This window comes from Streptomyces sp. NPDC052101, assembly GCF_040680235.1.
In the GTDB taxonomy this organism is placed as follows: domain Bacteria; phylum Actinomycetota; class Actinomycetes; order Streptomycetales; family Streptomycetaceae; genus Streptomyces.
The window spans coordinates 332065-562750 of record NZ_JBFAWH010000002.1; the positions used below are offsets into that span (position 1 = coordinate 332065).

Annotated in this window: 192 protein-coding genes, 4 tRNA genes and 6 pseudogenes (2 of these 202 running past the window's edge); 95 read left to right on the forward strand and 107 right to left on the reverse strand. The window is 71.5% G+C overall.

What is annotated here, in order from left to right; genetic code table 11:
* The 4 genes from dnaJ to AB0L75_RS05180 all read right to left on the reverse strand — a co-directional run.
* Positions 1-515, reverse strand: the start of a protein-coding gene (gene dnaJ, locus AB0L75_RS05165; RefSeq protein WP_365175482.1) for a molecular chaperone DnaJ. Its footprint begins 655 nt before the window's first position; the window shows 515 of its 1170 coding nt (coding positions 1-515); the start codon lies at positions 513-515; its stop codon lies off the left edge, out of view.
* A gap of 36 nt (positions 516-551) precedes the next feature.
* On the reverse strand, positions 552-1277 hold the full coding sequence (gene grpE, locus AB0L75_RS05170; RefSeq protein WP_365175484.1) for a nucleotide exchange factor GrpE: 726 nt from the start codon (positions 1275-1277) through the stop codon (positions 552-554).
* Complete coding sequence (gene dnaK, locus AB0L75_RS05175; protein ID WP_365175486.1) at positions 1274-3121, reverse strand: molecular chaperone DnaK; 1848 nt, start codon at positions 3119-3121, stop codon at positions 1274-1276. The genes grpE and dnaK overlap by 4 nt, the downstream gene beginning before the upstream one ends.
* Positions 3122-3215: 94 nt before the next feature.
* Positions 3216-4235: an MraY family glycosyltransferase gene (locus AB0L75_RS05180; RefSeq protein ID WP_365175488.1), complete on the reverse strand. Its 1020-nt coding sequence runs from the start codon at positions 4233-4235 to the stop codon at positions 3216-3218.
* Between the two features lie 188 nt (positions 4236-4423).
* Between AB0L75_RS05180 and AB0L75_RS05185 the strand changes: the two genes are divergently transcribed.
* Positions 4424-6691, forward strand: a complete 2268-nt coding sequence (locus AB0L75_RS05185; RefSeq protein ID WP_365175490.1) for a (Fe-S)-binding protein — start codon at positions 4424-4426, stop codon at positions 6689-6691.
* 110 nt (positions 6692-6801) lie between these two features.
* Here AB0L75_RS05185 and AB0L75_RS05190 read toward each other — a convergent pair whose 3' ends face one another.
* The 4 genes from AB0L75_RS05190 to AB0L75_RS05205 form a co-directional block, all read right to left on the reverse strand.
* On the reverse strand, positions 6802-8724 hold the full coding sequence (locus AB0L75_RS05190; RefSeq protein WP_365175492.1) for an FG-GAP-like repeat-containing protein: 1923 nt from the start codon (positions 8722-8724) through the stop codon (positions 6802-6804).
* Between the two features lie 320 nt (positions 8725-9044).
* Complete coding sequence (locus AB0L75_RS05195) at positions 9045-9707, reverse strand: DUF4232 domain-containing protein (RefSeq protein WP_365175494.1); 663 nt, start codon at positions 9705-9707, stop codon at positions 9045-9047.
* Positions 9708-9890: 183 nt separating this feature from the next.
* A complete protein-coding gene (locus AB0L75_RS05200; RefSeq protein WP_365175496.1) occupies positions 9891-10265 on the reverse strand; it encodes a YrdB family protein in 375 nt (124 codons plus the stop codon).
* 174 nt (positions 10266-10439) lie between these two features.
* Positions 10440-10763 (reverse strand): antibiotic biosynthesis monooxygenase, encoded by a 324-nt coding sequence (locus tag AB0L75_RS05205; protein WP_365175498.1) that lies wholly within the window; start codon positions 10761-10763, stop codon positions 10440-10442.
* 260 nt (positions 10764-11023) lie between these two features.
* Here AB0L75_RS05205 and AB0L75_RS05210 point away from each other — a divergent pair, with 260 nt between their 5' ends.
* Positions 11024-12118 (forward strand): YIP1 family protein, encoded by a 1095-nt coding sequence (locus AB0L75_RS05210; RefSeq protein ID WP_365175500.1) that lies wholly within the window; start codon positions 11024-11026, stop codon positions 12116-12118.
* Positions 12119-12223: 105 nt separating this feature from the next.
* Here AB0L75_RS05210 and AB0L75_RS05215 read toward each other — a convergent pair whose 3' ends face one another.
* Both AB0L75_RS05215 and dcd read right to left on the reverse strand, forming a co-directional pair.
* Positions 12224-12730, reverse strand: coding sequence for a phosphoribosyltransferase (locus AB0L75_RS05215; protein ID WP_365175502.1), 507 nt, complete (start codon positions 12728-12730; stop codon positions 12224-12226).
* Between the two features lie 13 nt (positions 12731-12743).
* On the reverse strand, positions 12744-13319 hold the full coding sequence (gene dcd / locus AB0L75_RS05220) for a dCTP deaminase (RefSeq protein ID WP_365175504.1): 576 nt from the start codon (positions 13317-13319) through the stop codon (positions 12744-12746).
* A gap of 577 nt (positions 13320-13896) precedes the next feature.
* Between dcd and AB0L75_RS05225 the strand changes: the two genes are divergently transcribed.
* The 3 genes and pseudogenes from AB0L75_RS05225 to AB0L75_RS05235 form a co-directional block, all read left to right on the forward strand.
* A tRNA-Gly gene (locus AB0L75_RS05225) sits at positions 13897-13970 on the forward strand.
* Positions 13971-14346: 376 nt separating this feature from the next.
* Entirely contained in the window at positions 14347-14577 is a 231-nt protein-coding gene (locus AB0L75_RS05230; RefSeq protein ID WP_365175506.1) for a hypothetical protein, read from the forward strand.
* Positions 14499-15242 (forward strand): annotated as a pseudogene (locus AB0L75_RS05235) (ABC transporter substrate-binding protein); the annotation flags it as partial. The gene AB0L75_RS05230 and the pseudogene AB0L75_RS05235, both read left to right, overlap by 79 nt.
* A gap of 210 nt (positions 15243-15452) precedes the next feature.
* On the opposite strand, the gene AB0L75_RS05240 reads toward AB0L75_RS05235, so the two are convergent.
* The gene (locus tag AB0L75_RS05240) at positions 15453-15710 is read right to left on the reverse strand and encodes a hypothetical protein (protein ID WP_365176488.1); all 258 of its coding nucleotides are present in this window, start codon (positions 15708-15710) and stop codon (positions 15453-15455) included.
* Between AB0L75_RS05240 and AB0L75_RS05245 the strand changes: the two are divergent.
* Positions 15643-15902 (forward strand): annotated as a pseudogene (locus AB0L75_RS05245) (glutaredoxin domain-containing protein); the annotation flags it as partial. The gene AB0L75_RS05240 and the pseudogene AB0L75_RS05245 sit on opposite strands and share 68 nt — an antisense overlap.
* A 147-nt stretch (positions 15903-16049) precedes the next feature.
* On the opposite strand, the gene AB0L75_RS05250 reads toward AB0L75_RS05245, so the two are convergent.
* On the reverse strand, positions 16050-17828 hold the full coding sequence (locus AB0L75_RS05250; protein ID WP_365175508.1) for an LPXTG cell wall anchor domain-containing protein: 1779 nt from the start codon (positions 17826-17828) through the stop codon (positions 16050-16052).
* Positions 17829-18257: 429 nt separating this feature from the next.
* Between AB0L75_RS05250 and AB0L75_RS05255 the strand changes: the two are divergent.
* The 6 genes and pseudogenes from AB0L75_RS05255 to AB0L75_RS05280 form a co-directional block, all read left to right on the forward strand.
* Positions 18258-18533 (forward strand): annotated as a pseudogene (locus AB0L75_RS05255) (hypothetical protein); the annotation flags it as partial.
* Positions 18534-18674: 141 nt separating this feature from the next.
* The gene (locus tag AB0L75_RS05260) at positions 18675-19205 is read left to right on the forward strand and encodes a SigE family RNA polymerase sigma factor (protein WP_365175510.1); all 531 of its coding nucleotides are present in this window, start codon (positions 18675-18677) and stop codon (positions 19203-19205) included.
* Entirely contained in the window at positions 19202-19987 is a 786-nt protein-coding gene (locus AB0L75_RS05265) for a hypothetical protein (protein ID WP_365175512.1), read from the forward strand. The genes AB0L75_RS05260 and AB0L75_RS05265 overlap by 4 nt, the downstream gene beginning before the upstream one ends.
* A 159-nt stretch (positions 19988-20146) precedes the next feature.
* Complete coding sequence (locus AB0L75_RS05270) at positions 20147-22576, forward strand: non-reducing end alpha-L-arabinofuranosidase family hydrolase (protein ID WP_365175514.1); 2430 nt, start codon at positions 20147-20149, stop codon at positions 22574-22576.
* A 630-nt stretch (positions 22577-23206) separates the two neighbouring features.
* The gene (locus tag AB0L75_RS05275; RefSeq protein ID WP_365175516.1) at positions 23207-23776 is read left to right on the forward strand and encodes a hypothetical protein; all 570 of its coding nucleotides are present in this window, start codon (positions 23207-23209) and stop codon (positions 23774-23776) included.
* A gap of 633 nt (positions 23777-24409) precedes the next feature.
* Positions 24410-25771 carry a peptidase S8 gene (locus AB0L75_RS05280; RefSeq protein WP_365175518.1) on the forward strand — a complete coding sequence of 454 codons (1362 nt, stop codon included), beginning with the start codon at positions 24410-24412 and terminating at the stop codon, positions 25769-25771.
* Positions 25772-26335: 564 nt separating this feature from the next.
* Here the strand turns inward: AB0L75_RS05280 and AB0L75_RS05285 are convergent.
* Positions 26336-28006, reverse strand: a complete 1671-nt coding sequence (locus AB0L75_RS05285; RefSeq protein ID WP_365175520.1) for an RICIN domain-containing protein — start codon at positions 28004-28006, stop codon at positions 26336-26338.
* Positions 28007-28363: 357 nt separating this feature from the next.
* Positions 28364-28516: a hypothetical protein gene (locus tag AB0L75_RS05290; protein ID WP_365175522.1), complete on the reverse strand. Its 153-nt coding sequence runs from the start codon at positions 28514-28516 to the stop codon at positions 28364-28366.
* Positions 28517-29428: 912 nt separating this feature from the next.
* Between AB0L75_RS05290 and AB0L75_RS05295 the strand changes: the two genes are divergently transcribed.
* The gene (locus tag AB0L75_RS05295; RefSeq protein WP_365175524.1) at positions 29429-29854 is read left to right on the forward strand and encodes a hypothetical protein; all 426 of its coding nucleotides are present in this window, start codon (positions 29429-29431) and stop codon (positions 29852-29854) included.
* A 202-nt stretch (positions 29855-30056) separates the two neighbouring features.
* Here the strand turns inward: AB0L75_RS05295 and AB0L75_RS05300 are convergent, their stop codons facing one another.
* Entirely contained in the window at positions 30057-31181 is a 1125-nt protein-coding gene (locus AB0L75_RS05300; RefSeq protein ID WP_365175526.1) for a histidine kinase, read from the reverse strand.
* On the reverse strand, positions 31178-31858 hold the full coding sequence (locus tag AB0L75_RS05305) for a response regulator transcription factor (RefSeq protein ID WP_365175528.1): 681 nt from the start codon (positions 31856-31858) through the stop codon (positions 31178-31180). Before AB0L75_RS05305 ends, AB0L75_RS05300 begins: the two co-directional genes overlap by 4 nt.
* Before the next feature lie 355 nt (positions 31859-32213).
* On the opposite strand from AB0L75_RS05305, the gene AB0L75_RS05310 reads away from it, so the two are divergent.
* Together AB0L75_RS05310 and AB0L75_RS05315 are read left to right on the forward strand one after the other, a co-directional pair.
* On the forward strand, positions 32214-32489 hold the full coding sequence (locus AB0L75_RS05310; RefSeq protein ID WP_365175530.1) for a hypothetical protein: 276 nt from the start codon (positions 32214-32216) through the stop codon (positions 32487-32489).
* Positions 32490-32739: 250 nt separating this feature from the next.
* The gene (locus AB0L75_RS05315) at positions 32740-33882 is read left to right on the forward strand and encodes a DUF418 domain-containing protein (protein ID WP_365175532.1); all 1143 of its coding nucleotides are present in this window, start codon (positions 32740-32742) and stop codon (positions 33880-33882) included.
* A 95-nt stretch (positions 33883-33977) separates the two neighbouring features.
* Here the strand turns inward: AB0L75_RS05315 and AB0L75_RS05320 are convergent.
* The 11 genes and pseudogenes from AB0L75_RS05320 to AB0L75_RS05370 form a co-directional block, all read right to left on the reverse strand.
* Positions 33978-34256 (reverse strand): annotated as a pseudogene (locus AB0L75_RS05320) (ABC transporter ATP-binding protein); the annotation flags it as partial.
* A 68-nt stretch (positions 34257-34324) separates the two neighbouring features.
* A complete protein-coding gene (locus AB0L75_RS05325; protein WP_365175534.1) occupies positions 34325-34546 on the reverse strand; it encodes a hypothetical protein in 222 nt (73 codons plus the stop codon).
* A gap of 167 nt (positions 34547-34713) precedes the next feature.
* On the reverse strand, positions 34714-36009 hold the full coding sequence (locus AB0L75_RS05330) for a cation:proton antiporter (RefSeq protein ID WP_365175536.1): 1296 nt from the start codon (positions 36007-36009) through the stop codon (positions 34714-34716).
* A gap of 262 nt (positions 36010-36271) precedes the next feature.
* A complete protein-coding gene (locus AB0L75_RS05335) occupies positions 36272-37345 on the reverse strand; it encodes an NlpC/P60 family protein (protein WP_365175538.1) in 1074 nt (357 codons plus the stop codon).
* A gap of 57 nt (positions 37346-37402) precedes the next feature.
* The gene (locus AB0L75_RS05340) at positions 37403-37885 is read right to left on the reverse strand and encodes a poly-gamma-glutamate biosynthesis protein PgsC/CapC (RefSeq protein ID WP_365175540.1); all 483 of its coding nucleotides are present in this window, start codon (positions 37883-37885) and stop codon (positions 37403-37405) included.
* Positions 37882-39150 (reverse strand): poly-gamma-glutamate synthase PgsB, encoded by a 1269-nt coding sequence (gene pgsB / locus AB0L75_RS05345; protein WP_365175542.1) that lies wholly within the window; start codon positions 39148-39150, stop codon positions 37882-37884. The genes AB0L75_RS05340 and pgsB (AB0L75_RS05345) overlap by 4 nt, the downstream gene beginning before the upstream one ends.
* A gap of 6 nt (positions 39151-39156) precedes the next feature.
* Complete coding sequence (locus tag AB0L75_RS05350; RefSeq protein WP_365175544.1) at positions 39157-41382, reverse strand: HAMP domain-containing protein; 2226 nt, start codon at positions 41380-41382, stop codon at positions 39157-39159.
* Positions 41383-41878: 496 nt separating this feature from the next.
* Positions 41879-42430, reverse strand: coding sequence for a hypothetical protein (locus AB0L75_RS05355; RefSeq protein WP_365175546.1), 552 nt, complete (start codon positions 42428-42430; stop codon positions 41879-41881).
* A 427-nt stretch (positions 42431-42857) separates the two neighbouring features.
* On the reverse strand, positions 42858-44918 hold the full coding sequence (locus AB0L75_RS05360; protein ID WP_365175548.1) for a hypothetical protein: 2061 nt from the start codon (positions 44916-44918) through the stop codon (positions 42858-42860).
* Between the two features lie 176 nt (positions 44919-45094).
* Positions 45095-45493, reverse strand: coding sequence for a hypothetical protein (locus AB0L75_RS05365; protein WP_365175550.1), 399 nt, complete (start codon positions 45491-45493; stop codon positions 45095-45097).
* 93 nt (positions 45494-45586) lie between these two features.
* The gene (locus tag AB0L75_RS05370) at positions 45587-46324 is read right to left on the reverse strand and encodes a hypothetical protein (RefSeq protein WP_365175552.1); all 738 of its coding nucleotides are present in this window, start codon (positions 46322-46324) and stop codon (positions 45587-45589) included.
* A 205-nt stretch (positions 46325-46529) separates the two neighbouring features.
* Between AB0L75_RS05370 and AB0L75_RS05375 the strand changes: the two genes are divergently transcribed.
* The 6 genes from AB0L75_RS05375 (at position 46530) to AB0L75_RS05400 (ending at position 55599) form a co-directional block, all read left to right on the forward strand.
* Positions 46530-47855 (forward strand): hydrolase, encoded by a 1326-nt coding sequence (locus AB0L75_RS05375; protein ID WP_365175554.1) that lies wholly within the window; start codon positions 46530-46532, stop codon positions 47853-47855.
* A 328-nt stretch (positions 47856-48183) separates the two neighbouring features.
* Entirely contained in the window at positions 48184-50436 is a 2253-nt protein-coding gene (locus AB0L75_RS05380; RefSeq protein WP_365175556.1) for a HAMP domain-containing protein, read from the forward strand.
* Positions 50437-50451: 15 nt separating this feature from the next.
* On the forward strand, positions 50452-51915 hold the full coding sequence (gene pgsB / locus AB0L75_RS05385; protein ID WP_365175558.1) for a poly-gamma-glutamate synthase PgsB: 1464 nt from the start codon (positions 50452-50454) through the stop codon (positions 51913-51915).
* Positions 51912-52394 carry a poly-gamma-glutamate biosynthesis protein PgsC/CapC gene (locus tag AB0L75_RS05390; protein ID WP_023548072.1) on the forward strand — a complete coding sequence of 161 codons (483 nt, stop codon included), beginning with the start codon at positions 51912-51914 and terminating at the stop codon, positions 52392-52394. The genes pgsB (AB0L75_RS05385) and AB0L75_RS05390 overlap by 4 nt, the downstream gene beginning before the upstream one ends.
* Positions 52395-52438: 44 nt before the next feature.
* On the forward strand, positions 52439-53536 hold the full coding sequence (locus AB0L75_RS05395; RefSeq protein ID WP_365175560.1) for an NlpC/P60 family protein: 1098 nt from the start codon (positions 52439-52441) through the stop codon (positions 53534-53536).
* Positions 53537-53637: 101 nt separating this feature from the next.
* Complete coding sequence (locus tag AB0L75_RS05400; protein ID WP_365175562.1) at positions 53638-55599, forward strand: glycosyltransferase family 39 protein; 1962 nt, start codon at positions 53638-53640, stop codon at positions 55597-55599.
* Between the two features lie 49 nt (positions 55600-55648).
* Here AB0L75_RS05400 and AB0L75_RS05405 read toward each other — a convergent pair whose 3' ends face one another.
* On the reverse strand, positions 55649-56599 hold the full coding sequence (locus AB0L75_RS05405; protein WP_365175564.1) for a LysR family transcriptional regulator: 951 nt from the start codon (positions 56597-56599) through the stop codon (positions 55649-55651).
* Positions 56600-56751: 152 nt separating this feature from the next.
* Here AB0L75_RS05405 and AB0L75_RS05410 point away from each other — a divergent pair, with 152 nt between their 5' ends.
* Positions 56752-57672, forward strand: a complete 921-nt coding sequence (locus AB0L75_RS05410) for a zinc-binding dehydrogenase (protein ID WP_365176462.1) — start codon at positions 56752-56754, stop codon at positions 57670-57672.
* Between the two features lie 47 nt (positions 57673-57719).
* Complete coding sequence (locus tag AB0L75_RS05415; RefSeq protein WP_365175566.1) at positions 57720-58136, forward strand: nuclear transport factor 2 family protein; 417 nt, start codon at positions 57720-57722, stop codon at positions 58134-58136.
* 17 nt (positions 58137-58153) lie between these two features.
* Here AB0L75_RS05415 and AB0L75_RS05420 read toward each other — a convergent pair whose 3' ends face one another.
* From AB0L75_RS05420 to AB0L75_RS05435, 4 genes are read right to left on the reverse strand one after another with little or no spacing between them, the layout of a single operon-like run.
* Positions 58154-58822, reverse strand: coding sequence for a response regulator transcription factor (locus AB0L75_RS05420; protein WP_365175568.1), 669 nt, complete (start codon positions 58820-58822; stop codon positions 58154-58156).
* On the reverse strand, positions 58819-60102 hold the full coding sequence (locus AB0L75_RS05425) for a histidine kinase (protein ID WP_365175569.1): 1284 nt from the start codon (positions 60100-60102) through the stop codon (positions 58819-58821). Before AB0L75_RS05425 ends, AB0L75_RS05420 begins: the two co-directional genes overlap by 4 nt.
* Before the next feature lie 53 nt (positions 60103-60155).
* A complete protein-coding gene (locus AB0L75_RS05430) occupies positions 60156-61010 on the reverse strand; it encodes an ABC transporter permease (RefSeq protein ID WP_365175571.1) in 855 nt (284 codons plus the stop codon).
* Positions 61007-61945 (reverse strand): ATP-binding cassette domain-containing protein, encoded by a 939-nt coding sequence (locus AB0L75_RS05435; RefSeq protein WP_365175573.1) that lies wholly within the window; start codon positions 61943-61945, stop codon positions 61007-61009. Before AB0L75_RS05435 ends, AB0L75_RS05430 begins: the two co-directional genes overlap by 4 nt.
* 150 nt (positions 61946-62095) lie before the next feature.
* On the opposite strand from AB0L75_RS05435, the gene AB0L75_RS05440 reads away from it, so the two are divergent.
* The gene (locus tag AB0L75_RS05440; protein ID WP_365175575.1) at positions 62096-64846 is read left to right on the forward strand and encodes a SpoIIE family protein phosphatase; all 2751 of its coding nucleotides are present in this window, start codon (positions 62096-62098) and stop codon (positions 64844-64846) included.
* A 37-nt stretch (positions 64847-64883) separates the two neighbouring features.
* Here the strand turns inward: AB0L75_RS05440 and AB0L75_RS05445 are convergent, their stop codons facing one another.
* From AB0L75_RS05445 to AB0L75_RS05455, 3 genes are all read right to left on the reverse strand, one after another.
* Positions 64884-66179, reverse strand: coding sequence for a M64 family metallopeptidase (locus AB0L75_RS05445; RefSeq protein WP_365175577.1), 1296 nt, complete (start codon positions 66177-66179; stop codon positions 64884-64886).
* A gap of 277 nt (positions 66180-66456) precedes the next feature.
* A complete protein-coding gene (locus AB0L75_RS05450) occupies positions 66457-66675 on the reverse strand; it encodes a hypothetical protein (RefSeq protein WP_365175579.1) in 219 nt (72 codons plus the stop codon).
* 152 nt (positions 66676-66827) lie between these two features.
* The gene (locus tag AB0L75_RS05455; protein WP_365175581.1) at positions 66828-67337 is read right to left on the reverse strand and encodes a DinB family protein; all 510 of its coding nucleotides are present in this window, start codon (positions 67335-67337) and stop codon (positions 66828-66830) included.
* A gap of 124 nt (positions 67338-67461) precedes the next feature.
* Here AB0L75_RS05455 and AB0L75_RS05460 point away from each other — a divergent pair, with 124 nt between their 5' ends.
* The gene (locus AB0L75_RS05460; RefSeq protein ID WP_365175583.1) at positions 67462-68187 is read left to right on the forward strand and encodes a hypothetical protein; all 726 of its coding nucleotides are present in this window, start codon (positions 67462-67464) and stop codon (positions 68185-68187) included.
* 116 nt (positions 68188-68303) lie between these two features.
* Here AB0L75_RS05460 and AB0L75_RS05465 read toward each other — a convergent pair whose 3' ends face one another.
* From AB0L75_RS05465 to AB0L75_RS05490, 6 genes are all read right to left on the reverse strand, one after another.
* Positions 68304-69503, reverse strand: coding sequence for an FAD-dependent oxidoreductase (locus tag AB0L75_RS05465; RefSeq protein WP_365175585.1), 1200 nt, complete (start codon positions 69501-69503; stop codon positions 68304-68306).
* Positions 69504-69645: 142 nt separating this feature from the next.
* Entirely contained in the window at positions 69646-70590 is a 945-nt protein-coding gene (sigJ, locus tag AB0L75_RS05470; protein WP_365175587.1) for an RNA polymerase sigma factor SigJ, read from the reverse strand.
* A gap of 97 nt (positions 70591-70687) precedes the next feature.
* The gene (locus tag AB0L75_RS05475) at positions 70688-73645 is read right to left on the reverse strand and encodes a BTAD domain-containing putative transcriptional regulator (protein ID WP_365175589.1); all 2958 of its coding nucleotides are present in this window, start codon (positions 73643-73645) and stop codon (positions 70688-70690) included.
* A gap of 60 nt (positions 73646-73705) precedes the next feature.
* Positions 73706-74470, reverse strand: a complete 765-nt coding sequence (locus tag AB0L75_RS05480) for an SDR family oxidoreductase (protein ID WP_365176464.1) — start codon at positions 74468-74470, stop codon at positions 73706-73708.
* Between the two features lie 211 nt (positions 74471-74681).
* Positions 74682-75413, reverse strand: coding sequence for a GntR family transcriptional regulator (locus AB0L75_RS05485; RefSeq protein ID WP_365175591.1), 732 nt, complete (start codon positions 75411-75413; stop codon positions 74682-74684).
* 263 nt (positions 75414-75676) lie between these two features.
* Positions 75677-76450, reverse strand: coding sequence for a VOC family protein (locus tag AB0L75_RS05490; RefSeq protein ID WP_365175593.1), 774 nt, complete (start codon positions 76448-76450; stop codon positions 75677-75679).
* A 193-nt stretch (positions 76451-76643) separates the two neighbouring features.
* On the opposite strand from AB0L75_RS05490, the gene AB0L75_RS05495 reads away from it, so the two are divergent.
* The 3 genes from AB0L75_RS05495 (at position 76644) to AB0L75_RS05505 (ending at position 79109) form a co-directional block, all read left to right on the forward strand.
* Complete coding sequence (locus AB0L75_RS05495; protein ID WP_365175595.1) at positions 76644-77519, forward strand: hypothetical protein; 876 nt, start codon at positions 76644-76646, stop codon at positions 77517-77519.
* A gap of 91 nt (positions 77520-77610) precedes the next feature.
* Positions 77611-78483, forward strand: coding sequence for an NAD(P)H-binding protein (locus tag AB0L75_RS05500; protein ID WP_365175597.1), 873 nt, complete (start codon positions 77611-77613; stop codon positions 78481-78483).
* A 95-nt stretch (positions 78484-78578) separates the two neighbouring features.
* Entirely contained in the window at positions 78579-79109 is a 531-nt protein-coding gene (locus AB0L75_RS05505) for a hypothetical protein (RefSeq protein ID WP_365175599.1), read from the forward strand.
* Positions 79110-79134: 25 nt separating this feature from the next.
* On the opposite strand, the gene AB0L75_RS05510 is transcribed toward AB0L75_RS05505, so the two are convergent.
* The 6 genes from AB0L75_RS05510 to AB0L75_RS05535 form a co-directional block, all read right to left on the reverse strand.
* Positions 79135-79785, reverse strand: a complete 651-nt coding sequence (locus AB0L75_RS05510) for a hypothetical protein (RefSeq protein WP_365175601.1) — start codon at positions 79783-79785, stop codon at positions 79135-79137.
* Positions 79782-80102 (reverse strand): hypothetical protein, encoded by a 321-nt coding sequence (locus tag AB0L75_RS05515; protein ID WP_365175603.1) that lies wholly within the window; start codon positions 80100-80102, stop codon positions 79782-79784. Before AB0L75_RS05515 ends, AB0L75_RS05510 begins: the two co-directional genes overlap by 4 nt.
* A 1-nt stretch (position 80103) precedes the next feature.
* On the reverse strand, positions 80104-85257 hold the full coding sequence (locus tag AB0L75_RS05520) for a caspase family protein (protein WP_365175605.1): 5154 nt from the start codon (positions 85255-85257) through the stop codon (positions 80104-80106).
* A 129-nt stretch (positions 85258-85386) separates the two neighbouring features.
* Positions 85387-85533 (reverse strand): hypothetical protein, encoded by a 147-nt coding sequence (locus tag AB0L75_RS05525; protein WP_365175607.1) that lies wholly within the window; start codon positions 85531-85533, stop codon positions 85387-85389.
* Complete coding sequence (locus AB0L75_RS05530) at positions 85533-90347, reverse strand: DNA repair ATPase (protein ID WP_365175609.1); 4815 nt, start codon at positions 90345-90347, stop codon at positions 85533-85535. Before AB0L75_RS05530 ends, AB0L75_RS05525 begins: the two co-directional genes overlap by 1 nt.
* 87 nt (positions 90348-90434) lie before the next feature.
* Positions 90435-92624, reverse strand: coding sequence for a flotillin family protein (locus AB0L75_RS05535; RefSeq protein WP_365175611.1), 2190 nt, complete (start codon positions 92622-92624; stop codon positions 90435-90437).
* 239 nt (positions 92625-92863) lie between these two features.
* Here AB0L75_RS05535 and AB0L75_RS05540 point away from each other — a divergent pair, with 239 nt between their 5' ends.
* Complete coding sequence (locus tag AB0L75_RS05540; protein ID WP_365175613.1) at positions 92864-93934, forward strand: helix-turn-helix domain-containing protein; 1071 nt, start codon at positions 92864-92866, stop codon at positions 93932-93934.
* Positions 93935-94149: 215 nt separating this feature from the next.
* Here the strand turns inward: AB0L75_RS05540 and AB0L75_RS05545 are convergent, their stop codons facing one another.
* Positions 94150-94338, reverse strand: coding sequence for a hypothetical protein (locus AB0L75_RS05545; RefSeq protein ID WP_365175615.1), 189 nt, complete (start codon positions 94336-94338; stop codon positions 94150-94152).
* Positions 94335-94694, reverse strand: a complete 360-nt coding sequence (locus tag AB0L75_RS05550; protein ID WP_365176466.1) for a hypothetical protein — start codon at positions 94692-94694, stop codon at positions 94335-94337. The genes AB0L75_RS05545 and AB0L75_RS05550 overlap by 4 nt, the downstream gene beginning before the upstream one ends.
* 166 nt (positions 94695-94860) lie before the next feature.
* On the opposite strand from AB0L75_RS05550, the gene AB0L75_RS05555 reads away from it, so the two are divergent.
* A complete protein-coding gene (locus tag AB0L75_RS05555; protein WP_365175617.1) occupies positions 94861-95112 on the forward strand; it encodes a GntR family transcriptional regulator in 252 nt (83 codons plus the stop codon).
* Between the two features lie 39 nt (positions 95113-95151).
* Here the strand turns inward: AB0L75_RS05555 and AB0L75_RS05560 are convergent, their stop codons facing one another.
* A complete protein-coding gene (locus tag AB0L75_RS05560; RefSeq protein WP_365175619.1) occupies positions 95152-96273 on the reverse strand; it encodes a methyltransferase domain-containing protein in 1122 nt (373 codons plus the stop codon).
* Positions 96274-96548: 275 nt separating this feature from the next.
* Positions 96549-97391, reverse strand: coding sequence for a TauD/TfdA family dioxygenase (locus tag AB0L75_RS05565; RefSeq protein ID WP_365175621.1), 843 nt, complete (start codon positions 97389-97391; stop codon positions 96549-96551).
* 167 nt (positions 97392-97558) lie between these two features.
* Here AB0L75_RS05565 and AB0L75_RS05570 point away from each other — a divergent pair, with 167 nt between their 5' ends.
* Positions 97559-98035, forward strand: coding sequence for an NUDIX hydrolase (locus AB0L75_RS05570; protein WP_365175623.1), 477 nt, complete (start codon positions 97559-97561; stop codon positions 98033-98035).
* Positions 98036-98167: 132 nt separating this feature from the next.
* On the forward strand, positions 98168-99238 hold the full coding sequence (locus tag AB0L75_RS05575) for a helix-turn-helix transcriptional regulator (protein WP_365175625.1): 1071 nt from the start codon (positions 98168-98170) through the stop codon (positions 99236-99238).
* 40 nt (positions 99239-99278) lie between these two features.
* On the opposite strand, the gene AB0L75_RS05580 is transcribed toward AB0L75_RS05575, so the two are convergent.
* Positions 99279-99812 carry a DUF6879 family protein gene (locus AB0L75_RS05580; RefSeq protein ID WP_365175627.1) on the reverse strand — a complete coding sequence of 178 codons (534 nt, stop codon included), beginning with the start codon at positions 99810-99812 and terminating at the stop codon, positions 99279-99281.
* Positions 99781-100048, reverse strand: a pseudogene (locus tag AB0L75_RS05585) (hypothetical protein). The gene AB0L75_RS05580 and the pseudogene AB0L75_RS05585 overlap by 32 nt, the downstream one beginning before the upstream one ends.
* Before the next feature lie 1296 nt (positions 100049-101344).
* On the opposite strand from AB0L75_RS05585, the gene AB0L75_RS05590 reads away from it, so the two are divergent.
* Positions 101345-103726 carry a SpoIIE family protein phosphatase gene (locus AB0L75_RS05590; protein WP_365175629.1) on the forward strand — a complete coding sequence of 794 codons (2382 nt, stop codon included), beginning with the start codon at positions 101345-101347 and terminating at the stop codon, positions 103724-103726.
* Positions 103727-103746: 20 nt separating this feature from the next.
* Here the strand turns inward: AB0L75_RS05590 and AB0L75_RS05595 are convergent, their stop codons facing one another.
* Positions 103747-103944: a hypothetical protein gene (locus AB0L75_RS05595; RefSeq protein WP_365175631.1), complete on the reverse strand. Its 198-nt coding sequence runs from the start codon at positions 103942-103944 to the stop codon at positions 103747-103749.
* A 98-nt stretch (positions 103945-104042) separates the two neighbouring features.
* On the opposite strand from AB0L75_RS05595, the gene AB0L75_RS05600 reads away from it, so the two are divergent.
* Both AB0L75_RS05600 and AB0L75_RS05605 read left to right on the forward strand, forming a co-directional pair.
* Positions 104043-104507 carry a hypothetical protein gene (locus AB0L75_RS05600; RefSeq protein WP_365175633.1) on the forward strand — a complete coding sequence of 155 codons (465 nt, stop codon included), beginning with the start codon at positions 104043-104045 and terminating at the stop codon, positions 104505-104507.
* On the forward strand, positions 104504-104851 hold the full coding sequence (locus AB0L75_RS05605) for a transcriptional regulator (protein WP_365175635.1): 348 nt from the start codon (positions 104504-104506) through the stop codon (positions 104849-104851). The genes AB0L75_RS05600 and AB0L75_RS05605 overlap by 4 nt, the downstream gene beginning before the upstream one ends.
* 11 nt (positions 104852-104862) lie before the next feature.
* Here the strand turns inward: AB0L75_RS05605 and AB0L75_RS05610 are convergent, their stop codons facing one another.
* The 3 genes from AB0L75_RS05610 to AB0L75_RS05620 all read right to left on the reverse strand — a co-directional run bounded on the left by AB0L75_RS05610 (position 104863) and on the right by AB0L75_RS05620 (position 107336).
* On the reverse strand, positions 104863-105810 hold the full coding sequence (locus AB0L75_RS05610) for an MIP family channel protein (RefSeq protein WP_365175637.1): 948 nt from the start codon (positions 105808-105810) through the stop codon (positions 104863-104865).
* A gap of 106 nt (positions 105811-105916) precedes the next feature.
* Positions 105917-106582: an SDR family NAD(P)-dependent oxidoreductase gene (locus AB0L75_RS05615; protein WP_365175639.1), complete on the reverse strand. Its 666-nt coding sequence runs from the start codon at positions 106580-106582 to the stop codon at positions 105917-105919.
* A 52-nt stretch (positions 106583-106634) separates the two neighbouring features.
* Positions 106635-107336, reverse strand: coding sequence for a DUF4328 domain-containing protein (locus AB0L75_RS05620; RefSeq protein WP_365175641.1), 702 nt, complete (start codon positions 107334-107336; stop codon positions 106635-106637).
* 139 nt (positions 107337-107475) lie between these two features.
* Between AB0L75_RS05620 and ctaD the strand changes: the two genes are divergently transcribed.
* On the forward strand, positions 107476-109194 hold the full coding sequence (ctaD, locus tag AB0L75_RS05625) for a cytochrome c oxidase subunit I (RefSeq protein ID WP_365175643.1): 1719 nt from the start codon (positions 107476-107478) through the stop codon (positions 109192-109194).
* On the forward strand, positions 109191-109535 hold the full coding sequence (locus tag AB0L75_RS05630; protein WP_365175645.1) for a cytochrome C oxidase subunit I: 345 nt from the start codon (positions 109191-109193) through the stop codon (positions 109533-109535). The genes ctaD and AB0L75_RS05630 overlap by 4 nt, the downstream gene beginning before the upstream one ends.
* Before the next feature lie 25 nt (positions 109536-109560).
* Here AB0L75_RS05630 and AB0L75_RS05635 read toward each other — a convergent pair whose 3' ends face one another.
* Positions 109561-110268: a DUF6445 family protein gene (locus AB0L75_RS05635; protein WP_365175647.1), complete on the reverse strand. Its 708-nt coding sequence runs from the start codon at positions 110266-110268 to the stop codon at positions 109561-109563.
* A 200-nt stretch (positions 110269-110468) separates the two neighbouring features.
* On the opposite strand from AB0L75_RS05635, the gene AB0L75_RS05640 reads away from it, so the two are divergent.
* A complete protein-coding gene (locus AB0L75_RS05640) occupies positions 110469-111215 on the forward strand; it encodes a DUF4142 domain-containing protein (protein WP_365176468.1) in 747 nt (248 codons plus the stop codon).
* On the opposite strand, the gene AB0L75_RS05645 is transcribed toward AB0L75_RS05640, so the two are convergent.
* From AB0L75_RS05645 to thrS, 3 genes are all read right to left on the reverse strand, one after another.
* The gene (locus AB0L75_RS05645) at positions 111212-112870 is read right to left on the reverse strand and encodes a glycoside hydrolase family 13 protein (protein WP_365175649.1); all 1659 of its coding nucleotides are present in this window, start codon (positions 112868-112870) and stop codon (positions 111212-111214) included. The two genes, AB0L75_RS05640 and AB0L75_RS05645, sit on opposite strands and share 4 nt — an antisense overlap.
* Before the next feature lie 131 nt (positions 112871-113001).
* Positions 113002-113970, reverse strand: coding sequence for a nucleoside hydrolase (locus AB0L75_RS05650; RefSeq protein ID WP_365175651.1), 969 nt, complete (start codon positions 113968-113970; stop codon positions 113002-113004).
* Between the two features lie 61 nt (positions 113971-114031).
* Positions 114032-115258, reverse strand: coding sequence for a threonine--tRNA ligase (thrS, locus tag AB0L75_RS05655; RefSeq protein WP_365175653.1), 1227 nt, complete (start codon positions 115256-115258; stop codon positions 114032-114034).
* Between the two features lie 360 nt (positions 115259-115618).
* Between thrS and AB0L75_RS05660 the strand changes: the two genes are divergently transcribed.
* Positions 115619-116428, forward strand: coding sequence for a hypothetical protein (locus AB0L75_RS05660; RefSeq protein WP_365175655.1), 810 nt, complete (start codon positions 115619-115621; stop codon positions 116426-116428).
* Positions 116429-116455: 27 nt separating this feature from the next.
* On the opposite strand, the gene AB0L75_RS05665 is transcribed toward AB0L75_RS05660, so the two are convergent.
* The 3 genes from AB0L75_RS05665 to AB0L75_RS05675 all read right to left on the reverse strand — a co-directional run bounded on the left by AB0L75_RS05665 (position 116456) and on the right by AB0L75_RS05675 (position 119072).
* Complete coding sequence (locus AB0L75_RS05665) at positions 116456-117799, reverse strand: tetratricopeptide repeat protein (RefSeq protein WP_365175657.1); 1344 nt, start codon at positions 117797-117799, stop codon at positions 116456-116458.
* A 273-nt stretch (positions 117800-118072) separates the two neighbouring features.
* Positions 118073-118264 (reverse strand): DUF397 domain-containing protein, encoded by a 192-nt coding sequence (locus tag AB0L75_RS05670; RefSeq protein WP_365175659.1) that lies wholly within the window; start codon positions 118262-118264, stop codon positions 118073-118075.
* A complete protein-coding gene (locus tag AB0L75_RS05675; RefSeq protein WP_365175661.1) occupies positions 118224-119072 on the reverse strand; it encodes a helix-turn-helix transcriptional regulator in 849 nt (282 codons plus the stop codon). Before AB0L75_RS05675 ends, AB0L75_RS05670 begins: the two co-directional genes overlap by 41 nt.
* Positions 119073-119271: 199 nt before the next feature.
* Here AB0L75_RS05675 and AB0L75_RS05680 point away from each other — a divergent pair, with 199 nt between their 5' ends.
* On the forward strand, positions 119272-120516 hold the full coding sequence (locus AB0L75_RS05680) for an amidohydrolase (protein ID WP_365175663.1): 1245 nt from the start codon (positions 119272-119274) through the stop codon (positions 120514-120516).
* Positions 120517-120535: 19 nt separating this feature from the next.
* On the opposite strand, the gene AB0L75_RS05685 is transcribed toward AB0L75_RS05680, so the two are convergent.
* Entirely contained in the window at positions 120536-121618 is a 1083-nt protein-coding gene (locus AB0L75_RS05685) for a hypothetical protein (protein ID WP_365175665.1), read from the reverse strand.
* A gap of 135 nt (positions 121619-121753) precedes the next feature.
* On the opposite strand from AB0L75_RS05685, the gene AB0L75_RS05690 reads away from it, so the two are divergent.
* The 6 genes from AB0L75_RS05690 (at position 121754) to metG (AB0L75_RS05715) (ending at position 130675) form a co-directional block, all read left to right on the forward strand.
* Entirely contained in the window at positions 121754-122236 is a 483-nt protein-coding gene (locus tag AB0L75_RS05690) for a hypothetical protein (RefSeq protein ID WP_365175667.1), read from the forward strand.
* 277 nt (positions 122237-122513) lie between these two features.
* Positions 122514-123578 (forward strand): hypothetical protein, encoded by a 1065-nt coding sequence (locus AB0L75_RS05695; RefSeq protein WP_365175669.1) that lies wholly within the window; start codon positions 122514-122516, stop codon positions 123576-123578.
* Between the two features lie 192 nt (positions 123579-123770).
* Positions 123771-124727: an endonuclease/exonuclease/phosphatase family protein gene (locus AB0L75_RS05700; RefSeq protein ID WP_365175671.1), complete on the forward strand. Its 957-nt coding sequence runs from the start codon at positions 123771-123773 to the stop codon at positions 124725-124727.
* A 48-nt stretch (positions 124728-124775) separates the two neighbouring features.
* The gene (locus tag AB0L75_RS05705) at positions 124776-126719 is read left to right on the forward strand and encodes an FUSC family protein (protein ID WP_365175673.1); all 1944 of its coding nucleotides are present in this window, start codon (positions 124776-124778) and stop codon (positions 126717-126719) included.
* 73 nt (positions 126720-126792) lie between these two features.
* On the forward strand, positions 126793-128850 hold the full coding sequence (locus tag AB0L75_RS05710; RefSeq protein WP_365175675.1) for a VWA domain-containing protein: 2058 nt from the start codon (positions 126793-126795) through the stop codon (positions 128848-128850).
* A gap of 109 nt (positions 128851-128959) precedes the next feature.
* Positions 128960-130675 (forward strand): methionine--tRNA ligase, encoded by a 1716-nt coding sequence (gene metG / locus AB0L75_RS05715; protein ID WP_365175677.1) that lies wholly within the window; start codon positions 128960-128962, stop codon positions 130673-130675.
* Positions 130676-130735: 60 nt separating this feature from the next.
* Here the strand turns inward: metG (AB0L75_RS05715) and AB0L75_RS05720 are convergent, their stop codons facing one another.
* A complete protein-coding gene (locus AB0L75_RS05720) occupies positions 130736-132079 on the reverse strand; it encodes a polysaccharide lyase family 1 protein (RefSeq protein ID WP_365175679.1) in 1344 nt (447 codons plus the stop codon).
* A gap of 157 nt (positions 132080-132236) precedes the next feature.
* On the opposite strand from AB0L75_RS05720, the pseudogene AB0L75_RS05725 reads away from it, so the two are divergent.
* Positions 132237-132930, forward strand: a pseudogene (locus AB0L75_RS05725) (hypothetical protein).
* A gap of 12 nt (positions 132931-132942) precedes the next feature.
* On the opposite strand, the gene AB0L75_RS05730 reads toward AB0L75_RS05725, so the two are convergent.
* From AB0L75_RS05730 to aspS, 4 genes are all read right to left on the reverse strand, one after another.
* Positions 132943-134409, reverse strand: a complete 1467-nt coding sequence (locus tag AB0L75_RS05730) for a sodium:solute symporter family protein (protein WP_365175681.1) — start codon at positions 134407-134409, stop codon at positions 132943-132945.
* Positions 134406-134621: a hypothetical protein gene (locus AB0L75_RS05735; protein WP_365175683.1), complete on the reverse strand. Its 216-nt coding sequence runs from the start codon at positions 134619-134621 to the stop codon at positions 134406-134408. Before AB0L75_RS05735 ends, AB0L75_RS05730 begins: the two co-directional genes overlap by 4 nt.
* Positions 134603-135829: a M20 family metallopeptidase gene (locus AB0L75_RS05740; protein WP_365175685.1), complete on the reverse strand. Its 1227-nt coding sequence runs from the start codon at positions 135827-135829 to the stop codon at positions 134603-134605. Before AB0L75_RS05740 ends, AB0L75_RS05735 begins: the two co-directional genes overlap by 19 nt.
* 147 nt (positions 135830-135976) lie before the next feature.
* Positions 135977-137740: an aspartate--tRNA ligase gene (aspS, locus tag AB0L75_RS05745; protein ID WP_365175687.1), complete on the reverse strand. Its 1764-nt coding sequence runs from the start codon at positions 137738-137740 to the stop codon at positions 135977-135979.
* A gap of 238 nt (positions 137741-137978) precedes the next feature.
* Here aspS and AB0L75_RS05750 point away from each other — a divergent pair, with 238 nt between their 5' ends.
* Positions 137979-140153, forward strand: coding sequence for a SpoIIE family protein phosphatase (locus AB0L75_RS05750; RefSeq protein WP_365175689.1), 2175 nt, complete (start codon positions 137979-137981; stop codon positions 140151-140153).
* Here the strand turns inward: AB0L75_RS05750 and AB0L75_RS05755 are convergent.
* The 5 genes from AB0L75_RS05755 to AB0L75_RS05775 form a co-directional block, all read right to left on the reverse strand.
* The gene (locus AB0L75_RS05755; protein ID WP_365175691.1) at positions 140072-141169 is read right to left on the reverse strand and encodes an AI-2E family transporter; all 1098 of its coding nucleotides are present in this window, start codon (positions 141167-141169) and stop codon (positions 140072-140074) included. The two genes, AB0L75_RS05750 and AB0L75_RS05755, sit on opposite strands and share 82 nt — an antisense overlap.
* A 226-nt stretch (positions 141170-141395) precedes the next feature.
* Complete coding sequence (locus AB0L75_RS05760; RefSeq protein WP_365175694.1) at positions 141396-141638, reverse strand: hypothetical protein; 243 nt, start codon at positions 141636-141638, stop codon at positions 141396-141398.
* A gap of 256 nt (positions 141639-141894) precedes the next feature.
* Positions 141895-142185, reverse strand: a complete 291-nt coding sequence (locus AB0L75_RS05765; RefSeq protein ID WP_365175696.1) for a hypothetical protein — start codon at positions 142183-142185, stop codon at positions 141895-141897.
* Between the two features lie 205 nt (positions 142186-142390).
* Positions 142391-143362, reverse strand: a complete 972-nt coding sequence (locus AB0L75_RS05770; RefSeq protein WP_365175698.1) for a pirin family protein — start codon at positions 143360-143362, stop codon at positions 142391-142393.
* A 116-nt stretch (positions 143363-143478) separates the two neighbouring features.
* Complete coding sequence (locus tag AB0L75_RS05775) at positions 143479-143961, reverse strand: SseB family protein (RefSeq protein WP_365175700.1); 483 nt, start codon at positions 143959-143961, stop codon at positions 143479-143481.
* Positions 143962-144086: 125 nt separating this feature from the next.
* On the opposite strand from AB0L75_RS05775, the gene AB0L75_RS05780 reads away from it, so the two are divergent.
* From AB0L75_RS05780 to AB0L75_RS05790, 3 genes are all read left to right on the forward strand, one after another.
* Positions 144087-144857, forward strand: a complete 771-nt coding sequence (locus AB0L75_RS05780) for an alpha/beta hydrolase (protein ID WP_365175702.1) — start codon at positions 144087-144089, stop codon at positions 144855-144857.
* Positions 144858-144989: 132 nt separating this feature from the next.
* Entirely contained in the window at positions 144990-146816 is a 1827-nt protein-coding gene (locus AB0L75_RS05785) for an acyl-CoA dehydrogenase (protein WP_365175704.1), read from the forward strand.
* A 91-nt stretch (positions 146817-146907) separates the two neighbouring features.
* Positions 146908-148206: a M18 family aminopeptidase gene (locus tag AB0L75_RS05790; RefSeq protein ID WP_365175706.1), complete on the forward strand. Its 1299-nt coding sequence runs from the start codon at positions 146908-146910 to the stop codon at positions 148204-148206.
* 55 nt (positions 148207-148261) lie between these two features.
* Here AB0L75_RS05790 and AB0L75_RS05795 read toward each other — a convergent pair whose 3' ends face one another.
* Positions 148262-150079 (reverse strand): thioredoxin-like domain-containing protein, encoded by a 1818-nt coding sequence (locus tag AB0L75_RS05795; RefSeq protein WP_365175708.1) that lies wholly within the window; start codon positions 150077-150079, stop codon positions 148262-148264.
* Positions 150080-150140: 61 nt separating this feature from the next.
* Entirely contained in the window at positions 150141-150548 is a 408-nt protein-coding gene (locus AB0L75_RS05800) for a cupin domain-containing protein (RefSeq protein ID WP_365175710.1), read from the reverse strand.
* 52 nt (positions 150549-150600) lie between these two features.
* Here AB0L75_RS05800 and AB0L75_RS05805 point away from each other — a divergent pair, with 52 nt between their 5' ends.
* On the forward strand, positions 150601-151641 hold the full coding sequence (locus AB0L75_RS05805) for a helix-turn-helix domain-containing protein (protein ID WP_365175712.1): 1041 nt from the start codon (positions 150601-150603) through the stop codon (positions 151639-151641).
* Complete coding sequence (locus tag AB0L75_RS05810; protein ID WP_351566385.1) at positions 151638-152132, forward strand: LURP-one-related family protein; 495 nt, start codon at positions 151638-151640, stop codon at positions 152130-152132. Before AB0L75_RS05805 ends, AB0L75_RS05810 begins: the two co-directional genes overlap by 4 nt.
* A 35-nt stretch (positions 152133-152167) precedes the next feature.
* On the opposite strand, the gene AB0L75_RS05815 is transcribed toward AB0L75_RS05810, so the two are convergent.
* Positions 152168-152962, reverse strand: a complete 795-nt coding sequence (locus tag AB0L75_RS05815; RefSeq protein ID WP_365175714.1) for a carbon-nitrogen family hydrolase — start codon at positions 152960-152962, stop codon at positions 152168-152170.
* A 182-nt stretch (positions 152963-153144) separates the two neighbouring features.
* Here AB0L75_RS05815 and AB0L75_RS05820 point away from each other — a divergent pair, with 182 nt between their 5' ends.
* Positions 153145-153969 (forward strand): maleylpyruvate isomerase family mycothiol-dependent enzyme, encoded by an 825-nt coding sequence (locus tag AB0L75_RS05820; RefSeq protein ID WP_365175716.1) that lies wholly within the window; start codon positions 153145-153147, stop codon positions 153967-153969.
* A gap of 89 nt (positions 153970-154058) precedes the next feature.
* On the opposite strand, the gene AB0L75_RS05825 is transcribed toward AB0L75_RS05820, so the two are convergent.
* Positions 154059-155369 carry an MFS transporter gene (locus AB0L75_RS05825; RefSeq protein WP_365175718.1) on the reverse strand — a complete coding sequence of 437 codons (1311 nt, stop codon included), beginning with the start codon at positions 155367-155369 and terminating at the stop codon, positions 154059-154061.
* Complete coding sequence (locus AB0L75_RS05830) at positions 155366-156040, reverse strand: GntR family transcriptional regulator (RefSeq protein ID WP_365175720.1); 675 nt, start codon at positions 156038-156040, stop codon at positions 155366-155368. The genes AB0L75_RS05825 and AB0L75_RS05830 overlap by 4 nt, the downstream gene beginning before the upstream one ends.
* A gap of 188 nt (positions 156041-156228) precedes the next feature.
* Here AB0L75_RS05830 and AB0L75_RS05835 point away from each other — a divergent pair, with 188 nt between their 5' ends.
* The 5 genes from AB0L75_RS05835 (at position 156229) to AB0L75_RS05855 (ending at position 159641) form a co-directional block, all read left to right on the forward strand.
* Positions 156229-157140 carry a serine hydrolase gene (locus AB0L75_RS05835; protein ID WP_365175722.1) on the forward strand — a complete coding sequence of 304 codons (912 nt, stop codon included), beginning with the start codon at positions 156229-156231 and terminating at the stop codon, positions 157138-157140.
* Positions 157141-157261: 121 nt separating this feature from the next.
* Complete coding sequence (locus AB0L75_RS05840; RefSeq protein WP_365175724.1) at positions 157262-157612, forward strand: GntR family transcriptional regulator; 351 nt, start codon at positions 157262-157264, stop codon at positions 157610-157612.
* 19 nt (positions 157613-157631) lie between these two features.
* Positions 157632-158630, forward strand: a complete 999-nt coding sequence (locus AB0L75_RS05845; protein WP_365175727.1) for a DUF1648 domain-containing protein — start codon at positions 157632-157634, stop codon at positions 158628-158630.
* A 7-nt stretch (positions 158631-158637) separates the two neighbouring features.
* Positions 158638-159189 (forward strand): RNA polymerase sigma factor, encoded by a 552-nt coding sequence (locus tag AB0L75_RS05850; protein ID WP_365175729.1) that lies wholly within the window; start codon positions 158638-158640, stop codon positions 159187-159189.
* Entirely contained in the window at positions 159186-159641 is a 456-nt protein-coding gene (locus AB0L75_RS05855) for a hypothetical protein (protein ID WP_365175731.1), read from the forward strand. The genes AB0L75_RS05850 and AB0L75_RS05855 overlap by 4 nt, the downstream gene beginning before the upstream one ends.
* 54 nt (positions 159642-159695) lie before the next feature.
* On the opposite strand, the gene AB0L75_RS05860 is transcribed toward AB0L75_RS05855, so the two are convergent.
* Positions 159696-160595, reverse strand: a complete 900-nt coding sequence (locus AB0L75_RS05860) for an alpha/beta hydrolase (RefSeq protein ID WP_365175732.1) — start codon at positions 160593-160595, stop codon at positions 159696-159698.
* 336 nt (positions 160596-160931) lie between these two features.
* Between AB0L75_RS05860 and AB0L75_RS05865 the strand changes: the two genes are divergently transcribed.
* From AB0L75_RS05865 to AB0L75_RS05880, 4 genes are all read left to right on the forward strand, one after another.
* Positions 160932-161003 (forward strand) — tRNA-Trp (locus AB0L75_RS05865).
* A gap of 7 nt (positions 161004-161010) precedes the next feature.
* Positions 161011-161082: transfer RNA gene (locus tag AB0L75_RS05870), tRNA-Pro, on the forward strand.
* Positions 161083-161084: 2 nt separating this feature from the next.
* On the forward strand, positions 161085-163385 hold the full coding sequence (locus AB0L75_RS05875; RefSeq protein ID WP_365175734.1) for a hypothetical protein: 2301 nt from the start codon (positions 161085-161087) through the stop codon (positions 163383-163385).
* Between the two features lie 116 nt (positions 163386-163501).
* Positions 163502-164479 (forward strand): Bro-N domain-containing protein, encoded by a 978-nt coding sequence (locus AB0L75_RS05880; RefSeq protein WP_365175736.1) that lies wholly within the window; start codon positions 163502-163504, stop codon positions 164477-164479.
* 71 nt (positions 164480-164550) lie between these two features.
* Here AB0L75_RS05880 and AB0L75_RS05885 read toward each other — a convergent pair whose 3' ends face one another.
* Genes AB0L75_RS05885 through pdhA (AB0L75_RS05895) form a run of 3 tightly spaced genes read right to left on the reverse strand, consistent with a single transcriptional unit; the run spans position 164551 to position 168194 of the window.
* Positions 164551-165942 carry a dihydrolipoamide acetyltransferase family protein gene (locus AB0L75_RS05885; RefSeq protein ID WP_365175738.1) on the reverse strand — a complete coding sequence of 464 codons (1392 nt, stop codon included), beginning with the start codon at positions 165940-165942 and terminating at the stop codon, positions 164551-164553.
* A 10-nt stretch (positions 165943-165952) separates the two neighbouring features.
* Entirely contained in the window at positions 165953-166930 is a 978-nt protein-coding gene (locus AB0L75_RS05890; protein WP_365175740.1) for an alpha-ketoacid dehydrogenase subunit beta, read from the reverse strand.
* Between the two features lies 1 nt (position 166931).
* Positions 166932-168194 (reverse strand): pyruvate dehydrogenase (acetyl-transferring) E1 component subunit alpha, encoded by a 1263-nt coding sequence (gene pdhA / locus AB0L75_RS05895; protein ID WP_365175742.1) that lies wholly within the window; start codon positions 168192-168194, stop codon positions 166932-166934.
* A gap of 322 nt (positions 168195-168516) precedes the next feature.
* On the opposite strand from pdhA (AB0L75_RS05895), the gene AB0L75_RS05900 reads away from it, so the two are divergent.
* Complete coding sequence (locus AB0L75_RS05900) at positions 168517-169185, forward strand: response regulator transcription factor (protein ID WP_365175744.1); 669 nt, start codon at positions 168517-168519, stop codon at positions 169183-169185.
* A gap of 11 nt (positions 169186-169196) precedes the next feature.
* Here AB0L75_RS05900 and AB0L75_RS05905 read toward each other — a convergent pair whose 3' ends face one another.
* On the reverse strand, positions 169197-170342 hold the full coding sequence (locus AB0L75_RS05905) for a hypothetical protein (protein ID WP_365175746.1): 1146 nt from the start codon (positions 170340-170342) through the stop codon (positions 169197-169199).
* A 226-nt stretch (positions 170343-170568) separates the two neighbouring features.
* Between AB0L75_RS05905 and AB0L75_RS05910 the strand changes: the two genes are divergently transcribed.
* The gene (locus tag AB0L75_RS05910; protein WP_365175748.1) at positions 170569-171612 is read left to right on the forward strand and encodes a phosphotransferase; all 1044 of its coding nucleotides are present in this window, start codon (positions 170569-170571) and stop codon (positions 171610-171612) included.
* A 58-nt stretch (positions 171613-171670) separates the two neighbouring features.
* Here AB0L75_RS05910 and AB0L75_RS05915 read toward each other — a convergent pair whose 3' ends face one another.
* Positions 171671-173302 carry a protein kinase gene (locus tag AB0L75_RS05915; RefSeq protein WP_365175750.1) on the reverse strand — a complete coding sequence of 544 codons (1632 nt, stop codon included), beginning with the start codon at positions 173300-173302 and terminating at the stop codon, positions 171671-171673.
* 343 nt (positions 173303-173645) lie between these two features.
* Between AB0L75_RS05915 and AB0L75_RS05920 the strand changes: the two genes are divergently transcribed.
* Positions 173646-175289 carry a protein kinase gene (locus AB0L75_RS05920; RefSeq protein WP_365175752.1) on the forward strand — a complete coding sequence of 548 codons (1644 nt, stop codon included), beginning with the start codon at positions 173646-173648 and terminating at the stop codon, positions 175287-175289.
* Between the two features lie 125 nt (positions 175290-175414).
* On the opposite strand, the gene AB0L75_RS05925 is transcribed toward AB0L75_RS05920, so the two are convergent.
* Positions 175415-175957 carry a bacterial proteasome activator family protein gene (locus tag AB0L75_RS05925; protein WP_365175754.1) on the reverse strand — a complete coding sequence of 181 codons (543 nt, stop codon included), beginning with the start codon at positions 175955-175957 and terminating at the stop codon, positions 175415-175417.
* Between the two features lie 174 nt (positions 175958-176131).
* Here AB0L75_RS05925 and AB0L75_RS05930 point away from each other — a divergent pair, with 174 nt between their 5' ends.
* Positions 176132-176872, forward strand: coding sequence for a hypothetical protein (locus AB0L75_RS05930; RefSeq protein WP_365175756.1), 741 nt, complete (start codon positions 176132-176134; stop codon positions 176870-176872).
* Between the two features lie 46 nt (positions 176873-176918).
* Here the strand turns inward: AB0L75_RS05930 and AB0L75_RS05935 are convergent, their stop codons facing one another.
* The 6 genes from AB0L75_RS05935 to pdhA (AB0L75_RS05960) all read right to left on the reverse strand — a co-directional run bounded on the left by AB0L75_RS05935 (position 176919) and on the right by pdhA (AB0L75_RS05960) (position 183938).
* Complete coding sequence (locus AB0L75_RS05935) at positions 176919-177899, reverse strand: NAD(P)H-quinone oxidoreductase (protein WP_365175758.1); 981 nt, start codon at positions 177897-177899, stop codon at positions 176919-176921.
* A 102-nt stretch (positions 177900-178001) separates the two neighbouring features.
* Complete coding sequence (locus AB0L75_RS05940; protein ID WP_365175760.1) at positions 178002-179351, reverse strand: molybdopterin molybdotransferase MoeA; 1350 nt, start codon at positions 179349-179351, stop codon at positions 178002-178004.
* Positions 179348-180274 carry an NTP transferase domain-containing protein gene (locus AB0L75_RS05945; protein ID WP_365175762.1) on the reverse strand — a complete coding sequence of 309 codons (927 nt, stop codon included), beginning with the start codon at positions 180272-180274 and terminating at the stop codon, positions 179348-179350. Before AB0L75_RS05945 ends, AB0L75_RS05940 begins: the two co-directional genes overlap by 4 nt.
* 69 nt (positions 180275-180343) lie before the next feature.
* Complete coding sequence (locus tag AB0L75_RS05950; protein ID WP_365175764.1) at positions 180344-181783, reverse strand: dihydrolipoamide acetyltransferase family protein; 1440 nt, start codon at positions 181781-181783, stop codon at positions 180344-180346.
* Positions 181783-182787: an alpha-ketoacid dehydrogenase subunit beta gene (locus AB0L75_RS05955; RefSeq protein ID WP_365175766.1), complete on the reverse strand. Its 1005-nt coding sequence runs from the start codon at positions 182785-182787 to the stop codon at positions 181783-181785. Before AB0L75_RS05955 ends, AB0L75_RS05950 begins: the two co-directional genes overlap by 1 nt.
* Positions 182784-183938 carry a pyruvate dehydrogenase (acetyl-transferring) E1 component subunit alpha gene (gene pdhA / locus AB0L75_RS05960; RefSeq protein WP_365175768.1) on the reverse strand — a complete coding sequence of 385 codons (1155 nt, stop codon included), beginning with the start codon at positions 183936-183938 and terminating at the stop codon, positions 182784-182786. Before pdhA (AB0L75_RS05960) ends, AB0L75_RS05955 begins: the two co-directional genes overlap by 4 nt.
* Before the next feature lie 190 nt (positions 183939-184128).
* Between pdhA (AB0L75_RS05960) and AB0L75_RS05965 the strand changes: the two genes are divergently transcribed.
* Complete coding sequence (locus tag AB0L75_RS05965; RefSeq protein WP_365176470.1) at positions 184129-184614, forward strand: Lrp/AsnC family transcriptional regulator; 486 nt, start codon at positions 184129-184131, stop codon at positions 184612-184614.
* 94 nt (positions 184615-184708) lie between these two features.
* Here the strand turns inward: AB0L75_RS05965 and AB0L75_RS05970 are convergent, their stop codons facing one another.
* The gene (locus AB0L75_RS05970; protein ID WP_365175770.1) at positions 184709-185296 is read right to left on the reverse strand and encodes a TetR/AcrR family transcriptional regulator; all 588 of its coding nucleotides are present in this window, start codon (positions 185294-185296) and stop codon (positions 184709-184711) included.
* Positions 185293-186810, reverse strand: a complete 1518-nt coding sequence (locus tag AB0L75_RS05975; protein WP_365175772.1) for a 3-hydroxyacyl-CoA dehydrogenase — start codon at positions 186808-186810, stop codon at positions 185293-185295. The genes AB0L75_RS05970 and AB0L75_RS05975 overlap by 4 nt, the downstream gene beginning before the upstream one ends.
* Before the next feature lie 160 nt (positions 186811-186970).
* On the opposite strand from AB0L75_RS05975, the gene paaN reads away from it, so the two are divergent.
* Complete coding sequence (gene paaN / locus AB0L75_RS05980; RefSeq protein WP_365175774.1) at positions 186971-188662, forward strand: phenylacetic acid degradation protein PaaN; 1692 nt, start codon at positions 186971-186973, stop codon at positions 188660-188662.
* A 10-nt stretch (positions 188663-188672) separates the two neighbouring features.
* Here paaN and AB0L75_RS05985 read toward each other — a convergent pair whose 3' ends face one another.
* Genes AB0L75_RS05985 through AB0L75_RS05995 form a run of 3 tightly spaced genes read right to left on the reverse strand, consistent with a single transcriptional unit; the run spans position 188673 to position 191600 of the window.
* Positions 188673-189428: a TrmH family RNA methyltransferase gene (locus tag AB0L75_RS05985; RefSeq protein WP_365175776.1), complete on the reverse strand. Its 756-nt coding sequence runs from the start codon at positions 189426-189428 to the stop codon at positions 188673-188675.
* Positions 189429-189438: 10 nt separating this feature from the next.
* Positions 189439-190644, reverse strand: a complete 1206-nt coding sequence (locus AB0L75_RS05990) for an HTTM domain-containing protein (RefSeq protein ID WP_365175778.1) — start codon at positions 190642-190644, stop codon at positions 189439-189441.
* A complete protein-coding gene (locus AB0L75_RS05995; protein WP_365175780.1) occupies positions 190641-191600 on the reverse strand; it encodes a DUF5819 family protein in 960 nt (319 codons plus the stop codon). The genes AB0L75_RS05990 and AB0L75_RS05995 overlap by 4 nt, the downstream gene beginning before the upstream one ends.
* 353 nt (positions 191601-191953) lie before the next feature.
* Here AB0L75_RS05995 and paaA point away from each other — a divergent pair, with 353 nt between their 5' ends.
* From paaA to AB0L75_RS06025, 6 genes are all read left to right on the forward strand, one after another.
* Positions 191954-193039 carry a 1,2-phenylacetyl-CoA epoxidase subunit PaaA gene (gene paaA, locus AB0L75_RS06000; RefSeq protein WP_365175782.1) on the forward strand — a complete coding sequence of 362 codons (1086 nt, stop codon included), beginning with the start codon at positions 191954-191956 and terminating at the stop codon, positions 193037-193039.
* On the forward strand, positions 193036-193323 hold the full coding sequence (paaB, locus tag AB0L75_RS06005; RefSeq protein ID WP_014673816.1) for a 1,2-phenylacetyl-CoA epoxidase subunit PaaB: 288 nt from the start codon (positions 193036-193038) through the stop codon (positions 193321-193323). Before paaA ends, paaB begins: the two co-directional genes overlap by 4 nt.
* Positions 193320-194045, forward strand: a complete 726-nt coding sequence (gene paaC, locus AB0L75_RS06010) for a 1,2-phenylacetyl-CoA epoxidase subunit PaaC (RefSeq protein WP_365175785.1) — start codon at positions 193320-193322, stop codon at positions 194043-194045. Before paaB ends, paaC begins: the two co-directional genes overlap by 4 nt.
* Positions 194039-194608: a 1,2-phenylacetyl-CoA epoxidase subunit PaaD gene (gene paaD, locus AB0L75_RS06015; RefSeq protein WP_365175787.1), complete on the forward strand. Its 570-nt coding sequence runs from the start codon at positions 194039-194041 to the stop codon at positions 194606-194608. Before paaC ends, paaD begins: the two co-directional genes overlap by 7 nt.
* A complete protein-coding gene (locus AB0L75_RS06020; protein ID WP_365175789.1) occupies positions 194608-195672 on the forward strand; it encodes a 2Fe-2S iron-sulfur cluster-binding protein in 1065 nt (354 codons plus the stop codon). Before paaD ends, AB0L75_RS06020 begins: the two co-directional genes overlap by 1 nt.
* A gap of 184 nt (positions 195673-195856) precedes the next feature.
* Complete coding sequence (locus AB0L75_RS06025) at positions 195857-196999, forward strand: acyl-CoA dehydrogenase family protein (RefSeq protein WP_365175791.1); 1143 nt, start codon at positions 195857-195859, stop codon at positions 196997-196999.
* 156 nt (positions 197000-197155) lie between these two features.
* Here the strand turns inward: AB0L75_RS06025 and AB0L75_RS06030 are convergent, their stop codons facing one another.
* The 4 genes from AB0L75_RS06030 to serS form a co-directional block, all read right to left on the reverse strand.
* Positions 197156-197503, reverse strand: coding sequence for a rhodanese-like domain-containing protein (locus AB0L75_RS06030; RefSeq protein WP_365175793.1), 348 nt, complete (start codon positions 197501-197503; stop codon positions 197156-197158).
* Between the two features lie 50 nt (positions 197504-197553).
* Complete coding sequence (locus AB0L75_RS06035; RefSeq protein WP_365175795.1) at positions 197554-198363, reverse strand: hypothetical protein; 810 nt, start codon at positions 198361-198363, stop codon at positions 197554-197556.
* 112 nt (positions 198364-198475) lie between these two features.
* Positions 198476-199876 (reverse strand): DUF2252 domain-containing protein, encoded by a 1401-nt coding sequence (locus tag AB0L75_RS06040; protein ID WP_365176472.1) that lies wholly within the window; start codon positions 199874-199876, stop codon positions 198476-198478.
* 164 nt (positions 199877-200040) lie between these two features.
* Positions 200041-201327, reverse strand: a complete 1287-nt coding sequence (gene serS, locus AB0L75_RS06045) for a serine--tRNA ligase (protein ID WP_365175797.1) — start codon at positions 201325-201327, stop codon at positions 200041-200043.
* A gap of 444 nt (positions 201328-201771) precedes the next feature.
* Between serS and metG (AB0L75_RS06050) the strand changes: the two genes are divergently transcribed.
* The gene (gene metG / locus AB0L75_RS06050; protein ID WP_365175799.1) at positions 201772-203388 is read left to right on the forward strand and encodes a methionine--tRNA ligase; all 1617 of its coding nucleotides are present in this window, start codon (positions 201772-201774) and stop codon (positions 203386-203388) included.
* A 286-nt stretch (positions 203389-203674) separates the two neighbouring features.
* Here metG (AB0L75_RS06050) and AB0L75_RS06055 read toward each other — a convergent pair whose 3' ends face one another.
* Both AB0L75_RS06055 and AB0L75_RS06060 read right to left on the reverse strand, forming a co-directional pair.
* Complete coding sequence (locus AB0L75_RS06055; protein WP_365175801.1) at positions 203675-204706, reverse strand: hypothetical protein; 1032 nt, start codon at positions 204704-204706, stop codon at positions 203675-203677.
* A gap of 246 nt (positions 204707-204952) precedes the next feature.
* Positions 204953-205912, reverse strand: coding sequence for a nucleoside-diphosphate kinase (locus AB0L75_RS06060; RefSeq protein ID WP_365175803.1), 960 nt, complete (start codon positions 205910-205912; stop codon positions 204953-204955).
* 351 nt (positions 205913-206263) lie between these two features.
* Here AB0L75_RS06060 and AB0L75_RS06065 point away from each other — a divergent pair, with 351 nt between their 5' ends.
* The 6 genes from AB0L75_RS06065 (at position 206264) to AB0L75_RS06090 (ending at position 212870) form a co-directional block, all read left to right on the forward strand.
* A complete protein-coding gene (locus tag AB0L75_RS06065; protein ID WP_365175805.1) occupies positions 206264-206476 on the forward strand; it encodes a hypothetical protein in 213 nt (70 codons plus the stop codon).
* Between the two features lie 139 nt (positions 206477-206615).
* Complete coding sequence (locus AB0L75_RS06070; protein WP_365175807.1) at positions 206616-207848, forward strand: hypothetical protein; 1233 nt, start codon at positions 206616-206618, stop codon at positions 207846-207848.
* 19 nt (positions 207849-207867) lie between these two features.
* Positions 207868-209883, forward strand: coding sequence for an FAD/NAD(P)-binding protein (locus AB0L75_RS06075; protein ID WP_365175809.1), 2016 nt, complete (start codon positions 207868-207870; stop codon positions 209881-209883).
* A 32-nt stretch (positions 209884-209915) separates the two neighbouring features.
* Positions 209916-211223 (forward strand): LLM class flavin-dependent oxidoreductase, encoded by a 1308-nt coding sequence (locus AB0L75_RS06080; RefSeq protein WP_365175811.1) that lies wholly within the window; start codon positions 209916-209918, stop codon positions 211221-211223.
* Positions 211220-211429, forward strand: coding sequence for a hypothetical protein (locus AB0L75_RS06085; protein WP_365175813.1), 210 nt, complete (start codon positions 211220-211222; stop codon positions 211427-211429). The genes AB0L75_RS06080 and AB0L75_RS06085 overlap by 4 nt, the downstream gene beginning before the upstream one ends.
* Positions 211422-212870: an amidase gene (locus AB0L75_RS06090; RefSeq protein WP_365175815.1), complete on the forward strand. Its 1449-nt coding sequence runs from the start codon at positions 211422-211424 to the stop codon at positions 212868-212870. The genes AB0L75_RS06085 and AB0L75_RS06090 overlap by 8 nt, the downstream gene beginning before the upstream one ends.
* A gap of 47 nt (positions 212871-212917) precedes the next feature.
* On the opposite strand, the gene AB0L75_RS06095 is transcribed toward AB0L75_RS06090, so the two are convergent.
* On the reverse strand, positions 212918-214723 hold the full coding sequence (locus tag AB0L75_RS06095; protein ID WP_365175817.1) for a M28 family peptidase: 1806 nt from the start codon (positions 214721-214723) through the stop codon (positions 212918-212920).
* Positions 214724-215217: 494 nt separating this feature from the next.
* Between AB0L75_RS06095 and asnB the strand changes: the two genes are divergently transcribed.
* Genes asnB through AB0L75_RS06115 form a run of 4 tightly spaced genes read left to right on the forward strand, consistent with a single transcriptional unit; the run spans position 215218 to position 219697 of the window.
* Positions 215218-217425, forward strand: coding sequence for an asparagine synthase (glutamine-hydrolyzing) (asnB, locus tag AB0L75_RS06100; protein WP_365175819.1), 2208 nt, complete (start codon positions 215218-215220; stop codon positions 217423-217425).
* The gene (locus AB0L75_RS06105) at positions 217422-218276 is read left to right on the forward strand and encodes a hypothetical protein (protein WP_365175821.1); all 855 of its coding nucleotides are present in this window, start codon (positions 217422-217424) and stop codon (positions 218274-218276) included. Before asnB ends, AB0L75_RS06105 begins: the two co-directional genes overlap by 4 nt.
* A 19-nt stretch (positions 218277-218295) precedes the next feature.
* Positions 218296-218580, forward strand: a complete 285-nt coding sequence (locus AB0L75_RS06110) for a PqqD family protein (protein WP_365175823.1) — start codon at positions 218296-218298, stop codon at positions 218578-218580.
* Between the two features lie 40 nt (positions 218581-218620).
* Complete coding sequence (locus AB0L75_RS06115; RefSeq protein WP_365175825.1) at positions 218621-219697, forward strand: diiron oxygenase; 1077 nt, start codon at positions 218621-218623, stop codon at positions 219695-219697.
* 150 nt (positions 219698-219847) lie between these two features.
* Here the strand turns inward: AB0L75_RS06115 and clpX are convergent, their stop codons facing one another.
* Complete coding sequence (gene clpX, locus AB0L75_RS06120) at positions 219848-221131, reverse strand: ATP-dependent Clp protease ATP-binding subunit ClpX (protein WP_365175827.1); 1284 nt, start codon at positions 221129-221131, stop codon at positions 219848-219850.
* Between the two features lie 212 nt (positions 221132-221343).
* Here clpX and eno point away from each other — a divergent pair, with 212 nt between their 5' ends.
* The 8 genes from eno to AB0L75_RS06160 all read left to right on the forward strand — a co-directional run bounded on the left by eno (position 221344) and on the right by AB0L75_RS06160 (position 229498).
* Positions 221344-222624, forward strand: coding sequence for a phosphopyruvate hydratase (gene eno / locus AB0L75_RS06125; protein WP_365175829.1), 1281 nt, complete (start codon positions 221344-221346; stop codon positions 222622-222624).
* 60 nt (positions 222625-222684) lie between these two features.
* Entirely contained in the window at positions 222685-223776 is a 1092-nt protein-coding gene (locus AB0L75_RS06130; RefSeq protein WP_365175831.1) for an aminotransferase class I/II-fold pyridoxal phosphate-dependent enzyme, read from the forward strand.
* 61 nt (positions 223777-223837) lie between these two features.
* The gene (locus tag AB0L75_RS06135; protein WP_365175833.1) at positions 223838-224611 is read left to right on the forward strand and encodes an IclR family transcriptional regulator; all 774 of its coding nucleotides are present in this window, start codon (positions 223838-223840) and stop codon (positions 224609-224611) included.
* Between the two features lie 242 nt (positions 224612-224853).
* Positions 224854-225492: a dihydroxyacetone kinase subunit DhaL gene (gene dhaL, locus AB0L75_RS06140; RefSeq protein WP_365175835.1), complete on the forward strand. Its 639-nt coding sequence runs from the start codon at positions 224854-224856 to the stop codon at positions 225490-225492.
* A complete protein-coding gene (locus tag AB0L75_RS06145) occupies positions 225489-226133 on the forward strand; it encodes a transposase (protein WP_365175837.1) in 645 nt (214 codons plus the stop codon). Before dhaL ends, AB0L75_RS06145 begins: the two co-directional genes overlap by 4 nt.
* A 224-nt stretch (positions 226134-226357) precedes the next feature.
* On the forward strand, positions 226358-227356 hold the full coding sequence (locus AB0L75_RS06150; RefSeq protein WP_365175839.1) for an alkaline phosphatase family protein: 999 nt from the start codon (positions 226358-226360) through the stop codon (positions 227354-227356).
* 103 nt (positions 227357-227459) lie between these two features.
* On the forward strand, positions 227460-228245 hold the full coding sequence (locus AB0L75_RS06155) for a nucleotidyltransferase domain-containing protein (RefSeq protein ID WP_365175841.1): 786 nt from the start codon (positions 227460-227462) through the stop codon (positions 228243-228245).
* The gene (locus tag AB0L75_RS06160; protein ID WP_365175843.1) at positions 228242-229498 is read left to right on the forward strand and encodes an MFS transporter; all 1257 of its coding nucleotides are present in this window, start codon (positions 228242-228244) and stop codon (positions 229496-229498) included. Before AB0L75_RS06155 ends, AB0L75_RS06160 begins: the two co-directional genes overlap by 4 nt.
* Positions 229499-229671: 173 nt before the next feature.
* On the opposite strand, the gene AB0L75_RS06165 is transcribed toward AB0L75_RS06160, so the two are convergent.
* A tRNA-Leu gene (locus tag AB0L75_RS06165) sits at positions 229672-229755 on the reverse strand.
* A 478-nt stretch (positions 229756-230233) separates the two neighbouring features.
* On the opposite strand from AB0L75_RS06165, the gene AB0L75_RS06170 reads away from it, so the two are divergent.
* Positions 230234-230686 carry the 5' portion of a DUF3662 and FHA domain-containing protein gene (locus tag AB0L75_RS06170; RefSeq protein ID WP_365176106.1) on the forward strand. 405 nt of this gene lie beyond the right edge of the window, so only the first 453 of its 858 coding nucleotides appear in the window; its start codon is at positions 230234-230236; its stop codon lies beyond the right edge, outside the window.

Here is a 230686-nt window from a genome sequence, read left to right on the forward strand (position 1 = left end):
CAGGCCTTGCAGGGCGCCTGGGAGGACATCCTGAGGGGCACCGTGGCGCCCTCGATGGCCTCCGTGAAGCTCAGCGTGACCTCGGACTCGATGTCCTGGCCGCGCCGCGGCTGGGTCCGTGTGCCGGTGGCGCCGCCACGGTTGAACAGGCCCCCGAAGACGTCACCGATTCCACCGCCGAAGCCTCCGCCCTGGGTGTTTCCGGCACCTCCGAAGAGGTCGCCCAGGTCGAAGTTGAAGGAGCCGCCGGCGCCCGGCCCGGGGCGGAAGCCGCCGTTGCCGAACAGGGCGCGTGCCTCGTCGTACTCCTTGCGCTTCTTGGGGTCGCCGAGCACGTCGTTCGCCTCGGAGATCTCCTTGAAGCGCTCCTCGGCCTTGGCGTTGCCCTTGTTGGCGTCCGGGTGGAACTCGCGGGCGAGCTTCCGGTACGCCTTCTTGATCTCGGCCTCGGTGGCGTCCTTGGGGACGCCGAGGACCTTGTAGTAGTCCTTCTCGATGAAGTCCTTGGTGCTCATCCCCGACGTCCCTCCTTCCCCTCTGGTGTCTTCACGTCAGCCCTCGTCCGGGCCACCGTTCTCCTTGTCGCCGGCGGAGCCGGTGGAGCTGTTGGAGCTGTTGGAGCTGGTGGAGCTGGTCGAGCCGGTGGAGTCGGCCTGCTTCGCCTCGGCCTTGTCCTCGGCGCCCTCGGCCTTGACGGTCTGCGCGCCGGGCTGCGGCTCGGCCACGGCCACCCGCGCCGGGCGGATGGTGCGCTCGCCGATGCGATACCCGGGCTGCAGGATGGCCACGCAGGTCGTCTCGGTGACGTCCGGCGCGTAGCTGTGCATCAGGGCCTCGTGGATGGTCGGGTCGAAGGGCTCGCCCTCCTTGCCGAACTGCTGCAGGCCCATCTTCGCCGCGACGGTCTCCAGCGACTCGCCCACCGACTTGAAGCCGCCGACCAGCTCGCCGTGCTCCCGCGCGCGGCCGATGTCGTCGAGCACCGGCAGCAGCTCGGTCAGGAGGTTCGCGATGGCGATCTCCTTGACCGCGGTCCGGTCGCGCTCGACCCGGCGGCGGTAGTTCTGGTACTCGGCCTGGAGCCGCTGGAGGTCCAACGTGCGCTCGTTCAGCGCCGTACGCACCTGGTCCAGCTGGGCCACCAGGCCCACATCTGCGGTTCCGTCCCCGGCCGGGGCCGCCCCCTCCTCGGGGGCGGCCTTCGACTCGGCGTCGTCGGGGTTCGCGCCGGAGGGGACGTCGGGCTTCTCCTCGAAGCCCGGGGTCTCCTCCGTCACGCGGCACCGTCCTTGCGCTCGTCGTCGACGATCTCGGCGTCGACGACGTCGTCGTCGGCGGCCTTGGCGCCACCGGCGGCCGCACCCTCCGGACCGGCTGCCTGCCCGGCCTGGGCGTCGGCGTACATGGCCTGGCCCAGCTTCTGCGAGACGGCCGCGACCTTCTCGGTGGCGGTGCGGATCTCGGCGGTGTCCTCGCCCTTGAGCTTCTCCTTCAGCTCGCCGACGGCGGTCTCCACCTCGGTCTTGATCTCGCCCGGGACCTTGTCCTCGTTGTCCTTGAGGAACTTCTCGGTCTGGTAGACGAGCTGCTCGCCCTGGTTGCGGGTCTCAGCGGCCTCGCGGCGGCGGTGGTCCTCCTCCGCGTACTGCTCGGCCTCCTGGCGCATCCGGTCGACCTCGTCCTTCGGCAGCGAGGAGCCGCCGGTGACGGTCATCTTCTGCTCCTTGCCCGTGCCCAGGTCCTTGGCCGTGACGTGCATGATGCCGTTGGCGTCGATGTCGAAGGAGACCTCGATCTGCGGGACACCGCGCGGCGCCGGCGGCAGGCCGGTCAGCTCGAACATGCCGAGCTTCTTGTTGTACGCCGCGATCTCGCGCTCGCCCTGGTAGACCTGGATCTGCACGGACGGCTGGTTGTCCTCGGCCGTCGTGAAGATCTCGGAGCGCTTGGTCGGGATCGTGGTGTTGCGCTCGATCAGCTTGGTCATGATGCCGCCCTTGGTCTCGATACCGAGGGACAGCGGGGTGACGTCGAGCAGCAGGACGTCCTTGACCTCGCCCTTGAGGACACCGGCCTGGAGCGAGGCGCCGATGGCGACGACCTCGTCCGGGTTCACACCCTTGTTGGCCTCCTTGCCGCCGGTCAGCTCCTTGACCAGCTCGGCGACGGCGGGCATACGGGTGGAGCCACCGACGAGAACGACGTGGTCGATCTCGTTGATGGAGATGCCGGCGTCCTTGATGACGTTGTGGAACGGCGTCTTGCAGCGCTCCAGCAGGTCGGCCGTCAGCTGCTGGAACTGGGCGCGGGTGAGCTTCTCGTCCAGGTGCAGCGGGCCCTCGGCGGAGGCGGTGATGTACGGCAGGTTGATCGAGGTCTCGGTGGACGAGGACAGCTCGATCTTCGCCTTCTCGGCAGCCTCGCGCAGACGCTGCAGAGCCATCTTGTCCTTGCTCAGGTCCACGCCGTGGCCGGACTGGAACTGCTTGACCAGGAAGTCGACGACGCGCTGGTCCCAGTCGTCACCACCGAGGTGGTTGTCACCGTTGGTGGCCTTCACCTCGACGACGCCGTCGCCGATCTCCAGCAGGGACACGTCGAAGGTGCCGCCGCCGAGGTCGAAGACGAGGATCGTCTGGTCGTCCTTGTCGAGGCCGTACGCGAGCGCGGCCGCGGTGGGCTCGTTGACGATGCGAAGGACGTTGAGACCGGCGATCTCGCCGGCTTCCTTCGTCGCCTGGCGCTCGGAGTCGTTGAAGTAGGCCGGGACGGTGATGACCGCGTCGGTCACCTTCTCGCCCAGGTAGGCCTCGGCGTCCCGCTTCAGCTTCTGCAGGATGAAGGCGGAGATCTGCTGCGGGTTGAAGTCCTTGCCGTCGAGCTGGATCTTCCAGTCGGTGCCCATGTGGCGCTTCACCGAGCGGATGGTCCGGTCCACGTTCGTGACCGCCTGGCGCTTGGCGACCTCGCCGACGAGCACCTCGCCGTTCTTGGCGAAGGCGACGACGGACGGCGTGGTCCTGGCACCCTCGGCGTTGGTGATGACGGTGGGCTCGCCGCCCTCCAGAACGCTGACGACGGAGTTAGTCGTGCCCAGGTCGATGCCGACCGCACGTGCCATGGTTGATTCCTCCAGCTGACTTGAGTGGAACGGACTCAAGTGTGCATGACTCTCCCCGCTGGGTCAACAGACCTGAGTCAGCAGGACTCAAGTCTTATCCGTTCCTTACACGCAACTGGCCGCCGACCTGCGTCGATTCCACCGGTCGGGACTCCTGGGCAGGGATCCCAAGGAGTACGACGACCACCAGCAGCGCCCCTCCGGCCACCCACAGCACAGCCCCCTCCCCCGTCCACCCGGTGTGCACGAGCACCCCCACGAGCACCGAGGAGAAGGAGGCCGCACCCAGCAGGACGACCGAGCCCGGCGGGGTGAGCCCGAGCCGCCGCAGCCGGTGCACGAGATGGTCGGGGCCGCGCCGCATCAGCGGACGCCGGGCCAGCCCCCGGGCGAGGACCACGAGGACGGAGTCGGCGAGGGCCACCGCGCCGACGCAGAACACCACGGCCGCGCTCGGCCCGAGGTCGTACCCCGCGCGCGTGAAGACGAGCGAGGACGACAGCAGGAAGCCGGTGAACAGCGAGCCGCAGGCGCCGAGCCCGATCCGCGCGGGATGCCAGTTGTGCATCAGGAAGCCGGTGAGGGCGGCGGCGAGCACGCTCAGCAGGACGGCGAGCCCGTCCATCACCTCGGCGGCGGCGCAGGCCCCCACCCCGAAGGCGGTGACGACACCGACGGTGCCGGCCAGCCCGTCCGCGTGATCGAGCCCCTTGAAGGCCAGCGAGGCCACGACGATCCAGCCCAGGGCGAGGATCCCGCCCAGCACCCCCGTCTCGTCGTACGGCACCACACAGGCCGCCGCCACGGCCGTACCGGCGACGAGCACGCGGGCGCGCAGCCGCCAGACGTCGGCGACCAGGCCCAGCGCGGCGACCAGGGCGCCGGCCACGAGGAGCCGGTCGACCCCCTCCCCGAGGGGCGCGACCGCGGTCCACTGCCCGACCCCGGCGACGAGACAGGTGACGGTCACCACGGCGACCCCGCCGAGCAGCGGCTGGCGCCGGTGCAGGCGCCGGTCGACGATGCCCGCCCGCAGCGCGGGCACCCTGAGCAGCGCCGCGAGCAAGGCGGCGAGAAGGAGGGCTGCGGTGGCGGCGGCGATCCCGTAGAGCACAGCCCTAAGGTAGGGGCGAATGTAGCAATTCGGTATGAATAACACGATCCGATGACCCGTGGGATGATGCGCATCACCCCGCGCCCGGCTGCATCCCGACGGATGATGGGGGTAGTCTCAGACGGACTGAATAAGTTACTGCTTAGTAATGTCGCTCGGTTAAGTTCGAGGCCGCCCCAGGAGCCCCAATGCAACTCGCCGCGATCATCGTGTCGCTGGTCCTGATCGTGGTCGGCGTGGCACTGTTCGGCCGCGCCCTCCTGCAGATCTTCAACTTCATGAGGCTGGGCCAGTCGGTACCGGCCGGGACGCGGACCAACGATCCCACACAGCGCACCCTCACCGTGGCCAAGGAGTTCCTCGGCCACACCAGGATGAACCGCTGGGGCGTCGTAGGCGTGGCGCACTGGTTCGTGGCGGTGGGCTTCTTCTCGCTGCTGCTGACGATCGTCAACGCGATCGGCCAGCTGTTCCAGGCGGACTGGATCCTGCCGGTCATCGGCGACTGGGCGCCGTACAACGTCTTCGTCGAGTTCCTCGGCACGATGACGACGCTCGGCATCCTGACCCTCATCGTCATCCGGCAGCTGAGCAAGCCGAACAAGCCGGGCCGCAAGTCCCGCTTCGCCGGCTCCAACTTCGGCCAGGCGTACTTCGTCGAGGCCGTCATCCTCGTCGTCGGCATCTGCATCTTCATGCTGCACGCCCTGGAGGGCGCCCAGCACCACGTGGACGGCTACGAGACCTCCTTCTTCATCTCGTACCCGGTCGTCGCGTGGCTGAGGGGCATGGACGTCTCCACGCTCCAGAACCTCACCTACTTCTTCGCCGGCCTGAAGATCGCGACCTCCTTCATCTGGATGATCACGGTCGCCCTGAAGACCGACATGGGCGTGGCCTGGCACCGCTTCCTCGCCTTCCCGAACATCTGGTTCAAGCGCAACGCCGACGGTGAGACCTCCCTCGGCGCCCTGCTGCCGATGACCTCCGGCGGCAAGCCGATCGACTTCACCGACCCCGGTGACGACGACGTCTTCGGTGTCTCCCAGGTCGAGCAGTTCTCCTGGAAGGGCCTGCTGGACTTCTCCACCTGCACCGAGTGCGGCCGCTGCCAGTCGCAGTGCCCCGCGTGGAACACCGGCAAGCCGCTCTCCCCGAAGCTGCTGATCATGTCCCTGCGGGACCACGCCCACGCCAAGGCGCCGTACCTGCTGGCCGGCGGCGGCAAGACCATGGAGGGCGAGGAGAAGGCGTCCGAGGAGGCCCTGAAGGACGTCCCCGCCGCCGCTCTCGCCGAGGCCGAGCGCCCGCTGATCGGCACCGCCGAGGAGAACGGCGTCATCGACCCGGACGTCCTGTGGTCCTGCACCACCTGCGGCGCCTGTGTCGAGCAGTGCCCGGTGGACATCGAGCACGTCGACCACATCGTCGACATGCGCCGCTACCAGGTCATGATCGAATCGGCCTTCCCCTCCGAGGCGGGCACGATGCTCAAGAACCTGGAGAAGAAGGGCAACCCCTGGGGCCTGGCGAAGAAGCAGCGCCTGGAGTGGACCAAGGAGGTCGACTTCGAGATCCCGGTCGTCGGCAAGGACATCGAGGACCTCTCCGAGGTCGACTACCTCTACTGGGTCGGCTGCGCCGGCGCCCTGGAGGACCGCGCCAAGAAGACCACGAAGGCCTTCGCGGAGCTGCTGCACATCGCGGGCGTGAAGTTCGCGATCATGGGCGGCGACGAGAAGTGCACCGGTGACTCCGCCCGCCGCCTCGGCAACGAGCCCCTGTTCCAGGAACTCGGCATGGAGAACGTCGCCGCGCTGAACATGGCCTTCGGCGAGGACGACGAGGACGAGTCGACGAAGAAGCCGAAGTCGGCGAAGAAGATCGTCGCCACCTGCCCGCACTGCCTGAACACCCTCGGCAACGAGTACCCGCAGCTCGGCGGCGACTACGAGGTCATCCACCACACCCAGCTGCTCCAGCACCTGGTGGACGAGGGCAAGCTGATCCCGGTCACCCCGGTCGAGGGCATCATCACCTACCACGACCCCTGCTACCTGGGCCGCCACAACAAGATCTACACGCCCCCGCGCGAGATCATCGCAAGCGTCCCCGGCCTCCGGAACGAGGAGATGCACCGCCACAAGGAGCGCGGCTTCTGCTGCGGCGCCGGTGGTGCGCGCATGTGGATGGAGGAGCGGATCGGCAAGCGCATCAACAACGAGCGTGTCGACGAGGCCCTCTCGCTCAACCCCGACATCGTCTCGACGGCCTGCCCGTTCTGCCTCGTCATGCTCACGGACTCGGTGAACGGCAAGAAGAACGACGGCAAGGCCAAGGAGTCCATCCAGGTCGTGGACGTGGCCCAGCTGCTCCTCGACTCGGTGAAGACCCCGGTCGACCCGGCGGGCGAGACCGAGCCCGAGAACCAGCCGGAGCCCGAGCCGGTGAAGTAACCACGGCTCTACGACGTACGGCGCCCCCTGCCTTGCACAGGCAGGGGGCGCCGTCGTGTACGCGGGGACGGCTCACAAAGGAGCCGTACACCCGTTGCTCCTGGATGGCCTCAGGCGTGGGGAACCAGCTTCTGTTCGGTGCCGAGGTGGTCCTTGCCGGTGTCGGCGTACATCGTCGTCTCACCGTCGGACCAGCGGACGACCAGGTCGTCGGTGCGGTGGTTGGCCGTGAAGTTGCCGGTGGCCATCACCGTGTTGTGGGTCCACAGCTCGTTGTGGTCCTGGACGCGTGACTCGCTGCCGAGGGCGGAGGCGGAGGTGCCGACGTAGTTGTCGAGTTCGCCGTCCGACCACTGCACCATCAGGTCCCACTTCTGGTTGCCGGAGAACTCGCCGCTGGTGAGCAGGTTGGCGTGGGTCCAGGTGGTGTTGGCGGCCTTGAGCTTGTGCTCCTGTCCGAAGCTTCCCGCGCTCACATTGGTGTACAGCGTCAGCTCACCGTCGGACCAGCGCACCATCAGGTCGGTGACGTAGGACGAGGCGGTGAAGCGGCCGGCGGCGATCTGGGTGGCGTGCTGCCACGTCGTGTTGGCTCCGATCATCTGGGTGCCGGCCCAGTCGAGGCCCTTGGTGCCGACGTCGCCGTAGAGCGTGACCTCACCGTCGGACCAGCGGACCATCAGGTCGAACTGGTTGGATCCGGTGAAGTCGCCCGCGGTGATGGTCGCGGCATGGGCCCAGGTGGAGTTGGCCGCGAGCAGCTGCCGCTCGGTGATGAAATGGCCGTTGCCGTCGTTGGTGTAGAGGGTGACCTCGCCGTCGGTCCACACGACGATCAGGTCGCTGTGGCCGGTGCCGCTGAAGTCGCCCGCGGCCATGAGCTTGGCATGCTGCCAGGTGCTGCCGCTGCCCATGGAGTAGGGCAGGGTCGGCTGCTGGTAGGGGCCGTGGTCGGTGTGCAGGCCCTGCTGGGCGTCGTCGTAGTCCTGGAAGAACCGGTCGCCGTGCAACGGGCTGTAGGTGATCCGGTTGTACAGCGGGTCGCTGGGGCCCACATCGGGGCCGCCCTGCATGAAGCCACCCACGTTGCCGATGATCTCGCCGGTGTCGCCCGAGGGGTCGAACTTGGAGAACCACGGTCCGCCGGAGACTCCACCCCACATGCCGGCGCAGTCGATCTGCATCTGGTTGTAGGCGGGCAGCGGAGTCGTCGTGACATTCAGGCAGCGGAACGCACGGTCCTGCTTGTCGTACTTGACCATCGGATAACCGATCACGGTCACCTGATTGACGAACCCAGGCGTGCGAGCCAGGGTGTTGGCGCCCACGAGGTCCTGGACGTTCCGGCCGCCGTTGTCCTTGAGACTCGCGAAGGCGAAGTCCAGGTCGGAGTTGGCGCTCCGGTCCGAGGCGTACTGCGAGTCGCGGAACCACTCCTTGACCGGCCAGATCCCGTAAGGCTGGTCGCCCGCCGACTTGGTGTGGTCGTACATGGGCACGAACGCCGCGTTGCTGCCGACGCAGTGCCCGGCGGTGAGGATGAGGTTGTGCCCCGGGCTCTGCACGACGCTGGCCGTGCAGGTGTGGGCTGCCATGTCCTTTGTGGTGCTGAAGAGCATGCCGACGGACTTGATACCGCCGAAGTGCTTGTCGGGGGCCCCGGCGGCGACGGACCGTTTCCCGCGCGGCGCCGTCCAGCCCTTCGGCTGTGCGATACGGCCCGAGGGGTCGGTGGCCGAGGCCATGCGCTCGGGCGTCCAGAACCGGATGGCGTCCTGGACTGTCCAGTTGCCCTTGTCCTTGCCGTTGCCGTTGCCGCTCCCGTTGCCGTCGGCATGGGCGGTCGGCGACGGCGTGCCGGATGTCGAGGGCCGCGGCGCGGGGGCCGTCGTGCCGGTCGGTACCGGCTTGGCCGCCGCGGTTCCGGCGGGGGTCGGGGTCGGCGTGGCGGCCTGTGCTGTTGCGGCATGGCCCAGCAGCAGTGCGCCGCACAGCGCGGCCGCGGCAGCGAAACGTATTCGTGTGGTGCGCAAGTGAATTGACTCCAGATCAGGCATGTCGAGCGGCCGCCCGAGCTGTCAGTCGTACGAGACTCGGCCTCGGACTGAAGCGGGGCTGAAGCGGGGTATGAAGCGGAAGCGAAGCGGGACCGAAGCCGGACCGAAGACGGTCAAGTCCCCAACGACAACTGGGCGTGCCTGTACGGCGATTGCCCACCCTGGGCAGACGTGGCTACCTCAGACGACCTGGTCCACATCACAGCGCACCCCCCGATGCGTTCCCCCACTGCCGCCGAGAGGCGGCATCCACTCGACCGTGGTCGGCGGTCGCTGCCCTCATGATCGCATGCCGCCTACCGCAGCTTGGGCGCGCCCAGGCGAATGGTGTCGCAGAACACCGAGGGCACATGCCGGCCGTGTGAGTCGGTGATCTGCAGGGAGGTGCCGTAGTCGGTGGGCGCGGGGTGCGGTGGCCGCACCTGGATGCGCGGGTCGTCGTCGACCGGTATGGCGCAGGAGCCGTCAGCGGCAGGGGACGCGGGATAGAAGAGGGGGAAATCGGCCGTCATGTCATGGTTCAGCACCATCCGGACCGGCGCTTTCGCCTTCGGCTCCGACCAGACGGCCGGCCCTTTGCCCGCGTAGGCCTGAACATCCGGGTAGCCATTGAAGGTGCAGGGGGCGGCGCTGGTGTTGGTCGCGGTCAGCCGGGCCGTCGGTGACGTGGCCGACCGGCCGGCGAGGCGGGTCAGCTTCCAGTGCAGCTGCTCGGTCCGGCAGGCGGTCGCTCGTGGGGCGCCCGACGAGGCCGAGGGGTCCGAGGAGCCCGAGGGGGAGGCCGGCGTCCGTGACGGTTCGGTGGTCGTCGGTGGTGCGGTCGCCCGTGACGGGCCGGTTGCCGGCTGTGCGGCACCGTGGTCGCCGCCCCCGCCGCAGCCCGCAGCGGCCAGAACCACCGTGAGACCGATCGCCGAGACCGCTGCGGTCCGCCATGCCCGCCGTGTCCGCCGTGTCATGCGAACATCCCCCTGGTGAGGCCGCCCCTGCGGAGGCCGGGCGCCTCCGCTCCTGCCTCCCGGACAGGGAGATGCGAGCGCCCCCGAGCGGGTTCCCGGTCGCGCTGTACATGCCGTTTCCCGACTCGCGCCGTACATGCCGCGCACGTTGCGGTCGCGAGGTGGTCCTCGCGAGGGGCGCGCTCAGCGGCGGAAGATCTCGGCCAGCGCGGTGTTCCCGACCACGACGACTGCCATGGTCACGGCGGCTACGGGATGCCCGGCCCCGTACAGGGCCGCCGCTCCGCCTCCCAGCACCAGCGCCTTGACGACGAGCACGAGTGGCAGCCGCTGCCGCAGCCGCGCCCTCGGCGCCGCGAACAGGGACCACAGCACGATCGCCAGCAGGGGCGTCCCCACGCCGAGCAGCACCTGCGGGGCCAGGGCGTCGCCGGCGCCGAATCCCCACCAGCTCAGGCAGGCCAGCGCGGCGATCTCCAGGGCGAAGGCCAGGACCTCGTTGGCGGCGTACCAGCGCCGCTCATCGATCACTACCGTGACGCCGGGGCGTGTTGACATGGGGTCCTCTCGGTACGCCGGGACGTCGGTACGCCGGTGCACCCAGCATGCCAGGGCGCCCAGTCGCGCAGGCCCCGTTCACGCAAGCGCGGTCGGCACACCGACGGCGCCCCCTGCCCGCACGGACAGGGACCGCCGTCGGCGCGCCCGACTCCCCTCCTGCTAGGCCTCCTTCTACGCCTCCTTCGGCCCGGCCTGCTGCACCACCTCGAAGGACCACAGGGTGGAGCCGGAAGCCGCCGGCTTCGGGCGCTCGCCCTCGGCACCGCCCTGGTGCGCGGACTTCATCGGCCCCTCCATCCACGCCTGGAAGGACTCGTCGTCACGCCAGCGCGTGTAGACGAGGTAGGTGTCGGTGCCCTCGACGGGGCGCAGCAGCTCGAACCACTCGAAGCCGTCGGAGTTCTCCACCGCGTGGGCTCGCGAGGCGAACCGCTTCTCCAGCACCTCCCGCTGCTCGGCGGGCACGGTCAGCACGTTGATCTTCACTACGCTCATGGCACCATCCTGGCCCAGTCCACCGCGCCCGGCCGCACCGCCACCAGTAGTGACACCGGACACACCCTGCCCTCCGACGGCACGAAGACCACCACAACCGGTTCCCCTCCACCAGGGGCTCGCCGCACTACGGCCCCAACTTCGGGGACCGAGCACCGACTTCAGGAAACCTCCGGTCGCCGCCGCCGGGTGCCGCGCCGGTGAAACCGGGGGAAGTCCCTGATGAGCCCCTGGTCGAGCCGTTGACGGTCCCTTAGGGGATGTCACAGGTCGGCCGCAAAGCCGGGCCCGGACACCGGGGTCCGGCACGCCGCTCTCCGGGACCAGGTACGTTCGATGACGTGGCTGGATTCAGGATCGGACGCGGGGGCCGGGACAATCGCACCCCCCAAGGACAGCAGGCGCCGCAGGGACCGTCGTACGGCCGGCCCGGACCGCAGCACGGGCAGCCCGCGGGGCCGTCGTACGGGCAGCCCGCGGGGCCCTCGTACGGTTCCCCGCAGGCGCCGCAGCGGCCGTACCCGCAGCAGGGGCAGCAGCCGTCGTACCCCCGACAGGGCCCTCGGCAGAGCCCCCGGCAGGGACAGCCGTACGGCGGGCCGGGGCAGTCGTACGGCTATCCGGGCCCGGCCGACGACGGACCGGAGTACTTCGGCGACGACGGCGGCTACCCCTCCGACGCTCCGGGGCACGACCCCTACGCGGCCGACAGCCCTGGCCACACCCGTGCGTTCTCGATCGACGAGGCCGCCGGCTTCACCCAGGGCTCGACCTACCAGGCCGGCTCGGCCGCCGCTCCGGCCGCCCCGCTCGGCCCGCCGCTGCACTGGAAGGAGCTGCTGAAGGGGATCATCCTCGCCCCCAACCAGACCTTCCTGCGCATGCGGGACTACACGATGTGGGCCCCGGCGCTCATCACCACGTTCCTCTACGGCCTGCTCGCCGTCTTCGGTTTCGACGGCGCCCGCAAGGACGCGATCAGCGCGACGCTCTCCAACGCGGTGCCGATCGTGCTGATCACGGCGATCGTGATGGTGCTCGGCCTGTTCATCCTGGGCGTCGTCACCCACACCCTGGCCCGCCAGCTCGGCGGCGACGGCGCCTGGCAGCCGACGGTCGGCCTGTCCATGCTGATCACGGCCCTCACGGACGCGCCGCGCCTGCTGGTCGCCATGTTCGTCGGCGGCAACGCGACCTTCGTCCAGCTGCTCGGCTGGGCCACCTGGATCGGCGCGGCCGCCCTGCTGACCCTGATGGTCTCCCGCTCCCACGATCTGCCCTGGCCGAAGGCGGTGGGCGCGTCGGCGATCCAGCTGATCGCGCTGGTGTCGATAGTGAAGCTGGGCACGTTCTAGTCGCCCGGCAGACGAAAGGGGCCCCCGGCTGCCGTGCCGGGGGCCCCTTTCGCATACGCGGTTCACCTACGCGGTTCACGCACGCGGTTCACCTACGCGCTGATCTCAGGCGTCGAGAACCTGCCCGGCCCGCTGCACGACGGGCGGTTCGACGCTCCACGGGAAATTAATCCAGTCATCGGTGCGCTTCCACACATACTCGCACTTCACGAGGGAGTGGGACTTCTCATAGATCACCGCGGAGCGCACCTCGGCGACGGCGTCGAGGCAGAAGTCGCGTACGAGCTTCAGCGTCTTGCCGGTGTCGGCGACGTCGTCGGTGATCAGCACCTTCTTGTCGGAGAAGTCGATCGCGTTGGGGACGGGGGCGAGCATGACCGGCATTTCCAGGGTGGTCCCCACGCCGGTGTAGAACTCCACGTTCACCAGGTGGATGTTCTTGCAGTCGAGGGCGTACGCGAGCCCGCCCGCGACGAACACTCCGCCCCGGGCGATGCTCAGCACGATGTCGGGCTCGTACCCGTCGTCGGCGATGGTCTGCGCCAGCTCGCGGATGGCGCCGCCGAACCCCTCGTAGGTCAGGTTCTCCCGCACGCTCTGCGTGTCACTCATGCTGCTGCCGCCCTCACACCTGGGTCCGATGGAAATTGACGTAGGAACGCGAGGCGGTCGGCCCGCGCTGCCCCTGGTAACGGGAGCCGTAGCGCTCACTGCCGTACGGGAACTCGGCGGGCGAGGTCAGCCGGAACATGCACAGCTGGCCGATCTTCATCCCGGGCCAGAGCTTGATCGGCAGCGTGGCGAGATTGGACAGCTCAAGGGTGACGTGCCCGCTGAAGCCGGGGTCGATGAACCCGGCGGTGGAGTGCGTGACCAGCCCGAGCCGCCCGAGCGAACTCTTCCCCTCGAGCCGCGAGGCAAGATCGTCGGGAAGCGAGATGACCTCGTACGTCGAGGCGAGCACGAATTCCCCGGGATGGAGGATGAACGGCTCGTCCCCGTCCGGCTCGACCAGCCGGGTCAGATCGGTCTGCTCGACCGCGGGGTCGATGTGCGGGTACCGGTGGTTCTCGAACACCCGGAAGTACCGGTCCAGCCGTACGTCGATGCTCGACGGCTGCACCATGGTTTCGTCGTAGGGATCGATCCGTACCCGCCCGGCATCGATCTCGGCCCGGATGTCCTTGTCTGAGAGAAGCACGTAGCGAGGATACGCAAGGCGCGCGGAGCCGTGACAATCGTGACGACTCCGCGCGCCTGTGTTACCGCAGCGTGCTGTGTTACTGCTGCTTGCTTCTGTGACCGCTGCTGCCTGTCTGCTGCCGCTTCCGCCCCGCTAGCGCTTCTCCAGGGCGACCGGCACCACACTGCGGAGCCGGGCGCACCGGGGACACCTCATGAGCCGACCGGGGCCGAGTCGCTCGGCCTGCTGCATCGGGAACGAAGCGGTGCTGAAGACGTGCCCGTCCGCACAGCGGACGACGGTGCGTTCCATCAAGTCCCTTAAGTCCCTTCCCCAAGAGCCTCGTCGGGCTTACCGCGCCCTGACGACAAAAGCCACATTACGGGATCAAAGAGACGACCCTCCAGGCGGCACTCCGGCCTCACCCGACCCCTCCGCCAGGCCTTCACGGTACGCCCCAACTCGGCCCGCCCGCAGCCGGATCCCGCCCCTGAAACACACTCAGACCCCAGGGCCAGGGCACCAGGGGTCTGCGATGATGTACAGTGAGCAAGTGTCCGGACAGCACCTCCGCGAGGATCATGTCCGTACTTACGCGGGTGTAGTTTAATGGTAGAACATCAGCTTCCCAAGCTGAGAGCGCGAGTTCGATTCTCGTCACCCGCTCCAGAGAGAAACCCCAGGTCAGTGGCCTGGGGTTTGTTTGTTGTCTAATCCAATTTGCGGGTGTCGTGCCCTCCGCGTGCCCTAAGTCGAGGACGAGGGGTCACTGCAGAGGTGGTCGAATGCCACTTCGGCCACGTCAGCCCCAGATCGTCTCAAATGGCGAGACGCATTTCGCGTGACCTGCGTCACACTCCGTCGGGGTATGTCTGAAATCGCTTTGGCAAAGCCGCCGTTCACCCCGGGAGCCCGCGTGCGGCAGGGAGGAGCCAAGGCGCAACGCGTTAGACACACGTCAGCCGGCCGGGCCCCGGCGGTCACAGGCGCGTTGTCAGTGGGGCTCGCTACGCTTCCCGGGCAGCGTCAGGAACGGAGGCCGCGGATGGCCAGTTTCAACATCGACAGGAACGCCATCGAGAAGATGCAGCGAGAGCTCGCCAAGGAGTTCGAGCGGGCGGCTCGCAAGCATCCGATCCGCGTTCCCGTCGAGGCGGCAATCGATGAATCGCTGTCGGTGCAGGCGAATGCTGGCATGGCCGGCTGCTGCCCTACAAGCCCGCCGGGTTCTCAAAGCTGTACGACGCGTTCAAGGACCCACAGGGCGCGTGGATAGCCGTCAGGGTGAGCGCGTTCAGCTTCCTGTACGGAAAGGCGGCCGTGGGCTCGGACGCGCCCCGCAACCCGCTCGACCTGGTCGGCCCGAAGTGGAAGGGCGAGATCGCCTCCTCGTGCCCGCACGACGACGACGCCGCCCTGTATCTCTACACGCTGTACACCCGGACCTACGGCTGGGACTGGATCGCCAAGCTGGCTGCCCAGGACGTGCAGTTCGCCCGGGGCAGCAACTCGCCGGGGGTCGCCGTCTCCGCCGGGCAGAAGGCGATCGGCGTCGGCACCTCGGGCTCGGCAGTCCCCTCGTCCTCGTCCCCGTCGACGTGGGTGATCGCCGACGGGCACCCGTTCATGAGCTGGGGTCAGCGCGCGGCCATCCTGAAGCAGGCCAAGAACCCGACGGCCGCCAAGCTCTACCTCAACTGGCAGCTGTCTGCCGAGGTGCAGCAGCAATCCTTCAACGGCTGGTCGGTGCGCACCGACATCACTCCCCAGGGTGGTCTGAAGCCCATCTGGGAGTACCCCAACGGCCACCTGGACGGCTTCCCGAAGTTCATGGCCGACCGCGCCGAGGTGGAGCGCTGGAAGCAGACCTTCGCCCTGTACTTCGGCGAGGTCAAGGGCGACCCGAGCCCCGGCTGGCTCGGACTGCACCCGGGGGCCTGACCGCCGAGGGGTGCCGCCCGGCCCCGCACTCCCCGCGCGATGGGCCGGCGGCCCGGCAGTTCCTGGCCGTCATACAGGCGACGGACACAATCAGCGGCTCCGGCTCTGTCGATGCTCCTCCCCAGTACTCCAGTGCGGTCTCGTGATCTGTCTGGTGAGTTCGTCGGCGGATCGTCGTTGGTAGTGACAGCGTCGGGCTGCGGCCTGGTGTTATCTGCGCCAGTTGGACCAGTGCAGCAGCCTGGCTGTGCACGTGACCGGAGTGGTGAAGACGGCGGCGAGAAGGTCGCGGATCTCCGGGACGGTCACTGGGACAGGTGTGTTGGTGCGGCTGGGGTGGAGTGGGCCGATGGGCCGGTCCTGGTCGGCGCCGGCGGCAGGAGCGGTCAGGAAGGCCGGGGCACAACGCCGCAGCGCGTTCGACGGCCGGCCGGTCGTCTTCTGGCGACCCGGCTGCAAGTACTGCATGCGACTGCGCACCGGTTGGGCCGTAGCGCCCGCCAGGCGCACTGGGTCGACATCTGGCGCAACCCGGCTGGAGCCGCAGCGGTGAGGGCGGCCAACGACGGCAACGAAACCGTGCCAACCGTCATCTTGGCGGGCCAGCCGCACACCAACCCCGATCCTGCATGGGTGCGCGAGCAACTCTCCCGTGCGTGACGCGGGTCGGGGCCGGGACAGCCCTGGCCGGCGTGAGCGGTGGCCTGGCCGCCAGCCTCCGTCGGCATCGGCATCGGCGGCGGCCGACGGTCCGGCATGCACGCCATGGATGGCGGTGCTGCCGGGCCCTCGGCCGCCGGCGGGGGTTCACCTTGCGTGCGAGGCCCTGCTGCGGCGTTGGCGAAGCACCAGGACGGAGCCGGCGGCTATGGCCAGCAGGCCGCCGACGGCGCTGTAGGTGACGGCGTTGCTCATCCCGGTGGAAGCCAGGCCGCCGGCCGGGTTGCTCCGGTCCGGCCGGCCGAGAGGTGCGCCGGCCGCCGTGGCCTGCGCTCGGGTACCGATCGTGCCTGAGGCGGAGGCAACCGGCGCAGCGGCGGTCGGCGTGGGGGCAGGAGACGGGGTGCTGGTGCTGGTGGCCGCCGACGCGGGCTTCAGCTGGAGCGTCGTGATCGAGTACGGGGGCAGCTTCTGTGCAGCTGCCGTTCCCCGCGTCGCCGTGGTCAGGGCGGTACCGCCCTTGGTGTACGAAACGGTCCTGACCGTCCCTGGGGCCGGGGTGTATCCCTTGTAGGAGAGCGACACCTGCGCCGTGTTCTGCGGGTCCTTGTTGATCAGCATGACGTTCAGGCCGCCGTCCCTGCTGCGCACCGCGTGCACGGCGACCGACTGCTTGGCGGAGGACGCCTTGACCATGGTGTCGCCGGGCCTGGCCAGCGCGGTCAGCGAGCGGATGCCCCAGTAGGTGGGGAAGGGCGTCTCACGCGCCGGTTCGCAGTGCCCGCCGGCGCAGCTTCCGCTGGAGAGCACGCCCTGGTCCAGGTAGTCGGTCTCGCCGCCCACGGTGGTGGGTGCCTTGCCCATGCCGTTGTGCAGGTCCCACCAGTCGACGTTGACGGCGCCGTGTTCGAGCCAGTTCATGTACGTGTCCGACGCGAACAGGGCTGCGGCCTGGCTGGTGTTGGCCGGCGACTGGGTGCTGTCGGTCTCGGTGACCGCGATCTCGACCGAGGCGGCGTGCGCACCCGCGTACGTGTTGAGCAGCGAGCGCACCGCGGAGGTGACACCCGCGATCTGGGCGGGGGAGTTCAGCAGGTCCGCCGTGCTGGAAGCGCTCGGGTACGAGTGGATGATCGCGAAGTCGATCGACTTGCCGGCGATGGCGAGCACGGTGTGGTTCCAGTCGGCGGTGTCGCCCGGGGCCTTCGCCCCGTCCGGCCAGGATCCCGGAGTGTTGAGCACCGCTCCGATCTTCACCTTCGGGTCCACGGCCTTCATCGCCTTCGCGTAGGCGAGGAGGTTCTTCGCGTACTCCCTGGGGCTTTTGTCCGCGTGCTTGTCGACCTCCCATTTGCTGCCGTAGTACCCGTTGCCGGAGACCTCGTTGCCGATCTCCCAGTACTTCACGCCGTAGCCCTTGTCGACATTGGCGTACTTGACCCAGTCGGCGGCCTCCTGGGGCGTGCCGGAACCGTAGTTGGCGGTGATGATCGGCTGGGCGCCAACCCTCTTCGCGGTGGCCATGAAGTGGTCGAAGTCGGTACCGGGCGCGACCCAGCCGCCGTCTTCGAGGGTGTGGGTCTTCCAGTGGTAGGCGTCCGCGTAGGAGCCACCGGGATAGCGCAGCTGCCGGACCCCGGCGGCCTTCATCAGCGCCGACGCTGTGGTGTCGTTCAGGTGCGAGTCGTAGACCGCCGTGTTGAGGCCGACAGCGGTGCTGGGCAGCGTGCCCAGAGAGGTACCGGCATCCACCGTGATGTCCACGGTCGGCGCGGCGTTCGCGCTGAGCGCCAGGACGCCCGCGCCGGCCCCGGCCAGCAGGGCCGCCACCGTCCCCGCCACGATGTGGCGGCGCGTTCGGCTACGGCGGTGCGTACGGCCCCGAGGCATCGGCTGCTCGGTGGTTGTCGGGTCGTCAGGTGACACGTTGGGGCTCCCGATCGGAGTGCGTGGAGACGGGCGGCGTGGCGCAACTGACTGCGCCCGCCTTGCTTGGTGCACCCCTGAGTGGCCGCCCGGGACGGAAAGGTTGCCGCCGAATCCGATGTTCTTCAGATCCCTTTCGTGCCGTGCACCGGTCGCCGAGAAATCGGCGTCGGGGCGGCAACCTTCTCGTCCCCTGCGGCAACTGGGAGCCGGAAGGCCGAGTCGAACTACCGGATGGACGGGCATGAGGGCAACGAAGCACGCCGCGCCACAACCGTGGCGCAGGCGCGGACTGGTCATGGGCATTCCCTTGGGGCTACTGGCCGTCGGTGCGTTGGTTCTGCCTGGCCCTGACCGTCCTCACCGGGAGCGAAACCGGTGCCGGGCGGGCAGCCGACGCGCCCGCCGCAGATGCGCGGGCGACCGTGCACGATCGCCATCCGGTACAAGACCGGGTCCACCAAGTGGTGGTGCGGGATCCAGGTGATCGGCCACCGGAACCCGGTGGCCGCGCTGGAGGTGCGGACCGTCGGCGGCTGTCGGCGGCTGTCCCGCACCGACTGCTACTTCCTGTCCGCCGATGGCACCGGCTGTGGCGGGGCGCTCAGGATCACCGACGTCTACGGGGAGCAGCTGACCGTCGACGGCATCGCCGTGCGGCCGGACGTCGCGCAGCCGACCGGCGTCCAGTTCGCCCGGCATTGACCAGCCGGCCGGTCAGCCTTCACCGGCCCACAACCGAGCGCGAGCGCCGTTCGAATCCCGGGCTGGGCGCTGTTAGGCTGCGCCCCATTGTTAAACGCGCAACCAACGCGCACATCATTGCCAGGAGAGGGCGACCGGGGGATGGTCCTCGACGACGCGTCCGCGGAGTTCCACGAATTCTTCGAACGCCACTATGCCGAACTCGCCCGTCTAGCACACCTGCTGACCGGCGAGGCCGACGCGGCGGACGACCTCGCGGCGGATGCCCTGGTCGCCCTGTGGCAACGCTGGGACCGGTTGCGGCAGGCCGACCACCCGCTCGCCTACGCCCGCGGTGTGGTGGCCAACCTGGCGCGCGGACGGATCCGCAGCGCGGTGCGCGAGCGACTCCGGATCACACTCTTCTGGTCCCGCAGCCCCCAGAAGGTGGAGGGGCCGGACATGGCGGCCGTGCTGGACGTCCGCGCGGCGCTCGCCCGGCTGCCGTTCCGCAAGCGCGCCTGCGTGGTGCTGCGGCACGCCTTCGATCTGTCGGAGAAGGACACGGCGGTGGCGCTGGGCATATCGGTCGGTACGGTGAAGAGCCAGACCTCGAAGGGAATGGCCGAGCTGGAAAGGATTCTTGGCGCGCGAGCGGTCGGGGACCTGGTGGCAGGGAGGAGGAACCGGTGAACGAGGAGATCGCCCGTCGGCTGCGCGAGGCCGCCGAGGCCCACCGGCCCGACCGTGCGACGATGCTGGCCCGGGTGCAACGCGGCATGGCCGGCCCCACCGTCCGTCACCGCGCGCGGCCGTTCGCGAGGTCCGGTACCAGGGTCGCGCTCGCCGGGCTCGCCGCCACCGGCATCCTGGCGACCGGCGGCCTCGCCGTCGCCGCCATCGTCGCGCACTCGTCGCCGTCGCCCACCGTGACCACGCCTGCCACCCCGTCCCCGACCGCCGGCTCCCCGCACCCGACATCGGCCCGCCCCGCCCCTGTCGCGCCGGCCCCGGCCACCACCCCGGGCAGCTCGCGCCCAACTGCGCCGGTCACCAGTCCATCGCCGGCCGCCGGCGAGAGCCAGAACGGGGCACTGCGGTCGGCCGGCTCGGTGGACCCGCACAGCACCGTCTACTGGACACAGAGCAACCTCGCTCTCAAGACGACCCAGCCGCTCACCTCGCTCACGATCGAGATGCGGATCGTGCAGACCGGCGGGGTGCGGAACACCGGCACCTGGCAGACGCTGCCGAGTGCTGACTTCACCGTCACCGCTCAGGAGGCCGGCGGCACGCTGGTCTACCGCTGGGTCCTCAAGCCGGGCGTGACTGTGCCGGCCGGGAGCTTTGAGTTCGCCGCCCAGTTCAACCACGCCACCGGCGTGCGCAGTGCCGCGGGCGACGGCTACCGCGTCGACGCGCAGGGTACGGGCGGCTCCGCGTCGGTCCGGGGAGGGTTCGTCCCGACCCGGTGAACGCCGCTGTGCGGCAAGGGGGCGAGTCCCTTGCCGCACAGCTCGATGGTCGAGGAGAGCCGCGTGGAAATTCCTCCCTCGATCACGGCAACCTTTGTGCACGTGGCGGCAACTGGCGGGTAACCAGGGCCGGATCAAGGCCCGTTGTGCCAGAAGGACATGCCGTTGTCAGATCAGAACCGTTCTCATCGCCGTCGTCCGGCAACCCGCCGTGTGCTCGCCGCCGCCGTGGTCCTCGCCGCCGCGGGTGCCGCCGTGCCGCTGGTCGCCCAGGCCGCCCACACGTCGAAGACCGGGACGCCGACCCTGGCCGCTGCGGCGGCCGGCAGTGGCCGCTACTTCGGTACGGCCGTGGCTTCGGGCAGGCTCGGGGACTCGACGTACTCCACGATTCTCGACCGGGAATTCAACATGATCACCCCGGAGAACGAGATGAAGTGGGACACCACCGAACCCTCCCGCGGCAACTTCAACTTCGGGCCGGGCGACCAGATCGTCGGTCACGCCACCGCGCACGGGCAGCGGATGCGCGGCCACACCCTGGTGTGGCACTCGCAGCTGCCCGCCTGGGTCAGGTCGATCAACGACCCGAACACGCTGCGCAGCGTGATGGACAACCACATCACCACCGAGATGAGCCACTACAAGGGCAAGATCTACGCCTGGGACGTGGTCAACGAAGCCTTCGCCGACGGCGGCAGTGGTCAGCACCGCAGCTCGGTCTTCCAGAACGTGCTGGGCAACGGCTTCATCGAGGAGGCGTTCCGCACCGCGCGGGCCGCGGATCCCTCGGCCAAGCTCTGCTACAACGACTACAACATCGAGAACTGGTCCGACGCCAAGACCCAGGGCGTCTACAACATGGTCAAGGACTTCAAGGCGCGCGGCGTACCCATCGACTGCGTCGGCTTCCAGAGCCACTTCGGCGCCGGCGGCCCCCCGGCAAGCTTCCGGACCACCCTGTCCAACTTCGCCGCACTCGGCGTGGACGTCCAGATCACCGAACTCGACATCGCCCAGGCGTCGCCGGCGGCGTATGCCAACGCTGTCCAGGCGTGCATGAACGTCGCCCGCTGCACGGGCATCACGGTGTGGGGCATCCGCGACAGCGACTCCTGGCGCACGGGTGAGAACCCGCTGCTGTTCGACGCGGGCGGCAACAAGAAGCCCGCCTACAGCGCGGCGCTCACCGCCCTGGGCGGTGCCAGCGGCAGCAGCGGCGGCACGCCGGACGCAGGCGGCATCACCTCCGGCGCGGTCTACACGCTCTCCGACGTGGCCGCGGGACGCGTTCTCGACGAGCCCGCCGGATACAACGCCAACGGCACCCCGCTCCAGGTGTGGGACGCCAGCGGTGCCTCCAACCAGCAGTGGCGGGCCGGCCGCAACAGCGACGGCTCCTACACGCTGACCAACGTCGCCAGCGGCCGGGTACTGGACGAGCCGGCCAACCAGACAGGCAACGGAACAAGGACGCAGGTCTGGGACTCGAACGGCGGCGCCCACCAGCGCTGGCGAGCCGGCCACAACAGCGACGGCTCCTACACACTCACGAACGTCGCCAGCGGCCGGGCACTGGAGATCCCCGGCGGCCAGACCGCCAACGGCACCCCCGTCCAGATCCGGGACTCGGCCGGCGGCGCCAACCAGCACTGGAACCTCAGGTCGGCCGCGTCGACGCGCGCCGCGTGTGCGCTTCCGTCGACGTACCGGTGGACGTCGACGGGTGCGCTGGCACAGCCGGCGAACGGATGGGCCGCGGTGAAGGACTTCACCGACGTGGTCTACAACGGCAAGCACCTGGTCTACGCGTCGAAGGTGTCGGGATCGTCGTACGGCTCGATGGCGTTCGCACCCTTCACGAACTGGTCGGACATGGCGTCGGCCGGCCAGACCGGGATGAGCCAGACCGCGGTGGCGCCCACGCTGTTCTACTTCGCGCCCAAGAACATCTGGGTGCTGGCGTCCCAGTGGGGTGCGGCGCCCTTCGTCTACCGCACCTCCAGCGACCCCACGAACCCCAACGGCTGGTCCGCGCCGCAGCCGCTGTTCACCGGCAGCATCCCCGGCGCCGCCCCGATCGACCAGACCCTGATCGGTGACGGCCAGAACATGTACCTCTTCTTCGCCGGTGACAACGGCAAGATCTACCGGGCGAGCATGCCGATCGGGAACTTCCCGGGCAACTTCGGCTCGTCGTACACGACGGTCATGAGCGACACGACGAAGAACCTGTTCGAGGCGCCCCAGGTCTACAAGGTCCAGGGGCAGAACCAGTACCTCATGATCGTTGAGGCGCGGGGTGCGAACGAGCAGCGCTACTTCCGCTCCTTCACGGCCTCCAGCCTGGACGGTCCGTGGACCCCGCAGGCCGCCAGCGAGAGCAACCCCTTCGCGGGCAAGGCCAACAGCGGCGCCACCTGGACCAACGACATCAGCCACGGTGACCTGGTCCGCAACAACCCCGACCAGACCATGACCATCGACCCCTGCAACCTGCAGTTCCTCTACCAGGGCAAGTCCCCCACCGCGAGCGGCCCCTACGACCAACTGCCGTGGCGGCCTGGCCTCCTCACCCTGCAGCGCTGACCTGCCTGGTCCACCGTGATCGCCATCAGGCGCAGTCTGCCGACACGCGGACGAGCGGCTTACGGCGTGGGCAACCCCACCTGCTGAGCGACAACCACATGCCGAGGAACCCCGGCCGTGCGTCGACTGAGCTTCCCCTGTCGACAGTGACCGGGGTGCATGCGAAGCTCGCGAAAGCCCACGGCTTCAAGGTCGTCACCGCACCCGAGGGCAGCCAGCACGCGGTACCGACTCCCAAGGCGACCAGCCCCGACGGGAGTCCGTACCGCGCGAAGGTCCACCCCGACGACGTCGTCGAAGGGGACTGCGGCGACTCGTACATCTGGATACATCCCGTCGGCGGCTACAACATGGAGATCCAGACGGGGTTCGATCTCGACGAAGACGCGGTCGCCCACCACTGGCAGGCGAGCAGGTCCGACGACTACGGTTCGGACACCTACTCGTGGGGTGGCGGGCTGGCGCTGGATTCGTCCTGGGAGGGCGAGTGGGACGCGAACGCCGGCGGACCCGGTTGGGAGTCCGCGGGGGTCTCCCCCTCCAGCGACGCGCTCCTGTGGGACGGCGACATCTGCCTCAAGCGGCGGTCCCACCGACAGCGCAGAGATCGTCTGAGACAAAGGAAGACTCATGGGATCGGTGTCGAGCGCGCCGTGGGAAGTGGCCCTGGGGTACTCCTACCACCTGGCCGCTGCCCTGGCAGTCCGCGACGCGCTCGGCATCCGTGACCCGCTGGGCCTACCGGCAGTCGTGACGCAGCCGAGCCTGGCCGTCGAATCAACTGTGCACAGTGACAAAGGCATTGACGCCGATTGGCTACATTGGTGGGAACGCGCACTGGCAGCCTCGGAGCAGGACGAATCGGCGGTTCCCTTGTCTCCGGGCGGTCTGCTGGGCCGCATCGTCGAGGACAACCGCGATGCCGTCCGCCTGTGGAGCGCCGAACGCAAACGCGAGGTCGCGAGCGCAAGCCGCCCTGGGCGGGGTGCTCCGCGCATGAGGGATGCCGTGCGCGAGTACGAGAGGACCACCGGTAATCGCCTCGGTGGATTCCGGCTCAAGGTGACCGCGCTGCCCATCACCGGCACCCTGTTCCTCCCCGTCAGCGGAAACCGCATCCTCATCAGCGCTGAACTGCTTCGGCACCGCGAGGAATACATCAGGCGCGTCATCGCGCATGTGGCGGCGGAAGGCATCTGAATCATCCTCCCCAGCGGGATCGCGGGCGAGGAGTCGCCGGGAGGCCCGGCACTCCCATGACGCGAGGGCCAGGGCCATCACTGTGAGCAGGATTACGACGGCCTGCGAGATCGTCACGGGGGTGATCCGTAATCATGCTCGGTCTGGGTTTTCCTGGTCAGACACTTACCGGGCTCGGCAGCGTGACGCTCAGTCCAGCAGATGCTGTGCCTTCCGCTCACACACGAAGCTCGCGTTGGGCGCGGCCCTGATCACCGTCGCCGCGCCTGAGGCTCTGCACGATGACGCCGATCCGGTGATGACGTAAACGAACTTGCCACGCAAAACCCTCGGGCATACCTCGACCCCCGATAGCCGAACGGGTTCGGGCGCGCTGCTTGACGCGCGTAGCGCAGGTCCGCGCGCCCACCGCGCGCAGGGTCAAGTTTCAGCCAGTCAACGCCCATCCTTCACTCATTGATCGGTAAGTACGCAACCCCCTTGAGTAATGCGCCAGTCAGGATTCCGCAACGCTTCTTGTTGTTGCGTACTCAACAAAGCGATGGTCGTTGCGGGCCGCCGCCCCCACCGGTCACCCATCGGTGGACCCCCACACCCGCACGCCTCTGTCCACCACTTCCAGGAGGCTGTACCTTGCGTACGACCACCCCCAACTCCCCCCACATACGCGGCAGATGGCGCCGCGTCGGCTCAGCAGCAGCGGCCACCGCCGCGCTCGTCATCGCCGGACTCGGCACCGCCGCCCACGCCAGCGCGAGCACCACCGGCACGAGCCACAAGGTGAGCTCCAAGGCGATCGCCGCCCAGGTCGCCAAGGCCCACGTGCAGTACACGCCGGCATGTGGCGCCACCCCGAAGAAGGGCTACGCCGCCTGCAACGCGCTCCGTGTCACCGGCGGCACCACCGCCTTCATGGAGAAGCAGGCCGCCCTCAAGGGCGTCACGCCCAAGACCATCAAGCCGAACGCCTCCTCCGCCACCCCCACCGGATACGGCCCCTCGGACATCCAGTCGGCCTACGGCCTGACCTCCGCGGCCTCCTCCAACGGCTCCGGCGAGACCGTCGCCATCGTCGACGCCTTCGACGATCCGAACGCCGAGTCCGACCTCGCGACCTACCGTTCGCAGTACGGCCTCCCTGCCTGCACCAGCGACAGCGGCTGCTTCAGCAAGGTCGGCCAGGACGGCTCGTCGTCCAACCTCCCCACCGCCGACAGCGGCTGGGCCGGTGAGGAGTCCCTCGACCTCGACATGGTCAGCGCGGTCTGCCCGAACTGCAACATCCTCCTCGTCGAGGCCAAGTCGGCCTCCGAGGCCGACCTCGGCACCGCGGTGAACGAGGCCGTCTCCCTCGGCGCCAAGTTCGTCTCCAACAGCTACGGCGGCGCCGAGTCCTCCTCCGACACGACGTACGACTCCGAGTACTACAACCACCCGGGCGTCGCCATCACCGCCAGCGCGGGTGACAGCGCCTACGGCGCCGAGTACCCGGCCGCCTCCCAGTACGTCACCGCCGTCGGCGGCACCGCCCTGTCCAAGGACTCCAGCAGCCGCGGCTGGACCGAGTCCGTCTGGCACACCTCCAGCACCGAGGGCACCGGCTCCGGCTGCTCCGCCAACGACCCCAAGCCCAGCTGGCAGACCGACAGCGGCTGCTCCACCCGCATGATCGCCGACGTCTCCGCGGTCGCCGACCCCGCCACCGGCGTCTCCGTCTACGACACCTACCAGGCGAGCGGCTGGAACACCTACGGCGGCACCAGCGCCTCCTCGCCGATCATCGCCTCGGTCTACGCCCTCGCCGGCACCCCGGGCAGCAGCGACTACCCGGCCCAGTACCCGTACGCCAAGGCCGGCACCACCGCCCTCAACGACGTGACCAGCGGCAGCAACGGCACCTGCGCCACGTCGTACTTCTGCACCGCCGGGCCCGGCTACGACGGCCCGACCGGCTGGGGCACCCCCGAGGGCACCAGCGCCTTCAGCGCGAGCTGAGTGACACCAGCACACATCACGCACGCAAACCACCCCGCCAGGTCACGGGGAGCCGCCAACTGAGGGGCACGTGGGGTCCCCTCGGCGGCACGGAAAGGAGAACGGGCCCCGGCAGCCAGCCGGGGCCCGTTCTCCCTGATCTACCTCGGTGCGCCTCAGCTTGAGGGACGTTGATCGCGAGGAGCCCCGGCCGCCGAGAGACGGGGCGGCAAGATCGCGCTGTGCCTGCCAGATGCCGCCTTCCGCGAAGGCGACCTGCACCGAATGCCGCTTCCCCAGGCGTCGCAGTCTTCCGTGTCGATGGCCGGGCAGTCCCGTTCGGTCACCCCTGGGTGTGCCTGTTTGACTCACCGGTTCGGGAACGACGCCGACAATCCGGTGCGTGAGCGCCGGTATCCGACCGATATGGCGGACGGGGAGTGGGCCGTGGTCCGCCCGTTGCTGCCGGTACCGGGCCGGCTGCGTGGCCGGGGCGAGCAGCCGGTCGGCACAAGCCGAGGAGTCCTCGGCGTGACGGAGGGGATGAACGCGGCTCCGTCGGGCGGGCCGACCGGCTGTGTGCGTCTACTTGAGCGCTGTACCGCCCGAGTTGTGATAGGCGATGGTCTTGCTGATCAGGTTTCCGCCGTCGGTCTCGACCGATGTCTGTTCCTGCTGCCCCGGACCGAACAGCAGGCCGGCGACATGCGCGTTCGCCACCTGGTTCATGTGCGCGAAGAACCAGTCCACCTTGTCGTCCTTGTAGTGGTTGAGGGTGTTGTTCTGCGCCATGTTGCCCACGGGGATCTGCCACAGGACCACCGGCTTGCCCACGGACTCGGCCATCGTCTTGTAGAACCTGAGCGCGGCGGCGGCCTTCTGGTCGGTCCAGAAGGTGTCACGGCCGCCGTGGGCCGCCTGCGCGTACCAGCCTGCGTCGCGGTCCGACACGTCGGTGACCAGGAAGTCGGCGTTCTGTGCCCCGAGGCTCGCGTAGTCCTTGACGCATCCCTGGGTGTTGTTCTGCCAGTCCCAGCAGGTGAGGTGGAGCCCCAGGGCCGTGTGCGGCGCGTACTTGTGGGCCATCGAGATCAGGCAGCGGGAGAGTCCGGCGGCGCTGTTCTCCTGTGATCCGCAGTCCGTCGGATTCGCGCCCGAGACCTGCGCGGGAACCTTGTGCGGATCGCCGAGCGACCGGACGTAGCCCCAGAAATCTGGTTCAAGGTCGATCATGTCGTGCGAGTTGCCGATCTTCTGGAGGAAGAAGCGGTAGTCGTTCATGTACCGGGTGAGCAGGTCCACCCTGTTGATGGCCACGACCTCGCCGGGACCGTCGCCCTGGCCTGCCGCATCCCCGAGGTCGCGCAGCGAGTACCAGGTCCAGAGCATCTTCTGCGGGCGTGGGCTGCCCTTGTACGTCGCCTGGGCCGCCTGGGCGTCCCGATAGGTCACGTACGTGCCCGGTGCCGTGGTGCTGCCAGTCCAGCAGCCCCACCAGCTCGACCACGCGGCCTGGCAACGCGATGCCGAGTAGTAGGCCGACGAGGGCGCGGGCTGGCTGTGCACATAGGCGTACCGCACGTCGAACGGCGCGGCCGCCGCCGAGGCGTCGGACATCGACCCGCCGACGAACACCGTGCTACTGCCCATGAAGCGTTTCGCCGAGCTGCCGCCACCGGCCGCGGGAGACGACGGCGACGACGGTCGCGTGCCGCTCGGCGCCTGGCTTGCGGGAGCGCTGCCGCCCGTCGCGGGGGTCGTGCCGGTGCTGCCCGTGCTCCCGGCCGGGACGAGCTTCCACTGCTGGTTGGCGCCGCCGCTGTCGCGGTTCTGGGCGACGCGGCCCCCGTCGGCCTTGGAGCCCTTCTGGACCTCTACGGCCATGCCACTGAAGCGGTTGATCAGACGCACGTAGCCGTCCGACGACTTCTCCAGGTGGAACTGCTGGTTGGCGCCATTGTGGTCGCGCCACTGCACCATGGCGGAGCCGGCGGTCTTCGACCAGCCGTAGTCGTCCAGCACCTTGCCGGAGTTCCGGTTCTGCAGCCGGTAGTTCCCGTCACCCGAGTCGATGAACCTCCACTGCTGGTTGACCCCGCCGTTACGGCCCCACTGCACCACCGCCGCACCGTCGTACGTGGCGTAGGAGAGGCCGTCCAGCACCTCGCCGCTGTTGCGGTTGACCAGCACGTACCAGCCCTTCGTGTCCACGACTCCCGCCGAGGCCGTGTTGACCACGGCCACGGAGCCGCCCACGACAGCCAGACCGACGGCCGCCCAGAAACTCCGACGCTGGTACAACCGACGGCCGCGGTGCCCCTGCCGTCGCCCCGGAACGGCTGAGCGGAACGACAGGCGACCACGGCGCCGACGGTGGGCGCGACCGCCGACGCGCGACGCCTCCGACGACGCGGATGGACGAGGAAACATTTCGGTGCTCTCTTTCAGACGTTGCCTCTGACCGGACCACCCGGTCCGGACAACACCCAGTTGCCAACGCCCCCTGAAAGGTTGCCCCCGGCCCGCGAGAATTTTCTCGGCCGCCCCGCACCGGGTGACGATCACGTCGTCGGGCCGGAACGGCGGCCAGGGCGCAACGCGACTGGCGGCCGGTCAGCCGACCGCCGACGGTGGGTAGCGGGAGCCGTCCGGCCCGTCGCCCGGCGCGGCACCGACCGCACAGAACTCCCACTCCGCTGGGCTGTCCTCGATGCGGACGCGGTCGGCGGGCTTGAGGAAGTGGATGGACGGACTGTGCATCTGCAAGCCGACATGTCGGGGGACATCCCGCACCCGCAGGTGCAGCGCCGCAACGGAGCAGTCGAGCCCCCGCACAGCGTCCTCGCACGGGTTCGTGCCCAACGCGTGCCCATAAGAGCGGACAACCACGGTGAACAGCGGGGCGAAGCCAGCTCTCGAACCCAAGCGGGAGACGACGTATCCCCAGGTCAGGGCCTACACAGCCATCCAAGCGCCGTCGCTTCCCAAGCTGAGAGCGCGAGTTCGATTCTCGTCACCCGCTCCACGACAGACCCCCAGGTCAGAGACCCGGGGGTTCTTTGTTGTCTAGTCCAACTTGAGGGTGGCGTGCCCCCTGCATGCCCTAAGTGCAGGTGAAGTGACCTTCTCGGGGGTATTCGCGCACCACGCGAGCCCTCCTGCCGCCCGTTCTCCTCAAATGGCGAGACGCATTTCAAATGGTCTGCACCACACATTGAGCAGACGTCGGCTAAATCGCTTACGCAAAGGGCACCTTGCGGGGCCACCTACGTCGGAAACAAGATCACTGTGTTCTACGAAACCGGGGCAGTTCATTCCCCCACCCGGCGGGTGGTGCCCAGCCGACCGGCGGGGGCGAACCGGCCGACTGCCGGATGGGTTCCCGATCTTCGGTCCCGGACACTGGGACCATGACAACGGCGAGTGGCAACGGCGGCTGAGGGCGGCGGGAAGCCTTCTCCGTGTCGGGGCATCCGCATACGGCGGTGCGGCCACATGGCTGAATCCCGCCTCTCGGGTGCCTGCCGGCGACGCCACCGTCACTTCTCGGATCTGCTGTAGCCGATGTGCCGAGCGTCGCCCTGGCCACGGCGTGCGCCGCCCGCGCGGACGCCGACCGTGACTGATGCCTGAAGCCGCCGGTCCACCGCACCATCACGAGCAACAGGGAGATCTTCCATGACGTGCTTCTTCGACCCGGTCCACGGCCCCGGCGCCACGACCGTGACCTGGTCACCCCAGTGGGGCGTGTCCCGCCCTGTGCAGGTGTGCGGCGCCTGCGCGCAGCGCGTACAGACCACCCCGCCGCCCTACTACAGCCCATACCAGCCGGGTTATCCGCAGGGTGAATACGCGCAGGCACCCGGCTACCCTCAGCAGGGCTATCCGTTTCAGAACACGGGCCCCCAGCAGCAGGGATACCCGGCCCAGGACACGGGCCCGCAGCAGCAGGGCGGGCGCCGCTTCGGCGCCGGCGCGCTGATCGGCGCCGGCGCAGCCGGTCTGGTCGGCGGCGCACTCCTGAACGAGGCGATGAGCGGCGACAAACCGGAAACGGTCGTGAACAACCACTACGGGGACGACGACTTCAGCGACTTCGAGTAGGGCGATCCAGTCGGGGGACGTCGTAGAGGGCTTCGGTCGTGGTGCGGGACGAGGCCGGGGCCGTCGCGCACAATCGGAGTCGCGCGCCACCCGGACTCCAGAGCGGTCGCCCACCTGCGCTTCCACGGCCCGGCTGCGGGGGTGGCGCGGCCGGGGGCTCCGCGGCAGGCACTGGCCGCGGCGCCGTGCCTGTGTTCGCCAATCAGGTTGCGGGCCGGGTGGGGGCCCGTAGTCCGATCTCGTATCCGCCCTGTGGGGTGGGTTCGGCGGTGAGGGTGCCGTCGAGCAGTTCGGCGCGTTCCTTCAGGCCGATCAGGCCGTGCCGGGCGCTGGGCAGGGCGACGGACGGGCGGGTGGGGGCGGTGTTGGTGACGGTGACGCCGAAGTGCTGCGCGTCGTGCCACAGGCGCACCTCGGCGCGGGCGCCGGGGGCGTGCTTGCGTACGTTGGTGAGGGCTTCCTGGACCGTGCGGTAGACGGTGCGTTGGGCGGTTGTGCTGATGCCGGGCGGGAGCTGGCCGGTCAGGGTGGTCTTGATGCCGCTGTTGGCGATCAGCTGCTGGAGGTCGGCGAGGGTGGGCTGGGGGGTGAGTTCGGTTTCCTTGCCGCCGGAGGCGCGCAGCAGGGTGACCATGTGGCGGAGTTCGTCGAGGGTGTTCACGCTCAGGGTGCGGATGGTGCGGGCGGCGTCGCGGGCGCCGGGGTCCTTGGCGGCGACCTGCAGGGCTCCGGCCTGTACGGCGATGAGGCTGACCTGGTGGGAGACGACGTCGTGCATCTCCCGGGCCAGTTGGGCGCGTTCGCGGGCGAGGACGGTCTGGGCGTACAGGGCGCGTTCGTGTTCGCGGGCCTCTTCGACCTCGACGAGCTGGCGGGCCACGTCGTGTCTGGCCTGGACGAGCTGGCCGAACAGAATCGGGGCGAAGGCCGTGGCCAGCGTGTAGACGAACTCGATGAGCGTCCAGGTCCGGTCGCGGGCGAATGTGTCGGACAGGGGCCAGGCGAGGGTGGCCGCCGCCGCGTTGAGCAGGGCGCAGGCGGCCAGCAGCGGGCGGTTGCGGGTGCGCGTGGCCAGTGTGTACAGGGCGGCGATCGGCGCGACCGCCACGTCCATGAACAGGGTCATGGGCAGTGTCAGCAGGAAGACGGTCAGTGGAAAGCGCCTGCGCAGGAGCAGTCCGGCGCAGCCGAGGGCGGCGACGGCCCACATGAACGGTGTCGCCTCGCCGTAGAGGTTGACCCAGGTGTCGAGCGCGGCGAGCACGGCGAGGCCCGCGTCGACGGCCCAGGGCGGCACCCGCCGCCACAGTGCCTGGCCCGTGCTCATCGCCTGTTGTCCTGTGCCGTGTTGGCGCGGTCGTCGCTGAGCAGTCCGGCCCGCTCCGCGAGGAGCGCCGCCTGGACGCGGCTGGAGACCCGGAGCTTGGTCAGGATCGAGCTGACGTGGTCCTTGACGGTGCCCGCGCTCAGATGGATACGGGTGCCGATGTCGGCGTTGGTCAGTCCTTGGGCGATCAGGACGAGGACGTCACGTTCGCGGTCGCTGAGCAGGCCCACGCGCGCCACGTCCGCGTCCTGGGACGCGCCCGCCCCCGGATGGCTGCGCAGCAGAGCCCGCGAGGCTTTCGGGGACATCACCACCCCGCCCGCGGCCAGGGTGCGGACGAGTTGGGCGAGTTGTCCGGGCTCGGTGTCCTTGAGCAGGAAGCCCGCGGCTCCCGAGCGCAGCGCGGTCAGGATGTACTCGTCGGTGTCGAAGGTGGTCAGCATGGCCACCGTCGGCGGTTCGGGCAGCGTCTGGATCTCCGTCAGGACGGTCAGGCCGTCCACGTCCGGCATGCGGATGTCGAGGAGTACGACGTCCGGATGCTCGCGCCGGATCACGTCGGCGGCCTGTGCTCCTTCCGCGGTCGCCACGACCTGGATGCCGTCGGAGGCGTTCAGGATCAGTTCGAAACCGGACCGCACCAGCGCCTCGTCGTCCACCACCACTACCCGGATCACCGGCGTTCCGCCTCACACTCGTCTGACCTGTCCGTCTTCTCGGCGACCCGTACGCCCCGCATCGGGGTGCCCGTGTACTCGTACGGTGATCGCTTGCTGCCGACCGTACGTCCTGCGAGGCACGCGCCGGCGCGGCCGCTGTGGACACCCGCCACCCGGCAGGCCGGTTCCAGCCGTTCGGGGGGAGCACTCCGGTCCGTCGGCGGGCAGGTGGGCGAGGCTCGGCGGATGGTGTCCGTGGTTCTCGTCCGGTGGGATCGGTCCGTGGGCCCGCCCGAGTCTGCGGGCCGGCCGGTTTCCCTGCCGTTCGAGGACCATCCCCCCGTGCCCCGCCTGTACCTGCGTCAGTCCGTCCGTGCTCTGCGCCGCGGTGCGGCTGTCGCGGCACGAGTGGCCGTTGGCGGTGGCGACGGTGCCGACACTGGTCCTGCCAGTCGGTGCGGCCTGGGGGTGGTGGCCCTCGCCGGGCATCGAGTACGTGGCCTTCGCAGTGAATGTGGTCCTGCTGATCGCCTGGGGCTTGCTCGCGGCCCGCGCTGCAGGTCGCACGTGGAACTCCGCCTTGAAGATCGGCACGGTGGACGCGTTGCTCGGGCTAGCGGTCGTGGTGGCCAACGCCGTCATCAAATAGGGCAGTTGGTCGTTCGGTCCCGCCGACCGGCCGGCCTCGGTGCTGATCCACCGGTCGGCGGGGCGGTCCCGGCCGGTCGGCGGGGGCGTTACCGAAGCCTGCCGGATGGTCCGCCTCCCGACGGCACCGGGAGATTCTCCGTATGACACGGATACAGCCGCCGCAGGAGACACCGGCACCGCAGGAGAACTCGCCTCCACCACCCCGAACCACGCCCGGAACCGCCGGGCAGGTTCCCGGCGGTCCCTCGATGGGACGCCTGGTCGGGGTGGACCTGGCCCGCGCGCTGGCGGTGTTCGGCATGTACATCGTGCACATCGGCCCCCCGCTGTCGGCCACGGACGGCGTCGCCGGCTGGGTGCGGTACCTGGCGGAAGGGCACTCGTCGGTCCTGTTCGCCACCCTCGCCGGGTTCTCACTGATGCTGATCGCAGGCCGCTTCGAGCCCAGGACCGGCCTGGCCGGCCGGCAGGCGAAGGCCCGGATCGCGATCCGCGCCGTGATCCTGCTGGCGCTGGGCACCGCGATGGCGATGGAATACGGGGGCGTGATCATCCTCGCCTTCTACGGCGTCTACTTCCTCCTCGCCCTGCCCCTGGTACGACTGCGCGCGGGGACCCTCGCGATGATCGCGGCGGGGCTCGCACTCGTCACGCCGCAGCTGGCGTACGCCCTGACAACGCGCCTGAGCGACTCCGTCCAGCAGAGCATCAACGCCTACGACCCGCTCCACCGGCTCAGCGACGTGGGAGTGCTCGACCTGCTGCTCACGGGCTTCTACCCGACGATCACGTGGATGCCGTTCGTGATCGCCGGCATGGCGCTGGCCCGTCTCGACCTGTCCGCGGGCGCCGTCCAGCGGCGCCTGGCCGCGCTCGGCGGAGCCCTCACCGTGACCGCCTACGGACTGTCCCTGCTGCTGGCGGGCGAGGGCGCGTTGAAGAGCATGGCGGAAGGCGGGGGGTCGTCCAGCGGCTCCGAGGCGGCGTCCATGGGCAGCGGGTCCGTCGAGCCCCGGCTGCCGTTCTCGGGACTGTTGTCCGCAGGGCCGCACAGCGGCACCACGTTCGACATCATCGGCAGCGTGGGCGTCGCGATCCTCGTGATCGTGGGCGCGACGGTGCTGATGGACCGCCTGCCGCGCCTGCGCCGTCTGGCGAAACCGGTCATCGCCGTGGGCACCATGTCCCTGACGGCCTACGTCGGCCACTTCCTCGCACAGTCCGTGCTGCCCCCGGCCCCCGGCGCCGACACCCCGGGATCCTGGGTGCCCGTGCTCACGTACATCCTCGGGGCGATCGTGTTCGCCGCGATCTGGTCCCGCTTCTTCCGCCGCGGCCCCCTGGAGTACCTGCTCAACGCCGCCACCAAGCCCGCCGCGTACATGCGGTGAGGTCCGGTCGGGGTGACTCGGCTTCGTGCCCCATCCCGGCCTGGACGGCCTGCCCGGCAACCGGCCATCCATGGGCACGGTCCGGACAGCTGCGGGACATAGGCACCGAACGCCTCGGCCGCCGTGCTCAGCAGCACCAGCGCGGTCAGCATCAGCAGGACGGTGCCGATCGTGCCGCCTGACGAGAGCCGGTCGACCAGCGACTTCGCGGCCAACGGCTGCAGCAGCCCCCCGGCGGCCCCGGTCAGCGCGCACAGCAGTCCGAGCGCGACGGCCCACCGGTGCGGACGGACGTACCCGTACAGCGCCTTGAGCGTCTCGCGGGCGCGCGGGGACCCGGCACCCGTCGCCTTGGGGGCGGATGCGGTGTTCACGGAATTCCTTGACTCGCTCGCCGCCTCGCCAGGCGACGCCCGCACCGGAGAGATCTCCGATCGCCGGCTCAGTGGACCAGGGAGGCCGCCCGCGCGGCGAAGACGTGTACCCCTGCTTCATAGAAATCAGGACGGAGGACGAACAGGACGCCGGCGCCCGCCGTCAGCGTCAGGCCGAGAAGTTCCGGCAACCCGCTTCTGCCAGGTGTGACGTCACCGCCCGGCACGTCGATGCCGGCCGACGCCCCGAGGGTGGTCTCGGGCTCCTTGTCGCGAACACGCTGTGTCATGCCTCCAGCCTGGACGTCCGGCCGCTCTCCACCCATCCGGCGACTGTCGGGCCCGCCCCCGCCGAGTGGCTGGAGAAGACCGGCCCGGGGTGGTAGCCGTCGGGGCCACGAGGCGGACGCGGGCAAGCACGGCGGCACCGCAAGACGTCGCGGCACCGCCAGGCACCTCAACTCCGCAGGGCGGCGACCCGTGAGTCCGGCTCGTCGGTCCCCGGGGAGTCCGGGCCGCCGGCGGCCGACGGGGGTGGGCCGGTCAGGGACCGGGCGATGACCACCGAGCCGCCGCCGTGGAGCAGAACACTGCCGAGCACCGTCAGGGTCATGGCGTTCAGGGCGGTGTCGGCGTACAACCCGTCCGGCAGAGCGTTGAACGCGAGCAGACCGAACACGATGGAGGTGGTGCCGCGCGGTCCGAGCGCGCCGACCATGAGCCGTTCCCGCCAGGTGAACGTCGAGCCGAGGAAGGCGAGCATGATCGGAAGGACGCGTACGACGGTGAGCGCGGCGACGCAGAGCACGACGGTGGGCCAGTGGACGCCGTCGGCCACGGCGAGCACCACGGCGTTGCCGAAGAAGAACCACATGCACATCGTCATCATCGAGTTGGTGTCCTCGATGAGCTGGAAGTCCGAGGGGTGGGGAGCCGACGCGCCCCGTCGGCGGACCGGCGCCTGCCGGACGTAGCGGAAGGCGATCCCGCACACGAACGAGGCCACGAAGCCGTTGCCGTCCACCGCCACGGTCACGGTGTAGGCGAGCAGCGGCGTGACCAGCACGAGGATCCGCCGGGACTGCTCCGTCATCCACTGCGCCCGGTCGGCCAGATTGATCAGCCACGCCACCAGCGCCCCCGCCACGAAGCCGGCCACGAGGGCCTTCAGCGCGAACGGCACGGCCGTGCCGAGGGCCTGCACGGGCGTGCGGGTGACGGAGTCGGTGCCGACGAGGATCAGTGCGAACAGGAAGAGGGGCGAGACGATGCCGTCGTTGTAGCCGCTCTCCACGTTGAGCACGCTGCGCACCCTCGCCGGGATACGCCGGTCGCGGACCAGCGTCTCGGCCGGGGCGAAGTCGGTCGGGACGACGATGCACGCGATGAGCAGCAGCAGCGCCACCGGCAGCCCGGGCAGCAGCAGCGTTCCCAGCAGCACCATCGTGATCAGGCTCAGCGGCAGCGCCACCAGCAGTGCCCGCGCGGCGGAGCCGGGGTCGTTGCCGAACAGTCGCCCTCCCGGCAGCTCGGTGGCGTCGACGAACAGCAGGACGGCCAGGATGACCTCGGCCACATGCTGAGCGACCTCGGAGTTCAACGGTGCGGCGACATGGCTGTGCGTGAACACCCCCGTGACGACTCCCGCGAGCACCAGCACCAGAGGAGCCCGCACATGCCGTTGTTCCAGCCGCCCGGCGACCAGCGACCAGCCGGCCACCACCATGGTGATCACAATCAGGACAGGGATCATTTGAATCCGCTTCAGAACTCGGAACAGACCAGCGGCCACTCCATCGGGGCCTTCACAAGGGCGCCGGCCGGCGTCAGCACGGGCAGACGTGATCCCGTCGCCCTTCTCATCCCAGCGCGCCGTTCACCGAAAGTCACTCCGTCGATCAGCGGGTTCCGCCCCGCCGCCTGGCTGGAACCCGCCGTCCCGAAGGGAGCCGACCCGGCAGACGAAGAACCTGCGGATCTGCGGGAACCAGGGCGGCGACCCGGTAGGAGCGCGGTCAGAGGCGGCGGGCCGCGCGCAGCCCTTGTGCGTAGTAGCCGTCACCGTCGAGCCGGGAGGTGCCGCCCTTGTCACCCATGGTGGGGCCGCCCGCGTTCTTCCGGCTGGAGATGAAGCGCGGGTGGTCGGCGGTGTCCAGGCCGAGGTAGATACCTATGTGGCCGATCCGTCCGCCGGGCAGCTCCCGTGTTCTGAAGAAGACCAGGTCGCCGGGCTGGAGCTGCTGGATGACAGCGGGGCGGCGGTCGGTGAGGGGGATCACGGGTACGCCGAGCCGCCCGTGGGCGATCGCGTCGGCGGTCCGCTGCAGCCCGCTGCCCGCCGGACTGTCCCTGCTGCTCAGCGGGAACCCCGAGCGGTATCCGTACACCAGCCGGACATAGCCGGAGCTGTCGACGGAGCGCGATCGGTCCTTCTCGGGGCGGCGGGTGACCGCGTCGGGGAAGGTCCAGGGGATGCCCAGGTAGTCGTAGAAGTCCGAACCCGTGCGGGGCTTCCCGTGCTGGGCACGCCCGGAGTCGCTGGTGGTGCCGGGTGTGTAGCGGGCGGCACCGCTGTATGTGACTCCCGCTGCCGTCGTACGGGCCGGGGCACCGGCGATGTAGTCGAAGGCCGTGGCGAGGATGTCGGGATCGCGGCTGCCGAGCCGGGACCCGAACCAGGTCTTGAACCAGGCGCTCTGCTCCGCGCCACGGGCCCATGCCTTGGGCAGCAGCCGCACCCAGCTCTTGGTGACGACCTGGGCCTCCGTCGTACGCGGCTCGGCGAAGGTCCTGCTGGGCCCTGTCAGTACGGCCGTACGGGCGCCGTCGGTGAACGTGGCGATGACGGTGCCGTGCCGGTCTCGGGCGACCGTGCGGGCGGGGTTGCCGATCCGCTCGAAATGCAGCTGGCCGCTACTGGCCCGGATTCCGGCACCCTGTGATGCCGGTGATGCCTCCGGATGGCTGGTGCGGTGCCTGAACTGCAGGGTCAGCACGCAGCTCGCCGCGAGCAGGACGGCTGTCACCAGGAACAGGGCCGCGTTCCTGGTCAGGGAGAACCCACGGATTCTGGGCAGGAGGCGTTTCACTGGTCAACTCCGTTGACAGAAGGGAGAGATGGCGCCGCATGTCGGGGAGGGGGCGGCTCATGTCGTGGGCAGGGCGCCCAGCAGCAGCCCGGACACCAGAATCACGTAGGTGGCGAAAGTGACCGTGCCGGTGGAGAGGACCGTTGCCGTCTTGGGCTGCCTCTCCAGCTGGTAGGCGATGAGACCGGGGACGATGAACCCGAGGGCCTGATGGGCGAACAGCAAAGGGAACTGCTGCTTCAACAACAGGGACAGCCCGGCCTGGAGCAGGACACCGGTGAGTACGACGGCGGCGAACAGCCGCTTGCCGTAGAGGATCACGAAACGCTGCAGCAGCTTGGTCAGCAGGTAGGTCAGGCCTGCCACGCCCGCGACCATGGCGGCGCGCCGCAGATCGTCGACGAGGGTGAGGGCGAGCCAGCCGGGGGTGATCATGCCGCCCGGTGAGAGGTTCGTGGTCAGGTAGCACAGGAGGGAGAACACCAGACCCAGCGCGATGCCGATGGCGGCGATCTGCGGGGTGACTACTGCGGGGATCAACGGGACTCTCCATGGGCGGAGTTGTGGTGGGGGCCGGGCGATGCGAGGGCGTCGCTCGGGTCGGCGGGGTCGGCGGCGTCGGGGTGTTCGGGCGCGAGTGCCGCGAGCCGCTCCAGGAAGAGTTCGCCCTGGCCGTGGATGTTGCCGATGGCGACGAGCGAGGAGTCCGGCCCCAGGTGAGCCAGCAGATCCGTGGTGAGCCGGTCGGGGTCGCGGCGGTCGCCGCCGAGATCGACGACGTTCCCGGTCCAGTGGCCGGGTATGGCGTCGGCCGCCGACTTGGTGGGGTGTCCGATGAGGAACACCGTCTCCGGGTCGAGCTCGGGGATGAGCGCGCCCATCTGCCCGTTGCGCTCCACACGGTCGGGACGGCAGTTGATGACGACGTGCAACGGACGGTGGATCGCGCTCAGTTCGAGCAGCTGCGTGATGTTCATCAGCGTCGACTCGGGGTCGTTGGCGGCGAAGACGTTGGCGAATCGCAGCCGCTTTCCGCCAGGGGTGCGGTATCGCTCGACGGACAGCACACCCGGGTCCGGTGGCGCCTCGTACATTCCCTTCAGCGCGGTCGTGCGGTCGACGCCGAGCAGTTCGGCGACCGCAAGTGCGATGGCGACGTTCTCCTTGAAGGTGAACCAGCTGAAGCCACGCAGTTCCTCGTCGGTGACGGTCCGCGGGTCGGCGTAGACCAGCTCGCAGTTCCGGGCGTCGGCCTCCTCCTGGAGGATGGGGAAGCGCTCTTTCTCCGCGGTGACACAGACGCCGCCCTCCGGCAGGGACCGGCACAGTGAGCGGGCCACATCGTCCAGCGTCGGGCCCATCTCGGCGAGATGGTCCTCGCGGACGTTGCAGAGCACGCCGATGGTGGAGCGGATCAGCTTGGACTGGTTGATCTCCTGGAGTGCGGGCATGACGGCCATGCACTCCATGACCAGGACGTCGGGTCGGTAGGTGGCGGCCCGCCGGACGATGCCGATCTGCTCCACGACGTTGGCGATGCCGAACTTGCGGTAGACCGGCTCTTCGGTGGCATCGGGGTGGATGAACCGGGCCGCGGTGCCCGTGGTCTTGGCGACGGTCACCAGGCCGCTGCCGCGCAGCGCGCCCGCGCACAGCCGGGTGATGGAGGACTTGCCGCGAATGCCGTTGACCAGCACTCGGGTGGGTATGGCGGCGAGGCTCGCGTCATGGCGGCGCTGTTCGACGATGCCTGCGACGAGCAGGCCTGCGCAGCACACCGCGAGGACGCAGTACAGGAAGAGCACGGCGGGTCAGCTCCTGGGACCGGGGCTGGACGGGGAAGTGGAAGGGGTGGGCGCCCCGTCCGGGGAACCGGGCGCGGGCGGTGCGTCGGTGCGGGGGAGTCGCTGTCTGATCAGTTCGAGGCCGCGGGCGACGGATCCCACCTCGTCGTGGTGGCGCGGATAGAGCACCGTTCTGCGGTCCCCGGCCGCCAACGCCTCGGCGCACCGGGCGACTTCACGCAGCGGACGTACGACGACGAGGTGCAGCCAGCCGAGGCAGAGGGCGCCCGTCGTCAGTCCCAGCAGACCGACGAGCATGATCCGCCGCTGTGCCTCGTACTCGGGCAGGCCGATCCAGAACACCGGTCTGATCGAGGCGACCTTCCAGCCGAGTGTGCTCGCGACGCCCAGGTTGTCGTTGAACGGCGCCACTGCGGCGACCGCCGGATTCCTCCAGCCCAGGAGCAGCTCAGCGGAGCCCTTGGTCGTGCGGGCGGCATCCAGTTGGGCCCGCAGCCGGCCGTCTGAGACCCGCCCGAAGGCCACGAACCCCTTGTTGGACGCGATGACCCGATGCGCGGAGTCCACCAGCCACACCGAGCCGAGACCGGGTCGGCTGAGGATGCCGGTCAGGTACTGGACCTTGAACTCGCCCACGACATAGCGGCGTCCGGACCTTGCCGGCGCACCCTCGGCCGGCTGGGCGGCCACGGCGGCGAGCACCGGTTCCGTGCCGGAGGTGTTCGTCTGCATGACTGCGGGCCTGGTGCGGACCTTCTTCGGGGTACGGGGTTCACCGCCGGCGCGGACGAGGATCTCGCCGGCGGTGTCGACGACGTACAGGGACTGATACCGGCCGTGCTGCTCCAGGGATCTGTCGAGGACCTTGCGCGCCTCCTGCGGCCGGGAAGCGTCGACCACGGTGGCGAGACGGGCGAGATCCGCGTATCCGTCGTTGATCCCCCTGCGCACGCGATCCGCCGTCGTCTCGGTGCGTTGCCGCTGGTCGTCGGAGATCAGCCGCGGTACGACCGCAGCGGGGTGCGGCCAGGTGCTGCCGAGCGTCAGCAGCATCGACGCGGGCCAGGCCAGCAGAGCGAACGCGCACACCACAAGGACGGTGCGCAGTCCGAGCCGGCGCCGGCCCTTGCCGGTCCCGAGCAGAACGCGCCTCTTGGCGGGTGGCTGCGCGATCGTCTCCCGCGAGGGCCCGCCCCTGCCACGGAGTTGAAGGCGCAGTGCCTCCAGCGCGGCGCCGACCCGGGCAGGTTCCCCGAAGCGGGCCACATGGACGGGAGCCGTGAGGTCGCCCGAGCCGAGCCTGTGCGCTTCGCGACGCAACCGCAGCACAGGCCGCTGCACCACCATGCGGAGGACCGCGGTGACCGCGGCCGCGAGGATCAGTAGCACGGCCGCGGCGAGGAGGGCGAGACGAAGGTCACCGGTCCCGGCCCCATGACGCTCGGTTCGCACCGTCGTGACGACCGTCAGTCCGAGTGCGCTGCTCGGACTCTCTTTCGTGGCAGGTCCCCGGGCCACTCCGGCGTACCCGACGGCGGTACGGGTGTTGCCGTCCGCTGCCCGGACGAGACTGCCGCTCGGACCGTCGAAGCCGCCGACAGCGGCGGTGTCCGAGGGTCCCTTGCCCTGCGCCTCGCGCGCGGCGGTGCCGGCCAGCGCCTTGACCCGATCGGTGCCGGAGCCCAGCCCGGCCGAGGTGAGAGAGGCCCCGTCACGGTCCACGACGTTGAGCGTGTGATTCCTGCCGACGGAGATGCCCGGTACCTTCAGGCTCTGGGAGGCGACGAGCAACTCCTGCCGGCCGCCTTGCGACAGCGTCGCAAGGACCAGCAGCCGGGTGACGCCCGAGTCGTCCCGCACCAGCCTCGGAGGCGGGTTCGCCGGCAGCCCACGAAGGTCCACCTTCCCGAGCGGTACGGCCTCGCCCTGCGAGGCGAGCAACCGACCGGTGGACAGGTCGACGACGGCGGTACCGCGCCACTTGCGGTAGGGCCGGTCGAGGCGGGTCAGCATTCCGTCCGCCGGTACGGACTTGGAGCCACCGAAATCCGCGGCCGCTGCCCGCAGATCGGAGACGCTCTCGTCGACTGCGCCCCGCAGCGCCACTGCCCCGTCCTCGGCGATGTGCTGCTGGGAGCTGAGGACGGCCTCGGGAACGCCCCGTTCGGCATCGCTCCCGACGGCGAACACCGTCAGGCCCGCGACGAGCGCCAACAGAACCGGTAAGGCCACCAGTGGCGGCCGCACACCTCCCAACACAGCCATGTCCGCCCGACGCCGAGCCGGGCCCCGCGTGGATATCGGGGATCTAGTGGTGGTCAAGAAACGTCCTTTCCAAGCTCTGCCGAGGTCGCGCGAAGCAATGAACAGAAGTTCTTGACCTGCCTGACGACAGGAATGCTTCGCCGGTTTATCGGGGAGATGTGACGGTACTCACCAGCCGACGACAAAGCGCCGCTTCACGCATTGCGGAAGGCACTGCATCACCCATCTGACCTGCTGGTTTGTGATACCCGGGGAGTGGAGTCGATGGCTCAAACACTCGGTTTGCCGCGCCTGTGAAAAATGGTGAATTCAGGCTTCACGGAATGCGAACAAATTGCGATGGGCCGCCTGCGGGCGAGACGATAATTGCCCGCAATGATCATTTTTCATTTCTGCTGCCTTGCCCATCCCGCAGTCGGCTGCTCCACCCCCGCCGATCGGCGGGGGTGTGGGCGCGTTCCGCTCAGCCCCGCGCGAGCACATAGCGGAGTTGGTGAGTGGCGATCAGTTCGCCGAGCTGCGGGGCGCTGGGGAAGGGGGTCTTGCCGGTGAATCCGCCCATGACGAGCATGGGTTGGGCCTGGGCGCGCAGCAGACCTTCCGCGGGGTAGGCGGCCTGGGTCGCGAGCAGGTACTTCTCGCCCTCGCGGTGCGCGGTGAGGCAGTCCAGCAGGGCGGTGTCGCGGGTGCTGGGCTGGTCGAGCTCGGCCCGGCGCAGAGCGGCCGGGTCGTGGAGGGCCCTGCGGTAGGCATCGCCGACCGGACCCGCCGTCGGGGACGTGGAGGCTCCCGCGTAGCGCGGGTCGAGAGACGAGACGGCCCAGCCGGCGGGTACGAGCAGAGTGGCCGCGATTCCGGCCGCCAGAGAGCCTTCGACCAGCCTCTGGGAGGTGCGCGACCCGCTGGGCCACAGGCCGAGCGTCCCGCACACCGCGAAGATCACGGCGAACACCAGCAGCCGGGAGACGAACCAGGTCGTCCCGTCGAGTACGAGCGCCCAGGCCACCGTCAGCACGATCGCCGACGGCAGCCACAGCTCGCCGGCCGCCCGCCTCGTACGCGGACCGGAAGAGCGCGAGCCCGCCTCCGGCGAGCGCGGCGATCGCCGGTGCGAGCACGGCCGTGCAGTAGACGTGATTGCCGTTGGAGACGCTGAACACCACGGCATGGATGGCAAGCCAACCGCCCCAGGGGCAACCCGTGGAGCGATCCTGTCTGGGGCAACGTCATCGAGTCGGCGCCCGGACTCCATGGCTGAAGCCCGTCGCACCACAACCGCACCAGATCGAGCGGGGAACAGCGGGGAATCACGGTGAGAGCCGCCCCGCCCAACGAGCCCGCCGAGTCGCCGTTTGCCCAGGCCAACGCCCGAACCGGCCCCGAATGACCGCAGCTTCCCAAGCCTTGTTGTTGTGCGGGAGCGCTGCCTGTCGTCGGGGGTCTTACGGCGAGGGCTTGCGTGCTCCCTGGGCCAGCCCCCACGCGTGGGCGAACAGCTCGGGCAGGGTGTGGGTGGGGAGAGGGAGCGGGTTCTCCAGTCGGCCGTTGTAAGAGCGTTCCACCCCGAGGAGTTGCGCCTTCCACGCCTCCATGGGCTGGTAGGGCTTGCCTGCGTGGATCCACTCGCCCGGCAGGAAGAGCTGACGGCCCGCTCGGGCGCGCTTGTCCTCGACGACCAGGCCGCGCTCGACCAGCACGGCGCCGGCCTTCTGGTGCCGGGCGGCCTTCCAGCCGTTCCACAGGCGGATGTTCCGGTCGCTCGGCGCGCGCAGGGTCAGCAACTGCAGGTAGAGGGATGCCGCGTCCTCGTCGATGCCCAGCTCGCCGACGACCTGGACCAGCACGTCGGGCGCGGAGAGTACCGGATTCGTCTCGTACGACCCGGGAGGAAGCGAAGCGCCCTCGATCCTCTCGACGATGCGCGCGCAGGCCGGCCCGCGCAGCCACTCGACCAGCTCGACCTCGGGGTCGTAGCGGGAGCCCGCCCTGGTCGCCAGCAGCGTCTTGGAGCGGTCGTCGTCCCCGTAGAACGCCGGGCGGAAGTACAACTCGGGCTGGGACCGCGTGCCTCTGCGGTCGACCGTGCCGTCCACGACCACGGTCAGCCCGTCATCGACGCTCGCGACGTCCAGCGGCTCCGGGCCGACGTAGGGACGCGAGCCGAACCGGTCGTGCACATCGGCGGCCGTACGCCCCACCGCGTGGCTGAGACCACCGGCGTCCAGCAGCAGGCCCGGGTGGTTCAACCGCTCCTGCAGCGCGCGTACGAGGCCGGGCGCTCCGGCGCGTACCGGGTCACCTGCGGGCAGCTCCGCGTAGACCCAGAAGAGGTTCGGGACGACGGCACGCAGGGTGTCCTTGAAATCGACGAGGCCCCAGCCTTCGGCGGTCGGGAAGGGTCGGAAGTCACCGTTCCGGATCCAGGTGTCGAGGTTCGAGCCGAGACCGCGTATCGCGGCGTGGTCGGTGAACGCCGCGCAGAGGCGGCCCGCCGACAGCCGGGACAGATGCAGCTCGACGGCCGCGTCGAAGGTGCGCTCCGGGACCACGGTCCGCCGGCCGTACCGCTCCCGCCACGCCTGCGCGATCCGCTCGGCCACCGCGCGCATGCCCTGCGGCTCCCACAGCTCGGCGGGGTCCTCGGGCAGCACGTCCGCCACCAGCTCAAGGCGGTCCAGCGAGCCCATCCGGCCGGGCTCGCGGACGCCGTCCTCGATCTCGGCCACCTTGAGCCGGTGGATCTTCCGTTCCCTGTCGTCGAGGCGCGGGAGATACCCGCACGCCAGCATCCCCGCCAGTGCGAAGGACGCCGCCGCTCGGCCCATCCCCGTGCCATCCCTCAGCACGGCCACCGCGTCGAGGTCCCACGGCACCGGTCCGTGCTCCCGGACGAGGTCCACCAGTCGGCGCACCTGCTCGGCACTGCCCCATCCCCCGCGCGGGACGTCGGTCACCTCCTCGATCGCCCCCAGGCTCGGCGGATCCCCCTGCCCCGTCCGCAGGTCGACGAACTTCCGCAGCCCGTCGGCGGCCCAGCCGACCGCGACGGCCGCCCCTCGCTCGTCCCGTACGGCCGCGGGGGCTCCCTCGGCCAGCCGCACCAGACCGGTGCGCATCCGGGCCCGCGGATCGGCGAAGGGGCTGTCCGCCCAGATCTCCAGCAGCGCGAGCAGACGCCGGCGCCGCTCATCGCGCGTGGGCTCCACAGCGGCGCGCAATGCCACCGCACCGATGCGCCCGATGAACCACGGTGCCCAGGACCCGTCCCCTGCCCTTCCCGGCCCCTCGTCCGGCGCGGTCGGCGTCCACGTCCCGGCCAGATAACGTCCCGTCCGCTCGATACCGGCCAGCGCCCCCTTGTCGCTCCAGTACCCCGAGCCGTCCACGAGCCCGTCCAGCGCAGCCCCCACGCCGTGATCGTCCAGGGGCACGACCTGAGCCCGCGCCGTCAGCAGCTCGCCTGCCGCCATCCCGTCTCCCCGTACCGCGCTCGAACGCTCCATGGGGAGATCATGGCGTACGGGTCTGACAACGAGTCTGACAACGGAGGGTGGCGCCCCGGTTTGCTCGTGCGCTGGTACCCGTCCCGCGCCTCCGCGGCGACGGCGGTGAGCAGCGGAGGGCACAACCTCACCCTCGCTGCTGGTCACCGCCGCCACCCGGCACCAGGAGAGGGCCGCTAGGAGCGGTTGCCGCCTGCGGAAGAGCGGTGCCCTCGGCCGGACCCACCGGCGGTCTCGTGGGTGGGGCCGCCTCGTTGAGAGGCCGCGTGGTGGGTCAGCACCTTCATGATCTCCGAGGCCAGCACATCTGCCAGCGCGGGCGCGAGAGAGTCCGCCAGCGCGGTCGCCAGGGTTTGCGCGAACAGCATCCTTTCCAGTTCGGAAGAACGGGAGGGAGGCTGCGCCAGGGAGGCCACGGCCGCTTCCATCAGGGCTCCCGCCATCGGGTCCTTTCCATGCCGGAAACCGGTACCGGTGTGCGGAATTCCGGAATCCCGCACGATTTCCTCGAAGATTTCGTCGATGAAGGCCTCCAGGGGATCCCGTTCCGATTGTCCGCCGGACTCAGCTGCCATTCTGGTTCCTCAAAGTCTTGGATTTCCCTACGGGACCTGCCCCCCGATGCCGGCGACTGCGGGGATCGGGGGGCAGGGGATAGCCATTTCCCATCAGCGGCGCATGAGCGCGGCGAGGAGAAGCGGGTTCTCGATCAGCGACTCACCGCGCTCCTCACGGCGGCGGCGCGCGAGCGCGGCAAGCAGAATCGGGTGCTCGATGATCGACTCCTCGCCACGCTCCTCACGGCCACGGCGCATGAGCGCGGCGAGGAGGAGGGGGTTCTCGATCAGCGACTCGCCGCGCTCCTCACGGCGGCGGCGCATGAGTGCGGCAAGCAGAATCGGGTGGTTGATGATCGACTCCTCGCCACGCTCCTTACGGCCGCGGCGCATGAGCGCGGCGAGGAGCAGCGGGTGGTCGATGGTCTGTTCCTCAGCGCCCTCTTCGCGGCGGCGCGCGAGCGCGGCCAGAAGGAGCGGGTGTTCGATGATCGGTTCCTCGCCGCGCTCCTCACGGCGGGCCAGCATCGCTGCCAGCAGGAGCGGACCGAAGGCGGATTCCTCGCCGAACTCTTCCTGGCCTGCCTCGGCCTTTTCTCGAGTGGGAGTCTCCGTCGCTGCCGTCATGGTTTCCTCTTTCTTTGACGCATGACTCGGCGGAGCGCTCGGCAGCCACGGCTTCGCGCCCCGCCCTTCACCGCCATCGTCGAGGCACACGACGCCGACCGCACTTCGATCATGTGTCATGTGGTCGTGCCGGAATTCCCGGAACTCACGCACGTCGCGAGCGAGGAAAACGAGAGCACAAGTATAGTTGCGGATTTGCTCGCGTGTCGTTTCTTCTGCCACCGACCGGGGAGTAACCGCCCCTGGAACACGGCCAACCGCCGCATCTCCTCCACCCGGTACGCGAAGTCGCCACGGCGGCATCCCGGGAGCGCGAGTCCGCCGGCCGCTGTGGCGGTACGGTGTGCGGCAGTCGATCGCCCGTTCTGCGATCGCTGAACCACTTGGGGGTTTCATGAAACACCGCCGCCCGCGCCACCGTCGAAGAGTGATCGCCAGAGCGGTCGGTACGGCGGGTGCGCTGGCCGTAGCCCTGGGTGCGGGGATGACGCCGGCGATGGCCGCCGGGAAGACGTCCGACAAGCCTGCGGCCACCGGGGTCTCGCCCGACCAGCCCGACCAGCCCAACCCGAACGTGCCCTGGGCGCCCGAGAACGACGAGGCGCCGCTGCACCACAAGCCCGTACACCATGAGTCCCTCACGGGCGGCCGCAGGGACGGGGCCGGTCTCCAGCTCAACATGCCCGCGCCGACCGGGCCGTACAGCGTCGGCATGGTGGGCCTGCACCTCGTCGACAAGTCCCGTACGGATCCGTACGTGTTCGGCAGCACTTCGCGCGAGTTGATGGTGTCGCTCTTCTATCCGGCCACCGCCACGTCCGGGCACTACCAGGCGCCGTGGATGCCGTCGATATCGGGTGATCACTTCCTCGCCTCGCGCGGGCTGACGCCGCAGCAGGTGACCCTGCCGAGGACCGCGGGCCATGTCCTCGCCCCGGTGAACACCAAGCTCGGCAAGCTGCCCGTGCTGCTGTACTCGACCGGGCTGCACTCGGACCGCGCGATGGGCACCGCCCACGCCCAGGATCTCGCCAGCCGCGGCTACCTCGTCGTCATGGTCGACCACACCCACGACGCCAACGAGGTGCAGTTCCCCGGCAACCGGCTCGAGGTCAACACGATGCCGGCGGGCGCCCACTCCTCCGACACGCTCAAGGTGCGCGCGGCCGACATCCGGTTCGTCATCAACCAGCTAGGCACGATCAGCAAGGGCGGCAACCCGGACCCCGGGCACCCCACGCTCCCCTCTGGTCTGTCGCAGTCCGTGGACATGTCCCGGATCGGGATGTTCGGCTGGTCGCTGGGCGGCGGGGCGGTCGACACCGCCATGCAGCTCGACCACCGCATCGCCGCCGGTGCCGACCTGGACGGCCAGTTCTTCGGCTCGGCGCCGAGCAAGGACCTGGACCGGCCCTTCATGCTCTTCAGCTCCGGCACTCACAACCGCAACAACGACGGGTCGTGGCGCACGCTGTGGTCGCATCTGAAGGGTTACCGGGTCGACATCCAGCTCCACGGCGCGGCGCACCTGTCGTTCAGCGACAACGAGTGGATGGTGCCGCAGGAGGCCGCCCTGCTCGGGCTCTCGCAGGATCAGCTCCAGCAGATGTTCGGCACGATCGACCCCGACCGGGCGGTCCAGGTCCAGTGCGACTATCTCGCGGCCTTCTTCGACCAGGAGCTGCGCCACAAGCACAGCACCCTGCTCGACGGACCCGACAAGAGCTACCCGGAGATCTCCTTCGTCCGCTGACCGGACAGCTGACCGGACAGCTGACCGGACATCCGTGGGGCGGGTCCTGTTCGCGGGTCCGCCCTTCGGTGTGTCCGGCGGGCGGTCCCGCGGGCGTCGGCCGTCGCCCGGTGGTCCCCCGGTGGTCCCGCGCGCGCGTACAACCGCGTACGACACGGGGACGAAGTTGTGATGGTTATGTGATCGCATGAAGCTAGAGTGTTCGTCCTATCGAACATTCGGGCGCTCGGCGCCAATTGAGGAAGGATCCGCTGCCCTGCCCTCCGCACCCCGGGCGCCGCGCCGACACCGCATCCGCCGCCGCGCCGATATGCCGATGCTTGGCGGGGTGCGCCCGCCGATAGCCTCGCTCGTCGTACTCCTGCTGGTCGTCGCCGCCCTGACCGTGATCGGCCTCGACGGCATACACGCCGAGCGGGTGCCGCAGGCCGTGCTGAACGGCGAACAGCAGATAGCCGCGGACACCGCGCAGTCGGTGCGCACCTCGATCGACGCCGAGGCGAGCGCCGTACGCCGTACGGCGGGGGCGTACCCGGCGACGAGCACATCGACCCCCGCGACCGCGCTCAAAGCGCTGACCTCCGCCAGGAAGGCGGTCCTCGGCAGTGCGCTGCTCGAACCGCACACCGGCAAGCTGCTGGCGGCCGGCGGCAAGCCGGCGCCGCTGGCCGGGGTGGACGTCGCCAAGGCGGCGTCCGGGCACGGGGCGATCCCGCCCCGGCTGGTGACGTCGGGCGGCACGCGGCAGCTGCTGTACTTCGCCGAGGTCACGCTGCCCGCGCAGCAGGAGGACGCCAACCAGGACCAGAACCAGGTCCCGAGCCGCACCGCGCGTCAGTGGCTGCTGGTGGTCGCCGAGGCGCTCCCCACCCTCACGACGTACGGCGACGGACGCACCGCCGAAGTGCTGGACGCGAAGGGCACGGCGCTCGCCACCACCACCCGCGGCACGGCGGCGCCGGCCGCCGCCGACAGCACGCTGCCCGCGACGGCGGCCCGCGCGGCGAGCGGATCGGACCGTGACACCGACGCCTCGGGAAGCCTGCTGGGCGCCGACTCGGGCAACCGCCGCACGGTGGCCGGCTGGGCCCAGGTCGCCTCGGCGACCGGTCCGGGCGACACCGACAAGCTCGGTCTGGTGGTGCTCACCTCCCGTGCGGTGCCCGCCACGACCGCCGCCGCCGACTACTCGGGCTTCGCGCTCCAGGCCGCGGGGGCGCTGGCCGGGCTCGCGCTGCTGCTCGCGCTGGCGCTGCACTTCTTGGTGCAGCGGCCGCTGCTGCGGCTGTACCTGTCCGCCGGCCGTCTGGCCCGGGGCGCCACCGAGGACGGGCCGACCGCGTGGGAGGAGCTGTCCCGGCCGGTTCCGGTGCACGGCTTCGGGGAACTGGCCCGGATCGGGCGGGCTCTGGAGTCGCTGCGCCGGCAACTGCTCGGCGAGAGCGGCCCGCAGGAGTTCCCGGCCCGGCGCGGACCGGGCTACCGGGCACTGGCCGTGGCCGGTGTGCTGGTGGTGGCCTGCTGGGCGGTGCCGATGATCTTCCTGCTGAACCGGGCGGACACCGCGACCGCGGTTCCGGCTCCGGTCCTCGCCAACCAGCAGGCCCGCACCGAGATCGCGACGAACCGGATCCGGCAGTCCCTCGACCAGTCGTACACCGATCTGAACGAGGCGGCCGCGAGTCTGCCGGGCCGCGACCGGGCCGCCCAGACCGAGGTCCTGCGGCACGCCCTCGCCGACCACAAGCAGTACCGCTCGCTGTATCTCCTGGACCGCTCGGGCGACATCACGATGAGGGTGGGCGACACACCGCTGCGCACCCTCGTCCATGTGCCCGAGGGCGGCGGAATCACCACCGTCAACACCTCGGGCCGGATCCCGGCGATCGCCGCCTACGCCCAGGTCCGGGCCGCCAAGGGCAAGGCCCCGGCGGCCGGGGTGGTCCTGTTCGGCGAGATCGACGTGAAGGCGCTCAACTCCATTCTGGCCAGGCCGAAGCTGGGCAGCGTCTGGGTGACGGACAGCGACAACAAGGTGCTGGCGGCGAGCGTGGGCTACCGCGCCTTCCAGTCGCTGCCCGAGTCCGGTATGACCCGTCTCGCCCGTGCCACCCAGGGTGCCGCGGGGACCGCGGGCTCCGCGACCTCGGCGGTGGACCGCGCCTCCTCCGGCCCCTCGGTCGACGCCGCCGCGCCGCTGGCGCAGAGCGGCCCGACGGCCCGCCTCGGCTGGCACGTGGTGACCGCCGAGCCCGCGGCAGCGCTCCAGCTTCCCGCGGTGCAGGCCGAGCAGCGCACCATGCTCGCCGGGATCCTGGGCCTCACGCTGGGCGCGGCCTGCCTGGGCTGGCTGCATGTCGTGGTGATCCGGCCGCTGCGCGCGGTCGCCGTGCTCGTCGAGCGGCTCGCCGGCGGGGACCGCCGCACCGTGCTGCACCCGGTCAACCACGACGAGATCGGCTCGGTCACCCGCGGCCTGGAGCTGATGCGCCAGGCCCTCGCGGAACGCGACCGGGCGGCCAGATCCGGCCACGCCGCCGGAGCTTCCCGGTCCCTGCGTGAGAACACCCTCCAGCGGTAGAAGGACGGAATCGACATGCTTTTCCTCTATGTCATAGTCCTGCTGTGCTGCGCCGCGCTGTGGATCGCCGGAATCCTGGAGCAGCAGCGGCACTTCGCCTCGCTGGAGCAGATACCGACGCGGGTGCTGGTCAACGGCATCCGCGGCAAGAGTTCGATCACCCGGCTGTGCGCGGGCGCGCTGCGCGGCGGCGGCGTGGTCACGGTGGCCAAGACCACCGGCACCGCGGCCCGGTTCATCCATCCGGACGCCACCGAGGAGCCGATCTACCGCAAGTTCGGAATCTCCAACATCGTCGAGCAGATCGGCATCGTGCGGCGGGCGGCGACCTACCGGCCGGACGCGCTGGTGATCGAGTGCATGGCGGTGATGCCCGCGCTGCAGGAGATCAACCAGGAGAAGCTGATCCGCTCCACGATCGGCGTGCTGTGCAACGTCCGCGAGGACCACCTGGAGGAGATGGGGCCGACGCTGGACGACGTCGCCCGCTCGCTCTCCCGCTCGATGCCGGTGGGCGGGGTGTGCGTGACGGCGGAGAAGGACCGCTTCCACATCCTCCAGGAGGAGGCCGACGCCCGTAACTGCAAGCTGGTCTACGCCGACCCCGAGACGGTCACCGACGAGGAGCTGCGCGGCTTCAGCTGGTTCACCTTCAAGGAGAACGTGGCGATCGCGCTCACCGTCGCCGAACTGCTCGGCATCGACCGGCAGACCGCGATGCAGGGCATGTGGGACGCGCCGCCCGACCCGGGCGTGCTGTCGGTGGAGCGCTACCTCACCCCCGAGGGCAAGAAGCTGCGGTTCGCCAACGTCTTCGCGGCCAACGACCCCGAGTCGACGCTGATGAACGTCAAGCAGCTGGAGGACCTGGGCGCGATCAGACGGCCGCTCAACGTGGTCATCAACTGCCGCCCGGACCGGGTGGAGCGCAACGGCCAGATGGGCGCGATCGTCCCCGACCTGGCCGCCGAGACGGTGTTCCTGATCGGCCACCCGACCAAGAGCGCCCACGACGCGATCCCGGCCGGCTTCACCGGGCGGGTGGTGGACCTCGGCGGCGACAAGCGCGACCCCGAGGAGCTGACCGCGGCGATGCTCGCGGAACTCGGCCCGGACTCCTCGCTGGTGGCGATCGGCAACATCCACGGCCAGGGCGAGCTGTTCCTGGAGTGCCTCGCCGAGCTGCCGCTGGACGAGTCCGAGGACCCGCTCGACGCCGTACCCGACGGCGACGGCCTGGACCAGGAGACCATGCAGATCGCGCTGGTCCGGCCGCAGATCGCGGTGGCCCGGCCGCCCGAGCCGGAGCCGTACAGCTGGGTGGCGCCGCTGGAGACACCGGCGTACGGCTTCCACATCCCGGAGCAGCGCGAACTCACCCGCCGGTTCGCCGGCCGCCAGGGCCGGCCCGATGGCGCGAACGCCAAGGGCGACCCACACCACTCCTACGACCCGTCCCAGTCCCCGAGGAACCCGTGATCCCCGCAAACCTCACCGCACAGACCGCCGCGCTCGGGATCGCCCTCGGGCTGGTCTTCTCGCTCGTCTGCTATCTGACCACCAACCTCTCCCCCGGCGGGATGATCACCCCGGGCTGGATCGCCCTCACGCTCGTCACCGATGTGCAGATGGCCGGGCTGATGGTCGGTGTGGCGGCGCTCACCTACTTCGCGACGAAGCTGGTGCAGCGCACGGTGATTCTCTACGGCAAGCGGCTGTTCGCCGCCGTGGTGCTGTGCGCGGTGCTGATGCAGACCACCGTGATGCTCGCCCTCAGCCACGAGTTTCCGCTGCTGTACACGTCACAGACCCTTGGCTTCATCGTCCCCGGCCTGGTCTCCTACCAGATGGTCCGCCAGCCGATGGCGGCCACACTGATCTCGACCACGGCGGTGACGCTGGCCACGTACGTGGTGCTGGTCTCCGGTCTGCTGATCGGCGTCCTGCCCACCGGCTGACCTGTCCACCGCCCTCTCACCTCGCACTTCCAGGAGGACCGGCCATGCACTCCGAACCCGTCGGCAGGCGCAGCCGCCCGACGCGCCGCGCCGTGCTCGGGACGATCGCGGGCGTGGCGGCCGCCGGAGTGGCGGGCGGATACGCCTGGGACCACCTCGGGCACGGCAGCGGCGGCAGCGACGGCGACGGCGTCGGCGGTACGGCCGCCGACGGCACGGGCACCGGCCCGAGCGCCCGGCCCACCGGGGCCCGCACCTTCGAGCGGCTGTCCGCCCCCGACCGCACCGTGGTCCGCGCCGCCGACGGCGGCACGCTCGCCACGTTCACCGACGGAGCCCGTACGGCCGTACTCACCGGCCCCACCCGCACCTTCAGCGAGCCGCGGACCACCGAGGCCAAGGTGACCACGGACGCCTGGGTGCGGGTGCTGCCGCACGAGTGGCAGCAGGGCATGGAGAAGTCCGCCTGGTTCAAGGGCTGGTTCGGCAAGGCGCTCGGCGACACCAGCCCGGACGTCTTCGCGGTGGCGTTCGAGTACAGCAGCGCCGGGGCTCCCGAAAAGCACAACGGTGCCGGCGTGCGCTACGCGGGCACCGCGCACTTCGGCCCGCGCAATGCCAAGGTCAACAACCCGTTGGACTTCGCCTACCACGACGAACAGTCCGACTTCTACGACTATCTGGGCATCGACTGGACCTTCCCGGACGGCACGCGCGTACAGCCGGAGAAGGCCCGCTACGGCGACGTCGACTGCTCCGGCTTCCAGCGTCTGGTGTGGGGCTACCGCATGGGCATCCCCCTGCACAACACCAACACCCGGGGTCCCGGTATGCCGCGCCGCGCCTTCGCCATCGCCGCCTACGGTCCCGGCCGCCCGGTGATCGCCGACACCGGCGAGCAGCCCACCGATCTGAGTGCCCTGCAACCCGGCGACCTGGTCTTCTTCGCCATCATCAAGGACCGGCCCAACTTCATCGACCACTGCGGCATGTACATGGGCCTCGACGACCAGGGCCGGCACCGCTTCTACTCCAGCCGCTCCGCCGCCAACGGCCCCACCCTGGGGGACCTTTCGGGCCGCTCACTGCTGGACGGCACCGACTTCTACGCCCGCGGCTTCCGGGCGGCTCGCCGCCTGTGACCGCGCCGCCTGTGTCTCCGCCACCCCTGCTTCCGCCACCCCTGTTTCCGCCGCCTGTGCACCGCCGCCTCACCTGACCTGCTGATCCGAGGACCACTGCCATGACCGCCATCCCCGCCGCCCAGCCCACCGGCGCGCACCGAGGCCGCCGGGCGGCGAACCGCCGCTCCGGCCCGCCGGAAGACGCCCCGCGCTGGGAGCGCCCGGCGCTCGCCGCGGTGCTGGTCCTCGCCACAGTGCTGTACTCCTGGGGCATCGGGCACGCCGCGCTGCACCCCTTCTACGGTGCGGCGATACGGTCGATGAGCGAGAGCTGGCGGGCCTTCTTCTTCGGTGGTCTCGACGCCAGCGGTTCGATCAGCATCGACAAGCTGCCCGGCGCCTTCTGGCCCGACGCCGTCTCCGTCTGGATCTTCGGCCCGCACACCTGGGCCGCCGCGCTGCCCCAGGTCGTCGAGGGCGTGCTCACCGTATGGCTGCTGCACCGGATCGTGCGGGCCTGGGCCGGGCCGTTCGCCGCGCTGATCGCCGCGCTCACCCTCACCCTCACCCCGGTCACCGTGGTGCTCAACCGTGCCACCATCCCGGACACCGCGCTCACCCTGCTCCTGGTGGCGGCCGCCGGAGCCCTGCAGAAAGCGCTGCGCACCGAGCGGCTGCTGCCGCTGCTCACCTGCGGGATCTGGGTCGGGCTCGCCTTCCAGACGAAGATGCTGCAAGCATGGCTGGTGCTGCCGGTCTTCGCCCTCGTCTATCAACTCGCCGCGCCCGGCGCGCCGTTGAAGCGGGCTCTGCGCGTCCTGCTGAGCGGTGCGGTCGCACTGGCCGTCTCCTGCTCCTGGGTGCTGATCGCCTGGGTGACACCGGCCGCCGACCGCCCGTACCTCGACGGAACGACCGACAACGATCCGTTCGCCCTGGTCTTCGGCTACAACGGCCTGAGCCGCTTCAGCAGCGACTCCACCGCGTTCGGCGCCGTCGCGGGCACCGCCGCCAGCCGCACCACCGGCAACACCGGCTGGGACATGCTGATCAACCACACGATCGGCCCGCAGATCGCCTGGTTCCTGCCGCTCGCGGTGCTCGCCGCGGTCCTGGGCGTCGTCTGGCGCGCCGGGCAACCGCGAACCGACCCGCAGCGCGCGGGATTCGTGCTGTGGGGCGGCTGGCTGGCCGTGCACGCCCTGGTGTTCAGCTCCTCCAACGGCAACCACGCCTACTACACGGCCGTCATCGCCCCGGCGCTCGCCGCGCTGGCCGGCGGCGGACTCGCGCTCTTCCGGTCGGAGTACGAGGCGAAGCACGAGTCGGCGCAAGAAGCGAAGTACCAGTCGGTGCAGGTGGGCGAGCCCGAGGCGGGCGGCCGGCGGCACATGGTGCTGACGGCGGCGATCGTGCTGACGGCGGCATGGGCGCTGGTGCTCGACTGGCCGACCCGATTCGTCTCCTGGCTGCTGCCGGTCGCCGTGATGCTCGCGCTGTGCGCCGCGGTGGGCCTGTGGACCCGCGGCCCGCGCACCTCCCCGCGGATGGTGCACGCCGCCCTCGCCGCCGGGATCGCGGCCACCCTGGTCGTGCCGGCCGGCTGGGCCCTCTCCAGCCTCAACCCGCTCTACGCGGGCGCCTCCACCTCGCCGACGGCCGGTCCGGTCGGCAACGCGTACCACGGCGGCGCCCATCACCACGCCCCGCGCGGGGTCGGGCTCGACCAGCCCAGCGCCCGCGACACCGCCCTGCTCGACTACCTCACCACGCACCGCCACGGCGAGAAGTACCTGCTCGCCACCCAGGCCGCCTACACCGCCGAGCCCCTGCTGCGCGCCAAGTCCGAACCCGTCCTCGTCATGGGCGGCTTCACCGGCAGCACCCCCTTCCCCACCGCCCAGCAGCTCGGCAGCCTCGTCACCGCCCACCAGCTGCGCTATGCGCTGCTCACCACCCAGCGCCCCACCACTCCCGCCACCACCTGGGTGAAGGCCCACTGCACCCGCATCCGGCCCACCGCCTACGGCCGCCGCACCGGCGGCAGCTTCACCCTCTACGACTGCAGCCCCCAGAGGTGACACCCCTGACGCGGCCGGGGCACCGGCGGCGGAATCCCGTGGTGGGCGGCTAACGGAGCGCGAGCTTCGGATGGTCGGTGTCGGGGAGCCAGTCGCGGCGCGGGTTGTACTCCAGCCAGCGCCGGGTACGGCCGGCTTCGGTGAAGCCGCGCAGCAAGGTGTCGAGCAGCGGATGGCGGGACGACTCCCGCCAGGCCAGCGACCACGCGTACAGCGGTGTCGGCTCGACGAGCGGGATGCAGCGCAGGCCCATGTGGTCCGGCAGCGGCGCGTCGGCGGGGAAGACGGTGAAGGCCTCGGGGTCGGCGCACAGGTGCTGGAGGAGGTGGTCCAGGCCGAGGTTGGGGCCGTCGTGCCGCCGTGTGATCCGGAACTCGTCGGCGAAGCGGCGCAGGAAGTCCAGGCGGTTCAGTTCGGCCGGGCACCACAGGACGCTGTCGCGCAGGTCGGCCGGGCGCAGCGCGTCGGCACCGGCCGACGAGTGGGACGGGCCGACCACCACGTCGACGGGTTCCAGCCGCACCAGACGCTGGGTGAGTCCCGCGTCCCGGCCGTCGGGCAACGGATGCACCCGGCCGAACCCCAGGTCCGTGTCGCCGCGCAGCAGGGCCTGCGCGACCGACGGCCAGTCACGCCCGGGGCCCGGCTCCCACCGCACCGCGCCGAGCGCCTGCACGGCCTCGGCGACCGTGCGCATCGGCGCATACAGATGACCCCACGTGTCGATCCGTACGACCGGTCCGGCGCCCGTCACCGCCGCGACCGCCCGCTCGCCCGCCGCGAGCGCCTCGCGCGCGGCGGGCAGGAACCGCTCCCCCGCCTCACTCAGCCGGATGCCGCCCTGGCGCTCGAAGAGCCGCACGCCCAGCGACTCCTCCAGCCGCGCGATGCGTTTGGACAGCGCCTGCTGACTGGTGTTCAACTCCTCGGCGGCCCGCCCGAAGTGCAGGGTCCCCGCGGTCGCGGCAAAGGCGCGGACCAGGGCGAGGTCAAGGTCCATGCCGCTGACCCTATGCGACAACCGCACGTTGTCGGCCCGACGGCTCGGTTGTTGGCCGGGGCACCCCATCGCACGGTCGGATGGTCCCGCAAGCCGCACCACCGGACAGCCACACCGGTGAACGGCCCTGGGCCACCGAGGAGATGACCACGATGAAAGCCTTCGTACCGACCGGAGATCCCGCCGAGCCGGTCGTGCTCGCCGACGTCCCCGAGCCGACGCCACGCCCCGGCGAGGCGCTGGTGAAGGTCGAGGCGTTCTCGGTCAACCGGGGCGAGACGTTCAAGCTGGAGAGGCCCGCCCCCGGCGAACGCCCCGGCAAGGACATCGCGGGCCTGGTCGTGCAGCCGGCCGCCGACGGCAGCGGACCGTCCGGAATCACCCGGGTCGTCGGCCACCCCATGTCGGGCGGCTGGGCGGAGTACGTGGCGGTGCCGACCGACGCGCTCGCCGAGCTGCCGGACGGCGTGTCCGTGCTCCACGGCGCGGCGCTGCCGCTGGCCGGTCTCACCGCGCTGCGGCTGCTGCGCGCCGCCGGACCCGTGCTGGGCCGGCGGGTACTGCTGACCGGTGCCTCCGGCGGCGTGGGCCACTTCGTCACCGAACTCGCGGCCGCCGCCGGGGCCCAGGTCACCGCCGTGACCAGGGACGCCGCACGCGGCGCCCGGCTGGCCGGACTCGGCGCCGACGAGATCGTCCACGACGTCGCCGAGGCCCGGGGCCCGTACGACATCGTGCTGGAGTCGACCGGCGGCCAGGCCCTCCCCCTCACGCTCGCGCGGCTCGCCGGGCGCGGCACGCTCATCTGGTTCGGGCAGGCCAGCCGCACACCGGTGACGCTCGACTTCTTCGACTTCTTCAGCGGGCCCGAATCGGCCGTCATCCGCCACTTCCACTACCTCGACGCCGACACCCGCCTCGACGACGATCTGGCGGCGCTCGTCCGGCTGACCGCCGAAGGCCGCCTGCACCCCGAGATCGGCCGTGTCACGGACTGGGCCGACACCGCGAGCACCCTCACCGACCTGCGCGACCGCCGCATCCGCGGCAAGGCCGTCCTCACCTTGTCCTGAACCGCGCCGCAGCGACCGGACGCGATCACTACCGAAGGAGCAAGACCATGACCATGAACACCGCCACCGACCCCAGGGCCGTCGTCATCCGCTATGTCGAGGCCGTGCGCGACGGCGCCGCCGACGTCATCCATGACAGCTTCGCCGCGGACGCGACCTGGCACTATCCGGGCAACCTGCCCATTTCCCGGGTGTGGCACGGCCGCGACCGGATCATCGACGACTTCCTCGGCAGCATGGGACCGGTCCTCGTCCCCGGCACCCTGGAGATCGAGCTGGTCAGCACGATCGCCGAGGGCGACCGCGTGGTGGCCGAATGGACCTCCAAGGCCGAGACCGTGTACGGCGGCACCTACGACAACCGCTGCATCGGCGTCTACACCGTGCGCGACGGCAAGATCGCCTCCGTCGTCGAATACGCCGACACCCAGCACGTGGCCGCGGCCCTCTTCCCCGACGCGTGACCAGGGAGCCGCGGCGCTCAGGTCGAGTGCGGTCGGGCCAGGCCGTGGTCGTAGGCGAAGATCACCGCCTGGATGCGGTCGCGGGCGCCGATCTTGGACAGGACGCGGCCGACATGCGTCTTCACCGTGGACTCCGACAGGACGAAGTGGGTGGCGATCTCGCCGTTGGTCCAGCCCTTGCCGATGGCGACGAGGATCTCGCGTTCCCGGTCGGTGAGGGCGCTCAGCCGCGGATCCTCGGCGGAGCCGTCGCCGCCGGGCGGTACGAGACGGGCGAACTCGTGCAGCAGGCGGCGGGTGAGTGCGGGCGCGATCACCGCGTCGCCGACGGCCACGGCGCGGATGCCGGCGAGCAGTTCCTCGGGGCGGGCGTCCTTGAGGAGGAAGCCGCTGGCTCCGGCGCGCAGGGCCGCGTGGACGTACTCGTCGAGGTCGAAGGTGGTCAGGACGAGGACACGGGAGCGGTCGCCGGCGGCGACGATACGGCGCGTGGCCTCGATGCCGTCCATGCCCGGCATGCGTACGTCCATGAGGACGACGTCCGGGCGGAGTTCGGCGGCCTTGCGCACGGCTTCGGATCCGTGTGCCGCCTCCCCGACCACCTCGGTCTCGGGTACGGAGTCCAGGAGCATGCGAAAGCCGTACCGCTGGAGCGGCTGGTCGTCCACGACGAGCACGGTGGTCACCGGGCACCGCCCCGGGGAGCGAGGTCGAGGGCGGCGCGCACCGTCCAGCCCGGGCCCGCGGGACCCGCGCTGACGTGTCCGCCGTAGAGAGCCGCTCGTTCGCGCATGCCCACCAGGCCGTGTCCTTCCTCGTTCGCCGTGCCGGGACGGACGGCCGGTGCGGGCGGGCCGAAGTCCTGGACGGTGATGGTCAGCCGTGTGTCCGCCACGACGACCGCCAAGTTCGCGCGGGCGCCCGCGCCGGCGTGCTTGAGGGTGTTCGTCAGGGCCTCCTGCACGATGCGGTAGACCGTGAGCTGCACCCCGCTGTCCAGGGCGTCGACGTCACCGGCCGTACGGTAGACGACCTCCAGGCCGGCGGCGCGGACCCCCTCGCACAGGGCGTCGATCTCCGCGAGACCGGGCTGCGGGCTCAGCTCGGGCTCGCCCCGCGGGCCGTCCGCCTCGCGCAGCACGCCGAGCACCCGGCGCAGTTCGCTCAGCGCCTGGCGGCCGCTGTCGCCGATGAGGTGCAGGGCCTCCCTGCCCCGTTCCGGAGCGACGGCGGTGGCGTAGGCGCCCGCGTCGGCGAGGGTGATGATGACGGACAGGTTGTGGCCGACGATGTCGTGCATCTCGCGGGCCACCCGCGCCCGCTCGGCCGCGACGGCGAGCCTGCCGCGCTGGTCGCGTTCGATCTCCAGCCGGGCCGCACGGTCCCGCAGCCCGGCCAGCTGGGCCCGCCGGATGCGGATCATCAGGCCCAGCGCGAGGGCCGCGGTCGCCGTGCTGAGCAGGAAGAAGAGCGCGTCCCCGACCGACACCGCCGCCGAGACCCGCGCCGCGACCAGGCCCAGCGCACCCGCCATGGCCACGCAGGCCCACGACAGCTGCCGCAGCCGGCCGTGCAGGGCCAGGCTGTACAGGGCGACGAAGAGGGCGACGTCGGCACGGAGTGCGGCGCCGAGGGACCACTGGACGACGAACACGGCCGTCACGGCGCCGAAGGCCACCGCGGGCGCCCTCCGCCGCCACAGCAGCGGCAGCACCAGCCCGGCCTGCAGGGCCAGCATGCCGATCGTGGGCAGCCGGGTGAACGCGAGGCGGAAGCGGCGCGGGCCGTCGCCGTCCCCATGGACCCCGTGCAGCAGGTCCGGCAGGCAGAACATCAGGAAGACCAGCACCACCACGGCGGTGTCCAGCACCCATGGACGGTCCTGGTCGGCGTGCCTGAGCCGCTGGCCGGCCCGGCCGAGCCGGGCGACCAGCGGTCCCATCCCGCTGAGATCATCGGTGGTCATGGAGTTCACCCGCCCATGATGCGGGTGCCGTTCCTCAGGCGCTCAAGTGCCGCTCAGACATCGCTGCGCAGCAGCCGGTACGCCGCCCCTGCCAGCGCCAGTGCCGTCCAGCCGAGGAAGACCAGGAGTCCGGCGGAGGGCGACAGGGTGGTGGAGTCATGGGTCAGCGCGAAGACCGACTCGCCCGCGTGGCTCGGCAGGTAGGGGTCGATGTCGCCCTGCCACGAGGTGGGCAGCAGGGAGACCAGTCCGGGCACCAGCATGAGCGCGGCGACCAGCACCGAGATACCGCCGGCGACGGACCGCAGCAGCGCTCCGAGAGCGGTGCCGATCACGCCGACCAGGCCGAGGTAGAGCCCCGCGCCCAGCAGGCTGCGTACGACACCGGCGTGACCGAGGCCCATGGCGGCGGGCGTGCCGGACACGATCCCGCTGCCGACGAGGAAGGCGACGAACGCGCCCACGGTCGCGACCACCAGGGCGACCAGGCCGTACACCGCCGCCTTGGACCACAGCACGGGCAGCCGGCGCGGTACGGCCGCGAGGGTCGAGCGGATCATGCCGGTGGAGTACTCGCCCGCCGTGACCAGCACGCCGAGCACGCCGAGCGCGAGCTGGGCGAAGTTCGTGCCGAACAGGGACAGGCTCACCGCCGTCGCCGTGGCGAAGTCGCGGTCCATGTGCCGGCCGGAGTCGAGACTGGACTTGTAGTGGCTCGCGGCGATGACGCCGAAGGCCACGAGGAACAGCAGGCCGAGGCCCAGGGTGATCCAGGTGGAACGCAGGGACCAGAGCTTGGCCCACTCCGAGGCCAGCACGCGCCGTCCGGTCACCCGGTAGACGGGCCGGCGGGCCGGAGCCGGCGCGGCGGACTCGGGGGTCTCGGGGGTCGCCGTGAGGGTGCTCATGCCGCGCTCCCGGAGGTGTCGGTGCCGGTCGTGGAGCCGTGGTACTCCACGGCGTCCCTGGTCAGTTCCATGAATGCCTCCTCCAGCGACACCGCCTTCGTGGCCAGCTCGAACAGCGGGATCCCGTGCTCGGCCGCCTTCAGCCCTATCTCACGGGCGGACAACCCGGTGACCTGCAGTTCTTCCGTACCGACGCGGCCGGTGATCTCCACACCCGGCCCGGCCAGCACATCCCTCAGCCGTGCGGGATCCTCCGTGGCGACCTGCACGGTGTCACCGCCCGCCTCGCGGACCAGGTCCCGTACGGTCGTGTCGGCCAGCAGCCGTCCCCGGCCGACGATGATCAGGTGGTCCGCCACCAGCGCCACCTCGCTCATCAGATGCGAGGAGACGAACACCGTCCGTCCCTCGGCGGCGAGCGACATCAGCAGATTGCGGATCCAGAGCACGCCCTCGGGATCCAGGCCGTTCACAGGCTCGTCCAGCATCACCGTCTGCGGGTCGCCCAGCAGCGCGGCCGCGATGCCGAGCCGCTGCCCCATGCCGAGCGAGAAGGCACCTGCCCGCTTCTTCGAGACGCTGCCGAGACCGGCGAGTTCGACGACCTCGTCGACCCGGCGGCGCGGAATGCCGTGGGTCAGCGCGAGCGCACGGAGGTGGTTGTAGGCCGAGCGGCCCGGGTGGATCGACTTCGCCTCCAGGAGCGCGCCGACCTCCTGCAGCGGCGCCTGGTGACGGGCGTAGCGGTGGCCGTTCACCGTGACGGAGCCGCTCGTCGGCGCGTCGAGCCCGACGATCATGCGCATCGTCGTGGACTTGCCCGCTCCGTTGGGGCCGAGGAATCCGGTCACCGTTCCCGGCTTCACGGTGAAGTCCAGGCCGTCGACGGCCGTCTTCTCCCCGTACCTCTTGGTGAGCTGCTGTGCCTCGATCATTCGCGTTTCTCTCTCTCGGGCTCCGGCGCCCGGCACGCCCGACGCCTCCTGAGCAACGCTAGGACCGCGACCTCCTGGATCCGGTGGTACCGGGGACCGAAGACCGCCGGGCAAGTAGTACCGGGGTACTACGGCTGCTAAGAATGGACCATGAAGAGGCGTTTTGGCCTGTTCAAGGCGTGGGTGGAAACGCTGGGCGTGCGCAGCCTCGCGGGGCAGGTGTTCGTCCTGCAGGTGGTGCTCCTGGTGCTGCTGGGCGCGGCGGCGGTGACGGCGTTGGTGCTGCAGGCCCAGGGGGCGGGCGTCCGGGAGGCGCGGGAACGCTCGCTCGTCGGTGCCGAGGCCTTCGCGAACGCTCCGGGCACGCTCGCCGCGATGAGGTCCGCCGACCCGAGTGCGCTGCTGGAGCCGCACGCGGAGGACGCCCGCAAGAAGTCGGGGGTCGACTACATCGTCGCCTTCAGCCCCGCCGGATACCGGTGGACCCACCCCGACCCACGCCTGATCGGGGGGCATGTGACCGGCACCTTCAAGGAGGCGTTGGCCGGGCACGCGCACACCTCCACCTTCGCGACGCCCGTCGGTCAGGCCGTGGACACGACCGTCCCCGTCCTCGACACGGGCGGCAAGGTCGTCGGGCTGGTGGCCGTGGGCATCACGGTCAGGAGCGTGCACGAGCGGGTGGCCGGGCAGCTGCCGCTCCTCTTCGCCGCCACCGCGGGCGCGCTGCTGCTGGTGGCGGGCGGATCGGCGCTGGTGAGCCGGCGGCTGCGCAGGCAGACGCGCGGTCTGGAACCGGCCGAGCTGAGGCGGATGTACGACCACCACGACGCGGTGCTGCACGCCGCGCGGGAGGGCGTGCTCATCGTCGACGAGGAAGGGCGGCTCGTACTCGCCAATGACGAGGCGCGGCGGTTGCTGGGACTGGCCCAGGGCGTGGAGGGGCGACCGGTCGCCGAGCTGGGCTTCGACGCGGCACTCGCCCGGCTGCTGCTCTCGGGGCAGCCGGCGACGGATGAGGTGCACGCGGCCGGTGATCGTCTGCTGGCGGTGAACACCCGGCCGACCGCGCCCCGCGGCGGGCCCGCCGGCAGCATGGCGACGCTGCGCGACATCACCGAGCTGCAGGCCGTCACCGGCAAGGCCGCCGTGGCGGAGCGCCGGTTGCGGCTGCTCTTCGACGCCGTGACCAGGATCGGCACCACGCTAGACATCGTCCGCACCGCCGAGGAGCTGACGCAGTTCGCGGTGCCCCGGTTCGCCGACTACGTCAGCGTCGATCTGGTCGACTCGATCCTGCGGGGCGGGGAGCCGGAGGGCACGATGATGCGGCGCACGGCCGTCACCGGCCTGCACGAGAGGCATCCGCTGTACCCGGTCGGCAAGCTCATCGACTTCGGCGCCGAGACCCCGCAGGCGATCGGGTTCGGCACCGGCGAACCCGTGCTGGAGGCGGACCTGCCCGCGCTGACCGGGTGGCAGGAGGAGGATCCCGTCAACGCGCGCCGGATCATCGACCACGGCATCCACTCGATGATGGTGATCCCGCTGCGCGCCCGCGGCATCCTCATGGGCGTGGCCAGTTTCTGGCGCTCCGAGCGGCCCGAGCCCTTCGAGGAGGAGGACGTGGCGGTCGCCGGGGAGCTGGTGGCCCGGGCCGCGCTCGCCATCGACAACGCCCGCCGCTACACGCGCGAGCACACCACGGCCGTCACACTGCAGCGCAGCCTGCTGCCGCGCGGTGTCCCCGAGCAGAGCGCGCTGGAGGTGGCGTCCCGCTATCTGCCCGCGCAGGCGGGGGTCGGCGGCGACTGGTTCGACGTCATCCCGCTGCCCTGCGCCCGGGTGGCGCTGGTCGTCGGCGACGTGGTCGGGCACGGGCTGCACGCGGCGGCCACCATGGGCCGGCTGCGCACCGCCGTACAGAACTTCTCCGCCCTCGACCTGCCCCCGGACGAGCTGCTGGCCCACCTGGACGAAGTGGTGTGCCGTATCGACAGCGACGAGACGAGCGAGGAGGAGGGAGGAGGGGAGCGGGAGGAGGAGGGTGGCTCCGGCGTCACCGGAGCGACCTGCCTGTACGCCGTCTACGATCCGGTCGCCGGGCGGGTCGCCGTGGCCCGGGCCGGGCATCCGGGGCCCGCCCTCGTGCTGCCCGACGGCACTGTCACCTTCCCCGAGGTGCCCGTCTCACCGCCCTTGGGGCTGGGCGGCGGCCTGCCGGTCGAGGCCGCGCACCTGGTACTGCCCGAGGGCTCCCGGCTGGTGCTGTACACCGACGGGCTGGTGGAGGACCGCGACCGGGACCTGGACACGGGGCTGGAGCAGCTGCGCGCCACGCTCGCCGCCGCCGTGGACCGTACGCCGGAGGAGACCTGCGCGGACCTCCTCGGCGCGCTGCTGCCCGCCCGGCCCGGTGACGATGTCGCCCTGCTCGTGGCGCGCACTCGGTTGCTGCCCGCCGACCGGGTCGCCACCTGGGAGGTGCCGTCCGATCCGGCGGCCGTGGCACCGGTCCGCTCGGCGTGCGCACGGACCCTGGACGCCTGGGGCCTGGAGGACATCGGGTATGCCACCGAGCTGATCCTCAGCGAGCTGATCACCAATGCCATCCGCTACGGCTCCCCGCCCGTCCGGGTCCGCCTGCTGTACGACCGCCGCCTGATCTGCGAGGTCTCCGACGGCAGCAGCACCTCCCCGCACATGCGGCGGGCGGCCCTCACCGACGAGGGCGGGCGCGGCCTGTTCCTGGTCGGCCAGTTCGCCGAGCGCTGGGGCACCCGCTACCTGGCGCGCGGCAAGGTGATCTGGACCGAGCAGGCGCTCCATGACGGGAAGCGCGAACCGGGGCCCGAGGCGGCCGAGGACCTCCTCGACCAGTGGGACGACTCCGCCGTGTGAGGGCCGGACACCCGCGTGCGCGGCGGGGGCAGCGGTGTCAGCGGACCGTCCACGTCAGCGAGTCGGACGTCTGTGCCCGGACCGCGGGGTCCCGTACGGCCGCGGTGTCGTCGGTCACGGTCGCCGTGATCTCGTGGCCGTGGCCGTGGACGCCCAGTTCGCGCGGCGTCACCGACTGGGCGCCGCTGGCGGACGGCACCGGTACGCCGTCGACGTACCAGGTCAGTCGCAGGTCGGCGAGGCCGGTCAGCTCGGCCGTCCGTACGGTGATCCGCTGCCCTTGCCGCACCGGGCGGGACGTGGGGACGCAGGAGGTCAGCGCGTCCGCGTCGGCGTAGAAGCCGGCGATCATCGCCTCACGGCCGACGACGTTGAAATCGGTCGAGGCCAGGGTACGCATGATGGACGTCTCGGTGGGCCGGTAGACGCCCGTCTCGTAGTACCCGCCGCCCTCGTACGTGCCCACGACCGAGCCCGTCGGGTCCTGGGCGCCGAGCCAGCGGTACCACTTCGTCGTGCCCGGGTCGCGGCGGAGGGTGAGGTTGGCGGCGGCCGGTTCCTCGGCGGACGGGTAGGGGCCGTAGCCCGGGTACTGGTACTCGTCGGCCAAGTGGCCTATGGAGTGGCCGAGTTCATGAGCCCCTATGAGGTACGACTTGTCGTTCCCGGACGACATCGTCGCCACGCCGTGGAACGGCGAGCCCGGCGGCAGGTCGCCGGCCGAGTAGCCCGCGCCGCCGTACTTGGTGGAGTTCGCGAGGACGAAGACGATGTCGGCGGCCGGGGCCAGAGCGGCGTAGTGCGCGACCTTGTCCGGGTCGACGCACAGCAGGCGCTCCAGGCCGTCGCAGAAGAAGTGGGCGCCCAGCGCGGTGTCTTTCACGACGTCCTTCGTCGGGTCGCCGGAGACGCCGGAGTCGTTGGAGACGGCGTTGACCAGCCAGACGTTGAACAGGCCGCGGTAGCTCCGGTACGGCTCGATACCGAAGACGCTGTCCAGCTTCTCCTTGGCGTCCGCGGCGAACTGGCCCTGCTGGTCGGCGGTGTAGCCGTCGCCCATCACCACGAGGTCGAGCCGCCCGGACACGGGTCCGGTCTGCTCCAGTGCCCGCACCGCCGGGGCGGCGCCTTCCGGAGCCGTCGTGTGCGGGGCGGTCCGGGAAGGGGTCTCCGCCGGGACGGTCACCTGGCGGGGTTCCGCTCCGGGACCGGGGAAGTACTCGACGCGCTGGGGGTGAGGGGGGACGGGGGCCGCCGCGGCCGGCCCCGGGTTCGCTGCGACGACCAGCGCGGCGGCGGCCAGGGCGGCCGCGGCGGCCAGGGCCCGGCTCATGGGCGGTCTTGCGCGATGCGGCACGAGAACCTCGCTTAAGCAGCCAGTTAAGTGGACTTAAGTTCGCACTTAACGTAGAGAGCCTGATCCCAATCGGCAAGACTTGCAACGGAGTTGGTGCCCAAGGCGCCGCAAGGGCCCCGGACCGGTCATGGTCCGGGGCCCTTGGCTTCCCACTCCGACATGCACACACATGGCCGCTGATGGCCACGCGGACGGCGGGCTTATGACCCGGCCGCCGAGACCCACTTCGGTGAGCTACATGACATGGCTACCACTAGCAGAACTGGGTGGACTGCGCGCCTGGGTCGCCCTCGCCGTTCAGCAGATTGCCGAGCAAGCCGTTGGCGACGCCCACCTCACCGAGAACGTCGACGTTCGTGCAGCCGCCGCCTCGCATGCTCACCGCGCCTTGGGCGGTTGTGGCGCCGGTGGCTATGAAGCTGACACTCCCAATGATGACGGCCGCGGCAGCGGCCTTGCCAAGCTTGCGCATTTCTCCTCCTTGCATCGACTGGAGCGCGCCACCAAAAGATCCACTCAGCGCTCACCTCGGAGGCTAATGGGACATATCCCTCGGCGCTCATCGGAGGCGCCATCCGGACGAACGGCACTCACCGGGCCTTGCGTGTCAGGCCACTTACGCGCTCAGGCGCCGACCGCGCCGTCCACGCCCTCGCGGAGGAAGTCCGCGTGGCCGTTGTGGCGGCCGTACTCCAGGACCATATGGAGCATCACCATCCGCAGGGACACGTCCTCGCCCCAGCGCGGCTGGTGCCCGGCGAGGTCCAGGGACTCCGCCTCGCGCTCGATACGGCGCGAGTGCTCGACCTCGGCCTCCCACACAGCGAACGCCTCCTCGGCGGTCGCGCCCGTGGTGTCGTACGCGGCCTGGAAGTCGAACTCCTTCTCCGACCACAGCATCGGGGCGGCGTTGTCGTCGAACACCCGGCGGAACCAGGCGCGTTCCACCTCGGCCATATGACGGACCAGGGCGAGCAGGGAGAGGGTCGACGGCGGGCTCGACCGCTCCTTGAGCTGCTCCTCCGTCAGGCCCTCGCACTTCATCGCCAGGGTCGCCCGGTGGAACTCCAGGAACGCGCGCAGCGTCTCGCGCTCCGTACCGAAGTGGGGCGGGCCAATGCGTTCGACGGTCACGGTGGTTCCTCTCGGCGGCGGACTGCGGCGAGCCGGGCGATCCGGTCGAGCCGGGCGATCCGGGGCCTCGAACGTACCCCGCCTCTCCGGCCGCCGGGATGGGGGGTGTGGTGGAGTGGGCGCCATGACCGACATCGAGACGATCACGGTGCCCGGCCATCTGCGGGGGTATCCCGGGGTGGCGTTCGGCGGATATGTGGCGGGGGTGCTCGCCGGGCGGGCGGCGGCCGAGACCGTACGGGTGGACTTCCGGCGGCCGACCCCGGTGGAGGTGCCGCTGGGGCTCGCGGCGACCGCCGACGGCGGGGCCGTGCTGACCGGTGCGGACGGGGTGCTCGCCGTGGCCACGCCGGACGAGCTGGACCTCGAAGCACCCGAACCGCCCTCCTGGGACGAGGCGTCGGCGGCCGCCGAGGCGTACCGCGCGGCTCCGCCGCAGGGAGCCGTGGCCCTGGACTGCTTCGGGTGCGGACTGGCCCGCACGCCCGACACCGGACTGCGCCAGCACTGCGGGGTCGTGCCGGGCCGGGATCTGGTGGCCGCGGCGTGGACGGCCGGGCCCGCGCTCGCCGACACCGAGGGGATGCTGCCGGCGGAGCTGGTGTGGGGGGCGCTCGACTGCCCCGGGAACGCGGCGGGACGGCTGCGGGGGTCCTTGCGGGAGGGCGCGGTGACGGCCTCGCTCACGGCTCGGCTGCTGCGGCCGGTACCGGTTTCCACGCCGCTGGTGTCGTACGCGTGGGTCCTCTCGGAGGAAGGGCGCAAACACCGGATGGGCGCCGCCCTGACCACGGCTGAAGGCGACCTCTGCGCGATCGCCTCGGCCCTGTGGGTGGACCCCCGACAGTGAAGGGCTGCGGGACCCGGACCACCTCACAACCCGCCAACTCCTGCCCGGAGGCATGGGGTTGAGCATCACCGAAGCGGGCACGCCGGGCCTCACACGCAAGAGCCGCCTCGCCGCTCTCAGGGAGTCCCGACCGCCGGGGCCGGCCGGGACGGCTGCCGTACGACGCGGCGGCGCCGGGCCGGGGTGAACACGGGGTTGGCCACGGCCCAGGCCGCGCCCTTGCAGACCAGCTCCTTGTAAGCGGCGGCGAGCCGTCCGGTCAGGGCCGCCCGGATGGCGCGGTCGTCGGCGGTGACGTACTGGATCAGGCCTTCCCGGCGGCCCAGCGAGACGCACTGGTTGAAGTAGCGCAGGGGCACGTTCGGGAGCTTTCCGCCGGTCAGGCGTGCCGCGATGGCGTCGGCGGCCTGCCAGGCCATGGGGGTGCCCGAGGCGCACGACATCCGCAGCGGCTTGCCGCCGGCGCCCGTCGCGAAGGCCGCGTCACCGATGGCGTACACGTCCGGGTGCGAGACGGAGCGCATGGTCGCGTCGACCACGATCCGGCCGGTGTCGGTGACCTCCAGGGTGGTGGCCCGCGCGATCGGATGGACGGCGAAACCCGTGGTCCACACGGTGACCGCGGCCGGTACGGACGTGCCGTCGGCGGTGACTAGCCGGTCGGCCTCGACGCCGGTGACGACGGTGTGCTCGTGCACGGTGATGCCGAGCCGGTCGGAGACCTTGCGCAGATGCCGGCGGCCCTTGGGCGAGAGCCAGTCGCCGAGTGCGCCGCGGGCGGCGAGCGCGACGTCGAGGTCCGGGCGGGCCTCGGCGATCTCGGTCGCCGCCTCCACCCCGGTGAGGCCGCCGCCGACCACCACCACGGGCTCACCGGCGGTCAGGCCGGCCAGCCGTTCGCGCAGCCGGAGCGCTCCGGGGCGGCCGGCGATCTCGTGGGCGTGCTCGGCGGTGCCGGGGACGCCCTGGTCGTGCCAGCCGCTGCCGAGGGCGTACACGAGGGTGTCGTACGGCAGTTCCTCGGTCTCCCCGGTGCCGTTCGCGTCGACGACGGTGACCGACCCGCTGTCGACGTCCACCCCGGTGACCTTCGCGAGCTTCAGTCGCACGCCGGTGCCCGCGAACATCTCGCCGAACGGCCGTGGCCTGAGGGGCCGGCCGACCGCGAGCTGGTGCAACCGGACGCGCTCGACGAAATCGGGCTCGGCGTTGACGAGGGTGACGGTGACGTCCTCGGGGTGCAGCCGCCTGGCGAGGCGCCCGGCGGCGATCGCTCCGGCGTATCCGGCTCCGAGGACGACGATGCGGTGCTGCATGTCCTGGCTCCTGTCATCAGCTCTTCACCGCTCTTCAGCGGGCTCGCCCCTTGAACCGGGCGGCCCGCCGTTTCCTGACGACAGCTCGACGTGAAGCACGTCACATCGGACTGGGGGTGTCAGAGCCAGGAGAACGTCGGGGTCAGAAGGCGTGGAGCAGGGGTTCGCCGTGGTCGGCGGTCGCCCACCAGCGGGTCGCGCGGTCGAGCTTGTCGGGGTTGACCTGGTTGCGGAACGCGGCGATGCCGTCGGCGCCGATCTCCAGGCAGATGATCCCGATGACCCGGCCGGCGAGGACCGCCACCAGGGCGGGGTCGCCGTTGGCGGTCGTGGCGTAGACCTCGGGTGAGCCGCCCACCAGGGCGCGCTTGGCCTTGGTGGGCTTGAACAGGCCCCGCATGAACGTCGCGACCGCGAGGGCGCCCTCGAACGCCCTGGCGCGGGCCGGGACCTTGCCGCCGCCGTCGCCGATCGCGATGGCGTCCTGGGTGAGCAGCCGTACGAGGGGTTCGGTCCGGCCGCTGGTGGCGGCCGCGAGGAACTCGTCGATGATCCGCCGGGCGGTGGCCTCGTCGATCTCGGTGCGGGCCTTGCCGTCCGCGACGTGCTTCTTGGCCCGGTGGAAGATCTGCTGGCTGGCGGCCTCGGAGAGGTCGAGGATCCCGGCGATCTCCCGGTGCGGGTAGTCGAAGGCCTCCCGCAGTACGTACACCGCCCGTTCATTGGGGGTGAGGCGCTCCAGCAGGGTGAGGACCGCGTACGACACCGATTCGCGCTGCTCGGCGGTGTCGGCCGGGCCGAGCATCGGGTCCCCGGCGAGCAGCGGTTCGGGCAGCCACTGGCCCACATAGGTCTCGCGCCGCGCACGGGCCGAGGTGAGCTGGTTGAGGCACAGGTTGGTGAGCACCTTCGTCAGCCAGGCCTCGGGGACCTGGACGCGCTCGACGTCGGCGGCCTGCCAGCGCAGGAACGTCTCCTGAACGGCGTCCTCGGCCTCGCTCGCCGAGCCGAGGAGGCGGTAGGCGATGGCCTCCAGACGGGGCCTGGACGCCTCGAACCGGTCCACGTCGTTCATGGTCAGCGCCATGACCTGGATCCTAGCCCGCGCGACGCGGATACGGGACGGCGGCCGACCGGGTACGCCACCATGGCCATGACGCCGCGTCCGCTCGCCCACCACCCGCTCACTCTCTCCTCATCGCCGGCTCATCACCGGCCCATTGCCCGCTCATCGCCGCGACGAGCCGGTCGGCGAGCGGCTCCGGCAGGCCCAGCAGGCGCAGTGCCTCGGGCAGGGTGGCGGCCGGTACGACCTCGGACTCGGCGGCCCGCGCGGCCTGCCGGTAGCGGGCCCGGGCGGCGGCGTGGTCGCCGCGTGCCTCGGCGGTGCGGCCGAGGCCGGCCAGCGTGCGGACGCGGTTGCCGAGCCCCTTCACCCAGTGCGGTTCGAGGTGTTCCAGGGCCCGGGTGTAGAGGTCCTGCGCCGTGTCCGCATCCCGCTCCGCCAGGGCGATGTCACCGAGTCCGCGCCGGGCCGCCGCCAGGGCTCCGGTGCTGCCGGACCGGCGGGCCAGCTCGGCCGCCCGCGTGTAATCGGCCCGGGCCGCCGTCGGGTCGGTGCCGGCACGCTGGTCGCCGCGGTTGACCAGCAGGTCGGCGCAGTCCTCCAGGGCGCCCAACTCCTCGGCGAGGCCCAGCGCCTGGTCGGTGAACCCGGCCGCCGCCCGCCCGTCACCTCGCGCGCCCGCGACGCCGGCGAGCGCGTCCAGCGCCAGTGCGGTACCCCAACGGTCGCCCAGCGCACGGAACTTCGCCGCCGCCGTACGGAAAGCCCGTTCGGCCTCGGCCGGGTTCCCGTCGCCGAGCGCGCCGAACCCGATGACGTAGTGGGCGACGGCCCCGACCCATGGGTCGGGGCTGTCCCGTCGGCCCGCGACCAGGGCGTACGCACCGGCTGTGTCCCCGTCGTCCGTGGCGTTGCGCAGCATCCACAGCAGCAGCGCGGCCGGGTGACGGCCCGGCCGCCGATCGTCCGACCAGGCCGCGGTCAGCGCCTGGGCCGCCGCCGCCCGGTGCCGGTGCCACACGTCCGGCCCGGCCGGGCCGGACGCGGCGACCAGCACACAGATCGCGTACTCCTCGCCCAGCCCGTCCGGGGGTGTGTCGCCCACGGTGTCGAGAAGGGCGCGTGCCTGCGGCGCCAGGGTGCCGGCCGCGCCGCGGATCCACAGGTACGACGCGGCGGCGGCGATCAGCCGCAGCGCCGTCCCGGTCCGCCGCGCCCCGACCGACCGGCGCACGGCCGCCAGCAGGTCGGGCTGCTCCGCCGCGAGGGCCGGAAGCCACCGCAGCTGTTCGCCCCGCAGCAGCTCCGGGCCGGCGGCGCCCAGCAGCTCCAGCAGCGCCTCGGCGTGCTCGCGCCGTACCTCCTGCGTCTCGCCCGCCGCGTCCGCCTGCTCGGCGGCGTAGGCGCGGATCGTCTCCAGCATGCGCAAGCGCCCGCCCGTCCACTCCAGGAGCGACTTGTCGGCGAGCGAGAACAGGGTCTCCTCGTCCGTGTCGCAGACCCGCAGCGCGGACGCGACGCTCGCCCCGCCGGCGAACACGGAGAAGCGCCGGGCGGCCCGCTGCTCGGCCTGCGACAGCAGCTCCCAGCTCCAGCCGACCACCGAGCGCAGCGTGCGGTGCCGGGTCTCGGGGGTGCGGCTGCCGCGCCCGGTCACACCGAGCCGGTCGTGCAGCCGGGCCGCCAGCTCCTCCAGGCTGAGGGTGCGCAGCCGGGCCGCCGCCAGCTCGATGGCCAGCGGCAGGTGGTCGAGCTCGGCACAGACGCGGCCTACGGCCGCGGGGTCGGGGGCGAACGCCCGGCGCACGGCACGGGCCCGGTCGGTGAACAGTGTCACGGCCGCGCCGTCGTCCAGCGGTCGTACGGCGTGCAGGTGTTCGCCGATGACACCGAGCGGTTCGCGGCTGGTCGCCAGCACCCGCAGTCGCGGGCAGGCCGCCAGCAGGCGTGCGGCCAGGACGGCGACCTCGTCCACCAGGTGCTCGCAGTTGTCCAGGACGAGCAGCAGGGTACGGCCGGCCAGCGCCGCGATCAGCCGGTCCAGCGGGCCGTGCGGACCGGTCGCCAGATGCAGCCCGCTCTCGCGCAGGCCCAGGGCGCCGAGGAGGGCCTGCGGCAGCACGGCCGCGTCGCGCAGCGCGGCCAGTTCCACGAAGCACACCTCGTCGCCGATCGCGCCCGCCACCTCGGCGGACAGCCGGGTCTTGCCGACGCCGCCCGGCCCGGTCAGCGTCACCAGCCGGGCCGCCCGCAGGAGTCGCACGACGTCGGTCACCTCCTCCGCACGGCCGACGAAGGCGGTGAGCGGGGCCGGCGGAGCGGCGGGGGCGGGGGCGGCGGGGGCCCGCAGCAGCTCGCCGTGGAGCGCGGTCAGCTCCGGAGAGGGGTCCGCGCCCAGCTCGTCGGCGAGATGCCGCCGCACCTTCTCGAACACGACCAGCGCCTCGGCCTGGCCGCCGTCGGCGGACAGCGCCCGCATCAGCAGCGCGGCGAGCCGCTCGCGCAGCGGATGACGGTCCAGGAGTTCACGCAACTCCGGTACGGCAGCGCGGTGTTCGCCGACCCGTATCCCGGCCTCCAGCCGGTCCTCCAGTGCCGTCAGTCGCAGTTCCTCCAACCGTACGGCGGCCGCGCGGGCGGGCTCGCCGCCGGCGAGGTCGGCGAGCGCGGGGCCCCGCCACAGCTCCAGCGCCGCACCCAGCAGCGGCAGGGCGGCCTCGGCATCGCCCTCTCGCAGGGCCGCACGGCCTTCCCGCGCCAGCCGTTCGAACCGTCCGGCGTCCACGTCCTCGTCGGCGACGGCCAGGCGGTAACCGGCCCCGGTCCGCTCGATCGCCGCCGCACCGCCGAGGGCCGAGCGCAGCCGGGACACCTGGGACTGGATCGCGTGCGCGGACGGCACCGCACCGTCCGGGCCACCGGCCACGATGCCGTCGGCCAGCCGGTCGACGGGGACGACCTCGCCGGGCGTGACGAGCAGCAGCGCGAGCAGCGCCCGCCGCGCGGGTCCGCCCACGGCCACCTCGGCCCCGTCGTCGTTCCACACCTGGGTCCCGCCGAGGATTCCGAAGCGCATGCGGGTGATTATCCACAGCGCCCGCGGATGGTCGTCCCCGCGCACAACCACCCCTGCGGTTCAGGCGATCGGGCCCAGATACGTACCGCCGGACACATCGATGGTCCGCCCGGTGATCCACCGTCCGCCGGGCCCCGCCAGGAAACCGACGACGTCGGCCACGTCCTCGGGCTCGCCGAGCCGGCCCAGCGCGGTCATCGACTCGATCATGGCGACCACCTCCGGGATCGCGGTGTAGCCGGCGGTCAGGTCGGTCCGCACCGCGCCCGGCGCGACCGTGTTCACCGTGATCCCGCGCCGGCCCAGCTCATTGGCCAGCGTCGGGGCCAGCGACTCCAGTGCGGCCTTGGTGACGGTGTAGCCGATCTGGGTGGGGACGGCGAACCGGCTGGCCGTGGAGCCCATGTTCACGATGCGCCCGCCGTCGTTCAGCAGGGGCAGCGCCCGCTGGATCACGAAGAGCGGCGCGGTGACGTTGACCGCCAGCAGGCGGTCCCACTCGTCCGGGGTCACCTGGGAGACCGAACTCATCGAGGAGATCCCCGCGTTGTTGACGAGGATGTCCAGCCCGCCTCCGCCGAGCGCGGTGTCGAGCCCGTCGAACAGCCGCTCCACCGCGCCGGCTTCACCGAACCGGGCCCGTACGGCGAACGCCCGGCCGCCCGCCTCCTCGATCCGGGTGACGGTCTCCTCGGCCGCCTTGTCGTCACCGCCGTAGTGGACCGCGACCCGCGCGCCGTCGGCGGCCAGCCGCAGCGCCACCGCCCGTCCGATGCCGCGCGATCCACCGGTCACCAGCGCCGTCCTGCCCGTCAGCACACCCATCGTCCACCCCTCGTCCAAGGACCGGCCCTCGATGCGGACCGGCGATGAACCCACACTCACGGCCCCCGCTCACCGCCCACTCACCGCACGCTCACCGAGGCATGCGCGCGCGGCGAGGCCCGGTGGCTCACCGTGAAGAGGTCCGGGTCGCGCAGCAGCCCGAGCCGGGACGCCGTGGGCGTACGGTTCATCGCACGTCCACCGCGAACTCTTAGACCACTGCGCGGCGTACGTCCGGTATGACGATGTCGGCGGTCTCCACCGGACGGCCGTCGCAGTCGTGGATCGTCCGCTCGATGCGGAGCACCAGGTCCCCGACGCCGATCCCGAGCAGGTTCGCCTCGGACCGGTCGGCCCGGGCGGGCCGCGGCACCTCTACGACGGTCTCGACGGCCACGCCGATCGACCGCATCCGCGCCACGACCCCCTGGCCCGCGAGCGGACCCCGCTCGGGCAGGACGACCGGCGTGCCGCGCGTGATCGCCATCGGCTCCCAGGAGTCGGAGAGCTGCACGGGCAACCCGTCGGCGAGGAACTCGTACTGCGTGTTCACACAGAGGTCCCCGGGGCTTATGGCGAGCCGCTCGGCGATGGCCTCGGGGGCCGGGACGCGCACCAGGCTGTGCGCGTCCCAGGCGCCGGCCCGCCCCCGCTCCGGCGTCCCGGCGAGGGCGCGGGAGCCCCGGTGCTCGCGGTGCCACGAGCGGAGCATCCGCAGGCGCTCACGCGGCGTACGGACGTAGGTGCCCGAGCCCGCGCGCCCTTCGAGCAGGCCCTCGATGATCAGGCGGTCCACCGCCCGCTGCATCACATTGCGGCCCACGCCGTACTCCTCGGCGAGCCGCGCCCGGGACGGCAGCCGCCTGCCGATCTCCCACTCGCCCGCGAGCACCCGCGCGCGCAACGCGTCGGCCACGGCGAGATACGGCGCCTTTCGGGGCATGGGTGACTCTCCGGTCGGTGACGGTGGGTGCCGGTCCGTGGATGACGGGCAGCGGATGGCCGTCCGTGGATGACGGTCGGCGGATTCGCAAGCTACTGCACCGGCCCGGAGCTACTGGAGCAGCATTGCGCTCCGTGCGGGCCCGCGGGGAGAGCGCGGGGGCACGGCTGTGCTTCCGCGGCGTCACCGTCCTGATCAGCCGCGTGGAGGCTGTCCGCGGACAAGGCGGCCACCAACTGGAGCCTGCACAAAGGGGATTGATGTCAGATCTGGCGCGGGTCCGGCCTGAGCACGGCGAACACCGCCTGGGACGGGTCGGCCAGCCACGCGATACGGCCGACGCCGGGGACGTTCGCCGCCGGCATCAGCACGGTGCCGCCGTTGTCGCCCACCGCGGTGACGATCGCGTCCGTGTCGGCCACGGCGAAGTACGGCACCCAGCGCGCCTCCTCCCGGGCGTCCTGCAGCGGGGCCACCCCGCCGAAGGAACCCTCCCGCTGGTCGCCCTGCGCGATGCTGAGCACCTGGTACGTCATGCCCGGCGCCTGCATCGCCTCGGCACGCCAGCCGAACAGCCCCCGGTAGAAGGCGATGGCCGCATCCGGGTCGCCGACGTGCAGCTCCACCCAGACCAGTGTGTCGTCCTCCGACGCCCGCTGCAGGCCCTGCCCGGACTGGAGCACGGCGAACTGCGCGCCCTGCGGGTCGGTGAACTGGGCGAAGGTGGCCTCGCCCAGGTTCAGGGGCTCGGCGCGCACCGTGCCGCCGGCGCGGGTCACGGACCGGGCGGCGGCCCGGGCGTCATCGGTGCGGAAGTACGTCATCCAGGCCGACCTCGCCCCCGCCTCGGTCAGCGGGCCGAGGCCCGCCACGGTGCCGCCGCCCTTCTGGAAGTAGCCGTAGCCGCCCGCCTCCGGGCCGGCGGACACGAAGTCCCAGCCGAAGACGGCGCGGTAGAAGACGGCCGCCGCCTCGGTGTCGGGGCTGCCGAGGTCGACCCAGTTGGGCGATCCGGTGCGGAACGCTGTGCCGAGCATGTGTTTCCTCCTGCCGGTCCGGTGCGGAAGCCGCCCGCCACTATGCCGACGTAACCGGCCGGGACATCGCTGGGACACGGGAAAAGAACCCCACGAATCTGCGCAGGAGCGCCACACGGGCTGCACACGGCCTTTCAAAAGCCTCGTTAGCGTGACGCCACGCCCGCTCCCCCTGGACTCAGGAAGACCACTGATGGACTACTGCTCCTCGTGCCGCCGGCACCTCAACGGCGCCCTGGTCTGTCCCGGGTGCGGTGCCTACGCCCCGGACATAGCCCCGCCCCGCACCGATGGCCACCGCCACGGCCAGGGCCACGGCCCCGCAGGCGGCTGGTTCGCCGCCGAACGGCCCCTCGCCGAGGTCACGGCCGCGCCGCCCGCCGACGTCACGGCGGCGCTGCCCGCCGAGCCGGCCGCCGACGTCGTAGCCACATCGCCCACCGGCGACGTCGTGGACGCGCCGCCGGCCCCGCAGGGGCGCGCGGCCCGGCGCCGCCAGCGGGCTCGCTGGAAGAAGAGCCAGCGGCGGGCCGTGGTGGCGACCGCCGTCGCACTCGTCGGCGGCGGCCTGACGCTCGCCTCGATGGACCGCGGCTCCGGCGACCGGGCCCAGGCGTCCAGTGCGCCGGACAACCGGAGCATGGGCCTCACCGAGGAGCCGTCGGCCGCTCCCAGCCAGGCGGCGTCCACACCGGACCAGACCGCCGGCACACACCGGCACACTCCCACCACACCGAGCACGCCGAGCACGCGAACGGTCGCCGTCAACACGCCCCGGCAGCAGTCCCTCGCGCCCACGCCTTACGCGGCCCGGTCCGCCGGCCACCCGCACACCGTCGCGGTGGACTCGCACCCGGCCGCGCCAGCGGCCCCTGCCGCCCCGTCACACAGCAGCACGCCGTCCACCAGCACCAGCACGGACACGGGCACGGGATCCTCCGGCACCACGGCACAGCCCGCGCCCTCCACCGGAACGAGCAGCGGCTCCTCCTCCACCACCCCGTCCACCCCGTCCACCGGGTCGACCTCACACGACCAGCTCTGCCTGGTACTGGTCTGCCTCGGCTGAATACCCCTTGATCGATCAACTCCCCGCTGGGATCGTCTGGTTGGCGCGGGCGGCCGGACCGGACCCCCGCCGTACCTGAGGGGGGACTCACATGATCGTTGTCACCGGAGCTACCGGCACCGTCGGATCGGACGTCGTCACCGGTCTGCGGGCACGCGGGGCGGACGTGCGGGCGCTGGTCCGCGCCGGCTCGGCGGTCCCGGCCGGCTGGGACGCGGAAGTGGAGGTGATGGCCGCCGACTTCACGGACCCGGCGTCGCTGGACAAGGCACTGGCCGACGCCGATGCCGTGTACGTCCTCGTGGCGGTCCATCCGGAGATGGACGCGCACGAGCGGAACGTGATCGAGGCGGCCGTACGCACCGGGCGGCAACCGCGCGTCGTACTGCAGGCCGCCGCCGGTGTCGGGGAGCACGGCGAGGGGATACGGTTCCTCGCCGCGCACACCGCCGGGTTCGGGTATCTGGGCGCGTCCGGGCTGCCCTGGACGGTGCTGGCGCCGAACGGTTTCTTCCAGAACTTCCTCGGCATGGCGGAGTCGCTGCGCACCGGCCGGCTGGCCCTGCCGGGCGGCGCGGGCGCGGTGTCGTACGTCGACACACGGGACGTCGCCGAGGCCGCGGTCGCGGTGCTGACCGGCGACGGGCACGAGTACTCCATCTACACGCTGACCGGCCCGGCCGCCCTGACGCACACCGAGATCGCCGGTGTGCTCGGCGAGACGGTCGGGCACCCGGTGACGTACGAGGCGCTGGAACCGCAGGCGGCCCTCGCCGCGATGCTCTCCGCCGGCTGGGCGCCCTGGCGGGCGGAGGGCATGGTCGAGCTGTACGGGCTGTACGCGGCCGGCGGCGCCGCCGAGGTCACGGACGAGGTCGAACGGCTCACCGGCCACCCGGCCCGCCCGTTCACCGCCTTCGCCGCCGAGCACGCGGCCACCCTGCGCGCGCGGACGGGCGACTGACCGCCCGTCCACACCGCCTCCCCATCACCGTCACCGTCCGTCCCCCGTTGATCGGCTACGCTACGCGTCCGACAACGGGGGAGACATACATGTTCATGTCCAGCAGGCGACTGCGAGCGGCCGGTGTGGCGGCGGCGCTGCTGGCCGCGCTCACCGCGTGCGGGGGCGACAAGGGAGACGACGCCCGGGGCAAGCCGTCCGCGACGGCCCCCAGCGGCTCCCCCTCCCCGACCCAGAACCCCGTCCACGGCCTCAAGGACACGCTCCGCCACGTCACCCGCAGGACCACCCTGGCCACCCGCCCGCACCTGGTCCGCCGGTGCACGACGGGCACCCGTCAGGTCCGCCACACCACAAGCTCCGGCTCCGGCAGCCACCGCCGCACCCGCACCTCGTACACCACCGAGCACTACCAGAGCTGCCGCAAGGTGCCGAACGGCACCGAGACCTACCGCAGGGAACTGCGCCCGGAGCGCTGGTGCGTCCGCCTGGACGACGTGAACGGCAACCGGAAGCAGGACGACACCTGGTTCCGTGTCGACCGCCTCGACTACGACCATGTCCTCGACGCCGACGACCACACCCGCGTCCAGTTCGTCCCCCTGTCCCCGGACACGGGCTGCTGAGGGCTGGGCCGCGCGGGCGGGCTCGTCAGCACCGGGCGACGGGAGCCACGCTCACCGCGTCACGCTGCCAGTCGAGATGCCGGATCACCGTGGCACCCTTCCCGTCCTTCGCGCCCTTCCCGGCTTTCACCTTTACGGTGACCCCCGAACCGTCGACGGCCAGCAGCTCACCGCAGACCGCGTCCCCACGCGTGTGCACCACGACCGTCGACGCCGGATCGTCCGGCGCCGGGGCCGCCCAGGTCACCATGATCCCGGCGGCCGTGGCCAGGACGCCGAGCAGGGTCGCCCAGCGGGTGAAGCCGATCAGCCCGGCGATGCGGTCCCGCTCGTCCCGCTCCCAGTCCAGCAGTCTCTCCGCGTGCGCATACCTCAGCTCATGGCCGGGCCTGCCGTGCACCGCCGACACCGCGAGGAACGCGGCGGTGAGCAACAGGCCGAGCCCCGCCGCCATCAGCACGATGACCGCCAGCCGGTAGCCGGAGGGGAGTTCGGCGACGTTCTCGCGGCCCTTGAGGACCAGTACCGCGGCGAGCAGACCGGTGGCGACGGAGAGGAAGTTCCGCCACCCTTCGGCCTGCCCGCGCGCGATCTCCAGCTGGGCCTCCGCCATCGCCTCCAGCCGCTCCTGGGCCCGGCGCAGTTGCCGGGGCGCGTATCTCCTGGGCGTGGTCATGGAGTCCCGCCCGCAGGACGCACAGCGGTCCAGTCCGCGCCGCAGCCGCCGGTCTCCTGGTCGTCGCCCCGATGCGGATAGGTGCACGCGCACCGCATGAAGACCCGGTCCGGAACCTCGTCCGCTGACGGACGGTTCCGGCGCCACCCCTTCGACACCACACCGGGGATCACATCCGGGACCGGATGCTCGAACTCTCCGGCGCACTCCGGACACGTGCCGGAGATGCTGAACGCTCCCCCGGCCAGGTTCCAGGAGAACCCGGCCGTCTGGTCCGGCAGGCTCTTGACCTCGTAGTCCTTGGAGCGGTGCGGCACATCAGTTCCCTTCGTACGGCGGCACACGGAAGCCGAACAACGGCGCGTAGTCCTTGAGCCGTTCACGCGCCTCGTCCACGCTCAGATCCGTCTCCTCCGAGGCCAGCAGCACCTGGTCCTCGGACACGTCACCGGACAGGGCCGGCTCCCGGCCGGTGAGGCGAGCGGTGAGGATGACGACGTCACGCCAGTCGGGGGTGCGGGTGACGTCGGGCTCGGGGAAGGGGATGTCGAGTCCGACGGCCGCGAACTGCCGGAGCCGGCGGTACGTCTGCGGCAGCCCGAGGCCGAGTCGGGCGGCGGCGATGACCAGGGCGAGCGGGGTCATGGTCCACGATGCGTCCAGGGAGGGCTGCATCAGGGCGTACTCGGCGGCCAGGTCGCGTCGCCGTGGCCGAGCCGGCGCTGCGACGTCATGCGGAACCGGAACGGTCGGGGCGCCCAGGGACCGAAAGGAGTTCACCATGGCCGCGGCGGTCGGGAGGTCGACGCCTTCTCTGTTCGCCAAGGAGACCAGATCACTCAACCAGACATGCTTCCGCCAAGTTCCTCGGACGGACAGTGCCATGAAGACCGGGTAGCTCGGCCGCTGGCGGGACGCTTCCTCCGGCACTTCGATCACCTCCAGGCCGTACACGGCCGCCCGGCGGCGCAGCCTTCCGGCAAGCTCACCGAGGCGCTCGCCGGATCCCGCCGCGAGTCCCATGAGGTAGAGGGGGTCGACGCGGTCCCTCATCTCGACCGGTGGCGCGGCCACTCTCGGAGCCCCGACGGAGTTGCGCATGGGCATCAGCCACGAGTCGTCCGCGATCTCCCGGGGCCGGCCGGACCGGCGCGTGGACAACCAGGAGCGCGCCGCGCGGACCGCACCGCGTTCCACGAGTCCCGCGGCCGCCAGTGCTTCGACCGCGGCGACGTTCTCCTCCAGCAAGGACGGGACGTCCAGGTCACCGAGCACGCGCAGCACCGCCCAGAGGGTCAGTGGACGCGGCCCCGACTCGCCGCCCTCGTCCCTGGCTGCCGGCTCGGCAGGAAGCCGCCCGCACCACGACGGCGGGCGCAGCGCCGCCAACGGGCCGGGGTCCGGCACCTTGAGATCGAGTTGCCCGGCCCAGCCGTTCAGCCACCTCGCGGTGTCTCCCACGGTCTCCTCGCGGTGTGCGGCCAGCCGCACCAGATGTCGCAGACCGATCAGGCCAGGGTCGAGGAAGGGCGCCTCGCCGTCCAGGTCTCTGCTGGCCGCGAGGAACTGGGCACGGTCCAGGGGACGTACGAGGTCCGGTCCGGTGAGCCGGTAACCGAGAGGTTCGAAGCGGCGTACCACAGCCTCGATCTCCGCCGCGGGAATGCCCGTCCGCTGTACCCGCGAAGCGATGTCGATGGGACGCATCAGCTCGGGGAACGGCGGTTCACCGCCGACCGTGAGAGGCGCGCTGGCCAGTCCTGCCTCGTCGTTCAGGAGAGCCATCCGTTCCCGAGACCCTACGACATGGGAGCCGAGTCCCTCCAGGTCCGTGGGCACCGGAATCGACGGATCGAAACGCGACAGCCGCCCGCACAGTCCGGCCAGGGTGCCCAGACTCACCTGGTGGGTCTCCGACACCCGCAACAACCCGGCGCGAAACAGACGTTGCTCCCCCGAACTGCGCGGCGCCACCTTCCGGCACTCCTGGTAAAGGGCGACCAGCAGACCGTCCGGAACGACCTCACCCAATGCACGCACGTCCGTCGCCTCCGGAACGGACACGCCCAAGAAGGCGTACCTGCGCAGCTGGCGCGTCGTCTCCCGCAGGGAGATTCCAGCGTTCGCGGCGGCTCGCAGCGGAGCGAGCCAGGACCCGTCCGGGTGGGACCTGAACACGAGTGCGTCGAGCGCCTCGGGGGCGGGGATGACCGCGCCCTCCTCCAGGGGATGCCGGCTCCGTGTCATTCCCAGAGCACTCTTGCGCCAGTCTTCGAACAGGGACTGGGGTCTCCGCCCCTTCCCGCTGAGGATGCTCTCGTCGACCGGGAAGCATCCGACACCGCCCAGGGTGAGACCGCCCCCGCCCCGGGACCGCCGCTTCCATTCATAGTCTTCGGGAAGCGACACAGGCACATCGCCCACCAGCAGGTGGCTGATGACCGTCTGCCCGAGCACCGGTTCCCTCTCCGTGAGTTGCCAGAGCCATTCCAGCGGGAAGGGACGCCAGGCCGAGCGGACCAGCACAGGCACGGCGTTCCGGACGTCGTGCTCCACGCCCTTCTTGTCGTGACAGAGGATCCGATTGCGGTCCACGCTCAGCTTCACCCGGTGTCTGCCCCGGAGGTTCAGCACATACCCGAAGGGACGGTCGGCATCCGCGACGAGCAGCCCGTCGGCCAGCAGCATGCCCGGCCCGTCCACCCACCAGACGTCGTCGGCGGCGCGGATACGCAGGCTCGACAGCGACGATCCGCCGTACAGCTCACCCGGCTCCCAGATCACCGTCTCGTCGACGAACTCGGTGGCCGTCACCTCCACCGGGCTGCACCACAGGAACTCGCGCAGCGCCCGGATGACGGACGGCCGCCGCCCGTCGTTCCGGTCGGGCTCGTCATGGACGTACAGCCGGACGATCGTGCCCCCGCCCTCCAGCTCGTTCTCCTCCCGGCTCAGATGCATCAGCCCCGATCCGGCGGTGACGCTGGCCCGATGGCCGTTGGAAGCCGGTACTCCGCCCGACATGCCCACCGGCCGGGTGATCACCTCCACCTCTTCGGCCAGCATGAAGTAGCTGAAGACACCGATGCCGAAACGGCTGTTCAGCTCGGTGGTGATGCCCCTGCGGCGCCACCGGCGCATCTCGCGCATGCGGGCCGAGGACTGTTCCGCGCGGCGGCCGGCCTGGGCGAAGAGGTCCCGCAGTTCCTCGGCCGTCATGCCGACGCCGTTGTCCTCGCACTGGATGTACATCCGGCCCGTGGCCTCGTCGGTGCCCTGTGTGAACGTGATCCGCGATCCGGCCAGCTGTTCGCGTTCGGACTCCGTGCCCGTCCACCGGTCACAGTCCGCGTAGCGCCTGCGGGCCTGGCGTACGCGGCAGGCGTCGAGGGCGTTCTGGTACAGCTCCCGCACCGCCAGCATCCGGTCACCGTACAGCTGGGTGCCCATGATGAGCGGCTTGACCTCGTCCTCGGCCAGCTGGAACCGAGGCGGCGGTTTGTCGAAGGCGCGGTTCTTCGGCTGCAGTCCGTCGGTCTTCACCACGTGCGGGAGGCCGTAGAGCAGGTCGCGCGGGCGCAGGGTCCCCTGGGTGCGGCGCGTCGCCTGGGACACCGTGGCGATCCGGGCCGCGAGCCGGTCCAGCGCGGTGTACAGCGCCGCGCTGGAACACTTGAAGACCAGCTTCCACCGGGTGGCCGGGGCCTCACCGGACGCCAGTGCCTCCGCGGACTCGGCGTCGGAGCTGATGCCGAAGCCCTTGTTCGCCCTGATCTCGCCGACGATCCCCTGCGGCAGGATCTGCGTGGGCTCGCGCGGGCCGAGATGGTCGATGAGGACGCCGTCGAGCATCCGCGGGTCGATGGCGAGGAGCCCGGCCATGTGCAGGAGCGTGGCCAGCTCGTGCGGGCGCCAAGTCCACCGCTCCTCGCCGCAGAGGTCCTCGCACAGCCCCGTCCACCACTCGCCGCCGTCGGGCGCCACCGCCTCGGCCGGTGTGCCCGTGCCCAGCTGGGAGACGACCTGGAGGACCGCACCGCGCAGGATGCCCCTGTCATCGTGGTCGAGCGTCTCGCCGGTGGCGCTCTCCGCCGCCCGCACCAGGAGGTCCACCGCGTTGCGCAGGCTGTCCAGCGCGTCCTCGTCGCTCTCCCAGAGCAGGTCCCAGTCGGCGAGGAAGCGGTGCCGCAGCCAGTACTCCGCGCAGCGCGCGTCCTCGGCCCGGCCGCGCCGCAGCAGGGTCTCGCGCCAGGACTCGGCCTGCCGGTGGGCGCGTCGTACGTCGCCCATGTCGCGGTCGAGCTGCGCCTCGAAGCCGTCGGCGGGCAGTTCCCGGGGGGCGGCCGTGTCCTCGGGACCGTTCCCGAGGACGTTGCGGAGCGCGGCCAAGCCGCAGGCCAGCGCGGCCTCGCGGAGGAACGGGGCGCCGAGCAGCACCACGGTCTCCACCAGACCGACCCGTGCCTCGCTCACGGCGACGAGGGTCTCCAGCCGCTTGATCAGCCGTTCCGGGAAGAGGTCGTCGTCCCACGGGTCGGTCCCGGCACGTCGTGACTCACGGATGCGCACGACCTTGGTCACGACCTCCGCCAGCTGCTCCTTGGCCTTGGCGTGCTCGGCATCGGTGCCCTCGGTCAGCTCCCACAGGGCCGAGGAGAGCACGGCGTTGGTCCAGGGGCCGGCGAACGGCATCGCCTCGCACATCGGCACGGCCGCGTGGGCCCCGCCGGACTGGTCGTTGCCCAGCCACCGTACGTCGACCGTCGGCGGCTTGAGGTGCGAGTAGGGCCGCGCGATGTCCCGCGCACGGTCCTTGACGGACTTGATGACGTCGCCCACGGTCCGGGCCGAGGCCTCCCGCACCACGGCCTGCGTCAGGGCCTTGGCCATGACGCTGCCGCCCTGGACGTGCCCGAGGGCCGTCTCGCCGGCCTCGCAGGCGCTCAGGACCACGACGTTGTCCCTGGCCCGGCTGACCGTCAGCTTCCCCAGCCCGGCGGCGTCGCCGTCGTCGCTGCGGCAGGCGTCGAGGCAGAGCATCACCGTGGCGTCGGAGGTCAGCTGCAGCAGCAGTTCGTCGGGGGCCACTTCGATGAGACGCTGCCGGTCCAGCACGCGCTCCCCGCCGGGACGCTGCCTCGCCCAGATGTCACTGGGGACGAGGAAGTCCGTTTCGCCGATCCGCACGCCGTGTCCCGAGAAGTAGACGAGACCGACGTCCCCGTCCTGGCAGGAGTGCAGGAACTGGTCGAGCTGCTCGGTGATGTTCCGCTGGACGGTCGATTCCTCGTCGTCGAGGACCGTCACGTCCTCCGGCGCGTAACCGGAACGCAGCAGGGCGTCGCGTAAGTTCGCCACGTCCGTGACCGTGAACGGCAGGCCGGGGTAGGCGTCCCGGAGTTCGGGCACTTTCTCCAGCTCCGGATGTCCGGGCACCGCGATCAGAAGCGCTCTGCGGCGCCCAGGACTCATCGTGCTCAATCTCCCCACGAACCAACCGAGTTCGCGACCTCACGAACGGCGATTATCGCAGACGGCACCGGCGCGCACCCGGGAGAGCGCGAACTTCGGCTTCCGAGCCCGGCGCCCGTGTCCTTGGGCTCACGGGCCGGGCGTTCGCAGGCCGTACGGCTCGTCCCGGTCGGCCGGCGGCCTGTGTGCCAGCCGGCGGTCCCGGCGGACCAGCAGCGCCGTGGTGAGGGCCACGAACGCGAACGCGGCCGACAGCGGCGCCAGGAAGTAGAGCATCACCGGTCCCGCTCCCCGGTCCCGGAGCGGGTGATGGCCCGCTCCACGGCCGCCATCCGGTCCGCGAGCAGGCCCAGGGCGGCGACGGCGCGGGTGAGGGGGTCGTCCTCGGGGCCGCCGAGGGCGCGGGCGCGGACGTGTGCCGTCTTCACCTCGGTCCAGCGCGCGGCCCGGCCGGCGTCGAGCGTGCCGCGCAGTTCGGCCAGTTTCAGCAGGTTGGCCTCGGCTCCGGTCGTGAGGGTCTGGGCCTCGGCCGTGTAGTGGTCGTCGACGACCGCCTCGCGTTCGGCGTCGTTCATGACCGGCCGCAGCCGCTGGGCGATCTTGTTCATGTCGCGGTAGGAGCCCTGGAGGCGGAAGGGGGGTTCCGTGCGGGCGGCTTCCGACTGGGCGGCCGAGGCGATGTAGGCCGCGTTCACCCGTAGCACGGTGTCGCGGACCGACAGGAGGTGGCGCAACACGGCGACCGCGCGGTCCAGTTCGGCCTGTGGGAGCGGGTGGGTCAGGCGGTCGGCGCGGGCCGTGGGGTCGACGGCGGCCAGCCGGACCAGGAGGTCCAGGTCGGCGTGGTCGCGGGCGGCAAGCGGGGCCAGCGCCGGGTTGGCGGTGAGGGCGTTCTCGATGAAGCTGAGCGCGAAGACGTCCTCCTTGCCGGTGAGGACATCGCCGAGGTTCCAGACGTCCGCCCGGTTGGCGAGCATGTCGGGGACGCGGAAGCGGTCGCCGCACTCGGTGTAGGGGTTGCCGGTCATACAGACCGCGAACCGCTTCCCGCGCAGGTCGTAGCTGCGCGGCTCGCCGTCCCACACGCCGTCCACGCGCCGGGTGGCGTCGCACAGCGGGATGAACTTCTGCAGCAGCTCGGGCGAGGTGTGCTGGATGTCGTCGAGATGGAGCAGGGTGTTGTTGCCGGCCGCCAGCGCGAAGTTGATCTTCTCGATCTCGCGGCGGGCGGTGGCGTTCGGGGCGTCGGCCGGGTCCAGCGAGGTGACGGTGTGGCCGAGCGCCGGGCCGCTGACCTTGACCAGCATCAGGCCCAGCCGGTCGGCGACGTACTCCATGAGGGTCGTCTTGCCGTAACCGGGCGGGGAGACGAGCAGGAGCAGGCCGCCGGTGTCGGTGCGCTTGGACTCGCCGGTGGTGCCGAGCTGGCGGGCGAGGCTGTCGCCGATCAGGGGGAGGTAGACCTCGTCGACGAGGCGGTTGCGGACGAACGCCGACAGCACGCGCGGCCGGTGGTCGTCGAGGCGGAGCCGGTCGCGTTCGGCGGCCACGAGGGCGCCGCGGCGCTGCTGGTAGGCGCGGAAGGCGGGCACGTCCGCGGCCGCGAAGCGCGCCGTGCGGGCCAGGAACTCGTCCAGCTTCACCGGCAGTCGGCCGCCGGACACTCTCGGGTGGGCGCCCAGCAGGCCCTCCGCCGTCGCGGTGAGCGGGGCGTCGCCATCGTAGCGGGGCAGGCCGGGGCAGAGTTCGGCGGCCACCGCCTCGGCCAGCTCGCCCGGTTCGGCCTCGGTTCCGGTGGCCGCCGCGTACGCGCCCAGCCAGGCCCCCACCACCTGCCGGCGCGCCGCCAGCTCGGTCAGTCCCTCCAGATCACCGGCGTAGCTCCCGCCCGCGTGCCGGAACTTCTCCAGCAGCGTGCGCGCCGCGTCCCCGAGCACGAAGCCCTCCGGGCCGCCGGTCAGCTCCTCGAAGAGGTACGCGGCGGCCGGCCCGCCCGGTGTCCGCGCATCCCAGGCCTCGATCGCCCCGGCCAGCTCCCGCTCCAGCTCCCCGACGGCCGGTACGGCACCGAAGGCGTCGCGGGCCCGGGCCAGCGACACCGCCCGTCGCCGCCACGCCGTACGGGCCTCGTCCGTCGTGCCGTGCGTCCAGAACAGCTGGGCGGCGGCACGGGCGGCGGGCTCGTGGCGCAGGGTGCCGGCGCCCTCGTACAGGGGCAGCAGGGCCTGGAGCACGAGGGTCGCGTCATGGTCGTGGACGCCGCGCTCGTAGCCCTCGTCGTACGACTCCTGCGCCGCCCGGCGGACCAGGCCCGGCAGGTCGTCGGCGGCGGCGAGGGCGGCCGGGCCGTGCTCGGCGAGCAGGCGGGCCGCGAGGTGCTCGGCGCGGTAGACCTCGGGCGACTCGGAGGGCAGCCGGCGGTCCCAGTACGGGCGGGTCCCGGCGAAAGCGGGGTCGGTCACCGGGCGGCGGTAGTCGGTGCCCGTCACCGCGAAGGCCAGGGTGTCGCCGTGCGGGACCAGGGTGAGGTCGAGCGGCTGGGTGTTGACGGCGAAGCGGTGGCCGCCGAGCAGCAGGGCACGGCCGTCCTCCGCGTACAGGTCGGCGCGGTCGCGCAGCGCGCGGCCGGCCTCCTGGCGGGCGGACTTCAGCCGGCCGTCGAGTTCCTCGGCACGCACGCTGTCGCCGAGGGCGCGCAGGTCACCGGCGGTGCGGCGGACCTTGGCGACCAGCGGGTCGGAGGCGAAGTAGGTGGTGACCGCGTCGGTGTCGGGGAGCGTGGCCGCCCGGCGGCCGACCGTCTCCAGCATGCGCCCGGCGGAGACGGCGAGCTGTTCGGCGCGGTGGGCGCGGGCGTCGGCGAGGGACTGCTTGCGGGCGGCGAACGCCTCGTAGATCTCGGTGCGGCGGTCCGCGAGTTCGGCGAGGAAGTCGTCGAACTCGGCGAACCGGCCGTCCAGGTCCTCCAACCGGGCCAGTACCGACGCCAGTTGGTCGTCGCACTCCTCGGGCGTGCCCGACGCGGCGAGCGCGGCGGTGACGGCCTGGGCGAGCAGCGCGGTCTCGGCGGCGAACTCGGCCCGCCCCTCGCTGTCCTGCAGCGCGCGCCGCCGGCCGTCGAGGGTGGCGCGGGCCCGGTTGACGCCGCCCAGCACCTCGGCGATCCGTTCCAGTACGGCGGTGCGGACCGTGGCGTCGGCGATGTCGAGGCCGGTCACGACCTCGGTGACGGTGCGCAGCCCGTCGGCCAGCTCGTCCAGCCGGGCGGCGACGGGGGCTGCGCCCGCGGCGGTCTCGACGGCCCCCGCTTCCCCGACCAGCCGCTCGACCTCCGCCTGATGGGCGGCGAAGGCGTCCTCGCGGGCCAGGAACGCCACCGCGCGCCGCCCGAACCCGGCGAGGTCGGCCGCGGCGCCGTCGGCCAGTTCCCCCAGCCGGGCGGCATCGACGTACCGCAGCTCCCGCAGGGTGAGCAGATGTCCGTGCGCCTGCCGGAGTTCGGTCAGCCCGCGCACCCAGGCGGCGGCCTCGCGCGGGGCTTCGCCGCGCAGCCTGCGCACCACGGCGGCGATCCGCTCGGCGGCCTCCTCCAGCGCGTCCGCGGCCTGCCGGGTCAGCTCCCGTACCGCCTCGAACTCGCCCAGCACCTGCTCGGCGGTGATGTGCACCTCGTCCAACGGACCGGCCAGGTCCCCGAGTTCTGGATCGGCGAGCCAGTGATGGGTGTCGGCGGCGCGCACACAGGCGGCGGCCAGCGCCCGGTACCCCTCGCCGGTCTCGATGCCGTCGGCGACCAGCCGGGCCACCGACAGGCAGTCCGCGAGCCCGCGCACCAGGTCCGCGTTGCCGACCCGGGCGAGCGCGCCGGTGCCGGTGCGCAGGGCGGCCGCGTGGGTGTCGGAGACATACGGCGAGGTCCACCACTGCAGCGGATGGGTGTGCGCGGGCTCGTCGCCGCCGGCCCGCAGCACGGCGAGCGCGCCGTCCTCGAACAGTGCCCAGCCCCGGCACGGCAGCGGGGTCGCGATCTCCTTGCGCAGGGTGTTGTACGACAGCAGCAGGGCGCGTCCCCCGGCGCGGGACCGGAAGGCGTACAGCATGTCCTCGCCGTTCGGCGCCCGCACCTCCCGCTCGAACTCCAGCCCCCTCACGTCGAGTTCGTATGTCTTGTGCGCTCCCCCGGCCAGGCAGTAGCCGCCGGGGAAGACGATGCCCTGCTCCTCCGGCAGCCGCCGGCACGCCTGCCCGATCCCGTCGATCCGCACCACCGTGCGGGTGAGGGCGTCGAACACCAGGTACCGGTCGGCGTCCTCCTTGTACGGCCGCACCCGCAGCAGCACCAGCGGACCGACGCTCGTGTGCGCGACGGCGGCGTCGGCGAGCGACTGCAGCGGCTCCTGCACCGGCTCGGCGTGCAGCCGCTCCCCGTCGGGGGTGCGTACGGTGAGCGTCCCGCCGACGGTGGTCACACCGAGCCCGCCGGGCACCGCCACATACGGGTCCCGGCCAAGGACGTGGTCCTCTCGGGTGGTCTCCGTCCAGGTCATGTCCTGGGCCGGCGGGAAGACGTCGTCGCGCTCGCCCCGCGCGTCCAGGAACTCCGCCCGGCCGTCCTCGGTCAGCGACCAGCGCAGGACGCGGACGTCCTCGGCCTTCTCGCCGGTGCGGAACACCGCCAGCAGCCGGCCGTCGACCCGGCGCAGCCGCAGCAGCCTCGCCTGCCGGTAGTAGCGGTGCAGCGCGGTGAACTCCCGCACGAACGCCGGGTCGTCGAGCAGTCCGGGTACGGCGCTTTCGGGCAGCCGCTCGCCGTCGCGGCCGTAGAGCGTGAGTACGTCGCCTTCGGGGCCGCCGGCGGTTCCGCCGCCGGTTGCGCCGAAGAGCAGGGCGTCCCCCACGGCCACGATGTCGCTCGGCAGGCACGGGTGCGGCGTCCCGAGCCGGGCCGTGGCGGCGAGGTCCAGCCGCACCGACCCGAACTCCTCCGCCCGCCGGGCATTGAGGGTGTCCGCCCTCCGGGCGAGGTCGGCCGCGTGCGCGGCTAGCCGGTCGCGGAGCACCTCGTAGGTACCGGCGTCGACGGTGGCCATGGGGGGTGGTTCCCTTCGTGGTCAAGTGCGGGTGCGTGGTGGCGGTCGCGCCGCAGCTGTGGACAGTCGCGCCGCACCCGCCCAGCCTCAGTTGTGCGCGGCGCTCCCGTTCAGCGCGCTCAACGGCGTGTCCGCGAGGCCCAGTTCGCTCGCCCGGTCGAGGAGCTTCTGGAGCTGTCCCGTCTCCGGTCCGCCGCCCTTGATCTGCTTCATCAGCAGCGCCGACACCGTCAGGTTCCGCAGGTCCGCCGAGCCCAGCGAGCCAAGGACCCAGCCCAGGTCCTCCGTGAAGCTTCCCGAGCCGTCCAGCCACGGCCGCGCCAGCGTCTGCGCGGTGCGGGAGCTGTCGAGGAAACCGTCCACGCCCTTGCCGAGGGAGATCGAGGACACCAGGCGGTCGAAGAAGACCGACTCCCCGCCGACGATGTCGATGTCGGCGTTCTCCAGACCGGTCGCCAGCACCGTGGCCTGCGCCTCGGCGACCTGCCGCTGGGTCTCCAGACCGGCCAGCCGGATCTCCTTCTCGGCCTGCAGCCGCAGCCGGTACTCCTCGTGCCCGCGCGACGCCTCGTCCAGCGCGGCCATCGCGGCGGCCTTCTCGGTCAGACCGGCGGCCTCGGCCCTCAGCTTCTCGCCGATTCCGGCGGCCTCCGCCAGCGCCTTCGCCCGCGCGCCCTCCGCCTCGGCGAGCGCCATGGCCTGGGCGCCCTCCGCCTCCGCCTTCAACCGCGCCTCGGTGGCCTGGGCCGCCGCCCGCGCACCCTCGGCCTCCGCGAGCCCCTTCGCCCGCGCGCCCTCGGCCTCGGCGAGCGCCTTGGCCTGGGTGCCCTCCGCCTCGGCGCGCAGCCGGGCCTCGGTGGCCTCCGCCTCCGCGCGGCCGGCCTTGACGGTGACCTCGGCCTCCTTGTCGCGGACCTGGACGGCGGCCAGCCCCTCGGCGGCGGCCTCGGCCTGGACGCCCTCGGCGAGCCGCAGCTTGGCGCGGGCGTCGAGGTCGGCGGTCTTCAACCGGGCCTCGGCGAGGGTGAGTTCCTCCGCCGCCCGGTGCGTCGCGGCCTGCTCGGCCGCCTCGGCGGCCTTGATGTCCTTGACCAGCTTCTCCTGCGCCTCGGCCTCGGCGGCGATGACGAGGGCCTGCCGCTCGCGCTCCGCCTCCTCCACGAGCCGCAGCTTCTTGATGGACTCCTCCTGCTCGGCGACCGTACGGTCCACCGCGACCCGCTCCCGGATCACCTCGGCGATGTCCCGCTTCTCCGCCTCGACCTCCTTCTCGGCGGAGATCCGGGTCAGCTGGGTCTCCCGTTCCCGGGCGATGACTTCGAGCAGCCGGTCCTTCTCGATGCGCTCGTTCTCGACGGCGATGACCCGCTCGCGGTTCTTCGCGGCGACGGCGATCTCGCGGGCCTGGTTCTCGCGCTGCACGCCGAGCTGTTCCTCGGTGCGCAGGAACGCGCCCTGCGCGCGCAGCCGTTCCTCCTCCACCACGCGGGCGGTCTCGGCCTCCTCGCGGGCGCGGGAGGTCTCGATCTCCCGCTTCTTCTTGATCTCGGCGTCCGCCTGCCGGCGCTCCAGCTCCAGGATGGCCTCGCGGGCGTCGACGTCCTGGCGGGTGATCTCCATCTGCTCGCTGCGCTTGGCCTCGTTGGTGCGCACGTGCTCGACGGCCGTCAGCTCGGTGATCTTGCGGATGCCCTGGGCGTCGAGGACGTTGGCCGGGTCGAGCTGGGTGAGCGGGGTCTGCTCCAGGTAGTCGATCGCCGCGTCCTCCAGGTGGTAGCCGTTGAGGTCGATGCCGATCAACTCGATGATGTGGTACCGGAGTTCCTCGCGCTTGGTGTAGAGGTCGGTGAAGTCCATCTGCTTGCCGACGGTCTTCAGCGCCTCGGAGAACTTCGCGTGGAACAGCTCCTGCAGCGTGTCCTGGTGGCTGGCGCGCTCGGTGCCCACGGTCTGGGCGACCTTGATGACGTCCGGGACGGTCTTGTTGACCTTCACGAAGAACAGGATCCGGATGTCGGCGCGGATGTTGTCCCGGCAGATCAGCCCGTCCCGGCCGGAGCGGCTGATCTCGATGGTCTTCACCGAGATGTCCATCACCTCGGCCTTGTGCAGGATCGGCAGTACGACCTGTCCGGTGAAGGACACGTCGACCCGTCGCGTCTTCGACACGATCAGGGCCTGGCTCTGGTCCACCTTGCGGTACAGCCGCGAGAACCCGAACAGCGCCAGCAGTACGACGACGAGACAGGCGGCGACGAGCACGCCGAGGACTTCCATGACACACGTCCTTGCGTCAGAGACGAAACCGGAGCCCCCCGTGGCTCCGGTGCCGGACATCTGCCGGTGCCCGGCACCGAAACCCTCCGTAGTGCTCCCCGCAGAGGATGGTGCGTCCGGGGCACACCCCCGCGCACTGCCGGTTTCCGGCAGTGTTCACTAGGGTCTGCATGCCGGATACGCGCTAAGAAGACGTCACCGGCGCGTCAAGATCCACGGGGGACGGGGGACGGAACAGCATGCGGGAGCAACAGGAGATATCCGAGCGGTACTTGGACGGCTTCACCCACACACTGATCGAAGTGGCGGCCACCAGCCGCCGGTTGACCCGTGAGGAGCTGAAGACCCGCCGCACGCTGGGGGAGCAGGCCGCCGAGGCCGGGCACGGCCTGCGCGCCCTGGTCGTCGCCCACCTCGCCGCCACCCGCGCCGCCTGGCCGACCGCACCGGGCTCGGCCGAGAGCACGCTGGCCGCCCTGGCAGCCGTGGAACAGGCGGTCGACGCGTTCGCCGAGGGCTACGAGCGCGCCCAGCGCCTCACCGTACGCCGGGAGGAGGCCGCACGCCGGGAGTTCATCGACGACCTGCTCTACGGCCGCAGCGACCTGGGCAGGCTCGCCGAGCGCGCCGAACGCTTCGGCCTCAGGCTCTCCCGCGCGCACGCGGTCGCCGTCGCCGAGGGCCCGGCCGCCTACGGCGACGGCGGCCCGGTCGCCCGCCAGGTGGAAGCCGCCGTCCTCGCCCGCTTCGACTCGCACAACATCCTGCTCACCACCAAGAACGGCCGGCTGCTGTGCATCGCGCCCGGCGACGAGGACGAGGTCCTCACCCATTTCGCCAAGCAGGCCCACGCCGCGACCGACGGCGGCCGGGTCGCCATCGGCCGCCCACAGCCCGGCCCCGGCGGGGTCGTGCAGTCGTACGAAGAGGCCCTCGCCGCACTGGAGATGGCCGACCGGCTCCACCTGGACGCACCGCTGCTGCGCGCCGCCGACCTGCTCATCTACCCCGTACTCGCCCGCGACCGGCAGGCCATGGCCGACCTGGTCCAGCACACACTGGGCCCGCTGGTCTCGGCCCGGGGCGGAGCGGGCCCCCTCCTGGACACCCTCACCGCGTACTTCGACTCCGGCTGCGTGGCCGCCGAGACCGCCCGCCGCCTCTCCCTGAGCGTCCGCGCGCTCACCTACCGCCTGGAACGCATCCACAAACTCACCGACGCGAACCCGGCCGACCCGGCGCACCGCTACATGCTCCAGACGGCGGTGATCGGCGCCCGCCTCCTGGACTGGCCGAACCGGCCGCTGTGAGCCTTACGGAGCGCCGGGGGACGTACCTCCTGTCGTACGGTCGCGGCAGCGGGGGCAGCGGCAGGGCGGCCACGTCAGGGAGTCGGGCAACTGGGCGGGATCGCCAACGTCGTAGGTACGCTCATCTGTCCCGCCGATCCGCCGCCCGTGACGGGTGAGGCGGTAGGTGCTGATCGTCATGCGGGACGTGCCCGGCTCGGGCGGGGTTCCGGCGTTCACCGCCCACCTCCCAGGCTCTGCTGGTGGCAGGGGCAGGTACAGCGCGGCATCAGCAGCAGTCCCATGCCGTGGGGTAGAGGTACGTCCTCGGTGCGGCGACAGTCGGCGTGCAGATCCTGGTACTCCGGGCGCTGCCCGAGCCCGCATTCCGCCGAGCGTCCGGCGTCCACGACGCTCTCGCTCATCGGGCCAACCCCTCAGCGCCGATGACGTGCCGGTCGAGGTCGATGCCGAAGTCCATCGCGAGGACCAGGGCGAGCCGCCGATGGCGCCTCAGCGCCCGTTCCCGTTCGTGTTCGCGTTCCCACTCTCGCTCGACCGCGAGGACGTAGGGGCGAACCATCACCGAGGCGTGGCCGTCGAGGGGCACGTCCCGTCCGTACGGGGACCGTTGGGCGGGCAGCGTCGGGGAGGACGTGCGGGGCGCATCGGCCCAGTCGACGGGCGCCGGTGTGGTGAGGCGCGCAGTCGCCCGGCGCCTCCCAGTACCAGGCGCGAACACGTCCAAGGCCCGTCGCAGTAACGCGTGGATAATGCTCACTGTCATCAACTCCAGTTAGTTGGTGGCCACGCCCCGGGGCCGTCGCTAGCGGTCGCCGGGGTCCTTTGTGTCGCTCAAGATAGCCAGCACATATATCCCTGTCTATAGACAGGCACTCATGCTGGCTTCTATGTTCGAGTGTGAGTCGATGCGTACAGTACGGGCCGTGATTGAGTTCGACCCCACCCGGCCCAAGTGGGTGCAGATCGCCGACGTCCTTCGCGAAAGGATCACGACCGGCGAGTACGCGCCCCGTACGCTGATTTCCGAAGTCCGTCTGGAGCAGGAATTCGGCGTGGCACGCATCACCGTTCGGAAGGCGACGGCCGCCCTCCGGGAGGACGGCCTGATCATCACCACGCCCGGAATGGGATCGTTCGTAGCGGACGCGTCCGAAGGAGGCGAGTCCGCGGGCTGACCGCGCGGGAGGCCGGCGCCTCCCGCACCGCGGGGAAGCTCAGCCGGCCTCTGCCCCTGGCCAGGGTGTGAGGGTCGGCCGGTCAGGCGCATCGAGCCATACCCGTTGGCCGTCTCGGTCGACTGTCAGGCCGAACCGGTCCCGGTCCGGCCGCCCCTGAGCCAGCCACCAGTCCCAGGCGGCTGCTGTCTCGTCCCACAACCGCCGGGGACCGTACTGCTCGACTTCGAACTCCGTACGGCCGGGTACGTACTCCACCGTCGCCCATGAGGTCCGGTCGTCACCGAGGATCCAGTAGGTGGCTTCGCCGGAGCCGTCGTCGGCGTGGTGAAGTTTCGGGTAGGCGTCACGGAGCTGGGTGCCGATCGCGAAGAGGGCGTCGGCGTCGTTGTCGATGTCGTGGGGATCGACGGCGGTGGTTGACTTCGCTCCCTCCTGCCGGTGGTAGACGTCACTGATGGCCCACTGCCGACCCCGCTGGTTCCGGGCCCACATGAACTCCGGGTAGCCGGTGAACCGCCCATGTGCCGTACCGTGGGACACGTCCAGGACAGCGAACGAGTACGAGTGGAACGATCCGCCCCAGGGGGTGACGATCTTCCCGCCGGGCGTCTGCTCGGCCCATGCGTACGGGATCGTACGGACGGTGCATGTGCAGATGAGCCGGTCCAGCGGAGAAGAAGCCGGAATACCGGCCATGCCGTCCCCGGTGATCACCGCGACGGGCAGACCGGCCGCCTTCAAGTTGGCCCGAGCCTGCTCCGCGACAGCCGGGTCGTACTCGATGGTGACGACGTTCTCGCAGCCCAGCCGGTGCGCCAGCCATGCCGCGTTCAGGCCCGTTCCGGCGCCGACTTCCCCGACCCGGTGGCCGTCGTGGACGTCGAGGAGCGACAGCATTTCGAGCATCATCGACGGCATCGAACTGGACGACGTCGGCCTTCCGGGCCCGCCCACCTCACCGTCATCGACCTGCGTGACCACAGGCACGTCGCCGTAGGCGAGCCGCGCCCATTGTTCCGGGTCGGCCGCCTTGTCGCCGCCCTCGAACCGGTCAGGGAGGAACAGGCCGCGGTCGACGGACTCAACGGCATCTCGCCACTCGGTCGGCAGCGTGCCTTTGTGGGTCAGGATCTCGGCCAGCCGCCTCTGCGATGTCATCCGCTTCACTTCTTCGGATTGCTGATCGGCTTGGTCCACTGACCATCGCTCTCCTTCGGCGACTGCTTCTTGTCGCCGTCGGTGCCGCCTTTGCCGTCTCCGTGCTTGCCCGCCATGAGATTCCTCCTTGCGATCATGCTGACGCTGGTGTGCCGGATTTTCCGCGCCGTCCGGGCTACTACCCGTCCCGGTCCGCCGGTCGCGGCTTGGAGGGGCCCGACGGCTGCGGCTGCGGCTGCGGTGGCGGATTTTTCTCCTTGCTCATGAGCGGTTCCTTACCTTGTAGGTGGGTTGGATGTGAACGGAGTTGAGGGTCCGTCAGATGGCTTCGCTCGGCATGGCAGCACGGAGGCTGCCCGGCGGGGCGTGAAGCCGTTCGGAAGGGCGACGCATGGCTCCCCCAGGGCGCGCAGGAGGCGGCGGTCCCCGGCGAAACGCGTGCGCGCGTGCAGCCAGCGGTGGTTGTCCAGCAGATAACCCTGTCCGGCTTGGAGCGTGAGGCGATGCTGGCTGGCTGTGACGGCACTGCGGAGATGGGGCAGATACGGCCGGACGATCGGACTCCAGCGGGCGAGATCGTCCTGGCGCAGCCGTATGGAAATCCGGCCGTCGGCCTGAATGGTGAAGACCTGGGACGCATGGCCGGTACCCGTCCCGAAGTAGGCGGTCCGAGGCTGGCTGAACGCGATCGCTACTGCTCGGTTCTGACCGACGAGGCGGGCGTAGACATCTAGTCCGTCGGCGAGGAGCGTCTCGCCGCCTGCGGAGGCCGGCTGCAAGCAGACCAGAAGGATCAGGCGCGGCGGGTTGGGGCTACCCGACCTCTCGGTGTGAGCGTGGAGTTCGCCGTTGCCAAATCCGGCGAAGCCGGCGCGGTAGGCATGGCGGCCCGTGTCGTGGATCAGGGTCAGTCCGTCAGGGGCACCGTGCGGGTGGGGCGTGATCGCCATAAACCGGGAGGCGGACGCCAGGACCGCTCGCCGCGTGGTCAGTCCATCGAGGGTGACGAGCCCGGTCTCCCTGAGCTGTGCGGCGATGTCGTCGCTGGCGTGAGGGGCGCGGAGGTTGACGTAGTGGTCGGTGAAGAACCTCTCGGAGCCTGCGGAGGCGTCGGGCATCGCCGTACTCCTTCGATCGGGGTCGGTGTGATCAGAGTGGGAAGGCAGAGTGGTCGCGGTAAAGCGACTGATTGTCGACTCGGACGAATCGGTCGACTGGGTTGTGGGCTAATGGGAGCGTGCTACGTTCCGATGGCCCGGCTCGCACACCGCAGGACGAGGACGTCATGACGTACACGCCGCCGCTCTGGCCCGTCTCCGTGAAGGGCGTTGCGCTCGACGCGCGTGATCGCGTGTTGCTGCTGCGGAACGAGCGCGATGAGTGGGAACTACCCGGAGGCCGCCTGGAGATCGGCACGGGTGACGGCATGCAGCTGCCGGACAGCAGCCCGGAGGCGGCGCTGGAACGTGAGATCCAGGAGGAGACCGGATGGGACGTCGAGGCCGGCCCGCTCATCGACGGTGGTGTGTGGATCTATCAGCCCCTGCCCGGTCGGCGCGTACTGATCGTGACCTACGGCTGCACTGTGCTGACTCCCGACCGGCCCCCGGTCGTCAGCCACGAGCACAAACAGCTGGGTATGTTCAACGCGGACGAGGTACCCGGCCTGAACATGCCAGACGGCTACAAGCAGGCCATCGCCGCCTGGTACCGCTGGGAGAACACCGGGTCGAAGTCCCTGGACACCTACGAGCGGATGTAGCCAACCATGGCTGGGGGTGAAGTGGCGACACGAGTGGGTCAGGATCGGCTGCCACTTCCTCGACCTTCGGCCCGGCACGCCCAGTGGCACTGGGCGACGCCACAGGCCCAGCTAGTCCTCGCCACCGGTGACTTGGCCGCCATCATGCGCTTCTACCGCCGCGTGCACGGCCTGAACCAGACAGCGCTCGGTGAACTCCTCGGCTACGACAAGACGTACATCTCGGCCCTGGAGCTGGGGAAGCGGTCTCTCGACGACATCGGCTCCCGCCGCCGTATCTGCCAAACCCTGTGCCTGCCACCGCATGTTCTCGGCGTCACCGACCCGGCCGACACCGACCACCGGGCCATGCTCCAGTTCGGCGAGTCGACCGTCCGGCTCGCCGATATCGCCCGTCAGTCCGGGCACGCCTCCGAAGCCGTCTCCGAGCTGTGGCCGCTCGTCGCCCGCCTCGAATCTCGCATCGAGGACGGCCGCACCGAGCGCGATGTGCTGCATCTGCTCGCCCGGGCCCGCGTCGGCCTCGGCGTCGCCCTGGGAAACGTACTGCCGGAGGAACACCTCCCCACTGCCGCGCATTGGACGGCCAAGAGCCTGGAGATCGCCGAGTACTTCGAGGACGCGTGCATGACCTCGTACGTACTGCGCATGCACGGCAACGAGCTACGCAAGGCCAACCTGCGGGGTGCGGCCGTCCAACGACTCTCCCGGGCCGTGGCCACCGCCCCGGACGACACCGCTCGCGCCGCTGCACTGCCGCTCCTCGCCCGGGCCGTGGGCGCACTGGGCGATGGTGAACACTTCGACCGCGTGATGCGAGAGACCGAGGGTCTCCTGGACCGCGTCGACCACACCAGCCTGTTCAACCCCTTCTCCCTGCACGAAATCCGCCTGCGCGGCCTCGTCTCCACCGGCCGCACCAGGGCGGCCATGCAGCTGGTGAACCACAGCCCGGCGCCCACGACCGTCGTGGCTCCCCAATGGCGCGTGATCGAGCTGGTGACCGTGGCCCACGTCCAATTGCTCGCCGACGACCGTATGGGCGCCGCCCAGTCTCTGGACATCGCCATCCGGGAGGCGGTGGCACAGCGGCTGCCGCACCAGCTGCAGCGCATCACCCGTACGGCGGAGACACGACTGCCCACCCAGCACGCCACGGCGTCCCAGTCCTTGGACCGGATACGAGGCGAGATGGCCGCCTGAGCACTGGACGAAGAAGAGGCGGGCATGGGCGGAGCAGGAGTCAAACGGTGTACTTCTCGTGGTCGACGGCACGCTCCCACACGGCCTCGAACGCGTCGGAGCACAGCTTGACCACAGCGGGGTGCTCGCTGAATTCCTTGGGCGGATCCGCCCAATCGCCGTCGCCAGTGAAGATGTTGAACTGCACCAAGCGGTCGTCGAACAACCAGAAGTCGGCTCCCGGCAGGGCGATGGCCACAGCCCGCCGACGGGGCAGCCAGCGCACCAGTTCACCCGCTTCGACGTTCATCGGGGTGGTGGCATGCTCCCAGCGGATGTAGTCCGTCACGGGCTCGGAAACAATCCTGGCCCGACGCATCACCACGCCACGGCCAACGGCCTCCCGCACCATACCCAGCCAGTCAGGCCACCACCGTGCCGTCGGGTCGGGGTCGACCTGGCCGGTGCGCTTGAACACCTCGAACTCCTCGGCCTCGTCACCGACGCCGTACGCGTCGCGCATCTCCAGATGCACCGCACTGCGGCGCGTACCGGCCAGCAGCTCAGCGAAGCCCAGCACGCCGCTCTGCGACATCGCACGCCTCCCTCAGAATCGGCACCATGCGGGCCGGGACACGGATCACCGTCTCGTGGGCGGGGATTCCCACCGCGTGGCCGACGACCCACTCCGTACCACTGACCAGTGCCTCCAGCGCTTCCTCGGCCTTGATGCCCTGGAGGGCCAGGTCAGCCGTCTCCTTCTTCCACCCACACCGTCGGCGCCCCCTCGCCCCCGGTGTTGGGGTCGATCCCGATGAACTGTAGGTCCACGATGCCCTCCCGGATCAACTCGGTTGCGGGTTCTTGCGTGTGACGCTTCCGAAAGGTGCAAGGGTCGTCAAGGGCGCCGAGCGAGGTCGGGGCGACGTTGGCTTGAACCCGGCGAGTTCGACCCGCTCAGGGGTCAGGATGGTGTTCATGGTGGTGCTCCTCTCGATTCGCTTCGAGTGGTGCTGTGGGAGTGGTGCCGGGAACGCAACGAGGGACGGGCTGCCCGGAAGTGCTGCCGGGCTGCCTTCACCACAGCAGCGACGCCAGCCGGTGAGACGTCACTGTCCTCGGGCATGGAAGCCGTGCCGTAGAGGAGGAGGTCTTCCAATGGTGCGAGCGTGCTGGCCTCGGCCGGCGTGGCGCCGGCCAGGGGGGAGGCGAGGACCACCGCCACAGCGGCCAGAAGTTCACGGCGTCGCACGGGGTCGTCACCCTCCTCCGGACCAGGATTGCGGCCACCCCTGACGGAGGCAGACCGTCGATGAACCGATGTCGGCGGTTGCCCAGGAGGCGGCACGGCGGAGCGGAGTTCGGGTAGCGGAACGTCCAGTACTTCGGAGATGCGGCGCAGTGCCTCCAGACTATTGACGGGGATCACGTCCCGTTCGGCCTGGGACACCCAGCTCTCCAACTTGTCGATCACCGCGGCCAGGTCCCGCTGTGGCCAGCCCTTGCGCCTGCGGGCCTTGGCGATCGATTTCCCGAGCGTCAGTGCGTTCCCTGCCGCTGGGAGCCCCCGAGGTCCGTGTCCCCACCGCGTAAGCAAGTCACGGCACTGGCGCAAGAGGCCCGGTTGTAGAGGGACATCACGACGACGTAGCGCCACTCAAGGCTCCGGTGCCACCCGCGCGACTCCTCCCAGCTGTGCTCGCCGGGGCGGTGCGTCAACCGCTCACTCCCGGTGATGTCGGCCTGACGGGTACCGGGACGGTGCAGGCGGCATCCACCGTCCGCTGCAGACCGAGGCAACCGCCCGAGCCTTGGCTGGATGGACGCGGCCTCAGCCGGCTGAGGCCATCCGCCCGAGGGCCGGACCCAGCCAGGAGGCCGACCGGGCACCGGTGAATGGACAGGTTGCGGCGGCGGCCAATCCTCCACGGAAACGGCACTGACCTGGGCCGATGCAGAGCCGTCGCGCGGACGGGCGCACCATCGGCGCGTTTTCGCGGGGCCTCGGTCGCTTCCCTGTGCGCACTAATATCCCGCTAATCCCGCACACACGGGACTTCCTGCCGGTTCTAGCCGAGCGCATAATCGACTGGTATTTGCCGGTACAGGTAGCCGGGGTGATCGACGATGGGCTCACCGACCGCCAGCCGGTGCCGCGGCCGTTTCGCGGCCCTGGCCGTCGTGGCCGCCGACGGGGCGCTGACACGGTGGAGCCACGGTGCGCAAGCGCTGCTCGGGTACTCCGCCGCCGAGGTCGTGGGCCAGTCGGCAGTGACTTTGCTGGCGTCACCCCTGCTCGTGTCCGCGCGCGAGCGGCTCGCCGGGCAGGAGGAGTGGGATGAGCTGGTGAAACTCCGGCACCGGCAGGGCCACCGGGTGCACTGCCGGCTGCGGGCACGTCCGCTGTTTTCCGGCAACGGGCGGACCGACTGGCTGCTGGAGGCCGCTCGACAGTCCGAGGAGGAGGACCGCGAGCGCGAAGCGCTGCTCCACCGGGCCTTCGACCAGTCGCCGTTCGCCCTGGCGATCTACGACACCGAGGGCCGGTTCCTGCACATCAACGAGCCCATGGCCCAGCAGATCGCCACGTCGGAGGAAGCGGTCCGGGGCCTGCGGATCACCGAGCACATGCCGGATCCGGGGTTCGAGAAGGCGCAGCGGGGCGTCGACCGCGTAGCGGTGACCGGCCGCCCGGAACTCATCGAGAACTACGTCCGCGTGCCGGGAGAGTCCCAGCCCCACTCCTGGATGGTCTACACCGCCCCGCTCAAGGGCCCGACAGGGGCCGTGGCGGGGGTGCAGCTGGCCGCTCTCGACTTCACCGAGCAGGCCAGGGCCCGTGAGAGCCTGGCGCTGCTCGACATGGCCAGCAGGCGTATCGGCAGCGGCCTGGACGTGGCCCGCACCGCGCAGGAGCTGGCCGACGTAGCCGTACCCGCCTGCGCCGACACCGTCACGGTCGACCTGTTCGACGCCGTGCTGGACGGGGATGAACCCGGCCCGGTCTTCGGTCGCACGCTGGCGCTGCGGCGCGCTGCCGCGCACTCCGCCGTGCCTCTCGTGGCCGACGTCGGCGACGTGTCCTGCTACCCCGCGTCCTCGCCGGTCGCCTGGTGCCTGGCCACCGGCCACGGCGTAGTGCGCCAGATGACCGACCCGGACGTCGCCCGCTGGATGGCCGACGACCCGGACCGTGCCGCTTGGCTCAAGGAGCACCGGCCCCGGTCGTTTCTCACGGTGCCGCTGCGCGCCCGTGGCACGAACCTGGGAGTCGCGTTCTTCACCCGAGTGGAACCCCTGAGCGAGCCATACGGCCCGGACGACCTGAAGATCGCCGAGGAGCTGGCTGCGCGCGCAGCGGTCTGCATCGACAACGCGCGCCGCTACACGCGGGAGCGCATGACAGCGCTCGCACTGCAGCGAAGTCTGCTGCCGCAGGCCGTGCCCGAGCAGGCCGCCGTGGAGGTCGCCAGCCGCTACCTGCCCGCCGACTCCAGGGCCGGCGTCGGCGGTGACTGGTTCGACGTGATCCCGCTCTCCGGTGCCCGCGTCGCCCTGGTCGTCGGTGATGTCGTCGGCCACGGCATCCACGCCTCCGCCGCCATGGGCCGCCTGCGTACCGCGGTCTGTACCCTCGCCGACGTCGACCTGGCCCCGGACGAGCTGCTCGCGCACCTGGACGACCTGGTCATCCGCCACAGCACGGGCCAGGCCGCCGGAGCGAAGGAGCCCGCCGGAGATTTCGGAGCCACCTGCCTGTACGCGGTCTACGACCCGGTCTCCCGCGTGTGCTCGCTCGCCAGCGCCGGCCACCCCGACCCGGCGGTGATGACCCCCGACGGCACCGTGGACTTCCTCGACCTGCCCACCGGTCCACCCCTGGGGCTCGGCGGGTTTCCGTACGAGTGCGTCGAACGCGAACTCCCGGAGGGCAGTCTCCTCGCCTTCTACACCGACGGCCTCATCGAGACCCGCGGCCGCGATCTCGACGTCGGCCTGGACACCCTGCGCACCGCACTCACCGGGGCCGGCTCCTGCCTCCAGGAGACCTGCGACGCCGTCCTCAGCGCGGTGCTCCCCGAGCAGCGCACCGATGACGTCGCGCTGCTCGTCGCGCGTACCCGTGCCCTGGACGCCGACCACGTCGCGGACTGGGAGATTTCCTCCGACCCGGCCGTGGTCGCCGAGGCTCGCGCACAGGTCGCGGCCAAACTCCGCGCGTGGAATCTGGACGACATGGCCTTCGTCACCGAACTCGTCGTCAGCGAGCTGGTGACGAACGCGATACGGTACGCCGCCCCACCCATCCACCTGCGGCTCATCAAGGACGAGTCGCTGATCTGCGAGGTTTCCGACGGCACCTGCACCGCACCCCACCTGCGCCGTGCCCGCACCTACGACGAGGGCGGACGCGGCCTGATGCTGGTCGCCCAGCTCACCGAACGCTGGGGCACCCGCTACAGCGGTACTGGCAAGACCATCTGGGCGGAGCAGCCTCTGCACCCGTGATGAGGCGTGGTCACGTCATGTCACAGCCAGACACTGCCGACGTAGGGGATGACCGCCGAGACCACACCCACGAGCCGCTGCGGGGGGACGATGCCGGGGGCCGGTGTGCGGTTGGCGTCCCCCTTGGTGACGTGGGAATCGCCGTTCTCGCGTTTGATGGCTCCAGCCCCGCTGGGAGTCGCGGTCTGCTGCCCGCTGTCCATAAACCCCGTAGGCATCGGGAAAGTACTTGCATTATTGGAAAGTACTGTCCATGCTGACGGTATGCATGAGGGCCGGACGACCAACCGGCCCTCCCCACACCGGAGGTACACACATGGACAGCACGGGGGACCCGATGGACGCCCGGCAGGCACGGGACGCGCTCGCCGCCGCCTGTGCCGCACGGGTCGCGGCGCGCGAGGCCGGTGAGCGCGGCAGGCCGCTCGGTTACGGCATAGGCCAGGGCCTGACCTTCGCGGTCGGCTTCAGCGCACTGGGCCTGGCCGACCGGGTGCCGCGCTGGGGGATCTGGCTGACGGTCGCCGCCGCGGTGAGCCTGACCGGCTTCTTCGTTCTGATGTGGCTCGGCGCTCACCACGGCGGAGTGACACGCTGGATCCGCCGGGACTCCGGGCCCGGCCGCCCCGCCTGGCATACCTGGGTGGTGCCCTTCATCCCCCTGGCCATCAGCATCCCGGCCGCGATCGTGTACGGCTCGGCCGGCTGGCTCGTCGCCTTCGGCCTGGCCTCCGGCGGGGACTACATCCTGCGCGCGACCTGGCAGGCGGGCACGGCATGACAGGCTCCACAGGCGAGGCGCCGCCCGCTCTCGACCGCGAACTCCACCACCCGACCCGGCTGGCCCTCGCCGCCTACCTCTCGGCGTGCGGCGAGGCGGAGTTCGCCGTCCTGCGGGACTACTGCGAGGTCTCCGACTCCACGCTGAGCAAGACCCTGTCCGCGCTGGAGAAGACGGGCTACGTCAGCATCCGCAAGGGCTACCTGGGCAAACGCCCGCGTACCTGGGCCGCCCTCACCCTCACCGGCCGCAGGGCGCTGGCCCGCCATCTGGCGGCACTGGAGGAGATCGCGGCGGCGGCCCGCCGGGCGGGTGCCGGGACCCAGGACACACCCGGCACCTGAAAGAGCCCCAGCTACTCGTCGTCGACCGTCCGCACCGGAGTCGACTCGCCCGGCTCCAGCGGCTCCGCCAGCTCCGACCGGAGCAGCAGCACGTCGCCGACGAAGAGGTCGTACACCACGATCCCGACCACACCGCCGATCAGCGGCCCGACGATCGGGATCCACCAGTACCCGCTGAACGAGCCGGACACGCTCCCCGGGAAGGCCAGACTCCGCCAGCCCTCGATCCAGGTCAAAAACCGCGGTCCGAAGTCGCGGGCCGGGTTGATGGCGTACCCCGCGTTCGCGCCGTAGGACATGCCGATCGCGGCGACGACGAATCCCACGACCAGCGGCGCGAGGTTGGACTTCACCGCCTGGTTGCGTACGTCGAGGACGGCGGCGATCAGCATGAGCAGGAACGCCGTACCGGCGATCTGGTCGATCAGCGGCCCCCAGACACCTCCATGGAAGTACGGGGCCGGGAACGTCGCGAAGATGGAGAAGGTGGCGTTGGTGTGCCCGTTCACCTTCGGGCCGGCGGCGGCGTGGTCGTAGGCGTGGATCGCGGCGTGGTAGACGAGATAGACCAGCGCGGCACCGGTGAAGGCGCCGAGGACCTGCGAGAACCAGTACGGCAGGACCTTGGCCCAGGAGAAGCCGCGGCGCACGGCCATGGCGAGGGTGACCGCCGGGTTGAGGTGGGCGCCGCTGACTCCGCCGCCCACGTAGACACCGAAGGTGACGGCCAGCGCCCAGCCCCAGGTGATCAACAGCCAGTCACCGGCCGCGAGGAAGATCGTGGTGGGGGTCGCGGCACGGCCCGAACCGGGCAGTGCGGCGACCGCCATCGCGACCACACCGCAGCCGAAGGAGATGAGCACGAACGTCCCGAGGAACTCGGCGAGACACTCGCCCAGCAGCCCTCCCCGGCTTCTGAACCGGGACGGCTTGATGATCGCGGGGATTTCGACAGCCATTCCAGGCCCCCTTGAAGAGAGCGATACGGCCAACATCACCATATTGGCCCACAAAACCCCACCCCGCAGGTTGACGGTGCCCAGTCAGCCCGGCGGGCGCACCGGCTCAGCTGTCCAGGTCGTCGGCGAAGTGCCGGAACCCGTGCCGGTCCCGGTGCATGCCCCACAGCGTCTCGGCCAGCACGGCCGGATCCTTGCGCGCATGCCCCAGCACGATCGCCCCCGGAATCACCAGCTGCGCGACATGGATCCCCTCGCCCGCGAGCCGCTCGTGCAGCAGATGCCCGTACGCGCTCTCCGCGGCGAACGCGATGGACGTCCCCGCCCGCTCGGTGTGCGGTACGACGGCGGTCCCGCCGTTGACGAGCAGGATCGTGCCGCGCCCCAGCCGCCGCATCCCCGGCAGGACCTGCTGCACGGCGGCGACGGCCCCGTACACGGAGAACTCGATGGGCCCGACGAGATCGCGGTGCCCGGTCTCCAGCACGGGCCGCATGAAGTCCCGGTGCGGCACCGGGCTGTACTGCAGCACCTCGACGGTCCCCAGCTCGTCCGCCGCCCGCCGCAGCGCCCCGGCCAGCTCCTCGGGCCTGCGCACATCGGCGACGAAACCCCGGGCCGTGATCCCGCTCCCGCCCAGGTCCCGCACCAGCGCGTCGAGGCGTCCGGCGTCCCGGGCGACGAGGGCGACCGCGAAGCCCTCCCGCCCGAACCGCCGCGCGACAGCGGACCCGAGGCCCGGCCCGGCACCCACGATGGCGATACTGCTCATGCCCGGCATCCGTACCGCACACCGCGCCGCTCCACACACCGGGCCCGCGCCGCTACACGGGCTCGGCCACCCGGGTGCCGGCCGACTGCTCCGCGCGCATCCGCTCCACCTGGGCGGCGGTGACGGCCCGTACGGCGAAGGCTCCGGCGACGGCGGCCGCCACGACGAAGGCGTCGCACAGCTGCAGCTGCCACCCCTCGGTGTAGGCACGCTCGATGATCTGGTCCGTGGAGTCGCGGTACATGATCCCCACCCCGGTGGTCATCCCGATCAGCCACAGCCCCCACCACACATTGACGGAGCCGGGCAGCCTCCGCCCGGGCGCGCTGCTGCGGAACGCGTCGACGACGATCCCCCGCGGAAACCACAGGTTGACCACGGGCACGAACCACCCGAGGAACACCCAGATCCCCAGGTACTTCGGCGTGTCCCCGGACAGCGCCCGTGCGTTCTCCCGCAGCCTGAGCAGCCAGGACAGAAAGAGCATGGCGCAGAGAAACGTCAGCACACCGGCGGCCGACGTCACCAAGTGGTACGAGTTCTCCAGCGAGTTGAGCGGCCGGTGCACCCCGTCGCCCTGGTCCGGCGGCCCGTCGGCCGGCTCACCGGCGACGGCGAGCCGGATCTCCCACACCCCTCGTACGACCCAGGCGAGCCCGGCGAGCAGCAATCCCCCGACAGCCAGCCGCCCGATCGCCTGAACCGGCCGGTACGCGAGCGTACGGGCAGCGGACTGGTCTGTCTGTTCGGTCACCGCCCCATCCTGTCGTACGAAAGCCGCAGGCCACCAGGGCTGTCTCCGTGTGCGCCATCCGTGTGCATCCGTCATGCGTTCGGCCGCGCGTCGGCCGCTCAGCGCTTCGCGTGCGCCGTCCCGCAGCAAGGATGCACCTGTGAGCATCCTCAACGAACCCCATGGTGCCGCCGCGCCCGAGGACTCGTACGAGAGCGAGGTGCCGGTCAGGGGCAGGCAGCCCGGCGGTGTGGTGGTGAAGTGGCTGACGACCACCGACCACAAGACGATCGGCACCCTGTACCTGGCGACGTCGTTCGCGTTCTTCCTGATCGGCGGCGTGATGGCGCTGATCATGCGCGCCGAGCTGGCCCGGCCCGGACTGCAGATCGTCTCCAACGAGCAGTTCAACCAGCTGTTCACGATGCACGGCACCGTGATGCTGCTGATGTTCGCGACACCGCTGTTCGCCGGCTTCACGAACTGGATCATGCCGCTGCAGATCGGCGCGCCCGACGTGGCGTTCCCGCGGCTGAACATGTTCGCCTACTGGCTCTATCTGTTCGGCTCGCTCATCGCGGTCGGCGGTTTCCTCACCCCGGACGGCGCGGCCGACTTCGGCTGGTTCGCCTACTCGCCGCTGACGGACGCCGTCCGCTCACCCGGTGTGGGCAGCGACCTGTGGATCATGGGTCTGGCCTTCTCCGGCTTCGGCACCATCCTCGGCTCGGTCAACTTCGTCACCACGATCATCTGCATGCGCGCCCCCGGCCTGACCATGTTCCGCATGCCGATCTTCGTGTGGAACGTGCTGCTGACCGGTGTCCTGGTCCTGCTGGCCTTCCCGGTGCTGGCCGCCGCGCTGTTCGCGCTGGAGGCGGACCGGCAGTTCGGCGCCCATGTCTTCGACGCGGCCAACGGCGGCGCCCTGCTCTGGCAACACCTCTTCTGGTTCTTCGGCCATCCGGAGGTGTACATCATCGCGCTGCCGTTCTTCGGCATCGTCTCCGAGATCATCCCGGTGTTCTCCCGCAAGCCGATGTTCGGCTACATGGGTCTGATCGCCGCGACCATCTCCATCGCCGGTCTGTCCATCACCGTCTGGGCGCACCACATGTACGTCACCGGCGGGGTGCTGCTGCCGTTCTTCTCCTTCATGACCTTCCTGATCGCCGTCCCCACCGGTGTGAAGTTCTTCAACTGGATCGGCACGATGTGGAAGGGCAGTCTGTCCTTCGAGACGCCGATGCTGTGGGCGGCGGGCTTCCTGGTCACCTTCACGTTCGGTGGTCTGACCGGTGTCATCCTGGCCTCGCCGCCGATGGACTTCCATGTCTCCGACTCGTACTTCGTGGTCGCCCACTTCCACTACGTGGTCTTCGGCACGGTCGTCTTCGCCATGTTCGCCGGCTTCCACTTCTGGTGGCCGAAGTGGACCGGCAAGATGCTCGACGAACGCCTCGGCAAGATCACTTTCTGGACGCTGTTCATCGGCTTCCACACCACGTTCCTGGTCCAGCACTGGCTGGGCGCCGTGGGCATGCCGCGCCGCTACGCCGACTATCTGGCGGCGGACGGTTTCACGGGGCTGAACACGCTCTCGACGGTCGGCTCGTTCCTGCTCGGCCTGTCGATGCTGCCGTTCCTCTACAACATGTGGAAGACGGCCAAGTACGGCAAGCCGGTGACCGTCGACGACCCATGGGGCTACGGCCGGTCCCTGGAGTGGGCGACCTCCTGCCCGCCGCCTCGCCACAACTTCGTCACCCTGCCGCGGATCCGCAGCGAGTCCCCCGCGTTCGACCTCCACCACCCGGACATCGCGCTGGAGGAGCACGAGGTCCACCTCCCGGCGCGCACCGACCGAGGGCAGGGGTGAACGGTCGACCGAGGCAGGGAGCCGACGGCGCACTCGGCAACGAGGTCGAGGGCTACCTGCTCTGGCAGTCCCGGATCGCCGAGGCGGAGCGCCGCGCCCGGGAGTTCGTGCAGCCCATGGAGTGGCTGACGACCGCGCAGCGCGAGGACGTCGAGCGCCGGTACGTCGCCGACGCCCTGCGCCGGGCCCGCTCGGACCTCGAACGCATCGCGGCCCGGTGCGCCTCCCTGCGCACCGAGTACGAGCACCGCTACCACCGCCTGCGCCGCCGCTGCACCGCCCTGACCCTCGCCGTCTGCGCCGCCTGCACGGCGGTGGCCACGCTCCTGCTGATGCTCTAGCCCTTTCCAGGGCCGAACGGCGGGGTCAGGCCATCCAGAAGAAGACCGCCGTCATGCGCTTCTCCTCCAGGGTCTTGCCGTGGTAACCCGTCGCGCTGTGCACGAGGTTGGCGTTGTAGAGGAGGAGGCGGTTGTACGTGTGGGGGACGCGGACGTCTTCCTCGAAGTGGTCGCCCGGGACGAAGCGTGTGCCGAGGGCCTCGACGAGGTTGTTGTGCGGGGCCTGGACGATGTTGCCGCCGAGCCGGCCGCCGGGCAGTGACTGGCGGTAGAAGGCGGTGCCGCAGTCCTTGGGGACGCTCGGGTTGAGGTAGAGGACGGCCGCGTACCGGCACAGTGCGCGCGAGTCGGTGTGCGGGCGGGGCTCGCTCTCGCCCTCGCCGACCACCTGGACGCAGTTGTGGTTGAGGGTGCCGCCGCCGGGCGCCTGCTGCACCCACAGCTCCTTCGCACCGGTGGCCTGCTTCACCAGCCGCTCGACGCGGGCGAGTTCGCCGGGTTCGAGGCCGGGCATGGCCCGCAGGCCGGGCCAGGTCTCGGAGGTGTACGGGTAGCCCTCGACCCAGTCGTCCTTGGCCAGACACCGCTCCCGTACGGCGTCGACCCCGGGCAGGGCGTCGTCGATGACCCAGTAGTCACGGCCCTTGGTGGGCTTGCGGTAGGGCAGGACGGGGAGGGGCGCGGAAGCCGGGGGGCGGGAGCCGGGCGTGCGAGGAGGGGGCTGTGGGGGCATGCGGCGAATCTATGCCAGCGTTCCACCTCGCCTCTCCCGAGGAAAGGTCAACTCTTCTTTACCTACGCCACAGATACGAACGGCCTCCGCATCCGTACTGCTGTGCGTCCGAACCGCCCCGCGCCGTCACCGTGGGCGGGATCCACGACCGGGCAGGAGGCACGGTGCGCTTTTCGCGGAACGCGACGGGAACTCTCTTCGTGGGCGGTGCGATGGCCATGACCCTCGCGGCACTGGCCTACCCGAGCATGCTCGGTCTGAGCAAGGTCGCGAGCGCACAGGACCGCGTCATCTCCAACACCCAGTGGGGACCGCTCACCGAGCAGGACCGGGACTTCGTGGTGAAGGTACGGGCGGCCGGCCTGTGGGAGTACCCGGTGGGGCAGATCGGGCTGCAGAAGGGCACCTCGAAGGCGGTGCTCACGGCCAGCCGGCACCTGGTCGACGGGCACGCCGCGCTGGACACCACCTGCCGCAAGATCGCGCCGATGCTGAACATCACGCTGCCCAACCTGCCGAGCCCCCAGCAGCAGGGCTTCGTCAGCCAGCTGAAGTCGGAGAGCGGCCAGAAGTTCGACACCGACTTCGCCAACATCCTGCGGATGACGCACGGTTCGATCTTCAACACGGTGGCGAAGATCCGCTCCACCACGAAGAACTCACTGGTGCGGGCCCTGGCCGACCAGGCCAACGACACCGTCCTCGACCACATCAGAGTGATGGAGGCGACCGGTCTGGTCGACTTCGACCAGACCCTGTTCCAGCAGACGACCCCGCCGAAACTGCCCAACTCCGACCTGACCCCGCCGCCCCCGGCGGCCGGTCAGCCGCAGGTGGTGCTCACCCCGCCGCCGAACGCGACGTCGACGCCCGCTGACATCAACGGGATCGCCGGGGGCGGAGCCGGCGCTTCGCCGGGTGTGAGTCCTACGCCGACAGCAGGCTAGGTGTGCCCGCCCACCAGCCAGACGGTCGTGTCCGGCGGGAGGGTCCCCCTGCCGTCGAGCGGCGCACTCGTCAGCAGCACCTCCCCCGCCGGCAACGGCACCGGCGTGTCCCCGAGGTTGGTGACGCAGCGCCAGCTCGGCGAGCGGGTGAAGTCCAGGACGGCGGCGGGGGCGTCGGGCGTCCAGGTCAGCGTCTCGCCCTCCAGCAGCTTGCGGCGCAGCCGCAGGGCGGTGCGGTACAGCTCCAGGGTCGAACCGTCGGCCCCCGTCTGCGCCTCCACGGCGTACGACGCGAAGGACGACGGCTGCGGCAGCCAGGCGGCGCACGGCCCGAAGCCGTACGACGGCCCGCTCACCGTCCACGGCAGCGGCACACGGCAGCCGTCGCGCCCCTTGCGGACATGCCCGGTCTGCTCCCAGACCGGGTCCCGCAGCACCTCGGCGGGCAGGTCGGCGACCTCTACCAGGCCGAGTTCCTCGCCCTGGTAGAGGTACGACGAGCCGGGCAGCGCCAGCATCAGCAGGGTCGCCGCACGGGCCCGGCGCAGGCCTGCCCCGGTGTCGATCGCTGGCGCGGTGCCGCCGGACAGCAGCCAGGCCTCCGGGTCGGTACCGGGCGGGAGCATCAGGCGGGAGGCGTGGCGGACGACGTCGTGGTTGGACAGGACCCAGGTGGCGGAGGCGCCGGCGTCCCGCGCGGTGGCCAGCTCGTCGGCGATGACCCGGCGCAGTTCCGCCGCGTCCCAACGGGCCTCCAGATACTCGAAGTTGAAGGCCTGGCCGAGTTCGTCGGGGCGGGCGTACAGGGTGCGGCGGGCGCCCGGCACCCAGGCCTCGGCGACGGCGCTGCGCGCCGGGCGGTAGGCGTCCAGGACCTTGCGCCAGTCGCGGTAGATCTCGTGCACCTCGTCGCGGTCCCAGTACGGGTGGCTGCCCGGCGGGAGCCGCGTCAGGGCCAGCTCGCCGGTGGCGTCCAGGTTCCCGAGGTCCCGCAGCGGCTCGGCGAGATCCTTGGCGAGGCCGTGGGCGACATCGATACGGAAGCCGTCGACACCCCGGTCGGACCAGAAGCGCAGGGTGGTGCGGAAGTCGGCGCGGACCTCGTCGTCGTCCCAGTTCAGGTCGGGCTGTTCGAGGGCGAAGAGGTGCAGGTACCACTCGCCGTCCGGGGTGCGCTGCCAGGCGCTGCCGCCGAACACGGACTGCCAGTCGGTGGGCGGGTGTTCACCGTGCGCGCCCCGGCCGGGACGGAAGACATAGCGCTCGCGGGCCCGCGAGCCGGGGCCGGCCCGCAGGGCCTCCTGGAACCAGGGGTGCCGGTGCGAGGTGTGGTTCGGGACGATGTCGACGACGACCTTCAGACCGAGCCGGTGGGCCTCGCCGACCAGGGCGTCGAAGTCGTCCAGGGTGCCGAGGCGGGGGTCGACGTCCCGGTGGTCGGCGACGTCGTAGCCGCCGTCGGCCAGCTCGGAGGGGTAGAAGGGGCTCAGCCACAGCGCGTCGACACCGAGGGCGGCGAGGTGGTCCAGGCGCTGGGTGATGCCGCGCAGATCACCGAGGCCGTCGCCGTCGGCATCGGCGAAACTGCGCGGATAGACCTGGTAGATGACGGCCTGACGCCACCAGTCGGGGCTCTTGGAGGAGAGGTCTGCCATACGGGATCCCTTCGGGCCGGACGACGCTGAAGAGAATCTGTCCACATTGCCCGGAAAAGGAACCCCCGACCGGTGGCCGGGCCAGGGGCGCGGGAGGCACCGGACAGAATCCCCTCGTGCCCGGAGCTGCCCTAGAGGCGTTCCACCGTGTCCAGGTACAGCTTGACGTAACGGGCCACGTCGACCTCCAACGCGACGTCCACCAGGGCCTGTTCGCGCTTGCCCTGGTGGATCTCGGACTCGCCGGGGCGGGGGCGGCGGTCGACGATCGTCTGGCCGCGCGCCGCGCCGGGGGCGAGGGAGACCTCGACCGGCAGCAGGCGCGTGGTGATGCCCTGCGGGTCGGCGACCGCGCACACCGCGCCGGCGTCGCCGAGTCCGCCCGCCTCCTCCGCCTCCGGCTCCTCGCCCTGCGCGGCCGGCCGGTGCGCGAGGAGTTCACCGGCCAGGCGGGTGCCGGGGTCGCTGCTCTGCCGCAGCCGGTGGACGTCCGGGGCGTCCACGACGACCTGCATGAAGACGTCGAGGCCGTACATCGTGATCGGGACCCCGGCCGTGAGCAGGATCGCCGCCGCCTCCGGGTCGTGCCAGACGTTGAACTCGGCGACCGGCGTGGCGTTCCCGATCTCGACCGCGCCGCCCATGAAGACGATCCGCTCGATGTTGCGCGTCACCTCCGGGTGGGTGCGCAGCAGCAGGGCGATGTTCGTCAGGGGCGCGGTGGGGATCAGGGTGACCGGGCGCGGGGAGGCCAGGATCTCGCGGCGCAGCAGGGCGACGGCGTCCAGCTCGGACGCGGTCCGGGTCGGCGCGGGCAGGCCCAGGTCGCCCATGCCGTCGGCGCCGTGCACATGCTGCGCCGAACGGGCCGGTTCGAGCAGCGGGCGTTCGGCGCCCCGGCCGACCGGGATCTGCGGGGCGCCCGCCTGCTCCAGCACCGTCAGGGTGTTGCGGACCACGCCGTCGACGTCCGTGTTCCCGGCCACGCAGGTCACCGCCCGCAGATCGAGGCCCGGGTGGCGTACGGCGAGCAGCAGCGCGAGGGCGTCGTCGACGCCGGTGTCACAGTCGATGATCACGGGGATGGGCTGACCGGTCACTGCGGACTCCTTCGTCGTACAACACCAATACCGATACCGACTCCGACAGCAGCACCCTAGATCAGTCCCACAGCGCGGTGCCGCGCGCCGCCACCCGACAGGCGATCCGGGACAGCAGCTCGGGCACCGGCAGCGCGCCGGGCCGGCGGCCGTCCCGCAGCCGTACGGCGGCCAGTCCCGCACCGGCCTCGCGGGCGCCGATCACCGCCTGGTACGGCACCAGGCGCCCGGCGCGGATCCGGGCGCCGAGGGTGCCCTCGGCGGGCCCCGCGAGTTCGGCCCGCAGGCCCAGCTCCCGGGCCTGCCGTACGACCGCCGCCGCCTGCTCCTCCTGCTCCTCGGCGACCGGCAGCACCACCAGCTGGACGGGTGCCAGCCAGGCCGGGAAGGCACCCGCGTGCACCTCGACGAGATGGGCGACGGCCCGCTCGACGCTGCCGATGATGCTGCGGTGCACCATCACCGGGCGGTGCTTGGCGCCGTCCGCGCCGATGTAGTGCAGGTCGAAGCGGGCCGGCTGGTGGAAGTCGATCTGCACGGTGGACAGGGTGGACTCGCGGCCGGCCGGGTCGGCGATCTGCACGTCGATCTTCGGGCCGTAGAAGGCGGCCTCGCCCTCCGCCTCCTCGTGCTCCACCCCGGCCTCGGCGAGGACCTCCTTCAGCAGCGCGGTGGCCCGCTGCCACAGCTCCGGGTCGGCGACGTACTTGCCGCCCGCGCCGGGCAGCGACAGCCGGTGCCGTACGGCCTCGATGCCGAGGTCGGCGTAGGCGCGGGCGATCAGCTCCAGCGCGTCACGCGCCTCCTGAACGGCCTGCTCCAGGGTGCAGAAGATGTGCGCGTCGTTGAGGTGGATGGCCCGGACCCGGGTCAGCCCGCCGAGGACACCCGACAGCTCCGCCCGGTGCATGCTGCCCAGCTCGGCGATGCGCAAGGGCAGTTCGCGGTAGCTGTGGGAGCGGGAGCGGTAGATCAGGGCGTGGTGGGGGCACAGGCTCGGCCGCAGCACGACCTCGTCCGCGCCGAGCCGCATGGGCGGGTACATGTCGTCGCGGTAGTGGTCCCAGTGCCCGGAGATCTCGTACAGCTCCCGTTTGCCGAGCGCGGGCGAGTACACATGCCGGTATCCGGCCCGGCGTTCGGCCTCGCGGATGTACTCCTCCAGGGTGTGCCGGACGACCGCGCCGTCGGGCAGCCAGTACGGCAGGCCGGCGCCCATCAGCGGGTCGGTGTCGAACAGGCCGAGTTCGCGGCCGAGCCGGCGGTGGTCGGGCAGCTGGTCGTTCATGGGGGCCTCCTTGGCGGGAGAGGCGAACACCCCGTGACATGCCAGAAGCCCCGGGGCGTTCGCCCCGGGGCTTCGATGCTGGTCAGGTGTCAGCGCGCCGGGACGGTGTCCGGCGTCGTCGTGCTCTTCGGGCACTGCTGGGCGCGCTGCATACGGCGACCGTAACAGGGCCCGAAGTCAGAGGTCGAGGCGTTTTCCCCGGGTGGCTCACCCGGCCCCCCGGCGGCTCACCCGGACGGACCGTCGCGCTGGTGGGGCGGTCGCGGCGGTGGTGCGGTGGAGACCAGGCACACCTGCCGGGACCCCGCCCCGGGGCTCCGTCGGCTCGCAGTCCAGGCTCGCTGTCCGGGAGGCACCTCGATGATCTCGATGCCCTCATTGGCCTCGTTGGCCGAGGCGATACGCCCCCGTCGTGTGCGGCTCTCCCTCATCGCCGCCGGCCTCATCGCCGTCGGCGGCTGCGCGGCCCTCGGTCTGCGGCAACCGGCGACCGCGCCCCAGCCCCTCCCGACGATCGACAAGCCGCCCCCGACGCCGAAGGCGCCCACGCGGCCCGACGGCTCCACCCTCACCGACGCGCAGGCGCAGGCCGCGCTGATCACCCCGGCCGACCTCGGCGCCCCCTGGACGGCGAGCGGCGGCGCGGCCACCTGGCGGGACGGGCTGCTGAAGGCGACCACCTCGGCCGGCCAGTGCCAGCGGCTGCTGGAGGCCCTCTACACCGACGAACTCCTCGGCGGCCCCGCGCGCGTCACCATCGCCCTGGACAACACCGACACCAACGCCCAGCTGCGCTACCAGATCGCCTCCCGCCGCCCCTCCGACGTCGACGCGACGCTGTCCTGGCTGAAGACGCTGCCGGACCAGTGCGCGCGGTTCGCGGCCACCACGCAGACCGGGATGCAGGAGGACGTCCGCGTCACCGAGGCCCCGCTGCCACAGGTCGGCGACGCGCGCCAGGGCCTGCACATCAGCCTCGACGCCACGAACTCCGACGACCAGGAGACCGTGCTCTCGCTGGACGTGGCCGCGGTCCGGGTCGGCCAGGACGCGTACGCCTTCACCAACGGCGGCCTGGGCGACGTGGCGAACGACGCGACCCAGGTCGCCGTGCAGGACGGCGCCCTGCACCTGGCGGACGTCCGCAGACAGGGCCGGGCCCAGGTCTGACCCTGACGGGCTCAAGGGCCCGGGGGCTCACAGGGGAGGCTGGGCCGGGGCCGGGCCCAGGGTCGTCGTGCCCGGCGTCGTGCGGTGGCCGAGGCCGGTGCGGTAGGCGTCGAGGGCCGCCTCGATCCGGCCCGTGCGGCGCAGCAGGTCACCGAGGAGACGGCACAGGTCGGCCAGGTCGCCGGCGGCGCCCGCGCGTTCCAGCAGGCTGAGCGCGCGGACGTAGTGCTCCTCGGCGGCCTCACCGTCCCGGGCGTCCTCGGCGATGATGCCGAGGAGACGGTGGGCCGCGGCGGCGTGCACCGCACCCCGCTCGGAGGAGAAGTCACCGAGGACGCCCCGGAGCAGCTCGGCAGCCTCGGCGGACTTGCCGCGGCGGTGCAGCACATCGGCGAGTTCCACGGCGACCTGGCTGCGGTAGAGAGCGGCCCTGCTCTCGGCGAGCATGGCCTGCGCCTGCCGCAACTCTGCTTCGGCGCCGTCCAGTTCGCCGTTCTGGGCGCGGACGTAACCGCGCATCCAGTGGCAGTTGGCCAGCTCGGTGCGCAGCTGCAGCTGGCGGTACAGCTCGGCCGCCTTGGCGAGGGAGGCGTCGGCCTCGGCGACCCGGCCCTCGGCGATCAGGGTGCGGGCCACCGAGCGGTGCATCCGGGCGATCAGCGCGGGATCGCCGGCCTGCGGCGCGAGCGCGAGCGCGAACTCGGCGGCCTGGGCCGCGCGGGCGTGCGCGCCCATGTCCATGTACGGGCCGATGGCGCTGGCGTAGAGCAGCAGCAGGGCGTCGGGGTCGTGCAGTCCGCCGCGGTTCAGCTCGTCGAGGGTGGACTCCAGGAGGTAGACGGCGTACCGGAGTTCACCGGCGAGGTAGTGCGAGACGGCACGGCCGCGGACGGCCGGTACGCGCACCGGGAGCGACTCGTCCGCGAGGCAGGCCTCGGCGCGCTCGAAGTACTGCCTGGCCGGTGTCAACTCACCGGTCTCCAGGGCGCATTCACCGAGCCCGAGCAGTGCGGTGGCCTGCTCGCAGCCGAGTCCGTGCCCCTCCGCCTCCGCGAGCAGCCGCGCGTACTGTACGGCGGCCTCCTCGGCCCGGCCGTCGGCGAGGACCCGCTGGGCCCCGGTGAGCCGCAGCCGCAGATCGGTGGCGAGATGGGCGGGCCGGCCGACGGCCAGCTCCTCGTAGGCCACGCCGAGCCGCCCGGCGATGTGCCGCAGCGCCTCGTCGGAGGCCCGGACCCGGCCGGCCTCCACGGTGGAGATGTAGGCGGGTGTGTAGGCGGGCTCCGCCAGCTGTCGCTGCGTCAGCCCACGCTGGGTACGCAACTTCTGCACACGCCGCCCGATGACCGCCGGATCGTCCCGCTTCCGCATCGCCGCCCCCACCAACTCACCTTGACAGCCTTGCCGTTGGCTCGTACAGCCCCTAGGTTAAACGGCGAATTAAGTCTGCTTAATAGGTCGCTGTTGTGTTGCGAGGTCACCGTGCCCGGACGTACATCCGCACCCTACGAACGGCAGAACACAAGGTATGTCCGCGGCGTCGCCGCCGCGGTGGTGGCCGTGGCCGCACTGATCACGGCAGCGAACGCGAGCCCGGCCCACGCGGCGCCGCGCCCCCCGGCCGCCGCCCAGCCCCCCGGTGCGTCACCTCAAGGCGCCGACGAAGGCAGCCCACGCGCCGGGGGCCACCGCGAGGTGGGCCGCGTCGGGGTTCTTCGAGTCACGGACGGCGACGAGGGCGGGGAGGTCGGCAATCTCGACGCATTCCCCTCCGCTGCTCCCGCTGTACGAGGACTTACGCCACTGAGCGCGGGCCAGATCCAGGTTGCTCCCCATAGCGTTCCTCCATCACGCGGGTGATCAGCGCCGCCGACTCCCTCGGGGAGAGAGCCTCGGCCTGGAGGCGAGCGTAACCGACCGAACGCTCCTTGATTACCTGAGGATTGGCCGTCATGTGACCCGAGTCGTAACTCTCGCTGTAATGCAGGTCCGGGTGGCCCTCGAAGCGCAGGACCGTGAATGACCCCATCATTCCCGCATGCTGGCCCACCGAGAATGGCAGCACCTGTAGCTCCATCCACGGCTTCCCGAAGATCTTCAAAAGGTGGGCAAGCTGCTCCCGCATGACAGCTCGCCCGCCGATCTCCCGGTACAGCACGGCCTCGTCCAGCACCACCCACACCACCGGCGGCTCGTCCCGCTGCAGTATGCGCTGGCGCTCCATGCGGGCCGCCACCATCTCGTCAAGCTTGTCCGTGTGCTCCACGCTCAGCACGGCCTGCGCGTAAGCCTCCGTCTGAAGCAGCCCGTACACCAGCTGGCATTGATACGTGGAGATGTACGTCGCCGCGGCCTCCATCTCCGCGAACGGCTGGAACCAGCTCGGCAGCTGGCTCCGCAGCACCAGCCCCACCAACCGTGAGAAGAAGCCGTCCGTCAGCAGCGCCGCGTCCACCCGCTCGGCGAACTCCCTCGTCGGCACCTTCAGCGTCGTTTCGATCTGGCAGACCAGTGAGGCCGTGCAGAAGATGACCGTGCCCAGTTCCTTCTGGGTCAGCCCTGCCGCTTCCCGCTTTCTCCGCAGCTCGTAGCCGAAGTAGTCCAACGGGGAAGCGGCGGGGTCGAGTTCGCGCACATTCACCATGCACCGAGCGTAGCCAAGCGACTCCACTCCGGTGATGAAAATCAATTGATTGGCCCCGGGGGACGGATGTCCAAACAACTTCCTGCCTCGGCCTCGCCTGCAGTGACGTACCTACGGTCGCTCCGTGAAGACAACGTAACGTCCGGACAAATATTCGGAACCCTCCCCCCTGCCCTGCCGGAGGCCTACGCTTGCGCGCATGACCTCCGATGCCGCCCGTACGGCCCTGGACCTGACCGCCGAACTCCCGGTGACGGACCTGGAGGACCTCTACCGGGATCTGCACCGCCACCCCGAGCTGTCCCTGCGCGAGCACCGCACCGCCGCCACGCTGGCCGGCCGGCTGAAGGACGCCGGGTTCGAGACCGCCGAGGGCGTGGGCGGCACCGGTGTCGTGGGCCGGCTCGGCAACGGGGACGGGCCGACGGTGCTGCTGCGCGCCGACATGGACGCGCTGCCGGTGCGGGAGGAGACCGGACTGCCGTACGCCTCGGAGGCGGACGGGCTGATGCACGCCTGCGGGCACGATCTGCACGTCACCTGGCTGACCGGGGCCGCGACGGCGCTGGCCGCCGGACGGGACACCTGGCGGGGCACCCTGCTGGTGATCGGCCAGCCGGCCGAGGAGACCGGGCAGGGCGCGGCCGGGATGGTCGCGGACGGGCTGTACGAGCGCTTCGGCCGCCCGGACGTGCTGCTCGGGCAGCACGCGGCGCCCGGTCCGGCCGGCCTGTACCCGCACGCACCGGGTCTGATCATGTCGGCGTCGACGGAGGTCGACATCGTGGTGCGCGGCCGGGGCGGGCACGGCTCGCGCCCCGAGGCGACCGTGGACCCGGTGGTGACCGCCGCCTACCTGGTCACCCGGCTGCAGACGGTGGTGTCGCGGGAGCTGGCGGCCGGCGAGTCCGCCGTGCTGACCGTGGGCCGCATCGAGGCCGGCACCCGGCACAACATCATCCCGTCCGAGGCGCGCATCTCGCTGAACCTGCGCAGCCAGTCCGAGGAGGTGCGGCAGCGGATGCTGGCCGCGATCCGGCGCATCGCGCAGGGCGAGTGCCTGGCCGCCGGCTGCCCGCGCGAGCCGGAGGTGACCATCGGCAGCACCTCCCCGGTGACCGTGAACGACGCGGCCACCGACGCCACCGTGGCCGCCGTGCACGGGGAGGTCTTCGGCACGGACACGGTGTTCGACCCGGGCCCGGCGATGGGCAGCGAGGACTTCCCCCAGCTGGCCGTGGGCGACTCCATCCCCTACTCGTACTGGTTCGTGACGACCACCCCGCCGCAGGTGTGGGACCGGGCGCCCGGCGACACCTTCCCGGAGAAGTTCGCGGCCGTACCGAGCAACCACAGCCCGCACTTCGCACCCGACCCGGCCACGATCGGCCCGGGGGTGCGCACCCTGGTCTCCGGGGCCCTGGCCATGCTGTCGACGGCATGAGCAGGTGCTCGACGCGTGGCTACGGGGCCGCCTGGAGCTGACGCAGGTGCTGCCGGACGTCCTCCAGCGCGCCCTGGCGGCGGCCCGGCACCCGGAGTCTCAACTCGGCCAGCGCGGGCCCGAGTTCACGGGCCGACGCCGCCTCCGCGATCCGGCCCCACTGATGGTGCGCCCGGTCCGCGGCCGCCTCCACGGCGGGCGAGTCCGCCGCCTGCCCCGCCCCCAGCCGCACCCCGGCGACGCCCAGCCAGGCCCTGCAGCTGCGCACCGGATCCCCCGCGAACATCGCGAGATCGGCCCGGACTTCGGCCCAGTGCAGGGCCGCGTCGGAGGCGGGACCGCAGGCGGCCACGGCGAGCCGCTCGTGCTCGGCGGCGAGCACATCGGCTTCCCCGTGCCGCCCTCCCCGCACGGCGGAGCTGATGGCGGTGTGGGGATCGACGACCGGCGGGTGGGCGAAGGGGGGTCCGGGGGCGGCGCCCCCCGGTATGGCCAGCACCAGGTCCCGGTTCGCGCCCGACTCCGCGACCCGCGCCCACGCCTGCTCGTGCAACGCGGGCAGCGGCGGCCGCTGCCCGCTCCTCAACAGCGTCGCCACCGCCTTCATGTACGACGCCTCGGCCACGCCCCGCCGCCCGGGCGCCCCCGCCACACGGCCGTAGACAGCGGTGTTCGGACCGCAGTCCAGCCCGCGCTCGACGACGTACTGCCAAGCCTCGCCGTCCGCGTGCAGGTCCACGACGAGCGCCGTGTCCGCGGCGGAGCGCAACCGAACACCGGAGGCGATCGTGGCCATGAGGCCGCCGAGCGCGACCAGGACGAAGTCGCCGAGACCGGCCTGGTACTGGCCCGGCCAGGCGCTGTCGACGGCGATGTACGTCACCACCGCCAGCACGGCGAAGGCGCCCGTCGCCCACACCCCGCAGATCGCGGCGGCGCTGCCGGGGACCAGCACGATCCAGGTGATGATGCGGAACCGTTCGGTGGTGTTGAGGTCCAGCAGCACGATGCCGGCGAACAGCAGCAGGGGCGGCACCCAGGCGATGCTCCGGCCGCGCAGGCGCAGCAGCTGTCCGCGCCGCCCGTACTCGATCTCCGTCACGGCGGGCAGCGCTCCATGACCTCAGAGAAACACGGGAGGCAAGCGGCCGCATCCGGGCCCTGGCCCGGCCGACTTGCCGGGCCACGGCCCCAGGTGTGCTCTGGAAGGCGGGGGCGAGGAGAGAGGAGTGCTCTCATGGCTCAAGCGGCACCCGCGCCCGGCGGGATGTCCCGCCCCGGCCGTACGCCTCAGATCACGGCCCGGGAATCCGAGGGGCGCACCCGTCCGCCCGACGTCTTCGACGCGCGCACCCATCGCATCGCCCACATCGCCGTCCCGGTCGTACTGGGGCTGGTCTACGGCTACTGGGTGGCGGCCGACGCCCGCCAGGGCGGCGCCATCACGGGCGGGAACCTGCTGCTCGGCTGGATCAGCGCGCTGGTATTCGCGGTGGTGACCATCGCGCTGCTGACGCTCGCCCCGCGGATGCCGCGGGAGCTGCACGCGCTGCTGTGGACGGCGTTCACCGGTATCGCGTTCGGCTTCCTGTACATCCAGACGGGCCACTCGGTCTGGCGGTCCACGCTGATGTCGCTGGTCGTCGCGGGGAGCACCTTCGCCGTGTTCTTCTACCGCTACTACACGCGCGAGGACGCCTTCGGGCACCGGGTCCGCTGACCGGCCGTGTGCGTGGGCCCCGGCGGTTCGGCCGGGGCCCACGCACTCCCCTGTGTCCCCCTCTTCCCTCACCTCCCCGTCACCACGTGCGACGCTTCCTTCTCCCCAGCACCAGGAAACACCCGTTCGGGGGAACCCTCCACCGGAGAGCGGAATACCTGGTTCCACCCCGGGCGCGGCCTTCCCCTCGCCCTCCCCCTCACCCGTTCGGCTCGCCCGTCGCCCGATCGCAGGCCCCCCGCTGGCGCCCCCGCCCCATGGGCCGTTGGCTGAAAGCGTGCCCCCACGCCTCCGGAGCGCCCTGTCGGCCGCACTGCTCGCCCTGTCCTGCCTGCTCGTGCCGTTCGGCGCGCTGGCGGCCTGGGCGGCGTACGGGCTCGCCGACACAGGCCGGTACGTCACCACGATGGCGCCGCTCGCCGCCGACCCGAGCGTGCGGGAGGCCGTGGCGGACACCGTCGGTGACGGCATCCTGCGCATGCTGGGCGAGCATCTGGACGTCCGCCCGCTCCGCGGCTCCGTCCGCCCGTTCCTGCGCGACGTGGTGCGCTCCTTCACCCAGACCGAGGCCTTCCGGCTGGCCTGGGACACCGGCAACCGGGTCACCCATGACGCGGTGCTGCGCGCCCTGCGCGACGAAGGCGACGGCGGCACCGCGGCCGAGCAGCCGGTCACCGTGGACTTCGCCCCCGTCACCGACCAGGTCAAGCGCCAGCTGGCCCGGGACCATGTGCCGCTGGCCGCGCGCATCCCGGTGGAGCACACCGCGGTCTCGGTGCTCCCGGCTGCCGAACTCGTCTCGCTCCGGAAGGGGTTCCACGTGCTCGAAGTCGCCGGATTCTGGCTGCCGGTGGCGGCCGTCACCTGCGCCGCCACCGGGATCGCCGTGGCCGTCCGCCGCCGCCGCGCCGTCGTCGCGACCGCGCTGGGCACGGCCCTGGGCGGCGGGCTGCTCGCCCTGGCCCTCGCCGTCGCCCGCGGCCTCACCCTCGACGACCTGCCCGCCGACGTACCCCACCCGGCCGCCGGGGCGGTCTACGACGCCCTCACCGGCACCCTGCGCACGGTCTCCTGGCTGCTGCTCGGCCTGGGCCTCACGGTGGCCCTCACCACCTGGCTGACCCGGTATCTACGCCAGGGGCGCCCCACCCGGCACCGACACCTCACCACCTGGCTGACCCGGTATCTGCGCCAAGGGCGTCCCACCTGGCACCGACGCACACCGACCCCACCCGCCGCGGCCCCGACTCCGGCCCAGACACAGGCTCCGACTACGACTCCGGCTTCGGCTTCGGCTTCGGCTCCTTCTCCGGCCCAGACACCGAGCCGGGCCCAAGTCTGAACACATACGGCACACACGACCCGGCGTGCGCCATCCCCAGCCTGTGGATGACCGCCCGAGAACGAGCCGCCGGACCGGCAGCACCCGCATCCACCAGTACCATGCCCTCAACCTCCCCACAGCTCAGCCGAGTTGACCGGTCCGGGCCCGGACTTCCTGGCGCGGTCGGCCGGTCGGCCGTAGGCTCGGCCCGTGAACCGACGCCCCGGACGCAGGTTCGGCGCCTGGTGTGCCGGACTGCTGCTGGCCCCGGTCGGCGTGGTGGTCGGCTGCCGGGTCGCCGACACCGACGGCGTCACCCCCGTACCCCAGCTGCTCGCCTTCCTGCCCTGGCTGCTCGTGCCGACCGGCGTCGCCCTGCTGTGCGCGCTGCTCGCCCGCTGGTGGCCGGGCCTGGTGTGCGGTGTCGCCGTACTCGGCCTGCTCGCCTGGTACCTGGAGCCGTACGGCAGGACCAGTGAGCCGGACGGTCCCGCGCTCGTCACCCTCCGCGTGCTGACCTCCAACGTGCAGTTCGGGCGCGGCACCCCCGCGCTGGCCCTGCGGATTCGTGACCGCCGGCCGGACGTCGTCTTCGTCGAGGAGTGCGAGTACACCTGCCAGGCCACCCTGGAGGCCGGCTTCGCGACCGCCTACCCGTACCGGCAGGCCGTCCGCGCGGCCGGCTCCCACGGCTCCCTCATCCTCAGCCGGTTCCCACTCAGGCCCACCGCGGGCGTCCGGGGCACGATGGGGATGCCCGGCGCCGTCGCCGACGTACAGGGCCACCCCGTACGCCTCCAACTCGCCCACCCCATGCCCCCGCTCCCCGAGCAGCTCGGCCTGTGGCGGCGCGAACTCGGCAGGCTCCGCGCCTTCGCGGCCGCCGACCCCCGCACCCCCACCGTCCTCGCCGGCGACTTCAACGCCACCCAGGACCACGCGGCCTTCCGCCGCATCCTCGACACCGGTCTGACCGACGCCGCCCGCCTCGCCGGACACGACCGCGCCGCCAGCTGGCCCGCGCGCACCGCCTCGGTCGTCGGCGCCCAGATCGACCACGTCCTGGTCTCCCCGGACTTCACCGCGACCGGCGCCCGCTTTCTGCGCGTGGCCGGCAGCGACCACCGCGCCCTGGTCGTGGACATCGCCCTCCACCAGCGCGGATGACACGGACGGCCGCCGGGCGGAGCGGAACGGACCGGCGATAATGACCGCATGTCGCGCGAGTTCCCCATCGGCCTCACCCCTCCCGACTGGCTGGTCCGGAACCTCCGCCCCGAGCAGGCTCCCGCCAACAAGGCCGCCATGGCCCGCGCCGCCGTCGCGATGGCCCTCCCCCTGGCGATCGGCCTCGCCACCGGCTCTCCGGCGTACGGCGCCCTCGCCTCCATGGGCGCCCTGTCCGGCGTCATCGGCGACACCGCCGACGCCTACCGCATGCGCATCCTCAACATCGCCGTACCGCAGCTCTTCGGCGCGATCGGCGTGACACTGGGCACGCTGGTGTACGGCCACGGCTGGTACGCGGTGGCCGCGGTGACCGGGATCGCCCTGCTCTCCGGCATGATCTCGACGATCGGCGCGGTGGCCTCGGTCTCCGGCCTGCTCCTCCTCCTGAACTGCGTGGTCGGCGCGGGCCTGCCGCTCCCCCGCCCCTGGTGGCTGGCACCGGCCCTGATGACGGGCGGCGGCCTGCTGGTCCTCCTCCTCGCCCTGCTGGCCTGGCCGCTGCGCTCGGGCGTCCCCGAACGCACGGCGGTGGCGGCCACCTACCGCACGGTCGCCGCGCTCCTCGCCGTCTCCGGCACGGACCGCACCGACGACTACGACGAGGCCCGCCGCACCGTCACCCAGTCCCTCAACCAGTCCTACGACCTGATCCTGGCCCGGCGCGCCCGCCACCACGGCCGCAGCCGTGAACTCACCCGTCTCCTGGCCCAGTTGAACGCCATCACGCCCATGATGGAGGCGGCCCCCGCGGCCCATCTGGCGGGCCGCCCCCTGTCCCCGCGGATCCCGGAGGCCATGAACCACCTGGCCCGGGCAGTCGAAACGGGCCGCACGGGGCCGATGACCCTCGACCTGCCCGTACCGAAGACCGAGACGGAACGGGCGGTGGACCACGCCCTGCGCCACACGTCCGAGGTCGTCACGGCCCCCGACGCCGACGTGCGAGGCATCGACGACCGCCTGGGCCGCCCCGCGGCACTGGGCATCCGCACGGCGAGGGCGACCCGCAACGTCGTCCTGTCCGCCAACTCCTGGCGCTACGGCCTGCGCCTCGCCCTCTGCATCGGCATCGCCCAGGCCCTGGTGTCGCTGATCCCCGTTCCCCGCTCCTACTGGGTGGCCCTGACCATCACCTTCGTCCTGAAGCCCGACTTCGGCTCGGTCTTCTCCCGCGCCCTGCTGCGCGCCCTCGGCACGGTGGCCGGCCTGGTGATCGCGGCGGTGGTCCTGGCCGAGGTCCCCCTGGGCTGGTGGGACGTCCCGACGATGCTGATCCTGGCCCCCCTGATCCCCGCCCTGACCCCCCGCGGCTACGGCTACCAGACGGCCGCGATCACCCCGGTCATCCTCCTCCTCTCGGACATCCTGAACCACCAGGGAACGGCGCTGCTCCTGCCCCGTCTGACCGACTCGCTGCTCGGCTGCGCGATCGCGCTGACGGCCGGCTACCTCCTGTGGCCGGAGAGCTGGCGCACCCGCGTCGGCGACCGCCTGGCCGACGCGGTGGCGGACATGGCGGCGTATGTGGAGGCGGCGTTCGGCCCCGCGACCGACCCGTCCGCCCGGGCCCGTATGCGCCGCCGCCTCTACCGCGACCTCTCGGTCATCCGTACGGAGTTCCAGCGGGCCCTGACCGAACCGCCGCCGACCGGTCGCCGCGCCGCCGCCTGGTGGCCGCTGGTCGTCGCCGTGGAACGCATCGTCGACGCCACGACGGCGGCCCGAGTCCGCGTGCGGCACGGGGCACCGCCCCCGTCCCCGGCCGAGATCACCCAGGTGGTCCTGCAGCTCAGGGAGCTGTCGGAGGGCGTACGCGACGCGAAAACGCTGACCCCGGTCCGCACGGACCTCACCGGCCCCGCCGACAGCGTCCTGGAACCCCTCCGCCAGGAGGTCGCCGCGGCCCGGTCGATCGCTTCCCCCCACTGACCCCTTCGCTAACCTTACGTGTCCGTCCTGGCCAGGGATCGACGGGCATCAACTCACGCGAAGGGTTGCGCACATGGGCATTCTCACTCTCCTGCGGAACGCATTTGGCCGTTCACGCAGGTCACGCGCCGCCGAGGCGGAGGGTGCGGACCGCCTGCCGGCGCAGCCGACCACCCCCCAGCCGACGCCCACCACGGAGCCCGAAGCCCCCGCGCCCCAGGCCACCGAGCCCACCCCCACGGTCCCCGAGCCCCGCCGCTCGTCCCCCGGCGAACACGAACTGGTAACAGCAGCGTTCACCAACGTAACGGTCCCCCACCCCAACCACCCGACCTCGGAAACCACACAAACCCCCGAGCCGACCCAGGCGACCCCGAAGGCCGAGCAGGCGAAGCCGGCCGCCGTGAAGCAGGCCAAGGCCGAGCAGACAGACCTGAAGGCAGAGCCTGAGGCCGAAACACCAGCCGCTGAGACGGCCGAGCCCGAGCAGGCGGAGCTAGACGCCGAGCCGGAAGCCGAGGAGCAGGCGGCCGAGGAGAAGGCCGAGACTCCCGAGGCCGGGGACAGCACCGAGCCCGCAGCCGAGGCCGAGGAAAACCTCGCGGAAGGCGCGGGACCCGTAGCCGAGGAGAAGACCGGCGGCCAGCCGCAGGCGGACGAGGCACCGGTCGCGGCGGAGGCGGGCGTCGAGGAGCCGGTCACGGAGAAGCCCGAGGACGAGGGTCCGGCCACTCAGGAGGCCGAGCCGCAGACCCAGACCGAGCCGGAAGCCGAAGCGATGTCCGAGCCGGACACCGAGGCGGAGCCCGAGACGCAGGCCAGCCCGCAGGCAGAGGCCGAGCCGGAGACTGAGCCGGAGGCCGCCGCCCAAGCCGAGGCGCAGGCAGACGCCGAGGCGCAAGCCGAGCCGGAGGCCGAGCCGCAGGCAGACGCCGAGGCCGAGGTCGAGGCCGGTCTTGGGGCGGTGGCGGTTGGGGACGGAGAGGTGATCGTCCCGCAGGCCGCCGACGGCGAGGACGCCCCGCAGGGGCCACCCGCACCCGACAACGAGACCCGCACGGGTGGTGCGGGTGGGAACACCCCCGACGACGGCGGAGCCGAGTCGCAGTCCGAGCCGCACACCGAGGCGCAGCCCGAAGCGCAGGCCAACCCGCAGGCAGAGGCCGAGCCGGAGACTGAGCCGGAGGCCGCCGCCCAAGCCGAGCCGCAGGCAGACGCCGAGGCGCAAGCCGAGCCGGAGGCCGAGCCGCAGGCAGACGCCGAGGCCGAGGTCGAGGCCGGTCTTGGGGCGGTGGCGGTTGGGGACGGAGAGGTGATCGTCCCGCAGGCCGCCGACGGCGAGGACGCCCCGCAGGGGCCACCCGCACCCGACAACGAGACCCGCACGGGTGGTGCGGGTGGGAACACCCCCGACGACGGCGGAGCCGAGGCGCACCCCGCTCCCGCACCGCACGCCCCCGCCACCCCCCTGGCCAAGGTCAAGTCCCGCACCCCCGCCCTCGCCACCGCCTACAAGGCCGCGACAGCCAGCCTCAGGAAGACCGACCTCACCGGCGCCCGAGCAAGGCTCTACCTCGTGCTCGACCGCTCCGCGAGCATGCGCCCGTACTACAAGGACGGCTCCGCCCAGGCCCTCGCCGACCAGACCCTCGCCCTCGCCGCCCACCTGGACCCCGAGGCCACGGTCCACGTCGTCTTCTTCTCCACGGAGGTCGACGGCACCACCGACCTCGCCCTCGCCCCGGACCACGAGACGAAGATCGACGACGTCCACGCCGGCCTCGGCCGCATGGGCCGCACCAGCTACCACGCCGCCGTAGAAGCCGTACTCGCCCACTACGACGAGCACGAGAAGGACGCGAGCCCCGCGAGCCCCGCCCTCGTGGTCTTCCAGACGGACGGCGCCCCGGACGCGAAGACCCCCGCCACCCAGTCCCTCACCGAGGCCGCGAGATCACACCCCGCCGTCTTCTTCTCCTTCGTCGCCTTCGGAGAGCACGACAACAAGGCCTTCGACTACCTCCGCAGGCTGAAGACCGGCAACACGTCCTTCTTCCACGCGGGCCCCACCCCCCGCGAGCTGACGGACACCGAGCTGTACGAGGGCGTACTCGCCGCCTGGCGCCCCTGACAGAACCCGACGGCCGCCCCCTCCCACCCCTTGGAACGGGAGGCGGGCGGCCTCCCCGTCTCGGCTACCATGCAAAGGTCGTAAAACACCCGAACCGGGAGCAGCCCCGATGGCTCGACACCTCATCACCAGCGCCCTTCCGTACATCAACGGGATCAAACACCTGGGCAACATGGTGGGGTCCATGCTCCCGGCGGACGTGTACTCCCGATACCTCCGCCAGCGCGGCCACGACGTCCTGTACATCTGCGCGACGGACGAGCACGGCACCCCCGCCGAGCTGGCCGCCAAGGAGCTGGGCCTCCCGGTCGACGAGTTCTGCGGGCGGGCGCATGATGCCCAGAAGGCGGTCTACGACGGCTTCGCGCTCGCGTTCGACTACTTCGGCCGCAGCTCCTCCCCCGAGAACCGCGAGATCACCCAGCACTTCGCCCGCAAGCTGAACGAGAACGGCTTCGTCGAGGAGCGCGCCATCCGGCAGGTGTACAGCCCCGCCGACGGCCGCTTCCTCCCCGACCGCTATGTCGAGGGCACCTGCCCGCACTGCGGCTACGACAAGGCCCGCGGCGACCAGTGCGAGAACTGCACCCGCGTCCTGGACCCGACGGACCTGATCAACCCCCGGTCCGCGATCTCGGGCAGCACGGATCTCGAGGTGAGGGAGACCAAGCACCTCTTCCTCCTCCAGTCCAAGCTGGAGAACGAGGTCCGCGAATGGGTCGCCCGGCATGACAGGGACTGGCCGCAGCTGGCCTCCTCCATCGCCCACAAGTGGCTGACCGAGGGCCTGCACGACCGGGCGATCACCCGCGACCTGGACTGGGGCGTCCCGGTCCCGGCGGACACCTGGCCGGAGCTGGCGGCGCAGGGCAAGGTCTTCTACGTCTGGTTCGACGCCCCGATCGAGTACATCGGCGCGACGAAGGAGTGGTCCGACCAGGACCCGGAGAACCGCGACTGGAAGTCGTGGTGGTACGACGTGGACGACACCGTCCGCTACACGGAGTTCATGGCGAAGGACAACGTCCCCTTCCACACGGTGATGTTCCCGGCCACCGAACTCGGCATCCGCGAGCCGTGGAAGAAGGTCGACTACGTCAAGGCCTTCAACTGGCTGACGTACTACGGCGGGAAGTTCTCCACCTCGCAGAAGCGCGGCGTCTTCACCGACCAGGCCCTGGAGATCCTGCCCGCCGACTACTGGCGCTACTTCCTCGTCGCGAACGCGCCCGAGTCGGACGACTCCTCCTTCAGCTGGGAGCACTTCACCGCCACGGTGAACAAGGACCTCGCCGACACCCTCGGCAACTTCGTCAACCGCGTGCTGTCCTTCTCCAAGAAGCGCTTCGGCGAGGAGGTCCCGGCCGGCGGCGAGCCCGGCGAGGCGGAGGCCCGCCTCGGCGAGGAGATCGCCCGGCTGCTCGCCGAGTACGAGCAGCAGATGGAGGCGCTGCAGTTCCGCAAGGCCGCCGCGGCCCTGCGCGCCCTGTGGTCGGCGGGCAACTCCTACCTGGAGGAGAAGGCACCCTGGCTGCAGGTCAAGACCGACCAGGACGCGGCCGCCCTGACCCTGCGTACGGCGATGAACCTGATCCATCTGTACGCGGTGGTCTCCGAGCCGCTGATCCCGGCCACCGCGAAGGCCATGCGCGAGGCGTTCGCCCTGGCCGACGACACCGCCGCCTGGGTCACCGCGGACGAGGCGAAGGCCTTGGCCGCCGTCCCGGCCGGCACGCCGTTCACGGTCCCGCCGGTGCTGTTCGCCAAGCTGACGGACGAGGACCTGGCGGCGTACAAGGAGCGCTTCGGCGGCGAGGAAGGCTGAGCCCGCGCCAGGCACGGCGGGCCCGGGAAGGCTTCCTTCCCGGGCTTTCGTGCGAGCCGGCTACTTCAGGACCCCGGCACCGGTCGTCGTCGCCAGCTCCGCCGGCAGGTTCGCCGCGGACGTCTCCAGGCCCGCGGTGAGCGTCGGCGTCCAGTTCACGGTCGGCTTGATCTTCTTCGCGTTCACGGCGTCGTACACGGCGACCAGGTCGGTGGCCGTGCCGTTGACGAGGTTGCCGCTGCCCTCGACCGAGCCCGTGCCGTCGCCGCTGAGCAGCTTGGCAACCTTCCCGCCGGAGGGCACCTTCCAGTAGTTGTCCTGCGCCACGACCTGGGCCCTGGCGCGGGAGTCGATGCTGTACAGCGGGGCGTAGCCGTCGACGGTCGTCGTGTCGTACAGGTTGTTGTAGACATGGATCTGCCCGATGCGGGCGAGCGGCGCCCGCTGCACGATGCCCTTCCACACGTTGTGGTGGAGGGAGACGCGCAGTTTGCCGGTGCTGTCCTTGTCGCTGCTGCCGATCAGCATCGTCTTGTCGTGGTCCGTGAACCGGTTGTGTTCGACGGTGACCAGGTCAGAGCCGTTGGTGATGTCGAGGGCGCCGTCGTGGATCTGGTACTGGCGGCCGTAGTACGTCGGGTCGCTCGTGTCGAGGTGGGGCGCGTCGGTGAACGTGTTGTGGTCCGCCCAGACATGGGTCGCGCCGCGCAGGGTGACCTCGTCGTACTGCGAGTTCCAGTTCCCCTTGTCCCCGTCGGTCGGGTCCCACTGCGGGAAGCAGTCCTCGGTGGCGGAGAAGGCCAGATTGCGGATGATGACGTTGTCGGCGTTCTTCACCTGCAGGTTGCCGCCGGTGATGCCGGCGCCCGTGCCGGGCACGCCCACGATCGTGGTGTTGGCCGGCACCTTGAAGACGATGTTCTTCGCCTGCTTGGCCTGGGCGGCGGCGCGGGCCTTCTCCTGGGTGCCGGAGGGCAGCTTGGAGCGGCCGTAGGTGGAGGGGTCGTACGCCTTGAGGTAGGCGGACAGCGAGTAACCGGTTCCCGCCGCGTAGTCGGCGCAGCTGAGCTTCTTCCCGCTGTCGTCGGTGTTGGCGTCGATGGTGCCCTTGATCTTGATGATCCGCGCGGTGGTGTCGGAGGCCGAGCCCAGCGCCTTCACGAGCCCGGCCCGGGTGGAGACGGTGAAGGTGTGCGCGGCGTCGGCCTTCGTACCGCCGGTGGTCCCGGTGCCGGCGGCGGCCCAGCCGTCCTTGGCCGCGAGCGTCTGGTGGTAGAGGTCGACGGCGTCGGCGTTCGCGCTCATCACGAACACCCCGGCACCGACGCCCGCGGCCACGAGGGCGGCGGACACGGCGAGGGTGCGCCGCTTGCGCTGGGACCGGCGGTGGGAGAGAGCAGCCACGGAGGAGTCCTTAAGGGAGTGCTGAACGGTCCTTACGCCCCCTCAGTAGCCGCCGTGCCGCAGGAAGTTGCCGCTAGCCGGAGGATTTCTCGTACCGGGGACACCCTCGGTGAGCCTGCACGGGCGTGTGGGCGGGGTCTGCGAGAGTGCCCTCGACATGTGCTCGCACCCCGAGGCTCATCTGCACCTCATCAGTGACGTCCTGACGCTGGGCGCGCCCTTCTCGCCGGTGCTGGCCGGGGGGTATGCGCTCCAGGGGCATGGGCTTCTCGAACGGCCCCACGGGAACGTGGACTTCGCGACGGAGAGTCCCGAGCCCATGGAGCAGATCGCCCGGGGGATCCGGGACGCGCTGGCGTCCCGCGGCCGTACCGCCGTCGTCCAGGACACGGAGCCGCTCATGGCCCGGCTGGCGGTGACGGACCCGCGGACCGGTGAGGCCTGTGCGCTGACCCTGCACAAGGAGACCCTGGGTGCCCCCGGCGCTGACGCCGTACGGCCCGGCGTTGGGACTGGAGGACGCGGTCGGCACCAAGATCCGTGCGCTGTACGACCGGGGACTCGCCGTCGACCTCATCGACGCCAAGGCCGCCTCCGCCCTCTTCAGCCGCCCCGACCTGGAGGAACTGGCCCGCCGGCACGCCCGGGACCCCTTCGACCTGCCCGCCCTGCAGGGTCGCCTCACGGGCACCGACTGGTATCCGGAGACGGCCTTCATGGCCTACGGCCTCGCCGAGGAGGAGGTCGGCGAGCTGCGTGCCTGGGCGCAGGAGTGGTCCACGGACATCGCCGAGCGGTTGCTGGAGGAGGGGGCGCCACCCGATCCGGACACCTCCCCGGAGAGCGACTGAGGCAGGGCGGCTTCACGCCCTCAGCGCCACCGCGTCCTCGCCCTCGCCCGCCTTCGGAGCGCCCGTCGCGCCGCCGCCCGCCAGCAGTCGCCCGCCGACCGCCGTCAGCGTGAGTACGACGATGTTCGCGGCCAGGCCGACCAGGCCCGCGTTCACATGTCCCACCAGGTCCTTGTCCCAGAACGTCAGCCAGCAGACGGTGAGTTCCCCGGCGAGCAGCCCCGCCAGCACCGGCCACTTGCCGACCGGGCGACGGGTGAGGAACCCGAGCCCGATGGCGGGGGCCAGCTGCACCGTGCCGCTGTAGGTGAGGAGCAGCAGGTTGGCCAGCAGGTCGGGGCGGTAGATGGCCAGGAGCAGGGACAGCAGGCTCGCGGCCACCACTGTGCCGTGGTTGATCCAGAACCGGGTGCGTTCGGCCCGTACCCGCGCGATGTTGCGGGCCACCAGCGAGGAGATGCCGATCAGGATGCCCGCCGCCGGGACCATGGCGGTGGCGATGGCGGCTACGACCACCAGGCCCGTCGCCCACGCCGGCAGCACCTGCTTGCTCAGGGTCAGCAGGATGCCGTTCGGCGGGGTGCCCGGCTTCACCACGAGGACGGCGGCGAAACCCACGACCATCGGCAGCAGGACGCACAGCTCGTACACCGGCATCCAGGCGTAGTTGCGGCGCAGCACCTTCGGATCGCGGGCGGAGAGCACGGCGGGCCAGGAGTGCGGCAGGCACATCAGGGCGATGCCGATCAGGCTGACCATCATGCTGGTGAAGAACCAGACGTGGTCGTGGGGTCCGGAGTGGACGGTGAGCAGCTCCGGATGCAGCTTGTCGACGCGGTGGAACATCGCGGAGACCCCGCCGGAGAAATGGGTCGGGATCGCGACCAGGAGGACCGCCAGGACGACGAGCATCACCACGTCCTTGAAGTACGACGTCGTCGCCACCCCGTGCAGGCCCGCCCACAGCACGAAGGCCACGACCAGGGTGCAGCCGATCACCATGCTGACCGTGCCGGAGGTCGAGTCGCCGGTGACCAGCTGGACGATCAGGCCGAGGCCGGTGATCTGGAGCTGGAGGTAGGGGAGGACGAAGACGACCCCGAGGACCGCGGCCACCGTACCCAGCAGTCTGCTGTCGTAACGGTCCTCCAGATAGTCGCCCTGGGTGAGGTAGCCGCGCTGCTTGCCCAGCGTCCACAGGCGTCTGGCCAGGAAGAACACCACGATGTAGCCGATGGGTATGTAGGGGAGCGCGTACAGGGCGGCGACCCCGCCGCTGAACGCCAGGCCCGCCATGCCGAGGAAGGTGAACGTGGTGAACACCTCGCCGGCCTGCAGGAACCACATGCTCCATGCGCCGAACCGGCGTCCGCCGACGGTCCATTCGGCGAGGTCGGCGGCGGGCCTGCGGCGGCCGACGAAGCCGAGGACACCGATCAGGACGATGCCGGTGAAGGCGATGACGAGGATCGTGGTCACCTGTCCTCCTCCCCGGAGCCGTCCGCGGTCTCCCGGCTCATCAGGCGCTCCGTCAGCAGCAGCGCCGGAGTGCACAGCACGCACGACACCGCGCCCCACACGAACATCCGGGGCAGGCCGAACCACAGGCCGTCGGTGTTGACGAACGGCAGGAAGGGCATGAGCAGCAGGCCCAGCGCGGGAACAGCCGGTATCAGGTGGTAGGGGCGCACACGACCTCCTTCTCCAGGCGGCGCACGGCCAGTTCGGCGAGCAGGGCGGCGCCGTCCGACAGCACGCCGTCGTCGAAGGTCGCGCGCGGAGAGTGGTTGCTGGGCGCGGTCCCCGGGTCGCCTGTGGTGTCGGCCCCGAGGAAGACGAAGGCGCCGGGTGTCCGGTCCAGGACGCGGGAGAAGTCCTCGGAGCCGGTGATCGGCTGGGGCAGCGGCTGGAAGCGTTCCTCGCCGAAGGCCTCGCGGACGGTGTCGGCGAGGAAGTCGTGTTCGGCGGCGTGGTTGACGGTGAGCGGGTACTCCGGGCGGAACTCCGCCTCCACGGCCACCCCGTGGGCGGCGGCGATGCCCTGGCACAGGCGTACGGCCGCGTCGGCGGCGCGTTCGGCGGCGGCCGCGGTGAAGGTGCGTACGGTCGCCTCGAAGACGGCGTCGTCGGGAATGACGTTGCGCCGGGTGCCCGCGTGGAAGGTGCCGACGGTCACCACGACCGGGTCGAACACGTCGAAGCGCCGGGTCACCAGCGTCTGCAGCGCGGTGACCATCTCGCAGGCGGCCGGCACCGGGTCCAGCGCGGCGTGCGGCCGGGAGCCGTGGCCGCCCGCGCCCACGACGCGGACATGCAGTCCGGCCGAGGCGGCCATCAGCGGGCCGGGGCGGGAGGTGAAGACACCGGTGGGATACGTGGACGCGCTGACGTGCAGCCCGTAGGCGGCAGCGGCCGGGCGGCCGGCCGCCTCCAGCACCCCCTCCTCGATCATCTTCCCGGCGCCGTCCCAGCCCTCCTCACCGGGCTGGAACATGAACACCACGTCCCCGGCGAGGTGTTCACGCCGCTCCGCGAGCAGTCGCGCGGCGCCGACCAGGCCCGCGGTGTGCAGATCGTGGCCGCAGGCGTGCATGGCACCGTCGAGGCGGGAGGCGAACGGCTCGCCGGTGCGTTCGGTGACGGGCAGGCCGTCCATGTCGCCGCGCAGCAGCACGACGGGGCCGTCCGCGCCGCCCGGTTTCCGGGTGCCGCGCAGTACGGCCGTCACCGAGGACAGCGACGTACCGGTGCTGATCTCCAGTGGCAGGCCGTCCAGCGCGGCCAGCACCTTCTCCTGGGTCCGGGGCAACCGCAGACCGGTCTCCGGCTCCTGGTGCAATGCCCGGCGCAGATCGGCCAGGTCTCCTTGGATGGTGCGCGCGTCGTCCGCCAGACTCATCGCTCTCCTCTCCCCCTTGCCTCACCCGTAGCAGGGGTGCCGCATACATGCCCAGGGAGGGGGTCGAGGAACCGGATGGACCGGATACGCGAGGGGCCCGCGACCGGTATCGGTCGCGGGCCCTCACAAGGCCATCCGGCGAAGGGTCTACTTCGGCTGCGGCTTCCTGATGTTCAGGTGCAGCTCGCGCAGGCGGGACTCCTCCAGCTCGGTCGGGGCGCCCATCATCAGGTCCTGGGCGTTGCCGTTGAGCGGGAAGGAGATCGTCTCGCGGATGTTGGGCTCGTCCGCGAGGAGCATGACGATACGGTCCACGCCGGGGGCGATGCCGCCGTGCGGCGGGGCGCCGAAGCGGAACGCGCGGAGCATGCCCGCGAACTTCTCCTCGACGGTCTCCCGGTCGTAGCCCGCGATCTCGAAGGCCTTGAGCATGATGTCCGGCTCATGGTTCCGGATCGCGCCGGAGGACAGCTCGACGCCGTTGCAGACGATGTCGTACTGCCAGCCGAGGATGTCCAGCGGGTCCTGGGTCTCCAGGGCCTCCAGGCCGCCCTGCGGCATCGAGAAGGGGTTGTGCGAGAAGTCGATCGCGCCGGTCTCCTCGTCCTTCTCGTACATCGGGAAGTCGACGATCCAGCAGAAGCGGAAGACGTTCTCCTCGAAGTGACCGGCCCGGCGCGCGGCCTCGACCCGCACCGCGCCCATGATCTTGGAGACCTCGTCGAACTCGCCCGCGCCGAAGAAGATCGCGTGGCCGGGGGCCAGCGACAGCCGCTTGGTCAGCTCGGCGACGTTCTCCTCGGTGAGGAACTTCGCGATCGGGCCGGACAGCGTGCCGTCCTCGCCGACGCGGACCCAGGCCAGGCCCTTGGCGCCCAGCGAGATCGCGAAGTCGCCGAGCTGGTCGAAGAACTTGCGCGGCTGGTCCTGGACCGCCGGCACCGGCAGCGCGCGCACGTGCTTGCCGGCGAAGGCCTTGAACTCCGAGCCCTCGAAGACATCGGTGATGTCCACCAGCTCCAGCTTGGCGCGCAGGTCCGGCTTGTCGGAGCCGTACTTCAGCATCGCCTCGCGGAACGGGATCCGCGGGAAGGGAGAGGTGACATGGCGGCCGTTGCCGAACTCCTCGAACAGCTCGGTCATCAGCTGCTCGATCGGCTGGAAGACGTCCTCCTGCTCGACGAAGCTCATCTCGACGTCGAGCTGGTAGAACTCGCCCGGCGAGCGGTCGGCGCGGGCGTCCTCGTCGCGGAAGCAGGGCGCGATCTGGAAGTAGCGGTCGAAGCCGGAGATCATCAGCAGCTGCTTGAACTGCTGCGGGGCCTGCGGCAGGGCGTAGAACTTGCCCGGGTTCAGACGGGAGGGGACGACGAAGTCGCGGGCGCCCTCGGGGGAGGTCGCGGACAGGATCGGCGTCGCCATCTCGTTGAAGCCCAGCGCCGTCATCTTGTGGCGGATCGCCGAGATCACGGCCGTACGCAGCATGATGTTGCGGTGCATGCGCTCGCGGCGCAGGTCCAGGAAGCGGTACTCCAGGCGCCGCTCCTCGTTGACCCCGTCCTCGGCGTTGATGGTGAAGGGGAGCGGGGCGGCGGCGCCCAGCAGCTCGACCTCGGCCACCTCGACCTCGATCTCACCGGTCGGCAGGTCCGGGTTCACGTTCTCGGTTCCACGTGAAACAACGCGGCCGTCGATGCGGACCGTGGACTCCTTGGAGATCTTGTCCAGGGCCTCGTACGCGGGTGTGCCGGGACGGGCGACCAGCTGCGTGATGCCGTAGTGGTCACGCAGATCGATGAAGAGGATGCCGCCCAGGTCGCGCCGATTGTGCAGCCAGCCACTCAGCCGGACGTCGGTGCCGACGTCAGAGGCGCGGAGCTGGCCGCAGGTGTGGGACCTGTACCGATGCATCGTCGTTCATCGTCCTTCGTGTGTGAGGTCTGCGGGGCTTGCTCTCCCCGGCAAGAACGGGCACGGGGCCCGGACCCATCAAGGGTACCGGGCACCCCAAGATCGGCTCTCCACCCTTTTCCGTGCTCTCCGCTCCGTTTCCGCGCCCTCCACTGGAGGATCCTCCGTACATACGGGTCGGCAGGATCCTCCTTTTCTACGGTGGCAGCAGCCGCTCGCGTCTTCCTAAAGTGGGGCAATGCGTACAGGCGAGCCGCTTCCGGCCATCGGGGACGTCCTCGCCGCCCTCGCAACCGGGCTGTGGCACTGGGACACGGCCGCCGGACTGGTCATCGTGGACGCGGAGGCGGCGCGGCTGCTCGGGCTGCCCGCGGAGGCGACCACCCTCACCGAGGCCCAGACCCGGGCCCGGCTGCACCCGGTCGACTGGAACGAGATCACCGGAGTGGTCCCGCTGGCCGTCGCCGAGGGCACGCTCGCCGAGGTGCGCATCCGGATCATGGACGAGCAGGGCAACATCCTGCGGGTCGTCCGCAGCCGCTCGAAACCCTCCTACGACCCCGAGCGGCAGGCGTACCAGCTGATCGGCACCCTTCAGGAGGTCACCGAGCCGACCCCGGGCACACAGGCCGCCCGCAGCGCCGTCACCGGCGACTGGCGGCGCTCACGGGAGGCGTTTCTGCTGGACGCGGGCCGGGCACTGGCGGAGGCGCGGTCCACGGCGGAGGTGCTGCGGGTGGCCGGCGGCCTGTCGATGCCGGGCTTCTCGCCGGACGGGCTGGTGGTGTTCGGGGTGGAGGGCGACCGGCTGACGATCATCGGCCAGCACGGGCACCAGCCCGGCGACCTGGGCCCCTTCTCGAACATGCCGCTGACCACCGACTATCCGGCCGCCCAGGTCGCCCGCACCGGCCGCGCGGTGTATCTGTCCTCGCCCGAGGAGTACAAGGCCCGCTACCCGGTCACCTGGCCGCTCGCCCAGCACTTCGGCCGCCAGTCCTGGGCCTTTCTGCCGCTGACCGTGGCCGGACGCACGATGGGCGCCTGGATGGCGGCCTTCGCCTATCCGGTGGCGTTCACCCCCGATGAGCGCGCCGTCCTCGCCACGGTGGCCCGGATGCTCGCCCAGGCGCTGTCCCGGGCCGAGGCCACCGAGTCCGAGCGCGAGCTGACGGAGGGCCTGCAGCGCTCCATGCTGCCCTCGCTCGGCCCGGAGATCCCCGGCATGCAGGTGGCCGCCCGGTACATCCCGACCGGCGGCGGTCTCCAGGTCGGCGGCGACTGGTACGACATGATCCCGCTGCCCTCCGGCCGCTTCGCGCTGACCGTAGGCGACGTACAGGGTCACGACGTACGGGCCGCGGGCCTCATGGGCCAGCTGCGCATCGCCCTGCGCGCCTACGCCTCCGAGGGTCACCGCCCGGACGCCGTGCTCTCCCGCGCCTCCCGGTTTCTGCACGGCATCACCCACGACGACCAGATGGCCGACCTCCGCTTCGCGACCTGCGTGTATGTGGAGGCCGACCCGGTGACCGGCATGCTGGAGATCGCCCGTGCCGGGCACCCGGACCCGGCGATCCGGATGGCCGACGGCACGGTGATGATGCGGCCGACGGCGGGCGGCCTGCCGCTCGGCATCGACCCGGACGCGGACTATCCGACGACCCGGTTCACGCTGGAGCCGGGCGAGACGCTGATGCTCTGTACCGACGGCCTGATCGAGACGGGCGGGCACGACCTGGACAGCGGCTGGCGGCGGCTGCGCGCGATCCTGGAGGACCACGAGGGCGATCTCGAATCGCTGGCCGACACTCTGGTGCAGGGTGTGCACGGGCCGTCCTCGCACCACACCGTCGGCCCGCTGACCGACCGGCGCGAGGACGACATCGCGCTGGTGCTGCTGTGTCGCCCGGGAGAGGGCTGCGGCTGCGGCGCCACGGTGACCGTACGGCCGCAGGTGCGGCGCACGCTGCTGTCGGTGGCGCAGGACGAGCCGGACCGGATCGCCGAGGCCCGCCAGCACCTGCGCGAGCTGCTGCACGACTGGGCCGCCGCCGAGCAGATCGACTCGGCGGTGCTGCTGGTCTCCGAGATGGTCACCAACGTCCTCGTCCACACCGACACCGACGCGCTGCTGCTCGCCGAGGTGACCGGGGAGACGAGGGCGCGGCGGCTGCGGGTGCAGGTCACCGACACGGGCGACGACCTTCCGCACAAGCGCCGGCCCGGTGAACTGGCCTCCTCCGGCCGCGGCCTGATGCTGATCGAGCTGCTCGCGGACGCCTGGGGCGTGGACCCGCGGGGCGAGGGCAAGAGCATCTGGTTCGAACTCTACGAGCCGGACGACGTGTCGGAGGGCGGTGCGGTGGAGGGCGAGGCGTCCGACGGAGAGGCGTCGGAGGGCGCCGCGTAACGGCTCCGCAGCTCCTGTACGACCCCGAAGGCGGCCGCGGTCAGCGGTACGGCGAGCAGCATGCCGAGGATGCCCGCGACGGAGGCCCCGGCGGTGATGGCGAGCATCACCACGGCCGGATGCATCTGCACGGTCCTGCTCTGGATGACCGGCTGCAGCACATGTCCCTCCAGCACCTGCACGGCGAGCACCACCCCGAGCGCCCACAGCGCGATGACGAAACCACGGTCGGCGAGGGCGACCAGGACGGCCACCGCGCCGGAGATGAAAGCGCCCAGGTAGGGGATGTAGGCACCGACGAAGACGAGCGCGCCGAGCCCGATCGCGCCGGGCACCTGGAGGATCAGCAGGCCGACGGTGATGCACACGGCGTCGATGAGCGCGATGACGGTCGTCCCGCGCATGAACCCCTCCACCGCCTCGAAGGCGCGCCGGGCGATGGCCTCCAGGGTGTCGGCGGTGTCGCCGGGGGCGACGGACCGGAGGGTCTCGACGGCCCGGTGGGAGTCGCGCAGGAAGAAGAAGACGAGCAGCAGCGCCAGCACCGCCATCGCGAGGCTCTCGGCGGCGACGCTGACCCCGCTGATGACGTTGGACGCGGCCGTACCGCCGAACCTGCTCAGCAGCTTGCGGGAGTTGGCGGCGAGGTCGTCCAGCCCGGTGCCGGCGGCCCCGAAGTGCTGGGAGACGGCCTTGGCGGCGTCCCGGAGCGAGGCGATGATCTGGTCGCCGGTGTCGATGAGCGCGGCGACGACGATGTAGACGGCACCGCCGACGACGGCCACGACGGCGACACAGGTGAGCCCGGCCGCCACCGACGCCTGCACGCCGGCCCGCACGAGCCGCCGGTACAGCGGGCCGAGCAGCGCGGTCCCGAGCAGGGCGAGCAGCACCGGGGTGACGGCCGTACGGAACTCGCCGCACAACCGCACCCCGACCCAGCCCACTCCGGCGACCAGCAGCAGCACGGCACACCAGGCGGCGAGACGGCGCACGGGATCGGGCAACAGCTGCACGCGTCCAGCGGATCACGGGCGCCGGCGGGTGTCCTGCCGTACGGGGCCGGGTGGGTGAGGTGGTCGGCGGCTTCACGACTTCGCCGGTCCTCTTCATGGAGATGGTCGGCGTCTTCATGGAGATGGTCGGCGTCGGGCTCGTTCCCCGCCCGCGCAGGTGTGAGCGGTCGCCTCTGCGCGAGGCGGCCGCTCACGTGATGACTGGTCGAGCGCTGTCGGCACTTCCTCAGAGGATGCCGAGCACGCCGTGCAGGAGGCAACCGAGGCCCAGGAGGCCGCAGTTGTTCCCGTTGTCGTTCCCGTTGCCGTTGCCGAGGAGGCCGCCGAGGCCGCCCGTGGGCGCGCTCTGCTGGGCGGTGGCTGCAGGTACCTCATCCTGAGCCTGGGCGGGGGCGGCCACCGCGAGCCCGCCGACGGAGAGGAGGACGCTTGCCGCGGTGCACGCCACGGCCCTGCGGATGCTGCTCATATGTGTCTCCTGAACTGGTTGTGTGAGGTGTCGTCAACCACGAGCGACCACTCATGCGCGCCCTGGAACGAGTAGCGCACTTGCGACGCTATGGGCCCGATCGCCGTAACGCCTTACGGAGTTGGTCCATTCGTGTCGGCGTGCCGTCTTGCCCGGAGCGCAACCTCCGCCCCCGCACCACACACAAAGCCCCGCCCGGGCACCGCCGGACGGGGCATCATTTCCTGGACAGAATTCCCGAGCTGCTTGATCCGGATCACTCAGCAGGCTTCGATGGGGCCTCCTGGCCCTTTCCGCCTTTCGCGCCGGAATACGGTTCGAAAAATTTGTTCGCGAAACTGTAGAGGATGCCTTCCTCCGGCCTCTCATCGTCGTCGGAAGCGAGCCAGTCCTCGCCTCCCGCACGGCCTGCGGCGGGCTTGGGCTCGGGGGCTTCCCCCTTGATGGCGGGCTTTTGCGGAGCGGCAGCGTATGCACCACTCGTTCCGGCCGCGGCGAGCAGGACGGGAGTGGCAATCGCGATGACCAGGGCTCTATATGCGCGCACGGTTCCAACCTCATACGGGACGACAGGTCGCCGCCAAGCTTCCCCGGCATTCATTCTGAAAAACCACTCACCGAACTAACCACTCGCACGGCCGAGCACCGCGGGCATTCCGATCGGGGGTTTCCATGTGACGGCCCCCCAACTACCGTGCCCCGTCCGGAACTTGCCGGACGGGGCTTTGTTCTGCGGTCGTTCGGCGAAGGACTTACAGCCCGCCCTCGGACATCCCGTGAACGGCCGGGACCGTCCCCAGACGGCCCTTCTGGAAGTCCTCGAAGGCCTCCATCAGCTCTTCCCTGGTGTTCATGACGAACGGACCGTAGTGGGCCATGGGCTCACGGATGGGCTGCCCGCCGAGGAGGACGACCTCCAGGTCCGGCGTGTGGGAGTCCTGCCTCTCGTCCGCGCGGACGGTCAGCGAGGACCCGGCGCCGAAGACGGCGGTCTGCCCGAGGTGGATCGGCCGGCGCTCCGCGCCGACGCTGCCGCGGCCCGCGAGTACATAGGCCAGGCCGTTGAACTCCTCACGCCAGGGCAGGGTGACCTCGGCGCCCGCGGCGACGGTCGCGTGGATCATCGTGATGGGCGTGTGCGTGATGCCGGGACCGGCGTGACCGTCCAGCTCACCCGCGATGACCCGCAGCAGCGCACCGCCGTCCGCAGTCGTCAGCAGCTGGACGTTCCCGCCCCGGATGTCCTGGTACCTCGGCGCCATCATCTTGTCCCTGGCCGGGAGGTTCACCCACAGCTGCAGGCCGTGGAAGAGACCGCCGGACACGACGAGAGACTCCGGCGGGGCCTCGATGTGCAGCAGGCCCGAGCCCGCGGTCATCCACTGGGTGTCGCCGTTGGTGATGGTGCCGCCACCACCCTGGGAGTCCTGATGGTCGAAGACTCCGTCGATGATGTAGGTCACGGTCTCGAAGCCGCGGTGCGGGTGCCACGGGGTGCCCTTGGGCTCGCCCGGCGCGTACTCCACCTCGCCCATCTGGTCCATCATGATGAACGGGTCGAGGTGGCGGTAGTTGATCCCCGCGAACGCCCGGCGCACCGGGAAACCCTCGCCCTCGAACCCGCTCGGGGCGGTCGTGACGGCCAGCACGGGACGGGCCACGGCATCAGCCGGAGCGGTCACCCGGGGCAGCGTCAACGGGTTCTCGACGGTCACTGCAGGCATGGTCGGTACCTCCTTGTGCGCCCACTTTAGTTGAGCGTTGAACTTTCTGCCACCACCAACAGAAAGAGCCCGGAGGGAATTCCCTCCGGGCCCTGGGTCGCGCGGGGCGTGCGGACTCAGCCGCCGTACATCCGGCGCATCGCGAAGTCGACCATCTGCTCGACCGCCTTCGCGTCGAACACCATCCGGTGCTCGCCCTCCATGTCCAGGACGAAGCCGTAGCCGGTGGGCAGCAGGTCGATGACCTCCGCACCGGTGATCACGAAGTACTTGGACTCCTTGCCCGCGTACCGGCGCAACTCCTTGAGCGAGGTGAACATCGGGATCACCGGCTGCTGGGTGTTGTGCAGGGCGAGGAAGCCGGGGGTGTCGCCACGCGGGCAGTACACCTTCGACGTGGCGAGGATCTGCTGGAAGTCCTCGGCGGACATCTGCCCGGTGGTGAAGGCGCGCACCGCGTCCGCGAGCGAGGGCGGGGACGGCTCCGGGTATAGCGGCGGCTGCTGGCCGTACCCGCCGACACCGCCCGGCTGGCCTTGCGGCTGGGCGTACTGCTGCTGGGCGGCGCCGCCGTCCATGGGCTGGCCGTATCCGTACATGGGCGCAAGCGTACCGAGCGGAAGCGGCGCGGTGGCGCCCGGGAGAATTTATGTAGCGGACGCTAGATAATGCTGCTACGGTTTTTGTATCGAGCGATACGGATATCGACTTCGAGGGGGATCCCATGTCCTGCGGCACTTCGCGCCCCACCCTGCTCCTCGCCCACGGCGCCGGCGGCTCGGTCGCCGCCAACTACGGCCCGGTGATGGACGAGCTGACGGCCGGACACCGGGTGATCGGCGTCGACTGGCCGGGCGCGGGCAGCACCCCGCGCGCCACCCGGCCGCTGGACCTGGACGAGCTGGCCCACCGGCTGACGGCCGCCGCCGACGCGGCGGGTGTCACGCGGTTCGCCGTGTCCGGCTTCTCGCTGGGCAGCGCGGTGGCGATACGGCTGGCCGCGCGCCACCCGGAGCGGGTCACGGCCCTCACCCTCACCGCGCCCTTCGCCCGTGCCGACGCGCGGGTCCGGCTCATCGCGCGGGTATGGCGGTCGCTCGCCGAGGCCGGTGACACGGACACGCTCGGGCGCTTCCTGCTCGCACAGTGCCTGAGCCCGGCGGCGCTGGCGGCGATGAGCCCACACGAGCTGGACAGAGCGGTGAAGGAGACGGGCGAGGGCGCCCCGGCGGGCACGCCGGAGCACACGGAGCTGGTGGAGCGCCTCGACGTGACCGCCGATCTGGCCCGTATCACCGCGCCCACACTGGTCGTCTCACCCGTCGACGACCCGCTGATCCCGCCCCGGCTGCACCGTGCGGTGGCGACGGGCATCCGAGGAGCCCGGCTGGTGGAGATACCGGGCGGTCACCTGCCTTTCGCCGAGCACCCCGACCGGTGGGCGGCCCTGCTCACGGGCGGGCTCACGAGCCGGTTCCCGGACAGGGAGGAGTAGACCCTTCTCACACTTGGGCGGACAGGGGTTGCTTCTTATTACCGACGGGTAGCATCATCGTAGCTACTTGTTGTTACGTGAACTAGGTGCGAGGAGTCAGTGCCTCGCCGATCTCTCTACGGAGCCGTCGCCATGGGGCACTACAAGCCGAATCTCCGCGACATCGAGTTCAACCTCTTCGAAGTACTGGGGCGCGACAAGGTGTACGGCACCGGCCCGTTCGAGGAGATGGACGCCGACACCGCCAAGAGCATCCTCGACGAGATGACCCGCCTCTCGGAGAACGAGCTGGCCGAGTCCTTCGCCGACGCCGACCGCAACCCGCCGGTCTTCGACCCGGAGACCAACACCGCACCGGTCCCGGCGTCCTTCAAGAAGAGCTACCAGGCCTTCATGGACTCCGAGTACTGGCGGCTCGGCCTGCCCGAGGAGATCGGCGGCACCACCTCCCCGCGCTCCCTGATCTGGGCCTACGCCGAGCTGATCCTGGGCGCCAACCCGGCCGTGTGGATGTACTCCTCGGGCCCGGCGTTCGCCGGCATCCTCTTCGAGGAGGGCAACGAGGCCCAGAAGCACATCGCCAAGATCGCCGTGGAGAAGACCTGGGGCTCCACCATGGTGCTCACCGAGCCCGACGCGGGCTCCGACGTGGGTGCCGGCCGCACCAAGGCGATACAGCAGGAGGACGGCTCCTGGCACATCGAGGGCGTCAAGCGCTTCATCACCTCCGGTGAGCATGACATGGAGGAGAACATCCTTCACTACGTGCTCGCGCGTCCCGAGGGTGCCGGTGCCGGCACCAAGGGCCTGTCCCTCTTCCTCGTCCCGAAGTACCTCTTCGACTTCGAGACCGGCGAGCTGGGCGAGCGCAACGGCGTCTACGCCACCAACGTCGAGCACAAGATGGGCCTGAAGGCCTCCAACACCTGCGAGATGACCTTCGGCGACCAGCACCCCGCCAAGGGCTGGCTCATCGGTGACAAGCACGACGGCATCCGCCAGATGTTCCGCATCATCGAGTTCGCCCGCATGATGGTCGGCACGAAGGCGATCTCCACGCTGTCCACGGGCTACCTGAACGCGCTGGAGTACGCCAAGGAGCGCGTCCAGGGCCAGGACCTGGCGAACTTCATGGACAAGGCCGCGCCCAAGGTCACCATCACCCACCACCCGGACGTGCGCCGCTCGCTGATGACGCAGAAGGCGTACGCGGAGGGCATGCGCGCCCTGGTGCTGTACACCGCCTCGGTCCAGGACGCGATCCAGATCAAGGAGGCGGCCGGCGAGGACGCCGGCGCCGATCACGCGCTGAACGACCTGCTGCTGCCGATCGTCAAGGGCTACGGCTCCGAGAAGGGCTACGAGCAGCTCGCCCAGTCGCTGCAGACCTTCGGCGGCTCCGGCTTCCTGCAGGAGTACCCGATCGAGCAGTACATCCGGGACTCCAAGATCGACACCCTGTACGAGGGCACCACCGCGATCCAGGGCCAGGACTTCTTCTTCCGGAAGATCGTCCGCAACCAGGGCGCCGCGCTGAACTCCCTCGCCGAGGACATCAAGAAGTTCCTGGCGCTCGGCACCGGCGGCGAGGACCTGGCCGGCGCCCGTGAGCACCTGGCCAAGGCGGCCGTGGAGCTGGAGGCGATCGTCGGCCTGATGCTGACCGACCTCGCGGCCACCGAGCAGGACACCAAGAACATCTACAAGGTGGGCCTGAACACCACCCGCCTGCTGCTCGCCTCCGGCGACGTCGTCGTCGGCTACCTGCTGCTGAAGGGCGCCGCGGTCGCCGCCGAGAAGCTGGCCACGGCCTCCGCCAAGGACCAGGCCTTCTACACCGGCAAGATCGCCGCGGCGAAGTTCTTCGCGGCGAACGTCCTGCCGGGCGTCACGCTGGCCCGCAAGGTCGCCGAGGGCGTCGAGCTGGACCTGATGGAGCTGGACGAGGACGCGTTCTAGAAAGCGCTCCTGAAGATACGTCCCTGTAGATACTGTGCGGGCCCGCTCCCTTTCCGGGAGCGGGCCCGTGCACGTCGTTAAGGTGAATCCCATGAGCGCAGCAGCCCGCTTCGACCGCGGCCACACCGACGACCTGATGTCCTTCCTCGCGGCCAGCCCGACGCCGTACCACGCCGTGGCCAATGCCGCGGAGCGGCTGGAGAAGGCAGGCTTCCGGCAGGTCGCCGAGACGGACTCCTGGGACGGGTCGAGCGGCGGCAAGTACGTGCTGCGCGGCGGCGCGATCATCGCCTGGTACGTCCCCGAGGGCGCCGAGGCGCACACGCCGTTCCATATCGTCGGCGCGCACACCGACTCCCCGAACCTGCGGATCAAACCGCGGCCCGACAGCGGGGCGCACGGCTGGCGTCAGGTGGCCGTCGAGATCTACGGCGGCCCGCTGATGAACTCCTGGCTGGACCGCGACCTGGGCCTGGCCGGCCGGCTCAGCCTGCGCGACGGCTCCACCGTCCTGGTCGATGTGGACCGGCCGCTGCTGCGCGTGCCCCAGCTCGCCATCCACCTGGACCGCTCGGTCAGCACCGAGGGGCTCAAGCTCGACAAGCAGCGCCATCTCCAGCCGATCTGGGGCCTCGGCGACGATGTGCGGGACGGCGATCTGATCGCCTTCCTGGAGCAGGAGGCCGGGCTCACGGCCGGCTCGGCCACCGGCTGGGACCTGATGACGCATCCGGTGGAGCCGCCGGCGTATCTGGGCCGCGACCGGGAACTGCTCGCCGGCCCCCGGATGGACAACCTGCTGTCGGTGCACGCGGGTGCGGCCGCGCTGGCCGCCGTCGCGACCTCCGGCGCCTCGCTCACCCGGATTCCCGTGCTGGCCGCCTTCGACCACGAGGAGAACGGCTCCCAGTCGGACACCGGCGCGGACGGCCCGCTGCTCGGATCGGTCCTGGAGCGCTCGGTGTTCACCCGCGGCGGCTCGTACGAGGACCGGGCCCGCGCCTTCGCCGGCACGGTGTGCCTGTCGTCCGACACGGGCCATGCCGTCCACCCCAACTACGCGGAGCGGCACGACCCGACGCACCACCCCCGGGTCAACGGCGGCCCGATCCTCAAGGTCAACGTCAACAACCGCTATGCCACGGACGGTTCGGGCCGTGCGGTCTTCGCCGCCGCCTGCGAGAAGGCGGACGTGCCGTTCCAGACCTTCGTATCCAACAACTCCATGCCGTGCGGCACCACGATCGGCCCGATCACCGCGGCCCGGCACGGCATCCGGACCGTGGACATCGGCGTCGCGATCCTCTCCATGCACAGCGTCCGCGAACTGTGCGGCGCCGACGACCCGTTCCTCCTGGCGAACGCGCTGGTGGCGTTCCTGGAGGGCTAGTCGCCGGCAGCCCTTGAGGAGAGCTGGTTCCCGGAGGGCCGGTGGGAGCCGGGCCCTACTCGTCCATCCCCGCCAGCACCAGCGGCAACCGGTCCGTCCCTCCCTCGGTGAGGCGGACCGGGACGCCCCAGTCCTGCTGGTGGACATGACAGGCCGGGTACTCGTTCGCCGGGTCGTCGTCACAGGAGGCCGCCATCGCCGAGACGTGCAGGACGCCTTCCGGGACGGCCGGGTTCAGCTCCAGCTCGCGCGCGAGGTCCGTGTCCGCGCCCTCGCCCTTGAGCAGCAGCTCGGGCGGGGTCGAGGAGACCAGCAGGCGGGTCGAGGGGCCGTAGCGGACGTCCAGCTTCTGGCCTGCCGGGGCCTGGAAGACGACGTCCAGCCGCAGTCTGCCGGGGCGCACCTCCGTGGCCGCGCGCTGGGTGCGGTGGGCGACCGACTCCACGCGGACCGCCTCCTCGGGCAGCCGCAGCCGGGTCAGCCGGTGCCGGGCCGACTCCACGACCACGAGGTCCGCGCCGTCGAGGACGGCGTCGCTGGGCTCGCGCAGATCGGTGGCCAGCGTCGTGACCTCGCCGGTCGCCGGGTCGTAGCGGCGCAGGGCGTGGTTGTAGGTGTCGGCGACGGCGACCGAGCCGTCCGGCAGGGCGGTGACGCCGAGCGGATGCTGGAACAGGGCCTGGCCGGCGGCGCCGTCGCGGTGACCGAAGTCGAACAGGCCGGTGCCGACCGCCGTGTGGACGTGTCCGTCGAGGTCCACCCAGCGCAGGGCGGACGTCTCGGAGTCGGCGAGCCAGAGCCGCTCGGCAGTGGCCGCGAGACCGGAGGGCTGGGCGAACCAGGCCTCGGCGCCGGGACCGTCGACCAGGCCCTCGTTGGTGGTGCCCGCCGCCACCGCGACCGTGTCCGCCACGGGGTCGTACGTCCACAGCTGGTGGACGCCCGCCATGGCGATCCACACCTTGCCGCCGAAGACCGCCACGTCCCACGGCGAGGAGAGGTCGACCTCGCGGGCCGGGCCGGAGCGGGCGGACCCCTGCCACCACTGCTTTCCGGTGCCGGCCAGGGTGCTCACCGTGCCGGTGGCGAGGTCCAGCCGGCGCAGCGCGTGGTTGACGGTGTCGGCCACGGCCACCGAGCCGTCGTCGAGGAGGGCGAGGCCCTGCGGCTCGCTGAAGGACGCCTGGTCCGGGCCGCCGTCCGTAAACCCGCGCGTGCCCGAGCCGATGCGCCGTACGACCGTCTCGGCGTCCTCGGCCAGCTCCACCAGCTGATGCCGGGTGGTGTCGCTGACCAGGAACGTCCCGGACGGCAGCGGCAGCGCCTTGCCGGGGAAGCGCAGGGTCGTCGGCTCGGGCTCCGGCGGCACATACGGACCGTCGCCGCGGCGCAGGGTGCCCTTCGCCCCGTGCTCGGCCTCCAGCTCCTCGACCAGGCGCTCGATGGCATGGGCGTGGCCCTCGCCCGCGTGCTGGGCGACGACGTACCCCTCCGGGTCGATGACGACCAGGGTGGGCCAGGCACGCACCGCGTACTGCTTCCAGGTGGCCAGCTCCGGGTCGTCCAGCACGGGGTGCTCCACGCCGTAGCGCTCCACCGCGTCGACGACCGCCCGGTGCTCCGCCTCGTGCACGAACTTCGGGGAGTGCACGCCGATGATCACCACCGTGTCCCGGTGCTTCTCCTCCAGCTCGCGCAGCTCGTCCAGGACATGCAGGCAGTTGATGCAGCAGAAGGTCCAGAAGTCCAGGACGACGATGCGTCCGCGCAGGTCGGCGAGGGTGTACTGGGTGTCGCCCGTGTTCAGCCAGCCGCCCTTGCCGGTCAGCTCGGGAGCGCGGACGCGGACGCGTCGGGGTGCGGAGTCGGTCATGGCTCCAAGAGTGCCACCCGGCTCCGACACCCTCCCCGCGCCCAAGCGGGCTCGCGGACCGTCAGGACAGGGCGTGGCCGGTGGTGGCGTCCACGTGGGCCGGCACCTCATCGTGCCGGTCGCCGACCGTCAGGGTGCCGCTGGGCTCCAGGACGAGGATCTCGGTGGGCACGCGCGCGTACGGCTTGTGCGCGATCCCGCGTGGGACGGTGAACACCGAGCCCCTGGGCAGCACGACCGTGCGCTCTCCGGCCGGCTCGCGCAGGGCGATGTGCAGTTCGCCGTCGAGGACCAGGAAGAACTCGTCGGTGTGGTCGTGGGCGTGCCAGAGGTGTTCGCCCTCCACCTTCGCCACGCGCACGTCGTAGTCGTTGACGGTGGTCACGATGCGCGGGCTCCACCGCTCGGTGAAGGACGCGAGCGCGTGGTCGAGGGAGATCGGCTGCCTGGGGTCGGTGATCGGTTCCATGGGTCCATCGTGCGGGTGGCCCGGGCCGCCGCACGAGTGCTAGGAATCGCATATGCCGCAAGGATCCTCTCACCGCGTCGTGCTGATGGTCGACGAGAACTCCAACCCCTTCGAGATGAGCTGCGCCATCGAGGTCTTCGGGCTGCCCCGCCCCGAACTGGGGCGGGACCTCTACGACTTCCGGCTGTGCGCCGCCGAGCCGCTGACCCGGATGCGGGACGGCTTCTTCACGCTCACCGGGGTCGCCGGGCTGAGTGCCGCCGAGGAGGCCGACACGCTGATCGTGCCGAACCGGCCCGACACCGAGGTCCCGCGCGCGGAGCGCGTCCTGGACGTCGTGCGCCGGGCGCACGCGCGTGGCGCCCGGCTCGTCGGCTTCTGCTCGGGCGCGTTCACCCTCGCGGAAGCGGGGCTGCTGGACGGGCGCCGGGCGGCCTGCCACTGGATGTGGGCCGAGGCCTTCCACAGCCGCTTCCCCGGGGTGCGCCTGGAGCCGGACGTGCTCTTCGTGGACGACGGCGACATCCTGACCGCCTCCGGCAGCGCCTCGGCGCTCGACCTGGGCCTGCACATCGTGCGCCGGGACCACGGCGCCGAGATCGCCAACCATGTCTCCCGGCGGCTGGTCTTCGCCGCCCACCGGGACGGCGGCCAGCGGCAGTTCGTGGAGCGTCCGGTGCCCGACGTGCCCGACGAGTCACTCGGCCCGCTGCTGGCCTGGGCGCAGGAACGGCTGGGCGAACCGCTGACGGTGGCGGACCTCGCCGCCCGCGCGGCCGTCAGCCCCGCCACCCTGCACCGCCGCTTCCGCACCCAGCTGGGGACGACGCCGCTGGCCTGGCTCACCGGCGAGCGCGTGGCGCTGGCCTGCCGGCTGATCGAACGGGGCGAGGAACGCCTGGACGTCGTCGCGGCCCGCAGCGGCCTGGGTACGGCGGCCAATCTGCGGGCCCGGCTGCGCCGGGAGACAGGGCTGAGCCCCTCGGACTACCGGCGCCGCTTCGGACCGCCACGGCCCCCGCTTCTCCCGGCCCATGACGCTTCGTCCGGCCCTGTGACGATCTCGCCGCGGCGGGGAACGGTATCCGCATGAGACTCCTCGTACGCGACCGGCTCCTCGGCATCGGTGACGACTACTGGATCGAGGACGAGCACGGCCGGAAGGTCTTCCTCGTCGACGGCAAGGCCATGCGGCTGCGGGACACCTTCCAGCTGAAGGACGCCCACGGACGCGTCCTGATCGACATCCACCAGAAGATGTTCGCCCTGCGCGACACCATGGTGATCGAGCGGGACGGCGAGGGCCTTGCCACCATCAGGCGCAAACGGCTGTCCCTGCTGCGCAACCACTACCGGGTCTCCCTGGCCGACGGCACCGTGCTGGACGTCAGCGGCAAGATCCTCGACCACGAGTTCGCCATCGAGTACGACGGCGAACTCCTCGCGGTGATCTCCCGTCGCTGGCTGCACCTGAGGGACACCTACGGCGTCGACATCGTGCGCGACGACGCGGACCCGGCGCTGCTCATCGCGGTGGCGGTGTGCGTGATCCACCTGGCCCAGAAGGAGCGGGAGGACGACTAGGACGACTAGGACGACTGAGGCAGGCTGCGAGGCCCTCAGCGGCGCGGCGGGCGCAGGCCCAGCACCCGGTCCTTCAGCGCCGGGAACTGCTCGCGGGTCGTCGCCACCCTGGCCGGGTCGAAGTCGACGGTGAGGACCTCCTCGTCGGGGCCCGCCTCGGCGAGCACCTCTCCCCACGGATCCACCACGATCGAGTGACCCGCCTGCGGAACTCCCGCATGGGTCCCGGCCGTTCCACAGGCAAGCACGAACGCCTGGTTCTCCACCGCCCGCGCCTGAGCCAGCAGCGTCCAGTGCGCGCGTCGCCGCTCGGGCCAGCCCGCCGGGATCACCAGCGTCTCGGCGCCGGCGTCGACCAGTGAGCGGAAGAGTTCGGGGAAACGGAGGTCGTAGCAGGTGGCCACGCCGAGCGTGGTGCCGGGCAGCCGGACCGTCACCAGGTCCCGCCCGGCGCCCATCAGCACGGCCTCGCCCTTGTCGAAGCCGAAGCGATGGATCTTGCGGTAGGCGGCGGCCAGCTCACCGGAGGGAGAGAAGATGAGAGAGGTGTTGTAGAGCGGCCCCTCAGGGTCCCGCTCCGGAATCGACCCCGCGTGCAGCCATACGCCCGCGTCGCTCGCGGCCTTGGCCATCGTCTCGTACGTCGGCCCTTCCAGTGGCTCGGCCTCGCGGCCGAACTCCTCGTAGGCGAAGGCGCCCGTGGTCCACAGCTCGGGCAGGACGACGAGATCGGCTCCGGCCTGCTGCCGGACCAGTGCGGCCGTGCGCTGCCGTCGGGAGTCGACCGATTCGCCCTCGTTCACAGCGATCTGGATCAGAGAAGCGCGCACAGTACCACCGTCCTGGCATTCGAGTCGTCCACACAGGCCTACGATCGTCACACGAAAGCACTGCCGGGGTGCCTGGAGGCAGCGTAACTTAGCCACTCAGACACCCGCCGCCGTGCCGCCACCGCCCGCTGGCAACGCCGCCGCAACCTGCCCGTGTACCGACCGCCGAGGGGTCCCGTTCCGTGAGTCTGCATCCCACCCTCCAGCCCTACGCCGACGCCTGGACGCACTCCATCGAAGCGATATCCGAGATGGTCCAGTCGCTCGCGGAAGGCGAGTGGAACCGGCGGACCCCGTGCCCCGGCTGGTCGGTACGGGACGTCGTGTCCCATGTGATCGGCCTGGACTGCGAGATGCTCGGCGACCCGCGCCCGATCCACTCGCTCCCGCGTGACCTCTTCCACGTCACCACCGACCACCAGCGGTACATGGAGATGCAGGTCGACGTCCGCCGTCACCACACGGCGCCGGAGATGACGGCCGAGCTGGAGTACACGGTCATCCGCCGCAACCGCCAGCTGCGGGGCGAGTCCCGCGACCCCGGCGCCACGGTGCGCGGCCCGCTGGGCACGGAAGTCACGGTGGAACAGGCCTACCGCACCCGCGCGTTCGACGTGTGGGTGCACGAGCAGGACCTGCGCACGGCCCTGGGCCGCCCCGGCAACCTGGACTCGCCCGGCGCGCATGTCGTGCGGGACGTCCTTCTGGAAGCGCTTCCCAAGGTCGTCGCGAAGGACGCGGACGCGCCGCGCAGTTCGGCGATCGTGTTCGACGTGCACGGCCCGGTGGAGTTCCTGCGCACGATCCGCGTCGACATCCAGGGCCGCGGCAGCCTGGAAACCGCGCCGGCCCTCGGCCCCGCCGCCACCCTCACCCTCGACTGGGAGACCTATGTCCGCCTCGCCTGCGGCCGCGTCACCCCGGAGGCGGTGGCGGACCGGGTCAAGACCGAGGGCGACCCGGACCTGTCGACGTCGATCCTGCGCAACTTCACGGTGACGCCGTAGCGGATGACGGACCTCGCGGTGACACCGCAGGCCGGGCCAGGCCGCAGCGGGCAGCCGGAAACGGGCGATGGGCGGGTGGAAGGACTCGGCTAGGCCGCAGGCACGTGCACCGTCTCCACCCGGCTGGCGACCAACCGCTCCCGCTCCCGCCGGGCGGCCCGCCCCCGCAGCCGCAGGATCTGCGACACCCCGAGCGCCTGCAGCACAAACACGACACTGAACGCCACGGCATAGTCGTCCCCCGTCGCATCCAGCAGCACCCCGACCGCGAACAACGTCGTCATCGAGGCGATGAATCCACCCATGTTCGTGATGCCGGACGCGGTCCCCTGCCGCTCGGGCGGATTGGCCGGGCGGGCGAAGTCGAAGCCGAGCATCGAGGCCGGCCCGCACGCGCCCAGCACCGTGCACAGCACCACCAGCAGCCACATCGGCGCATGCGCACCGGGATACGCCAGCGTCGCCGCCCACAGCAGCGCGGTCGCCCCGACCGTGCCCAGCGCCAGCGGCAGCCGCGCCGCATGGTGCCGGGCGACGATCTGGCCGTAGACCAGCCCGATCACCATGTTGGACAGCACGACCAGGGTGAGCAGCTCACCGGCCGTGGCCCGGCTGAGCCCCTGCGCCTGGACCAGGAACGGCAGACCCCACAGCAACAGGAACACCATCGCCGGGAACTGGGTGGTGAAGTGCACCCACAGCCCGAGGCGCGTACCCGGCTCCCGCCAGGCCGCCGCGATCTGCCGGCGGACGTAGGCCGCGCCCTGATGCGGGGACGGCTCGGGCTCGAACCCCTCGGGGTGGTCCTTCAGGAACAGCAGCGTCAGCACGAGGACGACGACACCCGCGAGCGCGCTGCCGGCGAACGCCGGGGTCCAGCCGATGCCGTGCAGCAGCCGGGCGAGGACCAGGGTGGAGACCAGGTTGCCCGCCATGCCGACCAGCCCCGCGAGCTGCGCCACCAGCGGCCCGCGCCGGGCCGGGAACCAGCGGGTGCCGAGCCGCAGCACGCTGATGAAGGTCATCGCGTCACCGCAGCCCAGCAGGGCGCGGGAGGCGAGGGCGGTGCCGTACGAGGGCGAGAAGGCGAAGCCCAGCTGCCCGGCGGTGAAGAGGACCGCCCCGATGCTGAGGACCTTCTTCGTGCCGAGCCGGTCGACCAGCAGGCCGACGGGTATCTGCATGCCGGCGTAGACCAGCAGCTGGAGGATGGAGAACGTGGACAGGGCGGAGGCGTTGACATGGAAGCGGTCCGCCGCGTCCAGTCCCGCCACACCCAGTGACGTACGGAAGATGACGGCGACGAAGTAGACGCCGACGCCTATGGACCACACGGTGATGGCCCGCCGGCCGCCCGGCGGGTCACCCGGAAGAGTGACGTTCCGCGCCGGAGCGTTCATCGGACCTCACCCCGGGCGAGGTGCTCGAACCAGCTCACATGCCGGTGCACGACCTCGACGGCCGCCTCCGCGTCCCCGGCGCGCAGCGCGTCCAGTATCTCCTCGTGCTCGGCGAGCGTCTTGGCGATCCGGTCGGGGTGGGAGTGCATGACGGCGACCCCCATCCGCAGCTGGCGGTCGCGCAATCGGTCGTAGAGCCGGGACAGGATCTCGTTGCCGCCGCTGCGCACGATCTCGGCGTGGAAGTTGCGGTCGGTCACCGCGGCCCCGGCCAGGTCGCCGGCGGCGGCCTGCTTCTTCTGCAGCTCCAGCAGCTCGGTCAGCCGGTCCAGCAGCCCCGGCGGGGCGGGTACGGCCTTGCGGGCGGCGTGCTCCTCGACCAGCTGGCGGGTCTCCACCACGTCGGCGATCTCCTGCGCCGAGACGGGCAGCACCAGGGCGCCCTTCTTCGGGTAGAGCCGGATCAGGCCCTCGACCTCCAGCCGCAGCAGCGCCTCCCGCACGGGGGTGCGCGAGACCCCGACGGCCTCGGCCAGCTCGCCCTCGGTGAGCAGGGTGCCGCCCTCGTAGCGGCGGTCCAGGACGCCCTGCTTGACGTGGGCGTACACGCGGTCGGCGGCGGGCGGGGGCTTGTCGTGCCGGCGGGTGGGCTGCTGGACTGCCGTCTTCATGCCCACAGGATAGATACAACACGTACGCATGCGGCAGCGGCGTCCAGCATCCGGACGTGACCAAGGCCTCCCGCAGCAGCCGCACAACCTTCTGTGCTACTTACGTGTCTCACACGTGCGGCCCACTGCTCTCGCCACCTCAACTCGGCCGCACCTCAGGGGCATTCAGACAATCGGGGTACATCACTTTGATTACCGGCATCAAGGGCACTCGCAGCACGCGCTTCCGCCGAGCCGCCGCGGTAACCGTCACCTCCGGCGCACTGCTCGCGGCCGGTGCCCTCACCGCGGCGCCCGCTCAGGCCCTCACCACGCCCTCGATCGTGGCCAAGGGCGGCTTCGTGATGAACAACACGAGCGGTGCCACGCTGTTCGACAAGACGGCGGACTACAAGCGCTCCACCGGCTCCACCACCAAGATCATGACCGCCAAGGTCGTCCTCGCGCAGTCGAACCTCAACCTCGACAAAAAGGTGACGATCCAGAAGGCGTACAGCGACTACGTCGTCAAGAACAACGCCTCCCAGGCCCACCTGATCGTCGGCGACCAGGTCACCGTCCGTCAGCTGCTGTACGGCCTGATGCTGCCGTCCGGCTGCGACGCCGCCTACGCGCTCGCCGACACCTACGGCTCCGGCGCCACCCGCGACGCGCGCGTGCAGAACTTCATCGGCAAGATGAACGCCGCCGCCACCAGCCTGGGCCTGAAGAACACCCACTTCGACTCGTTCGACGGCATCGGCAACGGCAACAACTGGTCGACGCCGCGCGACCTGACGAAGATCGCCAGCAGCGCGATGAAGAACGCGAACTTCCGCGTGATCGTCAAGACGCCGTCGTACACCGCGAAGACGATCACCAAGACCGGCAGCATCCGCACGATGCAGACGTGGACCAACACCAACACGCTGCTCTCCAGCTACCGCGGTGCCATCGGCGTGAAGACCGGCTCCGGCCCGGAGGCCGGCGCCTGCCTCGTCTTCGCCGCGACCCGCAACGGCAAGACGGTCATCGGCACGGTCCTGGCCTCCACCACGTACGCGCAGCGCGCGACGGACGCCACGAAGCTCCTCGACTACGGCTTCGCCAAGCTCGGCTGACGCACCACCTCCACGCACCCACGGGCCCGTCGCGACAAGCGGCGGGCCCGTTGTGCTGTCCGCCCGTTGTGCTGTCCGCCCGTTCCGCGATGGAGATGATGGTGCTAGTGTCATTAGCACCATGTTGCTGCGTCTGGACAAGACCGACACCCGCCCCCTGCACGAGCAGGTCGCGGCGGCGATCCGGCGGGCCGTCGCCGAGGGCGAGTGCCTCGCCGGCGACCGGCTGCCCTCGGCCCGAGATCTCTCCGCGGCCCTGAACATCAACGTCAACACTGTCCTGCGCGGCCTGCGTGAACTGCGGGACGAGGGCCTGCTGGAGTTCCGCCGCGGCCGCGGGATCACCGTGGCCGAGGAGGCTGCCGGGCGCTCCGGACTGCAGATCAGGGTGCGGGAGCTGATCGCCGAGGCATCCCGGCTCGGCTACAGCCGCACCGACCTCATCGACATGATCCGGGGGACGACGACGTGACGAACGGGGACACGACACCATGACGAACGGGGAGAAGGAGGAGACGGGGGAGAGCGGGGCAGGCGGCCGCAGCTCCGCCGCGCGCTGGGCGGGCGTGGGAGGCACGGCGGCCGTCGCGGCGCTGCTCGTGGGCCTGCCCTGGGCCGCGCACGACCGGCTGCCCGACCGGCTGGCGACCCACTGGAGCGGCGGCGACGCCCCCGACAGCTCGATGCCGCTGTGGGCGGCGGCCCTGTTCCCGGCCGGTATCTGGCTGCTGTCCGCCCTCGCGCTGAGCGTACGCCGGCGCCGCTCCTGGCCGGCCGTGCGTCCATGGCGGGCGATCGCGCTCGCGCCCCTGGCCGCGTTGCTCGTCGGCGCGCAGGCGTCCACCGTGCGCGCGAACCTCGACCGAGCCGACTGGCACGAGGCCCGCGAGCCGGCTCTGGACATCGTGCTGGTCCTGGTGTCGGCGGCGGTCGCCGGCGTGCTGGCCTGGCGCTGGACCACCCGCCCCACTCCCACCCCGGCCACTCCCACCCCGGCACTGCGCCTGGCCGAGGGCGAGCGGCTGGTGTGGTTCTCCCGCGCGGTCAACCCCTGGCTGCAACTGTCGGCCGCGCTGAGCGGCCTGATCGCCGTCGGCGCCCTGGCGGCACTGGTCGCGGGCCTCGCGGACCCCACCCCACTGGTGCTCGTGTGCCTGCTCTGCGCCACCGCCTCGCTCGCCGGCGCCGCCCTCTCCTCGGTCCAGGCGAAGGTGTCGGAAGCGGGCCTGGAGGTGTCGTTCGGCCCGCTCGGCTGGCCCGCGCGGCGCTGGTCCCCGGCCACCATCGAGTCCGCCCGATCCGAGCACCGGCTGCCGTCCCAGGTCGGCGGCTGGGGCTACCGTCTCAGCGGCCTCGGTACGACGGTCATGCTCCGCGCCGGCGACTGCCTGGTCGTACGCCCGCAAGGCCGCCGTACGGACTTCGCGGTCAGCGTGGACGACGCCGAGCGGGGCGCGGCCCTGCTGAACGCACTGCGGCAGCGGGACTGAGCCGGGCATGGGCAACCAGGGGGAGGACGAGGGCCGTGCGGCGCCCTGGGACGCGGCCGCCGCGCTGGTCCGGGCCGCGCAGGACGGGGACGCCCTGGCCATGGACGAACTGCTCACGCTGGTGACGCCGTACGTGACCCGGCTCTGCCGTCCGATCGCGCCGCACGATGCGGCCGACGCCGTGCAGGAGTCGCTGCTGGCGGTCTTCAAGGGCCTGCGCACACTGCGCGATCCGCAGGCCTTCTACGGGTGGGTGCGTACGGCCACCGTGCGCGAGGCGGTACGGATCGCCCGCCGCACCTCTGCCGAGGAACCGGCCGACCCCGCCGACCTGGCCCGGCTCGGCGGGCTGCGCGCGCAGGCCGACGGGGAGTTGCCGGCCGATGTGCGGGACGTGCTGGCCCGGCTGCCGGTCCGGCACCGCGCGGTCCTGGTCCTGCGCGAGCTGGAGGACCTGGACGAGGCCACCGTCGCCGACCTGCTCGGCGTACCCCAGGGCACCGTCAAGTCCCGGCTGAGCCGGGCCCGTTCCTCCTTCCGGAAGGCGTGGTCGCGATGAGTTCCTCCGATCCGGTACGGCGGCTGCGGGTGCTGGCCGCGGGACTGCACGCCGGCCTGTACACCGAGGAGCATCTGGCGCTGCCGTACGAGCGAGTGTGGGCGGTGGCCGCCGACCTGGAGGCCGAGCTGCCCCATCTGGTGCCGTTCCTACGGGAGTTCCGCGTGCCGCCGGGCGACGCCGACCGCAAACGGGCGCTGGCGGTCGGCCGTTCGCACCTCACGGAATCCTTCGAGGTACGGCTCTCACCCGGCTGGTGCCTGATGCAGTCCCGGCTGATCGTCGGCGGCATGGCGGCCGTCTCCGAGGCCGGCGGCACCCGCTTCGCCGTCCTCGGCGCGACCCGCCCCACCGCCCTGCGCCCCGCCCAGTGGCTCTACGGCCGCCTGCTCGGCGAACGCCGCGGCCGGGAGTTCATGGGCCGGGTCACCGAGCGGGCGAAACTGCGTTAGCCGTCCGGCGGCGCAGGGGGCGAAGTCAGTTCCCCTGGGCGCAGGGGGGCAAGGTCAGTTCTGCTGGGCGCAGGCGGCGAACCGTTCGCGGACTGCGTCCGCCACCTCCGCCGGCCGTTCCTGCGGAAGATAGTGCCCGGCCCCCGGCACCAGCCGCACCCGCAGCTCGTCGGCGTACGGCTCGGCGCCCGCCAGCATCGACGGTACGACGACGCTGTCCCGCGCACCGCCGAGCAGCAGCGTCGGCACGGTCAGCCGCTCACGCCGCCGGGTGCCCCGTACCAGCGCGGGGATGTCGTGCAGCACATACTGCCAGAACAGGGACTGCGCGGCGGCCGCGCTCCCGGAGGTGGCGCGGACGTACTCGGCGATCTCCGCCTCGGTCCACGCGGCCGCCGGGTCGGCGACCTGGTGGCGCAGCAGGAACCGGGTGAAGCCGGGCCAGTGCCGCAGCACGGCCCGCCCCAGCACCGGGTACTCGACGAACGCGGTGAACCACAACCGCCACAGGTTGGGCAGGACCGCGCGGTGCCGGGGCCAAGGGTGGGACATGTTGAGCGCGAGATACCCGGTGAACCGCTCCGGCGCGCGCAGGCAGAGCCGGAAACCCAGATGCGCTCCCCAGTCGTGCCCGACCAGCCCGACCCGCTCCAGCCCGAGCGCGTCCAGCAGCGCGAGTGCGTCGTCCGCCAGGCTGTCCATGTCGTAGCCGCGCGGTGTGCCCTCGGACCAGCCGAAGCCGCGCAGGTCCGGGCAGAGCAGCCGGTATCCGCCGGCCAGCTGCCCGGCGACCTTGTGCCAGGCGTACCAGTGCTGCGGGAATCCGTGCAGCATCAGCAGCGGGGTGCCGGTGCCCGCGTACTCGGCGAGATGCAGCCGCGTCCCGCGTACGTCGAGCCGGCGGTGCTCGGCACGCTCGTCGTGCGGCAGTGGGCGCTCGGTGTGCGATGCCATGCCTGACCCCTCTCGGGCCGGTGCGGACCCCCGTCGGGCCCGCGTCGCCGGGTCAGGAGCAGGGGCGAGGCCAAAAGGTTCCACCCATAAGGTCCTTGCATGAACTGGACCGTGCCGCTGAGCGCCATGGCCGGAGCCCTCGCCTGAATCGTCGCGACGTTCGTCGTTGACCGGGACCGCCGGCGGCGCGCCCAGCGGGCCGAGGCCCAGACCGTGCTGCGGGAGACGCTCGTGGCCTGCCTCGCCCGCCTCGCCCGCTCCACCGAACCGGGCATACCGGAGTCGCCGGAAAACCCGTTTGTCCGAACGCACTCCCGCCGCCTACCGTCGGCCCATCGACGTGTAGCTCAGCAGCAGAGCACCGGGCTCCAGACCCGGAGGGCGCAGGGGCGGAACCTGCCGCGTCGGCTGATGACGACGTGTAGCTCAGCAGCAGAGCACCGGGCTCGGGTCCCGGAGGGCGCGGGGGCGGAACCCGCCATGTCGGCTATGAACGACGACGCTGAGCAGCAGCACCTCGCCCAGGCGAACCCCGGATACGCGGCCGGTCAGCTGGCCGCCGCGCTCCGTGCGGCCGCCACGCACCCGGACCCGGAGACCCGCCGACGCGGCGAGGAACGCGGCCGCAGGTGGCGCGCGGTCCTGACCGGAATGGCGAACGGCCTGCTGACCATCGGCTCCCGCACCCCGGTCGCCGGACTCCCCGCATGGGTCACGCCCGAGGTCGTCCGGGGCGGATTCGCCACCGGCGAGCCGAGCGCGGGCGGCCCCCTGCTCGACTTCGAGATCGCGGCCGCGCGCCGGGCCGGTGTGCCGGAGCAACGGCACGCGCTGTTCGGCCACTTCCTGTCCGAGGAGGGGCTCGCCCACCTCTACGGACTCCTCGACAGCGGTCGTTACGAGGTGGCCGTTCCCGAGGAGGCCGCCCTGCTCACCGTGGCCTGGCTGGCCCGGGCCGGAGAGGCGGACGCCGCGCTCGATCTGGTCGAGGAACTGGCCCCGTTCGCGGACCGGCTCCGGTTCTGCCCGCGGCCGTCCGACCGGCCCGCGCCCCGCCCCGACGCCGTGCACCGCTCCACCGTCGCCGACGCCTCCGCCGCACTCGCACGCCAACGCCCCAGCACGGCCGTCGAGTCGCAGCGCGAGGCCCTGGCCGTCTGGCAGCCCTTCGGCGACGAACTGCTGCTGCACTGGCTGGAGTTGACGGACGCCGAGGGACACATCCGCGTCCCCGGCCCCGCCGACGCCTGGCACACCCGCTCGGCCGAGCTGCTGCGCCGGTACCGCGAGCTGGCCCTGCGCCACACCCACTGCACCAAGCACCGCAAGCCCAAGGAGAACCTGGGCATCCTGCGCGGCGCCCTGGAGGAGACCGCCGCCGGACGCGAACTGCGGCCGCGGCAGCTCGGGCTGCTCCGGCACGCCCTCGCCTCCATGGTCCGGCGGCGCGGCCTGCCCGGCTCCGCGGAGCACACCGCGCTGCGCCGGGAGCAGGCCGCCCAGGCCGCTCAGCCCTCGCACCACGCGCTGGCCCGGGTCGTGCTGGGGCGGCTGTCCGGCCTGCCTCAGGACAGCGGGGTCAGCGACGTCGCTCCGATCATCGCGCCGGTGAGCGCCGAGGAGGCCGCCGCCACCGGGGTGCCCGCGAGCGCGGCCATCCCGCCCGCCGTACGCCGGCCCGTGGAGGCGGCGCTCAACGCATCCGTCGGCACGCTCGTGGAGCGCGGTGTCGTCCCCTCGGCGGAGGTCCTGGCCGAGCTGGTCCCCCAGCTCGTCGCCGCCACCACCGCCGCGGCCCACCGCGAGCCGGCCCTGCGCTCGCTGGCCGCCGCGAACTACCGCGCGTTCCGCAACCGCCGCTCCCTGCTGCTGCTCAACCTCCAGCGCCAGGTGCGGGTGGAGGAGCTGCCCTGGGTCCGGTCGGTCGCCGCCCATCGTGTCGAGGCGGGGGCGGACGAGGTGGCGGCCGCCACGCTGCGGGAACTGGGCGGGCTGGCGGTGCGGGCCTTCCCCGGCACGATCCTGCCCAACCCGCTGGTCCGCGAACTGTCCGTGCTCGCCCGCCAGGCCGAGCTGGGCGCGCCCTTCGTCGAGGAACTCGCCGCGGACATCTTCATGGGCACGTTCACCCCTAAGTTCCTGACGGCCGCGCGGGTCGCGGCCGAACTCCTCGGCGGCGGCTCGCTCTACGAGCGTTACTACGCCGTCGACTACCGTGCGGTGCGCAACCTCGCGGTGGTCGAGGCGGGGGATGCGGCACTGCGGTCCCACGGGGCACGTACGTCGCCCGGGTTCGCCGCACTGTGCCGGCAGCGGGCCGCGGAGCTGGCTCCGGGCGCCGGCGGCACGTCCGGCTCCTGGGTCGCCCAGAACGGCACGGTGATCGAGCAGGCGCAGATCCTCACCACCCACAACCTGGCCACCCTCGTCCACCGGGTCGGCATCGAGCCGGGCGTCGGCTGGGACGGGCTGGCCCTGCGCTGCTTCGACACCGTGTGCCTGCTGACCGGGCGCGTTCACCACAACCCGCGTCCCCTCGGCACCATCAAGGACATCGCCTACGCCTGGCGCCAGATGGTGTTCCACCTGTCGCTGTGCGAGCCGCAGGAGCAGCGGCGCGTCCTGGACCGCCTGACCGAGGACACCGCCCGCCGCCCCTGGCACATCGCCGACCGTCTCGCCCCCGCCCTCACCGGGCTCCGCCAGGTCATGGACGGCGCCCCGGCCGACGCGGGCACGGGCCGTCGTCTGCTGGGCTGGACCACCGGGCCCCACTGGCTCCGCGCATGAACTCCACTGCGGCGTCTGTCATTTCAGGAATGCTTCACACTCAATCGTGAACTTCGCTCTTGCAGTTGGCATATTCGATTTCCTCCGCTCTACGTTCCGGAGCGGAGGTGGTTCACATGAGCGAACCCAGCAAGCGATCCCACTCGTCCGAACGGCACGAGGCGATCGATGTCAGCGACTTCGTGTACGCGGCGACCGGAGCCCGCGTACGAAGGCTGACCATGCCGGACGGGAGCCATTGGTTTCCGGCGGTGGATGTGTGCAAGGAACTCGGGTACACCACACCCCGGAAGGCACTGACCGACCATGTCCCGGAGGACCATCGAGAAAGTCTCGAGACAGTGACTGGAAGTCACTGTCTCAGCATTCCCGCAGGTAGAGAGTGGCGTCGAGACTTGCAACTCATCGATCTCCAGGGTCTGATCCTCCTCGTCCAGGCCTGCACGAAACCCTCTTGCGCCCCCTTCAAGCAGTGGGTCGCGGAGGTGATCGAGACTGTTCAACGAGAGGGTTCTTACACTCTCGAAGAGGCCGAGGTGCAGCCCGCCGACCCCGGCGCCCCCATCGCGTACGCCATGCCGGAGCAGGTCGCCGAGGCCATCGTCCGGCTGGAGGCGCACAACCTTCAGCTGGACGAGGAGCTGGCGAACGGGCAGCGCGAATCGATCGCGTTGCAAAAGGAGATGCTGTCCATCCAGAGGGAGACGCTGGCCACGCAGAAGGCCACCCTCGCCGTGCAACAGGCCATGGTGCGGGCGATGGAACGGATCGCGGACCGGCTCGACGCCTTAGTGCTGGAGCGTCGGACGTCCGGCGGGCATGTCGCGGTGCTGCCCACCACGGCCTCCGTACTGGCCGATTGGCGGCAACGCCTGTCCGTGACGGAGGACGTATGGGCCGTGGCCGTGGCGATCGCTCCGGTCCTCGTCGAGAGGGGCGAGCTTCGCGAGCCGCTTGAATCGATCGCCGCCCGTACGGGACTCTCCGTGCGCCGTGTCAACGAATGCCTGCGGCTGCTGCGCAAGCACGCCTGCATCCGCTCCCAGGGCGGGTCGGAGGAAGGGGCGCCGGTGTACGTGCTGAACCAGGCCTGAGAACAGAGGGGCGGTCGCAAGGGAAATTTGCGGCCGCCCCTCTGTGATCCGAGGCTATCCCCCCGGAACCCTCACGCCCAGGTGATCAGCCTCTTCGGCTGCTCCAGGATCGCCGCCACGTCCGCCAGCACCTTCGAGCCCAGTTCGCCGTCGACCAGGCGGTGGTCGAAGCTCAACGCCAGTGTGGTGACCTGACGCGGCTTGACCTTGCCCTTGTGGACCCACGGCTGGAGCTTGATCGCGCCGACCGCGAGGATCGCTGACTCGCCGGGGTTGAGGATCGGCGTGCCGGTGTCGACGCCGAAGACGCCGACGTTGGTGATCGTCACCGTGCCGCCCTGCATCGCCGCGGGCGAGGTCTTGCCCTCGCGGGCCGTCGACACCAGGTCGCCCAGGGCAGCGGCCAGCTGCGGGAGCGTCTTCTCGTGCGCGTCCTTGATGTTCGGCACGATCAGGCCGCGCGGGGTGGCGGCCGCGATGCCCAGGTTGACGTAGTGCTTCTGCACGATCTCCTGGTTGGCCTCGTCCCAGGACGCGTTGACGTCGGGGTTGCGCTTGATGGCGACCAGCAGGGCCTTGGCGATCAGCAGCAGCGGGTTCACCCGCAGGCCCTGCATCTCCTTGTCCTGCTTCAGCTCCTCGACCAGCTTCATCGTGCGGGTCACGTCGACCGTCACGAACTCCGTGACATGCGGCGCCGTGAACGCCGAACCGACCATCGCCGTCGCCGTCGCCTTGCGGACACCCTTGACCGGGACACGGGTCTCGCGCGCGCCGTCGTACGACGCGACCGGCGCCGGGGCCACCGGGGCGGCGGCGACCGCAGGCGCCGTCGGCTCGGCCGGCTTCGGGGTCGCCGCGGCGTGCACGTCCTCGCGCGTGATGATGCCCTCCGGGCCGGACGGGGTGACCGTGGCCAGGTCGACGCCGAGGTCCTTGGCCAGCTTGCGCACCGGCGGCTTGGCCAGCGGGCGGGGCTTCTCGGCGACCGCGCCATGGCCGTTCAGCTCGGTCTGGATCGCCTGGGCCACCGCCGGGACGGTGGCCTCGGCGCCCTTGCGGGGGCGGCGCTTGGTGGAGGACGTCGCCACGCCGTAGCCGACGAGGACCGGCTGGCGGCCCTGCGGCTTCGGCTCCTCCTCCGCCGCGGCGACGGGTTCCGCCTTCGGCTGCTCGGCGGCCGGTGCCTCGGGCGCCGCGCCGCCCGCCACGTCCACCGCGATGATGGCCGTGCCCACGTCCACCGTGGTGCCCTCGGGGAAGTGGAGGGCGCGGACCACGCCGTCGTAGGGGATGGGCAGTTCGACGGCCGCCTTGGCGGTCTCGACCTCGCACACCACCTGGCCGTCGGTGACCGTGTCACCCGGCTGGACATACCACTTGAGGATCTCGGCCTCGGTGAGTCCCTCGCCGACGTCCGGCATCTTGAACTCGCGTACGGACGCTTCCGTCATCGTCGTCACGACCCTCTCCTCAGAACGCCAGCGAGCGGTCGACGGCGTCGAGCACGCGGTCCAGGTTCGGCAGGTACTCCTCCTCCAGGCGGGCCGGGGGGTAAGGGGCGTGGTAACCGCCTACCCGCAGGACCGGGGCCTCCAGGTGGTAGAAGCAGCGCTCGGTGATCCGGGCGGCGATCTCCGCACCGGAACCGAAGAACACCGGCGCCTCGTGGACCACGACCAGGCGGCGGGTCTTCTCGACGGACGCCTGGATCGCATCGAAGTCCAGCGGGGAGACCGAGCGCAGGTCCAGGACCTCCAGGGACTTGCCCTCCTCGGCCGCGGCGGCCGCGACCTCCTGGCACAGCTTCACCATCGGGCCGTAGGCGGCCAGGGTGAGGTCGGTGCCCTCGCGGACGACCTGCGCCTTGTGCAGCGGGGCCGGGATCGCCTCGGCGTCCACCTCGGCCTTGTCCCAGTAGCGCCGCTTGGGCTCGAAGTAGATCACCGGGTCGTCGCTCTGGATGGCCTGCTGCATCATCCAGTACGCGTCCGACGCGTTGGAGGGGCTGACGACCTTCAGGCCCGCCACGTGCGCGAACAGGGCCTCGGGGGATTCCGAGTGGTGCTCGACCGCGCCGATGCCGCCGCCGTAGGGGATGCGGATGACGACCGGCATCTTGACCTTGCCCAGCGAACGCGCGTGCATCTTCGCGAGCTGGGTGACGATCTGGTCGTAGGCCGGGAAGACGAAGCCGTCGAACTGGATCTCCACCACCGGGCGGTAGCCGCGCAGCGCGAGGCCGATCGCCGTGCCGACGATGCCGGACTCGGCCAGCGGGGTGTCGATGACGCGGCTCTCGCCGAAGTCCTTCTGCAGGCCGTCCGTCACACGGAACACGCCGCCGAGCTTGCCGACGTCCTCGCCCATGACCAGGACCTTGGGGTCGGTCTCCAGGGCACGGCGCAGCGATTCGTTGATGGCCTTCGCCATCGCCATCTTCTCGGCCATGTCAGTGACCCCCTTCTGCGTCCGCGAACGACGCCTGGTAGGCGGCGAACTGCGCTCGCTCCTCGTCGACGAGCGCGTGCCCGTCCGCGTACACGTTCTCGAAGATCGCGAAGTGGTCCGGGTCGGGCATGGCGCGGACCACTTCGCGCACTCGCTTGCCCAACGCCTCGGACTCGGCCTCGAGTTCCGCGAAGAATCCGTCGTCCGCGTGGTTTGAAGCCTCCAGGTACCGGCGAAGGCGCAGGATCGGGTCCTTCGCCTCCCAGGCGACGCGCTCGTCGTCGGCCCGGTAGCGGGTGGGGTCGTCGGAGGTGGTGTGGGCGCCCATGCGGTAGGTGTACGCCTCGACCAGGGTGGGGCCCTCGCCGCTGCGGGCGCGCTCCAGCGCCCGCTTGGTGACCGCGAGGCAGGCGAGGACGTCGTTGCCGTCGACCCGCACGCCGGGGAAGCCGAAACCCTGGGCGCGCTGGTAGAGCGGCACCCGGCTCTGCTTCTCGGTGGGCTCGGAGATCGCCCACTGGTTGTTCTGGCAGAAGAACACCACGGGGGCGTTGTAAACCGCGGAGAAGGTGAACGACTCGGCCACGTCGCCCTGGCTGGAGGCGCCGTCGCCGAAGTAGGCGATCACCGCGCTGTCCGCGCCGTCCTTGGTGACGCCCATCGCGTAGCCGGTGGCGTGCAGCGCCTGGGAGCCGATGACGATCGTGTACAGGTGGAAGTTGTTGCTGTTCGGGTCCCAGCCGCCGTTGTTCACGCCGCGGAACATGCCGAGCAGGTTGGTCGGGTCGACCCCGCGGCACCAGGCGACGCCGTGCTCACGGTAGGTCGGGAAGACGTAGTCGTCGTCGCGCAGGGCCCGGCCGGAGCCGATCTGGGCGGCCTCCTGGCCCAGCAGGGACGCCCACAGGCCCAGCTCGCCCTGGCGCTGCAGGGCGGTGGCCTCGGCGTCAAAGCGACGGGTGAGCACCATGTCGCGGTACAGGCCGCGCAGGTCTTCGGGGGTGATGCCGGCGACGTAGCCGTCGTACTCGGCGTTCTTGACCCGCTTGCCCTCGGGCGTCAGCAGCTGTACGAGCTCCGGTTCGGTGCTCTTCTTGGCCGCGGCGCGAGTGGTACGGGTGGTGCGCTTGGCGCCGGTGGTTCCGGACGCATTCCCGGCCGTGCCGGTCTTCGCGCCGGTGGTGCCGGTGTTGCTGCCGGTGGTGCCGGCCTTGCCTGCGGCGCTGCGTCGCGGCTTGCGCGCGGCACTGCTGTCCACGGTCACGTGTGCTCCTCCGTCGTTCCGGCCCCCGGGGTTGCCGGTAGGCCAGTGCGGCTCACCTGTTTCGACCACCGGGCACGGGGTGGGTGCCACTCGGCCGGGAACAGGCGTGACAGGTGCCCCGGCGAGCGCCCTGCAACCATCACGTTACCCAGTGCTCCACATTTCTGTGAAACGCCGTCTGACCTGCGATTTTGCTTGGATTTCCAAGTAAATCAAGAAGGCCGCGAAGCGCGCTGGTCACAGCCTCGCGAAAGGCCGGAGCAACCGCACGTTATCCCGCTGACCCGGGTCACGGGAAGAGTTTGTGTGTGAGACTGCTTCCGTGCACGAACCGGAAAAAATCAGGGTATTTCTCCTCGACGATCATGAGGTGGTCCGCCGAGGAGTCCACGAGATGCTCTCCGTCGAGCCGGACATCGAGGTGGTCGGCGAGGCCGGCACGGCGGCCGACGCACTGGTACGGATTCCGGCCACCCGCCCCGACGTGGCGGTGCTGGACGTGCGGCTGCCGGACGGCAGCGGGGTCGAGGTGTGCCGGGAGGTCCGCTCCCGGGACGAGACGGTGCGATGCCTGATGCTGACCTCGTTCGCGGACGACGAGGCGCTGTTCGACGCGATCATGGCGGGCGCCTCGGGGTACGTCCTGAAGGCGATCCGCGGCAACGAACTGCTCCAGGCGGTGCGGGACGTAGCCGCCGGGAAGTCCCTTCTGGACCCGGTCGCCACCGCGCGCGTGCTGGAGCGGCTGCGCGACGGCGGTGGCGCGCGCACGGACGACAAGCTCGCACGGCTCACCGAGCAGGAGCGGAGAATCCTCGACCTGATCGGCGAGGGGCTCACCAACCGGCAGATCGGTGAACGACTGCACCTCGCCGAGAAGACCATCAAGAACTACGTCTCCGGTTTGCTTTCCAAACTCGGAATGCAGCGCAGATCACAGGCCGCTGCTTATGTCGCCCGCACGCAGGCGGGAAATCCCGGAAGCCGATAACTGGATCATTCTCAGCGCGGCCGCAGCGGTCCGGCGATCCGTTCCACCTCGGAGCGCGGCGCAGGCCTGACCTGCTCGGTGAAGGCGTGCGTGTACGGCCACATGACCGGCTCGCGCGCGTGGACGGCCGGAGTCTGCGCCCACACGACGCCGTTGCGGTCGGTCCAGTGCGGCCAGTGGAAGGCGGCGCCCGCGGCCACGTCGGCAGCCAGGCGCGCGACCAGGCCGTCGGGCACCCGGGTGCCCCGGAGCGTGGGGCGCCAGTCCGGCAGAGGGCCGCGGAAGCCGACCCCGTGGCGCCGTCGCAGCAGCCAGATCTCGATCCCGGAGGTGACCGTCACACCCACCGGACCGGCGAACAGGGCCACCCAGTAGGCGGGCAGCGGGCGGGAGCCCGGGTACGCCTGGACCGCGTCGACCAGGGCGTAGTGCGCGAGGGCCGTCAGCCAGACCAGGGGCACGGCGGCCAGCGGCCGGACCAGGGGATGGCCGCCGGTGCCGAAGTTGTTGCGGTGGATCAGGAACAGCACGGAGCCGAAGAAGACCAGGAGCCAGGGCCCGAGGAACACCCCCGGGATCACCCAGGCCGCACCATTCGGCAGATAGTCGTAGCTGCGGCTCATCCAGTACAGGAAGAGACCACAGAAAGCGGCGGTGACCAGCGCCGTCAGCAGCGGACGCAGACACAGGCGCAGCACGTACGCGCGTGTGCCGGAACGGGCCAGGGCGACGACCGGTCCGCAGGCCAGGAGCAGCGCCGCCGGGCCCGTGCCGAGCATCAGCAGCGCGTCGGTGAAGCCCTGCTCGACGGGCCCGAACAGGCCTTCCCCCGTGAACAGGCCGACGACGAACGCGAGCACGCCGAGGCAGAGCAGGGTCCGGGGCAGCAGCAGCCGTTCGATGAGCGGATCGGCGGCCTGCTCGGCCAGCGTGGAGACCATCGGGCTCCCGTACGGGCCGAAGGCGCCCGCGCCCGGGCCGGCGAGGCCGAGGGCGTCGCCCGCGCCGAACCGGAACATCCGGAAGGGGCCGTAGATCCGCCGGGCCAGCCGCCACGGCAGCAGCACGTCCACGGCCCACGCGCCCGCACCACTCAGCCGCGCGGGCTCGGCCGGGACGCGGTACGGCGGCCGGTCGTAGGCGTCGATCGCGCTCATGGCGGCTCTCGCTCCCCCGGAGACGGCATCATGATCAGAACGCGATCATCATGGCAGGCGAGCCGCCAACGGCCAATCGCTCAGGCCGACTTGTCGCGGTTCGGGACATCCGGCGGGTCGGCGGGGACGTGCATCCCGGTGCATGGTGTGACCAAAAGCGACCAGCGACGACTGCCTGTGACAAGCCCCAGCTCACAGCGTCTTTTCGTGCCCTACCATCTGCGGCGTGCCGCGCTCATGTGTACCAACCCTGGTCTCCCACGCGCCCCCTCTGGGCGCACTTCTCCGCCTGTACGCCGCCGGCACCGCCCTGACCTGTGAGCCGGTCGAGCAGGGCCTGCTGAACCGCGGCTACCGGCTGCGCACCACCCGCGGCCGCTACTTCCTCAAGCACCACTTCGACCCCGACACCGCCGACCCGGCCGCCATCGAGCGCCGCCACCGCGCCACCCAGCGCCTGGCCGACCTCGGTGTCCCGGTCTCCGTACCGCTCGCGCACCGCGAGGGCCGTACGGTCGCCGTCGTCGGCGGCCACGCCTACGCCCTGCACCCCTGGATCGACGGCAGGCACCGCCACGGCGGCCAGCTCACCCGCGCCGAGAGCGCACGCCTGGGGGCGCTCCTGGGCGCCGTGCACGCCTGCCTGGAGCGCGTGATGCCACCCAAGGGGCGCACGCGCCCCGCCACGAGCCCCCATCCCGTGGAGAGCGCCGACCCCGCCGACACCTTCGCCCTCATCGACGATCTGCTCGCCCATGTGCGCCGGCAGCGCCCCGCCGACGCCTTCGACGAACTGGCCCGGCACCGGCTGCTGGAGCGCCGCGCGCTCGTGGAGCAGCACGCGCACCGGCGCCCGCCGCGCGGCGGCTCGGTGGGCTGGGTGCACGGCGACTTCCACCCGTTCAACGTGCTCTACAAGGACGACACACCCGCCGCCATCGTCGACTGGGACCGGCTGGGCGTGCAGCCCCGCGCCGAGGAGGCCGTACGCGCCGCCGCGATCTTCTTCGTACGGCCCGTGGGCGCCCTGGACCTGCCGAAAGTGCGCGCCTACGCGCACGCGTACCGGCGCGCGGCCGGCGCCACGCCCTCCGAGCTGGCGGCGGCCGTGCACCGGGTGTGGTGGGAGCGCCTGAACGACTTCTGGATGCTGCGCTGGCACTACGAACGCGGGGACACGCGCGCGGACTGCCAGTTCCCGGCCGCGTCGGCGCTCGTCGTGTGGTGGACACGCGAGTACGACGCGGTGTGCGACGCGTTCGTGCAGTGAGCGCCGGCGCATCGGCTCAAGGAGAGGCCGTCAGCGGCGCCGGCGCCCTGGGTGTCCTTCAACCGGTGGGGTCGCCCGTGGCGCCGCCGTCCGTCGTGGTGCCGGCGTTGGTGCCGCCGTTCGTCGTGGTGCCGGCGTTGGTGCCGCCGTTCGTCGTGGTGCCGGCGTTGGTGCCGCCGTTCGTCGTGGTCCCGTCCGTGCCGCCGCTCGTCGGGTCCGCGGAATCGGACGGCGAGGTCTGCGGGTCCGTCGGCGAGTCGGTCGGACCCGTGCTCTGCGACTGCGACGTCTGCGGATCCGACGGCGTGTAGTCGGACCCTCCCGACGTCGAGTCCGAGCCGTTGTCCGTGGCCGGGTCGGAGGGCTGGTCGGTGGTGTCGTCCGACGGAGTCGCGGAGCCCGTGTCGTCCTTCGTGGACTTCGAGTGCGTCGGCGGCGGCGTGGTGTCGGTGCCGGTCCCGGTGCCGGAGCCCGTGCCCTTGAGGGCCAGCGCGACGCCCGCCGCGATCGCGATGACCGCGAGGACGGCGAGGATCCACAGCTTGCCGCGGCCGGTGCCCTTGTTGCCGTGCCCCTCGAAGCCGCCGTCGTCGCCGTTGCCGTAGCCCTGCGGCAGGATCGGCTGCGGGATCTGGGCGGTCCCGGGGCCGTAGTCGCCCGGGTGCTGCATCGCGGCCGTGCCCGTGAAGCCGCCCGCCGGGGTGTGCCGGCCGTCGTGCGCCTGCACCGGGCCGGTGTTCCAGGTGCCGGTGTGGCCGCCCTGGTCGTACAGCATCTGCAGGCCGTACTGGACCATGCCGCGCATCTCCTCGGCCGTCTGGAACCGGTCGTCCGGCTCCTTGGCGAGCGAGCGCATGACCAGGCCGTCCAGCTCCGGCGGGCAGCCGTCGGAGAACTCCGAGGGCGGCGTCGGGATGTCCTGGACGTGCTGGTAGACCACCGACAGCGGGGTCTCGCCGGTGAACGGGGGCCGCAGGGCGAGCAGTTCGTACAGCAGGCAGCCGGTCGCGTACAGGTCGGAGCGGTGGTCCACGGCCTTGCCGAGCGCCTGCTCCGGGGAGAGGTACTGCGGCGTGCCCATGACCATTCCGGTCTGTGTCATCGTTGTCGAGGCGCCGTGCAGGGCGCGCGCGATGCCGAAGTCCATCACCTTGACGGCACCGCTGTGGGTGATGATCACGTTGGCGGGCTTGATGTCGCGGTGCACGATCCCGTGCTGGTGCGAGTAGGCGAGCGCCTCCAGCACCCCGGAAACGATGATCAGGGCCTGCTCGGGCCCCGGCGCCTCGGCGTTCAGCAGCAGATCGCGGATGGTGCGGCCCTCGACCAGCTCCATCACGATGTACGGCACGGACTGACCGCCGACGAAGTCCTCGCCGGAGTCGTACACGGCGACGATCGCGTGGTGGTTGAGGCCGGCGACCGACTGTGCCTCACGCGTGAAGCGGGCCTTGGAGACCGGGTCCTCGGCCAGGTCCGCGCGGAGCAGCTTGACCGCGACGGTACGGCCCAGCCGGACGTCCTCGGCCGCGAACACCTCGGCCATGCCGCCCCGGCCCAGCCGGTGGGTCAGCCGGTACCGGCCGTCGCCGACGACCCCGCCGTTGCCCCACATCTCCGGCGCGTCCGACATGCCGCCGCCAGTCGCCTCGGGGTCGGACGGGCCCTGGGCGCGCTGCTGCTGTGCCATCAGTCCTCGCCGTCGTTTCTGCCCGCGGTGCGCGCGGTGTTGTTACGGTCTCCGTCGGCCACGCTACAGCCTCCGCGCGAGCCACCGGTTCGGAACAGGAACCGGGACCGGCCGAAGCCGGACCGGCCATGAAACCTGTAGCACGCGCTGTCGTGCAAATTCTGTGGACTGGTGGTACGCCCCCTGTAACGCTTGCGCGACGCTTCTTGCGCGTACGGTCACGGAACGGGCACCGAGCTTGACGTGTCGGTGCCCTGGGGCAGACTTGGCCGGGAATGACACATTCGATCAAGGCCCGTGCGATGAGCGAAGGCGCCGCAAGGCCAGTGGGGGACACGGAGAGATGAGCCAGGACGGCGCACACGGCCGGTATGCGGGGCAGTCGCTGGCCGGCGGCCGCTACCAGCTGCGGGACCTGCTCGGCGAGGGCGGCATGGCCTCGGTGCACCTGGCGTACGACGCCGTGCTCGACCGCCAGGTCGCGATCAAGACGCTCCACACGGAACTCGGCCGGGAACAGGCCTTCCGAGAGCGCTTTCGGCGTGAGGCTCAAGCCGTGGCCAAGCTCACGCACACCAATATCGTCTCGGTCTTCGACACCGGCGAGGACGATCTCGGTGGTCTGACGACTCCGTACATCGTCATGGAGTACGTCGAGGGCCGCCCGCTCGGGTCGGTCCTCGACGAGGACATCCGGCAGTACGGCGCGATGCCCGCCGACAAGGCGCTGAAGGTCACCGCGGACGTGCTGGCGGCGCTGGAGATCAGCCACGAGATGGGGCTGGTCCACCGCGACATCAAGCCGGGCAACGTGATGGTGACCAAGCGCAACGTGGTCAAGGTCATGGACTTCGGCATCGCCCGCGCCATGCAGTCCGGCGTCACCTCCATGACCCAGACCGGCATGGTCGTCGGCACCCCGCAGTACCTCTCGCCCGAGCAGGCCCTCGGCCGCGGCGTGGACGCCCGCTCCGATCTGTACTCGGTCGGCATCATGCTGTTCCAGCTGGTCACCGGGCGGCTGCCGTTCGACGCGGACTCGCCGCTCGCGATCGCGTACGCGCATGTGCAGGAGGAGCCGGTGGCTCCTTCGTCGGTCAACCGGTCCCTGCCGCCCGCGGTGGACGCGCTGGTCGCCCGCGCGCTGAAGAAGAACCCGAACGAGCGCTTCCCGACCGCCGAGGCCATGCGCGACGAGTGCCTGCGCGTCGCCGCCTCCTTCCAGGCGGCCGCGCCGAGCATCGTGCCGGGCGCCGGTCCGACCCAGAGCGGCTCGGGCGTCGGCTCCGCGGTGTTCCCGCCGGTCGACCGGACCGCCCCGGCGGCCCCGGGCCCGGTCCAGACGCCGTACCAGCCGGGCCCGTACGGCGCGCCGCAGACGCCCGCGCCCGCCCCGGCGGGCTACGGCTACCCGCAGCAGGGCGGCTACCAGACGCCGCCTCCGGTGGGCTACGGCCCGCAGGCCGCGCAGACCCCGCCGCCGTACGGGGTCGCGCCGCAGGCGGCCACGCAGCCGTCCGTGCCGGGTTCCGGCGGCGGCAAGAGCAACAAGCCGGTGATCATCGGCTCGGTCGTGGTGTCGCTCGTCGCGGTCGGGGCCCTGATCGTCGCGCTGACGATGAGCAATGGCGGCGGTGACAAGAAGGGCGGCGGCGGCGCGAGCGCCTCGGCGTCCGCCTCCTCCACCCCGGCGGGCTACCGCGGGCCGGACCGGACCCGGGTGATCGACAAGGCCAAGTGCACGAGTCCGTACAAGGCCTGGGACAACGAGAACAAGATCGAACTGCCCGACTTCCGGTACAAGGACCTCAACTCCGTGAAGGCCTGCTTCCAGGCCGCGGGCTGGGAGTACAAGATCACGACCCAGAACGACAACACCTGGGGCAAGGACACCGTCCTGGACCAGTTCCCGGCCGAGGGCACGGAAGTCGACAAGAAGGCCCCGGGCACGATCGAACTCACGGTCTCGACGGGCAACCCCGCCTGACACCGGCCGTCCGCCAACGACTGGGAGCCCGGCACGATTTCGTGCCGGGCTCCACTCGTCGCTCCACCGGTGACTGCACCGATCACTGCATCAATTGACTGCTACTGCGCCGATCACTGCGCCCGTTACAGGTACGGACCGCCCGAGCGGCCCGCGGCGTGGGGGTCGTCGCCGTCGTGGCCGGTCACACCCGGCGGGAGCGCGCGGCGCATCTGCTCCAACTGGGCCCGCGCGGCCATCTGCTGGGCGAACAGCGTGGTCTGGATCCCGTGGAAGAGGCCCTCCAGCCAGCCCACCAACTGTGCCTGCGCGATCCGCAGTTCGGCGTCGCTCGGGGTGACGTCGTCGGTGAACGGCAGGGAGAGCCGCTCGAGTTCCTCGACCAGCTCCGGCGCGAGGCCGTCCTCCAGCTCCTTCACCGAGCTGGCGTGGATCTCCTTCAGCCGCACCCGGCTCGCCTCGTCCAGAGGAGCCGCACGCACCTCCTCCAGAAGCTGCTTGATCATGCTGCCGATCCGCATGACCTTGGCCGGCTGCTCCACCTGCTCCGTGACCGGGATCTCGCGGGGGTCCTCGCCCCCATTGCCACCGCCGAGCGCCATCCCGTCCTGGCCCACGACGAGGATCTGGGGATTTTCCGGCATCCGTTCGTTCCTCGGCATCTCCATGCCGCCATTCTCTCGCACGCGTACACCTCATCACCGTGGTGCCCCCTCAGGGGAGTGATCCACCGTTTAGACCCGACGGCGCATTCTGAAATGCCCAGTTAGCCCGCGAATGTGAGGCTTATTTCCGTCGGTCATCCATCGATCACGACGTCCGGGCTCCGGGAGGTCACCGACGTGACTCCATGGCTGCGCAGCACGCTCCCCTGCGTACGGCTGCTGCTCGTCCTCGCGACGGCCGTTCCCGCCTACGGCACCGTCACCGCGTACGCCGCGCCCGCGTACGCCTCCGAGCCCGGCGCCATAGGCCCCGCCGCCCCGGCACATCCGCACGGCCCCGCCCCCGCCCCCGCGCAGCCGCACCGCCCTCCCCGGCACTCGAAGGACACGGCCCGCGAAGCCCCGGACCCTCCCGTCACCGACCCTAGGGACTCCACCGGCCCCACAGACTCCCCCAGTCACGATCCCGGTCACGATCCCGGCCACGGCGACTCCCCCGGCACCGGCCACTCGCACGCCCCCATGCCCACCGACTCCGCCTCGGCCTCGTACCGCCCGGGGCCCTCCGTCGAGCCGAGCCGCGCGGGCAGCCGGGCCGGTGAGGGGCGGATGCGACCGGGTCGACCGGACGGGCCCGCGGCCGAGATCGAGGGCGACGACGACACTCTGCCCACCCGGGATCCCGGCACCGGCCGGCCGGAGGAGCCGGAGACCGCGAACCTCCCGGCCGTCACGCCGACGGCCTCGACCGCCCCCGACCAGGCCGGTCTCGACCGACCTCCCGACCAGAACACCACCCAGCAGGGCCAGACCACCACGGCGCCGGTACTGCAGATCCTCCCGCTGGGCACCGGCCTGGTCCTCATCGGCCTCGGCCTGGCCCTGGCCTTCCTGGGCCTGAAACTCCGCAGAAGCTGACCACGGCACCGATCAAGCCCGCAGACCGAGCGGCCGCGTTACCGCGTTACCGCGTCACCAGCAGCACCTTGCCGACATGGCCGCTCGCCTCCACCACCCGGTGCGCCTCACCCGCCTGCGCCATGGGCAGTTCGCGGTCCACGACCGGCCGGACATGCCCCGAGGCCAGCAGCGGCCACACATGCTCCCGCACCGCCGCCACGATGGCCGCCTTCTCGCTCAGCGGCCGCGCCCGCAGCGAGGTCGCGCTGATCGCGGCCCGCTTGCCGAGCAGCGCGCCGATGTTCAGTTCGCCCTTGACCCCGCCCTGCAGCCCGATGATCGCCAGGCGCCCGTTGACGGCGAGTGCCTGGACATTGCGGTCCAGGTACTTCGCGCCCATGTTGTCCAGGATCACATCGGCCCCCGCACCCCCGGTGGCCTGCTTGATCTCGGCGACGAAGTCCTGCTCGCGGTAGTTGATGAGGATGTCGGCGCCCAGCTCGGCGCAGCGCTCCAGCTTCTCCTTCGTACCGGCCGTCACCGCGACCGTGGCGCCGACGGCCTTCGCGAGCTGGATCGCCATGGTGCCGATGCCGCTGGACCCGCCGTGCACGAGCAGCGTCTCGCCGGGCCGCAGGTGGGCGATCATGAACACGTTGGACCAGACCGTGCAGACCACCTCGGGCAGCGCGGCCGCCTGGGTGAGGCCGACACCCTCGGGCACGGGCAGCAGCTGCCCGGCCGGTACGACGACCTTCTCCGCGTATCCGCCGCCCGCGAGCAGCGCGCACACCTCGTCGCCGACGGCCCAGCCCGACACTCCGGGGCCGAGCGCGGCGATCCTGCCGGAGCACTCCAGGCCGGGGTAGGAGGAGGCGCCGGGCGGCGGGGTGTAGAAACCCTGCCGCTGCAGGATGTCGGCACGGTTGACGGCGCTGGCCACCACCTCGACCAGCACTTCGCCCTCGCCGGGCACCGGGTCGGGGGCCTGCGCCCACACCAGCGCGTCGGGACCACCAGGTTCGGGAATCGTGATCGCATGCATGCCCGTGACGCTACTCCCCGCCGGTGGCGTCTTCGGGCCGGACCCGCTCGCTCCCGGACGCGCCCGCACATCAGGAGCAGCACGCGCGGGGGCCCGGACGTTTCACGTGAAACACACCCCGATACCGGCGGTCGCCCACGGCAGGTCGAGGAGTTCCGCCTCCTCACCCTGCCGGGCCCCGCCGGGCGGTACGACGGCCAGCGCGTCGGCGGCGGCGATGCCGCGGAGCATGGCCGGACCGTTGTAGTGCAGCGGCGCGGCACGGTCACCGCGCAGCACCACCGGAACGAGCCGGGTGTCGTACGGGTGCCCCTCGACCGCCTCCTTGAGCGGCAGGGTGTACGGCTCGGGCGCCGGGTGGGCGGCCAGGGTGCGCAGCAGCGGCTCGGCGAGCGTGAGCAGGCCGGAGACGGCCGCGAGGGGGTTGCCGGGCAGGCCGACGAGGTGCTGGGCATCCTTGGTGCGGGCCAGCAGCATGGGGTGGCCGGGGCGCACCTTGACGCCGTCGACGAGGAGTTCGGCGCCGATGCGTTCCAGGGTGGGATGGACGTGGTCGACGGGTCCGCCCGCGGTGCCGCCGGTGGTGACGACGAGGTCGGCTTCCGAGCCGGTGACGGCCTTGTGCAGGGCCTCGGCGTCGTCGCCGATCCGGCGCACCGCGATGACCTCGGCGCCGAGCGCGCGCAGCCAGGGCGGCAGCATGGGGCCGAGCGCGTCCCGGATCAGCCCGTCGCGCGGCAGGCCCTCGTTCAGCAACTCGTCGCCGAGGACGAGGACTTCCGCACGCGGACGCGGTACGGCGATGACGGTGTCGTATCCGGCCGCCGCGGCGAGTCCCAGAACGGCGGGGGTGACCACGGTGCCGATGGGCAGCAACTGGTCACCGCTGCGGCACTCCTGGGCGCGCGGACGGATGTCCTGGCCGTGTGCCAGCTCCCGGGTGGCGTGCAGCCGGCCCTGTGTGTCGGTGCGGCCGTGCTCGCTGCGCAGCACGGCGGTGGTGTCGGCGGGGATGCGGGCGCCGGTGGCGATACGGACCGCCTCGCCGTCGGTGAGCGGCTCCGGCTGGGCGTGCCCGGCGAGCACGCCCTCGTCCCGTACGTCCCAGGGGCCGGGCCCGGCGACCGCCCAGCCGTCCATCGCGGAGGTGTCGAAGGAGGGCAGGTCGGTGAGCGCTTCGAGCGGGGCGGCCAGGACGAGGCCGAGGGCGTCGCCGAGCGGCACGGTGACGGGGGCGCGGCGGACGCGGGCGCGGGCGGCGCGGGCGGCGATCTCGCGGGCCTGGTGCCATGGGGTGGCCCGGTGCTCCTGGCCATGTGCTTCGGGCGTCGGTGGGGGCACCTGGCCCGCGTGGTCGTCCTTGGCGTCTCGCACGAGGGCCAGGGCCTCCTCGACATCGAGGTCGTCGCGGTCCGCGGCGGGCGCTCCGGCCGGGGTTCCGGGGGCGGTCATCCGGCGTCCGGGGCGCTCGGGCCCCCGCTGTTCCCGCCGCCGCTGCTCTCTTTCCCGCCTCCGTTGCTCTCTTCCTCCCAGCGCAGTGCGAGCGCGGCCGCCTTGCGGGCGGCCTCGGCGACCGCCTCGGGTCCTCCCTTGCCCTGGGCCGCGGCATAGCCGACGAGGAAGGTGGTCAGCGGGGCGGCGGGCCGGGCCACCGAGTGCGCGGCGTCACGGGCCAGGTCGAGCAGGGCGCCGGTGTCGACGTCCAGGTCGATGCCCAGCTCGTTCTTGACTGCGGAGATCCATTCATCCAACACGTGCCCATGCTCCCTGATGCGTGCCCTGGCGTTGACGAGGTCCTCCCAGGTGTCGCAGTCGAAGGACGCGAGCGGGTCCGGGACGCGGGTGAGGCGGAGGGCGCCGGTCAGCCGGCGCAGGGGCAGTCCGACCAGGCCGTCCGGCCCGGCGGCGAGGGCGGCCAGCTCGCGGCGGAGCGCGGCGGTGCGGTACGCGGCCACGAGCGGCTGATCGCGGCCGTCGGCGTCGGCGAGCAACGCGCCGTCCGCTCCGGTCTCGCCGAGGGCGGACAACAGGCGCTGGAGTGTGGCCGGCTGGAGAAAGGGCAGGTCGGCGGAGAGGACGACGGTGTGCTCGGCGGTGGTGAGCCGCAGGCCGGCCTCCAGTGCGGCGACCGGTCCGGCGCCGGGCGGCTCCTCGCGCGCCCAGCACACCGGCCGCGCGGTGGGGCGCCGGTCGGCCACCACGACGGTCGTCCCGGCGTCCGCGCAGGCCGCGAGCACCCGGTCGATGAGCGCCCGGCCCCCGACCCGCAGTCCGGGCTTGTCGGCGCCGCCGAGCCGCCGGGCGCCGCCGCCTGCCAGCACGACGGCGTCGTACGGCACGGGCGTCCCGGGGGCCACGGGGGCGTTGTCGGTCATCCCCCGAGTATGTCCCGAGGGGCCCGCTTGTATCCGTCCGCGGGGCCCTGCTTGCGGGCCCCGCGTGCGTCACAGCGTGCGCAGGAGCACCGCGGGCTGTTCCACGCAGTCCGCCACGTACCGCAGGAAGCCGCCGGCCGTGCCGCCGTCGCACACCCGGTGGTCGAAGGTGAGCGAGAGCTGGACGACCTGGCGCACCGCCAGCTCGCCCTCGTGCACCCAGGGTTTGGGGACGATCCGGCCGACGCCGAGCATGGCGGCCTCAGGGTGGTTGATGATCGGGGTGGAGCCGTCGACACCGAAGACCCCGTAGTTGTTCAACGTGAAGGTCCCGCCGGTGAGTTCCCCGGGCGTCAGCGTCCCGGTGCGGGCGGCCTCGGTGAGCCGGGCGAACTCGGCGGTCAGCGACTCGGCGTCACGCGCGTGGGCGTCCCGGACGACCGGCACGACGAGCCCGCGTTCGGTCTGCGCGGCGAACCCGAGGTGGACATGGTCGAGCTGGACGACCTCGCGGGCCTCGGCGTCGACGTACGAGTTCAGCTCCGGGAACCGGGCGAGCGCGGCCGTGCAGATGCGGGCGAGGAGGGCGAGGAGGGAGATCTTCGGCCCTCCGGCGGCGTTCATGGCGGCACGCGCGCGCATGAGTCCGGTCGCGTCGGCGTCGACCCAGCAGGTGGCGTCCGGGATCTCCCGGCGGCTGCGGGAGAGCTTGTCGGCGACCGCGCCGCGCACCCCCTTGAGGGGGACGCGGAGGCCGGCGGCGCGCGCGGCCGAGGAGGTGGGGGCGGGCGGGGACGCCATCGCGGAGGCCGCCGGGGCGGGCACCCCGGCCGTACGGCTGTCCTGGGCCGTCCTGGCCCGCAGTACGTCCTCGACGTCCGCGCGCAGGATCAATCCGTCCGGGCCCGAGCCCGCCAGCTGCCGCAGGTTCACGCCGCCCTCGCGGGCGAGCTTGCGCACCAGCGGGGAGATCACGGGCACGGGGCCTTCGGCGTGGAGCGCGGTCACGGGCGCGTGGGCCGTGGCGAGGGAGTCCGCGGCCCGCGGCGCTTCGGCTGACACCGCAGCCGCGCCCGGCTGCCCGGTCCGCCGCATTGCGGACGGTGCGCTCACGGCGGGTGTGCGGTCTTCGCCGCTCCCGGCGTTCGCACCGCGGGCCGCCATGGGCGTCGGCCGTACCCTTCGGCGCCGCGTGGGGGCTTCCGAGGTGCCGTATCCGACCAGGACGTTGCCCGATCCCTCGGCTTCGCCGCCGGGGGCCGCGGGGCCCACCGCGACGGTCAGCAGCGGTGCGCCGACCGGCAGTTCGGTGCCCTCCTCGCCGAAGCGGGCGGTGATCACGCCGCCGTAGGGGCAGGGCACCTCGACCATCGCCTTGGCCGTCTCGACCTCGACGACCGGCTGGTCCACTGCGACGACGTCACCGACCTGGACCAGCCAGCGCACGATCTCCGCCTCGGTGAGTCCCTCGCCGAGGTCGGGGAGCTTGAACTCCAGCACCTGTGCCATCAGCCCTCGGCCTCCCACTGCAGCCGCGCCACGGCGTCCAGGATGCGGTCCACGCCGGGCAGATGGTGCCGCTCCAGCATGGGCGGCGGGTAGGGGATGTCGAAGCCGGCCACGCGCAGCACCGGCGCCTCCAGGTGGTGGAAGCAGCGCTCGGTGATCCGGGCCGCGATCTCGCCGCCCGGTCCGCCGAACCCGGTGGACTCGTGGACGACGACCGCGCGTCCGGTGCGCCGCACGGACGCGCAGACCGTCTCGTCGTCGAACGGCACCAGCGAGCGCAGGTCGACCACTTCCAGGTCCCAGCCCTCGGCCTGCGCGGCCTCGGCGGCCTCCAGACAGACCGGCAGGGAGGGGCCGTAGGTGATGAGCGTGGCGCTGCGGCCGGGGCGCCGGACGACCGCCCGGCCGATGGGCTCGACGTCCGTGGGGTGCTCGGGGTTCCAGGTGTCCTTCGACCAGTACAGCCGCTTGGGCTCCAGGAAGACGACCGGGTCGTCGGAGGCGATGGCCTGGCGCAGCAGGCCATAGGCGTCGGCGACGGTCGCGGGCGCGACGACGTGCAGTCCCGGCGTGGCCATGTAGTAGGCCTCGGAGGAGTCGCTGTGGTGCTCCACGCCGCCGATGCCGCCGCCGTAGGGGACGCGGACGGTGATCGGCAGGGGCATCCTGCCGCGCGTGCGGTTGCGCATCCGGGAGACATGGCTGATGAGCTGCTCGAACGCCGGGTAGGCGAAGGCGTCGAACTGCATCTCCACCACCGGGCGCAGGCCGTACATGGCCATGCCCACGGCGGCGCCGAGGATGCCGGCCTCGGCGAGCGGGGTGTCGGTGCAGCGGTCCTCGCCGAACTCCTTGGTGAGGCCGTCGGTGACCCGGAAGACACCGCCGAGCGTGCCGACGTCCTCGCCCATGACGTGCACGGCGGGGTCGGCGGCCATCGCGTCGCGCAGCGCGCGCGTGAGGGCCTGCGCCATGGTGGCCGGCTTGACGGCGACGGTGGTCATCGGACGCCGCCTTCCTGCTCGTCGTGCTGCTCCTGCTCGGCTTCCAGCTCGGCCCTGAGCAGGGCGCGCTGTTCGCGCAGTTGGGCGGTGGTCTTGGCGTAGACGTGGTCGAAGAGGGCCATGGGGTCGAGTTCGGGGTCGCGGTTCATGCCGTCACGCAGGTCAGCTGCCATCTTCTCGGCGTCCTGCCGGGCGGCGTCCATGCCGGCCTCGTCGAGCAGCCCGCGGGCGGTCAGCTCCCGCTCCAGCAGCTCGATCGGGTCGTGGGCACGCCAGGCCTCGACCTCGGCGTCGCCGCGGTAGCGGGTGGCGTCGTCGGCGTTGGTGTGGGCTTCGATGCGGTACGTCACCGCCTCCACCAGGGTGGGGCCGCCGCCCGCGCGTGCGTGCCGTACGGCGTCGCTGAGGACCTCGTGCACGGCCGCCGCGTCGTTGCCGTCGACGAGCCGGCCCGGCATGCCGTATCCGACGGCCTTGTGGGCCAGGGAGGGCGCGGCGGTCTGCTTGGCGAGCGGGACGGAGATCGCGAAGCCGTTGTTCTGCACGAGGAAGACGACCGGCGCCTGCCAGACGGCGGCGAAGTTCAGCGCCTCGTGGAAGTCGCCCTCGCTGGTGCCGCCGTCGCCGACCAGGGCGAGCGCGACCACGTCGTCGCCCTTGAGGCGGGCGGCGTGCGCGAGGCCGACGGCGTGCGGCAGCTGGGTGGCGAGCGGGGTGGAGAGGGGGGCGACCCGGTGGGTGTGCGGGTCGTAGCCGTTGTGCCAGTCGCCGCGCAGCAGGGTGAGGGCCTCGACGGGGTCCACGCCGCGGGCGACGACGGCGAGGGTGTCGCGGTAGCTGGGGAAGAGCCAGTCGCGTTCCTCCAGGGCCAGGGCGGCGGCGACCTCGCAGGCTTCCTGACCGGTGCTGGAGGGGTACACCGCGAGGCGGCCCTGCTTGGTGAGCGCGGTGGCCTGCGTGTTGTAGCGGCGGCCGCGCACCAGCTGGGCGTAGAGCCGGCGCAGCAGGTCCGGGTCGGCCTTGGCGGCCGCCTCGGTGCCGAGGACGCGATAGGGCTCGGCGTCGGGCAGCAGCGGCGCGGGGTCCATACGGGGCTGCCAGGCGGGCGGCGGCGATGGCCGGTACGCGCCCCGCTGCTCCATGACCGTCATGACGGCACCTCCTCGTGGGAGCGGCTACGGGAGGCGCGTCGGCTGTGAGGCGCCTCACCAACCGATTGTTCGGTCGTCGGCACATTTTGGCTACAGGCCCCTCCAGGCTGTGGACAAACGGTTCTCCACAGCCTGGAATGAACGCAGGACGTCCACGGCGAGGGAGTGGGGGGCAATGTCAGCTGAACAAATGGCCGACGGACCGCACGACGGCCCCGTGCTGCCACCGCCGCGACCGCTGGACGCGATCGATCAGGACATCCTGAAGATCCTGCAGGCGGACGGCCGCGCCTCGATACGGTCCGTCGCCGAACGCGTCCATGTCTCGCGTGCCAACGCCTACGCGCGCATCAACCGGCTCGTCGAGGACGGCGTCATCCGCGGCTTCAGCGCGCGCGTGGACCATGAGCGGGCGGGGCACGGCACATCGGCGTACGTCACCCTGAAGATCGTCCAGAACACCTGGCGCACAGTCCGCGAGCAGCTCCGGCAGCTGCCCGGCGCCTCCCATATCGCGCTCGTGGGCGGCGACTTCGACGTGCTGCTGCTGGTGCACACGCCCGACAACCGGGCGCTGCGCGAGCTGGTGCTCACCCGGCTCCAGGCGATCCCCGAGGTGCTCAGCACCCGCACGCTGCTGGTGTTCGAGGAGGAGGACCTGGAGCCGGAGACGTGATCGAAAGTCCGCCGCAGGCGTGACCAAGGAAGCGCGCCAAGCGTGATCAAGGGTGCGCCCCAGGCGGCACCCGTGGCGCGGCGGAGACCTGACGTCAGTCCCGGCGCAGGCCCGCGAAGACCAGCCGGACCACCGCGTCGGCCACCTCGCGTTCGCCGGCGCCCCGCGAGTCCGGCCGGTACCACTCCACGATCGAGTTGATCATCCCGAAGACCAGCCGGGTGGCCAGGCGGACCTCCACGTCGCCGCGGACGTCGCCGTCGGCGGCCGCGGCCTTCAGCAGTTCCGCGACCCGGTGGTCGAAGTCGCGCCGCCGCTCCAGCGCCCACCGCTCGGTCTCGGTGTTGCCGCGCACCCGCAGCAGCAGCGTCACATAGGGCAGCTCGCGTATGAGCACCTCTACCATCCGCCGTACGACGTGCTCCAGCTGGTCCACAGGCCGCCCCACGCGCGCGTGCTCCTCGTCCAGGATCGCGAACAGCCCGTCCAGGGCGCGGCTGACGGCCCGGCGCAGCAGCTCCTCCTTGCCGCTGACGTGGTGGTAGATCGACGATTTGGAGATGCCGGCCGCCTTGGACAGGTGCTCCATGGAGGTGCCGTCGTAGCCGCGATCATTGAAGACCCGGACGGCCACGGAGAGCAGCGTCTCGGGCGTGTACGTGTCGCGCTTGGCCGTGGTCATGAGGTGCCCTCCCGCTTGTCGGCGACGGCGTACGCATGGCGGTAGAGCGCGAGGGAGGGCGCGTAGCGACCGGAGGGGTCGCGCTCGTGCATCTCGTCCAGGACGTCGAAGGCGAACTCGCGGCCGAGCCTGCGGTCCCACTCGAACGGGCCGAGCGGGTAGTTCACACCGAGGCGCATGGCCGTGTCGATGTCCTCCTCGGTGGCGACGCCCTTGGCGACGGCGTCATGGGCGAGGTCGATGATCCGGGCGACCGTGCGCGCGACGATCATGCCGGGGGCGTCGCCGATGACGCTGACGTCCTTGCCGAGGGCCTGGAACAGGCCGGTGGCCTCGGCGAGGGTCCTCGGCGAGGTGTCCTGGCAGGCGGACAGGGCGACACGGGTGGCCGTGCGGTAGTTCGAGGCGAGGTCGAAGTGGACGACGTCACGGAACTCCACGCAGGTCTGCCCGTCGGCGAGGACCAGCTGACCGCCGCTGGGCAGCACCAGGCGGGTGCCGTTGTCCTCGTCCTCCTCGCGGACCTGGATGCCCGCCTCGCGGATCAGGGCGAGCAGCTCGGCCGCGGGGCCGAGGCCGCCTTCGGCGACGACGTACGCGGGCGGCTGCTCCTTGTCGGCGGTGTGCGGTTCGGGCCGCTCGGCGCCTTCGGAGTGGTCGTACCAGCCGTGGCCGGTCTTGCGGCCGAGGCGGCCGGACTCCACCAGCCGGCGCTGGGCCAGGGAGGGGGTGAAGCGCACGTCCTGGAAGAAGGACTGCCACACGGAGTGCGTCACCGACTCGTTGACGTCCTGCCCGATCAGGTCGGTCAGCTCGAAGGCGCCCATCTTGAAGCCGCCGCACTCGCGCAGGACCGCGTCGATCGTGGCCGGGTCGGCGGCCTGGGCCTCGTAGACCGCGAACGCCTCGGCGTAGAACGGCCGGGCGATCCGGTTGACGATGAATCCCGGGGTGTCGGCGCAGGCCACCGGGGTCTTGCCCCAGGCGCGGGCGGTTTCGTACGCGCGCGTGGCCGATGTGACGTCGGTGGCGAACCCGGAGACGACCTCGACCAGCGGCAGCAGCGGCGCCGGATTGAAGAAATGCAGGCCCACGAAACGGCCGGGGTGGCGCAGGGCACCGGCGATGGCCGTCACCGACAGCGAGGAGGTGTTGGTGGCGAGCAGGCAGTCCTCGGCGACGATCTCCTCCAGCTCGCCGAAGAGCTGTTGCTTGACGTCCAGCCGCTCCAGGACGGCCTCGACGACCAGCCCGCAGTCCGCCAGCCCGGCCAGGCTCTCCACGGGTTCGAGGCGGGCGCGGGCGGCGTCCCGGTCGGCGGCGCCGAGCCTGCCCTTCTCCACGAGCCGGTCGAGGCGGGCGCCGATCGCCGCTGCCGCGTCCCGGGCACGCCCGGCGGCGGCGTCGTACAGCCGCACGGGGTGGCCGGCGACCAGCGCGACCTGGGCGATGCCCTGGCCCATGGTGCCGGTGCCGACGACGGCCACGGGGCTGCTGAGGTCGAGTGCTGTCATGTGCGCGATCCTCCCGCACGACGTTTTCCACAGATGCGGCAGGCCCCCTTGTCCCGACCGATCGTTCGGTTACTCTAGCTCTGACTGCCCGATCCCGCTGCTCTTTCCGCCAGGTCAATGAACTCGACGACGAGTTCTCCAGACGAGGAGTTGGTCCCGCATGGCCGCCGAACTGACCGCCCACGATCTGATCGCGAAGCACCGGCCCACCCTGGACCAGGCACTGGAAGCGATCCGCACGCGCGCGTACTGGTCCCCGCACCCCGAGCACCCGAAGGCCTACGGCGAGAGCGGCAGCCTGGACGCGGCGGCGGGCAAGGCCGCCTTCGACGCCGTGCTGAACACCCGGCTCGACCTCGGCCAGCCCGGTACGGACGACTGGGTGGGCGGCGAGGTCTCGCCGTACGGCATCGAACTGGGTGTCTCCTACCCGCACGCGGACGCGGATGCGCTGATCCCCGCGATGAAGGCCGGGCAGCGGGCCTGGCGGGACGCGGGCGCGGAGCTGCGGGCGGTGGTGTGCGTGGAGATCCTCAAGCGGATCAGCGACCGGACGCACGAGTTCGCGCACGCGGTCATGCACACCAGCGGGCAGGCATTCATGATGGCGTTCCAGGCGGGCGGCCCGCACGCCCAGGACCGCGGCCTGGAGGCGGTGGCGTACGCGTACGCGGAGCAGGTCCGCACGCCCGAGACGGCCGAGTGGACCAAGCCGCAGGGCAAGCGCGACCCGCTGGCCCTCACCAAGCGGTTCACGGCGGTCCCGCGCGGCCTCGCCCTGCTCATCGGCTGCAACACCTTCCCGACCTGGAACGGCTACCCGGGCCTGTTCGCCTCTCTGGCGACCGGCAACGCGGTCCTGGTCAAGCCGCACCCGCGCGCGGTGCTGCCGCTCGCGCTCACCGTGCAGATCGCGCGCCAGGTGCTCACCGAGGCGGGTTTCGACCCGAACCTGGTGGCGCTGGCCGCCGAGCGCCCCGGCGAGGGCATCGCCAAGGCCCTCGCGACGCGCCCCGAGATCCGGATCATCGACTACACCGGGTCGACGTCCTTCGGTGACTGGCTGGAGGCCAACGCCCGCCAGGCGCAGGTCTACACGGAGAAGGCCGGCGTCAACACGGTGATCGTGCACTCCACCGACGACTACAAGGGCATGCTGTCGAACCTGGCGTTCTCGCTGTCCCTGTACAGCGGCCAGATGTGCACCACCCCGCAGAACCTGCTCATCCCCCGGGACGGTATCCGCACCGACGAAGGCCCCAAGACCTTCGACGAGGTCACCGCCGACCTCGCCCGCGCGGTCGACGGCCTCCTCGGCGACGACGCGCGCGCGAACGCCCTGCTGGGCGCGATCGTCAACCCTGACGTCAAGGCCCGCCTGGAGGCCGCCGCGGGCCTCGGCGAAGTCGCCCTCGCCTCACGGGAGATCAGCAACCCCGACTTCCCGGGCGCCGTCGTGCGCACCCCGGTCATCGTCAAGCTGGACGGCGCCAAGCCGGACGACGAGGCCGCCTACATGAGCGAGTGCTTCGGCCCCGTCTCCTTCGCCGTCGCCGTCGACTCGGCGGCCGACGCGGTGGAGCTGCTGCGCCGCACGGTCCGTGACAAGGGCGCGATGACGGTCGGCGCCTACACCACCGACCCCGAGGTCGAGCAGGCCATCGAGGAGGCGTGCCTGGAGGAGTCGGCCCAGCTGTCGCTCAACCTGACCGGCGGGGTGTATGTGAACCAGACCGCCGCCTTCTCCGACTTCCACGGCTCGGGCGGCAACCCGGCGGCCAACGCGGCCCTCACCGACGGCGCGTTCGTGGCCAACCGGTTCCGGGTGGTCGAGGTCCGCCGGGAGGCGTAGGAAGGGACGTTCAGCAAGCGCCGGCCGCGCCCCCGGTCGCGCTCCAGTGGTACAGCGTCATCGCCACGCTGGTGGCGAGGTTGTAGCTGGAGACCTGGGGGCGCATCGGCAGGGCCAGCAGGTGGTCGGCACGCGCGCGCAGCTCGGCCGACAGCCCGCTGCGTTCCGAGCCGAACGCCAGGACGGCGTCGTCGGGCAGCTCGGTCCCCCGGATGTCCTCGCCCTCCGGGTCGAGGGCGAACAGCGGTCCGGCGGGCAGCTCGTCGACGCCGAGGCGTTCCACGGCCGTCGCGAAGTGCAGACCGGCGCCGCCCCGGACCACCGTGGGATGCCAGGGGTCGAGCGTGCCTGTGGTGACCACGCCGGTCGCCCCGAAGCCGGCGGCCAGCCGGATCACCGCACCGGCGTTGCCCAGGTTGCGGGGGTTGTCCAGGACCACGACGGGCGCGGTGCGCGGGGTGCGGGCGAGCCTGTCCAGGTTGGCCGCGCGCGACGGCCGCACGGCCAGCGCGGCCACACCGGTCGGATGGGGCCGCGGGACGAGGGAGGCGTACGCCTCCGCGGACACCTGTGTGAGCAGCGCGTCCAGCGTCTCCCGTACGTCCCCGGCCAGCTCCTCGGCGAGGGCGAGCGCGGCCCCGCGGTCGGTGGTGACCGCCACCGGGACCTCGGCTGCGAAACGCAGTGCGTGCTTGAGGGCGTGGAAGCCGTCGAGCAGCACGGCGTCCTCGGCGTGCGCACGCCAGCGGGTCAGCGGGTCGGTCATGCCGTGAACCCTACGCGGCCCCCTGCGGGCTCTCCGCCGAGGAGCGCGGCGCGGGCACCGCGGCGGTGACGCCACCGCGCCGGACGGTCCGCCCACGCGCGCGTGCCACCAGCGCGCCCAGCCGGCGCAGGAACGACGTCGGCAGGAAGACCGCGTCCGCGGTGATCATCGCCAGCGAGAAGAACGGCAGCCCGAGCACGACCGCGATCACCGAGTGCTCGATCATCATCAGCACCAGCAGGACGTTCTTGACCCGCCGGTTGAACAGGGTGAACGGGAAGGCGACCTGCACCATGACCGTCCCGTAGGCCACGATCATCATGATCGTGCCGCTGGAGGACATCAGGTCCGCGAGCCCGGGCCAGGGCGAGAAGTAGTCCAGGTGCAGCGGGTAGTAGACGGCGGTGCCGTCCTGCCAGCGCGAGCCCTGGATCTTGTACCAGCCGGCCGTCGCATAGATCAGACAGGCCTCCGCCATGATCACGAGCAGGGCGCTGTTGTGCAGGACGTTGGCGATAACGTCCAGCAGGATCCGCGGCTCCGGCGACGTCGCCCAGCGGCCGACGGCCCACCACAGGCCGAGCGCCGCCCAGGCGGTCCACAGCAGCGCGGGGATCAGCCAGCCGTTGTCGAACCGGCCGGTGAACGTCGCCATGAGCAGCGCCAGGCCGAGGACCGCCCACAGGGCCGGTCCCACCCGGTCGGCGGGGACCCGCTCCCCACGCGCGCGTGCCGCTTCGGCGCGTGCCGCCCGCCGCGCGTCCAGGGACCACACCTGTCCGCAGCGCGTGAACACGAGATAGACGGACATCAGGTGCAGGACGTTGTCGCCGCCGTCGCCGACGAAGACGCTGCGGTTCTGCAGTGACAGCACGCCCACCATGAACAGCACGGACGCGGTCCGGGTCCGCCAGCCGAGCAGCAGCGCCGCGCTGGCGGCGATGGCCAGCAGGTAGAAGCACTCGAACCACGCCTGTCCGCCGGACCACAGCAGAGCCGTGAACGCGTGGTTGTCGGCGGTCAGCTCCTTGGCGAGGTTCCAGCCCCAGGGTCCGGCCGGGCCGTACAGCTCCTGGCGGTGGGGGAACTCGCGCAGCAGGAACAGCAGCCAGGTCCCGGCGAACCCGATGCGGACCACGGCGCTCTGATACGGCCCGAGAGCCGCACCGGTGGCCCGGGCGATACCGCGCGAGAGGATCAGGGAGATCCGGTTCACCGCACACCTCCCGCTGCCTCTTCGGCCGTCACGGTCCACCAGGGCAGCACGCGGTAGACGGGCTTGTCGGACACGCGCTCACGGCTCCACGAGGGCGGCTGCACATTGGTGGTGCTGGAACGGATCTGCACGTGCTGGATGACGCCTTCCCGGTCGGCCGGATAGGTCCGGTACAGCCGCATCACCACGATCCGGCGCAGGTACTGCTCGGAGAGGGACCCGCGCATGCCCACGGCACGGTTGTCGGCGCCGTGCGTGGCGACGAAGAAGTCCCAGGCGCGGCGCAGCTCGTTCTGCTGGGTGTGGCTCGGCACCAGGTTGCCGTCGATCGCGGCACCGTCCTGGGCGGAGAGGTCGGTCCACCCGGTGGTGCGCAGTCCGCCGTCCTTCACCCGCACCACGGCACGTACCTGGACGGCGATGTTCTGCTGCAGCGGGTTCGGCGCGAACAGCTTCCAGTTCTGTTCGAACTCCGGGTACACCCACTCCTCGACCGCCTTGCCGTGCTGCTTGGTCACCGTGTTCGCGGGAGCCAGGCTGAGGAAGACCATCAGCAGATGCACACAGGCGGCGACACCGACCACCGCGAGCGCCAGCGCCGCGACGACCTGGTAGCGGGGGGAGAGGGCGGCCACGCCGGCACGGGGCGCGTGGGGCGGCGCCGAGGCACCAGAGGCGCCGGGGACGGGGCCGCCGGACGCAAGGGCGCCGGGGACCGGGGGCCGCACCGGGGCGGTGGGCTCCGCTGCCGTGACCGCCCGGGCAGACCCGCGCGATCCGGATCCCGACTCCGATCCCGACTCGGATCCCGACTCGGATCCCGACTCCGACTCCGACCCTGACTCGGACGCCTTGGCCGAGGCGTCCGCGGTGGCCGGGGGAGTCTCCGGGAGACGCGCCCCGGCCGACCCGCCGGGGCCGGGCCGGGCCCCCGAGTCCTCGTCGTACGCGTCCATTCCGCCCCGTCCCCCGTTTCGGCTCATTCATTCGGCTAGGTGTCAGCTCAGTGATGCGGCGCCGCCACGAGCGCCCCACGCTTCACGCACGCCACTTCTCGGCGTCCCACGGAACGGTACTCAGCCCCGGCCACCGGGCGCAGCCCCGGGTACGGGCGACGGCCGTGGTCCTCGCCACGCGGTACGGCACCGGAACGGGTCGCGATCGCCCTCCTGCCCGTTGTCCACAGGCTGCCCGCCGAGTTTTCCACAGCGGTTGACACCCCACCGCGCCCCGGCACACCATTGATGCGCACGAACCGAACGATCGGTCGGGACGGTTTCACCCAAGAGCCCGAGGTCAGGGGGATCGCATGGCCACAGCAGCCACGCAGCGCACGGCCGGCACACCGGCGGACGGCGCACCGGACACCGTCGACACGGCGGCCTACCAGCACGCCTTCGACGCGGCCGTCGCCGCCGACGAACGCATCGAACCACGCGACTGGATGCCCGACGCCTACCGCGCGACCTTGGTCCGGCAGATCGCCCAGCACGCGCACTCCGAGATCATCGGCATGCAGCCCGAGGCCAACTGGATCACCCGTGCCCCTTCTCTGCGGCGCAAGGCGATCCTGATGGCCAAGGTCCAGGACGAGGCCGGCCACGGCCTGTACCTGTACAGCGCGGCCGAGACCCTCGGCACCAGCCGCGAGGAACTGCTCGACAAGCTCCACAGCGGCCGCCAGAAATACTCCTCGATCTTCAACTACCCCACCCTGACCTGGGCCGACGTCGGCGCCATCGGCTGGCTCGTGGACGGCGCCGCGATCACCAACCAGGTCCCGCTGTGCCGCTGCTCCTACGGCCCGTACGCCCGCGCGATGATCCGGGTCTGCAAGGAGGAGTCCTTCCACCAGCGCCAGGGCTACGAGCTGCTGCTGGCCCTCAGCAAGGGCACACCGGAACAGCACGCAATGGCACAGGACGCGGTGAACCGCTGGTGGTGGCCCTCGCTGATGATGTTCGGCCCGCCCGACGACACCTCCCAGCACTCGGCGCAGTCGATGGAATGGAAGATCAAGCGCCACTCCAACGACGAGCTGCGCCAGCGCTTCGTCGACATCTGCGTCCCCCAGGCCGAGTCCCTCGGCCTCACCCTCCCCGACCCGGACCTGCGGTGGAACGAGGAACGCGGACAGCACGACTTCGGCCCCATCGACTGGACGGAGTTCTGGGAGGTCCTCAAGGGCAACGGCCCGTGCAACGAACAGCGGATCACCCAGCGCAGGCGCGCCCACGACGAGGGCGCCTGGGTACGAGAGGCGGCCGCCGCGTATGCGGCCAAGCACACACCCGAGGACACCGGTGGCACCGGTGGCACCGGTGAGACAAGCCGCGCGACAGGCCGCGCGACCGGAAACGAGCAAGGAAACGAGACAGGAGCGGAGCGAGCATGAGCACCACCGACTGGCCCCTGTGGGAGGTCTTCGTGCGCTCCCGGCGCGGCCTCTCCCACACCCACGCCGGCAGCCTGCACGCCCCCGACGCGGAGCTGGCCCTGCGCAACGCCCGCGACCTCTACACCCGCCGCGGCGAAGGCGTGTCGATCTGGGTCGTCCCGGCCGCAGCCATCACCGCGTCCTCGCCCGACGAGAAGGACCCGTTCTTCGAACCGGCCGCCGACAAGCCCTACCGGCACCCGACCTTCTACGAGATCCCGGAAGGGGTGAAGCACCTGTGACCGGCCCCGCCACCGTCCCGGTGACCGCCGCGCTCGCCCTCGGCGACGACGCCCTGGTGCTCTCCCACCGGCTGGGGGAGTGGGCCGGGCACGCCCCCGCCCTGGAGGAGGAGGTCGCCCTCGCCAACATCGCCCTCGACCTGCTCGGCCAGGCCCGGGTCCTGCTGTCCATGGCCGGCGACGAGGACGAACTGGCCTATCTGCGCGAGGAGCGGGCCTTCCGCAACCTCCAGCTGGTCGAGCAGCCGAACGGCGACTTCGCCCATACGATCGCCCGCCAGCTGTACTTCTCCACCTACCAGCAGCTGCTCTACACCGAACTGGCCGCGGGCGAGAGCCCGTTCGCTCCCCTCGCCGCGAAGGCGGTCAAGGAGGTCGCCTACCACCGCGACCACGCCGAGCAGTGGACCCTCCGTCTCGGCGACGGCACCCGGACCAGCCACGAGCGGATGCACCACGCCAGCGAGGCGCTGTGGCGGTACACCGGTGAGATGTTCCAGCCGGTGGAGGGCCTCGACGTCGACTGGACCCGCATGGACCAGCACTGGCAGGAGTCCGTCGCGGACGTCCTCGGCCGTGCCACCCTGCCCCTGCCCGAGGGGCCGCGCACCGGCGCCTGGTCGGCCGGCGCCGGCCGGCAGGGCCTGCACACCGAGCCGTTCGGGCGGATGCTCGCGGAGATGCAGCATCTGCACCGCAGCCACCCGGGGGCGACATGGTGACCGCCACCGCCCTGGAGGCGGAGCTGCTGGAGCTGGCCGGCTCGGTGCCCGATCCCGAGCTGCCGGTGCTCACGCTCCAGGAGCTGGGTGTGGTCCGCGCGGTGCACCTCCACGGCGGCGACACCGTCGAGGTCGACCTGACCCCCACCTACACCGGCTGCCCCGCCATCGAGGCGATGAGCATGGACATCGAACGGGTACTGCGCGCCCACGGCATGCGCGAGGTCACGGTCCGCACGGTGCTCACCCCCGCCTGGACGACCGACGACATCAGCTCCGAAGGGCGGCGCAAGCTCCAGGAGTTCGGCATCGCCCCTCCACGGGTACGCGGCACCTCCGGCCCGGTCCCGCTGACCCTCGGCCCACCCCGGACCGAGACCCCCACCACATCCACCGCATCCACCGCATCCACCGAGCCGACCGCAGCCACCGAACCCATCCGCTGCCCGCACTGCGGCTCCGCCGACACCGAGTTGCTGAGCAGGTTCTCCTCCACCGCGTGCAAGGCACTGCGTCGTTGCCTCGCCTGCCGTGAACCGTTCGACCACTTCAAGGAGTTGTGATGGCGCGCTTCCACCCGCTCCCGGTGGCCGCGGTCGACCGGATCACCGACGACTCCGTCGCCCTCACCTTCACCGTCCCCCCCGACCTGCGCGAGGAGTACCGGCACGCACCCGGCCAGCATCTGGCGCTGCGCAGACAGGTCGACGGCACGGAGATCCGGCGCACGTACTCGATCTGCTCCCCCGCGCCCGACCCGGCCGGCGCGGGCCCGGACGCCCTGCGGGTGGGTGTGCGGCTCGTGGAGGGCGGGGCCTTCTCCGCCTACGCGCTGAAGGAGATCAACGTCGGCGATGTGCTGGAGGTGATGACCCCGGCCGGCCGCTTCACCCTGGAGCCGGTACCCGGGCTGTACGCGGCGGTCGTCGGCGGCAGCGGCATCACCCCGGTGTTGTCCATCGTCTCCACGCTGCTGGCACGCGAGCAGGCGGCCCGGTTCTGTCTGATACGCAGTGACCGCACGGCGGCCTCGACGATGTTCCTGGAGGAGGTCGCCGACCTGAAGGACCGCTATCCCGAGCGGTTTCAGCTGGTGACCGTCCTCTCCCGCGAGGAGCAGCAGGCGGGCCTGCCGTCCGGCCGGCTCGACCGCGAGCGGCTCAGAGCGCTGCTGCCCGCGCTGCTGCCGGTCGACGGGGTCGCGGGCTGGTTCCTGTGCGGGCCGTACGGACTGGTGCGGGGCGCGGAGGAGGCGCTGCGCGAGCTGGACGTGGACCGGTCCCGCATCCATCAGGAGATCTTCCACGTGGACGCGGGCTCGTCGCCGGCCGCCACCGCCAAGGCCCCCGCGCACAGCACGGTCACCGCTCGGCTCGACGGACGCGGCGGCACCTGGCCGGTACAGGAGGGCGAGTCCCTGCTGGAGACGGTCCTGCGCAACCGCTCCGACGCGCCCTACGCCTGCAAGGGCGGAGTCTGCGGGACGTGCCGCGCCTTCCTGGTCTCCGGCGAGGTCCGCATGGACCGCAACTTCGCCCTGGAGACGGAGGAGACGGAAGCCGGATACGTACTGGCCTGCCAGTCGCATCCACTGACGGAGCAGGTGGAACTGGACTTCGACCGCTGAGGCCTGCCTGCACTGGGCCGACTCGGCGTTGGGGGTGGGGAGAGGGGACGGGGGAGGGGAGGGGGAGGGGGAGGGCCCCCGAAGAGCCCCCAAGAACACCAAGTCCCCGACCCATTCCCTTCTTCTAGAACCTGTTCTATCTTGACGCACCGTCAGCTCACCGGACTCGCCGGAAGGACAGGCCGTGGACTTCACCTTCACCGAGGAGCAGCGGGCGGCGGCCGAGGCGGCGCGCGGGGTGTTCGCCGGAGTGGCGCCGGACGCGGTGCCCAGCCCGGCGCTCACCACGGGCGCCGTGGCCGAGGGCTTCGACCGGGAGCTGTGGTCCCGGCTGGCCGAGGCGGATCTGCTGAGTCTGCTGCTCGACGAGGCGCACGGCGGTTCCGGTCTGGACGCGATCGCGCTGTACCTGGTGCTGCGCGAGTCCGCCAAGGTGCTCGCACGGGTGCCGCTGCTGGAGCACAGCGCGGCGGCGGCGGCCGTACAGGCGTATGGCGGGCCGGAGTTGGCGCGGCGGCTGCTGGCGCGGGCCGGGCGGGGGGAGCTGGTGCTGACGGTCGCGGCGAGCGGCCGTAGCGGCCACGACTCGGCCGGGCTGGCCGTCGGCGCACGGCGGGACGGTGCGGACTGGGTGCTGGACGGGGTGCAGACGGCGGTGCCGTGGGCGTACGACGCGGACCTCGTCGTCGTACCGGCGCACCTGGCGGGGACGGCCGCCGAGGGGACCGTGCTCGCGCTGGTGCCGCGTGAGCTGGACGGGGTGGTGCTGGCCGAGCAGGTGTCCACCAGCGGGGAGCGGCTGGCCGAACTGCGGCTCACGTCCGTGCGGATCGACGCGGGTGAGGTCATCGAGGCCGACGGCGCCTGGGAGTGGCTGTATGCGCTGCTCGCCACCGGCACCTGCGCGCTGGCGCTCGGGCTGGGCGAGCGGGTGCTGGGCATGACCGCCGAGTACACGGGAAAGCGGGAACAGTTCGGGTATCCGCTCGCGACGTTCCAGGCGGTGGCCGTCCAAGCGGCGGACCGGTACATCGATCTGCGTGCCATGGAGGCCACCCTCTGGCAGGCGGCGTGGCGGATCGCCTCGGGTGCGCCGGGGGCGCTGCCCACCGCGAGGGATGTCGCGGTGGCGAAGATCTGGGCGGCGGAGGGGGTGCGCCGGGTGGTGCAGACGGCTCAGCATCTGCACGGCGGATTCGGCGCCGACACCGACTACGCACTGCACCGGTATCACGCCTGGGCCAAGCATCTGGAGCTGGCGCTCGGCCCGGCGGCGGCGCACGAGGAGAGGCTCGGGGATCTACTCGCGGCGCATCCGCTCGGCTGACCGCGCGGCCCGTAAGAGCGCAGGGGCTGCGGGCGGGCTACAGGACCTGCCGGGCTGACCGCGCGGCCCCGAAGAGCGCATGGGCTGCGAGCTGACCGCAGGACCTGGCCGGGATGATCGCGCGGCCCCGAAGGGTGCGAGGGCTGGGGGGGCGGGTTACAGGACCTCGCCGGGCCGGCCGGTGTCCGTGATGACCGGGCGGCCCGCGGCCTGCCAGATCTGCATGCCGCCGTCGACGTTCACCGCGTCGATGCCCTGCTGGACCAGGTACATGGTGACCTGGGCCGAGCGGCCGCCGGAGCGGCAGATGACATGGACGCGGCCGTCCTGCGGGGCGGCCTCGGTCAGCTCGCCGTAGCGGGCGACGAACTCGCTGATGGGGATGTGCAGCGCTCCCTCGGCATGGCCCGCCTGCCATTCGTCGTTCTCGCGGACGTCCAGCAGGAAGTCGCCGTCCTTGAGGTCCGTGATCTCGACCGTGGGTACCCGAGCTGCGAAGTTCATGTCCCCGACGCTACCCGAAGGTCCCGGGTGCCGGTGGAGTGAGCCGCTGCTCAGTCCTGCCCCAGCAGGGCGGCCAGCTCGGCCTCCCGCTGGGCGATGTCGGATCGCAGCCGGCCGGCGATCTCGTCGAGGAGTCCGTCGGGGTCGTCGGGGGCGAGCCGGAGCATGCCGGCGATGGCGCCTTCCTCCAGTTCGCGGGCGACGAGAGTGAGCAGTTCCTTGCGCTGGGCGAGCCATTCGAGGCGGGCGTACAGCTCCTCGGCGGGGCTCGGGCGCCGCTCGGGCGGTACCGGACCGGCCGCCCACTCCTCGGCCAGCTCCTTCAGCAGGGTCTCGTCGCCGCGGGCGTAGGCGGCGTTGACGCGAGTGATGAACTCCTCACGCCGTTGCCGTTCCGCTTCCTCCTGCGCGAGGTCGGGGTGGGCCTTGCGGGCCAGCTCGCGGTAGAGCTTGCGGGCCTCTTCGCTGGGCCGTACCCGCTCCGGGGGCCGTACGGCCTGGTCGGTGAGCATGGCGCCGGCTTCCGGGAACAGGCCGTGGCCGTCCATCCAGCCGTGCAGCAGTTCCTCGACGCCGGGGATCGGCAGGACTCGGGCGCGGGCCTCCTCGGCGCGGCGGATGTCCTCCGGGTCGCCGGTGCGGGCGGCTTTCGCCTCGGCGATCTCGGCGTCCAGTTCCTCGATGCGGAGGTAGAGCGGGCCGAGTTTCTGCTCGTGCAGCCGGGAGAAGTTCTCGACCTCGACCCGGAAGGTCTCCACGGCGATCTCGTACTCGATCAATGCCTGCTCGGCGGCCCGTACGGCCTGTTCCAGCCGTTCCTCGGGCCGCGGTGCGGACTGTTCGGCTTCCGGGGTCGTCACGCCCTCAGCATAGGGGGCCGCGGTCCCGCCCCCTCAAGTCCCTCCGCCCCCCGGGTCCCTCCGCCCCCCGAATTCCTCCGCACCCCGAATTCCTCCATTCTCCCGGGGCCCGTCACACCCCCAGCTCGGCGGTGATCCTCCCCGCTCGGATCGCCGTCACCAGGTCGGCGTGGTCGGCCTCGGTGCGGTCGGCGTAGGTGACGGCGAAGGCGGCTATCGCCTCGTCCAGTTCCTCGTTCTTGCCGCAGTAGCCGGCGATCAGCCGCGGGTCGGCGCTGTGGGAGTGGGCGCGGGCCAGCAGGGCGCCGGTCATCCGGCCGTAGTCGTCGATCTGGTCGGCGGCGAGGGCGGCGGGGTCGACGCTGCCCTTGCGGTTGCGGAACTGGCGCACCTGGAAGGGGCGGCCTTCGACGGTCGTCCAGCCGAGCAGGATGTCGCTGACGACCTGCATGTGCTTCTGCCCGAGGACCACCCGGCGCCCTTCGTGCTCGACCGCCGGTGTCTCGAAGCCGGCGGTGGCCAGGTGCGGGACGAGCGCGGAGGGCCGGGCCTCCTTCACCTGGAGCACCAGGGGCTGCTCGCGGTGGTCGAGGAGCAGCACGACGTAGGACCGGGTGCCGACGCTGCCGGTGCCGACCACCCGGAAGGCGACGTCGTGGACGGCGTGCCGGGCGAGCAGGGGGTGCCGGTCCTCGCTGAGGGTGTGGATGTACGGCTCCAGGGACGCGGCGACCGCGGCGGCCTCGGTGTCCGGGATCCGGCGCAGGACCGGTGCGGCGTCGATGAACCGGCGTCCGCCGTCCAGGGCCGCCTCGGTGGACTTGGCCGCGAACCGGCCGCTGGTGTTGGCGCGGGCCTTCTCCGAGACCCGCTGGAGGGTGCCGAGGAGATCGTGGGCGTCGGTGTGGGAGACGAGTTCCTCGTCCGCGATGGCGTTCCAGGCGTCCAGTACGGGCAGTCTGGCCAGCAGTCGCATGGTGCGGCGGTAGGCGCCGACGGTGTCCTGCGCGGCGGCGCGGCAGGTGTCGTCGTCGGCGCCGGCCTCGCGTCCGGCGAGGACCAGGGAGGCGGTGAGCCGTTTCAGGTCCCACTCCCAGGGGCCGTGCACGGTCTCGTCGAAGTCGTTGAGGTCGATGACGAGATCGCCGCGGGGGTCGCCGTACAGGCCGAAGTTGGCCGCGTGGGCGTCTCCGCATATCTGGGTGCTGATCCTGGTCATGGGGGTGCGGGCCAGGTCGTACGCCATGAGTCCGGCCGAGCCGCGCAGGAAGGCGAACGGGGTGGCCGCCATCCGGCCGACGCGGATGGGGGTCAGTTCGGGGATGCGTCCGGCGTTGGACTCGGTGACGGCGCGTACCGCGTCGGGGCGGGCGGCGTCCAGGTCGAGGGCGTGGTGCGCGCTGCGGGGCACGGCGGTGCGCAGCGCCTTGCCCTCCTCCTTGGGCGAGCCCTGGCGCGGCCACTGGGCGAATCCACGCACCCGCGGCAGCCGGCCGGTGTCCCGGTCCCGCACGTCCCCCGCGTGCCCCGCGTCCGCCGCGTCCGCCGCGTTCGCCGTCACTTCCACATCGGCTCCGGTCACCGTGACCGCCTCCCCCGCACGACTGTCGGCACGAAATCAACTCGTCAGACCGTACAACTGGCCGACGGCGACATCGAGGGTGGCACCGCCCCGCGTCACGGACGTGGACGTGGCTTCAGCACCTCTCCCGTCCCCCACTTGTGCAGTGCGTCGGGCACGCGGACGCTGCCGTCGGGCTGCTGGCACTGTTCCAGGATGGCCGGGAGGAGGCGGCTGGTCGCGAGCCCGGAGCCGTTCAGGGTGTGTACGAAGCCGCCCTTGCCGCGCCGCGGCCGGTACCGGATGTTGCCCCGACGCGCTTGGTAGTCACGGGAGTTGGAGACCGAGCTGACCTCCACGTAGGCGCCTACGCTGGGCAGCCAGACTTCCACGTCGACGGTACGGGCCATGGCACCGCTCATGTCGCCCGCGGCGAGTTTGCTCACCCGGTAGTGCAGCCCGAGGCCGGCCACCAGCCGTTCCGCCTTGGCCACGAGTTCCTCGTGCGCGGTGTCGGAGTGGTCGGGGTGTGCGAACTGCACCATCTCCACCTTCTGGAACTGATGGCCGCGCAGTGTTCCGCGTTCCGTGGCGCGGTATCCGCCGATCTCGCTGCGATAGCAGGGCGAATACGCGAAGTACCGTCGGGGCAGTTCCTCTTCCGGGAGCGTCTCGTCCCGGTGCAGTGCGATCAGCGCGGTCTCGGAGGTGGGAATCAGAAAGCGGTCCGGCTCACCGCTGCCGGAGCCCACCATGAACACGTCCTCGGCGAACTTCGGGAACTGTCCGGCGGCGTATCCCGCTTCCCGGCCCAGGATGTGCGGCGGCAGGACGAACTCGTAGCCGTCGCGGCGGTGGGCCTCGACGAAGTAGTTCAGCAGCGCCCATTCCAGCATGGCGCCGTCACCGGTGTAGACCCAGAAGCCGCTGCCCGCGAGCTTGGTGCCGCGGGCGTAGTCGACCAGGCGCAGGCTCTCCGCGAGCGCCACGTGGTCCTGGGCGGGAAAGTCGTGCCGGGGCTTGTCCCCGACGACGCGGAGGACTTCGTTGGCTTCCTTGCCGCCGGGCAGGACGTCGTCGTCCGGCAGGTTGGGCAGCGGGTCGAGGAAGGCGCGCCGCGCTTCGGTGAGTTCGGCGAGACGGGCTTCGAGTTCCTTGATCCGGCCGCCGATCTCCTGGGACCTCGACCGTACGGCGTCCAGGGCGGCGCCGCCGGGCCCGGTGCGGGCGACCTGTGCCGAGAGGTTCTTCCGCTCGGCGCGCAGCCCCTCGATGTCCTTCTGTACCCGGCGGAACTCTTCGTCGAGTGCGAGGAACGGGCCGAAGTCGACATGAACCGCGCGCTTTTCCAGAGCCCGCCGGACCTTCTCGGGATCCTTTCGGATGAGACCGACATCCAGCATGGGTGACACACTCCGTCCGCTGATGGCCGTATTCCGGCGATCGTCCCTGGGGAGCGTGGGCGAGCAGGGAAACTCGCGGTGCCACCACGCCTTTGCCGACAGCTGCGGCCTCGACCGGCCCGGTCACGGGGGCCAACCGGCAGGTCATCGGGTCGAGGGGTGCAGACTGGTGCAGACCGGCGCCGACCGTTCCTACCCGCACTCGGGAGGGGATTCGTCCCCGGACACGAGACCGCCTTCGCAGCGCCCGGCGGCTCTCTGGGCTCGTGATTCCGCGGATTACTTGTCTCCGTCAGCGTTTGATCGGGACATTAGGGCAGGGTGCGGAGGACGGTCAACGACTTTAAAAGCGACTCCTAAACCATCACGAAATGGATGCAATGCAGTCGGATCATCATTAAGGGCAGGTAAATGGCCTGCCGGGCAACCAGTAGGATCTCCACCATGGCGGCCACTGGAACAGAGAAGCAGGGTGCGAAGGCGTACTACGTCACCACCCCCATTTACTACGTCAATGACGCTCCTCACCTGGGCCACGCCTACACGACCGTTGCAGGGGACGTGCTCACGCGCTGGCACCGTCAGCGCGGCGAGAAGGTGTGGTACCTCACCGGCACGGACGAGCACGGTCAGAAGATCATGCGTTCCGCCGATGCCAACGGAGTCACCCCGCAGGAGTGGTGCGACAAGCTCGTGGACGGGGCCTGGAAGCCCCTGTGGGAGCACCTGGAGATCGCGAACGACGATTTCATCCGCACCACGCAGCAGCGGCACACGGCCCGCGTCCAGGAGTTCGTGCAGGACCTGTACGACAAGGGCCAGATCTACAAGGGCGGCTACGAGGGCCCGTACTGCGTCGGCTGCGAGGAGTACAAGCTGCCGGGCGAGCTGCTCGACGGCGAGGGTGACTTCGCCGGCCAGAAGCTGTGCCCGATCCACAAGAAGCCCGTGGAGATCCTCAGCGAGGAGAACTACTTCTTCCGGCTGAGCGAGTACGGCGACAAGCTCCTCGCGCACTACGAGGCGAACCCCGGTTTCATCCAGCCCGAGTCCGCGCGCAACGAGGTCGTCAACTTCGTCCGCCAGGGCCTGCAGGACCTCTCCGTCTCCCGCTCGACCTTCGACTGGGGCATCCCGATCCCCTGGGACGACAAGCACGTGATCTACGTGTGGGTCGACGCGCTGCTGAACTACGCGACGGCGGTCGGCTACAACGAGAACCAGGAGAAGTTCGAGGCCACCTTCCCGGCCGACGTGCACCTGGTCGGCAAGGACATCCTCCGCTTCCACGCGGTGATCTGGCCGGCGATGCTGATGGCCCAGGGCCTGCCCCTGCCCAGCAAGATCGCCGCGAACGGCTGGCTGATGGTCGGCGGCGAGAAGATGTCGAAGTCGAACCTCACCGGCATCAAGCCGCAGGACCTCACCTCGCACTTCGGCGTGGACGCCTACCGCTGGTACTTCCTGCGTGCGATCGCCTTCGGCCAGGACGGCTCCTTCTCCTGGGAGGACTTCTCCGTCCGGTACACCTCCGAGCTGGCCAACGACTACGGCAACCTCGCCTCCCGCGTGGCCGCCATGGTCGGCAAGTACTTCGGCGGTGCGCTGCCGGCGGCGACGGCCGACGGGGAGGCGGAGCGGGCGGTCCACGAGGGACTCGCGAAGGCCGTCGCCGAGGCCGACCGGCGCATCGGTGACGAGCTGGACTTCCAGGGCGGCATCCTGGCCGTCTTCGACTTCGTCAAGCAGGTCAACGGCTACATCACCGAACAGGAGCCGTGGAAGGTCGCCAAGGACGAGTCGGAGGAGGGCCGGGCCCGCCTCGCGACGATCCTGTACACGGCCGCGGAGTCCCTGCGGGCGGTGGCCGTCCTGCTCAACCCGGTCATGCCCGAGACCTCCGCGAGGCTCTGGGACTCGCTGGGCGCCGAGGCCTCGCTCGGCGCCCTCGCCGACCAGAGGGTCCAGGAAGCCGGCACCTGGGGCAGGCTCGCGGCCGGTACGACGGTGACCAAGGGCGCGGTCCTCTTCCCCCGCCTGGAGGAGAAGCCCGCCGCCTAGGCTCCGACGCCTGGACTCCGCCGCCTACGACAGCGCGCCCCGCCGGACCATCCGGCGGGGCGCGCTGCGTTCCGCAGACCGTCTCCCCACCGGCGGCGTGGGCGGGGCGGAGGCCGGCGGGTGGCTGCCGTCTGCTGACCTGCGTGGCCGGGTGGCGGGGAGCCGCTGCCCGTTGATCTCTGCGGCCCGGTGGCGGGTGGCCGTCGTCCGCCGGCCTCGGTGGCGGTGGTCGCCGCCCCCTGATCTCCGCCCCGCCCCGCCCCGTCCACGCCGCGGGTCGCCGCGGTCAGCGGGCGGTGGCTGTCCGCCATTCGGTCGCCGAGCTGGGGGGCAGGAGGTCCGCGGAGGCCGGGCGGTCGGCGTCCAGGACCTCCGTGGCGATCCGGACGAAGTCCCAGACGTCGACCGCCGGGTCCGCCGGATCGAGCAGCGTGCCCAGCTCGTCCCAGCTCAGCCGGGTGCCGCCCGAGGCGGCGTGGTGCAGGCGGCCGAGGGCATCCGGCGTGGTGAGCGGCTCGATCCGCTTGAGTGCGGCCTCCAGGTCGAAGTCGCTCGCCGGGATCCTGTCCTGCAGTCGGGCCACCTCCGCTGCGGCCCGCCGGGTGGCCGCCCTGGCGTCGGCCTTCCGTACCTCGGCCAGCAGGGCGCGGCGTCGGGGCCGGTCCAGGAAGATGCCGATCTCGCGGACCAGGTCGGCCGGCTCGTCGGCGACGTGCACAAAGTTGATGATCTTGTTGGGTGGGTCGAGTACGGTCCGCAGGTGCTCGGGGCCGCGGGCCTCGGGGTCGGCCGATCCCTTGAGGTCGGCCAGCCGGACGGAGCCGGGCACCGCGGGTTCGGGGCGCTCGTCGCGCACGATCAGCAGCAGCGAGTCGGTGACGCTGTGCATGAGCGTCATGAGCGCGAGCCGGTCGGTGGTGTAGACGTGCCAGTTGTAGCGCCACAGCTCGCGCATCGAGTGCCGGTTGTGCCGGATGGGGGCGCTGGCGAGAACGCTGAAGCCCTGGTCGGCGAGGTAGCGCAGGGTCCGCTCGGCGCGGCGGGCGGCCATGCCGTCGCACTTGAAGCTCAGCAGGCCGAGCGGGGCCAGCGCGTCGGCGGCGGCCCGGGCGCCGTCGGCCCAGGGCGCCGGGCCGCCGTCCGCGGTGCCTGCCGCGGCACCGTGCGGCGCGCCGAGGACGTCGACGGCGTCGGACCAGCACTCGCGGAAGTAGAGGTCCTCGGTGAACAGCTCGGACTTGGTGGGCGACACCGTCAGTGAGCGCCACACCTCCGCGTCCGGTGTCCGGCTGTCGCGTGGGGCGGGTGCGCTGGCCATGCGGTCTCCCTCTGCTGCGGGGCGGACGCCCAGGTCCGCGGATCGGGGTTCGTCAGCACCTTGGGATGTCCGGGCTCGTCGTACTCGATGACGTAGGTGCCCAGCACAGCCAGGTCCCACCGGTCGGGGAGGGCACCGGCCGCGGCAAGGTCCGCGAGGAACGGCCGCCACTCGACGCACTCACCACGCGCCATACGCTCCAGCCGGCGCCGGGCGGCCTCGGCGCGCGTGGGGCGGGTGCGCTGGTCATGCGGTCTCCCTCTGCTCCGGGGCGGACGCCCAGGTCTGCGGATCGGGGTTCGTCAGCACCTTGGGATGTCCGGGCTCGTCGTACTCGATGACGTAGGTGCCCAGCACAGCCAGGTCCCAGCGGTCGGGATGGGCACCGGCCGCGGCAAGGTCCGCGAGGAACGGCCGCCACTCGACACGCTCACCGCGCGCCATACGCTCCAGCCGGCGCCGGGCGGCCTCGGCGGCCGGGCCGGGGGCGGCGTTCTCGACCGCGCGGGACACCCGGTCCAGCGCATTGGCGCGGGTCAGGGACCGGGTGGGAGCGGCGAAGCGTTCCCGGGCGCGGTCCAGGGTGTCCTTGGCCTCGGCGGTGAGGGCGCCGCCGGCCAGGCCGGTGAGCAGCGCGCGGCGGGCGTCGGCGTCGAAGAGCAGGCCGAGTTCGCGCAGCAGGTCCGCGGGTTCGTCGGCGACATGGACGTAGCTGAGGACGCGGTTCGGCTGGCCGAGCAGGGCGCGCAGGGTGCCGGGCCGCTGCGCCTCCAGGGTCGCGGAACCCTTGAGCGTGGACAGCCGTACGGTGCCGGGCAGTTGGTGTCCGGGCGCGCTGCGCAGCAGCAGGAACAGGGCGGGGCCGGCGCCCAGCAGCAGTTCGTTGACGGCCAGCCGGTCGAGGGTGGCCGAGGTGAGCTGGTAGCGCCACAACTCCCGCCAGTGGAACGGCTGGAGGCGGAACTCCCGGGCGGCGGTCACGGTGAACCCGTGCTCGTCCAGGTAGTCGAGGACCGGGGCCAGCCGGCCCGCGGCCAGGCCGTCCGGTTTGAGCATCAGCAGGGCGCTGTCGCGCAGCGCGGCGGGCAGCCCCGCGGCCAGGATCTCCTCGGCGTCGCCCAGTCCCTCGCGGAAGTAGGTCTCGCGGGCATAGAGGTCCCTTTTCATCTGGCTTCGGGTCAGCGCCGACCAGTCGAGCGTTGTCATGAGGCCTTCCCCCGGGCCGGATCCGTTTACTGGCGTCGGGTGGATGCTAGCAGGCCCGTATTTCGGGACCGGATCACGTGAGACGGGATTTGGGAATTCTCCGGGGGTCGGGCCCCAGCTGAGACAGATATCGGGCGACGGACCCCCGGTATCGCCCGACAGAAGGGGTGTTTGCGGGTCAATTCGGACCAGTTCGGAGGGGGCCCGGTGCGGCTCGGTAAAGAGAAATCGCAGGCCAATTCGGTATCCGGGGCCAGGGTCGGCCTTGACGGTCGTGACCGGCGTCCGGCTAATCTCCGGGCTGCGGGGAATTCCTCCCGCCTAAACCGATCGATAAGGAGGGTGGTCGACATGCGCGAAGCTGTTTCCACCGCTGTGCAGAGCACCAACTTCAACCTGAAGAACGAGGTCGTTGCGCTCATTCCTTCCGGTGCCGCCGCCGAGCGTGCCGTGCTGGGCATCCGTGAGCTGGAGGCCTTCCGTGCCGCCGGTTCCTTCGTGCCGGCCTCGAAGCACGGCCTGGAGGTCATCACCGGCGCCAGCTGCGAGACCGGCGCCCAGTAAGGAACAGCCGGGTGGGTCCGTCCTTTCGGACGGCGCCCACCCGGCGCCTTTCCCGGGCGCCCGCCCGCTTTCACCCCGGGCGCCCACCCCGCTTTCATCCCGCACACTCGACGTCGAAGGAAAGTCGAAGGAAAAGGTCATGACCGACACTTCGTCCCGCGCGCTTCCCACGGTTTCCGTTGTGACCTCGCACGGCCGGCAACCACTGAACGGCACAGCCGACGAGCGCCTCATCGACATTCTCAACCGGAATCGCGTCCCGTGGTCCGCGGTCGCCGCCTATGTGGTGCCGGAATCCGGCGGAGACCCGCGTCTCTCGCCCTCGCTCGACCGCACCCTGGCAGAATTCGAGGACGCTTCCGAAATCCTGCTGTACTTCAACCGGAACGTCAATCCGTTCAATTTCTCGATCGAGGACTTCAAGATCATCGAGAGTGACGATCCGGGGGCGGAGGCCACCGAATACGTCTACCAGCGTCTCGACAACGAGTCCGGGACCGCGGAGTCGTTCCTGAAGAAGCTGAGCCCCGAGGAGTGCCGGCAGATCATCGCCGACCGGGTCGGCGACACCGTCCGCGCGCATGTCCCGCAGGGCGCGGACCTGGTCGTCGGCGTCAGCGGCGGCGGCGACAGCAACGCCCTGCTGTACGGCCTGAGCCAGCTGTCCGACCACGGCATCACCGTCCATCCGGTGATCCTCAAGGGCATTCCGGACTGGGACGCCGGTGTGCCCCGGGCGCAGGCCCTGTGCGAGAAGTACGGTCTGGAACTCACCGTCGTCGAGGCCGCCGAGGTCAAGGAGCTGCTGGGCATTCCGGCGGACTCCGTCGATCTGATCGACCGGTTCGAGCGGGAGTTCCAGGGCGACGACTTCGAGTTCCTCGGCACGCTGCTGATCCGGCTCGCGCTCTCCAAGGCCGCCAGGGACATCGGCACCTCGTACATCGCCACCGGGGTGAACCTGGAGGACATCGTCTGCGAGAACCTCTTCCGGGTCACCACCGGCCTGAAGCCGGCCGCGTTCCCGGCCCGGGGGATCGGCGAGACCACGCTCGTGCTGCCGCTGTGGCTGTGCCCCAAGCGCATCATCGACGGCTGCTTCCCGAAGTTCTCGCTGGAGAACTACGACGCCCGCTACCCGTGCTTCTCACTCGGCCGGAACCTGTACTACAGCGTCGTCTACGCGATGCAGTCCCAGTTCCCCGGCTATCTGGAGCAGGTCGCCCGCGGTCTGTCCCAGCTGAGCATGAAGGACCCCGTCGAGTACACGTACAACGAACAGCTCGGCTTCCACGTCGAGCGCACGGTGCCCTTCCCGCTGCTGCGCAGGTTCCAGAAGATGCTCAGCGGCGCGACCGCGTCCGCCGGCTGACGGGCGCGGAACGGTGGGCATGAGCGCGCACTGTGTCGCCGTGGTCGGCGGTGGCCCGATGTGCACGTACGCCCTGGCGCATCTGGCGGCCGTGCTGCCGGACGCGCCGCCGGCCGGGCCGGTGCGGATCGTGGTCCTCGAACGGGGCGGCCGCGCGGGCGCGGGCGAGGTGCACAGCGACGTCCAGCCGCCGACCGGGTATCTCAACCGGGTGGCCGGGCAGATCGCGTTCGCCCCGGACGAGTCGAGCGACCCGCCGCGCAAGCTGCTGCCCGGCGCGCTCAGGCCCACCTTCCAGGAGTGGTGCGCGGCGCGGCACGCCGCCACCGGGCACCCCGATGTCGGCCTGCGCCCGCACGAGGTGCCCAAGCGGTATGTCCACGGGCTCGCGCTGCGCGAGATGTTCCTGGCCTACGCGGACCGGCTGCGGGCGGTCGCCGGCGTCACGGTGGAGGTGCGGGAGGCCGAGGTCACCGCCGTACGCCGCGCGGACGGCGGCCGGGGCACCGGACGGTTCCTGGTCGGCTGCGCCGACGGCGGCGAGCTGCTCGCCGACGAGATCCTGTTCGTCACCGGGCACTCCTGGAACACGCCCGCCCCGGGCAGCGAGGAAGAGCTGCTCGCCGCGCACCCGGGCTATGTGCCCACGCCCTACCCGCAGGCCGAGCGGCTGGCCAAGCCGGCGGTGCCGCCCGGCCGGCCGGTGGCGGTGCGCGGGCTCGGGCTCACCGCGATCGATGTCTTCCTGCAGCTGACCGAGGGCCGCGGCGGCACGTTCGTCGCCGCGCCGGACGCCGCCCCGCACGGCCTGCGGTACGTGCCGGCCGGCCGGGAGCCGTCGGTGATCGTGGCCGTCAGCCCCAGCGGGGTGCCCGTGTCGGGCCGCCCGTTCAACGGCAAGGTCGGCGATCCGGGCCGGCTGGAGCACTCGGGGGAGTTCTTCACCGTCGACGCGGTGCGCACGCTGCGCGCGCGGGTCGGCCTGCCCCTGCCGGACGGGCGCCGGCCGCTCGACTTCGACCGGCATCTGTTCCCGCTCGTCGCCCTGGAGATGGCCTGGGTGCACCACCGCACCCTGCGCGACGAGGCGGCCGTACGACGGCTGCGCGCGGCGGTGGAGCCGGCGCACCGGAGCTTCCTGGCCGGGCACGGGCCGTGGGGGGAGGAGGGGGCTGACGCGTTGATCGCGGCGCTCGAGGCACCGCTCGCCGCGGCGGAGCCCGGCCGGTTCGACCGGTTCGACTGGCGGGCCCTGCTCGACCCGCTGCCCGCCTCCTCGGCCCGGCCGGGCGACGACGGCGCGGACTGGGCCCGGCGCACCGCCCGCTATCTGCGCCAGGACCACCTCGACGCCCTGGAGGGCAATCTGCGCAGCGCCGTCAAGGCGGCCTGCGACGGCGTCTGGCGGGATCTGCGGGCCGTGTTCGGCGAGGCCGTGGACTTCGGCGGGCTCACCCCCGACTCCCACCGCCGCTTCGCGCGCACCCATCTGCGCCACTACAACCGGCTGTCCAACGGGGCCGGCCTGGAGCCGATGCGCAAGGTGCTCGCGCTGCTCGACGCCGGGCTGCTCGACCTGTCGGTGGGGCCGCGGCCCACGGTGCGCCCGGCCGGGGACGGCACCGGCGGTTTCAGGGTGACGGGCGGCCGGACCGGGGCCGTGCGCCGGGTCGATGCGGTGGTCGAGGGACGGGTCCACCCCTTCGACCCGCGCCGTGACGTACGGCCGCTGTACCGCTCGCTGCTGGAGGCCGGCCTGGTGCGGCTGTGGCGCAACCGGGGGCCGGCGGGCACCGACGACCATGTGCCGGGCGCGCTGGACCTCACCGACCGCTTCCACCCCGTCCTTCCCGACGGCTCCTGCGAACCCCGGCTGACGTTCCTCGGCGCGCCCGCCGAGGGGCTGCGGGTCTTCCAGCAGAGCGCCGCACGCCCGTATGCCAACAGCTCGGTGCTCGCGGTCGCCGCGGACTGGGCGGAGGAGGCGGCCGAGCGGATGCCCCGCCCGGCGGCACCCCGATTCCCCACGCAGTAAGGATGGTTGACGCGTTGACTCGGCACTCCCCCATGAGGCTCGGGGCCTTCCTGTACCCGACCGGCTATCACGTGGCGGCCTGGCGCCACCCCGGCGTGCCCGCCGACGCGGGGGTGAACTTCGCGCACTACGCCGAACTCGCCCGGACCGCCGAACGCGGCACCCTGGACTTCCTGTTCCTGCCGGACAGTTCCGCGATGCGCGGCGCCGACCTGCCGGAGCTGAGCCGTGCCGCGATCCGGTACGTGGCCCAGTTCGAGCCGCTCACGCTGCTGGGCGCGCTGGCCGCGGTCACCGAGCGGATCGGGCTGACCGCCACGGTCTCCTCCACCTACAACGAGCCGTACCACACGGCGCGGAAGATCGCCTCGCTGGACCACATCAGCGGGGGCCGGGCCGGCTGGAACCTGGTGACCTCCCAGAACCCGTACGAGGCCTACAACTTCGGCCTGCCCGAACACCCCGAGCACGCCGCCCGCTACCGCCGGGCGCACGAGTTCGCCGAGGTCGTCAAGGGGCTGTGGGACACCTGGAGCGACGACGCCTGGGTGCGGGACAAGGACTCCGGCCGCTTCTTCGACCCGGAGCGGATCCGGCCCCTGGACCACCGGGGCGAGCACTTCTCGGTGCGGGGGCCGCTGAACGTGCCGCGCGGCCCGCAGGGGCACCCGGTGACCCTCCAGGCGGGCTCCTCCGAGGCCGGCCGCGAGCTGGCGGCCGCCACCGCCGACGTGGTGTTCACCGCGCAGCACGACAAGGACGACGTACGGGCCTTCACCGAGGACGTGCGGGCGCGCGCCGGTAAGTACGGCCGTGACCCGTCCTCCGTGCTGGTCATGGCCGGGGTCTTCCCGTTCGTGGGCCGTACCCGGGCCGAGGCCGAGGAGAAGCGGGAGCGGCTGCAGGACCTGATCGACCCCGAGGTGGGGCTCGCCCTGCTGCAGAGCGAGCTGGGCCATGCCGACCTCTCGGGTTGCGACCTGGACGGGCCGCTCCCCGAGCTGCCGCCGTCCGACTCGGGCCGCAGCAGAGGGGATCTGCTGGCGCGGATGGCGGCCGACGACGGGCTCAGCATCCGGCAGCTCTACAAGCGGGTGGCCGGCTCCCGGGGGCACCGGCAGGTGGTGGGCACGGCGGAGTCGGTCGCCGACGAGCTGACGGACTGGTACGAGAGCGGAGTGGTCGACGGCTTCGTGGTGATGCCGCCGTCGCTGCCCGACGGCCTGGCCGACTTCGTCGACCTCGTGGTGCCCGAGCTGCGGCGCCGCGGGCTGTTCCGCACCGCGTACGAGGGCAGGACGCTCCGCGACCACCTCGGTCTGCACAGGCCGGTCCGGTGACCGGGCGCGACGAGCGGGCGGCGGCCGGCTTCGAGACGGCGGCCCGGCGCGCCCGGCTGACCGTGCCCGCCGACTGGCGGGCCGGCGCCGTCGCCGCATACGCCGAACTCATGGCACTCACCGACCAGTTGCGCGACCCCACCCGACCACCCGGACACGAACCCTCAGCCGTGTACCGCATCACCGCGGAGGACGACGATGAGTGAGCGGGAACCGCACGAACTGCCCGTCGCCGAGGCCGGCGCCGCCCTGCGTGCGGGTCGGCTGACCTCGACCGAGCTGACCCGGCACACGCTGGCCCGGATCGCCGTGGCCGACCCGGTGCTGCACGCCTTCGTGACCGTCACCGAGGAGCGGGCGCTCAAGGACGCCGACCGCGCCGACCACGAGCTGGCGGCCGGGCTCGACCGGGGCCCGCTGCACGGCATCCCCTACGCCCTGAAGGACATCTTCGACACCCGGGGCATCCGCACCACGAGCCACTCCCGGCTGATGGCGGAGCATGTGCCGGACGAGGACGCCGAGGTCGAGTCGCGACTGCGGGCCGGCGGGGCGGTCCTGGTCGGCAAGCTGGCCACGCACGAGTTCGCCCTCGGCGGCCCGAGCCCCGAACTGCCCTTCCCGCCCGCCCGCAACCCCTGGCACACCGACCACTTCACCGGCGCGTCCTCCTCGGGTGCGGGCGCGGCCGTGGCGGCGGGGCTGGTCCGGGTCGCCATCGGCTCCGACACCAGTGGGTCGGTGCGCGGCCCGGCCTGCCACTGCGGCACCGTGGGCCTGAAGCCGACCTACGGCCTGGTGTCCCGGCGTGGCGCGTTCCCGCTGTCGTACGCGCTGGACCACATCGGTCCGCTCGGCTGGACCGTCGCGGACACCGCCATCGCCACCCAGGTCATCGCCGGGTACGACCCGCGCGACCCGGGCAGTGCGCGGCGGCCGGTGCCGGATCTGACGGCCGGCCTGGGACAGGGCGTGAGCGGGCTGCGTATCGCCTACTCGCCCTCCTGGTTCCGGGACGACCCGGCGACCTCGCCGGAGGTCACGGCGGCCATCGAAGGGATACTGGCGGAACTGGCCGGGCGCGGCGCCTCGGTGCACGAGGTGGGGCCGCCGCCGTACGGGCGGTTCAACGCCTGCGGGCGGGTCATCATGGCCGCCGAGGCGTACGCGATCCACGAGGCCGACCTCAGGGAGCGGCCCGGCGCCTACGGCCGCTACACCTACCAGCGGATCGCGCCGGGGGCCGGGCTGAGCGCGGCCGACCTGGTGCAGGCGTACCGGCTGCGGCAGGAGCTGGCCGACGACGTGCGGCGCACGGTCTTCGACCGGTACGACGTGTGGGTGACCGCGACCGGGCTCGCCCCGGCGCCCCGGCTGGACGCCTTCCCGCTCGACTGGCCGCCGCCGCGCGAGCTGACTGCCATGCAGACCATTCCCTTCAACGTCACCGGCCATCCGGCGCTCGCCCTGCCCGCCGGCCTGTCCGCGACCGGGCTGCCGCTGGGCATGCAGATCGCGGGCCGGCCCTTCGACGAGGCGACGGTGCTGCGGGTGGGCGCGACGGTGGAGGCGATCACCCGGCACCCGGACCGCAGACCGGCCGGTGGAAACGGCCGGTTGAACCGGGCGGTTGAAACAGGCGGCTGAACCGGCCGGTTGAAACGGGCGGCTGAACCGGCCGGCCCCCGGCGAGGTCAGGCCTCGGTCAGCCAGCCGGACTCCAGCAGGGCGTCGAAGAGCCGGGCCGTGGTGGCCGCATCCAGGGGGCGGCGCAGACCGTACGAGGTCTCGGTGACGATCCGCGCGCGGTCCCGGACGCCGTCGGCGCGGATGGCGAGGTTGAACAGCACCGACAGATGGTGCTTGTCCTCGGCGATCATCCCCCCGAGCACCGAGCGGGTGGCGGGCGGGAGTTCGCCGAGCATGGCCCGCAGGTTGAGCGGCCCCTGCCAGCGCCGGCGCACCGGGCGGCCGGCCGCGGCGGGGCCGCCCACGGCGGCGAGCGTGCGGGCCTCGGCCGGCGGCGCCCCGGCGGCGAGCGCCCGCAGGGCCGTGTTCCGGCGCGCCACATGGTCCGTCAGGCCCCGTGCCCAGGCGCCGTCCGCGCCGCCGGCGTCCCGGACCAGGCGGGCCGCCGCCTCCTGCTCGCGCCGGCACCAGCGCTCCACCACGGCCGTCCGCTCGGCCGGGTCCGGCCCGTCCGAGGCGAGAAGGTGGGCCAGGGCGGCACCGGCCGCGCAGGAGCGGGCCATCTCCACGGGGGAGACCTTGTCCGGGGAGTCACCGGCCGAGTGGTTGAACCGGTCGGCCGGATGGCAGAACTGGACGGCGGGGCGGTCCACCGAGGGGTCGGCGTACAGCGCGTGGTCGGAGAAGCCGAGGAACGGGGACGGCCGCCAGCTGCCCGGGCTGTCGGCGGTGGCCGCGAACACCTGCTCCACCACGTGCTCCGCGAGCGGCGCGAGCAGGGTCGGTGTGGTCTCCGGCGGCCGCTCGACGACGAACGGCGAGCGGCACAGCGCCTGGTCCTCGCCGACCATGTCCAGGTTGACCAGCGCCGCCGGCAGACCGCCGCCGCCGGGCCGGCAACGCCCGTGCAGCAGCGCCGCGTTGCCGAGGAACTCCGCGCCCCAGAAGAACCTGATCGGGCGCCGGGTGCCGTAGCGGGCGTCCGCCCGGCGCAGCCGGGCCAGGGCGCCGGCGATGCCGAGCAGCGCCGACACCCCGGAGGCGTTGTCGTTGGAGCCGGGGCGCGGATGGCACAGATGCCCGGTGAGCCAGATCTCCTCCGCGTCCTCGTCGCCCGGCAGCACCCCGCTCACCAGCGGCATGGCCGCCGTCCGGTCCACGCTGACCTCGGCGTGCGCGAGGGCGCCCCGGTCCGCGGCGGCCGCGGCCCGCCGGAACATCTCGGGGGTGAGGCTGAAGCCGAACAGGGCGCTGTCCGGGGGCAGTTCGATCCGGCCGGTGTGCGGTGCGGCCTCGGTGCCCTTCCACGGCGCGTCCGTGACGAGACCGAGCGCGCCCGCCGCGGTCAGCTCGGCCGGCAGCGAGCCCCGTACGAAGGCCGCCCGGTCCACCAGCGCGATCCCCCCGGCCACGGCGGCACCGACCGGGTCGTCGCCGCGCACCGGGACCAGCGGGGCGAGGACGCCGCCCTTCGGGGTGGCGGCGGAGTAGGTCGCCACGGTGAACGGCTGCTCGGCATGGTCGGTGTGCAGCACCGCCGCGGTGTCCGTGCCGGGGCCGGCGTACACGGTCAGCCGGGCGGCGAGCGGGGTCCAAGAGACCGGCGCGCGGAAGGTCCACCAGTGCGGTTCGCCGTCGGCGGGGAAGCGCCGTACGCCCACGTCCGCGAGGCCGGCCTTCTCGGCGGCCTCGGCGACGATCCGCGCCGCACGCTCCAGTCCGAGGGAGGCCTGGTAGCGGTCGTGGGCGCTCACCCGGGCGACATGGCCCATGACGTCGTCGATGCGCACAGCGCGCAGGAACGGCCGCACCGGAGAATCCTCTGAAAACCGTGAATCACCCATGGAATATGCTCCGAAAAAGTCGGCTCGATTGTCGGAGTTCCTATCCATACCGCGCACGACCAGGCCTCGACAATCGCAAAGTTGTCTCATGTCGTACGCGCTTTTCCATGAGCACCGAAGTCAGCCCACCCCATCGAGATCGTGACTGACCTGCATGAACGTCAACTCGCTCATCGTTTTCCGGTAGTTGACTGTCTCATGTGGACCTTGACGGGATCACCGGCCGGCTTGTTGCATTCCCGTTGTCAGAAACCATTCCCGATTCTCCATGAGGGAGGTGAATGTAATGCGCAAGTACGTCAAGCCGGCTGCCAAGGAGGTCACCTCCGGCACCGTTCTGAAGATGGTCGTCTGAGTGTCCTCGGACGACGCCCCTTGCCGCGCCCGGCACCGTCCGGGCGCGGCATGCCGGGCCCCGAAACCGACGTGGAACCAGTCTCCGCAGCGAGCGAGGTAGAGGTATGTGTGGCCTGTCCGGCATTGCCCGGGTCGACGGCCGTCCCGTGGACGGGGAAGCGGACGCCCTGCTCCGCCGGATGGCACGCGCGGTGGCCCACCGGGGCCCCGACGACGAGACCTACTTCCGCTCCGGCCCGCTCGGCCTGGGCTTCGTCCGGCTGTCGCTGGTCGACCCGGAGGGCGGTGCCCAGCCGCTCGCCACCGACGACGGCGCCCTGGTGCTCATCGCCAACGGCGAGATCTACAACCACCGGGAGCTGGCGGCCACGCTGCCCGCCGGCACCCGGCTGCGCACCCGCTCGGACTGCGAGGTGCTGCTCCATCTCTACCGCCGCGACGGCCTGCGCTTCCTCGACCGGGTGCGCGGCATGTTCTCGCTGGTGCTGTGGGACCGCGACCGCGGCCGTCTGCTGTTCGCCCGCGACCGGTTCGGCATCAAGCCGCTCTTCTACCACCTCGATCGCGAGCGGGTCGTCTTCGCGTCGGAGATCAAGGCGCTGTTCGAGGACCCCGCCTGCCCGCGCGCGCTCGACTGGGACGCGGCCCTGGGCGACCAGCTGCTCAGCATGGCACCGGTGACCGACGACAGCCCGGCCCACTCCTGGTTCAAGGACATCGAGCTGGTGCCCGCCGCGTCGATCGTCACGCTCGATCTCACCGACGGCTCCCGCTCCACCCACCGCTACTGGGACTTCCCCTCCTACGACGGCGACGCGGCCGCCTCCGAAACACAACTCGTCGCCGACTACGGCCGGTTGCTGGCCGAGAGCGTCCAGGAGTGCCAGATGGCCGACGTCGGGATCGGTCTCTTCCTCAGCGGCGGCATCGACTCGGCGGCGGTTGCGGCACTCGCCTCGCTGAAGCCGCGCACGTTCACCGCGCTCAACGGCAGCACCCTCGCCAACGGCGACGCGGAGTCCGCGCACCACATCGCCCGCGTCCTGGGCCTGGCCAACCACCAGGTGCTGCTGGACACCGCGCACACCCCCTCGGCCGAGGAGTGGAAGCGGCACCTGTGGCTGCTGGAAACGCCGCTCGCGGGTCCCGAGACGTTCTACAAGTACGAGATGTACCGCTACGTCGGCGCACACGCGCCCGAGATCAAGGCCATGCTGCTGGGCGGCGGAGCCGACGAATTCAACGGCGGCTACTCCAGGACCATGGCGGGCGGCGGCGAGTGGCCCGACTTCGTGCGCAATGTCGCCGGCCTCGGCACCGCCCGGGACCGCGCCGTACGCCCCGACCTCGGCACCTGGTGGGACGCGTCCGGCCGCTCGATGGTCAGCGCCCGCTATCTGCGCCAGGCGGCGGGCCGGCCCGCGAACGACCCGTACACGGAGCTGTTCCGCTGGAAGTACCGCGATGTGCAGCTCTACAACTGCTGGCACGAGGACCGCACCGCGGCCGGCAACGGCATCGAGGCCCGGGTGCCCTTCCTCGACCACCGGCTGATCGAGCTGGTGGCCGCCGTACCGGAGCCGCTGCGGGCGAGCCTGGTGTGGGACAAGCAGATCCTGCGCCGGGCCATGGTGGGCATCCTGCCGCCCGAGATGGTCGACCGCCCCAAGGGCCCCTTCTTCTACGGCAGCGGCGAACACCTCACCCACCGCACATTCCTGCGGATGCTCGCCCAGAACGGCGACCGGCTGCTGGAGGAGGCGCTCAGCTCCGACGCGGCCCGCCACCATCTGGACGCCGACCAGGTCCGCGCCCAGCTGCGCCGGCTGGAGCACGACCCGTCGGCCGGCCATGTGGAGCTGCTGCTGCGCGTGGTCAACCTCGGGCTGCTGGAGCGGATGACCGCCGACCTGCCCACCCCGCACGTCACCTCCCGCAGGGCACCGGTGCCGCAGGGCGTCCCGGTGACCGACTGGGCCGCCGAGCGCGAGGCCGTCGAGGCGCGCGTGCTGCGCCACGCCGAGGTCGCGCCGGAACAGGTGCTGGAGCTGCCCGGACACATCCTGCTGCTGCACTCCGCCGACGCGCCGGCCCTCTGGTACCTCGTGGTCGACGGCGCCGTCGAGTACGTGGTGGACGAGCTGGAGAACCCCGGCTGGCTGCGCCTCCTGCACGCCGTGGACGGCAAGCAGTCCTACGGCGAGCTGCTCGCCGGGCTCGGCGTCGACGGCGTCGACGGCGCCGCCGTGGCCCCGCTGGTCGCCGAGGCGCTGGAGCTGGGACTGCTGTCGTCGGTGGTGCGCGCGGAATGACCGGGCGCGGCCCGGTGCGGGGCCCGGACGCCACCCTGGTGCACGGCCCCTGGGAAGCGCCGGCGGTGAAGGCGGCCCTGCTCGGCCGCCTGGAGCACCTGGAGGGCCTCGGGCTGCTGCCCGCCGACCACCGGGCGGTGCTGTGCGTGGGCTCGGTCGCCCGCGGCTGGGCCAACGACGGCAGCGACTGCGACCTCAACGTGGTGGCCGCCGGCCCCTGGTACGGGCCGTCCGTGCGCACCATCCCGGTGCCGCTGCGGCCGCCGTCGGTGCCCGCGGCGGTGGAGTACCTCGACGGACGGCGGTGGGAGATCAAGTACTGGCTCGACGCCCAGGTCGACCAGATGCTGGCGAAGGTGTCCTGGGACCGGTTCGAGGAGCGCTCCCTGGCGTCCGACGTGCTGACCGAGACCGAGGAGCTGTTCCTGGAGCGGCTGGCCACCTGCCTCACGCTCAGCGGCACCTCATGGGTCCGCGGCCGCCGGCTGGAGCTGGGCGCGACCGCGTTCCGGGCGTTCGTGACGACGCGTTCGCTCATCGAGGCCGACGCCTCGATCGAGGACGCGCTGGGCCAGCTGGCCGCCGACGACATCGACAGCGCCGTGCTGTCGGCACGCAAGGCGTTCGGGCATGTGGTGGACGCGCTGCTGGAGAGCCACGGGGCGTTCGGCTCCCGCCTGCCCAAATGGCGGGCCCGGCGCTTTGTCGAGGTGCGGCCCCGGCAGCTGTCGTACGAGGACTACTGGGCGGTGGAGACCATGCGCGACCTCCCCCAGGACCGGCCCGGGGGCTGGGTGACCCGGGTCGTGCGGCTGTGCAGAGATCTGTCGACCGACGTGGAGATCCACTGATGATGGGGGATACGGACTTATGGGGGACACGGAATTGCAGCCGGGCAGCGTGGTGCGCCGCCGGATGGAGGCCCGCACCCGCAAGTACCGCGGCAAGCTGTACATCGCCGTGCAGGACCAGGCCCTGGAGCTGGACGAGATCGCACAGGCCGTCTTCCGCCGCATCGACGGCACGTCGACGCTGCGCGAGGTCGCGGCCGGGCTCGCACAGGAGTACGGCGTCCCGGCCGACGAGGCCACCACCGACACCGTGGACTTCGCCGGCCAGCTGCTCGCGCACGGGGTCGTGGAGGTCGTGGCGTGAGCGGGCTGGCGCGCGCGGACCGCCCGGGGAGGGGTACGGCATGTGCGGGACCGTAGGGATGTTCGTCGGCTGCTCGGCCCTGTCCTACTGTCCCCGGCGACTGCTGCGCGCACCCTCGCCGGACCCCGAGCCGCCGGAGGAGCCCGGGGAGCCCGGGCAGGACGACGAGTCCGGCGAACCGGGGCCGTACCGCAGCCCCTTCCGCAGCTGGTACGAGCGCTCCAGCGTGCGCAGCGCACCCAGGCGGCTGCTCGCCGCCGAGTCCGGGGGCGACAGTCCGGCGCCGTGGCTGTTCCCGCCCGACCTGGTGCCGGTGACCCGGCACCCCCTGGTCCGGGGCCTGCCCGGGGCGCAGTTCGAGCAGATCCTCGTCCAGCACCTGTACCGGTACCTGGACTTCACCGCGAAGCTCGAATACCTGGTCGTCAACCGCACGGTGCTCGGTATCGCACACGGCTCGGTGGGTGTCCCGGTGCCCGAGGAGATGCGCCTCGACGCCTACAAGATGTACTGCGACGAGGCGTACCACGCGCTGTTCTCCGCGGATCTCGCCGCCCAGGTGCACCGGAGAACCGGCATGCCCGCCCGGCTGCCCGAGGAGCCCTTCTTCCTGCGCCGCCTGAACGGGCTGCTGGCCGAACTGCCCACCGCCGACCGGGCGTTGGCCGAGCTGCTGTTCGTGATCGTCTCGGAGACCCTGATCTCGGCGAGCCTCGCCGAGGTGCCGCGGCACGACGCGGTCGCCCCGGCCGTCACCGGCACGATCCGCGACCACGCCGTCGACGAGGGCCGCCACCACGCCTACTTCGCGCACTTCCTGCACCTGCTGTGGGCCCGCCTGGAACCGGCGGAACGGCGAACGGCGGGCCGGCTGGTGCCCTCCCTGATGGACGCCTTCCTGCGGCCCGACCTCGACGCCCTGCGCACGGAACTCGCCGGGTACGACCTGACGAGGGACGAGGTGGAGCAGGTCGCCGCCGAGGTGTACACCCCCGAGGTGCTCGGCGAGCACGCCCGCGCCACCTCCCAGCAGACCCGGCGCTACTTCCGCGACCTCGGCGCCTTCGACACCGCCCGGGCCCAGGACGAACTGGCGGCATACGGGCTGCTCGGCTGAGCCGCCCCCCCCGATACGGGCTGCTCGACCGAGCCGCCCCCCTGATACGGGCCGCTCCACCGAGTCGTTCCCCTGCCGTGAAGACCGACGGGCGGGGCCGGGAGAAGCGCTCCCCGGTCCCGCCCGTCGCCCTGTGCGGGGATCCGCCCGTCAGCCGGCCGTCACCGCGGCCGCCCGGCGGGTCAGCAGCGGCTCCTCGCCCTGACGGACGGTGCGCTCGGTCACGGTCACCCGCACCACGTCCTCCAGCGACGGCACGTCGTACATGACCGGCATCAGCGCCTCGTCGAGGATGGCGCGCAGCCCGCGCGCACCGGTGCCCCGGCTGATCGCCTGGTCGGCCACCGCCCGCAGCGCCCCGGGCTCGAAGACCAGCTCCACGCCGTCCAGCCGCAGCAGCCTGCGGTACTGGCGCACCAGGGCGTTCTTCGGCTCGGTGAGGATGCGCAGCAAGGCGTCCCGGTCCAGTTCGGACACCGAGGTGACCATCGGCAGCCGGCCGATCAGCTCGGGGATCATCCCGAACCTCACCAGGTCCTCGGGGGTCACCCGGTCGAAGAGGCCGTCCGCCGCGCTCTCCTGCCGGGACCGCACGCTGCCGCCGAAGCCGATGCCCTGGGCCCCGGTCCGCGCCTCGATGATCTTCTCCAGCCCCGCGAAGGCACCGCCGACGATGAAGAGGATGTGCGAGGTGTCGATCTGGATGCCCTCCTGGGCGGTGCGGCTGCGGCTGCCCGCGACCGCGCCGGTCCCCCGCCCCGGCGGGGCGACGGTCACCACCGAGCCTTCGAGCACCTTCAGCAGGGCCTGCTGCACGCCCTCGCCGGAGACATCACGTGAGACAGCCGGACCCTCGCCCCGGCGGGCGATCTTGTCGATCTCGTCGATGTAGACGATGCCGGTCTCCGCCCGGCGCGGATCGTGGTCGGCGGCCTGGATCAGCTTCATCAGCAGCGCGTCCACGTCCTCGCCCACATAGCCCGCCTCGGTGAGGCCGGTGGCGTCGGCGACGGCGAAGGGGACGTCGAGAATCCGGGCCAGTGTCTGGGTGAGCAGGGTCTTTCCCGAGCCGGTGGGGCCCAGCAGCAGGATGTTGGACTTCGCCAGTTCGACCTCGTCGTCGTCGCCCGCGGCACCGCCGCGGACCCGCTTGTAATGGTTGTACACGGCGACGGAAAGCGACTTCTTGGCCCGCTCCTGGCCCACTACATAAGTGTCCAGAAATGCCCGTATCTCACGTGGCTTCGGAAGTCCTGCGGCGAGACCCTCCGGCGATGCGCCATTTCTCGCTTCCGTGACCACTTCCGCGCACAGATCGACACAGCCGTCGCAGATGTGCACGCCCGGTCCGGAGACGATCTTCAAGACTTCTTCTTGTCTCTTCTCGCAGAACGAGCAGGTGAGTTGCGAGCCAGGGGCACGGACAGCCGTCATCAGGTGAACTCCTTCGTACGATTCGCGAAAAGCCGGGATGCGCGGAACTCGCCCAACCGCCGGGTAACAAAAATCAATTGAGTAGCGGGCCGCTCAATCGGCGAGGCCGGGTTGCGAATAGTGAGACGTCCGTCGCACGGCTGGCGCAACTCTGGCAGGATGTGGCCGGGTTAATCAATGCGTCGAGTTAATCAATGCGTCCGAGGAGTCACATGACCGCGGTATCCCGAGTCATAGCCCGTGAAATCGTCGACAGCCGTGGGAATCCCACCGTCGAGGTCGATGTCACCCTCGACGACGGCTCGTTCGGCCGTGCCGCGGTGCCGTCGGGTGCGTCGACCGGCGCGGGCGAGGCCGTCGAACTGCGTGACGGCGACAGCTCCCGGTTCCACGGCAAGGGTGTCCGCAAGGCCGTCGACGCGGTCAACGGGCCCATCGCCGAGGCGCTGCGCGGCCTGGAGGCCGAGGACCAGTCCCTCGTCGACGAGACGATGATCGAGCTGGACGCCACGGCCGACAAGGGCGCCCTCGGCGCCAACGCGATCCTCGGTGTCTCGCTCGCCACGGTGAAGGCGGCCGCCGCGGCCCACCGGCTCCCGCTGTACCGCTACGTCGGCGGTGTCGGCGCCCGCACCCTGCCGGTGCCGATGATGAACATCGTCAACGGCGGCGCCCACGCCGACAACCCGATCGACTTCCAGGAGTTCATGATCGCTCCGGTCGGCGCGGCGAACTTCGCCGAGGCCGTACGGATGGGCTCCGAGGTCTTCCACACCCTGCGCAAGGCGCTGGCGGAGGCCGGTCACAACACCAACGTCGGTGACGAGGGCGGCTTCGCGCCCAACCTGCGCTCCGCCGACGAGGCCCTCGGCTTCGTGGTCCGCGCCATCGAGCAGACGGGCTACGCCCCGGGCGAGGACATCGTCCTCGTGCTCGACCCGGCCACCTCGGAGTTCTTCCACGACGGGGTGTACGACTACGCGGGCGAGGGCGTGAAGCGCTCGGTCGAGGAGCACATCGCCTACCTCACCGAGCTGGTCTCCCGCTACCCGATCGCCTCCATCGAGGACGCGATGGCCGAGGACGACATCGAGGGGTGGCAGCAGGTCACCGCCGAGCTGGGCGGCCGGATCCAGCTCACCGGCGACGACGTGTTCTGCACCGACGTGAAGCGGCTGCGGGAGGGCATCCAGGGCGGCTACGCCAACTCCATCCTGATCAAGGTCAACCAGATCGGCACGCTCACCGAGACCCTCACCACCGTGGAGACCGCGCACAAGGCCGCGTACACCGCGGTGATGTCGCACCGGTCCGGCGAGACCGAGGACACCACGATCGCCGACCTGGCGGTGGCCACCAACTGCGGCCAGATCAAGACCGGTTCGCTCTCCCGCTCGGACCGCACGTCCAAGTACAACCAGCTCATCCGGATCGAGGAGGAGCTGGGCTCGCAGGCCGTCTACCCCGGCAGCAGCGTGCTGCGCGTGCGCTGACGCCGGCCCTCGGCCGGTCCTCCGCCGACCTGCGGGGCGGGCGCGGCGTGCGCCCGCCCCGTGCCCTACCCGCACCGGAAGGCGCTGCCGCCCACCATGCCCCTGGCCATCGGTTCGTACGAGAAACTGCGCGACCTGTCCGACGCCTCCGGTCTGCTCAACCTCGCCTGGACCCAGGACGAGCGGCAGCTGCTGGACGCGGACGTCATGGCGGTCGTCGCGCGGGAACTGACCGCCGAGGTCGCCGAGGAGCTGCCGTACGCCGGTGACTACATGGTCAAGGACCCCTACGGCGAAGGGGCGCTCGGCCCCGTGGTCGCCGACTTCTTCGGCCGGCCCGGCTGGACCGCCTCGGTGACCTGCGGCGCCGGTGTCGGACCGCTGCTGCATGCGCTGAGCCTGCTGGCCGCGGGCGGCACGGTGGAGGTCCTGACCGACGTCTACCCCGACTACCCCCACTGGGTGGCCAGGGCCGGCGGGCGCACGGTGCCCTTCGGCTCCGGGCCGCCCGGTGACGTACTTCTGCTGGAGCGTCCCGCGCTCGCCGACGACCGCTTCGCCGGTCTCGACGCGGTGCGCGAGCTGGCCGCGGACGCGGCGCGGCGGGGCGCGCTGGTGCTGGTCGACGAGTCCAACGCCAACTACTGCCCGGCACGGTTCAGCGCGGCGAACCTCGCCGGTGACCTGCCCAACCTGATCGTGGTGCGCGGCCTGTCCAAGGCCTACGGCCTGGGCGGAGTGCGCCTCGGCTACTGCGTGGCGTCCGCCGCGCTGACCTCGGCGGTGCGCGGCGCGGTGGCCCCGCTCGGCGCGTCCTCGCTGTCGCTGCGCATCGGACGCCGGATCCTCGGGCTCGGCGACGTGACGTCCGGGTTGCGGGACGGCATCGCGCGGAACAAACCGTATGTACGGGACCTGCTGGCCGCCGCCGGGGTGCCCGAGCCGGTCGCGGCGGCGGACGGACTGCCCTATGTGCTCTTCCCCCGCGACCCGCAGGCGGCCGTGGACTCGCTCGCGTCCCGCGGTGTCCAGGGCAAGCTGCAGCCGGTGTGGTCGGCGCGGACCGGCGCCCTCGTCCCGGTGGGCCGGCTCAGCGTGCCGCTGGCGTCCCACCGGCTGGCAGACCTGGAGTCCCGCCTGGCCAACAGATAGCCTAGGTTTCCGAACACGGTTCAGCACTGCCGAACGCTACTAACTCATAAGGAACAGCCTGGTGGTTGAGTCGGTCAAGCGTGCCGTCCGCATACTGCGCGAGCTGACGGCCGAGCCGCGGCTCGGCGTCACCGAGCTGGCCGAGCGCATCGGCGTCTCGAAGTCAGCCGTGCACGGCCTGCTGCGCACCCTGGAGTCCGAGGGCCTGGTGGGGCAGGACCCGGAGTCCGGCAAGTACCGCCTCGGCCCGGCCCTGGTCACCTTCGGCAACGCCTACCTGGACATGCACGAGCTGCGCACCCGCTCCGTGACCTGGTCCGATCTGCTGGCCGGCCGCACCGGTGAGGCCGTCTGGGTCGGCGTGCTGATCAAAAACGAGGTGATGGTCGTCCATCACGCGCTGCGCCCGCAGGGCGGGGTGCAGGCGCTGGAGACCGGAGCCACGCTGCCCTGGAACGCGAGCGCCCTCGGCAAGGCCATCGTGGCCTTCTCCGCCGCCGAGCTGCGCGAACGCGCCCTGGCCGGCCCCCTGGGCGCGCTCACCGGTCGCACCGTGACCGAACCGGCCGAGCTGTCCGCCCAGTTGGAGCGGGCCCAGGAGGTCGGCTACGCGCTGGAGAGCCAGGAGTCGACCCTCGGGGACGCCGGGATCGCCGCGCCCGTCTTCGACCGCACCGGTGCCGTCGCGGGCGCCATCGGGCTGGTCGGCCCGGTCGAGCGGCTGCTCGCGGAGCCCGGCCGCGAGGCCCACGCCATCGCGACGCGCGAGACCGCGCGCAACCTCTCGCGCGAGCTGGGGGCCTTCCGCGTCGGCTGCCGCCAGACGACGTACTGAAGCACCCGGACTCCCCCCGGCTGTTCGAGGGGTGGACCCTCCCTTGACACCCCGGATCACGGAAACCTAACTTTCCCGAGGCGTTCAGTGATACAGAACACTGTTCTTGGGTGATGCAGACCACACGGACGCGACAGGGGAGTTGTTCAGGGTAGGGGGATGTCCTGAAGAAGTTGATCAACAGTGCTGGGGCTGCTGAGGGCGCGCGAACCGATGACCAAAGACGCAACGGAGGACGACCGTTGGACCCCGCGCGAATACGCGACTGGCTGTGCACGACGGCACGGCTCATCGACGAGGAGAAGGACCGGCTGACCGACCTGGACTCGGCCGTCGGCGACGGCGACCACGGCGTGAACATGCAACGGGGGTTCACCGCGGTGGCGCACTCCCTTCGGGAGGGCGGGCCGGACGACATGACGGCGGGACAGCTTCTGGTCCTCGCGGGCAACACCCTCGTCTCGACCCTCGGCGGGGCTTCCGGACCGCTGTTCGGCAGCTCCTTCCGGGCCCTGGGCAAGGCACTCGACTCCCCCGGGACCGGTGCCGACGACCACCGGCTGGCGGCCGCCCTGGCCGCCGCCCGTGACAGCATCCAGCGCCTGGGCGCCGCCCAGCCGGGCGACAAGACCCTGTACGACGCCTACGGGCCGGCCGCCGACGCGTTCGCCCGCGAGGCCGAGGCCGGCGCCGGTCTCGCCGCCTGCGCGCGGGCCGCGGCCGCCGCCGCCGCCGAGGGCGCCCGCGCCACCGAGCCGATGCAGGCCCGCCGCGGCCGCGCCTCCTATCTCGGCCTGCGCAGCATCGGCCACCAGGACCCGGGCGCGGCCTCGACCGCACTGGTCTTCCGCGCCCTCGCGACCGCCCTGGAGGCCAAGTGACCAGGTACGCCCACCGCGTCGCCCCGCTGCACCGCGCGGCCGCTCCCGGCACCGCCCGCCACCCCGAGGCCCCGGCGCCGTACCCGCAGGCCCAGAGCCCGGCGCCGTACCCGCAGACATCCGCCACGACGCCCGGCGCGGGCCGCTTCGCCTGGCTCGCCCCGATGGCACTGTGGCCGCTGGCCCGCCCGCACCTCCCGCGTGCCGCGGTGCGCCCGCAGGGCGGCGGCACCCAACGCGCCGACGACGAGGCGATGTTCGCCGCGATCGTGTACGTCCTGGTGAGCGGGGTGCCCTGGCGTGCGCTGCCGAAGTCGTTCGCCGTGTCCTGGCAGAACACCCATCGCCGTTTCACGCAGTGGAGCGACGCCGGCCTGTGGGACCGCATCCGCGAGTCGTCCCGCAGACAGCAGATGCCGCGCCCCACCCGGCAGTGGGCCGACATCATCGGCGCGCTGGCCGAGGAGCGGCTGAACCGCACCCCGCCCGCCGTCGAGCGGGCACCGCGGGCCGCACGGCACGGCGAGGGCCTCAAGCCCCGCATGCGGCTGCACCAGCCGGGCGACCTCACCGTCCGCCTGTTCGGCCCGGCCCGCGCCCCGGTCGAGGCGGCGGGCCAGGCGCTGCGCCGCGCCCAGTGAACCCCCGCCGACCGGTGACGTCCCGGGCCTGGCCGACACCGCCGGAGGAGCCCCCGGACCCGGCCCCCCGCCCGAGCAGATCCGATCCGAGCCGATCCGAGCCGAGCCGCTCCCGTCCGAGCCGCTCCGCTCCGGGTACGTCCGACCGCGAGCGTGGCCGGTCTCCGGCACCGGACGCGCCGCCGCTGTCCGTCACCGACTTCCGCGGCCGGCTGGAGCGGGTGATGGCCGAGCACCCGGCACGGCACGTCGTCGTACTCGCGCTCGACGGCGTCAACCTCGAAGTCGCTCGCGCCTGCTGGCCATCGGCCGACCTCCGGCTGATGCGCTCGGTGAGCCCGACCACCTCCTCGGCCTGCTGGCTCAGCTCCCTGACCGGCCTCGCCGTGACCGACCACGCGGTGCCCGGAGTCGTCTTCCGCGCCCCCTCGGGCCACCCCCGACTGGTCACCTTCCTCGACTACGACGGTGCGGACCTGACCCCGGCCACCGACACCGTCTTCTCCGACGCCGCCCGCCACGGCCGTACCCCGCTCGCGGTGCTCGGCGACATGGAGCACTACGGCTCGGCCTGGCGCGACGCCCTGCTCAGGCACGCCCACCCGGTCGCGGGCCACTCCTTCTACACCCTGGACGGCACCTACCGCCCGCGGCCGCCCGCCGAGGTGGCCGCACGCGTGCGCACCGCGGTCGAGGAGACCCTCGCCCGGCACGGCACCCGGCAACCCTGTCTCCTCTGGTGCTACGTCGAGGTCGACCAGCATGTGCACCGGCACGGGTACGACGGCCACACCGCCGAAGTCCTCACCGCGCTCGGCGAGTTCGCCGAGGCGCTGGCCGCGCGGGACGTCGTGGTGGTGGCCCACGCCGACCACGGCCTGGTGCCCACGGTGCACGACCCCGCCCTCGCCGGTCTGCTCGACGACATGGGACAGCGGCACGGGTTCACGATGGGCGGCGCCGGACGCATGCGCTGGCTGTATCCCGAACGCCGGGCCGGCGGCGCCGAGGTGACCGCGCGACTGCGCGAGGCGCTGCCCTCCGATGTGCGCGTGCTGCCCGCGGACCGGGTCTTCGCGCCCGGCTCGGCCGCCCGCGCCCGGGTCGGCGACATCCTGCTCGTGGCCGAGGGGGAGCGGTTCCTCACCGACCCGGCCTACCGCTACGACCACGGCTCTTTCGCCCCCGAAGAGACCGACACCCCCTTTGCCCTGTGGCGCTGATCCGGCGCGCCAATTGGCCCAACCACCCCGTCTCACGTGGTAGTTGACGTCCCGAGCGGCTGTCCCTGACGCTGAGGCGCCAATCGACCCAGGAGGAAGAACGATGAGTGCCAGCCTGACCGGCTGCCTCGAGGAGATGGACCGCCGCGGGCTCATACCGGCCGACTGCCTCGCCGTGTGCTGCGTGGGCTCGGTCGCCCGCGGCTGGTCCAACGAGACCAGCGACTACGACTTCAACGTCGTCTCCTCCAGCCCGTGGACCGGCGAGAGCGCCCGTACCGTCCCCGTGCCACTGGACCCCGGTCATGTCCCCGCGATCGTGCTGCACGTGAACGACCGCCGCTGGGAGATCAAGTACTGGCTCGACAGCCAGGTCCGGCAGATGATCGACAAGGTCGGCTGGGAGCAGTTCGAGGCCGGCGGCTCCACCGCCCGGGCGCTGATCGACGCCGAGGAGCTGTTCCTGGAGCGGATGAGCACCTGTCTCACCCTCAGCGGGGCGGCCTGGGCCGAGGAGTGCCGGCGCCGGGTCGAGGAGTCCGCCTTCCGGGCCTTCGTGACCACCCGCTCGCTCGCCGAGGCCGACTCCTCCATCGAGGACGCCGTCGGCCAACTGGCCGCCGGGGACGTCGACAGCGCGGTGCTGTCCGCCCGCAAGGCGCTCGGGCACACCGTGGACGCGCTGCTGGAGAGCGAGGGCAACTTCGGCTCGCGCACCCCGAAGTGGCGGGCCCGCCGGTTCCGCGAGGCGCAGCCCAAGGCGCTGTCGTTCGACGAGTACTGGGCCCTGGAGACGATGCGGTCCTTCGACCCCGAGCAGCCCCGGACCTGGGCGAACCTCGTCATCCAGCGCTGCCGGGACCTGACCATGGAGGTGGAGATCTCATGACCGCGCCCCAGGACGTCAAGCCGCTCGACCCGGCGGCGGACCGGCCGCGCTACGCCTCTGCGTTCTGGCGGTACTGGACGGCGTCCACGATCAGCGGCGTCGGCGACGCGATCACCACCGTCGCACTGCCCCTGGTGGCCGTCAGCGTGCTGCACGCCTCCAGCCTCCAGGTCAGTTTCCTGACCGCAGCCCAGTACGCCGCCTGGCTCGCGATCGGCCTGCCCGCCGGGGTGATCGTGCAGCGCCTGCCGCTGCGGGGCACCCAGGTCGCGATGGACCTGATCCGGGCGGCCGCGCTGCTGTCGGTGCCAGTGGCGGCCGCGTTCGGCGTGCTGCACCTGGCCCAGCTGGTCCTGGTGGCCCTGGTGATCGGGCTTGCGACCGTGGTGTTCGACGTGGGCAACTCCACGTTCCTGCCGTCGGTCGTCAGCAAGGAGGAGCTGACCGCCCGCAACAGCCTGACCTCCGCCTCGGCGTCAGCCACCCAACTGGGCGGTCCCTCGCTGGGCGGTGTGCTCGTGCAGCTCCTCGGCGGCGCCTTCACCCTCGTCTTCGACGTCGTCAGCTATGCGGTCTCCGCGGTGCTGCTGCGCAGCCTGCCCCGGCCGGCCACGGCCCGGCCCGAGGCACGAGGCCAGTCGATGCAGGCGCAGATCAAGGAAGGCTGGCGGTTCGTCACCCGCCACCCGGTCATCCGCCCCTGCGTCGCCGCCGCCACCCTGGCCAACTTCACCTGCGGCGCCTTCATGGCGCTGCTCCCGGTCTTCCTGGTGCGCACGCTGCACGCGCCGGCCGGGCTCGTCGGTGTGCTGATCGCCACGGAGGGGCTCGGCAGTCTCCTCGGCGCCACGCTCACCCCGCGGCTCGCCGGCCGTATCGGCAGCGCCCGCACCATCCTGGCCACCACCCTGTTCGGCGCGTCCGCCGCCCTGCTGATGCCGCTCGCGGGAAGCGGCTGGGGGCTGCTGCCGTTCGCGCTCGGGAACCTGTGCTTCGGCTCCTCCATCGTCGTGCTCAGCATCCTCACCCGCACCCACCGGCAGACGGTCACCCCGACCGGGCTGCTGCCCCGGGTGATGGCCACGGTCCGGTTCATCTCCTGGGGAGCGGTGCCGTTCGGCGCGCTCACCGCGGGCGCCACGGCCGGCGCCCTCGGCAACCGGCAGGCGCTGTGGCTGATCTGCGCGATCGCCTTCCTGACCCCGCTCGCCGTGTGGACCAGCGCCATCCGCCGGATGCGCGACCTGACGTGAACCCACGCGCCGGTCTCTCCATCCGGACCCCGTCCGTGAGATAGCTCACCGGCGGGGCCGGGTGGGGTCCATCGCCCGACTGTGCGCTCCCTCACACACGCGGGCACAACGAGAAACGGGCCCCTGCTGGTGACTTCCGTCACCAGCAGAGACCCGTTCCATCGGTTTCTCTGTGCGCGAGGGGGGAGTTGAACCCCCACGCCCTTGCGGGCACTGGAACCTGAATCCAGCGCGTCTGCCTATTCCGCCACCCGCGCATTGGGTGTGTCTTCCGGCTTCGGCCCTTTCGGGCTGGCCCCTTCCGACATCCAGAACATTAGCACGTCGTACGGGGTGGGTTCACATCCCTTCCCCTGCCCACAGCCCGCAGCCCGCAGCCCGCGCAGACCGACGCCGCCCGGCACGCCCACCGGTCCGGGACCAGACTGGTCCCGGACCCGGTCCCGCTTTCCCCGCTGACGTATCGAGGAGACTCGGTTCACGTATCAACCTCGTACCGGTCCCCGGCATCTGCCCAGGAGCCGGGCCGGGTCCACAGCCGGGTGCGGGACACTGGTCTTCGCCCGCCTCTACGATCCATGGCAGCAGGAGTGCGCGCCGGGAGTTCGAAGGGGAGCCGCTGGGGAACCGGCTGATTGCCCGACGCGTAGATACGATCAGTAAGCAGCACCAGCGGAACAGGCAGTACGGAACAGACAGCAGGCAAGACGACGGCAGGGACGGAGGAGGTGCCCCATGGGAGTCCTGAAGAAGTTCGAGCAGCGTCTCGAAGGCCTGGTGAACGGCACCTTCGCCAAGGTCTTCAAGTCCGAGGTCCAGCCCGTGGAGATCGCCGGCGCACTCCAGCGTGAGTGCGACAACAACGCGACGATCTGGAACCGCGACCGGACCGTCGTACCCAACGACTTCATCGTGGAGCTGAGCGCGCCGGACTACGAGCGCCTCAGCCCCTACTCCGGGCAGCTCGGCGACGAGCTGGCCGGCATGGTGCGCGACTACGCCAAGCAGCAGCGCTACACGTTCATGGGCTCGATCAAGGTCAACCTGGAGAAGGCCGACGACCTGGACACCGGCCTGTACCGGGTGCGCTCGCGCACCCTGGCCTCCTCCAGCAGCCAGCAGGCCCCCGCGGCGCCGGCCCCCGGCCGCCCCGCACAGGGCGCCCAGGGCGGCGGCTACGGCTACCCG

Coding starts and splice junctions, on each gene's coding strand:
- AB0L75_RS05800 (WP_365175710.1), bottom strand. CDS start 150,548: ATGGAACCGATCACCGACCCCAGGCAGCCGATCTCCCTCGACCACGCG.
- AB0L75_RS05645 (WP_365175649.1), bottom strand. CDS start 112,870: ATGGCAGACCTCTCCTCCAAGAGCCCCGACTGGTGGCGTCAGGCCGTC.
- AB0L75_RS05215 (WP_365175502.1), bottom strand. CDS start 12,730: ATGAGTGACACGCAGAGCGTGCGGGAGAACCTGACCTACGAGGGGTTC.
- AB0L75_RS05185 (WP_365175490.1), top strand. CDS start 4,424: ATGCAACTCGCCGCGATCATCGTGTCGCTGGTCCTGATCGTGGTCGGC.
- eno (WP_365175829.1), top strand. CDS start 221,344: ATGACCGCGGTATCCCGAGTCATAGCCCGTGAAATCGTCGACAGCCGT.
- AB0L75_RS05565 (WP_365175621.1), bottom strand. CDS start 97,391: ATGCCCGACGCCTCCGCAGGCTCCGAGAGGTTCTTCACCGACCACTAC.
- AB0L75_RS05965 (WP_365176470.1), top strand. CDS start 184,129: ATGGCCGACGGACCGCACGACGGCCCCGTGCTGCCACCGCCGCGACCG.
- AB0L75_RS05680 (WP_365175663.1), top strand. CDS start 119,272: ATGACCTCCGATGCCGCCCGTACGGCCCTGGACCTGACCGCCGAACTC.
- AB0L75_RS05485 (WP_365175591.1), bottom strand. CDS start 75,413: ATGCCCCGAAAGGCGCCGTATCTCGCCGTGGCCGACGCGTTGCGCGCG.
- AB0L75_RS05600 (WP_365175633.1), top strand. CDS start 104,043: ATGGACAGCACGGGGGACCCGATGGACGCCCGGCAGGCACGGGACGCG.
- AB0L75_RS05590 (WP_365175629.1), top strand. CDS start 101,345: ATGGGCTCACCGACCGCCAGCCGGTGCCGCGGCCGTTTCGCGGCCCTG.
- AB0L75_RS05790 (WP_365175706.1), top strand. CDS start 146,908: ATGAGCGCAGCAGCCCGCTTCGACCGCGGCCACACCGACGACCTGATG.
- AB0L75_RS05580 (WP_365175627.1), bottom strand. CDS start 99,812: ATGTCGCAGAGCGGCGTGCTGGGCTTCGCTGAGCTGCTGGCCGGTACG.
- dnaK (WP_365175486.1), bottom strand. CDS start 3,121: ATGGCACGTGCGGTCGGCATCGACCTGGGCACGACTAACTCCGTCGTC.
- AB0L75_RS05315 (WP_365175532.1), top strand. CDS start 32,740: ATGGGACGCCTGGTCGGGGTGGACCTGGCCCGCGCGCTGGCGGTGTTC.
- AB0L75_RS05845 (WP_365175727.1), top strand. CDS start 157,632: ATGACGAACGGGGAGAAGGAGGAGACGGGGGAGAGCGGGGCAGGCGGC.
- AB0L75_RS05415 (WP_365175566.1), top strand. CDS start 57,720: ATGACCATGAACACCGCCACCGACCCCAGGGCCGTCGTCATCCGCTAT.
- sigJ (WP_365175587.1), bottom strand. CDS start 70,590: ATGGCGCTGACCATGAACGACGTGGACCGGTTCGAGGCGTCCAGGCCC.
- AB0L75_RS06155 (WP_365175841.1), top strand. CDS start 227,460: ATGAGTGCCAGCCTGACCGGCTGCCTCGAGGAGATGGACCGCCGCGGG.
- AB0L75_RS05775 (WP_365175700.1), bottom strand. CDS start 143,961: ATGTACGGATACGGCCAGCCCATGGACGGCGGCGCCGCCCAGCAGCAG.
- AB0L75_RS05260 (WP_365175510.1), top strand. CDS start 18,675: ATGGTCCTCGACGACGCGTCCGCGGAGTTCCACGAATTCTTCGAACGC.
- AB0L75_RS05495 (WP_365175595.1), top strand. CDS start 76,644: ATGGACTACTGCTCCTCGTGCCGCCGGCACCTCAACGGCGCCCTGGTC.
- AB0L75_RS05605 (WP_365175635.1), top strand. CDS start 104,504: ATGACAGGCTCCACAGGCGAGGCGCCGCCCGCTCTCGACCGCGAACTC.
- AB0L75_RS05210 (WP_365175500.1), top strand. CDS start 11,024: ATGTCACAGGTCGGCCGCAAAGCCGGGCCCGGACACCGGGGTCCGGCA.
- pgsB (WP_365175558.1), top strand. CDS start 50,452: ATGCTTTTCCTCTATGTCATAGTCCTGCTGTGCTGCGCCGCGCTGTGG.
- AB0L75_RS05915 (WP_365175750.1), bottom strand. CDS start 173,302: ATGGCACAGCAGCAGCGCGCCCAGGGCCCGTCCGACCCCGAGGCGACT.
- metG (WP_365175677.1), top strand. CDS start 128,960: ATGGCTCGACACCTCATCACCAGCGCCCTTCCGTACATCAACGGGATC.
- AB0L75_RS05770 (WP_365175698.1), bottom strand. CDS start 143,362: ATGCCTGCAGTGACCGTCGAGAACCCGTTGACGCTGCCCCGGGTGACC.
- AB0L75_RS06065 (WP_365175805.1), top strand. CDS start 206,264: ATGCGCGAAGCTGTTTCCACCGCTGTGCAGAGCACCAACTTCAACCTG.
- metG (WP_365175799.1), top strand. CDS start 201,772: ATGGCGGCCACTGGAACAGAGAAGCAGGGTGCGAAGGCGTACTACGTC.
- AB0L75_RS05395 (WP_365175560.1), top strand. CDS start 52,439: ATGCACTCCGAACCCGTCGGCAGGCGCAGCCGCCCGACGCGCCGCGCC.
- AB0L75_RS06080 (WP_365175811.1), top strand. CDS start 209,916: ATGAGGCTCGGGGCCTTCCTGTACCCGACCGGCTATCACGTGGCGGCC.
- AB0L75_RS05795 (WP_365175708.1), bottom strand. CDS start 150,079: ATGACCGACTCCGCACCCCGACGCGTCCGCGTCCGCGCTCCCGAGCTG.
- AB0L75_RS05270 (WP_365175514.1), top strand. CDS start 20,147: ATGCCGTTGTCAGATCAGAACCGTTCTCATCGCCGTCGTCCGGCAACC.
- AB0L75_RS05490 (WP_365175593.1), bottom strand. CDS start 76,450: ATGCTCGGCACAGCGTTCCGCACCGGATCGCCCAACTGGGTCGACCTC.
- AB0L75_RS05935 (WP_365175758.1), bottom strand. CDS start 177,899: ATGCATGCGATCACGATTCCCGAACCTGGTGGTCCCGACGCGCTGGTG.
- AB0L75_RS05510 (WP_365175601.1), bottom strand. CDS start 79,785: ATGACCACGCCCAGGAGATACGCGCCCCGGCAACTGCGCCGGGCCCAG.
- AB0L75_RS05435 (WP_365175573.1), bottom strand. CDS start 61,945: ATGATCGAGGCACAGCAGCTCACCAAGAGGTACGGGGAGAAGACGGCC.
- AB0L75_RS06055 (WP_365175801.1), bottom strand. CDS start 204,706: ATGGCCAGCGCACCCGCCCCACGCGACAGCCGGACACCGGACGCGGAG.
- AB0L75_RS05970 (WP_365175770.1), bottom strand. CDS start 185,296: ATGACCACGGCCAAGCGCGACACGTACACGCCCGAGACGCTGCTCTCC.
- AB0L75_RS05660 (WP_365175655.1), top strand. CDS start 115,619: ATGATCTCGATGCCCTCATTGGCCTCGTTGGCCGAGGCGATACGCCCC.
- AB0L75_RS05595 (WP_365175631.1), bottom strand. CDS start 103,944: ATGCCTACGGGGTTTATGGACAGCGGGCAGCAGACCGCGACTCCCAGC.
- AB0L75_RS05665 (WP_365175657.1), bottom strand. CDS start 117,799: ATGCGGAAGCGGGACGATCCGGCGGTCATCGGGCGGCGTGTGCAGAAG.
- AB0L75_RS05195 (WP_365175494.1), bottom strand. CDS start 9,707: ATGACACGGCGGACACGGCGGGCATGGCGGACCGCAGCGGTCTCGGCG.
- AB0L75_RS05750 (WP_365175689.1), top strand. CDS start 137,979: ATGCGTACAGGCGAGCCGCTTCCGGCCATCGGGGACGTCCTCGCCGCC.
- AB0L75_RS05480 (WP_365176464.1), bottom strand. CDS start 74,470: ATGGGTGTGCTGACGGGCAGGACGGCGCTGGTGACCGGTGGATCGCGC.
- AB0L75_RS06105 (WP_365175821.1), top strand. CDS start 217,422: ATGACCGGGCGCGGCCCGGTGCGGGGCCCGGACGCCACCCTGGTGCAC.
- AB0L75_RS05405 (WP_365175564.1), bottom strand. CDS start 56,599: ATGGACCTTGACCTCGCCCTGGTCCGCGCCTTTGCCGCGACCGCGGGG.
- AB0L75_RS05950 (WP_365175764.1), bottom strand. CDS start 181,783: ATGGCACAGGTGCTGGAGTTCAAGCTCCCCGACCTCGGCGAGGGACTC.
- AB0L75_RS05535 (WP_365175611.1), bottom strand. CDS start 92,624: ATGGAAGTCCTCGGCGTGCTCGTCGCCGCCTGTCTCGTCGTCGTACTG.
- AB0L75_RS05520 (WP_365175605.1), bottom strand. CDS start 85,257: ATGAGTCCTGGGCGCCGCAGAGCGCTTCTGATCGCGGTGCCCGGACAT.
- AB0L75_RS05425 (WP_365175569.1), bottom strand. CDS start 60,102: ATGACCACCGATGATCTCAGCGGGATGGGACCGCTGGTCGCCCGGCTC.
- AB0L75_RS05530 (WP_365175609.1), bottom strand. CDS start 90,347: ATGGCCACCGTCGACGCCGGTACCTACGAGGTGCTCCGCGACCGGCTA.
- AB0L75_RS05450 (WP_365175579.1), bottom strand. CDS start 66,675: ATGCGCAAGCTTGGCAAGGCCGCTGCCGCGGCCGTCATCATTGGGAGT.
- AB0L75_RS05540 (WP_365175613.1), top strand. CDS start 92,864: ATGCGGGAGCAACAGGAGATATCCGAGCGGTACTTGGACGGCTTCACC.
- AB0L75_RS05400 (WP_365175562.1), top strand. CDS start 53,638: ATGACCGCCATCCCCGCCGCCCAGCCCACCGGCGCGCACCGAGGCCGC.
- AB0L75_RS05985 (WP_365175776.1), bottom strand. CDS start 189,428: ATGACCGACCCGCTGACCCGCTGGCGTGCGCACGCCGAGGACGCCGTG.
- AB0L75_RS05205 (WP_365175498.1), bottom strand. CDS start 10,763: ATGAGCGTAGTGAAGATCAACGTGCTGACCGTGCCCGCCGAGCAGCGG.
- AB0L75_RS05440 (WP_365175575.1), top strand. CDS start 62,096: ATGAAGAGGCGTTTTGGCCTGTTCAAGGCGTGGGTGGAAACGCTGGGC.
- AB0L75_RS05710 (WP_365175675.1), top strand. CDS start 126,793: ATGGGCATTCTCACTCTCCTGCGGAACGCATTTGGCCGTTCACGCAGG.
- AB0L75_RS05945 (WP_365175762.1), bottom strand. CDS start 180,274: ATGACCGACAACGCCCCCGTGGCCCCCGGGACGCCCGTGCCGTACGAC.
- AB0L75_RS06090 (WP_365175815.1), top strand. CDS start 211,422: ATGAGTGAGCGGGAACCGCACGAACTGCCCGTCGCCGAGGCCGGCGCC.
- AB0L75_RS05230 (WP_365175506.1), top strand. CDS start 14,347: ATGGCCAGTTTCAACATCGACAGGAACGCCATCGAGAAGATGCAGCGA.
- clpX (WP_365175827.1), bottom strand. CDS start 221,131: ATGACGGCTGTCCGTGCCCCTGGCTCGCAACTCACCTGCTCGTTCTGC.
- AB0L75_RS05240 (WP_365176488.1), bottom strand. CDS start 15,710: ATGCAGTACTTGCAGCCGGGTCGCCAGAAGACGACCGGCCGGCCGTCG.
- AB0L75_RS05785 (WP_365175704.1), top strand. CDS start 144,990: ATGGGGCACTACAAGCCGAATCTCCGCGACATCGAGTTCAACCTCTTC.
- AB0L75_RS05875 (WP_365175734.1), top strand. CDS start 161,085: ATGAACGACGACGCTGAGCAGCAGCACCTCGCCCAGGCGAACCCCGGA.
- AB0L75_RS05760 (WP_365175694.1), bottom strand. CDS start 141,638: ATGAGCAGCATCCGCAGGGCCGTGGCGTGCACCGCGGCAAGCGTCCTC.
- AB0L75_RS05635 (WP_365175647.1), bottom strand. CDS start 110,268: ATGCCCCCACAGCCCCCTCCTCGCACGCCCGGCTCCCGCCCCCCGGCT.
- serS (WP_365175797.1), bottom strand. CDS start 201,327: ATGCTGGATGTCGGTCTCATCCGAAAGGATCCCGAGAAGGTCCGGCGG.
- asnB (WP_365175819.1), top strand. CDS start 215,218: ATGTGTGGCCTGTCCGGCATTGCCCGGGTCGACGGCCGTCCCGTGGAC.
- AB0L75_RS05570 (WP_365175623.1), top strand. CDS start 97,559: ATGACGTACACGCCGCCGCTCTGGCCCGTCTCCGTGAAGGGCGTTGCG.
- AB0L75_RS05505 (WP_365175599.1), top strand. CDS start 78,579: ATGTCCAGCAGGCGACTGCGAGCGGCCGGTGTGGCGGCGGCGCTGCTG.
- AB0L75_RS05810 (WP_351566385.1), top strand. CDS start 151,638: ATGAGACTCCTCGTACGCGACCGGCTCCTCGGCATCGGTGACGACTAC.
- AB0L75_RS05905 (WP_365175746.1), bottom strand. CDS start 170,342: ATGAGCGCGATCGACGCCTACGACCGGCCGCCGTACCGCGTCCCGGCC.
- AB0L75_RS05955 (WP_365175766.1), bottom strand. CDS start 182,787: ATGACCACCGTCGCCGTCAAGCCGGCCACCATGGCGCAGGCCCTCACG.
- AB0L75_RS05925 (WP_365175754.1), bottom strand. CDS start 175,957: ATGGAGATGCCGAGGAACGAACGGATGCCGGAAAATCCCCAGATCCTC.
- AB0L75_RS05615 (WP_365175639.1), bottom strand. CDS start 106,582: ATGAGCAGTATCGCCATCGTGGGTGCCGGGCCGGGCCTCGGGTCCGCT.
- AB0L75_RS05365 (WP_365175550.1), bottom strand. CDS start 45,493: ATGGCAGCTGAGTCCGGCGGACAATCGGAACGGGATCCCCTGGAGGCC.
- AB0L75_RS05995 (WP_365175780.1), bottom strand. CDS start 191,600: ATGGACGCGTACGACGAGGACTCGGGGGCCCGGCCCGGCCCCGGCGGG.
- AB0L75_RS05410 (WP_365176462.1), top strand. CDS start 56,752: ATGAAAGCCTTCGTACCGACCGGAGATCCCGCCGAGCCGGTCGTGCTC.
- AB0L75_RS05850 (WP_365175729.1), top strand. CDS start 158,638: ATGGGCAACCAGGGGGAGGACGAGGGCCGTGCGGCGCCCTGGGACGCG.
- pdhA (WP_365175768.1), bottom strand. CDS start 183,938: ATGACGGTCATGGAGCAGCGGGGCGCGTACCGGCCATCGCCGCCGCCC.
- AB0L75_RS05830 (WP_365175720.1), bottom strand. CDS start 156,040: ATGAAGACGGCAGTCCAGCAGCCCACCCGCCGGCACGACAAGCCCCCG.
- AB0L75_RS06150 (WP_365175839.1), top strand. CDS start 226,358: ATGGCCGAGCACCCGGCACGGCACGTCGTCGTACTCGCGCTCGACGGC.
- AB0L75_RS05880 (WP_365175736.1), top strand. CDS start 163,502: ATGAGCGAACCCAGCAAGCGATCCCACTCGTCCGAACGGCACGAGGCG.
- AB0L75_RS05430 (WP_365175571.1), bottom strand. CDS start 61,010: ATGAGCACCCTCACGGCGACCCCCGAGACCCCCGAGTCCGCCGCGCCG.
- AB0L75_RS05500 (WP_365175597.1), top strand. CDS start 77,611: ATGATCGTTGTCACCGGAGCTACCGGCACCGTCGGATCGGACGTCGTC.
- AB0L75_RS05855 (WP_365175731.1), top strand. CDS start 159,186: ATGAGTTCCTCCGATCCGGTACGGCGGCTGCGGGTGCTGGCCGCGGGA.
- AB0L75_RS06060 (WP_365175803.1), bottom strand. CDS start 205,912: ATGACAACGCTCGACTGGTCGGCGCTGACCCGAAGCCAGATGAAAAGG.
- AB0L75_RS05705 (WP_365175673.1), top strand. CDS start 124,776: ATGTCGCGCGAGTTCCCCATCGGCCTCACCCCTCCCGACTGGCTGGTC.
- AB0L75_RS05940 (WP_365175760.1), bottom strand. CDS start 179,351: ATGACCGCCCCCGGAACCCCGGCCGGAGCGCCCGCCGCGGACCGCGAC.
- AB0L75_RS05690 (WP_365175667.1), top strand. CDS start 121,754: ATGGCTCAAGCGGCACCCGCGCCCGGCGGGATGTCCCGCCCCGGCCGT.
- aspS (WP_365175687.1), bottom strand. CDS start 137,740: ATGCATCGGTACAGGTCCCACACCTGCGGCCAGCTCCGCGCCTCTGAC.
- AB0L75_RS05560 (WP_365175619.1), bottom strand. CDS start 96,273: ATGACATCGCAGAGGCGGCTGGCCGAGATCCTGACCCACAAAGGCACG.
- AB0L75_RS05275 (WP_365175516.1), top strand. CDS start 23,207: ATGGGATCGGTGTCGAGCGCGCCGTGGGAAGTGGCCCTGGGGTACTCC.
- AB0L75_RS06020 (WP_365175789.1), top strand. CDS start 194,608: ATGGCGCGCTTCCACCCGCTCCCGGTGGCCGCGGTCGACCGGATCACC.
- AB0L75_RS05295 (WP_365175524.1), top strand. CDS start 29,429: ATGACGTGCTTCTTCGACCCGGTCCACGGCCCCGGCGCCACGACCGTG.
- AB0L75_RS06160 (WP_365175843.1), top strand. CDS start 228,242: ATGACCGCGCCCCAGGACGTCAAGCCGCTCGACCCGGCGGCGGACCGG.
- paaA (WP_365175782.1), top strand. CDS start 191,954: ATGGCCACAGCAGCCACGCAGCGCACGGCCGGCACACCGGCGGACGGC.
- AB0L75_RS06070 (WP_365175807.1), top strand. CDS start 206,616: ATGACCGACACTTCGTCCCGCGCGCTTCCCACGGTTTCCGTTGTGACC.
- AB0L75_RS05460 (WP_365175583.1), top strand. CDS start 67,462: ATGACCGACATCGAGACGATCACGGTGCCCGGCCATCTGCGGGGGTAT.
- AB0L75_RS05360 (WP_365175548.1), bottom strand. CDS start 44,918: ATGGAGCGTTCGAGCGCGGTACGGGGAGACGGGATGGCGGCAGGCGAG.
- AB0L75_RS05325 (WP_365175534.1), bottom strand. CDS start 34,546: ATGACACAGCGTGTTCGCGACAAGGAGCCCGAGACCACCCTCGGGGCG.
- AB0L75_RS05825 (WP_365175718.1), bottom strand. CDS start 155,369: ATGAACGCTCCGGCGCGGAACGTCACTCTTCCGGGTGACCCGCCGGGC.
- AB0L75_RS06030 (WP_365175793.1), bottom strand. CDS start 197,503: ATGAACTTCGCAGCTCGGGTACCCACGGTCGAGATCACGGACCTCAAG.
- AB0L75_RS05920 (WP_365175752.1), top strand. CDS start 173,646: ATGAGCCAGGACGGCGCACACGGCCGGTATGCGGGGCAGTCGCTGGCC.
- AB0L75_RS06075 (WP_365175809.1), top strand. CDS start 207,868: ATGAGCGCGCACTGTGTCGCCGTGGTCGGCGGTGGCCCGATGTGCACG.
- thrS (WP_365175653.1), bottom strand. CDS start 115,258: ATGAACGACCAGCTGCCCGACCACCGCCGGCTCGGCCGCGAACTCGGC.
- paaN (WP_365175774.1), top strand. CDS start 186,971: ATGGCCGCCGAACTGACCGCCCACGATCTGATCGCGAAGCACCGGCCC.
- AB0L75_RS05670 (WP_365175659.1), bottom strand. CDS start 118,264: ATGGGGAGCAACCTGGATCTGGCCCGCGCTCAGTGGCGTAAGTCCTCG.
- AB0L75_RS05780 (WP_365175702.1), top strand. CDS start 144,087: ATGTCCTGCGGCACTTCGCGCCCCACCCTGCTCCTCGCCCACGGCGCC.
- AB0L75_RS05805 (WP_365175712.1), top strand. CDS start 150,601: ATGCCGCAAGGATCCTCTCACCGCGTCGTGCTGATGGTCGACGAGAAC.
- AB0L75_RS05300 (WP_365175526.1), bottom strand. CDS start 31,181: ATGAGCACGGGCCAGGCACTGTGGCGGCGGGTGCCGCCCTGGGCCGTC.
- AB0L75_RS05525 (WP_365175607.1), bottom strand. CDS start 85,533: ATGCTCTACTTCCTGGCGCCGCTGTCGGCCGCGTTCGCGTTCGTGGCC.
- AB0L75_RS05675 (WP_365175661.1), bottom strand. CDS start 119,072: ATGGTGAATGTGCGCGAACTCGACCCCGCCGCTTCCCCGTTGGACTAC.
- AB0L75_RS05475 (WP_365175589.1), bottom strand. CDS start 73,645: ATGCGCTTCGGAATCCTCGGCGGGACCCAGGTGTGGAACGACGACGGG.
- AB0L75_RS05465 (WP_365175585.1), bottom strand. CDS start 69,503: ATGCAGCACCGCATCGTCGTCCTCGGAGCCGGATACGCCGGAGCGATC.
- paaD (WP_365175787.1), top strand. CDS start 194,039: ATGGTGACCGCCACCGCCCTGGAGGCGGAGCTGCTGGAGCTGGCCGGC.
- paaB (WP_014673816.1), top strand. CDS start 193,036: ATGAGCACCACCGACTGGCCCCTGTGGGAGGTCTTCGTGCGCTCCCGG.
- AB0L75_RS05445 (WP_365175577.1), bottom strand. CDS start 66,179: ATGAGCCGGGCCCTGGCCGCCGCGGCCGCCCTGGCCGCCGCCGCGCTG.
- AB0L75_RS05545 (WP_365175615.1), bottom strand. CDS start 94,338: ATGAGCGAGAGCGTCGTGGACGCCGGACGCTCGGCGGAATGCGGGCTC.
- AB0L75_RS05200 (WP_365175496.1), bottom strand. CDS start 10,265: ATGTCAACACGCCCCGGCGTCACGGTAGTGATCGATGAGCGGCGCTGG.
- AB0L75_RS06110 (WP_365175823.1), top strand. CDS start 218,296: ATGGGGGACACGGAATTGCAGCCGGGCAGCGTGGTGCGCCGCCGGATG.
- AB0L75_RS05330 (WP_365175536.1), bottom strand. CDS start 36,009: ATGATCCCTGTCCTGATTGTGATCACCATGGTGGTGGCCGGCTGGTCG.
- AB0L75_RS05610 (WP_365175637.1), bottom strand. CDS start 105,810: ATGGCTGTCGAAATCCCCGCGATCATCAAGCCGTCCCGGTTCAGAAGC.
- AB0L75_RS05740 (WP_365175685.1), bottom strand. CDS start 135,829: ATGAGTCTGGCGGACGACGCGCGCACCATCCAAGGAGACCTGGCCGAT.
- AB0L75_RS06115 (WP_365175825.1), top strand. CDS start 218,621: ATGTGCGGGACCGTAGGGATGTTCGTCGGCTGCTCGGCCCTGTCCTAC.
- AB0L75_RS05860 (WP_365175732.1), bottom strand. CDS start 160,595: ATGGCATCGCACACCGAGCGCCCACTGCCGCACGACGAGCGTGCCGAG.
- AB0L75_RS05840 (WP_365175724.1), top strand. CDS start 157,262: ATGTTGCTGCGTCTGGACAAGACCGACACCCGCCCCCTGCACGAGCAG.
- AB0L75_RS05975 (WP_365175772.1), bottom strand. CDS start 186,810: ATGACAGCACTCGACCTCAGCAGCCCCGTGGCCGTCGTCGGCACCGGC.
- AB0L75_RS05890 (WP_365175740.1), bottom strand. CDS start 166,930: ATGGCCGAGAAGATGGCGATGGCGAAGGCCATCAACGAATCGCTGCGC.